The sequence below is a fragment of the Aminobacter sp. MET-1 genome, from assembly GCF_026521175.1.
Lineage (GTDB): Bacteria > Pseudomonadota > Alphaproteobacteria > Rhizobiales > Rhizobiaceae > Aminobacter.
On the sequence record NZ_JAMSHL010000002.1, the window covers coordinates 165,240 to 390,361 of the forward strand.

At 62.3% G+C, this 225,122-nt stretch carries 224 protein-coding genes, 5 tRNA genes and 3 pseudogenes (2 of these 232 cut by a window edge); 124 read left to right on the plus strand and 108 right to left on the minus strand.

Translation table 11 applies throughout. The annotated features are described in order from the left end of the window. On the plus strand, positions 1-632 hold the 3' portion of the coding sequence (locus NDO48_RS03410; RefSeq protein WP_018427504.1) for an alpha/beta hydrolase family protein. It extends 289 nt beyond the left edge of the window; only the last 632 of its 921 coding nucleotides appear in the window; the start codon falls outside the window, past its left edge; its stop codon occupies positions 630-632. A 1-nt stretch (position 633) separates the two neighbouring features. Here NDO48_RS03410 and NDO48_RS03415 read toward each other — a convergent pair whose 3' ends face one another. Together NDO48_RS03415 and NDO48_RS03420 are read right to left on the minus strand one after the other, a co-directional pair. Further along, positions 634-1,674 (minus strand): DUF1176 domain-containing protein, encoded by a 1,041-nt coding sequence (locus tag NDO48_RS03415; RefSeq protein ID WP_026227092.1) that lies wholly within the window; start codon positions 1,672-1,674, stop codon positions 634-636. A 66-nt stretch (positions 1,675-1,740) separates the two neighbouring features. Then, the gene (locus NDO48_RS03420) at positions 1,741-1,911 is read right to left on the minus strand and encodes a DUF1127 domain-containing protein (RefSeq protein WP_018427506.1); all 171 of its coding nucleotides are present in this window, start codon (positions 1,909-1,911) and stop codon (positions 1,741-1,743) included. Between the two features lie 223 nt (positions 1,912-2,134). On the opposite strand from NDO48_RS03420, the gene NDO48_RS03425 reads away from it, so the two are divergent. The 7 genes from NDO48_RS03425 to NDO48_RS03455 all read left to right on the plus strand — a co-directional run bounded on the left by NDO48_RS03425 (position 2,135) and on the right by NDO48_RS03455 (position 6,255). Beyond that, a complete protein-coding gene (locus tag NDO48_RS03425) occupies positions 2,135-2,641 on the plus strand; it encodes a hypothetical protein (RefSeq protein ID WP_018427507.1) in 507 nt (168 codons plus the stop codon). A 56-nt stretch (positions 2,642-2,697) separates the two neighbouring features. Then, positions 2,698-2,946 (plus strand): ParB N-terminal domain-containing protein, encoded by a 249-nt coding sequence (locus NDO48_RS03430; RefSeq protein ID WP_018427508.1) that lies wholly within the window; start codon positions 2,698-2,700, stop codon positions 2,944-2,946. Between the two features lie 84 nt (positions 2,947-3,030). Then, positions 3,031-3,516: an SRPBCC family protein gene (locus NDO48_RS03435; protein ID WP_267320851.1), complete on the plus strand. Its 486-nt coding sequence runs from the start codon at positions 3,031-3,033 to the stop codon at positions 3,514-3,516. Between the two features lie 241 nt (positions 3,517-3,757). Beyond that, positions 3,758-4,675, plus strand: coding sequence for an alpha/beta fold hydrolase (locus NDO48_RS03440; RefSeq protein ID WP_267320852.1), 918 nt, complete (start codon positions 3,758-3,760; stop codon positions 4,673-4,675). A 242-nt stretch (positions 4,676-4,917) separates the two neighbouring features. Next, positions 4,918-5,382, plus strand: a complete 465-nt coding sequence (locus tag NDO48_RS03445; RefSeq protein ID WP_026227093.1) for an aminoacyl-tRNA deacylase — start codon at positions 4,918-4,920, stop codon at positions 5,380-5,382. A gap of 128 nt (positions 5,383-5,510) precedes the next feature. Then, positions 5,511-5,717: a hypothetical protein gene (locus NDO48_RS03450; protein ID WP_018427512.1), complete on the plus strand. Its 207-nt coding sequence runs from the start codon at positions 5,511-5,513 to the stop codon at positions 5,715-5,717. 139 nt (positions 5,718-5,856) lie between these two features. After that, entirely contained in the window at positions 5,857-6,255 is a 399-nt protein-coding gene (locus NDO48_RS03455) for a GFA family protein (RefSeq protein WP_040456124.1), read from the plus strand. 54 nt (positions 6,256-6,309) lie between these two features. Here the strand turns inward: NDO48_RS03455 and NDO48_RS03460 are convergent, their stop codons facing one another. Then, entirely contained in the window at positions 6,310-7,101 is a 792-nt protein-coding gene (locus NDO48_RS03460) for a DeoR/GlpR family DNA-binding transcription regulator (protein WP_018427514.1), read from the minus strand. A 253-nt stretch (positions 7,102-7,354) separates the two neighbouring features. On the opposite strand from NDO48_RS03460, the gene NDO48_RS03465 reads away from it, so the two are divergent. Further along, the gene (locus tag NDO48_RS03465) at positions 7,355-10,654 is read left to right on the plus strand and encodes an autotransporter domain-containing protein (protein WP_267320853.1); all 3,300 of its coding nucleotides are present in this window, start codon (positions 7,355-7,357) and stop codon (positions 10,652-10,654) included. 107 nt (positions 10,655-10,761) lie between these two features. Here NDO48_RS03465 and NDO48_RS03470 read toward each other — a convergent pair whose 3' ends face one another. Beyond that, a complete protein-coding gene (locus NDO48_RS03470; protein WP_018427516.1) occupies positions 10,762-11,199 on the minus strand; it encodes an NlpC/P60 family protein in 438 nt (145 codons plus the stop codon). A 331-nt stretch (positions 11,200-11,530) separates the two neighbouring features. Here NDO48_RS03470 and NDO48_RS03475 point away from each other — a divergent pair, with 331 nt between their 5' ends. Next, positions 11,531-12,019, plus strand: coding sequence for a GNAT family N-acetyltransferase (locus tag NDO48_RS03475; RefSeq protein ID WP_267320854.1), 489 nt, complete (start codon positions 11,531-11,533; stop codon positions 12,017-12,019). Between the two features lie 24 nt (positions 12,020-12,043). Here the strand turns inward: NDO48_RS03475 and NDO48_RS03480 are convergent, their stop codons facing one another. Next, positions 12,044-12,643 carry a hypothetical protein gene (locus NDO48_RS03480; protein ID WP_267320855.1) on the minus strand — a complete coding sequence of 200 codons (600 nt, stop codon included), beginning with the start codon at positions 12,641-12,643 and terminating at the stop codon, positions 12,044-12,046. A gap of 128 nt (positions 12,644-12,771) precedes the next feature. Between NDO48_RS03480 and NDO48_RS03485 the strand changes: the two genes are divergently transcribed. Together NDO48_RS03485 and NDO48_RS03490 are read left to right on the plus strand one after the other, a co-directional pair. After that, the gene (locus tag NDO48_RS03485; protein ID WP_416377176.1) at positions 12,772-14,184 is read left to right on the plus strand and encodes an NfeD family protein; all 1,413 of its coding nucleotides are present in this window, start codon (positions 12,772-12,774) and stop codon (positions 14,182-14,184) included. Further along, on the plus strand, positions 14,181-14,951 hold the full coding sequence (locus tag NDO48_RS03490; RefSeq protein ID WP_018427520.1) for a slipin family protein: 771 nt from the start codon (positions 14,181-14,183) through the stop codon (positions 14,949-14,951). The genes NDO48_RS03485 and NDO48_RS03490 overlap by 4 nt, the downstream gene beginning before the upstream one ends. Here the strand turns inward: NDO48_RS03490 and NDO48_RS03495 are convergent, their stop codons facing one another. From NDO48_RS03495 to NDO48_RS03535, 9 genes are all read right to left on the minus strand, one after another. Then, the gene (locus tag NDO48_RS03495; protein ID WP_267320856.1) at positions 14,952-16,013 is read right to left on the minus strand and encodes an ABC transporter ATP-binding protein; all 1,062 of its coding nucleotides are present in this window, start codon (positions 16,011-16,013) and stop codon (positions 14,952-14,954) included. It abuts the gene before it with no gap. Between the two features lie 73 nt (positions 16,014-16,086). Continuing rightward, a complete protein-coding gene (locus NDO48_RS03500) occupies positions 16,087-16,908 on the minus strand; it encodes a carbohydrate ABC transporter permease (protein ID WP_018427522.1) in 822 nt (273 codons plus the stop codon). Next, on the minus strand, positions 16,908-17,792 hold the full coding sequence (locus tag NDO48_RS03505) for a carbohydrate ABC transporter permease (protein ID WP_018427523.1): 885 nt from the start codon (positions 17,790-17,792) through the stop codon (positions 16,908-16,910). Before NDO48_RS03505 ends, NDO48_RS03500 begins: the two co-directional genes overlap by 1 nt. Positions 17,793-18,033: 241 nt before the next feature. Beyond that, positions 18,034-19,362 carry an extracellular solute-binding protein gene (locus NDO48_RS03510; protein ID WP_267320857.1) on the minus strand — a complete coding sequence of 443 codons (1,329 nt, stop codon included), beginning with the start codon at positions 19,360-19,362 and terminating at the stop codon, positions 18,034-18,036. A 19-nt stretch (positions 19,363-19,381) separates the two neighbouring features. Then, the gene (locus NDO48_RS03515) at positions 19,382-20,230 is read right to left on the minus strand and encodes an ROK family protein (RefSeq protein ID WP_267320858.1); all 849 of its coding nucleotides are present in this window, start codon (positions 20,228-20,230) and stop codon (positions 19,382-19,384) included. A 5-nt stretch (positions 20,231-20,235) separates the two neighbouring features. Next, positions 20,236-20,922 (minus strand): N-acetylmannosamine-6-phosphate 2-epimerase, encoded by a 687-nt coding sequence (locus tag NDO48_RS03520; RefSeq protein ID WP_267320859.1) that lies wholly within the window; start codon positions 20,920-20,922, stop codon positions 20,236-20,238. 69 nt (positions 20,923-20,991) lie between these two features. Next, positions 20,992-21,738 (minus strand): GntR family transcriptional regulator, encoded by a 747-nt coding sequence (locus NDO48_RS03525; protein ID WP_267320860.1) that lies wholly within the window; start codon positions 21,736-21,738, stop codon positions 20,992-20,994. 91 nt (positions 21,739-21,829) lie between these two features. Beyond that, positions 21,830-22,717, minus strand: a complete 888-nt coding sequence (locus tag NDO48_RS03530) for a LysR family transcriptional regulator (RefSeq protein WP_267320861.1) — start codon at positions 22,715-22,717, stop codon at positions 21,830-21,832. A gap of 18 nt (positions 22,718-22,735) precedes the next feature. Then, positions 22,736-23,704, minus strand: coding sequence for a YeiH family protein (locus NDO48_RS03535; protein ID WP_416377180.1), 969 nt, complete (start codon positions 23,702-23,704; stop codon positions 22,736-22,738). A gap of 419 nt (positions 23,705-24,123) precedes the next feature. On the opposite strand from NDO48_RS03535, the gene NDO48_RS03540 reads away from it, so the two are divergent. Beyond that, positions 24,124-25,860, plus strand: a complete 1,737-nt coding sequence (locus NDO48_RS03540; protein ID WP_018427528.1) for a hypothetical protein — start codon at positions 24,124-24,126, stop codon at positions 25,858-25,860. A gap of 60 nt (positions 25,861-25,920) precedes the next feature. On the opposite strand, the gene NDO48_RS03545 is transcribed toward NDO48_RS03540, so the two are convergent. Then, the gene (locus tag NDO48_RS03545) at positions 25,921-26,343 is read right to left on the minus strand and encodes a VOC family protein (protein WP_018427529.1); all 423 of its coding nucleotides are present in this window, start codon (positions 26,341-26,343) and stop codon (positions 25,921-25,923) included. Between the two features lie 131 nt (positions 26,344-26,474). Here NDO48_RS03545 and NDO48_RS03550 point away from each other — a divergent pair, with 131 nt between their 5' ends. Then, positions 26,475-27,254: a helix-turn-helix domain-containing protein gene (locus NDO48_RS03550; RefSeq protein ID WP_018427530.1), complete on the plus strand. Its 780-nt coding sequence runs from the start codon at positions 26,475-26,477 to the stop codon at positions 27,252-27,254. Between the two features lie 21 nt (positions 27,255-27,275). Here NDO48_RS03550 and NDO48_RS03555 read toward each other — a convergent pair whose 3' ends face one another. Continuing rightward, on the minus strand, positions 27,276-28,700 hold the full coding sequence (locus tag NDO48_RS03555) for a coniferyl aldehyde dehydrogenase (RefSeq protein ID WP_018427531.1): 1,425 nt from the start codon (positions 28,698-28,700) through the stop codon (positions 27,276-27,278). After that, positions 28,681-29,385, minus strand: coding sequence for a lysoplasmalogenase (locus NDO48_RS03560; RefSeq protein WP_040456127.1), 705 nt, complete (start codon positions 29,383-29,385; stop codon positions 28,681-28,683). The genes NDO48_RS03555 and NDO48_RS03560 overlap by 20 nt, the downstream gene beginning before the upstream one ends. Before the next feature lie 240 nt (positions 29,386-29,625). Between NDO48_RS03560 and minC the strand changes: the two genes are divergently transcribed. Genes minC through minE form a run of 3 tightly spaced genes read left to right on the plus strand, consistent with a single transcriptional unit; the run spans position 29,626 to position 31,411 of the window. Beyond that, the gene (gene minC / locus NDO48_RS03565; RefSeq protein ID WP_018427533.1) at positions 29,626-30,312 is read left to right on the plus strand and encodes a septum site-determining protein MinC; all 687 of its coding nucleotides are present in this window, start codon (positions 29,626-29,628) and stop codon (positions 30,310-30,312) included. Between the two features lie 17 nt (positions 30,313-30,329). Then, entirely contained in the window at positions 30,330-31,145 is an 816-nt protein-coding gene (gene minD / locus NDO48_RS03570) for a septum site-determining protein MinD (protein WP_267320862.1), read from the plus strand. Further along, on the plus strand, positions 31,142-31,411 hold the full coding sequence (minE, locus tag NDO48_RS03575) for a cell division topological specificity factor MinE (protein ID WP_018427535.1): 270 nt from the start codon (positions 31,142-31,144) through the stop codon (positions 31,409-31,411). The genes minD and minE overlap by 4 nt, the downstream gene beginning before the upstream one ends. Before the next feature lie 84 nt (positions 31,412-31,495). Here minE and NDO48_RS03580 read toward each other — a convergent pair whose 3' ends face one another. Further along, entirely contained in the window at positions 31,496-32,194 is a 699-nt protein-coding gene (locus NDO48_RS03580; protein ID WP_018427536.1) for a hemerythrin domain-containing protein, read from the minus strand. Positions 32,195-32,332: 138 nt separating this feature from the next. Between NDO48_RS03580 and NDO48_RS03585 the strand changes: the two genes are divergently transcribed. From NDO48_RS03585 to NDO48_RS03595, 3 genes are all read left to right on the plus strand, one after another. After that, positions 32,333-32,800 carry a hypothetical protein gene (locus tag NDO48_RS03585; RefSeq protein WP_018427537.1) on the plus strand — a complete coding sequence of 156 codons (468 nt, stop codon included), beginning with the start codon at positions 32,333-32,335 and terminating at the stop codon, positions 32,798-32,800. Next, positions 32,797-34,131 (plus strand): GAF domain-containing protein, encoded by a 1,335-nt coding sequence (locus NDO48_RS03590; protein WP_018427538.1) that lies wholly within the window; start codon positions 32,797-32,799, stop codon positions 34,129-34,131. Before NDO48_RS03585 ends, NDO48_RS03590 begins: the two co-directional genes overlap by 4 nt. Before the next feature lie 159 nt (positions 34,132-34,290). Beyond that, positions 34,291-34,740, plus strand: coding sequence for a hypothetical protein (locus NDO48_RS03595; protein ID WP_018427539.1), 450 nt, complete (start codon positions 34,291-34,293; stop codon positions 34,738-34,740). A gap of 70 nt (positions 34,741-34,810) precedes the next feature. Here the strand turns inward: NDO48_RS03595 and NDO48_RS03600 are convergent, their stop codons facing one another. Genes NDO48_RS03600 through NDO48_RS03620 form a run of 5 tightly spaced genes read right to left on the minus strand, consistent with a single transcriptional unit; the run spans position 34,811 to position 40,019 of the window. After that, entirely contained in the window at positions 34,811-36,208 is a 1,398-nt protein-coding gene (locus NDO48_RS03600; RefSeq protein WP_267320863.1) for an MATE family efflux transporter, read from the minus strand. A gap of 4 nt (positions 36,209-36,212) precedes the next feature. Further along, the gene (locus tag NDO48_RS03605; protein ID WP_018427541.1) at positions 36,213-37,169 is read right to left on the minus strand and encodes an ABC transporter substrate-binding protein; all 957 of its coding nucleotides are present in this window, start codon (positions 37,167-37,169) and stop codon (positions 36,213-36,215) included. Then, positions 37,166-37,984, minus strand: a complete 819-nt coding sequence (locus NDO48_RS03610; protein ID WP_018427542.1) for an ABC transporter ATP-binding protein — start codon at positions 37,982-37,984, stop codon at positions 37,166-37,168. The genes NDO48_RS03605 and NDO48_RS03610 overlap by 4 nt, the downstream gene beginning before the upstream one ends. Beyond that, positions 37,981-38,994 carry a FecCD family ABC transporter permease gene (locus NDO48_RS03615; RefSeq protein ID WP_018427543.1) on the minus strand — a complete coding sequence of 338 codons (1,014 nt, stop codon included), beginning with the start codon at positions 38,992-38,994 and terminating at the stop codon, positions 37,981-37,983. The genes NDO48_RS03610 and NDO48_RS03615 overlap by 4 nt, the downstream gene beginning before the upstream one ends. After that, positions 38,991-40,019, minus strand: a complete 1,029-nt coding sequence (locus tag NDO48_RS03620; RefSeq protein WP_018427544.1) for a FecCD family ABC transporter permease — start codon at positions 40,017-40,019, stop codon at positions 38,991-38,993. The genes NDO48_RS03615 and NDO48_RS03620 overlap by 4 nt, the downstream gene beginning before the upstream one ends. 173 nt (positions 40,020-40,192) lie before the next feature. Here NDO48_RS03620 and NDO48_RS03625 point away from each other — a divergent pair, with 173 nt between their 5' ends. The 3 genes from NDO48_RS03625 to NDO48_RS03635 all read left to right on the plus strand — a co-directional run bounded on the left by NDO48_RS03625 (position 40,193) and on the right by NDO48_RS03635 (position 42,386). After that, on the plus strand, positions 40,193-41,026 hold the full coding sequence (locus NDO48_RS03625) for a LysR family transcriptional regulator (RefSeq protein WP_018427545.1): 834 nt from the start codon (positions 40,193-40,195) through the stop codon (positions 41,024-41,026). A gap of 117 nt (positions 41,027-41,143) precedes the next feature. Continuing rightward, the gene (locus tag NDO48_RS03630; protein ID WP_018427546.1) at positions 41,144-41,857 is read left to right on the plus strand and encodes a DUF1868 domain-containing protein; all 714 of its coding nucleotides are present in this window, start codon (positions 41,144-41,146) and stop codon (positions 41,855-41,857) included. A 49-nt stretch (positions 41,858-41,906) separates the two neighbouring features. Next, the gene (locus NDO48_RS03635; RefSeq protein WP_245262144.1) at positions 41,907-42,386 is read left to right on the plus strand and encodes a RidA family protein; all 480 of its coding nucleotides are present in this window, start codon (positions 41,907-41,909) and stop codon (positions 42,384-42,386) included. Between the two features lie 314 nt (positions 42,387-42,700). On the opposite strand, the gene NDO48_RS03640 is transcribed toward NDO48_RS03635, so the two are convergent. Next, positions 42,701-43,588, minus strand: coding sequence for a GGDEF domain-containing protein (locus tag NDO48_RS03640; protein WP_018427548.1), 888 nt, complete (start codon positions 43,586-43,588; stop codon positions 42,701-42,703). A gap of 658 nt (positions 43,589-44,246) precedes the next feature. On the opposite strand from NDO48_RS03640, the gene NDO48_RS03645 reads away from it, so the two are divergent. Next, positions 44,247-45,410: an MFS transporter gene (locus NDO48_RS03645; protein ID WP_416377177.1), complete on the plus strand. Its 1,164-nt coding sequence runs from the start codon at positions 44,247-44,249 to the stop codon at positions 45,408-45,410. Between the two features lie 114 nt (positions 45,411-45,524). On the opposite strand, the gene NDO48_RS03650 is transcribed toward NDO48_RS03645, so the two are convergent. The 6 genes from NDO48_RS03650 to NDO48_RS03675 form a co-directional block, all read right to left on the minus strand. After that, a complete protein-coding gene (locus NDO48_RS03650; RefSeq protein ID WP_018427550.1) occupies positions 45,525-46,565 on the minus strand; it encodes a C45 family autoproteolytic acyltransferase/hydolase in 1,041 nt (346 codons plus the stop codon). Then, complete coding sequence (gene glnQ, locus NDO48_RS03655) at positions 46,555-47,277, minus strand: glutamine ABC transporter ATP-binding protein GlnQ (RefSeq protein ID WP_416377181.1); 723 nt, start codon at positions 47,275-47,277, stop codon at positions 46,555-46,557. Before glnQ ends, NDO48_RS03650 begins: the two co-directional genes overlap by 11 nt. 2 nt (positions 47,278-47,279) lie before the next feature. Continuing rightward, positions 47,280-47,936, minus strand: a complete 657-nt coding sequence (gene glnP, locus NDO48_RS03660; RefSeq protein ID WP_018427552.1) for a glutamine ABC transporter permease GlnP — start codon at positions 47,934-47,936, stop codon at positions 47,280-47,282. 61 nt (positions 47,937-47,997) lie between these two features. Beyond that, complete coding sequence (glnH, locus tag NDO48_RS03665; RefSeq protein ID WP_018427553.1) at positions 47,998-48,735, minus strand: glutamine ABC transporter substrate-binding protein GlnH; 738 nt, start codon at positions 48,733-48,735, stop codon at positions 47,998-48,000. A 21-nt stretch (positions 48,736-48,756) separates the two neighbouring features. Beyond that, on the minus strand, positions 48,757-50,094 hold the full coding sequence (locus tag NDO48_RS03670) for an aspartate aminotransferase family protein (RefSeq protein ID WP_026227104.1): 1,338 nt from the start codon (positions 50,092-50,094) through the stop codon (positions 48,757-48,759). Beyond that, positions 50,091-50,975: a MurR/RpiR family transcriptional regulator gene (locus NDO48_RS03675; RefSeq protein ID WP_018427555.1), complete on the minus strand. Its 885-nt coding sequence runs from the start codon at positions 50,973-50,975 to the stop codon at positions 50,091-50,093. Before NDO48_RS03675 ends, NDO48_RS03670 begins: the two co-directional genes overlap by 4 nt. Before the next feature lie 92 nt (positions 50,976-51,067). On the opposite strand from NDO48_RS03675, the gene NDO48_RS03680 reads away from it, so the two are divergent. Both NDO48_RS03680 and NDO48_RS03685 read left to right on the plus strand, forming a co-directional pair. Then, on the plus strand, positions 51,068-51,928 hold the full coding sequence (locus NDO48_RS03680) for a 3-keto-5-aminohexanoate cleavage protein (protein ID WP_018427556.1): 861 nt from the start codon (positions 51,068-51,070) through the stop codon (positions 51,926-51,928). 77 nt (positions 51,929-52,005) lie between these two features. Beyond that, a complete protein-coding gene (locus NDO48_RS03685; RefSeq protein ID WP_018427557.1) occupies positions 52,006-52,131 on the plus strand; it encodes a hypothetical protein in 126 nt (41 codons plus the stop codon). 320 nt (positions 52,132-52,451) lie between these two features. On the opposite strand, the gene NDO48_RS03690 is transcribed toward NDO48_RS03685, so the two are convergent. The 4 genes and pseudogenes from NDO48_RS03690 to NDO48_RS03705 all read right to left on the minus strand — a co-directional run. Continuing rightward, on the minus strand, positions 52,452-53,267 hold the full coding sequence (locus tag NDO48_RS03690; protein WP_026227106.1) for a hypothetical protein: 816 nt from the start codon (positions 53,265-53,267) through the stop codon (positions 52,452-52,454). 37 nt (positions 53,268-53,304) lie between these two features. Next, positions 53,305-54,603, minus strand: a complete 1,299-nt coding sequence (locus NDO48_RS03695; RefSeq protein WP_018427559.1) for a metal-dependent hydrolase family protein — start codon at positions 54,601-54,603, stop codon at positions 53,305-53,307. Positions 54,604-54,795: 192 nt separating this feature from the next. Then, positions 54,796-54,999, minus strand: a complete 204-nt coding sequence (locus NDO48_RS03700) for a hypothetical protein (protein ID WP_018427560.1) — start codon at positions 54,997-54,999, stop codon at positions 54,796-54,798. Continuing rightward, positions 54,996-55,364: pseudogene (locus tag NDO48_RS03705) on the minus strand (NAD(P)H-dependent oxidoreductase); the annotation flags it as partial. The pseudogene NDO48_RS03705 and the gene NDO48_RS03700, both read right to left, overlap by 4 nt. A gap of 201 nt (positions 55,365-55,565) precedes the next feature. On the opposite strand from NDO48_RS03705, the gene NDO48_RS03710 reads away from it, so the two are divergent. From NDO48_RS03710 to NDO48_RS03750, 9 genes are all read left to right on the plus strand, one after another. After that, complete coding sequence (locus NDO48_RS03710) at positions 55,566-56,387, plus strand: universal stress protein (RefSeq protein WP_018427562.1); 822 nt, start codon at positions 55,566-55,568, stop codon at positions 56,385-56,387. Positions 56,388-56,409: 22 nt separating this feature from the next. Beyond that, entirely contained in the window at positions 56,410-56,877 is a 468-nt protein-coding gene (locus NDO48_RS03715; protein ID WP_018427563.1) for a hypothetical protein, read from the plus strand. A 175-nt stretch (positions 56,878-57,052) separates the two neighbouring features. Beyond that, a complete protein-coding gene (locus NDO48_RS03720; RefSeq protein ID WP_026227108.1) occupies positions 57,053-57,583 on the plus strand; it encodes an Hsp20/alpha crystallin family protein in 531 nt (176 codons plus the stop codon). Positions 57,584-57,835: 252 nt separating this feature from the next. Beyond that, positions 57,836-58,261 (plus strand): DUF2267 domain-containing protein, encoded by a 426-nt coding sequence (locus tag NDO48_RS03725; protein ID WP_026227109.1) that lies wholly within the window; start codon positions 57,836-57,838, stop codon positions 58,259-58,261. A gap of 5 nt (positions 58,262-58,266) precedes the next feature. After that, positions 58,267-58,929 carry a phosphoribosyltransferase gene (locus tag NDO48_RS03730; protein ID WP_040456649.1) on the plus strand — a complete coding sequence of 221 codons (663 nt, stop codon included), beginning with the start codon at positions 58,267-58,269 and terminating at the stop codon, positions 58,927-58,929. Between the two features lie 144 nt (positions 58,930-59,073). Then, entirely contained in the window at positions 59,074-59,910 is an 837-nt protein-coding gene (locus tag NDO48_RS03735; protein WP_018427567.1) for a universal stress protein, read from the plus strand. 5 nt (positions 59,911-59,915) lie between these two features. Then, entirely contained in the window at positions 59,916-60,671 is a 756-nt protein-coding gene (locus NDO48_RS03740; protein ID WP_026227111.1) for a 3-oxoacyl-ACP reductase FabG, read from the plus strand. Positions 60,672-60,736: 65 nt separating this feature from the next. Continuing rightward, the gene (locus tag NDO48_RS03745; RefSeq protein WP_018427569.1) at positions 60,737-61,339 is read left to right on the plus strand and encodes a hypothetical protein; all 603 of its coding nucleotides are present in this window, start codon (positions 60,737-60,739) and stop codon (positions 61,337-61,339) included. A gap of 166 nt (positions 61,340-61,505) precedes the next feature. Beyond that, the gene (locus NDO48_RS03750; RefSeq protein ID WP_026227113.1) at positions 61,506-61,967 is read left to right on the plus strand and encodes a pyridoxamine 5'-phosphate oxidase family protein; all 462 of its coding nucleotides are present in this window, start codon (positions 61,506-61,508) and stop codon (positions 61,965-61,967) included. 61 nt (positions 61,968-62,028) lie between these two features. Here the strand turns inward: NDO48_RS03750 and NDO48_RS03755 are convergent, their stop codons facing one another. Then, on the minus strand, positions 62,029-62,865 hold the full coding sequence (locus NDO48_RS03755) for a universal stress protein (RefSeq protein WP_018427572.1): 837 nt from the start codon (positions 62,863-62,865) through the stop codon (positions 62,029-62,031). A gap of 163 nt (positions 62,866-63,028) precedes the next feature. On the opposite strand from NDO48_RS03755, the gene NDO48_RS03760 reads away from it, so the two are divergent. Continuing rightward, positions 63,029-63,454: a c-type cytochrome gene (locus NDO48_RS03760; protein WP_018427573.1), complete on the plus strand. Its 426-nt coding sequence runs from the start codon at positions 63,029-63,031 to the stop codon at positions 63,452-63,454. 29 nt (positions 63,455-63,483) lie between these two features. Continuing rightward, entirely contained in the window at positions 63,484-65,019 is a 1,536-nt protein-coding gene (locus NDO48_RS03765) for an AAA family ATPase (protein ID WP_018427574.1), read from the plus strand. Positions 65,020-65,023: 4 nt separating this feature from the next. Here NDO48_RS03765 and NDO48_RS03770 read toward each other — a convergent pair whose 3' ends face one another. Then, positions 65,024-67,732 (minus strand): bifunctional acetate--CoA ligase family protein/GNAT family N-acetyltransferase, encoded by a 2,709-nt coding sequence (locus NDO48_RS03770; RefSeq protein ID WP_267320864.1) that lies wholly within the window; start codon positions 67,730-67,732, stop codon positions 65,024-65,026. 146 nt (positions 67,733-67,878) lie between these two features. On the opposite strand from NDO48_RS03770, the gene NDO48_RS03775 reads away from it, so the two are divergent. Further along, positions 67,879-68,223: a hypothetical protein gene (locus tag NDO48_RS03775; RefSeq protein WP_018427576.1), complete on the plus strand. Its 345-nt coding sequence runs from the start codon at positions 67,879-67,881 to the stop codon at positions 68,221-68,223. 251 nt (positions 68,224-68,474) lie between these two features. On the opposite strand, the gene NDO48_RS03780 is transcribed toward NDO48_RS03775, so the two are convergent. Both NDO48_RS03780 and NDO48_RS03785 read right to left on the minus strand, forming a co-directional pair. Further along, positions 68,475-69,296 (minus strand): universal stress protein, encoded by an 822-nt coding sequence (locus NDO48_RS03780; protein WP_018427577.1) that lies wholly within the window; start codon positions 69,294-69,296, stop codon positions 68,475-68,477. Positions 69,297-69,385: 89 nt separating this feature from the next. Next, positions 69,386-69,706: a hypothetical protein gene (locus NDO48_RS03785; RefSeq protein WP_018427578.1), complete on the minus strand. Its 321-nt coding sequence runs from the start codon at positions 69,704-69,706 to the stop codon at positions 69,386-69,388. 302 nt (positions 69,707-70,008) lie between these two features. Here NDO48_RS03785 and NDO48_RS03790 point away from each other — a divergent pair, with 302 nt between their 5' ends. The 4 genes from NDO48_RS03790 (at position 70,009) to NDO48_RS03805 (ending at position 75,822) form a co-directional block, all read left to right on the plus strand. After that, positions 70,009-71,877 carry a heavy metal translocating P-type ATPase gene (locus tag NDO48_RS03790; protein WP_018427579.1) on the plus strand — a complete coding sequence of 623 codons (1,869 nt, stop codon included), beginning with the start codon at positions 70,009-70,011 and terminating at the stop codon, positions 71,875-71,877. Between the two features lie 277 nt (positions 71,878-72,154). Next, a complete protein-coding gene (locus NDO48_RS03795; protein ID WP_026227115.1) occupies positions 72,155-72,541 on the plus strand; it encodes a hypothetical protein in 387 nt (128 codons plus the stop codon). 75 nt (positions 72,542-72,616) lie between these two features. After that, the gene (gene mgtA / locus NDO48_RS03800; protein ID WP_267320865.1) at positions 72,617-75,220 is read left to right on the plus strand and encodes a magnesium-translocating P-type ATPase; all 2,604 of its coding nucleotides are present in this window, start codon (positions 72,617-72,619) and stop codon (positions 75,218-75,220) included. A gap of 14 nt (positions 75,221-75,234) precedes the next feature. After that, a complete protein-coding gene (locus tag NDO48_RS03805; RefSeq protein WP_018427582.1) occupies positions 75,235-75,822 on the plus strand; it encodes an NAD(P)H-dependent oxidoreductase in 588 nt (195 codons plus the stop codon). Positions 75,823-75,828: 6 nt separating this feature from the next. Here the strand turns inward: NDO48_RS03805 and NDO48_RS03810 are convergent, their stop codons facing one another. Next, a complete protein-coding gene (locus NDO48_RS03810) occupies positions 75,829-76,812 on the minus strand; it encodes a zinc-dependent alcohol dehydrogenase family protein (protein ID WP_018427583.1) in 984 nt (327 codons plus the stop codon). Positions 76,813-76,835: 23 nt separating this feature from the next. Beyond that, positions 76,836-77,483: a BON domain-containing protein gene (locus NDO48_RS03815; RefSeq protein ID WP_018427584.1), complete on the minus strand. Its 648-nt coding sequence runs from the start codon at positions 77,481-77,483 to the stop codon at positions 76,836-76,838. Between the two features lie 206 nt (positions 77,484-77,689). Between NDO48_RS03815 and NDO48_RS03820 the strand changes: the two genes are divergently transcribed. The 3 genes from NDO48_RS03820 to NDO48_RS03830 all read left to right on the plus strand — a co-directional run bounded on the left by NDO48_RS03820 (position 77,690) and on the right by NDO48_RS03830 (position 80,569). Further along, on the plus strand, positions 77,690-79,201 hold the full coding sequence (locus NDO48_RS03820) for a PAS domain S-box protein (RefSeq protein ID WP_018427585.1): 1,512 nt from the start codon (positions 77,690-77,692) through the stop codon (positions 79,199-79,201). Further along, positions 79,188-79,811, plus strand: coding sequence for a response regulator FixJ (gene fixJ, locus NDO48_RS03825; protein ID WP_018427586.1), 624 nt, complete (start codon positions 79,188-79,190; stop codon positions 79,809-79,811). The genes NDO48_RS03820 and fixJ overlap by 14 nt, the downstream gene beginning before the upstream one ends. Before the next feature lie 197 nt (positions 79,812-80,008). Further along, positions 80,009-80,569 (plus strand): helix-turn-helix domain-containing protein, encoded by a 561-nt coding sequence (locus tag NDO48_RS03830; RefSeq protein WP_018427587.1) that lies wholly within the window; start codon positions 80,009-80,011, stop codon positions 80,567-80,569. Between the two features lie 35 nt (positions 80,570-80,604). On the opposite strand, the gene NDO48_RS03835 is transcribed toward NDO48_RS03830, so the two are convergent. Continuing rightward, entirely contained in the window at positions 80,605-81,093 is a 489-nt protein-coding gene (locus NDO48_RS03835) for an NUDIX domain-containing protein (RefSeq protein ID WP_018427588.1), read from the minus strand. A gap of 127 nt (positions 81,094-81,220) precedes the next feature. Between NDO48_RS03835 and NDO48_RS03840 the strand changes: the two genes are divergently transcribed. Continuing rightward, entirely contained in the window at positions 81,221-82,810 is a 1,590-nt protein-coding gene (locus tag NDO48_RS03840) for an MBL fold metallo-hydrolase (RefSeq protein ID WP_018427589.1), read from the plus strand. Positions 82,811-82,849: 39 nt separating this feature from the next. On the opposite strand, the gene NDO48_RS03845 is transcribed toward NDO48_RS03840, so the two are convergent. The 9 genes from NDO48_RS03845 to NDO48_RS03885 all read right to left on the minus strand — a co-directional run bounded on the left by NDO48_RS03845 (position 82,850) and on the right by NDO48_RS03885 (position 95,246). Beyond that, positions 82,850-83,059: a hypothetical protein gene (locus tag NDO48_RS03845; RefSeq protein ID WP_018427590.1), complete on the minus strand. Its 210-nt coding sequence runs from the start codon at positions 83,057-83,059 to the stop codon at positions 82,850-82,852. A 140-nt stretch (positions 83,060-83,199) separates the two neighbouring features. Then, positions 83,200-84,357 (minus strand): acetate/propionate family kinase, encoded by a 1,158-nt coding sequence (locus NDO48_RS03850; RefSeq protein WP_267320866.1) that lies wholly within the window; start codon positions 84,355-84,357, stop codon positions 83,200-83,202. A gap of 15 nt (positions 84,358-84,372) precedes the next feature. Next, entirely contained in the window at positions 84,373-86,766 is a 2,394-nt protein-coding gene (locus tag NDO48_RS03855) for a phosphoketolase (protein ID WP_018427592.1), read from the minus strand. A 534-nt stretch (positions 86,767-87,300) separates the two neighbouring features. Next, entirely contained in the window at positions 87,301-91,110 is a 3,810-nt protein-coding gene (locus tag NDO48_RS03860; RefSeq protein ID WP_018427593.1) for a vitamin B12-dependent ribonucleotide reductase, read from the minus strand. Positions 91,111-91,751: 641 nt separating this feature from the next. Beyond that, entirely contained in the window at positions 91,752-92,243 is a 492-nt protein-coding gene (locus tag NDO48_RS03865) for an NUDIX hydrolase (protein ID WP_026227118.1), read from the minus strand. A gap of 253 nt (positions 92,244-92,496) precedes the next feature. Continuing rightward, the gene (gpt, locus tag NDO48_RS03870) at positions 92,497-92,994 is read right to left on the minus strand and encodes a xanthine phosphoribosyltransferase (protein WP_018427595.1); all 498 of its coding nucleotides are present in this window, start codon (positions 92,992-92,994) and stop codon (positions 92,497-92,499) included. Positions 92,995-93,088: 94 nt separating this feature from the next. Then, positions 93,089-93,463: a hypothetical protein gene (locus NDO48_RS03875; RefSeq protein ID WP_018427596.1), complete on the minus strand. Its 375-nt coding sequence runs from the start codon at positions 93,461-93,463 to the stop codon at positions 93,089-93,091. Positions 93,464-93,547: 84 nt separating this feature from the next. Next, complete coding sequence (locus NDO48_RS03880; RefSeq protein ID WP_018427597.1) at positions 93,548-94,387, minus strand: universal stress protein; 840 nt, start codon at positions 94,385-94,387, stop codon at positions 93,548-93,550. Positions 94,388-94,505: 118 nt separating this feature from the next. Next, positions 94,506-95,246 (minus strand): competence/damage-inducible protein A, encoded by a 741-nt coding sequence (locus NDO48_RS03885; protein WP_026227119.1) that lies wholly within the window; start codon positions 95,244-95,246, stop codon positions 94,506-94,508. 179 nt (positions 95,247-95,425) lie between these two features. Between NDO48_RS03885 and wrbA the strand changes: the two genes are divergently transcribed. Both wrbA and NDO48_RS03895 read left to right on the plus strand, forming a co-directional pair. Further along, the gene (gene wrbA / locus NDO48_RS03890; RefSeq protein WP_018427599.1) at positions 95,426-96,055 is read left to right on the plus strand and encodes an NAD(P)H:quinone oxidoreductase type IV; all 630 of its coding nucleotides are present in this window, start codon (positions 95,426-95,428) and stop codon (positions 96,053-96,055) included. 127 nt (positions 96,056-96,182) lie between these two features. Next, positions 96,183-97,154: an alpha/beta fold hydrolase gene (locus NDO48_RS03895; protein WP_267320867.1), complete on the plus strand. Its 972-nt coding sequence runs from the start codon at positions 96,183-96,185 to the stop codon at positions 97,152-97,154. Positions 97,155-97,250: 96 nt separating this feature from the next. Here the strand turns inward: NDO48_RS03895 and NDO48_RS03900 are convergent, their stop codons facing one another. Next, the gene (locus NDO48_RS03900) at positions 97,251-97,490 is read right to left on the minus strand and encodes a DUF2188 domain-containing protein (RefSeq protein ID WP_026227120.1); all 240 of its coding nucleotides are present in this window, start codon (positions 97,488-97,490) and stop codon (positions 97,251-97,253) included. A 507-nt stretch (positions 97,491-97,997) separates the two neighbouring features. Here NDO48_RS03900 and NDO48_RS03905 point away from each other — a divergent pair. After that, positions 97,998-98,082: transfer RNA gene (locus NDO48_RS03905), tRNA-Leu, on the plus strand. An 87-nt stretch (positions 98,083-98,169) separates the two neighbouring features. Here NDO48_RS03905 and NDO48_RS03910 read toward each other — a convergent pair. Then, complete coding sequence (locus tag NDO48_RS03910) at positions 98,170-98,370, minus strand: hypothetical protein (RefSeq protein ID WP_157632709.1); 201 nt, start codon at positions 98,368-98,370, stop codon at positions 98,170-98,172. A 130-nt stretch (positions 98,371-98,500) separates the two neighbouring features. Here NDO48_RS03910 and NDO48_RS03915 point away from each other — a divergent pair, with 130 nt between their 5' ends. Beyond that, positions 98,501-99,019 carry a pyridoxamine 5'-phosphate oxidase family protein gene (locus tag NDO48_RS03915; RefSeq protein ID WP_018427604.1) on the plus strand — a complete coding sequence of 173 codons (519 nt, stop codon included), beginning with the start codon at positions 98,501-98,503 and terminating at the stop codon, positions 99,017-99,019. 95 nt (positions 99,020-99,114) lie between these two features. Here the strand turns inward: NDO48_RS03915 and NDO48_RS03920 are convergent, their stop codons facing one another. From NDO48_RS03920 to NDO48_RS03945, 6 genes are all read right to left on the minus strand, one after another. Further along, positions 99,115-99,966: an alpha/beta fold hydrolase gene (locus NDO48_RS03920; protein WP_026227122.1), complete on the minus strand. Its 852-nt coding sequence runs from the start codon at positions 99,964-99,966 to the stop codon at positions 99,115-99,117. A gap of 179 nt (positions 99,967-100,145) precedes the next feature. Continuing rightward, positions 100,146-101,657, minus strand: coding sequence for a tripartite tricarboxylate transporter permease (locus tag NDO48_RS03925; protein WP_018427606.1), 1,512 nt, complete (start codon positions 101,655-101,657; stop codon positions 100,146-100,148). 13 nt (positions 101,658-101,670) lie between these two features. Next, positions 101,671-102,132 (minus strand): tripartite tricarboxylate transporter TctB family protein, encoded by a 462-nt coding sequence (locus NDO48_RS03930; protein ID WP_018427607.1) that lies wholly within the window; start codon positions 102,130-102,132, stop codon positions 101,671-101,673. Between the two features lie 177 nt (positions 102,133-102,309). Beyond that, on the minus strand, positions 102,310-103,287 hold the full coding sequence (locus tag NDO48_RS03935) for a tripartite tricarboxylate transporter substrate-binding protein (protein WP_026227123.1): 978 nt from the start codon (positions 103,285-103,287) through the stop codon (positions 102,310-102,312). A 215-nt stretch (positions 103,288-103,502) separates the two neighbouring features. Continuing rightward, positions 103,503-104,858 (minus strand): sigma-54-dependent transcriptional regulator, encoded by a 1,356-nt coding sequence (locus NDO48_RS03940; RefSeq protein ID WP_018427609.1) that lies wholly within the window; start codon positions 104,856-104,858, stop codon positions 103,503-103,505. Next, complete coding sequence (locus NDO48_RS03945; protein ID WP_416377178.1) at positions 104,855-106,696, minus strand: sensor histidine kinase; 1,842 nt, start codon at positions 106,694-106,696, stop codon at positions 104,855-104,857. The genes NDO48_RS03940 and NDO48_RS03945 overlap by 4 nt, the downstream gene beginning before the upstream one ends. Before the next feature lie 123 nt (positions 106,697-106,819). On the opposite strand from NDO48_RS03945, the gene ade reads away from it, so the two are divergent. Continuing rightward, positions 106,820-108,631, plus strand: a complete 1,812-nt coding sequence (gene ade, locus NDO48_RS03950) for an adenine deaminase (RefSeq protein ID WP_267320868.1) — start codon at positions 106,820-106,822, stop codon at positions 108,629-108,631. 37 nt (positions 108,632-108,668) lie between these two features. Here the strand turns inward: ade and NDO48_RS03955 are convergent, their stop codons facing one another. After that, entirely contained in the window at positions 108,669-109,265 is a 597-nt protein-coding gene (locus tag NDO48_RS03955) for an imm11 family protein (RefSeq protein ID WP_267320869.1), read from the minus strand. Between the two features lie 158 nt (positions 109,266-109,423). Between NDO48_RS03955 and NDO48_RS03960 the strand changes: the two genes are divergently transcribed. Next, positions 109,424-109,810 (plus strand): DUF6678 family protein, encoded by a 387-nt coding sequence (locus NDO48_RS03960; RefSeq protein WP_267320870.1) that lies wholly within the window; start codon positions 109,424-109,426, stop codon positions 109,808-109,810. Positions 109,811-109,977: 167 nt separating this feature from the next. Here the strand turns inward: NDO48_RS03960 and NDO48_RS03965 are convergent, their stop codons facing one another. Both NDO48_RS03965 and NDO48_RS03970 read right to left on the minus strand, forming a co-directional pair. Continuing rightward, positions 109,978-111,060 (minus strand): alpha/beta hydrolase, encoded by a 1,083-nt coding sequence (locus NDO48_RS03965; RefSeq protein WP_018427614.1) that lies wholly within the window; start codon positions 111,058-111,060, stop codon positions 109,978-109,980. A gap of 180 nt (positions 111,061-111,240) precedes the next feature. Further along, the gene (locus NDO48_RS03970) at positions 111,241-112,698 is read right to left on the minus strand and encodes a TrkH family potassium uptake protein (RefSeq protein ID WP_018427615.1); all 1,458 of its coding nucleotides are present in this window, start codon (positions 112,696-112,698) and stop codon (positions 111,241-111,243) included. 243 nt (positions 112,699-112,941) lie between these two features. On the opposite strand from NDO48_RS03970, the gene ilvA reads away from it, so the two are divergent. Both ilvA and NDO48_RS03980 read left to right on the plus strand, forming a co-directional pair. Further along, entirely contained in the window at positions 112,942-114,198 is a 1,257-nt protein-coding gene (gene ilvA, locus NDO48_RS03975; RefSeq protein WP_267320871.1) for a threonine ammonia-lyase IlvA, read from the plus strand. Beyond that, positions 114,195-114,734 (plus strand): DUF1697 domain-containing protein, encoded by a 540-nt coding sequence (locus NDO48_RS03980; protein WP_018427617.1) that lies wholly within the window; start codon positions 114,195-114,197, stop codon positions 114,732-114,734. Before ilvA ends, NDO48_RS03980 begins: the two co-directional genes overlap by 4 nt. A gap of 30 nt (positions 114,735-114,764) precedes the next feature. Here the strand turns inward: NDO48_RS03980 and gloA are convergent, their stop codons facing one another. Then, positions 114,765-115,205 (minus strand): lactoylglutathione lyase, encoded by a 441-nt coding sequence (gene gloA / locus NDO48_RS03985; protein ID WP_267320872.1) that lies wholly within the window; start codon positions 115,203-115,205, stop codon positions 114,765-114,767. Between the two features lie 247 nt (positions 115,206-115,452). Here gloA and NDO48_RS03990 point away from each other — a divergent pair, with 247 nt between their 5' ends. From NDO48_RS03990 to NDO48_RS04000, 3 genes are all read left to right on the plus strand, one after another. Further along, positions 115,453-116,025, plus strand: a complete 573-nt coding sequence (locus NDO48_RS03990; RefSeq protein ID WP_198292854.1) for a cold-shock protein — start codon at positions 115,453-115,455, stop codon at positions 116,023-116,025. A 105-nt stretch (positions 116,026-116,130) separates the two neighbouring features. Next, the gene (locus NDO48_RS03995; protein ID WP_018427620.1) at positions 116,131-116,652 is read left to right on the plus strand and encodes a DUF192 domain-containing protein; all 522 of its coding nucleotides are present in this window, start codon (positions 116,131-116,133) and stop codon (positions 116,650-116,652) included. Between the two features lie 16 nt (positions 116,653-116,668). Beyond that, a complete protein-coding gene (locus NDO48_RS04000) occupies positions 116,669-117,445 on the plus strand; it encodes an alpha/beta fold hydrolase (protein ID WP_018427621.1) in 777 nt (258 codons plus the stop codon). Positions 117,446-117,448: 3 nt separating this feature from the next. On the opposite strand, the gene NDO48_RS04005 is transcribed toward NDO48_RS04000, so the two are convergent. Then, positions 117,449-118,018 (minus strand): hypothetical protein, encoded by a 570-nt coding sequence (locus NDO48_RS04005; RefSeq protein ID WP_245262145.1) that lies wholly within the window; start codon positions 118,016-118,018, stop codon positions 117,449-117,451. A gap of 24 nt (positions 118,019-118,042) precedes the next feature. Further along, positions 118,043-118,825 (minus strand): enoyl-CoA hydratase-related protein, encoded by a 783-nt coding sequence (locus NDO48_RS04010; RefSeq protein ID WP_018427623.1) that lies wholly within the window; start codon positions 118,823-118,825, stop codon positions 118,043-118,045. 162 nt (positions 118,826-118,987) lie between these two features. On the opposite strand from NDO48_RS04010, the gene cysE reads away from it, so the two are divergent. Beyond that, positions 118,988-119,836, plus strand: a complete 849-nt coding sequence (gene cysE / locus NDO48_RS04015; RefSeq protein ID WP_018427624.1) for a serine O-acetyltransferase — start codon at positions 118,988-118,990, stop codon at positions 119,834-119,836. A gap of 128 nt (positions 119,837-119,964) precedes the next feature. Next, positions 119,965-120,168 carry a DUF3126 family protein gene (locus NDO48_RS04020; protein WP_018427625.1) on the plus strand — a complete coding sequence of 68 codons (204 nt, stop codon included), beginning with the start codon at positions 119,965-119,967 and terminating at the stop codon, positions 120,166-120,168. A 109-nt stretch (positions 120,169-120,277) separates the two neighbouring features. Here the strand turns inward: NDO48_RS04020 and NDO48_RS04025 are convergent, their stop codons facing one another. After that, entirely contained in the window at positions 120,278-121,027 is a 750-nt protein-coding gene (locus tag NDO48_RS04025; RefSeq protein ID WP_018427626.1) for a hypothetical protein, read from the minus strand. 272 nt (positions 121,028-121,299) lie between these two features. On the opposite strand from NDO48_RS04025, the gene NDO48_RS04030 reads away from it, so the two are divergent. Further along, positions 121,300-121,833 carry a gamma carbonic anhydrase family protein gene (locus NDO48_RS04030; RefSeq protein ID WP_018427627.1) on the plus strand — a complete coding sequence of 178 codons (534 nt, stop codon included), beginning with the start codon at positions 121,300-121,302 and terminating at the stop codon, positions 121,831-121,833. 236 nt (positions 121,834-122,069) lie between these two features. On the opposite strand, the gene NDO48_RS04035 is transcribed toward NDO48_RS04030, so the two are convergent. The 3 genes from NDO48_RS04035 to NDO48_RS04045 form a co-directional block, all read right to left on the minus strand. Further along, positions 122,070-122,675 carry a transglutaminase-like cysteine peptidase gene (locus NDO48_RS04035; protein ID WP_018427628.1) on the minus strand — a complete coding sequence of 202 codons (606 nt, stop codon included), beginning with the start codon at positions 122,673-122,675 and terminating at the stop codon, positions 122,070-122,072. Between the two features lie 338 nt (positions 122,676-123,013). Next, entirely contained in the window at positions 123,014-123,631 is a 618-nt protein-coding gene (locus NDO48_RS04040; RefSeq protein ID WP_018427629.1) for a PilZ domain-containing protein, read from the minus strand. Positions 123,632-123,746: 115 nt separating this feature from the next. Next, a complete protein-coding gene (locus NDO48_RS04045; RefSeq protein WP_026227126.1) occupies positions 123,747-124,385 on the minus strand; it encodes a PAS domain-containing protein in 639 nt (212 codons plus the stop codon). A 371-nt stretch (positions 124,386-124,756) separates the two neighbouring features. On the opposite strand from NDO48_RS04045, the gene NDO48_RS04050 reads away from it, so the two are divergent. Both NDO48_RS04050 and NDO48_RS04055 read left to right on the plus strand, forming a co-directional pair. Next, complete coding sequence (locus NDO48_RS04050; RefSeq protein WP_018427631.1) at positions 124,757-125,485, plus strand: rhomboid family intramembrane serine protease; 729 nt, start codon at positions 124,757-124,759, stop codon at positions 125,483-125,485. 99 nt (positions 125,486-125,584) lie between these two features. Beyond that, positions 125,585-126,016 carry a CBS domain-containing protein gene (locus NDO48_RS04055; RefSeq protein WP_018427632.1) on the plus strand — a complete coding sequence of 144 codons (432 nt, stop codon included), beginning with the start codon at positions 125,585-125,587 and terminating at the stop codon, positions 126,014-126,016. A 58-nt stretch (positions 126,017-126,074) separates the two neighbouring features. On the opposite strand, the gene NDO48_RS04060 is transcribed toward NDO48_RS04055, so the two are convergent. Then, positions 126,075-126,332, minus strand: coding sequence for a YjhX family toxin (locus tag NDO48_RS04060; protein WP_018427633.1), 258 nt, complete (start codon positions 126,330-126,332; stop codon positions 126,075-126,077). A 401-nt stretch (positions 126,333-126,733) separates the two neighbouring features. Here NDO48_RS04060 and NDO48_RS04065 point away from each other — a divergent pair, with 401 nt between their 5' ends. From NDO48_RS04065 to NDO48_RS04085, 5 genes are all read left to right on the plus strand, one after another. Next, the gene (locus tag NDO48_RS04065; RefSeq protein WP_018427634.1) at positions 126,734-127,585 is read left to right on the plus strand and encodes a MipA/OmpV family protein; all 852 of its coding nucleotides are present in this window, start codon (positions 126,734-126,736) and stop codon (positions 127,583-127,585) included. Between the two features lie 83 nt (positions 127,586-127,668). After that, positions 127,669-128,403, plus strand: a complete 735-nt coding sequence (locus tag NDO48_RS04070; protein ID WP_018427635.1) for a response regulator — start codon at positions 127,669-127,671, stop codon at positions 128,401-128,403. Then, entirely contained in the window at positions 128,400-129,731 is a 1,332-nt protein-coding gene (locus NDO48_RS04075) for a sensor histidine kinase (RefSeq protein ID WP_018427636.1), read from the plus strand. The genes NDO48_RS04070 and NDO48_RS04075 overlap by 4 nt, the downstream gene beginning before the upstream one ends. Positions 129,732-129,893: 162 nt before the next feature. Continuing rightward, positions 129,894-131,396 carry an Asp-tRNA(Asn)/Glu-tRNA(Gln) amidotransferase subunit GatB gene (gatB, locus tag NDO48_RS04080; protein WP_018427637.1) on the plus strand — a complete coding sequence of 501 codons (1,503 nt, stop codon included), beginning with the start codon at positions 129,894-129,896 and terminating at the stop codon, positions 131,394-131,396. 2 nt (positions 131,397-131,398) lie between these two features. Further along, the gene (locus NDO48_RS04085) at positions 131,399-131,872 is read left to right on the plus strand and encodes a GNAT family N-acetyltransferase (RefSeq protein ID WP_018427638.1); all 474 of its coding nucleotides are present in this window, start codon (positions 131,399-131,401) and stop codon (positions 131,870-131,872) included. A gap of 33 nt (positions 131,873-131,905) precedes the next feature. On the opposite strand, the gene panC is transcribed toward NDO48_RS04085, so the two are convergent. The 3 genes from panC to NDO48_RS04100 all read right to left on the minus strand — a co-directional run bounded on the left by panC (position 131,906) and on the right by NDO48_RS04100 (position 134,264). Continuing rightward, on the minus strand, positions 131,906-132,751 hold the full coding sequence (panC, locus tag NDO48_RS04090; protein WP_018427639.1) for a pantoate--beta-alanine ligase: 846 nt from the start codon (positions 132,749-132,751) through the stop codon (positions 131,906-131,908). Then, positions 132,748-133,647, minus strand: a complete 900-nt coding sequence (gene panB, locus NDO48_RS04095; protein WP_040456663.1) for a 3-methyl-2-oxobutanoate hydroxymethyltransferase — start codon at positions 133,645-133,647, stop codon at positions 132,748-132,750. Before panB ends, panC begins: the two co-directional genes overlap by 4 nt. Before the next feature lie 134 nt (positions 133,648-133,781). Further along, on the minus strand, positions 133,782-134,264 hold the full coding sequence (locus NDO48_RS04100) for a hypothetical protein (RefSeq protein WP_018427641.1): 483 nt from the start codon (positions 134,262-134,264) through the stop codon (positions 133,782-133,784). A 156-nt stretch (positions 134,265-134,420) separates the two neighbouring features. Here NDO48_RS04100 and NDO48_RS04105 point away from each other — a divergent pair, with 156 nt between their 5' ends. Both NDO48_RS04105 and NDO48_RS04110 read left to right on the plus strand, forming a co-directional pair. After that, positions 134,421-134,819 (plus strand): NADH:ubiquinone oxidoreductase subunit NDUFA12, encoded by a 399-nt coding sequence (locus tag NDO48_RS04105; RefSeq protein WP_018427642.1) that lies wholly within the window; start codon positions 134,421-134,423, stop codon positions 134,817-134,819. Positions 134,820-135,123: 304 nt separating this feature from the next. After that, positions 135,124-135,576 carry a DUF2155 domain-containing protein gene (locus NDO48_RS04110; protein WP_416377182.1) on the plus strand — a complete coding sequence of 151 codons (453 nt, stop codon included), beginning with the start codon at positions 135,124-135,126 and terminating at the stop codon, positions 135,574-135,576. A 144-nt stretch (positions 135,577-135,720) separates the two neighbouring features. On the opposite strand, the gene aat is transcribed toward NDO48_RS04110, so the two are convergent. The 6 genes from aat to NDO48_RS04140 form a co-directional block, all read right to left on the minus strand. After that, positions 135,721-136,335, minus strand: a complete 615-nt coding sequence (gene aat / locus NDO48_RS04115) for a leucyl/phenylalanyl-tRNA--protein transferase (protein ID WP_018427644.1) — start codon at positions 136,333-136,335, stop codon at positions 135,721-135,723. Between the two features lie 27 nt (positions 136,336-136,362). Continuing rightward, positions 136,363-137,706 carry an acetyl-CoA carboxylase biotin carboxylase subunit gene (accC, locus tag NDO48_RS04120; RefSeq protein WP_018427645.1) on the minus strand — a complete coding sequence of 448 codons (1,344 nt, stop codon included), beginning with the start codon at positions 137,704-137,706 and terminating at the stop codon, positions 136,363-136,365. An 18-nt stretch (positions 137,707-137,724) separates the two neighbouring features. Then, positions 137,725-138,204 (minus strand): acetyl-CoA carboxylase biotin carboxyl carrier protein, encoded by a 480-nt coding sequence (gene accB, locus NDO48_RS04125; protein WP_018427646.1) that lies wholly within the window; start codon positions 138,202-138,204, stop codon positions 137,725-137,727. A gap of 27 nt (positions 138,205-138,231) precedes the next feature. Then, positions 138,232-138,666 carry a type II 3-dehydroquinate dehydratase gene (aroQ, locus tag NDO48_RS04130; RefSeq protein WP_018427647.1) on the minus strand — a complete coding sequence of 145 codons (435 nt, stop codon included), beginning with the start codon at positions 138,664-138,666 and terminating at the stop codon, positions 138,232-138,234. A 150-nt stretch (positions 138,667-138,816) separates the two neighbouring features. After that, positions 138,817-139,590: a DsbA family protein gene (locus NDO48_RS04135; protein ID WP_018427648.1), complete on the minus strand. Its 774-nt coding sequence runs from the start codon at positions 139,588-139,590 to the stop codon at positions 138,817-138,819. 52 nt (positions 139,591-139,642) lie between these two features. Then, on the minus strand, positions 139,643-141,043 hold the full coding sequence (locus NDO48_RS04140) for a M48 family metalloprotease (protein WP_040456665.1): 1,401 nt from the start codon (positions 141,041-141,043) through the stop codon (positions 139,643-139,645). Between the two features lie 136 nt (positions 141,044-141,179). On the opposite strand from NDO48_RS04140, the gene NDO48_RS04145 reads away from it, so the two are divergent. Then, positions 141,180-142,328 (plus strand): pyridoxal phosphate-dependent aminotransferase, encoded by a 1,149-nt coding sequence (locus NDO48_RS04145; RefSeq protein ID WP_267320873.1) that lies wholly within the window; start codon positions 141,180-141,182, stop codon positions 142,326-142,328. Between the two features lie 33 nt (positions 142,329-142,361). Here the strand turns inward: NDO48_RS04145 and NDO48_RS04150 are convergent, their stop codons facing one another. Together NDO48_RS04150 and NDO48_RS04155 are read right to left on the minus strand one after the other, a co-directional pair. Next, positions 142,362-142,508: a hypothetical protein gene (locus NDO48_RS04150; protein ID WP_245262152.1), complete on the minus strand. Its 147-nt coding sequence runs from the start codon at positions 142,506-142,508 to the stop codon at positions 142,362-142,364. A gap of 251 nt (positions 142,509-142,759) precedes the next feature. After that, a complete protein-coding gene (locus NDO48_RS04155) occupies positions 142,760-144,358 on the minus strand; it encodes an amidohydrolase (RefSeq protein WP_026227130.1) in 1,599 nt (532 codons plus the stop codon). 406 nt (positions 144,359-144,764) lie between these two features. Between NDO48_RS04155 and NDO48_RS04160 the strand changes: the two genes are divergently transcribed. Continuing rightward, entirely contained in the window at positions 144,765-145,697 is a 933-nt protein-coding gene (locus NDO48_RS04160) for a glutaminase (protein WP_018427653.1), read from the plus strand. A gap of 452 nt (positions 145,698-146,149) precedes the next feature. On the opposite strand, the gene NDO48_RS04165 is transcribed toward NDO48_RS04160, so the two are convergent. Then, positions 146,150-146,224, minus strand: a tRNA-Asn gene (locus NDO48_RS04165). A 199-nt stretch (positions 146,225-146,423) separates the two neighbouring features. On the opposite strand from NDO48_RS04165, the gene NDO48_RS04170 reads away from it, so the two are divergent. From NDO48_RS04170 to NDO48_RS04210, 10 genes and pseudogenes are all read left to right on the plus strand, one after another. Further along, entirely contained in the window at positions 146,424-146,687 is a 264-nt protein-coding gene (locus NDO48_RS04170) for a PGPGW domain-containing protein (protein ID WP_018427654.1), read from the plus strand. Positions 146,688-146,839: 152 nt separating this feature from the next. Further along, positions 146,840-146,913, plus strand: a tRNA-Cys gene (locus tag NDO48_RS04175). 83 nt (positions 146,914-146,996) lie between these two features. Next, the gene (locus tag NDO48_RS04180; RefSeq protein WP_018427655.1) at positions 146,997-147,671 is read left to right on the plus strand and encodes a protein-L-isoaspartate O-methyltransferase family protein; all 675 of its coding nucleotides are present in this window, start codon (positions 146,997-146,999) and stop codon (positions 147,669-147,671) included. A gap of 150 nt (positions 147,672-147,821) precedes the next feature. Then, positions 147,822-149,216 (plus strand): TolC family outer membrane protein, encoded by a 1,395-nt coding sequence (locus tag NDO48_RS04185; RefSeq protein ID WP_018427656.1) that lies wholly within the window; start codon positions 147,822-147,824, stop codon positions 149,214-149,216. A gap of 212 nt (positions 149,217-149,428) precedes the next feature. Next, positions 149,429-149,503: pseudogene (locus tag NDO48_RS30535) on the plus strand (DUF2497 domain-containing protein); the annotation flags it as partial. A 429-nt stretch (positions 149,504-149,932) separates the two neighbouring features. Beyond that, positions 149,933-150,157: pseudogene (locus NDO48_RS30540) on the plus strand (PopZ family protein); the annotation flags it as partial. A gap of 147 nt (positions 150,158-150,304) precedes the next feature. Continuing rightward, positions 150,305-153,088: a valine--tRNA ligase gene (locus NDO48_RS04195; RefSeq protein WP_018427658.1), complete on the plus strand. Its 2,784-nt coding sequence runs from the start codon at positions 150,305-150,307 to the stop codon at positions 153,086-153,088. Between the two features lie 366 nt (positions 153,089-153,454). Further along, the gene (locus NDO48_RS04200) at positions 153,455-154,567 is read left to right on the plus strand and encodes an outer membrane protein transport protein (protein ID WP_018427659.1); all 1,113 of its coding nucleotides are present in this window, start codon (positions 153,455-153,457) and stop codon (positions 154,565-154,567) included. 708 nt (positions 154,568-155,275) lie between these two features. Continuing rightward, positions 155,276-156,094 carry a tetratricopeptide repeat protein gene (locus tag NDO48_RS04205; protein ID WP_026227131.1) on the plus strand — a complete coding sequence of 273 codons (819 nt, stop codon included), beginning with the start codon at positions 155,276-155,278 and terminating at the stop codon, positions 156,092-156,094. A 117-nt stretch (positions 156,095-156,211) separates the two neighbouring features. Next, positions 156,212-156,622 carry a hypothetical protein gene (locus NDO48_RS04210; protein WP_157632711.1) on the plus strand — a complete coding sequence of 137 codons (411 nt, stop codon included), beginning with the start codon at positions 156,212-156,214 and terminating at the stop codon, positions 156,620-156,622. A gap of 57 nt (positions 156,623-156,679) precedes the next feature. Here the strand turns inward: NDO48_RS04210 and xth are convergent, their stop codons facing one another. Beyond that, a complete protein-coding gene (gene xth / locus NDO48_RS04215) occupies positions 156,680-157,471 on the minus strand; it encodes an exodeoxyribonuclease III (RefSeq protein WP_018427662.1) in 792 nt (263 codons plus the stop codon). Between the two features lie 138 nt (positions 157,472-157,609). Here xth and NDO48_RS04220 point away from each other — a divergent pair, with 138 nt between their 5' ends. Next, positions 157,610-159,094: a nucleobase:cation symporter-2 family protein gene (locus NDO48_RS04220; RefSeq protein WP_026227132.1), complete on the plus strand. Its 1,485-nt coding sequence runs from the start codon at positions 157,610-157,612 to the stop codon at positions 159,092-159,094. 49 nt (positions 159,095-159,143) lie between these two features. Here the strand turns inward: NDO48_RS04220 and NDO48_RS04225 are convergent, their stop codons facing one another. The 4 genes from NDO48_RS04225 to erpA form a co-directional block, all read right to left on the minus strand. Continuing rightward, a complete protein-coding gene (locus NDO48_RS04225) occupies positions 159,144-159,629 on the minus strand; it encodes a GNAT family N-acetyltransferase (RefSeq protein ID WP_018427664.1) in 486 nt (161 codons plus the stop codon). A 92-nt stretch (positions 159,630-159,721) separates the two neighbouring features. After that, positions 159,722-160,099, minus strand: a complete 378-nt coding sequence (locus NDO48_RS04230; RefSeq protein ID WP_018427665.1) for a VOC family protein — start codon at positions 160,097-160,099, stop codon at positions 159,722-159,724. Continuing rightward, complete coding sequence (locus tag NDO48_RS04235; RefSeq protein ID WP_018427666.1) at positions 160,099-160,608, minus strand: hypothetical protein; 510 nt, start codon at positions 160,606-160,608, stop codon at positions 160,099-160,101. Before NDO48_RS04235 ends, NDO48_RS04230 begins: the two co-directional genes overlap by 1 nt. Position 160,609: 1 nt before the next feature. Further along, positions 160,610-160,957, minus strand: coding sequence for an iron-sulfur cluster insertion protein ErpA (gene erpA / locus NDO48_RS04240; RefSeq protein WP_018427667.1), 348 nt, complete (start codon positions 160,955-160,957; stop codon positions 160,610-160,612). Between the two features lie 70 nt (positions 160,958-161,027). Here erpA and NDO48_RS04245 point away from each other — a divergent pair, with 70 nt between their 5' ends. The 14 genes from NDO48_RS04245 (at position 161,028) to NDO48_RS04310 (ending at position 177,395) form a co-directional block, all read left to right on the plus strand. Further along, positions 161,028-162,248, plus strand: coding sequence for a deoxyguanosinetriphosphate triphosphohydrolase (locus tag NDO48_RS04245; protein ID WP_018427668.1), 1,221 nt, complete (start codon positions 161,028-161,030; stop codon positions 162,246-162,248). Positions 162,249-162,309: 61 nt separating this feature from the next. After that, the gene (argS, locus tag NDO48_RS04250) at positions 162,310-164,067 is read left to right on the plus strand and encodes an arginine--tRNA ligase (protein ID WP_018427669.1); all 1,758 of its coding nucleotides are present in this window, start codon (positions 162,310-162,312) and stop codon (positions 164,065-164,067) included. Positions 164,068-164,173: 106 nt separating this feature from the next. Next, on the plus strand, positions 164,174-167,380 hold the full coding sequence (locus tag NDO48_RS04255) for an SPOR domain-containing protein (protein WP_018427670.1): 3,207 nt from the start codon (positions 164,174-164,176) through the stop codon (positions 167,378-167,380). Between the two features lie 141 nt (positions 167,381-167,521). Further along, the gene (gene nagZ, locus NDO48_RS04260; protein ID WP_018427671.1) at positions 167,522-168,541 is read left to right on the plus strand and encodes a beta-N-acetylhexosaminidase; all 1,020 of its coding nucleotides are present in this window, start codon (positions 167,522-167,524) and stop codon (positions 168,539-168,541) included. Between the two features lie 66 nt (positions 168,542-168,607). Then, entirely contained in the window at positions 168,608-169,408 is an 801-nt protein-coding gene (locus NDO48_RS04265; protein ID WP_018427672.1) for a segregation and condensation protein A, read from the plus strand. After that, complete coding sequence (gene scpB, locus NDO48_RS04270; RefSeq protein ID WP_018427673.1) at positions 169,405-170,139, plus strand: SMC-Scp complex subunit ScpB; 735 nt, start codon at positions 169,405-169,407, stop codon at positions 170,137-170,139. Before NDO48_RS04265 ends, scpB begins: the two co-directional genes overlap by 4 nt. A 38-nt stretch (positions 170,140-170,177) precedes the next feature. Continuing rightward, positions 170,178-171,281 (plus strand): ABC transporter ATP-binding protein, encoded by a 1,104-nt coding sequence (locus NDO48_RS04275; RefSeq protein ID WP_018427674.1) that lies wholly within the window; start codon positions 170,178-170,180, stop codon positions 171,279-171,281. Positions 171,282-171,316: 35 nt separating this feature from the next. Next, complete coding sequence (locus tag NDO48_RS04280) at positions 171,317-171,535, plus strand: twin-arginine translocase TatA/TatE family subunit (protein WP_018427675.1); 219 nt, start codon at positions 171,317-171,319, stop codon at positions 171,533-171,535. 32 nt (positions 171,536-171,567) lie between these two features. Continuing rightward, positions 171,568-172,272 carry a Sec-independent protein translocase protein TatB gene (gene tatB / locus NDO48_RS04285; RefSeq protein WP_267320874.1) on the plus strand — a complete coding sequence of 235 codons (705 nt, stop codon included), beginning with the start codon at positions 171,568-171,570 and terminating at the stop codon, positions 172,270-172,272. Beyond that, on the plus strand, positions 172,269-173,156 hold the full coding sequence (gene tatC / locus NDO48_RS04290; RefSeq protein ID WP_018427677.1) for a twin-arginine translocase subunit TatC: 888 nt from the start codon (positions 172,269-172,271) through the stop codon (positions 173,154-173,156). Before tatB ends, tatC begins: the two co-directional genes overlap by 4 nt. Positions 173,157-173,213: 57 nt before the next feature. Beyond that, the gene (gene serS / locus NDO48_RS04295; RefSeq protein WP_018427678.1) at positions 173,214-174,518 is read left to right on the plus strand and encodes a serine--tRNA ligase; all 1,305 of its coding nucleotides are present in this window, start codon (positions 173,214-173,216) and stop codon (positions 174,516-174,518) included. 1 nt (position 174,519) lies between these two features. Further along, entirely contained in the window at positions 174,520-175,278 is a 759-nt protein-coding gene (gene surE / locus NDO48_RS04300) for a 5'/3'-nucleotidase SurE (protein WP_267320875.1), read from the plus strand. Next, on the plus strand, positions 175,275-175,928 hold the full coding sequence (locus tag NDO48_RS04305) for a protein-L-isoaspartate(D-aspartate) O-methyltransferase (protein WP_018427680.1): 654 nt from the start codon (positions 175,275-175,277) through the stop codon (positions 175,926-175,928). The genes surE and NDO48_RS04305 overlap by 4 nt, the downstream gene beginning before the upstream one ends. Before the next feature lie 171 nt (positions 175,929-176,099). Continuing rightward, positions 176,100-177,395 (plus strand): M23 family metallopeptidase, encoded by a 1,296-nt coding sequence (locus NDO48_RS04310; protein ID WP_267320876.1) that lies wholly within the window; start codon positions 176,100-176,102, stop codon positions 177,393-177,395. Positions 177,396-177,517: 122 nt separating this feature from the next. Here NDO48_RS04310 and NDO48_RS04315 read toward each other — a convergent pair whose 3' ends face one another. Next, positions 177,518-178,390 carry a DUF815 domain-containing protein gene (locus tag NDO48_RS04315; protein WP_018427682.1) on the minus strand — a complete coding sequence of 291 codons (873 nt, stop codon included), beginning with the start codon at positions 178,388-178,390 and terminating at the stop codon, positions 177,518-177,520. 177 nt (positions 178,391-178,567) lie between these two features. Between NDO48_RS04315 and yajC the strand changes: the two genes are divergently transcribed. The 9 genes from yajC to map (NDO48_RS04360) all read left to right on the plus strand — a co-directional run bounded on the left by yajC (position 178,568) and on the right by map (NDO48_RS04360) (position 185,939). Further along, a complete protein-coding gene (yajC, locus tag NDO48_RS04320) occupies positions 178,568-178,906 on the plus strand; it encodes a preprotein translocase subunit YajC (protein WP_018427683.1) in 339 nt (112 codons plus the stop codon). 48 nt (positions 178,907-178,954) lie between these two features. After that, positions 178,955-181,516: a protein translocase subunit SecDF gene (gene secDF, locus NDO48_RS04325; protein ID WP_267320877.1), complete on the plus strand. Its 2,562-nt coding sequence runs from the start codon at positions 178,955-178,957 to the stop codon at positions 181,514-181,516. Between the two features lie 6 nt (positions 181,517-181,522). Then, complete coding sequence (locus tag NDO48_RS04330; RefSeq protein WP_267320878.1) at positions 181,523-181,909, plus strand: Mth938-like domain-containing protein; 387 nt, start codon at positions 181,523-181,525, stop codon at positions 181,907-181,909. 1 nt (position 181,910) lies between these two features. Continuing rightward, positions 181,911-182,735 (plus strand): phytoene/squalene synthase family protein, encoded by an 825-nt coding sequence (locus NDO48_RS04335; protein WP_267320936.1) that lies wholly within the window; start codon positions 181,911-181,913, stop codon positions 182,733-182,735. A gap of 83 nt (positions 182,736-182,818) precedes the next feature. Next, a complete protein-coding gene (locus NDO48_RS04340) occupies positions 182,819-183,256 on the plus strand; it encodes a hypothetical protein (protein WP_267320879.1) in 438 nt (145 codons plus the stop codon). Beyond that, positions 183,256-184,185: a sterol desaturase family protein gene (locus NDO48_RS04345; protein WP_267320880.1), complete on the plus strand. Its 930-nt coding sequence runs from the start codon at positions 183,256-183,258 to the stop codon at positions 184,183-184,185. Before NDO48_RS04340 ends, NDO48_RS04345 begins: the two co-directional genes overlap by 1 nt. 71 nt (positions 184,186-184,256) lie before the next feature. Next, positions 184,257-184,886 (plus strand): HAD-IA family hydrolase, encoded by a 630-nt coding sequence (locus NDO48_RS04350; protein WP_267320881.1) that lies wholly within the window; start codon positions 184,257-184,259, stop codon positions 184,884-184,886. A 65-nt stretch (positions 184,887-184,951) separates the two neighbouring features. Continuing rightward, entirely contained in the window at positions 184,952-185,158 is a 207-nt protein-coding gene (locus NDO48_RS04355) for a ParD-like family protein (protein ID WP_267320882.1), read from the plus strand. A 1-nt stretch (position 185,159) separates the two neighbouring features. Beyond that, entirely contained in the window at positions 185,160-185,939 is a 780-nt protein-coding gene (gene map / locus NDO48_RS04360) for a type I methionyl aminopeptidase (RefSeq protein ID WP_018427691.1), read from the plus strand. Positions 185,940-185,960: 21 nt separating this feature from the next. Here the strand turns inward: map (NDO48_RS04360) and NDO48_RS04365 are convergent, their stop codons facing one another. Together NDO48_RS04365 and trmFO are read right to left on the minus strand one after the other, a co-directional pair. After that, positions 185,961-186,482: a GNAT family N-acetyltransferase gene (locus NDO48_RS04365; protein ID WP_081623459.1), complete on the minus strand. Its 522-nt coding sequence runs from the start codon at positions 186,480-186,482 to the stop codon at positions 185,961-185,963. 10 nt (positions 186,483-186,492) lie between these two features. After that, on the minus strand, positions 186,493-187,902 hold the full coding sequence (trmFO, locus tag NDO48_RS04370) for a methylenetetrahydrofolate--tRNA-(uracil(54)-C(5))-methyltransferase (FADH(2)-oxidizing) TrmFO (protein WP_267320883.1): 1,410 nt from the start codon (positions 187,900-187,902) through the stop codon (positions 186,493-186,495). Between the two features lie 128 nt (positions 187,903-188,030). Here trmFO and NDO48_RS04375 point away from each other — a divergent pair, with 128 nt between their 5' ends. Continuing rightward, a complete protein-coding gene (locus tag NDO48_RS04375) occupies positions 188,031-188,591 on the plus strand; it encodes a hypothetical protein (RefSeq protein ID WP_323848085.1) in 561 nt (186 codons plus the stop codon). 451 nt (positions 188,592-189,042) lie between these two features. On the opposite strand, the gene NDO48_RS04380 is transcribed toward NDO48_RS04375, so the two are convergent. Beyond that, entirely contained in the window at positions 189,043-189,183 is a 141-nt protein-coding gene (locus tag NDO48_RS04380; protein WP_018427695.1) for a DUF1127 domain-containing protein, read from the minus strand. Between the two features lie 51 nt (positions 189,184-189,234). After that, positions 189,235-189,375 carry a DUF1127 domain-containing protein gene (locus NDO48_RS04385; protein ID WP_018427696.1) on the minus strand — a complete coding sequence of 47 codons (141 nt, stop codon included), beginning with the start codon at positions 189,373-189,375 and terminating at the stop codon, positions 189,235-189,237. A gap of 224 nt (positions 189,376-189,599) precedes the next feature. Between NDO48_RS04385 and NDO48_RS04390 the strand changes: the two genes are divergently transcribed. From NDO48_RS04390 to NDO48_RS04400, 3 genes are all read left to right on the plus strand, one after another. After that, complete coding sequence (locus tag NDO48_RS04390; RefSeq protein WP_267320885.1) at positions 189,600-190,703, plus strand: DUF2157 domain-containing protein; 1,104 nt, start codon at positions 189,600-189,602, stop codon at positions 190,701-190,703. Continuing rightward, positions 190,700-191,281, plus strand: a complete 582-nt coding sequence (locus NDO48_RS04395; RefSeq protein WP_267320886.1) for a GDYXXLXY domain-containing protein — start codon at positions 190,700-190,702, stop codon at positions 191,279-191,281. Before NDO48_RS04390 ends, NDO48_RS04395 begins: the two co-directional genes overlap by 4 nt. A gap of 85 nt (positions 191,282-191,366) precedes the next feature. Further along, on the plus strand, positions 191,367-192,644 hold the full coding sequence (locus NDO48_RS04400; RefSeq protein ID WP_267320887.1) for a glycosyltransferase family 4 protein: 1,278 nt from the start codon (positions 191,367-191,369) through the stop codon (positions 192,642-192,644). Between the two features lie 220 nt (positions 192,645-192,864). Here the strand turns inward: NDO48_RS04400 and NDO48_RS04405 are convergent, their stop codons facing one another. The 3 genes from NDO48_RS04405 to NDO48_RS04415 form a co-directional block, all read right to left on the minus strand. Beyond that, positions 192,865-194,442, minus strand: a complete 1,578-nt coding sequence (locus NDO48_RS04405) for a glycosyltransferase (protein WP_267320888.1) — start codon at positions 194,440-194,442, stop codon at positions 192,865-192,867. An 86-nt stretch (positions 194,443-194,528) separates the two neighbouring features. Continuing rightward, on the minus strand, positions 194,529-195,749 hold the full coding sequence (locus tag NDO48_RS04410; RefSeq protein ID WP_267320889.1) for a glycosyltransferase family 4 protein: 1,221 nt from the start codon (positions 195,747-195,749) through the stop codon (positions 194,529-194,531). 67 nt (positions 195,750-195,816) lie between these two features. Beyond that, positions 195,817-195,901 (minus strand) — tRNA-Leu (locus NDO48_RS04415). Positions 195,902-196,242: 341 nt separating this feature from the next. Here NDO48_RS04415 and tig point away from each other — a divergent pair. Continuing rightward, complete coding sequence (tig, locus tag NDO48_RS04420) at positions 196,243-197,703, plus strand: trigger factor (RefSeq protein WP_267320937.1); 1,461 nt, start codon at positions 196,243-196,245, stop codon at positions 197,701-197,703. A gap of 84 nt (positions 197,704-197,787) precedes the next feature. Here tig and NDO48_RS04425 read toward each other — a convergent pair whose 3' ends face one another. Then, entirely contained in the window at positions 197,788-198,705 is a 918-nt protein-coding gene (locus tag NDO48_RS04425; RefSeq protein ID WP_267320890.1) for a LysR family transcriptional regulator, read from the minus strand. Positions 198,706-198,802: 97 nt separating this feature from the next. Between NDO48_RS04425 and NDO48_RS04430 the strand changes: the two genes are divergently transcribed. Further along, a complete protein-coding gene (locus NDO48_RS04430) occupies positions 198,803-199,426 on the plus strand; it encodes a DUF6506 family protein (protein ID WP_267320891.1) in 624 nt (207 codons plus the stop codon). Positions 199,427-199,431: 5 nt separating this feature from the next. Here NDO48_RS04430 and radC read toward each other — a convergent pair whose 3' ends face one another. The 8 genes from radC to NDO48_RS04470 form a co-directional block, all read right to left on the minus strand. After that, positions 199,432-200,202, minus strand: a complete 771-nt coding sequence (radC, locus tag NDO48_RS04435) for a RadC family protein (protein WP_267320892.1) — start codon at positions 200,200-200,202, stop codon at positions 199,432-199,434. Between the two features lie 45 nt (positions 200,203-200,247). Continuing rightward, complete coding sequence (map, locus tag NDO48_RS04440) at positions 200,248-201,075, minus strand: type I methionyl aminopeptidase (RefSeq protein WP_018427726.1); 828 nt, start codon at positions 201,073-201,075, stop codon at positions 200,248-200,250. Positions 201,076-201,217: 142 nt separating this feature from the next. Next, positions 201,218-201,946: an SH3 domain-containing protein gene (locus tag NDO48_RS04445; RefSeq protein ID WP_267320893.1), complete on the minus strand. Its 729-nt coding sequence runs from the start codon at positions 201,944-201,946 to the stop codon at positions 201,218-201,220. A 62-nt stretch (positions 201,947-202,008) separates the two neighbouring features. Next, on the minus strand, positions 202,009-202,233 hold the full coding sequence (locus NDO48_RS04450; RefSeq protein WP_018427727.1) for an alkylphosphonate utilization protein: 225 nt from the start codon (positions 202,231-202,233) through the stop codon (positions 202,009-202,011). A 157-nt stretch (positions 202,234-202,390) separates the two neighbouring features. Next, the gene (locus NDO48_RS04455) at positions 202,391-203,137 is read right to left on the minus strand and encodes a manganese efflux pump MntP family protein (protein WP_323848086.1); all 747 of its coding nucleotides are present in this window, start codon (positions 203,135-203,137) and stop codon (positions 202,391-202,393) included. A 417-nt stretch (positions 203,138-203,554) separates the two neighbouring features. Further along, positions 203,555-203,629, minus strand: a tRNA-Glu gene (locus NDO48_RS04460). Between the two features lie 73 nt (positions 203,630-203,702). Further along, a complete protein-coding gene (locus tag NDO48_RS04465; RefSeq protein WP_018427729.1) occupies positions 203,703-204,854 on the minus strand; it encodes a D-Ala-D-Ala carboxypeptidase family metallohydrolase in 1,152 nt (383 codons plus the stop codon). Positions 204,855-205,121: 267 nt separating this feature from the next. Next, positions 205,122-206,951, minus strand: a complete 1,830-nt coding sequence (locus tag NDO48_RS04470; RefSeq protein WP_267320894.1) for a PHA/PHB synthase family protein — start codon at positions 206,949-206,951, stop codon at positions 205,122-205,124. Positions 206,952-207,092: 141 nt separating this feature from the next. Between NDO48_RS04470 and NDO48_RS04475 the strand changes: the two genes are divergently transcribed. From NDO48_RS04475 to NDO48_RS04500, 6 genes are all read left to right on the plus strand, one after another. Beyond that, a complete protein-coding gene (locus tag NDO48_RS04475; RefSeq protein ID WP_018427731.1) occupies positions 207,093-207,440 on the plus strand; it encodes a hypothetical protein in 348 nt (115 codons plus the stop codon). A 47-nt stretch (positions 207,441-207,487) separates the two neighbouring features. Next, positions 207,488-208,705, plus strand: a complete 1,218-nt coding sequence (locus NDO48_RS04480) for an LL-diaminopimelate aminotransferase (RefSeq protein ID WP_018427732.1) — start codon at positions 207,488-207,490, stop codon at positions 208,703-208,705. Positions 208,706-208,754: 49 nt separating this feature from the next. Beyond that, positions 208,755-210,068, plus strand: a complete 1,314-nt coding sequence (locus NDO48_RS04485) for a homoserine dehydrogenase (RefSeq protein WP_018427733.1) — start codon at positions 208,755-208,757, stop codon at positions 210,066-210,068. A gap of 188 nt (positions 210,069-210,256) precedes the next feature. Next, positions 210,257-211,231 (plus strand): class II fructose-bisphosphatase, encoded by a 975-nt coding sequence (gene glpX, locus NDO48_RS04490; protein WP_018427734.1) that lies wholly within the window; start codon positions 210,257-210,259, stop codon positions 211,229-211,231. Positions 211,232-211,287: 56 nt separating this feature from the next. Then, positions 211,288-213,078: a single-stranded-DNA-specific exonuclease RecJ gene (gene recJ, locus NDO48_RS04495; RefSeq protein WP_018427735.1), complete on the plus strand. Its 1,791-nt coding sequence runs from the start codon at positions 211,288-211,290 to the stop codon at positions 213,076-213,078. A gap of 97 nt (positions 213,079-213,175) precedes the next feature. After that, on the plus strand, positions 213,176-213,952 hold the full coding sequence (locus tag NDO48_RS04500; protein ID WP_018427736.1) for a transglutaminase-like domain-containing protein: 777 nt from the start codon (positions 213,176-213,178) through the stop codon (positions 213,950-213,952). A 15-nt stretch (positions 213,953-213,967) separates the two neighbouring features. Here NDO48_RS04500 and NDO48_RS04505 read toward each other — a convergent pair whose 3' ends face one another. From NDO48_RS04505 to folE, 3 genes are all read right to left on the minus strand, one after another. After that, positions 213,968-214,936, minus strand: coding sequence for a patatin family protein (locus tag NDO48_RS04505; RefSeq protein WP_018427737.1), 969 nt, complete (start codon positions 214,934-214,936; stop codon positions 213,968-213,970). 132 nt (positions 214,937-215,068) lie between these two features. Continuing rightward, a complete protein-coding gene (hisI, locus tag NDO48_RS04510; RefSeq protein ID WP_018427738.1) occupies positions 215,069-215,524 on the minus strand; it encodes a phosphoribosyl-AMP cyclohydrolase in 456 nt (151 codons plus the stop codon). Between the two features lie 36 nt (positions 215,525-215,560). Then, a complete protein-coding gene (gene folE, locus NDO48_RS04515; RefSeq protein WP_018427739.1) occupies positions 215,561-216,202 on the minus strand; it encodes a GTP cyclohydrolase I FolE in 642 nt (213 codons plus the stop codon). 233 nt (positions 216,203-216,435) lie between these two features. Here folE and NDO48_RS04520 point away from each other — a divergent pair, with 233 nt between their 5' ends. Beyond that, the gene (locus tag NDO48_RS04520; RefSeq protein ID WP_018427740.1) at positions 216,436-216,882 is read left to right on the plus strand and encodes an iron-sulfur cluster assembly scaffold protein; all 447 of its coding nucleotides are present in this window, start codon (positions 216,436-216,438) and stop codon (positions 216,880-216,882) included. Between the two features lie 2 nt (positions 216,883-216,884). On the opposite strand, the gene NDO48_RS04525 is transcribed toward NDO48_RS04520, so the two are convergent. Further along, entirely contained in the window at positions 216,885-217,799 is a 915-nt protein-coding gene (locus NDO48_RS04525) for a LysR substrate-binding domain-containing protein (RefSeq protein WP_018427741.1), read from the minus strand. A gap of 357 nt (positions 217,800-218,156) precedes the next feature. On the opposite strand from NDO48_RS04525, the gene yidD reads away from it, so the two are divergent. The 4 genes from yidD (at position 218,157) to NDO48_RS04545 (ending at position 222,624) form a co-directional block, all read left to right on the plus strand. Further along, positions 218,157-218,522 carry a membrane protein insertion efficiency factor YidD gene (gene yidD, locus NDO48_RS04530; RefSeq protein ID WP_018427742.1) on the plus strand — a complete coding sequence of 122 codons (366 nt, stop codon included), beginning with the start codon at positions 218,157-218,159 and terminating at the stop codon, positions 218,520-218,522. Positions 218,523-218,699: 177 nt separating this feature from the next. Then, the gene (gene blaOXA, locus NDO48_RS04535) at positions 218,700-219,497 is read left to right on the plus strand and encodes a class D beta-lactamase (protein ID WP_018427743.1); all 798 of its coding nucleotides are present in this window, start codon (positions 218,700-218,702) and stop codon (positions 219,495-219,497) included. Positions 219,498-219,651: 154 nt separating this feature from the next. Continuing rightward, positions 219,652-221,628, plus strand: coding sequence for a threonine--tRNA ligase (thrS, locus tag NDO48_RS04540; protein ID WP_026227147.1), 1,977 nt, complete (start codon positions 219,652-219,654; stop codon positions 221,626-221,628). Between the two features lie 108 nt (positions 221,629-221,736). Then, a complete protein-coding gene (locus NDO48_RS04545) occupies positions 221,737-222,624 on the plus strand; it encodes a lysophospholipid acyltransferase family protein (RefSeq protein ID WP_267320895.1) in 888 nt (295 codons plus the stop codon). A 303-nt stretch (positions 222,625-222,927) separates the two neighbouring features. Here the strand turns inward: NDO48_RS04545 and NDO48_RS04550 are convergent, their stop codons facing one another. Then, entirely contained in the window at positions 222,928-223,896 is a 969-nt protein-coding gene (locus tag NDO48_RS04550) for a hypothetical protein (RefSeq protein WP_018427746.1), read from the minus strand. A gap of 134 nt (positions 223,897-224,030) precedes the next feature. Here NDO48_RS04550 and NDO48_RS04555 point away from each other — a divergent pair, with 134 nt between their 5' ends. Continuing rightward, a complete protein-coding gene (locus tag NDO48_RS04555) occupies positions 224,031-224,615 on the plus strand; it encodes a nitroreductase (RefSeq protein WP_026227148.1) in 585 nt (194 codons plus the stop codon). Between the two features lie 4 nt (positions 224,616-224,619). Continuing rightward, on the plus strand, positions 224,620-225,122 hold the 5' portion of the coding sequence (locus NDO48_RS04560) for a flavin reductase family protein (protein WP_018427749.1). 106 nt of this gene lie beyond the right edge of the window; 503 of the gene's 609 nt are visible here — the first part of the coding sequence; the start codon lies at positions 224,620-224,622; its stop codon lies off the right edge, out of view.

The following is a 225,122-nucleotide window of genomic DNA, read 5'->3' on the forward strand; positions in this document are numbered from 1 at the left end:
AGCAGGATCTGGTGCTGAAGCTTGATGCCGGCGACATCAGGCATGTTGCCGTCGGCAAGACCGAGGGCGCTTCGGTCATCGTGCTTTATCTCCATGGCCAGGGCGGCAGCCGCAAGCAGGGCGTCGACGACTTCACCTTTGGCGGCAACTTCAACCGCATCAAGAACCTGATGGCGGCCAATGGCGGGCTCTATCTTTCACCCGACTTCTCCGATTTCGGCGACAAGGGCGTGGCCGAGGTGGGAGCCCTGATCGACCACTACGCGGCGCAATCCCCTGGCGCGAAGATCGTCGTCGCCTGCGGTTCCATGGGGGGGCAGCTGTGCTGGGGGCTGGCGGGCGACGCCGGCGTGGCGAAGAAGCTGAGCGGGCTGATGCTGCTCGGCTCGCTTTGGGACGACGGTTTCCTGAAGTCGCCGGCCTTCGCAGCCAAGGTGCCAGTGTTTTTCGGCCAGGGCAGCAAGGACCCGGTCTTCCCCATCGACAAGCAGGAGGCATTCTTCCGCTCGATCCTGGCCAAGAGCAAAAGCTATCCGGCGCGTTTTGTCCGTTTTGAGACAGGCACGCATGGCACGCCGATCCGCATGACCGACTGGCGCGATACGCTCAACTGGATGCTTCAGGCGAAATAGCTCACGGCCCGGTGTTGTAGTCGAGCACGCTCTCAGGGTTGATCTCGCCGTCATAGGAAGCATCGACGTCGTATTTGATCAACGCGAAGGCACCGTCGCGGAAAATCCAGACACCGTCTGACGAGGCATCGCCAACCCCGCGCCATTTGGCATGCGAGGTCAGCGTCAGGGTCTTCTCGTCATAATCAGAGTTCACCAGCTGGCTTTCCGAGCGGTAGCCAATGACGCTGAGGCTCTCGACCTTGCCTTCGCTGTTGTCGTTCTCGTAGCGGATGTCGAGTTCGGGGGTGGCAAAGTGCTGCTGGTTCAGGCCGTCGAGCTCGGTCCACAGATAGTAGACATGGGTCTCGTTGTAGGCGCCCATCGAGCAGAAGAAGCGGAACAGCCGCGCCTCGTTCGGCTTGGCGTCCGGGGCATCCGACTTGTTGTGGTAACTGATGCCGTAGCTTTTGGCGGCGTCCTCGCCTTCGCGGCCGGCGTCGCACTGGCCTTTGTAGTCGGCGGCGAAAAGTCTGGTCGCCTGGTCAAACAGCGCGTCCGTCTCCGGGGGCGGGGCATCGCCGCATTGCTTGGGCAGGGCGGCTGCGAGGTCGCCTTCGGCCGGCTTCAGGTTGCCCTTCTCGAGCAGGATCGGCTTGAATGGCGGCTCCTGGATCGATGCGTTGACCTGGCGCGCCGTGTAGCAGCCGGCGAAGACCTTTTCCGCGCCGCTGGCGTCGATGGCACGGATCGCGACGGGAATGTTGTAGAAGATGCTGCCGGCCGCACCCTCGGAGCTTACAGCACCTGTTTCGACGTCGACGCGGTCGGTCTTGTCGTAGCCCTTGGCGAACTCGGCAAAATCCTTGGCCGGCTTGGCGTCGCCGAAATAGTCCCAGGCGCGGGCATATTCCTTGCGGCTCACCGCATTATAAAGCGAGCGCACCACGGCTGCAGGGTCGGAACGATCGTCGATGTAAGGTGTTTCAGCCGCCAGTGCCTGGAACGACCAGAGCCCCGTCAGGACCATGGTTACGGCCGCGGGTGTCGAAAAAGTCCTCATCGCGAATCTCCTGCCTGCCGCAATGATGCATCATCGATTGCGGCAGCGCAGTGACGCGCAGGACTATCATGCCTGGCGTGTCGCCATTTCGCGGGCAATGCGCGGAAAGTCCGCCGGCCGGATGCCGATATCGGCGCGATCGGAGTTGCTCATGGCATTGAGCAGCGCGAGCGCTGCACGGTAGCGCGCCTGTTCTCTGGGGCGCGGGCGGGAGAAGAACTCGGTATAGAAACCCATCTCTCAGGCTCCTGTTGATCCTCCCACTCGCACATATAGGTGATTCCTCGTTGATTGTGCAGTGCAACATAAGCATATCTGCCATGCGTGTAGCACCGGCAGGGCCGCAAACAGACCGAAAAACAATAAGATGCGGCGCGACACTCAAAGCGATTTTTAACCGGCGGGGATTATGGTCCGGCCAGTTTTGCCGTAGCATGTGTTTCGTGCGGAGGGGCTTTGCATGGGCACCGGAACCAATCGCGATTTCGCCTCGCTGCTCGACGAGTTGATCGTCGCTGCGGATCGGGACGACATTGAGCCTGCTCCGACCATCCCTTTCGACTATCTTGCCGTGGCCGAAGAGCTGCATTCGGGCCGCATCCGTGTCGATGGGCATACGGTTGCAGCCGAGTATCGCGAGGCTGGCGCCGATCTCGATGACGAGTTCGTGGCGCTCTTCGATACCATGCGGGCCGAGGCTGTCGCCGATGCCTTGCAGGATGCGATGTCGGCCGAGCCCGCTGAGCCCGAGCCATCGATCGAACCGGAGGCGATCGCCCGCGAACTCAATCTGTCCGAAGCAAAGCCGGCCGATCTCGCCAGGATGCGTCGCCGGTTTGCCCTCGCCAACCATCCTGACCGCGTGGCGCCGCACCTGCGCCAGCGCGCCATGGTGCGCATGCAGCTTGCCAACATGATGATCGACGACGCCAAGCGCCGCGCGGCAAAGACAAAGCCTGAGCACTGATACCCCTCGACAGTCGACCCGAACTGCGAAAGGCTGGGCTTGAGCCGGAGCCCGACATGCTGAGAGTGCAGAAAATCCCCCTTGATGCCATCTACGTGCCCACCGCACGGCGCAAGACGCTGCATCCCGAGACCGTACGCCATCTCGCCGAGGACATTCTGGAGAACGGCATGAAGCAGCCGATCCAGGTGCGCGTCGACGGTGACCGTTATGTGCTGATCGAGGGCCTGCATCGGCTCGAGGCCGTGAAATGGCTGGGCGAGATGTCCATCGACGCCTATCTGGTCCATGCCCGCCGCCACTGAGCGATTTTTTGACCTCTTGTGTCGGGATCGCGGGACGCCGCTCGTCTTGAAGGCGGAAACCGAATTTCCCGAAGGAGAGAAACTATGACCACCGTCGTTGACGTTGCCCCTGCCACCGACCGCGAGCTGGTTCTCGCCCGCATCATCGACGCGCCGCGCGAGAAAGTGTTCCGCTGTTGGACCGATGCGACGCTGCTGCCGAAATGGTTCGCACCGCTGCCCTGGACGACATCAAGCGCCAAGCTCGACGTGCGCGCCGGCGGCTCTAGCCTTGTCGTCATGCGCAGCCCCGAGGGCGAGGAATACCCAAATCCCGGCCTCTACCTCGAGGTCGTGCCGAACGAGAAGCTGGTCTTCACCGACGCCTTCACCGAGGCCTGGCTGCCCTCCGGCAAGCCGTTCATGGTCGGCATCCTGACCTTCGAGGACATCGGCGGCGGCAAGACCAAATACACCGCAACCGTCCGCCACTGGTCAGTCGAAGACCGCGATGCCCACGAAAAGATGGGCTTCCACGGCGGCTGGGGCCTCTGCACCGAACAGCTCGAAGCGCTGGCAAAGACGCTCTGAGGGGACCTTGTCGTGCTGATTTTGAAAGGCTGGGTTCACGACCCGGCCTTTTTGATTCGGGGATCGGCACGGCCTTTCCTCCCCCTGTGGGCGAAGCTTTTTCCCCGAAAGCCTTCACGATGGGGTTCCTAGGCCGGATGCTGGCTCTCGAAAAATCCTTGTCCCCTGTCGGATGTTGCATTGCTCGCTCGTCCTAGCAACGAAGGGCCGATGAGCCCGACCACGAGGAAGGGACGATAAGATGCGCAAGTTGATGATGATGGTAGCCGTGGTTGCGGCGCTGGTGACGGGAGGTACTGCAATGGCCGAAACCAAACCGGCGGATGGCGTGAAATCGGGCCATGCCGAGGTCAACGGCGTCAGTTATTACTACGAGATCCGCGGGGAGGGCGAGCCGCTGCTGCTCTTGCATGGCGGGCTGGGGTCGATCGATATGTTCGGGCCGGTGCTGCCGGCGCTGTCGAAGGGCAGGCAGGTGATCGCGGTCGATCTCTACGGTCATGGCCGTACCGCGCTGACCGAGCGCAAGATGAGCATGATCGACAGCGGCGACGATATGGCCGCGCTGCTCAAGAAGCTGGGCTGCGGCAAGGTCGATGCGCTCGGCTATTCCTTTGGTTCAGGCGTGGCTCTCCGCCTTGCGGTCCAGCATCCCGAGACGGTACGCCGGCTGGCGCTGGTTTCGGCGGCCTATGCCCAGGACGGCTTCTACCCCGAGATGCTGCCGATGCAGGCCCAGGTCGGCGCAGCGATGGCCGACATGATGAAGCAGACTCCGATGTACCAGACCTATGCCGCCGTGGCGCCGAAGGTCGAGGATTTCCCGAAGCTGTTGGACCAGATGGGCGAGTTCATGCGGACGCCTTATGATTGGGCCGACGACGTCAAGACGCTGAAGATGCCGGTCATGCTGGTCTATGGCGACAGCGACATGTACCGCCCCGAGCATATCGTGAAATTCTACCAACTGCTCGGCGGCGGCCTCAAGGACGCCGGCTGGATGCGCGAGAACATGTCGCAGAACAGGCTGGCGATCATTCCCAACCGCACCCACTACGACATCTTCATGGCGCCGGAACTGGCAACCACGGTGCTGCCCTTCCTCGACGGCGAGACCACGCCGAAGAGCTGGGACGAGCAGGTGAAGGCCTCCAAGTGATGTGCCTTGGCTGCGCTGCTTCTCGATGGGGTGGCGCAGCCAAAATCCTTGCTGAAAACAGGTCTGGGCTGTATCGTTCCGGCACGCTGAAGATGGCCCGCCGAGGGCAATAGTAAGATGCGGCCAGCCGACCATCACTTTGAGCTGGCGATGAAGCGGTCGAACCTCGCCGCGTGGCGCCTCGCGCCCGTTTCCGACATTCCGGCCGCCGCGATGCGATGTTACCGCGAAAGGAAGTGGTCATGGCTATCTCATTGACGATGCAGGAATATCTCGAGGACAATCACATCCACTACGATGCTGCCAAGCATGCGCGCACCGGTTGCTCGATGATGACGGCAGAAGCAAGCCACGTGCCGGGCAACGCTCTGGCAAAGGGCGTGGTGCTGAAGTGGGAGGACGGCTTCGTGCTGGCCGTGCTGCCGGCGTCGCGCCATGTCGATCTTGCCAGGATGCGCGAGATCATCGGCGACAAGGTGCGGCTTGCAACCGAAGAGGAGGCAAGCACGCTGTTTCCCGATTGCGACGAAGGTGCGGTGCCGATCCTCGGCGTACCCTATCGCGTCGCTTGCGTGATCGACGAGCAGTTGCGGCGCGGTGGCGACGTCTATTTCGAGGGCGGCGACCATCGCACCCTGGTGCATGTCAGCGGCGACGAGTTTTCGCGCCTCATGTACGGCATGCCGCAGGCGCGCATCAGCTGGTGAGCTAGCTGGCGGCCGCGCATAAGGCCGCGGCCGCCATATTGCCCGCATGATGTCACGCAATTGCCATTCGTCTGTCACGCTTCGTGATTAGAGTGGTTGGGTAACAAGGGTCACGAACGGAGGCGACCATGGCCGAACAGCCTGAGCTGACGCTGGAAGATTTGCTGCGTGAACCGATTATCCTGAAGCTGATGGAGCGTGACGGATATCGTCCCGACGACATCCGCACCTTGGCGCGGCAGGCGGTAGCCCGCGGCGTCCAGTGGGAAAGCCGCCGGCGGCTGCCGTCACGGCCCGGTGGGCCGTGCTGCAACGGCTGGACGTCCCACATCTAGGGGCTTCTGCCCATTTCCCGACAACAAGGCGACGACTGGTTTCGCCATAGCTGCATGACGTTTCGGCTCGACAGGCGATGTCGCTGCCCCTATTCCCTGAACCGCGCGCAGATGTGCGCGGTTCAGCAAGGGTAGTGCGATGGCTCAGCGATACGAAGGCGGATGCATGTGCGGCGCGGTGCGTTACGTCGCCGAGGGCGTACCCGTCAACGAGCGCATCTGCCATTGCCGCAGCTGCCAGAAGGCGGTGGGTGCCGCCTTCAACGCGCGGCTGATGTTCCGCGCCGAACAGGTGTCGATGACCGGGCCGGTGAAGATCGCGTTTTCGTCGCCGGCGGTGAAGCGCGGCTTCTGCGCCGACTGCGGTACCACGGTTCTGTCCGGACGTGACGCGGCCGGTATTCTCGCCGTCACCTCCGGTTCGCTCGACGATCCCAAACAATTCCACCCGACCATGCATATCTGGGTCTCGTCGAAGCAGCCCTGGCTGAAGCTGGACGACGGCCTGCCGCAATTCGAGGAAGCCGCGCCGGCCTGAGCGATCAGGCCAGAAACGCCTCGAAGCGCGGGCGTTCGAGCAGACTGGCCTGCCTCAGGCGACGATGTCGATGCCGCTGTCGCGCAGGCGCTGGAGCAAGGGTTCGCCTGGCAGTTCGTCGGTGACGATTGTGTGGATGTCGCTGAGTGAGGCGAGGCGGACGAGCGCGCGGCGGCCGAATTTGGAACTGTCGACGGCGAGGATGACCCGGCCCGACTGGCGCATGGCGGCGGAGACGGCGGCTACCTCGGCGTGATCGTCGTCGCCGATGTCGCCCTCATTGTCGACGCCGCTGACCGAGATGACGGCGATGTCGAATTTGAAGCGCCTGATGTAGTCGGCCGTCTCCTCGCGGAAGACGCCGCCATCGACCTGGCGGACGAAGCCGCCGGGCACGGCGATGGCGAAGTCGGTGCTTTCGCTGAGCGTGGTGGCGACGCGCAGGCTGTAGGTGACGACGCGCAGGTCGCGATGGCGGACGAGCGCGCGGGCTACGGCCTCACAGGTGGTGCCGGTGTCGATGAACACGGCAGCCCCGTCGGGGATCAGGTCTGCGGCGAGGCGGCCGATCTTTTCCTTCTGTGCGGCATTGTCGACGCGGCGCTGGCGCAGCACCGACGGCTCGACTGGCGTCGAGATGGTGGCCCCGCCGTGCAGGCGGCGCACCTTGCCCTGTTCCTCCAACGCCATGATGTCGCGCCGGGCTGTCTGCGTGGTCACGCCATAGAGCGTGGTGATTTCCTCGATCGATACATAGTGGTTGTGCTCGAGATAGCTGAGCAGATGCGCTTGCCGGCTCGACTTCTTGTTGTCGTTTGTCATGTCGAGCCTGTCGATCGATGTCATGCCGGCTGCGTTTCCCTCAATCCTTGCTAGCAAATTCAACCGGCCGTTTCACCCTGCCTCGGGGCAATCCCCGGTGGATGGCAACAAACGGACGAAGAGTGAGCGGTTGTCACCATTGATGTTGCAAAACTGACATCGAAGCTCATTAATGTCCGTTTTCGTACATTTCTGGTGACCGCAACATGTCATTCGCACGGCTGCCCTGGCAGTTTCGTGACAGTTGCTGTCGCATCGCAAACATAGGAGCTTCGCGATGACGACCTTCGATGGCCGCACCCCCAACGTGCCGGCCAAGACCGCCCGCAAACCGCAGGATAGAGCGCGCAACATCGCTGCAGGCCTGCTGTGCGGCACTGCCCTGGCGCTTCAGGCGGTTTCGGCCCAGGCGGCCGAGGATTCGCTGAGGATCCTGACGCTCAACACCTGGCTCGATCGCTTCAAGCCGACGCCGGCAACGGCGGGCGAGTTCTTCATCAAGGGCAATTACGACATCCTGACCTTCCAGGAATTCCGTGCCAACAGCACCTACGCCCGCGACCTGCCGGGCGTGATGCAGGCCGCCGGGCTCGGCACTTACGGCACGCGCCAGGACAATGACGTCGGCGTGTTTTCGCGCCTGCCGGGCACGTATGGTGCCTTCACCACAGGTGCCATTGCCACCTACACGAAGGTCGACGGCACGGCAAAGCGGCCGCAGACCGTGGTCGGCACCACGCACCTCAATTATTACGACGAATCGACCAACCGCATTGTCCAGGCGAGGGCGCTGAACAGCTGGGCCAAGTCGCAGGCGGGGCCTGTCATCCTGACCGGCGACTTCAACGCCGGCGACGTGTCCGAGCGCGGCCTGCACTCGATCAGCCAGCAGGAACTGTTGCTCAAGATCTACACCAGGGCCCCGACAAATGCGTTTTATCTCTCGCTGCTGAAGCAATACGCCAAGGATCAGACGCAGCTCGACGCCTTCATCGCCCAGTGGAAGGGCAAGACGGCAGCACAGATCGATGCGGCGACGGTGCCTGTAGGGCTGTTTGCCGACGAGCTGTATCCGGTGGCCGGCAATCTGCCGCAGACCATGAACATCCTGAAGAAGCAGTACCAGCTGCTGCAGCTGCCCTCCGAGCGCGAGCAGTTCACGCCGCACGGGCTGAACGACGGCTCTGTGACCTGGCCGTCGCATGGCGAGGACGCGACCAACACCTGGGGCAGCTGGCACCGCGTCAAGATCGACCATTTCCTGGTCTCGCGGCCCTTCGGCAAGTGGTGGCAGATCAACGACGACCCGAACGATCCCTATCTCGGCGTCGTCACTGACGTCAGCTACGTGACCAATCCCGATGGTTCGAAGACGCCGCTGTCGGATCACGAGCCGGTGGCGCACAATCTGCGCTGGGTCGGGCCTCAGCTCGAATCCTACGACGACAACGGCACGACAAAGACACGCGTCGTCTGGGGCAAGGGCGCCTCGACCTTCGCTGAAAAGGGCAGGGAGTTCGTCCTCTCGCGCAACAACATGCGCGACGACGTCTATCTCGGCCAGATTTCCGATGCCAACGGCATGCCGATCCTGGCTGGCCTGACAGATGCCGAGAAAAAGACGCTGCTCGACTGCAAGAGCACCGATGCGCGCTTCCAGCAGGCGATATCAGACTATTGCATCGACGATCACAGCTTCATCGGCGAACTGAAGGTCGCCGATGGCGGCACCGTTGTTGTCGAGGAAGACGCGGCCCTCGGCGGTGACCAGGCAAAGCTCAGGCTCGATGGCGGCAGCCTCAAGGTTGTCGGCACCGGCATGAACGTGCTCGGCCGCAATGTCGTGCTGGAGGCCGGCGGCGGCGCGCTCGACATTGCCGATGCCAACAACGTCGTCGGCATTGCCAGGGAGATCTCGGGCACCGGCAACCTGACCAAGGCCGGCCTTGGTGCTCTCGTTCTCGACGGCACGCACAGCTACACCGGCAGCACCATCGTCAAGGCGGGCGCGCTGGCTGTGAACGGCTCGATAGCCAGCTCTGCGCTGACCACTGTCGAAGCGGGCGCAGCACTCGGCGGCTCGGGCACGCTTGGCAATGTGGTTATCGCTTCGGGCGGTACGTTGAAGCCGGGCAATTCGATCGGCACGATCAACGTCACGGGCGACATCACCTTCGAGGCCGGCTCGAAATTCGAGGTCGAGGCCAACCACAAGGGCGAGAGCGACAAGGTCGCAGCGACGGGCAAGGCCATTCTCAAGGGCGGCTCGGTGCTGACGCTGGCTACAGGCAACAACTACGCGCCGCAGACGAGCTACAAGATCGTCACCGCCGGTGGCGGTGTCTCCGGCACCTTCGCCGACGTCAGTTCGAACCTCGCCTTCCTCGACCCGACGCTGGCCTATGGCGCCAACGACGTGACGCTGACGCTCAGCCGCAACGACATCTCTTTCGCCGAAGTCGGCGTAAACGGAAACCAGAAGGCGACCGCAGCAGCCCTCGAAAGCCTCGGCTTCGGCAACGCTGCCTACACCGCTGTCGCCAATCTTGACGAAGCCGGCGCGCAAGATGCGTTCCAGCAGCTGTCGGGTGAGGTGCACTCCTCGGCCAAGGGCATGATGATGCAGTTCGGCGGCGTCATGCTCGACGCGGCCACCAGCCGGATCGACCAGGCATTCGGCGAGGCGCCCGCGGTGAGCATGCCGGTCATGGCCTATGGCGACGACGGCCTGGAACTCGTGCCAGCGGACACCGACCGCTTTGCTCTGTGGACGCGGGCCTTTGGCTCATGGGGCGACAGCAAGGCGGATGCGAGCAATGTCGGTTTCGACCGCAGCACCGGCGGATTGCTTGTCGGTGGCGACGCACTGGTCGGCGACGCCTGGCGCGCGGGTGTCATTGCCGGCTACAGCCGCTCGTCCTTCAGCACCGCCAATGGAGGGTCGAGCGGCAGCAGCGACAACTACCATGTCGCCGTCAATGCCGGCACCCGCGCCGGGCCGTTCGGCCTGACCGTCGGGGCCGGCTACACCTGGCACCGCTTCGACACGCAGCGCAATGTCGCCTTCGGAGGCTTCACCGACGCATTGTCCGCCAACTACAGCGGCGGCACCGCGCAGGTGTTTGGCGAGGCGAGCTACAAGGTCGATGCGGGGCGCTTCGCGGTCGAGGGCTTCTCCAACCTGACCTATGTGAACTTGCGCACGAGCGCCTTCACAGAGACGGGTGGGGCGGCGGCACTGTCGAGTGCAGCATCGAGCAGCGACGTAACCTTCACCACGCTCGGCGTGCGCGGCTCGAACGACGTTTCGCTTGGGGCAACCGAGGCCATTGTCCACGGCACGCTGGGTTGGCGCCATGCCTTCGGCGAGGTCGCGCCTACGTCGTCCTTCGCCTTCGACGGCAGCGGGGACTTCGACATCTCCGGTGCCGCGATTGCCAGGGATGCGGCCGTTCTCGGCGCGGGTATCGACTTCGCCATCGCTCCGAAGACGAAGCTCGGCATCAGCTACACTGGACAGGTCAGCAGCAAGGCATCTGATCACGGCATCGACGCCAAGCTTGCGGTCAACTTCTGAGAACCGCGGCCCACCCGGCCGGTTTGCGCCGGCCGGGTGAGACCAAGAAGCTTCTGGCGTCGAACAAGGCATCCGCGGCCATGGGGCCACGGCCGCGGATGCTGAGTCTAGTCTACCCTGTGGCCTTCGAGGATACGCTCCACCGGCGCCCAGCCGATGTAACGCGGCTGGGTCCAGCCTTCGGCGGGTTCGAGGTTTTCGACCGCCAGCATGTCGTCGATGCGCACCTCGTCCCAGGCGTGAACGACGCGGCCGTCGCCGAGATGCAGTCCGACATGACCGTAATTGGCGTGCTCGTCGAACAACTCGCCCGACATGTCGTAGAAGACGAAGGCGCCGCGCGGCGGAATGCCCTGAGGCGTCCCGGTCACGCCGTACTCGTCGGCAGACTCCTTGGCGGAGTCCCCGCCGAACATCTCGATAGCGTTGGATTGCTCATAGGCATCCTCGACAAAGGCGAGGCAGCGGAAGCAGTAGCTGTCGTCTCCAAGCTGGGAGAGCGCCCAGGTGATGGCGTTATCGATGTAGTGGTCTGGAATTGTCACTGGATGGATGTCCTGTTGGAGAATGAGATGTGATGGTCGTGATCAAAGTCATTGCGATGCGCGCCATTTTGTTCTCCATGTCAGGTAATCTAATATAAGCGCAGGCGATATTGATATGAGGCTTATGTCACCATACGAGTTTACGTGTATGGCGGGCGGAGTGCTTACAGTTGTTCACGCCGAATGCGCAAGATGCCTACGCATGATTTTTGGTTGCTTGACGAATGGTGTTGTCAAAACTATCAGCGACCAGGGCGAATGCCCGATCGTTGGCGGACGAGACGAACCGTGCCGGCTTTGCCGGGTCAGAAAATCCACACTGGAAACTGCCATGACAGAACAGCCAACTTCGGCCTCCGAAGTCTCGTTGCGCCGCATCACCTCGCAGACGGTCTATGAAGTTTGCGAACTCAGCGAGACATTGACCGAAGCCCAGCGCAACAAGGTCGCCGACAACGGGACCTCGATTGCCGAGGCGCATTTTTCCGAGAATGCCTGGTTCCGCGCTGTCTATGCCGACGACACGCCTGTCGGTTTCGTGATGCTGCATATCGGCTCCGACTTCGACGTCATCGACTGCCCAGGTGCGTTCCTCTGGCGCTTCATGATTGCGGGGCCGTTTCAGCGCATGGGCTTCGGCGAGAAGGCGATCGCGCTCGTCGCCCGCGAGATGAAGGCGCGGGGCTTTGGCGAACTCTTCACCAGCTATGGCCTGGGCGAGGCGAGTCCGGAGGGCTTCTACAAGCGCCTCGGCTTCGTTGCGACCGGCGAGACCTATGACGATGAGGTCGAGGCCGTGCTGAAGTTCACGAACAGGTAGCTGCCGAACGGCGCGGGCCGTGCATCACGCGCGGCCCGCGCAGTCCAGATAGCCCAGCCTGCCGAGATGGCGGTCGATCGTCTCCAATTGCCGGGCGAAGGGAAGCGTCCCGTCGATCACGATATCGGCGGCTTCGACCAGGGCGCGATCATCGAAAAGCGCGTGGCCGTCGCCGGCGTAGAAGCGCAACTCGTCCATTAGGTCCTCAAGTGAAAGCTCCTCCGCGGCGTCATAGTCGCGGATCAGCCGGCGGCACAGGGCGATGTCCTTGGGCAGGCCGATATGCACCGCGAGGTCGATCATGCCAGCGGTTTGCCCATGGAGCCGGCCGAGCGGGGCATCGAAGAACACCAGCGCGGTGGGCTGCACCCGCTCGCCAGTGATCGGATGAATTGTGGCCTCGCTCATCTTCAAGCCTCGAAGCATTCCGGCGAGTTCGGCGTAGTTCCACTCGCTGTAGTCGCGTCCGCCCTGGAACCAATCGAGATAGTCGTCGGGATGTACTGAAATCCCGTCGAAATCGTCCCAGCTGAGGTGGCTGGCATGGTGGCGGGTTGCCAAGGCCCGTGTCAGCGTCGTCTTGCCGGCGCCTGAAATGCCTGAAATTGCGATGATCCTGGACATGCCGGATGTATCCCGGATCAGGCTGACGGCAACATTGCGGAAAGCTTGGGACGCCTTTGCCGAAGCAATCTACATATTGGACTTCGCCCAAATCGTTCCCATATCTTCGTATGAGGAGCTTTTTGAGCGTGAAACGCGCTGGTTTGGCCCTTTTTGCCGCGGCAGTGCTTGCCGCCGTGGCCGTCGTTCCCTCGACAGTGATGAGCGAAGGAAGCGGCCGCAATCCGTTAGCGTTGACCATCGATATCGACGGTGCCATCGGCCCGGCCAGCGCCCGGCAGCTCAAGGAAGGGCTGGCGACCGCAGCTGAGCGCAACGCCGAAGTCGTTATCCTCGAGCTGAACACGCCCGGCGGGCTGGTCACCTCGATGCGCGAGATGATCGCCGACATCCTGGCTTCGCCCACTCCCGTCATCGGTTATGTCTCCCCCGCTGGTGGGCATGCGGCGAGCGCGGGCACCTACATCCTATACGCAACCCATCTGGCGGCGATGACGCCGGGCACCAACATCGGCGCGGCAACGCCAATTGAGATCGGCGGATTGCCGTCGCTGCCGGGCGGCGGCAACAACAACGACAGTAAGGATCAGAAGGGTGCCGCCCCGGGCGAGCCGGCGGGCGATCCGATGATGGCCAAGGTCACCAATGATGCCGTGGCGCTGATCCGCAGCCTTGCCGAGTTGCGCGGGCGCAATGCCGAGTGGGGCGAAAAGGCCGTGCGCGAGGCGGCCACTCTCACGGCCAATGCAGCGCTTGAGCAGCACGTCATCGAGATTGTCGCCCACGACAAGGCCGAGCTGTTGCGTCTTGCCGATGGCCGCATAGTCGATGTCGCCGGCCGCAAGGAAGTGCTGGCGACTAGGAATATCCAGGAAGAGACGGTGAGGCCGGGCTGGCTTATCCAGCTGCTTCAGGTCATCACCGATCCCAACGTTGCCATCATCCTGATGCTGGTCGGCGTCTATGGCCTCGTCTTCGAATTTTCGAGCCCTGGCATGGTGGCGCCTGGCGTGGTCGGCACCATCTGCCTGCTGCTCGGGCTCTATGCCCTCAACTTCCTGCCTATCAACTATGCCGGGCTGGCGCTGATGCTGCTTGGCATCGCATTCCTTATCATGGAGGCGCTGAACCCGACGGTCGTGCTGGGCTTGGGCGGCGCGGCGGCCTTCCTTCTGGGAGCGGCGATGCTGCTCAGGGTCGAGGCGCCGGGTTTTGCCCTGTCATGGGCTGTGGTGGGAACGGCGGCCGCGTTGTCGTTGGGGCTGGCGCTGCTGGCAGGCAGCTACCTGCTTGCCGTACGCAAGAGGCCGTCGCCAGTTGGTGCCCAGGCGATGCGGGGCCTGCCGGCGAAAGTGGTCGACTGGCAGGCATGCGAGGGCCACGTGATGGCCCAGGGCGAACGTTGGCGCGCGCGCTCGGACGAGGCCTTTGTGCCGGGCGAAGGCGTCGAGGTCACAGGCATCAAGGGGCTCGTGCTGTCGGTGCGGCGCTTACAATCCCAGAGCCCAGCCCGGGATCCAGGCAATGGAGAACAATCATGATCATCGGCTATGTGACCTACCTGCTCCTCGCGCTGGCCGTGATCATGTTCCTGAGCGCGGCCATCAAGATCTTGCGCGAGTATGAGCGCGGCGTGATCTTTTCGCTGGGCCGCTTCACCGGGGTGAAGGGACCGGGTCTGATCCTGCTGATACCGTTCGTCCAGCAGATCGTGCGCGTCGACCTGCGCGTCGTGGTGCAGGACGTGCCGCCGCAGGACGTGATTTCGCGCGACAATGTCTCGGTGAAGGTCAATGCGGTGCTCTACTTCCGCATCGTCGATCCTGAGCGCGCGATCATCAGGGTCGAGGACTACATGGCAGCCACGAGCCAGCTGGCGCAGACCACGGTGCGTTCGGTGCTCGGCAAGCACGAACTCGACGAGATGCTGGCCGAGCGCGACAAGCTCAATGCCGCCATCCAGGAAATCCTCGACCAGCAGACGGACGCCTGGGGTATCAAGGTGACCAATGTCGAGATTAAGCATGTCGATCTCAACGAGAGCATGGTGCGGGCGATAGCCAAGCAGGCCGAGGCTGAGCGGCTGCGGCGCGCCAAGGTGATCAATGCCGACGGCGAACAGCAGGCGGCGCAGAAGCTGGTCGAGGCCGGCCGCATGCTGGCAGCCGAGCCGCAGGCGATGCAACTGCGCTATTTCGAGGCGCTGCACGATATCTCGGGCGAGCGCTCGTCGACGGTGGTGTTCCCGCTGCCAATCGACCTGCTTGCTCTGTTCAACAAGCAGGGCGGCAACTCCGGCAGCAAGTAGTCAGGCAGCGCGGGCGATTGCCGAGCCATCGGCGCCGAACAGCGACACCCTGTTGCCGTCGATGGCAATGCCGACCGTTTCGCCGATGCGCACCTTGGTATCGGCGGGCGCGTTGACGTTGATCAGGCCGAGCCGATCGTTGCGGACGAAAACGCTGGTGTTGCCGCCGAGATATTCGGCGACCTCGACCGTGCCGCGGCAATTGCCGTTGTCGGGTGCGACCAGCGTCAGATGCTCGGGGCGGGCGCCGAGTTGGGTCGGCGCTCCGGAGAAGGCGAGGGATAGCGCACCCTGTCCGGAAAGATCGAGCTCGCCGTCGCCCGACGGCGCGCAAGCGAGCACGTTCATCTTGGGGCTGCCGATGAACTGGGCGACGAACAGATTGGCGGGGCGCTCGTAGAGCTCGTGCGGACTGCCGTGCTGCATGACGCGCCCCTCCTTGAGCACGACGATGCGGTCGGCGAGCGTCATCGCCTCGACCTGGTCGTGGGTAACGTAGATCATGGTGGCGCCGAGCGCACGGTGCAGCTTGGCGATCTCCAGCCGCATGTCGACGCGCAACGCGGCATCGAGGTTGGACAGCGGTTCGTCGAACAGGAAGGCGACGGGCTGCCGCACGATGGCACGGCCGATTGCGACGCGCTGGCGCTGGCCGCCCGAGAGCTGGCGCGGGTAGCGATCGAGCAGATGGGTGAGCTTCAGCGTGTCGGCGGCCTGGTCGACCTTGGCCTTGATCGCATCCGGCGACAGTTTAGCCAGCTTGAGCCCGAAACCCATATTCTGTCGCACGGTCATATGCGGATAAAGCGCGTAGGACTGGAACACCATGGCGAGCTGGCGCTCGACCGGCGGCGCCTTGGTGACGTCGCGGCCGTCGATGAACAGGTGGCCGGAGGTGGTCTCCTCAAGGCCTGCGATCATGCGCAGCAGCGTGGACTTGCCGCAGCCGGACGGGCCGACGATGACGACGAACTCGCCGTCTGAAATGTCGAGGTCGAGATCCCTGATGATCTCGGTGCCGCCGTAACGCTTGCCGGCCTTCTGGAGCGAAATCGTACTCATAGAGTCCTCCGAACATTTTCTCGCTGCACATCGTACGTTCCGAAAGTCTTGGGATTTTCGGGTCGATGCGCGTTCAGCCCTTGACCGCGCCGGCCGTCATCGACCCGCTGATCTGGCGATACATGATGAGGCCAAGCAGCATCGGCGGCAGTGCGCCGACGATCATGACGGCCGAGGCAACGCCCCACTGCACGCCACCGCCGCTGGCGGCGAAGAAGAACGATGCGCCGACGGTGATCGGCACGGCCTTGGACGTGGTCAGCATCAGGCCGAACAGGAACTCGTTCCAGGCGGTGATGAAGCCGAAGATCAGGCTGGTGACGATCGCCGGACGGCAGAGCGGTGCGATGACTTTGGTCAGGATCTGGAAGCGCGTCGCGCCGTCCATCAGCGCCGCTTCATCCAGTTCGCCCGGCAGGTCGCGGATAGCGTTGACCAGGATGACCAGCGCCAGCGGCAGGTTGACGATGGTGAGGATCAGGCCGAGGCCAAGGCGCGTATCGAGCAGCGAAAGCCACTGGAACATCATGTAGAGCGGGATGGCGAAGATGATGAGCGGCACGGCGCGCAAATTGACGATGAACGGCAGAAGCGTGCGTTCGCCGAGCTTGCCGCGGGCGATTGCATAGGCCGCGGGCAGGGCAAGTGCCACGGCAAGCAGCGTGCCGAGGGCTGCGACCGCGACGCTGTTCATCAGATAGAGAAAAATGTTCAGCCGGTCGGAGACGGTGAAGACGGTGGCGTAGTTGTCGAGCGTCGGCGCATAGACCCAGAGGCCGGGATTGGTGGAGAGCTCGCGCGCGCTCTTGAACGAGGTCGAGAGCGTGACGAGGATCGGGAAATTCATCGCAAGTGCGGCGATGGCGAAGACGATCCAGCGGAGGGCGTTGATCATCAGCGGGCTCCCTTGCGGCGGGCGGCGAGCGCGTTGAGGCCGTAGAGCACGGCGAACGACACCACGAACAGAATGACGGAAGCCGCGACCGCCTTGCCGATGGCACCCTGCTTGAAGAAGGCTTCGTAGATGTAGATCGACAACGAAGCGGTGGAACCGCCCGGGCCGCTGCCGGTCAGGACGTAGACATTGTCGAAGACGCGGAAGCCGTCGATGAAGCGGATGAGCAGGGCGACCACGATTGTCGGCGCCATCAGCGGCAGCTCGATGTACCAGAGCCTGTGGCGGTAGCGCGCGCCATCCATGGCGGACGCCTCGACGATCTCCTTGGGGATGGCCTGGTAGGCCATGTAGAAGAGCAGGAAGGCGAACGGGGTCCACTGCAGCGTCTCGACCACGATCAATGTCCAGAAAGCCGATGCCGGGCCAAGAAACGAGAAGCTCGCGCCGAACCAGGTCCATAGATAATAGGGTACAGGGCCGACGAATTCGTGCAGCACGAGGCGGTACATCAGGCCGACGAGCGCCGGCGCCACCATCAGCGGCAGCATCAGGATCGCCATCAGCCAGCTGCGCTTTTCGATGAGCGGTGACAGGAAGATGGCGAGGAACAGGCCGAGCGCGCATTCGAGCAGGGCGGTCAGCAGGCCGAAGCGGAAGGAGAACCAGGTCGCCTGCCAGAACGAAGTGTCGTTCCAGACCGCCGCGAAATTGGCGAAGCCTGTTATCTCGGGGCTGCGCAGGGTCTCGAAGCTGACCTCGGACACCGAATAGACGAGGTTGACGATCGCCGGGAAGCCGAGGAAGACGAGCAGGAACAGCACCAGTGGCACTGCCAGCAGACGGAATTCGGACGAGGGGGCGCGTTGCGAAAGCGTTGTCATCAATCGATCTAAGGCTGGCTTTCCAATGGAAGCAATGGTGGCTGGCCGACCCGTGGGCGGAGTCGTCGTCAGGCGTCACAGCGTGACAGGTTCAGGACTCGGCACTTCGGACCCGCATGGGGCGGGAAATGGTGCCAGGATCGCCCCGTCGACATGCCCGAAGGACAAGGAGGCGCGGGGAGGTGCCGAATCCTGAACCTGTTGGAATGGCCGGTGGCGGCAGCCGCCACCGGCCAGACGTTTACTTGAGCAGGTCGGCCATGCCCTTTTCGGTGTTCTTGAGCGCGTCGTCGAGCGACTGCTGGCCTGACCAGTAGCCGGTGAACTCCTTGGCCTGGAGCTCATAGACCGAGAGCGCCTTGGCCGAGGTGCCGCCGTTCATGACGTAGCCGTATTTGCTGGCGAACTCGCCGAGCTTGACCAGGTCGGGACGGTCGGTGGCGACTTCCTTGACGACGTCAGGGGTGAGCGCCGGCGCACCGCTGTTCTTGGCATAGATCAGGGCTGCTTCCTTCGACGACAGCCACTTGATGAAGGCCTTGGCGCCATCCTTGTTCTCGGCGTTCTTGTTGAGGCCGAAGCCGAGGCCGTGGATGTGGGTGAAGCGGCCTTCCGGGCCGGCCGGCGGGGCGATGGTCTCGGTGACTTCGGCAACCGCAGGCGACTTGTCCTTCGAGGTCAGGTCGGAGGCCGCGGCATTCCACTGCATCATGGCCGCGACCTGACCCGAAGCGTAGGCAGCGTTGGCCTCGGCGAACTCGTAGGACAGCGAGTCGCGCGGGGTGGCACCGGCGTCATAGAGCAGCTTGTAGGTCTCGAGGCCCTTGCGATAGGCGTCGGAATTGACAGTCACCTTACCGCTCTCGTCCATCCAGTTGCCGCCATAGGAACGTGGCAGCGACTGGAACACCATCATGTTGAACAGCAGGTTCTTGAGCTGCAGGACGGTGCCATAGCGGGTCGGGCTGTCCGGGTTCACAGCCTGGGTGAAGTAGAGTGCGGTGGCCGCATAGTCGTCCCAGGTCCACTCGTCCGGGTTCTTCGGCTCGAGCTTCTTTCCGAGATGCTTCTCGGAGATTTCGGCGAACTTGGCCTTGGCCGCGTCGTCCTTGAGCAGTGCCTCGATCAGGTCCTTGCGGTAGTACATGAAGTGCAGCGACAGGTCGGTCGGTACGCCGAACTGCTTGCCTTCGTACTGCATGGTCGAGAGCACGGAATCGCCATAGACGGCCTTGGCTTCGTCCGATAGCTCGACCGGCTCCATGAACGGCGCATAGCGGCCGATGGAGTAGGTGGCGAGCAGGTTGACGTCGAAGGCCTTGGAGCCGGCGGCGAGGTCGGCCTGCAGCTTGTCCCAGAAACCGTCGCGGTTGAAGAACAAAAGCTCAACCTTGTTAGCGTCCGAGGTGTCAGACTTGGCGTTGTAGACGTCGGCTGCAGCGCGCAGTGCGGTTTCCTCGGGGCCGCCCGGCCAGCCGAGCACGGTTACCTTGGCGAAGGCGGGGCTCGCCATGAGGCTGGCGATCGCAGCGGCGATCAGGCCGCCCTTTCTGAGCGTCGAAAATGTCATGTGGTGTTCTCCCTCTAGGTCAGTTCTGACGTTTTGCTAGATCCGCGATGCCCACGACGCCGGCGCTCTCTCCGAGCGCTGCGGCGTGAAGCTGCGGGGTGAGCCGTGGCGGCAGGCTTCCCAGCGCCTGCCGGACGGATTCGAGATATCCAGGTGCCAGGCCGATGCCGCCGCCGATGACGATGCGGGAGGGGTCGAGCATGAGCTGGATATTGCGGCAAAGAAGGGCGGTCTGGCCCACCGATGCCTTGATGATGTCTTGCGCCCAGACGTGGCCTGTGGCGGCCGCCTCGAAGACCTCGCGCGCGGTCGCGCCGGCATGGTGCGGTGCTGCCTGTGTGGCAATCCAGTTGCCGGAGACGTGGTCTTCGAGCACGCCGGCGTTCTCGTCGAGGCTGCTCAACAGTCCGAAATGGCCAGCGAGCCCGCCGAGCAGGCGGCCGTTGACGACGATGCCGCCGCCGATGCCGGTGGAGATGGTGAGGAAGACGAGGTCCTGGCCCTGGCCGGCACCGCAGGAGAATTCGCCCCAGGCCGCGGCCTGCGCGTCGTTGGCGGCGAGCACCGCATCGGTGCCGGCAAGCCTGCCCACGGTCGCGACCAGCGGGAAACTGTCGGGGATGTCGAGTGTCTTGCGGTTGAGCGGTGACCAGAAACCGTCATCGATGATGCCGGAAACGGCGACACCAACCGTGTCGTAGCGGCCTTTCCAGCCCGAAATCGCAACGAACAGGGCCGTCAGCCACTCCTCTGGATCGCCGCTGCGCGGCGTCGGCATCTTGTGCGTTTCGACCACCTCGTCCCCGCGCACCAGAGCCGCAAGCATCTTGGTGCCGCCGATGTCGAGCGCGAGAACGGTGTCAGCCATGGCGATCAGGCTCCGCCCTTGGCCATGGTTTCGTCGAGCGCGGCACGGAACCACGAGGTCACATATTCGGGCCGCGTGATGGCCGAACCGACCACGACCATCGAAGCGCCCGAAGCCAGCGCCTGCTGCGCCTGGGCCGGGGTGCGGACATTGCCCTCGGCGATCACATGGGGCGTGAGCTTGCGCATCGCCGAGATCAGCGCGAAGTCGGGCTCGGTCGGCTCGACCGGGCCGGTGTAGCCGGCAAGCGTCGAGCCGACGACGTCGGCGCCTTCGGCCAGCGCCTGCTCTGCATCTGAAATGATCGAGCAATCGGCCATTGCGGCGCAGCCGTGGGAATGAATGCGCTCGATCAGTGCTTTGGTCGAAACCGGGCGGACGCGCTGGGTGGCGTCATAGGCGATGACATCGGCACCGGCAGCAGCGAGCGCGTCGACGTCTTCGAGCCAGGGTGTAATGCGGACGGGCGTATCGTCGAGGTCGCGTTTGATCAGGCCTATGATCGGCTTGTCTGTATCGGCGCGGACTGCTGCGACATACTCTGAGGACTCGATGCGCAGAGCGGCGGCGCCGCCGTCGATGGCTGCCAGCGCGAAGCCAACGACCATCTGGGCCTTGTCCATGGCGCCACCCTTCACGGGCTGGCAGGACACGATGAGGCCATTGTCGAGGGCTTTGAAGTCAAGCGGCACGCGGGCATCTCCTGTGATGCCCAGACGGTAGCAGTCTAAGACCAGATTGCAACAGGATTTGAACTGGTATTATCTCATCAATTCGATGACGAAGTCGTAGACGTCGCCACGGTATTTGGTTTGGGTGAATTCGACGATCTGGCCGTCGGCGAGAAAGCAGCGGCGTTCCATGACCAGCAGCGACGTGTCCTCGGGCGTGGCGAGAAGCTGGCGCTCCTCGTCGGTGGCGGGCTTGGCCTGCATGCGCTGCAAGGCACGCACCGGCAGGGCGCCGGTGGCCTCGAGATATTCGTAGAGTGATTCCTTTACCGCCTGCGGGTCAGGCACGAAACGTGCCGGCAGCGTGGCGATCTCGATGGCGATGGGCGTGTCGTCGGCGGTGCGCAGGCGGCGCAGACGCACGACCTTTTCGCTGCCGGAGATGCCCAATGCCATCATTTCTGCTGGCGAAGGGCGTGAAATTTCTCGGGAAATCCACACGCAGCCTGGCTCCAGCCCACGCGAGCGCATGTCCTCGGAGAAGCTGGTCATGGTCGCCAGCGACTTCTCCAGGCGCGACGACACCACAGTCTTGGCGCCTTGGCGGCGGTCGAGCAGTCCGTCGGAGACAAGGCCGTCGATGGCCTTGCGCACGGTGACGCGTGAGATGCCAAGCGCATCGCACAGGGTGCGCTCACTGGGGATGACGGCATTGCGCTTGAGCTGGGCTGTCGCGATGGCCTGCTTGATGGCGTCTTCCAGCCGTCGGTAGAGCGGTTCGCCACTTTCGCCGGAAAGCTGTCTTGCGAGGAAGTCGAGGATTGCCTGATCGCCCATCGGAGCCACCTGTGGAAAGTCGCCCCTTTTATGCAGAATTTTTTTCAGGTGTTAAACTGGTATTGTTCTTGTCGGGTCGATTTCGCTGAAATCAGCTGGCTTGGCCTGTCGTCAGGGCAAGGAATTCGCGCGCGGCGCGGGTGAGATAACGCTCCTTGTGGCGCAGCGAGAAGAAACGGCGCCGTGGCAGGGCGAAGGGGATGGAGACCAGCGAGCCAGCCTTGAGCGCGCCTTCGGCCACCAGTCGCGACATGACCGCGACGCCCGCTCCCGCCTCGACGGCCGAACGAACGGACTCGTTGGAGGGCAGTTCAAGCGCAATGTCGAGGCTGCCGGGGGTAACGCCGAGGCTGGACAATACGGCCTCGAAATTGGAGCGGGTGCCGGAACCGGGCTCGCGAAAAATCCAGCGGGCACCGCGCAGATCGCGGGCAGAGTTTGGCGGCTTTGCGATCCAGGGGTGGTCGAGGGCGGTGACGAGCAAAAGCTCATCCTCGCCGACCGGCTCGACGGCGAGCGCTGGGTCGTCGACGTCGCCTTCGACGAAGCCGAGGTCGGCCGAGCCGTCATGGATCATAGTCGCCACCGCCTCGGTGTTGGCGATGACCATGCCGAGCTCGATGCCCGGATAATCCCGGCGGAAACTGTGGGCGAGGCTGGGCAGCCAGTAGTTGGCGACCGTCTGGCTGCCGGCCAGCTTGAGCGAACCGCGCTTCAGGCCGGCGAGATCGGCGAGCACGATTTCGGCAGCCTCGGCCCGGGCAAGCACGGCGCGCGCCTCGGTAAGAAAAATGCGGCCGGCGTCGGTGAGCACGATGCGCCGCCCGACCCGGTCGAACAGCCGTGCCTGGTAGCGGTTCTCAAGCGCGGCGACGGCGGCGCTGGTGGCGGATTGCGTCAGGTTCAGCGCTTCGGCGGCCCGGGTGACATGCTCGCGCTCGGCAACCGCGACGAAGATCCTGAGCTGTTCGAGTGTCACGGCCGCCCCTTTGATGCGTCAGCCCAGTAGCTTGACCGCCATTAGACTGAAAGTCGCGATGAAAAGGAACGCGCCGAGGCCAAGAAAGAGTGGACGGATGCCCTTTGCCCGGAGCTTGCGGAAGTCGGTCTCCAGACCCATTGCGGCAAGCGCCATGGTGAGCAGGAAGGTGGTGAGGGTAACGATCGCGGCTTTCGCCTCCGGGGGGATGGTGACCACGCTGTTGAGCGCGACCATCGCGACGAAGCCGAGCACGAACCACGGCATCGGTGCACCGCCGGCCTGCTGGCCGCTGCCAGTGGTACGGGCACGCGCGGCGAGACCGAGTGTGATCACCATGGGCGCGAGCATCATGACGCGGGTGAGCTTCGCTACGGTGCCGAACTCGCCGGCCTGCTGGCCGCCCTGGAAGGCTGCGGCGACGACCTGGGCGATCTCGTGGATCGAGGCGCCGGTCCACAGGCCGTAGGCATGGGCGTCGAGGCCGAGGCCGGCTTGGAGCAGCGGGTAGCCGAACATGGCGATGGAGCCGAACACGGTGACGCAGGCGACCGCATAGGCGACGTCCTCGTCGGGCGCGCGGGTGACGGTGTTGGTGGCAATGACCGCCGATGCGCCGCAGATCGAGGTGCCGGCGGCGATCAACTCTGCCAATGGGCGCTCGACGCCGATCAGCCTGCCGAGCCACAGCGTAAAAGCGAAAGTGGAGACCAGCGTCGCGGCGATCAGGGCAACACCGCCGACGCCGACCTCGGCAACTTGGGCTGCGGTCAGTTGCAGGCCAAGAAGGATGATGGCGAAGCGCAGCACCTTGCGCATCGAAAAGGCGACGCCCGCCTTGGCACTGACCGGTGTGCCCACAAGATTGTGGAAGGCCATGCCGATGACGATGGCGAGGATCATCGGGCTAAAGGCAGTAAAGCCAGGCAAATGGCGCAATGCAAAGGCGAGGGCGGCTATGGTTGCGGTGAGGGCGAGGCCGGACAGAAGCCGGGCATGCTTGCTCCAGCCACCGGTGCGCATGGTGGCTTTTGCCGAGCCAATGGCGACGGCGTTGCTGGTTTCGTTCCTGGCGATGGCGTTCATGGCTTGGTCCCGTATTTCCGGGTGCAAGCTATGCGCCGGCTTTCAATCGATCCAACGCGTAATTTTGGATGGATTGTTCGATCAAGACGAATGATTTCGGGCGAGACTGGAATGCCTCGCGCGCGGCGGCGGTTTGTGCGCGTGAAGGCGAGGTACGCATGCTAAGTCATGGCGTATGCATGGCTATGCGAAACACTCATAGCTGCGTTCGCAAAATTCACTTTTCGGCCAAGCCGAACACTTCTCTTCTGGGGTTGCGATGCAGGCGGCGTCGCGCGGACTTCGGGATGGTCCGCTCATGACATCAGGAGGAGGACGTGATGGTGGCGAAACGGATTTTGCTCGGCTGTTCGATACTGGCGCTGGCGACGGGTGTGGCTGTAGCTGCCGACTGGGGCAGCAAGGTGCCGACCGAGATCAACATCACAGACCCCTATCTCAAGCAGTGGAACGCGCTGACCTACGACAAGGCGCCACCGGCGCTTGAGCCCGGCAAGGACTACGGCATGTCGGAGGACGGCACCTTCAGGGCGCCGCGCGCCACGCCGCTGGGCGGCAGCCCGGCATTCCCCGGACAGCTGGAGGCGTGGGACGACAAGACCTACAGCCAGAATGTCGAGGAGATAGCCTTCTACCCGCATATCAGCTCACCCTGGCATGCCTGGCCCGACGTCGCCGACTTCGACGGCAAGCGTTACATGTATGTGCACGACCGCGACTACATGCGCGTGCTCGACATCACCGACCCGGCCAAGGCCAAGGTCGTCTATTCCAAGGGCGGCGTGTGGGGACCGGAAGGCTCGAACGAGGACTGGGACGCCAAGACCGTCGAGGACTATTTCGGTGGCATCACCATTGCCTGGAGCGAGACGCTCAAGAAGAACGTCGTCGTCGCCTCCTATGAGATCGGTCGCTTCGGCATCCTCGACAACAAGCGCACCCAGCCCGACATCGTCGAGACGCTGCGCAAGTACAATTCGCTCAAGGGCTTCAAGGTCTATGAGATGAACGGGCCGACGCCCGACGACTGGAAGCTGATCGCAACGCGCACGACCGACAGGAAGAACCCCGATGCGCCCATCGGCCAGCAAGAGGGCTCGGGTTCGCTCGACGCGCCCGCCTGGTTCGGTGGCAAATACATGTATCTGTCGGCGGCGCCTGACGACACCTACGCGCTGACCGAATACCCCGATTATCTGCATTCGCCGGGCTATCAGGTTTGGGATATGTCGGATCCGGCCAATCCCGTCTTCGTCAGCCAGGTCACGGTTCCCGGCCAGGTGGTCGGCGACAAGGCGAGCGAGGACGCCTATCTGATGAACCCGCGGGCCGGCAACCGGACGTCATGGATGGGCTCGCGCATGCCGCCATTCCTGCCGACGCCGGTCGAAAAGGGCGGCAAGGTGGCCTTTGGCGCGATGGGCGGCCTCGGCCTCTACACCTTCGACCTCGCCAACCCCGACAAGCCGGAGATGAAGGGGCATGTGAGCATCGCGCCGAGCTTCGCCGGCACCGAATTCGACAATGTCGACACCAGCCAGTACGCCCGCACCGGCTATGTCTTCGCCAACGGTTATCCGATGAACTCGAACTGCTACGAGCCCTATAAGGACGTGCTGGTGATCGACGCCAAGGATGTGGCACAGCCGAAGGTGGTGGCAACATTCCCGCGGCCGACGCCGCCGAAGGAGGCGAAGTTTACCGACTATTGCCAGCGCAAGGGCAGCTTCGGGCCGAAGCGCTCGGGCACCACGCACCAGCCGGGCCATGGTCGCGACGGCGTAGTACCCTACGCCTTCTACAATGCCGGTCTGCAGATCTTCGACGTCAAGGATCCGGCACAGCCGAAGATCGCGGGCTACTTCGTGCCACGCTTCCCCACGACTTCAGAGATGCCCGACTACACCTTCGACAATGCCAGCTTCGCAGTCTTCACCGAATATGATCGCAACATCATCTGGCTGTTCTCGGTCGGTGGCGTGCATGCACTGAAGACGCCGCTGCTGGGTGAACCGAAAATGGGCTCCAGCGACCAGATCTGGCCGCCCCGGGGCTGACAGGACGACAGCGACAAACTTCGGACCGGCCTCGCGGCCGGTCCGTGTCATCTGGGGCAATCACTCCTTGGGCAGGAAAGCGGGATTGTAGACGATCTCCCAGAGATGGTCGTCGGGATCCTGGAAATAGCCGGCATAGCCGCCCCAGAAGGTCTTTTGCGCCGGCTTTACCAGCCGCGCGCCGGCGGCCAGTGCCTGCGCCATGACCGCGTCGACCTCGGCTTCACCGGCGACATTGTGGCCAAGTGTGAACTCGGTCGGGCTGCGATCTGATTTTGCGATGCCGGCGTCGTGGGCGATGTCGCCGCGCGGGAACAGCGCCAGCTTCATGCCACCTTCCAGATCGATGAAGACGACGGCGCCGTGCTCGAACTCTGTGCCGATGATGCCGTCGGTGGCGAGCCCGAGGCCGTCGCGATAGAAGGCGAGCGATGTGTCGAGGTCGTCGACGCCGAGGGTGATGACGCTTATTCTCGGTTTCATGATGTGCGGTCCTGTGTTGCGCGGCGGCGGATGTCCTTGTGCCGCAGTTACAGGGTTTTCGCATCAGCCTGCGTTGCCGGATTGAATATTCCGGCCAAAGTTACGGCAGGCAGGATTCGGGAGAAGACAGCTTGAGCGAGGCGGTGCCGGCACAGTCGGCGGGCGATTTCACCGAGATGCCGGTGGCATCGTATCTCGGCGACGTCTTCTCGGCGGTCTGGATGCACCGTCTGCCGGAAAAAAATAGCGTACCGCCGCTGGTCATTGTGCCTGACGGCACCATCGACCTGCAGTGGATCAATGGTGCGTTCCGTATCGCTGGCCCCGACAGGGAGCCGAAGACAGAGCATCTTCAAGACACGGGCATGGTCGTCGGGTTTCGTTTCCAGCCCGGCGCCGCTGCTGCCTGGCTGGGCATGCCCGCGACCGAGATCGCGGGCCAGCGGCTGGCACTGGATGACCTCTGGGGACGGAAGGCACGCCGCATGAATGGCGGGGTCGGATCGCCCGAAGCACTGGGGCTCGTTGCTTCGTTGCAGGCTGCGATTGCCCGCGCCATGCCTGAAACGCCTCTCACAGACCAGACCATGCGTGCCGCCTACAAGCTGATCGAGGCCGGTCCGCCCTCAGGCGCGCCGCTGATCCCGTGGCTCGGACGGGCGCTGGCAATGAGCGAACGCACCCTGCGCCGGCGCTTCGACGAGAGTTTCGGCTACGGCCCAAAGACGCTCGACCGCATCCTGCGCTACCAGCGTTATCTCGATCTGAAGCGCAGAAGCCATGGATCGCCCGCCATGCTGGCCGTTGAGGCCGGTTATGCCGACCAGGCGCATCTGGTTCGCGAAAGCCGCCGTCTCACATGCCGGACGCCGGCGGAGTTCGAGCGGCTGGTCGGCTTCGGTCGGTCGTAGCCGTCCGCAAGCCCAGTGGTCTCAGTGCAGCTTGGTCACGAGCCGCACCAGCCAGTCGGTAAGGCCCTTGTAGGGCGGGCGGATCAGGTCGCTGGCCGAGGGCTCGTATTTGCGCAGGACCGGCATTGCCTTGGAGAAGGTGAGGAAACCCTCGCGGCCGTGATAGTGCCCCATGCCCGAGGCGCCGACGCCGCCGAAGGGCAGGTCTGCGCAGGCGAACTGGTAGAGCGTGTCGTTGATGCAGACGCCGCCGGCGACGATGCGCGACAACATGATCTCGATCTCGGCCCTGTCGTCGCCGAAGCCGTAGAGCGCCAACGGGCGGTCACGCTCCACGACATAGGCGATAGCCTCGTCGAGCGAGCCGCAGCCGATGATGGGCAGGATCGGCCCGAATATCTCGTCGCGCATGACGGCGCTGTCGGGCGTGGGATCGAGCACTGCTGTCGGGACCATCAGGCGCTCGCGAGCTGGCGGCAGCGAAGTGGCGTCGACAAGCGGGGTCAGTTCGAAGCCCTGCACCGCGGCGTCGTCGAGCAGGCCGTTCAGGCGGGCGAACTGGCTGTCGTTGACGATGGAGGTGTAGTCGTCGAAGCCCTTCCGGTCGTTGTAGCGGGCACTGACTTCCTGCTTGATGAGGCGGAGGAGCTCGTCGCGCTTTTCTCTTGATACCAGCACATAGTCGGGGGCGATGCAGGTCTGGCCGGCATTGAAGAATTTGCCCGTGGCGATGCGACGGGCGGCACGTTCGAGATTGGCCGAGGGGGCGACGATGGCCGGCGACTTGCCGCCGAGCTCGAGCGTCACGGGTGTCAGGTTGCGGGCAGCGGCAGCCATCACCTTACGGCCGACCGCGGTGGAGCCGGTGAAGAACAGATGGTCGAAGGGCAGTTCGGAAAAGGCCGCCGACAGCTCGGCGCCCCCCAGCGCCACCGCCACGCGGGATGAAGGGAAGACGTCTGCCAGCAGCGACTGCAGGAAGGTCGTTGTGCGCGGCGTGTGCTCCGACGGCTTGAGGAAGACGTGGTTGCCGGCGGCGATGGCCGCGACCAGCGGCGCGAGCGAAAGGTTCACCGGATAGTTCCACGGCGCGATGATGCCGACGACGCCGAGCGGTACGTGGCGGATTTCGGCGCTTGCAGGCAAAAGCTTCCAGCCGGCCGAGCGGCGCTCGGGCCGCATCCAGGATTTCAGCTTGCGCAGCGTGTGCTTGATTTCCGACAGAACGACGCTGCCTTCGCCCAGCAGGCTTTCGTGCCGGGAGCGATGGCCGAAATCGGCGCTGATGGCCTCGGCCATCTCGTTCAGGCGCCGGCTGAAGGCGCTCTGCAGGCGCTTGAGGTCCTGGACGCGCTGGGCATATGTCGGCCGCGTCTCGAGCCAGGTGGCACGCAGCGCATCGAAGGTTGCCCTGAGCTCGGGCTGGCTATCGTTTTGCTTCAGCATCGTTTTCCGTCGACCGGGCGAAGAGATACTGCGCGGCATAATAGGTGCCGAGCACCCAGATGGCATTGTAGGGAATGTTCCAGCGGAAGCGGCCATAGGCAAGCATGGTGTCGCTGACCATGAAGAACAGGCCGCCGATCGCCGCATGGCGAGCCGCCCGCTGCGCTTGCGTGCCGGCGAGTTGGCGATGGCGCGACAGCGCCTGGGCGGCCATGGTGGTGAGCACCAGCGCATAGATCACCACAGGCATCCGCATGGGCGAGGGCAGGTGCGACCACAGTCCGGCGAAGACGGCCACCGCGACGACCGCGAAGAGCGCGAAGATCGCGACGTTGCCGCCGAACCTCGCATCGCGGGTCAGCGCCCAGATATAGGCGCAGTGGGCGAGCAGGAAGCCGACGAGGCCGGCAAGGAAATAGTCGCCCGGCAGCATGAGGAAGAAATCGCCCGCCGCGCCAAAGGCAAGGCCGATGGCGATCGGCACGCCATAGGCGCGCGAACTCATGCCACGGAGCACGGCGACAAGCAGAAGCAGCGTCGCGGTCGGCTTGGTCAGGTAATGCAGCCAGCGCCAGGGCGAGGTGTTGTCGGGCGCGACCAGGCTGCCGATGATGGCCAGAACCGCGGAGATGGCGAACAGCCAGTAGATTGCCGTGTTGCTGCGTCTGGAAGTCACTGTATCCACGCCGCGCGCTCCCCTCGTGCTGCCGATGACAGGATAAGCCAATGTTTTCGGCGGTTTGTCCAGTTACCTGTACGTAAGGTGCGGGAATGTGGCCAAGGGCCGGGGTCATCGGGCCGTTGCGCAAATGCGATACGCTCGGCGCATTACGCGCTGTAAGGCGAATTGCAGTTTACGTTTCGTTCACCATCGCCTACACCGCGACCCTTCTTGAAGCCCCGCCAGTGATTTGCACCGCCCCAAATGCAGAACAAATCCATCCGCTTTCGCGCCCGTTCCTTCGTTGCCTTCGCGCTCGTGCCCGAAGCGCCGCTCGACGAATGGCTGCAGGATCTCGACCGCTGGATCCAGAATTCTCCCGGCTTTTTCAAGGGCCGGCCCGTCGTTCTCGACCTCAATGCCCTGAAGCCTGCGAAGGACGAGATCGCTGCCCTTGTGGCGCAACTCGCCGACCGCGGCATCCGCACCTACGCCATCGAAGGCAAGCGAATCGATTCGCTTGGGCATGACCTGCCGCCGCTGCTGGTCGGCGCCAAGGAGACCTTCATCGAGGAGGAGCAGGCCCAGGAGGCAGCACCCGTCGAGCCGGAGCCGCAGGCGTCGACCACGCTGATCGTCGACCAGCCGATCCGCTCGGGACAGTCGATCGTGCATCCGCAAGGCGATGTCATCGTGATGGGCTCGGCCAGCTTTGGCTCCGAAATCCTCGCCGGCGGCTCGATCCACGTCTACGGCACGCTGCGCGGTCGCGCCTTTGCCGGCGCCTGGGGCAACCGCAACGCGCGCATCTTCTGCCGCAGGAACGAGGCTGAACTTCTGGCGGTGGACGGCTGGTACCGCACCGCCGAGGACATGGAGCCGTCGATGCGCGGCAAGGCGATCCAGGCCCATCTGGACGACAATGCCATTTTGGTCGCGCCCCTCAACTGATGAACGGAGACAATAGCATGGGCAAGGTAGTGGTCGTCACATCTGGCAAGGGCGGGGTCGGCAAGACGACCTCGACGGCTGCCCTGGGCGCCGTTCTGGCCCAGTCCGGCAAGAAGGTGGTGTTGATCGACTTCGACGTCGGCCTGCGCAATCTCGATCTGGTGATGGGCGCCGAGCGCCGCGTGGTGTTCGACCTCGTCAACGTCACCCAGGGCCAGGCCAAGCTGTCTCAGGCGCTGATCCGCGACAAGCGCGTCGAAACGCTGTTCCTGCTGCCGGCCTCGCAGACGCGCGACAAGGACGCGCTGACCGAGGAAGGCGTGGCCAGCGTGATCGCGACGCTGCGCGAAAAGTTCGACTATGTGTTGTGCGACAGCCCGGCAGGCATCGAGCGCGGTGCCCAGCTTGCCATGCGCTTCGCCGACGAGGCCGTCATCGTCACCAATCCCGAGGTGAGCTCGGTCCGCGACTCCGACCGCATCATCGGCCTGCTCGATTCCAAGACGCTGAAGGCCGAAAAGGGTGAGAGCGTTACCAAGCACGTGCTGGTCACCCGCTATGACGCCGGCCGTGCGGCGCGTGGCGAGATGCTGAGCATCGCCGATGTGCTGGAAATCCTGTCGGTGCCACTGCTGGGCATCATCCCCGAGAGCCAGGGCGTGCTGCGCGCCTCCAATGTAGGCTCGCCGGTGACGCTCAACGAGCCGACCAACGCGGCTGCCCGCGCCTATGCCGACGCTGCCAAGCGCCTCCAGGGCGAGGATGTGCCAATGGTCACACCGGTGGAGAAGAAAGGTCTCCTTAACCGTCTTCTGGGAAGGAGAGTGGCATGAAACTACTCGAATTCTTCAAGCGTGGCGGCAGTGCACCGGTGGCGCGTGAGCGCCTTCAGGTGCTGCTCGCCTATGAACGCAACAACCGCAACCAGCCCGATCTCGTTGCCGTGCTGCGCGAAGAGATCATTGCCGTGATCGCCAAGCACGTCCAGGTCAGCCAGGACGACGTCAAGATCACCATGGATCGGGGTGCGACCACCTCGACGCTGGAAATCGACATCCACATTCCGAATTCCGGAATCAAGGCGGCGGCCGCGCTCTAGCTTGCCGCCTGGACAACACGAGCGGCAGCGCCCCAATACGCTGCCGCTCGCCGCAAGGCGGGGCTAAGACCGCCCGGCGGCCTCTCAGGCGGTCAGTTCGAGCCGCCTGGCGAGATCGGCGAATTCGGGCGCCGAAAGCTTCGGCCGCGCGGCAAACTCGATCACTGCATCAAAAGCTTCCTTCGGCGCCTGCTGCCTCATTCCGGCGAGCATCGCCGCGCGCTCGTCTGGGCGCACCGCCGGGATCATGATCTGCATGAACGCCATCGATTTCTCCGGTGGCAGCGAACCGACGATGCGCGTCTCGATCTCCATCAGTTCGGCGTCGCTGAACAAGGCGAGCAGTTGGGGGGCTGCCACCGTTTCCTCCTCGAACATGTGCTCGAGGTCGTGCGCAACATAGGCGGTGAAGGCAAGATAGAGGCGCCGCCCCAGCGCCTGCCGCTCGTTTGCCGGTGCCTTTTCGATTGTGGTGGCGAGCGCCTCCAGCTCGGCAAAGGTCTTGCGGTGGTCGTCGTGCTGGTCGTCGAGCCGCTCGACGGAGATCGCACCGCGCTCCTTCAGCGCATTGTGGATGTGGCGGTCCTCGTGCTGGACGTGGGAGGCTGCCAGCATCAGCAGGCCCCTGAGGTCCGACAGCAATGCGGTTTGGGGTGAGCTGAAATCGGCGCTGCCGAGGCGTCCGAGCAGGTCGCATTGCGCCCGGCGCAGGCCTTTGTGGATGGGGCCGTAGATGTCGTAGCGGCCTTGGAGATCGGGAATGGCGGCGAGGCTTTCGGTCATGATCTTGCTCCGTGAGCGGGTTGCGATGTGTCGCCATCTACGACTGTCGCGTGTGCTGCGCTCCCTAAAAGCTTCCTAAGCACCTCCTGTCGTTCCTAATATTTTGCTATCGGTGCTCGAACGATCCCGGAGGGTGTGATGATCGGCGCGGATGTGGCTGCGTTCATCGAAGGTCCGCTTATGATCCTTGCGTCGACGCGCGACAGCGCCGGCCGCGCCTATATTGCGCGCGGGTCCGGCGTTCGTTTCGATCGGGCGACGGGACGCTTCGACGTGTTGGTCAATGCCAGCCTGTGGCCGGAGGTGGTGGCCCATGCCGTGCAGGGCGAGCCGGTTGCGGTCACCCTGGTACGCCCGAACGACTATCGCGCCTACCAGGTCAAGGGCTGGATCAAAGACGTGGCGGCCGTGTCGGAGGACGAGCAGGCACGGGGCCGGGCTTATGTCGAACGCATGCTGGAGGTGATGGGCGAACTCGGCGTCAACAGGGTTCAGCTGTCACACACGCTGACCGACTGGGACCTTGTCTGCATCAGCTTCGTTCCCACCGATCTTTTCGTGCAGACGCCAGGGCCGGGTGCCGGCGCGCGGCTGGTGCAGTCATGATCCGACTTTGGGGCATCCGCGACGCCTTCGAAGGCGTCATCCCGTCGGTCGTGGCCACCACCGATGCCAGGGGCATGCCCAACATCTCCTATTTGTCGCATGTGCATTATGTCGACGAGCGCCATGTGGCGCTCTCCAACCAGTTCTTTTCCAAGACATCGGAGAATGTCCGCCACAGCGGCATGGCAACCGTGATGGTGGTCGATGGCCGCACCGGGCAGCAGCATATTCTCCACCTGCGTTTCACCAATGCGGTCGGCGAAGGCGAGTTGTTCGACCGGGTCGCTGCTCATCTCACCGTTACCAGCGCCCAGCAGGGCATGGGCGAGATCATGAAGCTGCGCAGCCTGGACATCTATGAGGTCGAGGATTGTCGGCCGGTCTTCGGGCCTGCAGTGCCTGGCGCCAAGGAAGCCGGCCAGCCACAGCACCACCACCTCGCTGCCGCGGCACGCATCTGCAACGTGATTTCGGCACAGGTCGACACCGAGCTGATGCTCGACTGCGCGTTGGCAGAACTGCAGGGACTGCTTGGCTATGGCAACGCCATGGTGCTGGTGCCCGACGGCGAGGGCGCACGGCTCAGCACCATCGCCAGCCGCGGCTACTCGACATTCGGCTTCGGCTCCGAAGTGGCGGTGGGCGAAGGCACGGCGGGGCTCGCCGCGTCGAGCCGGCGGCCGCTGCGCATCAGCGACTTCAGACGTGGCCAGCGTTATGCCTCGGCCGTGCGCGAGGCCGCAGGCAGCGAGGTTGTGTCGCCGATCCCGTTTCCGGCGCTGGCCGAGCCGCGCAGCCAGCTTGCTGTGCCGATGCTGGTGCGGGGCCGGCTTATGGGCGTGCTCTTCGTCGAATCCGAAAGAAGCTATGCCTTCGATCACAATGACGAGGAGGCACTGTCGCTGGTGGCAAACCAGCTCGCCACGAGCTTGCTGCTTGCCGAACAGGAGCGTCCCGAAAGCACGGCTGAACCTCAGATCAGCGGTCGCTCGTCCCGGGCTGCGGCGGACCGGCCGGTGCATGTACGCTATTTTCCGCGCGACGGCGGTGTCTTCTTCGACGGCGAATACATCATCCGCGGGCTGTCAGGACGGCTGCTGCATCATTTCATTTCTGCATTCCTCGCCACCGGTCAGGCGGACTTCTTCAACCGCGCGCTTCGCCGTGAGCCATCGCTGCAGCTGCCCGATTTCAAGGACAATCTCGAAACCCGGCTCATCCTGCTGCGCCGGCGGTTGGAGGAACGGGGCGGGCCGATCCAGATCGTGCGGCCGGTGCGCGGACAGGTGCGGCTGGAATGCGCGGGGCGTTGCGAAATCGAGGTGGGGTGAACGGCGCCGACGCGGCCACCTCCGGCTTGTTCCTTTCTGGCATAGGCAGTTCCGTAGCGTCCAAGACTGTGGCTTCGATCCCAGCGTAAAGATGAGGGCTGGCGGCCGATCGTCTGCCACGGCGCCGACCGTTTTTCGGTTCTCCCGGGAGGTTGGCGAATGGCCGGCAGCACACCGACAAGAGGCGAGGGCTGGTCGATCGGCCGGTTCGGACTGGGCATCGCAGCATCTTTCATATTGAGCGCCTGCACCACGCCTACCAAGTCGAGCTTCGAAGGCCCCGCCTTCTCCGACGACACACGCAGGCTGGAAAAGCAGATGATGGGGGAAGCGGCTGCGCTGGGAACTGCGCAAGGGGTCGCTGGTGCTGCGGCCTCGATGATACCGATGGGCGCAGGCAGCCTCGTCACCACGACCGCTGGCAGGGCCGCGCGCGATGCCATGATCATTCGTCATGACAAGCTGATGCGCGAACAGGTCGAGCGCGACAACGCCGAGTTCTACAAGCGCTACGGCATCACCGATGCGGACGCTGGGCCAGCCGTGGCAGACCAGAGCGCAGGCGGCCCGAGGCGGTGCCCCCGGCGCGGTATGATCAGGCGCTGCTGAGTTGCGGCACAGAGGTAGCCAGGCCCCTAGCCGGTCGCGAACGGCCGCTTAGAGTGGGCAAGCGGTTAGGTCAGTCCGCCGTCGCCTTTTTCCGCGTCAACCTTTCAAAGCTGCCCAGGATCAGGATGGCCGTTGCAGCGAGACCGACGCACAGGCCCCACCAAACGCCGGTGGGACCCATTGCCTGGCCGAGCGACCATGCTGCCGGTAATCCGATTACCCAGTAGCCGAGCAATGTCAGCCCAAGCGTCAGTCGCGCGCACCCGAGGCCGCGCATGAGCCCGACGCCAATGTTCTGAGAGCAATCGAACAGCTGCAGGACTGCGGCGATGACGAGCAGATGCATCGCAATATTTGTCGTTGCTACACCGTGCAGGCCACCGCCGGCGGAAAACAGGGCAAGGATCGCCTCAGGCGCCAGCAGGTAGACAGCGCCGATCAGCGCCATCGTCGCCAGTCCCAGGCTTACGCCTATCGCGCCGTAGCGGCGGCGCAGGTCATGTCGTCCCGCACCTTGGGCCTCGCTGATCGCCACCGACGTTCCATGCGACAGGCCGATCGCCAGCATGAACGCGATGTAGATGACCTGGTTGACGATGTTATGTGCCGCAAGTGCCGCTTCGCCGAAGGTGCCCATGAACAGCGCGATGGCGACCGTGAAGCCGGCCTCGGAGCCATAGGCGGCGGCAGTCGGCAGTCCGAGCAAAAGGGTGCGCCGCCAGGCATGGCGGTCGAAGCCGAAGAATGCCCGGACAAAGCCATAGGAACGATAGGCGGGTGCACGAAGGATATGGGCGAAAAGGACCGCAAAGCTGACGAGATGCACGATGGCTGCCGTCAGCGCTATTCCGGCCGCTCCCAATTGCGGCAGGCCGAAGGTGCCGGTCGCCAGCCCAAATGCCAGCGCAGCGTTGACGGCGATCGACAGGACGGTGATCGCAAGGACCGGTCCAGGGCGTCGCAATCCGACCGTGAAGCTGCGCAGCGCGTTGAACCACAGGCAGGGCAGGATGCCGAGGCAAGTCGCCAGCAGGTAGATCTGCGCGCTTCGGGCGATGTCGGGCGACTGGCCGAAGAAGACGAGGACCGGTTCGACCTGGGTCATGGCAGCAATCGCGAGCAGGCCGGCGACTGTCGATATCTGCAGGCTGGATGCGGTGTAGCGTGCGATCCTGTCTGTACTGCCGCCGCCGCGCAATTCTTCGGCCACCAGATTGGCAGTGCCGACGGCCAAGCCGACGCCCATCGTGCGCAGCAGGTTGAACAGTCCAATCGCCAGCCCACCAGCGGCGAGTTGGGCCGGCCCGAGCAGGCCCAGGATGACGATCGACGTCGTCGAGATCGCGACCTGGGCAAGCTGTGTGAGGGCCAATGGCACCGCCAGTTCGAGTATGTGGCGGAAATCGCGTACAATCGCAGGCAGGCCCGAAGGCCTGCCTGCGCCAACACCGAGGGAACGCTCGTTCACGCCGTCAGCCAAGGATGCGGGATGCGATTGTACGCGGATCCTCGGCCTTGAAGACGTCAGGGTAGAGGATGGCCGCAGCCTCGTTGATCACCACGCGGCGGGCGATCGGGCCGTGTGATTCGATCCAGTGATCCTTCACGAAGTGGACCTTGCCTTGCTGGACCGCGCGCAGCGACGACCAGATCGGGTTGGTCTCGAATGGGCGGTCGGGGCCGTAGTCATAGACGATGATGACATCGGGATCGGCAACCAGCATGGCCTCGAGGTTCATCTCGAAAGCGGTATTGTCGGGCACCTCGGGCGTTGGGTTCTTACCTGCGACATTGACCCCGCCGAGCGCGGTCAGGATCGAGGCGGTGACGTCGTCCTCGTAGAACGTCCACGGCGCTTCGCCGGAGCCGTAGAAATAGAGGTACTTGATGCCGCGATCCTTGGGCGCCTTGGCAACCAGGGCGTCGAACTCGGCATGATAGTCGGCGACGAGCTTCTCGCCCTCCGCTTTCTTGCCCAGCGCTTCCGCCACCAGCAACAGGTCGCGATCGGCATCGTCAGGGGTTTCGAGCCTGACGGCGAGATAGGGGGCGATCTGCTCCAGCTTGGCCGCATTGGCCTCGGTGTAGCGCTTGATCGCCACGATCAGGTCCGGCTTAGCCTGTGCCAGAAGCTCGAGATTGGGGCTGGCGCGCTGCCCGATCTTGGCCACGCCCTCGAGCTTGTCGAGCAGGTGGTCGGGGTTGCGCCCCTCGACCATGTAGGTGGTGGCCACAGGGGTAAGGCCAAGCGCCAGTGCGACATCCGCGCCGAAATAGGAGATGGCGGCAACCCGCTTGGCATCGTCGGACAGGTTGAGAACGACGTTGCGGTCGTCGGTGATGGTGCGCGATGCGGCTCGTGCGGCTCCTGCCAGCAAGGTGAGCAGGCCGACGGCGGTCGACTGGATCAGGAAGTTCCTGCGATTCATGGCGAAGTCCTTTCAGGATGGCCAAAGGAGGGTGATTTGATCGAACCGGTGGCGACGAACATTGGTGGTTCGTTTTCGCTGCGAGCGATTGTTGCGGAAACGCGGAAGGTCTCGGAAAGCAGGCGTTCGGTCAGGACCACGGCCGGCGCGCCTTGGTCGACGATGGTGCCGCGATCGACGACAACAAGGTTGTCGGCGAACCGCACCGCCTGGTTGAGGTCGTGCAGTGACAGCACCACTGTGATGCCGTGTGTGCGGTTGATCTCCCGCACCAGCTCCAGCACCTCGAACTGATGGCCGATATCGAGAAATGTCGTCGGCTCGTCGAGCAGCAATATCGTCGCCTCGACCGCGAGTGCCATCGAGATCCAGGCCCGCCGCCTTTCGCCACCCGACAAGGTGACGAGCATCCGGTCGGAGAAGCGCGTCATGTCCGTTGCCGCGATGGCCCGGGCAATCGCATCCGTGTCGCTGGCCGTCGCACGCCCGAGCAGGCCGCGATGCGGATGGCGGCCATAGGCGACAAGCTCGGCAACCGTGATCTCGGGCGGATCGATCATCTCCTGCGGCAGGAACGACAGCCGGCGCGCCAACTGCTTGCGAGGCCAGGCAGCGAGAGGCCTGTCATCGAGCTTGACAGTGCCGTTCTCCGGCCGCAGCAGGCCTGCCATGGCTCGCAGCAGCGTGCTCTTGCCGCTGCCATTGGCGCCGATCAAGGCGGTAACGCTGCCCTCGGGCACCGTCAGGTCGATATTCTGCAAGACGGGGCGACGGCCATAGCCGAGGCTGAGATTGCGGCACACAAGTCCGGTCATATCCGCCGTCCCAGAAGCATGAGGAAGATAGGTACGCCGATCAGAGCCGTCACGGCCCCGACCGGGATTTCGGCAGGCGGGGCGACGACGCGGCCAATGAGATCGCCTAGCGTCACCAGGCCGGCGCCGAGCAGGGCGGATATCGGCAGGGACCTTGCCAGGGATGGCCCGACCAGCCGGCGCGCGGCATGAGGCACGATCAGGCCGACGAAGCCGAGCGGGCCGACAATGGCGACCGCCGACGAGGCGAGCACCGTTGCCAGAGCGACGGCCGAAAGCCTGATGGCGCCGACATGGATGCCGAGCGTGCGTGCGGCCTCGTCGCCGATCGACAGCAGGTCAAGCTTGGCCACCATCAGCGGCAGCACGGCGAAGCCGAGCACGGTCCATGGCAGCAGATGCAACGCATGCTCCCACCCACGGGCATAGAGGCTGCCCGAAAGCCACAGCAGCACCGTCTCCATGCGGGTCGACCCCCAGGCGGCGAAGATGCCGAGCCCGAGCGCCTGGAAGGTCAGGCCGACGGCGATGCCGGCAAGCACGAGCCGCAAGGGCGCTGCGCCGCGGCGCCAGGCGATCAGATAGGTCAGCGTCGCGGCCGCAAGACCGCCGGCGAGCGCCACGAAGGGCAGGGGCGCCACCGGATAGGAGGCCAGCTTGCTGCCGTCGGTTGCGCTCCAGTAGACTGTAGCAAGCAGGTAGATCATCACCGCCAGCATCGCGCCGCCCGAAATGCCCAGCACATTTGGGTCAGTCAGCGGGTTGCGGGTCGCCTGCTGCAGAAGATGACCGGCGACGGCCAGATGTGCGCCGACCAGCAGGCCCACTGCGACACGCGGCAGACGGATGTTCCACAAGATGCCGGTGTCGTCTCCGGTGCCGGAGACCAGGGCATGGAAGCTGTTCTGCAGGCCGAGATCGGCCGCGCCGAACAGTGTGGCGAGCAGTGCGAAGACGAACAGCGTCGATGCGGCAGCGACCGCCGTCGGCCAGAAAGGCAGCCTGATCATGCGGTCTTCCTCCAGATCAGGTGGATAAGGAAGGGACCGCCAACAATGGCTGTGAGTACGCCTATCGGCAGTTCGCGCGGTGCGGCGAGCGTGCGAGCCATCGTGTCCGCCGCAAGCAGCGTGATGGCGCCGAGCATGGCCGAGGCCGGAAGCAGAGCTGTGTGCCGGACGCCGACAAGACTGCGGGCGATGTGGGGGACGCAGAGGCCGACAAAGCCGATCGGACCTGCGACGGCGACGACGCCGACCGACAGCACTGTTGCGGTGCTGGCGGCCACGAGCCGCCAGAAGCGGACGTTGAGGCCCAGCGTCTCAGCCGCGTCATCGCCCAGGGCCAGGATGTCGAGTGGCCTGGCAAGCGCTATACAGGCGGCAAGACCGGCCACCGCCCAGGGCAACAGGATGGTCAGGTGCTGCCAGCCGCGCCCGGCAAGGCCGCCGGTGAGCCAGAAAAACACCGACGCAACGGTCGGGCCGGCATGGACCAGCGCCGTGGTGATGCCGGCGGCGCAAAAGAAGGCAACCGCCGACCCGGCAAGCGCCAGCCTGACCGGGGAGAGCCCGCCGGCCGAGGCAATGACCAGGCTTGTTCCGCCTGCAAGCAGGCCTCCGGCCAGGCCGATGAACGGGTGGACGACGGCGGGAACCGAAGGCGCGAAGACGTAGAATACGACGATGGCAAAGCTCGCGCCGGTCAGCACGCCGGTGAGGTCGGGGGAGGCGAGCGCGTTGCGCGAAACGCCTTGCATGACCACGCCCGAGCACGCCAAGGCCGCACCCGCCAGCATCGCCAGCAACTCGCGCGGAATACGCAGCTTCCACAGGATTGCCGCTTCCGGCCCACTTGCGGTTCCGAGCAGGGCGTCGACGACAGCGCGGACCGGGGTCTGCACGCCGCCGACGAACAGTCCAGCGAAGGCCAGACCGACGAGAACGACCATGCCGGCGAGGAGAAGGCTTGCCAGGCCGAGGCGGCCGCGCCCGGCAACATCCCTTGCAACGGCTGCTGCTGCCAGCGACGTCATGACGCCCGGTCGGTTTCGTGGTGACGGCACATCGCGTGCATTGATGGATCGTTTATTGATGAGGACAATATTCAAGTTTTATGGCAAATTGCCCAGACAACCCCGATCTGCAATCGAAAACTTCGCAAGCCGGCATGCAAATAACTCAAGCAGGTCCTTCCAGATTCCCGTCTTTGAACACGCTGCCGGCCTTCGTCGCGGTCGCCCGCACAGGCAGCCTGACACTCGCTTCGGAGGAGCTCTGCCTCACTCCGAGCGCGGTCAGCCGCCAGATCAAGACGCTGGAGGAGGGGCTGGGCACGCCTTTGTTCCAGCGGAGCCACAACGCGATCGCGCTGACCGAGAGCGGACAGCGCTTCCTGGCGCGTGCCAGGGAGGCGCTGGCGCTGGTCGAGACGGGCATGCGCGAGATTGCCCCGCGCCGCAGGGGGCTTGTCGTCCAGGCACCGATCACGCTGACCCAGCGCTGGCTCATTCCTCGGATCGCCTCGTTCCGACAGGACTGTCCCGAAGCCGACCTGTCGTTCCGTTCGCAGCAGAAGCCGGGAAACGAGGTGGCCGACCTGACCATCGGCTACCGGCGTGGGACGGACATGTCTTCGTTCGAAGGCGCGGTCCTGCTCGACCGGACAATCGCCGTCTGCTCGCCGCGGCTCCTGGGCGAAAGGGCTGCCGTTTTGGACGTCGACACGCTTTTGGGCATGCCGGTATTGCTCGACACCGCGGACGCCTGGTCATGGCAGCGATGGTGCGCGGCCGCGGGCGTGGCGTTCCACCCGCGTGCCGGGGCGATGACCTTCGATACCGACGAGGCCGCGATCGACGCCTGCCTGTCGGGGCTGGGCGTCGGGCAGGCCAATCCCGCTTTCGTCGAGGACGAGCTGGCAGGCGGAAGGCTGGTGGCGCTGTGCCCGGCAATTTCGGCACTGGTGGGCGCTTATACGGTGTCCGCAGACAAGCCGTGCCTGCTTGGAACGCAGTTCATGTCGTGGCTGTATCGCGCCTAGTGTGTTTCCGCTTTTCTTCGAATCTGGCGGCGTGGCGTCGGGAAGTGGCCGGGCTGTCATCCGGCGGTCGCGGTTGGGCGCTAGGGCAAGTGGAGCTTGAACCACGGACCGTCAGCGATGCGCACAGTTTCCCTTTCCCCTGAACTGCTTGCCTATTCCGGGGGGCGCAATGCGGCCCCGCCGCCGCATCTCGGCACGCGCTACCTCAGGACCGGCGGCTTCCTGCCCGAGCCCGGCAACACCATTGTCTGCCACGTGACGAAGGGGTCGTTGACGCAGGAGATACTGGTCGAGGCGCGCGACAAATATCTCGCCATGCCCGAAGCCCAGCAATTCGTTTTCACGCCGATCACCAGTTTGCACATGACGCTGTTCCAGGGCATCATCGAGTATCGCCGTAAGCCCGGCTTCTGGCCTGAGGGCATCGCTCTCGACGCGCCGGTCGACGAGATGACCGACATCATGGCCGAGCGGCTGGAGACGCTGCCCGTCTTCGAGCCATTCCAGGTCGAGGTGACGCATGCGCGGCCGTCTGGCCTGCTGGTCGATGGCGCGAGCGAGCGTGACCGCAAGGCAATGCGCGCCTGGCGCGACGCACTCGCAGACCTGCTCGGTTACCGCCATCCAGATCATGACGACTATCCGTTCCACATCACCTTCGCCTACGCCATCGACTGGCTGGACAACGACGCGCTGCCGCGCTGGCAGGTCATGCTGGACGAGGTTGCCGGAGATATCAGGCGGAAGATGCCGATCCTTGAACTCGACCCGCCGGCCTTCTGCTCGTTCGAGGACATGAACCATTTTTGCGAACTGCTGGTGTTTGAATAGCCTATGCGTTTGCCGAGGCAATGGCTCGGCCGCGAGCGTGGCGCCTCGAATGGCCTCTCTGCTGTTTGCGGTTCGACGGTGGTGGTTATCGTCTCTTGCTCTCGGGCGGCCTATCAAACATAGGCTGTCGCCGGCGGGGCTCTCAAAGCCATCCGGCGAAGAAGCGACAAAGGATGAACAGATGCTAGAAAGAATAAACCCCGATACCAGGTGGAGCGACGCTGTCGTCGTTGGGAACCTGATTTTCGTCGCTGGCCACACTGCAGAGAAGACGCGAGGCCAGTCGGTTCGCGAACAGACGGAAGAGGTCCTTCAGTTACTCGATGAGACGCTGGCTCAGGCCGGGGTGACGAAGAGGAACCTCGCCATGGTGCAGATTTATCTGGCGGATATGTCGAACTTCGACCTGATGAACGAAGCTTGGGATCGATGGGTCATCCCCGGAGAAGCTCCGGCGAGGGCAACGGTCGAGTCCAGGCTCGCTTATCCTGATCTCGGCGTTGAAATCACTGCAGTCGCATCCCGGTAGAGGAACTGCCAGGCCGCTGCGGCCGTGACGGCGTGAGGCCCACCGACCGCGCGGGAAAACTGGTGGATCGGGCACGAGTGCCTTTGTGACGGCATGGATCCGAGGGTTTCCACGACGTCGCCGCGCGCCTGCTTTGCCCGGGGATGACGAAGGTGCGGGGCGTTCGCCTGTCGTGCAGGAGTGCCGGGACTTGCTCCTTGGAGGACGTGGCGGTCAGTGCCTCCACCGTCCACGGCTCGTGACGATCTCCCTGGATGGCGACGCAACCAAGGTTGTGTCAGTGATGCTGTCCGCTGTCTCAAGGGGTGGTCATGCTAATGCCTTAGCCTGGACAAAACATCTGCCGGGCCAGGAAACACTCGCTCCGCTTCCATCACACGATCCCGGCCATTCTTCTTGGCGGCATAGAGGTTCTTGTCGGCCTCCAGAAGGAGATCCTCCAGGCCCAGGCCTGTGCGGTGGATGGAAATGCCGATGCTGACGCTGACCTGGTGGTCGCCAATGCCTGCGCAACTTGCCACCTGGTGGGCTTTCAGCCGTAGGGCTTCGGCGGTCCGAAGTGCTGCCGAACGATCGGCTCCGACCAGAAAGACCGCGAACTCCTCGCCGCCCAGTCGCGCGACCAGGTCTTGTCCGCCAACGCTGGACTTCATGATTGCGCCCAGTTCCAACAGGACGACGTCCCCCGTAGCGTGACCGTATGTATCGTTGATCGACTTGAAGTGGTCCGCGTCGATGAACAGGAGGCATCCGGCCGAGCCTGAGCTGCTCTGGATGGTCTGCCGTACCTGGTCGAAGAAAGTCTTCCTATTGGAAAGTCCGGTCAGGTCGTCAGTCCGCGCGGCCCGGTCCAGCTTTTCCGCCATCGTTGTCAGCCTCGCCTGCTGGTTCATCACGAAGAAGGCCAGAGGGAAGGCGACGACGACAACGATCAGGGTCGTCAGCAACAGGTCGAGCAAGAGGCGATCGGAAAAGAACATTCCGTAGAAGATCAAGGTGAGCAGGTCGGCTCCCAGGATCGCCGCGACGACCAGGATGCAGCTCTGCTTTGGAACGCTGAGCTTCCCAAAACGCCTGACGATTTCTTCGGTTCGGAACATGCCATGCCACTGATTGAAGGTGCTGCAGTCTAGTCCGTGACAGGTAAAGATTTCGGTGGTGCTGCCGATGATGTTTTCGTCGAGCGTGCGGTACTCAATCAACGCGCTGCAATGTATGTTGATGGTCGAGGCGGCTGCACTGGCTCAGCCTAAGCGCGCGCACCTGGAACTTACGCTCCAGGTCTGGTCACGTCCCCATTGTGGGCGTGACCCGAAGTTGCCGGCATCACAAGCTCGTCTGATTGGATCATGCTCGCAGCATTCACCGTGCATCGTCCCGACTCCCCACTGCGCAGCCGGCCTTGTCACGGCGGCTGGGCGAAGTCGAGGCGGAACTTGCGGGCTTCTGTTCGAGCGGGCGCCAAACGAGGGTTATCCCACCGTCATGGGAACGCACTTCCTGAAGGATACGGTTCATGTGATGACCGTGCTCGACAGCGCAATCCACAACTCGACCTGAACAGAGACATGGAGGCGACCTATCGCCGGCTCGGTTTCAACAGCGCCTCGATCACCTATCCGGCGCTGGTCCGGGCGTCGAGCAGACCACCCCCGCCTTCGTCGGGGACAAGCTCGGTGTGCGCTTTGTTGGGAGGCTTACACGACGCTCCGGGCGCTGGCCGCCGGCTTCCCTATCTGGGGGCGCCGTGCTAGCCCTGCGACAGGGATAACCGAAACCAAGCTCGAAACCCGACTGGCAATTGCAGCCGGTTAGCGGATCGGGCGTCGTCCACCGCGGCTGGCTGACAGCAATGGGGACGTGGTCTTGAACTTCCGGATTTTCCTGCTCGCCCTGGCGACTTTTGTCACGGGCACAGCCGAAAACATCATCGTTGGCATCCTGCCCGACATTTCATCCGGCCTCGGCATTTCCCGGGGTCTCGCTGGCCAACTGACGTCGGCGTTTTCGGTAACCTTCGCGGTTGCCGCGCCCGCCGTGCTGCTGCTCACCAACAGGTTCGAGCGCAGGCTGGTGTTTCTGGGCGCGATGGGCGTGTTCGTTGCCGCCAGCCTCCTGGCCGCGTCGAGCCCTGGTTACGCATTCCTGTTCGCCGCCAGGATCGGCATGGCACTGGCCAGCGCGGCCGTCTGCGTCGTCGCCACCATGATGGCGACCGAACTGGCCGGGCCCGAGATGCGCGGACGGGCAATCGGGGTGATCTTCATGGGCATCAGCGGCTCGCTCGTGCTCGGCGTGCCCGCAGGCATGTTCGTCAGCGGCCATCTTGGCTGGCGGTCAGTGTTCCTGCTGCTGGCGTTGCTCGCCGCGCTCGTCCTTGTCCTGAGCTGGGTCGTCATGTCCAGGACTGGCATCAGCGCCGGCAAGGCGCCCGGCTACCGCAAGCATCTTTCGTCATGGAATCTGGTCGCGGCCCAACTGGTCTCGGTCACCATGATCGGCGGACATTTCACGCTGTTTGCCTATTTGGCGCCGTATCTGCTTGATATCGCTGGTTTTGCCCAGGGCGAACTCTTCCTGGCCTTCCTCGCATTTGGCATATCCGGCGTGACCGGGGGGCATCTGGGTGGCCGGTTGGCTGACCTTTTTTCGCCAGGCAAGGCGCTCGTCATCACCACCGTCGCCTATCTCGCAGCCCTGGCCGCCATCCCGGCAGCCCTGGAGCAACCCGTGATCCAAGTTGTCGTCCTGATGGTCTGGGGATGCATCAGCTGGATGATTTCCCCAGTCGTCCAGGGCTTCCTCATCGCCGAAGACCCCGAGGGCAGCGAAGCGGGCATCGGCCTGAACTTCTCAGCCATGCATATCGGCGTCGGGCTTGGAACGGCACTGGGTGGTGTAGCGGTGGATTGGGACCTGCTGGAGACGCTCCCGTGGCTCGGGGCGGGACTTGCGGTTCTCGCGGTCGGACTCAGTGTGGTGGCGACGCGGAGCCGGATTCGTCCAGTCTGCTCGATGCCCTGAATTTGCAGGGTGCTGGAAGGCCTCGCCACTTCCGTAGACAAGGGGCGGGTTTCCCAGTTCGCCTATGTTCGGCCCCTGGGTGCTGGCAACCCTGTGCATGCGCTTGAACAGACCTTACGCCGCCGGTGCCGCTGTCCCCTTCAATGCAAATCGCGGCGTGTCGCTTGCGTGGTCGTGGACCGTCCAGTCGACGGAGTTGGCTCCGACGCGGAAGACCGCGGTCGCCAGCGTGTTCTCGTGGTCGGGGTCGTCGGGCTGCTCGCGATAGATCGGCAGCGGCGCGATGACCTTGTCCTGCAGGACGCGGAGCGGATCGACCGTTGTGGATGCTCCGTCGAGAAGGGCGTCGCCGCGCTGCTGACGTGAGAGGGAGGAGTCGGTGATGACCTGCCGTTCATTCCTGGCATCCTCGTGGATGAGATGGTTGGCATGGCACTGGGGGCGATCAACAGCAATGACGCTGCAGTTTTTGTCAGTGAACTCGACGCTGAGAAGGCGGCGATCGCCCTGCTGGGCGAGGGTCATGTGGAAGGCGCCAGCGCGTTCGCTGGTCCTGACCAGGTGGACCGCCTCGTCGAGCGTGCCGCAATCGAGCAGGGCGCGGCCGAGAACCATGCGCGGCAGGCCATCGCCGATCCCGCGCGAGCGGATATTGTTGACCGCCTGGACGAGGCCAGCCTCGGTGACGGCGAAGGTATGGCCGGGGATCGAGGCCGGATAGACGAAGCTCGTGAAGGCTCGGCCGCTTTCCGGGCGAATCCGGGCAAGCGCGCAGTGACCGCGAAAGCCCGGATCGCCGTCTTCGTTGTGGGCAACGACAGGTTCCACGCCGGGGATCTGTACCGTGGTGCAGCCGTCGGGTGCGAAAGCCCAGACGTCTCCTCGGCAATTCCACAGGAAGACATCGTCGAAGGGCAGGTCGAGGCCGCTGGCGAGCCCTTGCAGTTCCGCCCAATGGACAGGGAAGCACGCCTCGACCGACGCGCGCATGGAGGCAACGCGCGGGTCGTCTCTGCGGGCCATGACCGAAGCCCAGGCGTGGCCGATGAGGAGATGGCGATGGGCGATCTCGCGGCCGAAACGGCCGAGCTGGGCGCCCACGTCGTGCGGCGCGCCGGCGATGTCGATGAAGCCCAGCCTGGTTTCAGTGGACATGCTGCAAGAACTCCCGCAGGCGGGGATTTTCAGGATTGGCGAGCAGGGCGGCGGGATTGCCGTCTACGGAGATCTTGCCATCTTCCATGAAGATCAGCCGCGTTCCGACCTGGCGGGCGAAAGCCATCTCATGCGTCACCACGATCATCGTCATGCCTTCCTCTGCCAGCGACTGCATGACGCGCAGCACCTCGTGGCGCAGTTCCGGGTCGAGCGCGGAGGTCGGCTCGTCGAACAGCATCAGCTTGGGTTTGACGGCCAGAGCTCGGGCGATCGCCACGCGCTGCTGCTGTCCGCCCGAAAGCTCGGACGGATAGTGATGGCCGCGCTCCGCAAGGCCGACTTTGGCGAGCAGTGCCCTGGCCTGTTCCAGCGACTCGGCCCGGCCGACGCCCCGGACGCGGCGAGGGCCGAAGGCGACATTTTCCAGCGCCGTCATCTGCGGGAAGAGGTTGAACTGCTGGAAGACCATGCCCGCTTCCTGGCGGATCATCCGCACCTGCGAGCGGCCGGCCTTCACGCTGATGTTGTCGACGACAAGATCGCCGCCATTGATGTCCTCCAGCGCGTTGATGCAGCGGAGCAACGTCGACTTGCCGGAACCGGAGGGGCCGATCAGCACCACCACCTCGCCCTTGTCGATGTTGAGGTCGACTTCGCGCAATACCACGACCGAACCGAAGGTTTTCGTGACGTTTCGAAATTCGACGATGCTCATAGAATCCGCATCCTCTTTTCGGTGACGCGCAGGATCAGCGTCATGGTGCCGGTCATCAGCAGGTAGAGGATCGCCACCGCGCTCCAGATTTCGACGGCGCGGAAGTTGGCGGCCATGATCTCCTGACCTTGGCGGGTGAGTTCGCCGACGCCGATAACGATGAACAGCGAGGTGTCCTTGAGGCTGACAATGAATTGGTTGCCGAGCGGCGGGATCATGCGGCGGAAGGCGACCGGGCCGATGATGTAGACCAGCACCTTCCACATCGGCAAGCCGAGCGCGAGGCCTGCCTCCTTCAATCCCTTATGCACGGAGAGGAAGGAGCCGCGCACGATCTCAGCGATGTAGGCGCCCGCGTTCACGATGATGGCGGTGACGGCCGCGGTCATCGGATTGACGCGGACATCGGCCAGTACCGGAAGGGCGAAATAGATGAACATCACCTGGACGACGATCGGCGTGCCGCGGATCAGCTCGACATAGGTGAAGGCGATGGCGTTGAGCAGCGCATTACCGTAAGCGCGCATCAGACCCGCGACAAAACCGACGATGAGGCCGCCCACCAGGCCGGCGATGGTGATGAGGATGGTAAGGCGCGCGCCGCTCAGCAGTGCGGGCATGGCCTCGCCGATGACGGACCAGTCGAATTCCATGGATTGGCTCCCCGGTGAGAGGAGAGCGCGCCAGCCGTGCCGGCGCACTCGGGCTAGAGCATCAGAGCTTCGGCTCCGTGCCGAACCACTTCTTGTAGATTTCGGTGTAGCGGCCGTCCTTCTTCATGTTGGCGAGCGCGGTGTTGACTTTGGCGACCAGTTCGCTGCCCTTCGGAAAGCCGATGCCGTATTGATGGGCCATCATCTGCTCGCCGACTGCCTTCACCTTGCCGCCGCCTGCGGTCTTTACGTAATAGAGCACGTTCGGCGTGTCGTGCATGGCGGCGTCGACCCGGCCCGTCTGCAGTTCCAGATAGGCATTGTCGATGTTGGGGAACTGGCGCAGCTCCGTGTCCTTGAAGTGCTCCTTGGCATAGTCAGTCGCCGACGTGCCGGTCTTGGTGGCGAGAATCTTGCCCTTGAGGTCATCCGCACCCTTGATGGTGCTGTCCGTCGGCACCATCAACAGGAAGCCGCTGTCATAATAGCCGTCGGAAAAGTCGATGGCCTTCTTGCGCTCATCCTTGATGGTGATGCCGGCGAGCGCCACATCCACCTGCTTGGTCTGGAGGGCGGGAATGATGCCGTTGAAGTCCATCGGCTGCAGCGTGTAGGTGACGCCGATTTCCTTGGCGATGGCATCCCACATGTCGATGTCGAAGCCGACATACTTGTCGCCTTCCTTGAATTCGAAAGGCACGAAGGCGGTGTCGGTGGCGACCACCAGGTCCTCCGCCCGCGCCGGTGCAAGGGCGATGGCGGTGGCGAAGGCGGCAAACAGAATAGAACGCAGTTTCATGTCAGTTCCCCTTTTGCTTGGTTATGCGTGCGGAAGAGCGTTCGTCGCGGCGTCGATGGCGTCGCCCAGCCGGTCGACGATGCTGCCGATACCGGCGCGATCGACGATGAAGGGCGGGGCGATGAGCACGTGGTCGCCGAGACGGCCGTCGATAGTGCCGCCCATCGGATAGACCATCAGTCCCCGCGCCATGGCTTCCTTCTTGATGAGGGCGTTGAGCTTGAGCTTCGGATCGAATGGCCGTTTGCGGGCACGGTCGGCGACGAGTTCGACCCCGCGAAACAGGCCGCGCCCGCGGATGTCGCCGACATGATGATGGTTGCCGAGGCGCTCGGTGAGCTGGCTCTCCAGCTCCGCCCCCATGGTGACCACGTTGGCGAGCAGGTTGTCACGCCGGATGACCTGCTGAACGGCGAGGGCGGCGGCCGCCGCCATCGGATGACCCATGTAGGTATGGCCATGCTGGAAGAACCCGGAGCCGTTCGCGAAGCCGTCGAAGATCCTGTCGGAAAGCAACACCGCGCCAACCGGCTGGTAGCCGCCGCCGAGCCCCTTGGCGATCGTCATCAGGTCGGGCGACACACCGTCCTGCTCGCAGGCGTGCAATGTGCCGGTGCGGCCCATGCCGCACATCACCTCGTCGAGGATCAGCAACACGCCGTACCGGTCGCAGATGGCGCGGATGCGCTTGAAGTAGTCGGCGACCGGCGGAACGGCACCGGCGGTGGCGCCCACCACGGGTTCGGCCACGAAGGCGATGACCTGGTCCGCGCCGAGTTCTAGGATCTTGTCCTCCAGCTGCTGCGCGGCGCGGGCGGCATAGGCCTCGTCGCTCTCGCCGGGCTGCTGCAGGCGATAGGCATAACAGGGGTCGATGTGATGGGTTTCGATGAGCAGCGGCCTGAACTGGGCGCGGCGCCATTCATTGCCGCCGGCGGCAAGTGCGCCGAGCGTGTTGCCGTGATAACTCTGCCGGCGCGCGATGATGTGGCGGCGCTGCGGCTCGCCTTTCTCGACGAAATACTGCCGCGCCATCTTCAGCGCCGCCTCGACCGCTTCCGACCCACCGCTGACGAGATAGACGTGGCTTAGCCCGGCCGGCGCGTCCTCGATCAGGAGATCGGCCAGCGCCTCGGCGGTCTCGGAGGTGAAGAAGCCGGTATGGGCATAAGCGAGCCGGTCCAGCTGTTCGTGCAGGGCGGCAAGGACGGCTGGATGGGCATGGCCGAGGCAGGAGACCGCAGCACCACCCGAGGCGTCGATGTAGGCCTTGCCCTCGGCATCGAAGAGCTCGATGCCCTTGCCGCCGACCGCGACGGGCAAGCGGGAATGAATGGCGCGGTGCAGGATACGGGTCACGGGCGCTTCATCCTTGTCTTGAGGTGGACGTTGAGGGCGGCGGATTGACGATCGACGCCGGCAAGTGCCGCGCTGGCCGCATCTCCTGCCTGTCCCGCGACCAGAGCGCCCAGCACCTCGGCGACGACGAAGGCCGGCGACATGGTGTGCAGGAAGGACGGGCTTTCGGTCGGCACGACGACGGTGCAGGCGGCAAGCTGGGCGAGGGGGGCGACGGGGCTGTCGGTAATGGCGATCAGCGGCACGCCCGCTTCGCCGGCATAGTCGGCGATCTCGATCGTCTGGCGCGTATAGGGCAGCACGCTGACGGCGACCATCACGTCGTCGTCCGTGGCGACGCCGAGCGCATCCGCACCGATGCCGCCGACGGCATCCAGCATGGTCGAATGCTTGCCTGCGAGCGAGAGGATGTAATGCAGGTGCCAGGCCGGCGAGTGACTGGAGCGCAGGCCGAGGCAATAGATGCGCCGCGCTGCGCTCAGCCGTCCGGCCGCCTCGACCAGGGCGTCGAGCGTGGCCGGCTGCGCCAGCTGGCTGACCTGCGTGGCGATGCCGCCGAGCATGTCGGCCGCCAGGGCATGCTCGCCCTTGAGCTTCTGGCTCTTCGCCTGCGCCCCGACGCGGCCTGCGAATCCCGTCACGTTGCCGCGCATCGCGTCGGCATATTGCTGGCGGATATCCTCGTAGCCGGCGAGGCCGAGATGCTTGGCAAGCCGGGTCATGGTGGCGGGCTGGACGCCAGCATGCCGTGCCTGCTCGCGCATGGACAGCAAGGCGACGTCACGAGGTTGGTTCAGGATGTAGCGCGCGGCCGCCTGCAACTGCTCCGACATCGTGTCGAAGGCCTGGACGATCGTGTCTGCGAGAGGACCGGTTTGCATGGGATTCGATTACACCCTTCATTGGTGGTTTGCAACATATGTTTCAATGATGTAATGATATGATCCATATGAATCATATATGAGGAATGCGGATGGCCGACCTCTATAGCCAGCATCGGGTGGCGATTGCAGTGGCGCCGAACGGTGGGCGCCGGACCAGGGCCGATCATCCGGTCATTCCGCTGACACCGGCAGAACTCGCACGCACCGCCGCCGCGTGCCTGGACGCTGGCGCGGCGATGATCCATGTCCATGTCCGCCGCCCCGACGGCGGCCACTTGGTCGATGCCGACGCCTACCGGCAGGCGATTGACGCGATCCGCAAGGAGGTCGGCGACAGGCTGGTCATCCAGATCACGACGGAAGCGCTCGGCATCTATGCCCCGGCCGAGCAGATAGCCGTGCTGAAGGCCGTGCGACCCGAAGCCGCCTCGCTGGCGCTGCGCGAACTCGCCCCGGACGAGGCCGCCGAGCCGGCCTTCGCCGAGGCGCTTGCTTGGATGAGGCGGGAAGACGTGCTGCCGCAGATCATCCTCTACGACCCAGCCGAGGCCGTGCGCCTCGCAGCGATGATCCGGCGCGGCCTGGTACCCTGGCCGGACATCCCCGTGCTCTACGTGCTCGGCCGCTACACCGTGTCCCAGACATCTGTGCCCGCCGATCTTCTGCCCTTCCTCGCGCCGGATGGGCCGCGCTTCTCCCATTGGAGCGTTTGCGCCTTCGGCAAGCACGAAGCCGCCTGCGTCACCGCCGCAGCACTCCTCGGCGGCCATATCCGCGTTGGGTTCGAAAACAACCTGCATCTGCCGGACGGCACCTTGGCGCCTTCGAACGCCGCGTTGGTCGCGACAGTCGCAAGATCCGCTCGCGCTCTCGGCTTGGAAACATGCGCCGCAGCCGAACTCCGCGCCGGGTCGCTGTCAAGCTCGCCTCCGCCACCCAGTAGTCGGTAGGCATCTCGTGCTGTTTGTCTATCTGGCGTCGTTTGCCTGAAGCAGCCCGCGATCCTCGCTGTCGTCCTGATGATTGGATGATTTCCCCAGTCTTCCAGAGCTTCCGCATCGCCGAAGGCCCCGAAGGTGGCGAGACGGGCATCGGCCTGAACTTCTCCTCGATGCGCGTCGGCGTCGGGTCGGAACGGCATTGGGTGGCGTAGCGGTGGATTGGGAGGCTCTGCGGGTGCTGCCGTGGATGGGGCGTGCTTGCGGCTCTTGCTGTCGCGCTCAGCGGGGGGCTGCCGGAGAGTGAGGCTGCTTGAATGCGCAACCCTTTACATATCAGCTTCGATTCAGGTGTCAGGCAGTGCGGTAAAATGCGTGGCAGCGCCCGAAGTGTCAGGTCGAGGCCGCAACACCTACGATCCTGGGATCGGGTAGGCGATCAGGCGAAAGTCCCGGTGCAATTCCTTGTCTATGACAAAGCTCCCATGGTTCCACCCGCGGTTAGATTTCATTCTACCCCGCACCTGTTCAGCGCCTAGAACCTGTAAGTCATTCCCAGGACAGGCCCGGACAGGCGGGTATCGAAGACATGGCCGTCATGATCGTAATCAACGTCGAGCACCTTGTAGCCGAGCGAGGCGGAGAAGTGTTCGTTGATGACATAATTGGCAGTCGCAAGCACCGACCATGTGAGCTTCGACCCGGCGCCAAAACCGCCGATGTCCGCCTGAGCTTGCAAGGAGAGTTTTTCCGTCACGGGCAGGAACGCGCGTGCGCCTATCACCGGGTCCACCCAGCCGAAGTTCTCGCCATAACTACGGGTCACACTGCCGCCGCCGAGCCCCACAGTGAGCGTCACATCATTAGAGATGTGCCAGAAACGCGCGCCGGCGAGTGCGTCGAGTGTGAAACCCGGTGTGTCGACGACACGATAGCCACCCTGCAAGGTCGCCGTGAACTGCTTCGTGTCGACCTTGGCATCCACACTTGTGCCGGCGGGCACCACGATGCCGCCCGGAAGCTGGAATGTCGGCAATGGCCCGGCGCCGTGGCTATCGGTCGTGTCGACATACATGATGTCACCGGAGAAGACGAACCGGTCGTGGCGTCCCCACACATTGACGAAGCCGCCGAAGTTGAGGTTATCCAAAACGTCCGAGAATGACTTCTCCACGCCGATGGACGGGCCTTGGCGGAACGGCGATATGTTTCCTTTAAGGCCGGCAGCCCACATATAGGGCGAAATCTGCAACGCCCAGTTCCGGCTTTCGGCGAGAGCTGGTGTCGCTTCTTCTGGTCGGGCAGGAAGCACATCGGCTGCATATCCTGCCTGAGTGCTGCATAGGCCCAAGACAACGGCAACTGCAAATCTGTTCAATGATGCCCCCTCAGGCTCCAAGTGTATTCTTGTGGATACGTCCATCCTTCATGACGAGCTTCAGCGTCCGCTCGGGATCGGCGATCAAGGAGATGTCATCGAGCGGATCGCCGTCGATCACGAGAAGATCGGCATAGGCGCCCGCCTCGATCACTCCGAGCTTTCCTGGATAAGGATTGCGCGGCCCGGAAAGACCTGCAAGTTCGGCATTGCCGCTTGTCAAAAGCCGCAACACCTCGGCGTTGTCGTACCACCGCGCAAATTTGGCCAGTTGCTTGCCTTGTGTTGCCGTGCCCTTCGGGTTGAACAAAATGTCTGTGCCCAGCGCCATCTTGACCTTATGCTTGCGTCCCAGTTCGACTGCCCGGGCAGTTCCATCCGCAATCATCTGCTGGTGCGTGCGCTGCTCGGGAGAGGCATAGGTGTTGGCATCTTCATCGGCAAGAAACGGCTGGATGCTCCACCAGGCGCCCGAATCCGCGATACGCTTCACCGTCTCCTCGTCGGCAAGCTGGCCGTGCTCAATCGACTTCACCCCGCACGCGAGCGCCCGCTGGACTGCGGCGGACGTATACGCATGGATGCAGACATATGTGCCCCAGTCGGTTGCAGCTGCCACAGCCGCCTTCATCTCGGTTTCGGAATACTGAAGCGCATCGATAGGGTCATAGGCGGAGGCGACACCGCCGCCACCCATGATCTTGATCTGGCTGGCACCGAGCATGAGTTGCTCGCGGACACGGCGCAGCACCTCCGCCTCGCCGTCGGCGATCGCCGCAATACCCGCCGTTTCCGTTATGTTGAGATCGGTTTGAGGAGTGCGTGGCAGCTCGGTGCGTATACGGAAATCGCCATGCCCGGAGGTCTGCGAGATCATTGCTCCGGAGGGATAGATGCGCGGCCCTGGTATGCGCCCCTCATCGATGGCGCGCTTCAGTGCAAATGATGGTCCCCCGACATCCCGGACCGTCGTGAAGCCACGCAGCACCGTGCGCTCAGCCTCTTGTGCTGCGATCAAATGGACGTACGGAATGTCGGCGGTCATGGCCACCATTTGAGAAATGCCTGCGAGGATCGAATGCCAGTGTGCATCGATCATCCCAGGCATCAGCGTACGGCCGCCGCAGTCTATGGTGTCGGCATCTGAAACTGCGTCGCTTGCAGGGACAAGTGCCTTGATGAGCCTGCCATCGATCAAGAGGCCGTGGGCTTCGACCAGCTTGGATGTCATGCCGTCGAAGATCTTGACGTTGCGAAGCAGGACTGGCTTGCCGGACTGTGCGAAGGCAGGGACCGCAGCACCAAACATCGGAGCTGCGAGAACTCCAGCGACTGCCTTCAAGACGGAACGACGGGAAAGACCCTTGTCAACGCGCGTGAGTAGCTGCTGAGCCTGTGGAGTATGGCACGCGCAGGTCCAACCGTGGGCAAGGTGTTGATATTTCTGACCGATCCGCAACAACGGCGCGCCCCTCCTTGCCGCTATGATTTCGCGAGCACATCAGATGTTTGCTTCAGGTTCAAGCCTTAATCCGGAATAGCCAACCCTGGCGGCCAACGGAAAGTGACAGTCGAAAGCGCAATGGCTGACGGATGCCCGCGAGCCAATGTCGGCCGCCAGGATGCTGAACGCGTAGTAGAGTGTCCCGTAACCGATGATCTGCGTAACGCCGAGGGCGACGATCGGCGAACGCTCGGCAGTCATATGGATTTCAGGCTCACTCGCTTCTCCAGCTTGGCAAGGCTTTCCTTGCGCTCGCTGTAGCGGTCGGTGAGATGGTCCGAGATGCCACGGGTCAGCAGCGTGAACTTCATCAGGTCTTCCATCACATCGACGACCCGGTCGTAGAAGGAGGATGGCTTCATGCGCCCGCCTTCGTCGAATTCCTGCCACGCGTTGGCGATGGAGGATTGGTTCGGGATGGTCACCATGCGCATCCACCGACCGAGGATTCGTATCTGGTTCACGGCATTGAAGGACTGCGAGCCACCGGAAACCTGCATGAGCGCCAAGGTCCGTCCCTGTGTTGGCCGGATGGCCCCGCCCGGCAGAGGTATCCAGTGTAGTTGATCGTCACTCCGTGTTCGAATACTGAACGTAGGTCTTACCCACCGCGGTCGTTCTCCTTGCAAGTGCGCCGGAGGCTGCGTGCGAGGAGGTACTTGACCGCGCGTGGCAGAGCTTTGCAAGCGAGGCACCCAGCAGCTTTGACGCACGTCAATGCGCCCTAGCCTGGATGTGTCACTGGTTGCTCAACTTGGAGCACCCAAATGGCCTACAACAGTGTTCTCCTGCACCTTGATATCGACGGTCCCATTCGGCCTCGGGTCGCGTATGCAAAATCCGTGGCTCTGATGTTCGACGCAGATCTTATTGGTTTTTGCGCCGCCGAGCCTCGCTACGTGATGCGCCTTGGCGAGAGCAATATGGCCGTTGCTGACGAGCTGAAGCGCCAGTGCGAAGCCATCGAAGCTAGCCTCGCCGCAGCGAAAGCGGAATTCGTTCGCGAAACTGAAAACAGCAAGCGTGCCAGCTGGCGCGGATTGATCGGCAATCCAACCAAGTTGCTCGCGATTAACTGTCGAGCGGCAGACCTCATTATTTCTGGGCCCCAGCCCGACTTTCCACTCGATACGTCCCGCAGCGTTGATCTGGGGACGCTACTCCTGTCTTCTGGACGTCCAGTACTGCTCGCGCCATTTGATTTCCAACTTCCAAAGGCCGAGGCCATCCTGATTGGCTGGAAAGATACACGTGAAGCACGTCGTGCGATTGTCGATGGCTTACCGTTCTTGACTGCGGCATCACGAGTACACGTTGTTACTGTCGATAAGAATACGCCGGCGACCCGGGCAAGCATCGATGACGTTGTTGCTTACCTGGCCAGGCATGGCATCAAGGCATTCAGCGAGATCGTTGATGTTGGTGGCGCGAATGAAGCCGAGGCCCTAATGGAGGCCGCGTCGGAATTTGGAGCTGACCTGATTGTGTCCGGGGCATATGGGCACAGCCGCCTCAGTGAATGGGCCTTTGGCGGGGTCACCCGTACCTTGCTTCGGGGCAAATCGGTCAATCGGCTGCTATCGAACTGAAAACCGGATACGGGGACTAGCAATGCCCGATCTCGAGTTTGTGACGTTGGTGACGAGGCCCTTTGCATTCGCCTCGAAGAGCTGTGCGCCCTCACAACTTGAGGATGCTCTAACGTCTAGTTTCGAGAAACTCTACCATACCCTGTCGTCCAACATGGTTGTTCCTGCTGGCCTCCCCGTCGTTCACTATCGCGAGATTGGTGAACAGAAGATCTCTTTCGACGCAGGATTTCCAATACGTGAGGATCAGTTCAGGATCTTGAGAGGGTCGGGATTGGGACTCGGCGCAACAGCGGCCGGAGAAGCCGTCAAGGTGGCGAACAGAGGGTCTGGCGAGCAACTGCATCTCATGCACGCGAGGATGCTTCAAGCGATTCAGGGTGGCGGACTGAAGGCGGCCGGCGACCTATGGGAATTCTATCTCGATCCGCCAGTTTCGGTGGGTGAGAATGTCACAGAGGCAGTGTGGCCGCTTCGCGATAGCGCCTGATCGCGGCCAGGTTCTGTTGCAACCAATTTGACGTACATCAATGTTGTCTAATGTTTCAGGCGTATTGTTTTGGGATATCGCCATAGACAGCTTCGGAAGAATGAACGCGGCGCAGTTTGTGCGAAGATCCCTGGTGTCTGCAGGCGATTGGTCAACGTTCAAGAGGATCAATTCCATGACTGACACATCGACCAAACTTCCAGTGAAAGCGGAAAAGGGAGCTTCCCCGGAGCCGCGCGGCAACGGCTGGAGCCCATTTGAAACCTTGCGCCGAGAAGTCGATCGTCTCTTCGATGATTTCCATCCTTTCGGCTGGCGTGGGTCATTTCCTAGGCTACCGGAGCCGCGCACTTCTTTCGAAGGAAGTTGGCCACTGGCTCCTGCGATGGACCTGGTCGAAAAGGAGAAAGAATACGAAATCACCGCCGAGATGCCGGGTGCCGACGAGAAGAACATCGACATCAAGGTCACCAACCACCTGCTGACCATCAAGGGCGAGAAGAGCGAGGAAAAGGAGGAAAAAAAGAAAGACTATTTCCTCTCGGAACGTCGCTACGGTTCGTTTCAGCGGTCCATTCAGATTCCTGACGGAATCGATCCCGACAAGATCGAAGCCACCTTCTCGAAAGGCATCTTGACTGTCAGGCTGCCGAAGACCGCGGAAGCTCAAAAGCCCGAAAAGACAATCACGGTGAAGACCGCATAGGGCCCGCCACACCGAGTGTCGGCGTGTTTGTAGCGCCGGCACCTCCGCCCGGAGATGTCCCGATGGTAGCCGAAAACGTCAAGCTTCGGTTGGGTCCCAATCCTGAAGCGAGCGTGCGCGCCCTGAGGCAACTGGGCTTTCTGACGACGAGACTGCCAGATACTTCGCAACGACGTGGAGGGAGTTGGCGTGGCTGGTCTCCCAAACCACTCAAAGTCGAGACACTCCGGCAAAGGACATGGAGTCGACCTCATGGGACACGCATCCAAGCCGAACTTCTCACATTCCGCCCAAAAAGCTCAGCAATGGGTGAATGAGTTGGCTGCTGATCTCGGCTGGCCGGAAAACCTTTCTCATCGCTTGATGAGGTCGGTGCTTCAAGCGTTGCGCGATTGGCTGTCGCCCGAAGAGGCCGCCGATCTTTCCTCACAGCTCCCTGAGATGATCCGGGGGATCTATTTCGAAGGCTGGAATCCAGGGACGTCACCCGCCCGGGAGCGTGACAAGCGTGACTTTGCGCTCCGAATCTCGAAATCCTTGGACGACCAGCCGGAGATCGACATCGAGGAGGGCATTGCAGCCGTATTCAGGCTTCTCGATCGGCATCTTTCGCATGGTGAAATTGTCCAGGTGAAGAATTCGATGCGCAAGTCGCTCCGACATCTTTGGCCGGAATGACGATAATGTTCCAAGACAGACAAGAGGCTGGCGAAAGGCTGGGACTTGAATTGCTTGGTGCCAAGCTTTTCAAACCCGTTGTTTTGGCGCTTCCCCGTGGGGGCGTTCCAGTGGCTGCGGCCGTCGCAAGAGCTCTCGATGCACCGCTCGACGTGCTCATTGTCCGCAAAGTCGGCGCACCGGAAAATTCGGAGTTGGCTGTCGCCGCAATTGTCGACGGCACACCTCCGGATGTGGTTGTGAACCGCGAAATCGTCGAAGCATATTCCCTGGGTGACGAGGAGCTCGCTGCCCTGGTTAGCGCAGAGCGCCCGGAACTGGAGCGACGCAGCAGGCTTTTCGGAGCGGTCACTCGTCCCCATTCTCTGGCTGGCAGAACTGCGGTCTTGGTCGACGATGGTGCCGCTACAGGGGCGACCCTGAAGGTCGCGTTGCGAGCAGTCAAACGGCGGGGACCCACACGTACCGTCGTGGCAATCCCGGTTGCACCGTCCGACGCGCTTGATGTTGTCCGGCAGGAGGCCGATCAGGTCTTCTGCTTGAGCACGCCTGGCCGCTTTCGGGCCTTGAGCTATCACTATCGCAGCTTCCCTCAGCTGACCGACGAGGACGCGATGAATGCTCTTCGGGCAGCCGACGAAGAGCGAAGACTTCGTCATCCTCGATAAGTCAACTCGAGTGTCTTTTCTCGTGCAGTGGCAGTGCGATCCTCAAATGTTTGCTCTACGTCAAGGTTAAGGTCTCCCGAGACGATCATTCTGATCATGTTCAGGTCGATGTTGCGTCCTGAGCGTTGCTCAAGGAGACGCAGGATGAAAACCCAGATTTTTCTGCCACTCGCGACATACCCCGATGCAAACTCCGATACCGTCGCCGTCAATGCTGTCGCTGTCGCGCAACAGCTCCATGCCGACCTGTATGCTCTCGCGATTGATGCCGCCATCCCTCACGTTTCGAGTCCATTGTCACGAATTCTGATTGATGTCCCGGCCCGTATCCGCCAGGCCGAGGCAATCAGCCACCAAGCCGGCGAGCACCTCCTCGCGAAATTGATCGAAGAAGGATTGCGACTGGGCGTTTCAGTCACCACTGCCTCGGAGGCTGTCCTTCTCGCGCTTCAGGGTGAAAGTGCAGCAACCCACGCCAGGTACTATGACCTTGCCGTTGTCGGATGGGAGCCTAACAACCAGACTTCCCGGATGATTGCGGAAGGGGTCGTTTTCGGCTCTGGCAGGCCAACTATCCTCCTGCCCGACTCGGCGAGCGCAGCCAAGATCGAGCACATCGCAATCGCATGGGACGGCAGCCGAGTGGCAGCTCGCGCCGTGGCTGATGCACTGCCGCTTCTGACACACGCCTCCAGGATTCATGTTCTCACAGTAGTTGACGAAAAGCCGCTGAAGGCAGCTGACATCGGCGAAAAGCTGGTTGCCTCATTGAGAAAGCGTGGGCTCAACGCTGATGCCGCAGACATCAAATCCGAAGACTGCCCGATCGCAATTACCTTGCAGGAACGGGCAATCGAGCTGGGTACGGATCTCCTGGTGATGGGGGGATACGGCCATTCCAGGGTTCGCGACTTCGTACTTGGCGGGGCGACGGAAGGCGTTCTGACGGACTTGCGTCTGCCGATACTGATGTCGCATTGAGGGACTTGGCCATGGAGTTCTCAAGCAAAGTCGCGCTCGTCACCGGAGCTGGATCGGGCATAGGTGAGGCTGTGGCTCGCGAGCTTGCCGCCGGCGGTGCCAAGGTTGTTGTGGCCGACATCGACATCCACTCAGCGGCACGCGTGGCGGAAATCATCGTGGCTGAAAAAGGCGAAGCCCATGCCTGTCAGGTCGACGTTGCCGATCCGCGATCAGTTGAACAGATGGTCGGGTTCGCCGTGGAGACGTTTGGAGGTCTCCACCTTGCGGTCAACAATGCGGGCATAGGCGGTGCGGAATCCGAAACGGCCGACTACCCGATCGACAATTGGCTAAGCGTGATGGAAGTGAATCTCAATGGTGTCTTCTACTGCATCAAGTTCCAGCTTCCGGCCATGCTGAAGTCCGGTGGAGGAGCGATCGTCAACATGTCGTCCATTCTGGGGTCGGTGGGCTGGAGCAAGGCTTGCGCGTATGTCGCAGCAAAGCACGCCTTGGTTGGATTGACGAAAGCTGTGGCCCTTGAATACGTAGGGAAGAATGTTCGCGTTAACGCCGTCGGCCCAGCGTTTATCGACACTCCGCTGCTGAAAAAGAACCTGGACGACGAGACGATCGGACAGTTGGCGGCGCTTCACCCGTTGAACCGCCTCGGGTCTGCGCGTGAGGTCGCGGCGCTGACTTGCTTCCTTTTGTCTGAAAGAGCCAGCTTCATAACGGGTAGCTATCATCTGGTCGACGGAGGTTACACGTCGCGCTAGTCGCCCTCACGGCATCGCGAACGTGCCCGGTTGCCAGCAGCGAACACAACCTGCGGAGGCACGACATGAGACTGGTAATTTCCTTGGGTGGGAATGCCCTCTTGCGCAAAGGGCAGGCGATCACGGCTGAGAACCAGCGCGAAAACGCCGCCATGGCCACCACGTGGCTCGCGCCCGTGTTTCGGGAACACGACGTGGTGATCGCTCACGGCAGCGGCCCGCAATTGGCGATGCTCGCACTGCAGTCGTTTTCTTATCGGGTCGCCGAACCTACGCGTCTTGATCTGCTGTGTGCTCAAGCCGGGGGTGAGACAGGGTATCTGCTGGCTCGAGAGTTGCGGAACAAACTCGGGAGCGACCGACACGTTGTCGCGCAAATGGCGCAGGTGCTGGTCAATGCCGATGACGAGGCATTTGGAAAGCCGGCCAAGCCCATCGGACCCTTCTACGAACGGACCTACGCCCACCAATTGCGCCAGCTGCGTGGCTGGCAATTTACGGATTTTGACGGCGAGTATCGACGTGTTGTCCCAGTTCCCCGCCTCCTCGAAACCATCGAGATTGGCGCAGCGAAATCTTTGATCGGATCTGGTACGGCAGTTGTTATGTGCGGCCCCGTACCCGTCGCTGCGGGGCCTTCGATCCGTCTTCAATGGGGCCTAAGGTGAAGGCCGCATGCGATTTCGTCGAGGCATCGCACAAATGGGCTGCGATCGGATCGATTTCGAATGCGGAACATGTCCTGTCAGGAGAGGCCGGGACACGTGTTGTGCCAATCACGGCTGGCGCGATCGACTTCTGGCCGCGCTGACCCAGCGTTACGGAGGTGAGGTCATGTGGGTTCGTTCTTTGTCTACGCTCGACTGCAGCAAGATTCTGGCTCGCAGTCACTTCGGCCACCTGGCTTGTTCCAAGGACAGACGGCCATACGTAGTACCGTTTTACTTCTGTTACTCAGACAACAGGCTTTACGCATTCTCGATGCCTGGAAAGAAGATCGACTTCATGCGAGCCAATCCCTGCGTTTGCGTGCTGGTCGACGAAAGGGGAAGTGGCCGAGAGTGGCGCAGCGTGCTGGTCGATGGCCGCTTCGAGGAGCTGAAAGGCGACACGCCCCAGAACAAGATCGATCAGGAGCATGCCTGGAACCTGCTCAGCAAACATGTGAATTGGTGGGAGCCAGGCGGTCTGAAACCCGATCAGCGTCCCATTGCCGATCACTCATCCCACCTCTTCTTCCGGATTTACGTGGAACAGATATCGGGCCGGGAGGCCATAGAGGGTGAGCAATCTTAAGGAATATTGGAATCTGATACGCGAGGTCGGTTCTATCTCTCACCGACCTCGCGGCTTAAATTCAGCGTGCCATCAATACCGGGATTGAAACGTCTTCCAGGATCGATTTGGTAACGCCGCCGAAAATCTTCTCGCGAAGGCGGGAGTGGCCGTATGCGCCCATCACGATCAGGTCAGCGGACATGTCCGAGGCATGCCGCTTCAGCACATCGGCGACCTTTTGCCCTGAGCTCGGCAACCTGTCGACCGTAACCTTTGCGCCGTGGCGGGCCAGATAGGTCGCTATATCGGCCCCTGGCTCGTCGCCCTGACGGCCTTCACCTTCAAGCGGATCAACGAGCACCACATGTACCTCGTCTGCTGCCTCCAGGATATCGATGGCTTCCCGAACTGCCCGCGAGGCTTCGGCGCGCGAATCCCATGCAACCATCACCTTCCTGGGACGCAGCGTCGGTTTGGTGCCCTCGGGCGACAACAGCATTGGCTTGCCCGATGAGAAGAGCGCACCTTCAATCGTCTTGTCCCTGAGCGTTCCGCCTGCCAAAAGCTCCGGCCCGACAAAGGTCAGATCGGCATAGTGGGCGCGCCGCCCGATAATCTCGTCGGCCCAAGCTATTTCGGGATAGGTGTTGGTGACATCCGCCGAAATCGCAGCGCCGGCAAGCACTTGCGTGACCTCGGCCGTCCTCGAATCGAGCCGCTCGAGATCGGCGCGCCGCTCTTCCATCCAGGCGTCGGACATAGGGGCCGCGTAGTCGCCGATGGGCGGGGGAGCTGCGAGTGTTACGGCAAGCACGGAAAGATGAGCGTCCAACTCCGCGCACAAGGAGGCGGCCAACTTGATGTCGTTGTCGCCGCGGTGGGTGCCCGTAACCGTTAGAATTGTCTTGAAGGCCATGGCTTGAATCCTCAGTCAATTGAAACCAGGTCTTCTGATACCGCCCAGGATCGGAACATTCCTTGCTCTGCGTCAATTCGTGAAAGCGCATGCGATTTGATCCGTATCAAGGTTTCGCATGACAGGGACATTAGGCTCCAACCCAATGGGCTGAGGCCGCCATATGAAACGCTTGATCACAGTCGCTGTATTGGTTTCAGGCAGCTTAATTTCTCTTCATGCTCAAGAGATGAGCTACGGGAAAACCGAGTTTCTGAACTCATGCGCCGCCTGCCACGGAAGTGGCGGAAAGGGCGACGGCCCTCTGGCTGCGGAATTACGAAGGGTGCCGACAGATCTGACCCTGCTTGCAGAAAAGAACGGCGGCGAGTTTCCCTATCGGCGTGTGCTGGCGACAATTGATGGGCGTTATGTTGTTCCAGGTCATGGCGAGCGCGACATGCCCGTCTGGGGGCAGCAATTTCTTTTGAGCGATAAGCGTATTTATGGGCCGGACGACGGACCCGTCGTGACGCAGGCAAGGATTCACGAGCTGGCAACGTTCATCGAGAGCCTGCAGAGTTCGAGGAACGAGGGTGCAGTCCCCTGAGACCACAGGATGGATCGAGGGTATGGATAATGATCACCGATAAACAGGTCGAAGCAGTTGAGTTCTTGTTGGATGCCACCAGTCATGGTGATCCGCGGCCCGTGGAATTGATCGAGACGCACATTTCACGCGTGTTCCTTGCAGGAGACCGCGCGTTCAAGATGAAGCGTGCGGTGCAGCTTCCGTACGTGGACTTCTCTTCAGCCGATCGTAGGCTTGCTGTTTGTCAGCTGGAGGTGGACCGCAACTCAACGACGGCACCGGAGCTCTATCTCGGGGTGAGACGGTTGACGAGAAGACCTGACGGCCGCCTGGAGTTTGATGGAACGGGAGATCTCGTTGACGCTGTGGTCGAGATGCGGCGTTTCGATCAATCTGCCTTGCTCGACAAGATGGCAGTGGCAGATGAATTGACACCACAACTGATGACCGATGTTGCCCGGACGATCATCAGGTTTCATCGTGATGTGCCTGTGTCCCATGACTGCGGAGGTGCTGCCAATCTGCAGCGGGTGCTCGATATCAATCTTGCAGGTTTTGGCACGAGCCATGTGTTCTCCAGATCCGAGGTCGAGGAGTTCGATGGCCTCTTCCGGACGACCCTGCAACGGCACGCGGGCCTGCTAGACAGTCGGGAACGACATGGAAAGATGCGCCGATGCCATGGCGACCTTCACTTGCGCAACATATGCCTCTTCCAGGGCAAGCCCCGTCTGTTCGACTGCATCGAGTTCAACGACGACATCTCTACGGTCGATGTCCTCTACGACCTCGCGTTCTTGCTGATGGATCTTTGGCATCGGGGTCTGCCCGAGCTTTCTAACCTGGTTGCGAACCGCTATCTTGATGAGGCAGACGACGAGGACGGGTTCGTACTCCTGCCGCTGTTGATGGCAATCCGTGCCGCTGTACGCGCGCACGTCACTGCCACGCAGGCCGAAGAAGGCGGGCCCCAAAAGACGCGACTTGCAGGGGATGCACGATCGTACTTCGAGCTCGCGCATCAACTTCTGGTCGCTTGCCTGCCCCGTCTCGTGGCGATCGGGGGCCTCAGCGGCTCCGGCAAGACGACGGTCGCGGAAGCGCTTGCAGCGCATATTGGAGCTCCGCCAGGCGCACGTATCGTCGAAAGCGATCGCATTCGGAAAATCCTTCATGGTGTGGCACCCGAAACCCGGCTCCCCAACAGGGCCTATGCCCCCGAGGTTTCCGAGCGCGTCTATTCGGAGATGGCGTGGCGTGCGGGACTTATCCTGTCGCAGGGGAGCTCGGTGGTGGCAGATGCCGTTTTCGAGCGTCCGAAAGACAGGGACAGAATGGAGCTCTGCGCCAGAGAACGGGGCGTGCCATTTTCGGGATTTTGGTTGGAGGCCGATGCCAACCTGCTTTGGTCGCGGGTGAGCGAGCGAAGTGGGGGTGTGTCAGATGCGACGGTGGACGTGCTGTCGCATCAGCTTCGCAGGTCGGTTGCCGATGTTGACTGGAAAAGCTTGAATGCCGCCCAGACACCTGCTGGCGTTGTCTCAGACATTCTGGTCGCCATAGATCACGAGGTTTCCTGCTGAACTGTCAGTCGCTGGCTTCGGCATTCGCGCGAGGTTTCAGCAGCAGCGACGCTCGGCAGAGGCCGGGGTCGTCGATTTCATGCTGGATCACAAACCCAAGTACGCGGCACATGGACAGCATCTTGCGGTTCTCGGCGAGGATCATGCCTTCGATCCTGGAGATTCCGTCCTCACGGGCATAGTCGATAAGCTGGTTGAGCAGTTCCCAGCCGATGCCTTGACCCTGCAGATCCGTTCGGACGAGCAGCGCATATTCTGCGACGACATGATCCGGGTCGCATGAGAGGCGGCCAATGCCTGCGAGCTCTTCACCACCACGCGCAATGACTACAAAGGCCATCTCGCGGTCATAGTCGAGCTGGGTCATTCGCTTCAGCATCTGGTCCGGAAAGTGCTTGCGGGGACTGAGAAACCGCAGTCGCATGTCTTCCTGCGTGACCTTGCCCAAGAATTCCGGATAGAGAGCGACATCTATCGGCTTGATCGGCCGGATGACGTATCGCTGCCCTTTGACCTCGATGTCTCGCTCCCACTTTGATGGATATGGACGAATGACGAGATCGGCATTGGGTGGAGGGGCCTCGATCAACGATGGATCGAACTGAATGCGGGCATCCAGGGCGACCGCTCCCTCGCGATCCGACAACAGAGGATTGATGTCCATTGACTTGATGCAGCGAAAGTCGACGACCAGTCGCGAGACACTGTCCAAGGCACCCAATATGGCGGCTCGATTGGCTGGTTCGCGATCACGATATCCTGCCAACAATCGGCCTGCCCGCGTATTGTCTATGAGATCTCCGGCCAATACATCGTCGAGCGGAGGCAAAGACACTGCCGTGTCGTCAAGCAATTCAACGGCAACGCCGCCGCTTCCAAACATTATCACAGGCCCGAAAATCGGGTCTTGATGGATGCCTACGAGCAGTTCGTATGCCCCCCGCCCGCTAATCATGGGCTGGACCGTGAAACCGTCCACCGACGCATCAGGCGCAGAGTGCTGTATGCGAAGGCAGATGGCCTCGGCGGCATCCCGCGCAGCTTCAGCAGAACCCAGGTCGAGAGCCACCCCGTCAACGTCTGACTTGTGAGAGATGTCCCTGGACACAAGTTTGACGACGACCTTGTCGACAGTCTGGAGCATAGCTGCCGCGGCCTTCTCGACATCTGAGGGGGACCTTGCGACTACGGTCTTTGGCGTTGCGATGCCATATGCCGCGATAACCTCTTTCGCTTCGGCCTCCGTCAACATTTGCCGTCCATCAGCCGCAGCCGCCCGGAAGATTGCTGTCGCGTGGGAGCGGTCAGCCAAGGATGCGCCCCCAGACTCTGGCGGCACTCGCATCAACGCGGCCTGGGCTCGCGACCACTCGCCGAGATATGATGCTGCCTGAGCTGCCTCAGCCGGAGTCTCGAAACTCGGGACCCCTGCGTTCTGCAAAAGGTGCCGCCCCTGTCGTGCTGTGCTTTCCCCAAGCCAACAGGTGATCAACGGCTTTCCGTTTATCTTTCCATTTTGCGCGATTGTGGAAACCGCGGATGCCGCATCGGTCGCCGAGGCGAGGCCAGTCGGACAATTGAGAACCATCAGGGCATCGGTTCCGGGGTCGGCTGCCACGGCTTGAATGACATCGGCATATCGACGTGGCGATGCGTCACCGATGATGTCTACCGGGTTTCCCTTCGACCAGGTTGGCGGCAGGCAGGCGTTCAGGCGTTCGATCGTCGCGAGAGAGAACGCAGCGAGTTCACAACGGCGATCAAGCAAGTCGTCGACAGCGAGGACTCCGGCACCGCCGCCGTTGGTTACGATGCCCAGGCGGGTTTGTTGAAGCGGCCCCAGCAGAGCTAGTATCTCTGCCGCATCGAACAGCTCAATGAGACCTCCGACGCGAAGAATTCCCGCCCGGGTGAAAGCAGCGCTGACCGCGCGATCACTCCCGGCAAGTGCTCCAGTGTGTGTCATCGCCGCTTTCGCAGCCTGATCATGTCGGCCTGATTTTATCGCCACCACCGGTTTGAGCCGAGCTGCAGCCCGTGCGGCCGACATGAATTTCCGCGGATGGGGGATAGTTTCCAGGTACATTAGGATCGCATGCGTGGACGGGTCACTTGCGAGCAGGTCAAGGTAGTCGCCAACATCAACATCGGCCATGTCGCCCAGGGACACGATGTGGGAAAAGCCGACATTGTTGTCGAGTGACCAGTCTACCAGCGCTGTCACGATCGCCCCGGACTGGGAAAGCAGCGCAATGCCGCCCGTGGACGCATTGCAATGCGAAAAGCTGGCGTTGAGATTCAGCTTGGGCGTGAGCAAGCCAAGCGTGTTAGGCCCCACTATTCGAAACAGATTGGGCTTTGCGGCCTCGAGCATTGCCTGCTTGAGGCCGTTTTCCACCGTCAGGCCGGCAGTGATTACGACGGCCGCCTTGCTGCCTATGTCGCCGAGATCCCGGACAATGCCTGGAACCGTTTCGGCAGGGGTAACGATCACGCTGAGATCGGGCGCCTCGGGAAGTTCTTTGGCGGTTCGATAGCAAGGTCTGCCTGCGATCTCACGGTGCTTCGGATTGACTGGCCAGATCTGGCCTTCGAACCCTCCCTGGACAATGTTTTCTATAACCACCGCGCCTACCGAACCGAGCCGGGTCGATGCGCCGAATACGGCGATCGATCTGGGATGCAGCACGAATTCCAGGTTGCGGATGGTCAAAGCGACTTCCTCCTCCATGGACCAGTACGGCTCCGCGTTGCAGGACGCATTGCCCTAGATCAATTCCCGATGTCGCCGTTCAGATTGACATGCATCAAGGCTCGTCGGGTCAACCCGTGCTCCATTTGTGAAAAAGGAGGAACCAAATGAACATGCAGTTCACCAAGCTCATGCTGGGTGCGGCAGTCGCGATTGTTGCCCTGACCAGCGAAGTCCCAGGCACTCTGGCCCAGATGCGTGGCCCGCTGATGTTCCAAGGTCATCAAATGATGTCCGCGGATGAGATGGCCACGATGATGGACCGGATGCGTAGCGCGAAGTCCGACGAGGAATGCGACGCTATCCGGGCCGAGCACCATGAGGCCATGCAGAAACGCGCAGCGGAACTGGGGATCACCCTGCCACAAGACTCCGAATGGGAACACAAGCCATCCGGATGCGGCACTGGGATGATGGGTGGCAATGCCCAGAAATCGCCGACGAGCAAGTGAAGCATCCTGACGGATCCGGCAATCTCCAGACCTTCAAGGATCACGCAATGGCTCACAACAAGTGTTGTTCCGTTCGGAGGCTCGCGAGAAAATATTGCGAGGCGCTGCCCAGGTCGTCGAAGCGGTAGTCGGATGCGCTGACTAGTGTTCAACTGTCGGCGTGCTCAAAAAAAGCTGCCGACGAGACTCTTCAACGAAGGACCGAAAGCCGCTTCGGCCTCGGTCCTCGCCGCCGGTTGGGCGAGATGCTCTCAACTTGATAACAACCGATTGACCCGGGCTTCATCGAGCAATGCGCGCGTGACCCCACCGAACGCCCACTCTCTCAATCGGCTGTGCCCGTACGCGCCCGACACCACGAGGTCAGCACCGCTATGGTCGATGAAATTGAACAGCATGAGATATTCGTCGGGGCTTTCGATCAATCTTGGCGTGGCTTTGATGCCGTGTTCCGCCAGGAAGGCTACTACATTGTTTAGGCCATCTCGAATGACTTGATCGGCCTCAGCCGTCACGGTCACCACCGTCACTTCTTTGGCCGCGACAAGCAGAGGCATTGCATCGGCCACGGCGCGTCGGGCTTCGCGTGTGTCTTTCCAAGCCACAATGATGCGCTCGGCGCTGAACTGTTCAACCTTATCGCGCACGACCAAAACCGGACGGCCCGCACGAAGAACGACACTGGCGGGACTGGCATGCCGATAGGAGTCCCCGGTAGCCGCGCCCTCTGAGGCCGCCATGACGATGAGATCCGCCGATTGGGCTGCCTGGACGACCGCATGGGTGGGGCTGGTCAGGCTTTGCCGCCATTCGGTCCGTACTGATCCTGCGGTCAACTGGTCGAACTCTGCGCGTACTTCCGTGAAACGCTGCTCGATATCGTCACGCATCAGTTGCCATGCTTCCGAAATGATGACCCCGCCTTCCGGCGTTGCCATTGGCAGCGGTGCATCACCCCCGCAGAGACCGATTAGCCTTGCGTCGTAGGATCTCGCGATATCGACTGCCAACTTCACAATCGGAACGACCGGTCCGTCGATATCGATGTTCACTAGGATGGATTTGTAGCTCATGGCTGCGCCTCGAAATCAGGACTTAAGTGGTCGTAAGATGACGGAAGCTGCGGCAAAGACCTTGACGCGGATCAACTTTCAATCCGTGTTCAATACGGATTGTCTGGCGCGACAGTGTCCTTTGTTACAACCACGATAGCCGCAGCGTCTTCGATGCGTCCGATTGCGCCAGGCCTGCCCGTCGCGCGGGCGAATTCCATCGCCGCCAGCATGCCGATGGCGGTAATGGCCCAGCCAATCACAATGGCAAGAGGACCTGCGCCAGCGGTCCTGTTTTGCGGCAGGCTGAACACCCTGGATCCGACCATCGAACCGATGACAAGGGCCGTCGACGGGCCCAGGCGCAGCTTGGTCCCGTTTGCTGTCGCGGCGGCGGAGTTAGGTGCGGAAGAGATGTCTGTGGCAGCCATGGTGCGTCTCCCAAAATGCAGACCAATTGCTGGCAGAGCGCGCTGCAATTGGCCGTTCGGCTTTGACGCGCATCAAATCGCTGGAGAGCAGTGTTTTGGTTTGAGGTCGGAGCGAGCGCGGATTCAAATTGACGTGGATCAAGGCGCTTGCGCAGCGCTCCGATAGTCAAACTGAAGGTAGCGTCCTCTCTGACGATCTTGTCGCAATGTGACTCGAACGTAGGCGGGACGCGGCTGCCGTCTGCAGTCGGAATGGCGACGGCAGACTCGTACCTGTTGTCGTGCAAAGCGATCGAGGGAACATGCCCGTCAACGAACCCTTGCTCAGAAAGATCATACTGGCGATCGCCGTCTTAGGGCTCGCCGCTGGGTTTGCGACACATTTTCAGCTCGGCATGGAAAATCTGGCTGACAGCATTTGGGCCTTCGCAAGCGCTCCGGTGATCGCCGCCCTCGCACTCTCCATTGTCCGAGATCTGTGGGCTGGTCGTTTTGGTGTCGATGCCATTGCTCTTGTGTCAATGAGTGTGGCGCTTTGGCTCGGTGAGGACTTGGCAGCCATAGTTGTCGCGATCATGTACATGGGGGGCAATGTCCTTGAGGACTATGCTCGTGGTCGTGCCCAAAGTGATCTGAAGGCCTTGACTGACCGGTCACCGAGGATTGCTCATCGCCGCCGCGGCGAGGTCCTCGAGAGCATATCAATCGGGAGCGTTTCGGTTGGAGACGAATTGATGGTTCGGGCCGGCGAGGTGCTGCCCGTCGATGGCGTGCTGCTCGATGATGACACCAGGATCGATGAGTCCGCCATCACCGGGGAGCCGTTCTTAAGAGCATGCAAGCAGGGAGATGCAGTCCGCAGCGGCACGGTGAACGCAGGAGAAATGTTTCACATGCGCGCCACTGCCGTCGCGGCAGAAAGCACCTATGCCGGCATCGTCAGAATGGTCGAGGCGGCTCAGACTGCCAAAGCGCCATTCATCCGTCTGGCCGACCGATTTGCGTTGGTGTTGTTGCCCCTCACGCTGATCGTGGCAGCTGCCGCATGGCATGTTTCAGGTGACCCAGTGCGAGCGCTCGCCGTGCTGGTCGTGGCAACACCGTGTCCGCTCATTCTCGCGGCGCCGATCGCTTTCATAGCCGGAGTCTCCCGCGCGGCACGCCAGGGTGTTCTGATGAAGGGCAGCACGGCTTTGGAAGCACTCGCCAAAGTGAGGACCGCCATCTTCGACAAGACAGGCACACTCACCCATGGCGGCGCTCAACTGATCGAGATGCAAATTGCCCCGGGAAGAGACGAAGATGAACTTCTACGTTTGCTGGGTTCCCTAGAACAGGCATCTCACCACGTTCTCGCCTCAGCGGTCGTTGCCCTCGCCAGAAACAGGGGGCTCACCTTGACGCGCCCTGATGGCGTTTGTGAGCATAGAGGATCGGGGTTGATCGGAACCATTTCAGGAACCAGAGTCTCCGCTGGTTCCCGGTCCCTAATCTTGGCGGCTTCAGCGCCCCCCGCTTGGGCGGAACGGGTGGTGTCCCGATATCAGGGGCATCCGGTTCTTGTTGTGTACATGGCTGTCGAGGGCCGTCTTGCAGCGGTCTTGGTTCTTGGCGACAGCCTTCGGGCGGATGCTGTTTCGGCGGTGACCCGGCTTCGGAATGCCGGCGTGCGGCGCAGCATAATGCTGACAGGCGATGATGCAGATGCCGCCAATCGGATAGCGGCCACTCTCCCGCTGGACCTCGTCGTTGCGGACGCGTCACCCGCTGACAAGGTGGCTGTTGTGAATGCCGAGAGCAGCAAGGCAGCTACCATGATGGTCGGCGACGGCATCAACGATGCTCCAGCACTAGCGATGGCCACAGTGGGTGTTGCGATGGGGGCTCGCGGAGCAACAGCCTCTTCCGAGGCTGCAGATGTGGTCGTCCTGACAGACAGCTTAGGGGCTGTGGCGACGGCGGTTGAAATCGCGAGCCGGACTACCATGATCGCAAGACAAAGCATCGTGGCTGGCATCGGGCTATCTGCATTGGCGATGATCGCCGCCGCCTTTGGCTTTCTATCGCCTGTCTCTGGGGCGCTTCTTCAGGAGGCGATAGACGTTGCGGTCATTCTCAATGCTTTGCGGGCCCTCGGTGACCATGGGAAACGCAAAGTGGGATACCAATGACGAGCCGCTTCTACTGCAGGTGACCAATGGGTGCCATAGCACGCCTCGGACTTGCGCTGGCGATCGGGCTCCTGGTTGGTTTCAAGCGTGGGTGGCAAGAACGGAACGAGCCCGATCGTTTGCTGGAGGCATGCTTCTGGCGACGCTCATAGCCATGGCGCTGGGCGCGGCTGTCTTCGTCCTTACGGGTGCATGTCCTGGTCATCGTCAATTTGACGCGGATCAATGCCGTCCTGCGCGATCGAGCGCTATGTCAGGGCAAATAGAGGATTGCGCTATGACTTCGTTGGCAGATTTGACACCTGGCTTTCGGAACGTGCGGTTGCTTCTGGCCCGCGAAAAGGGACATCCCATCGGGGATCGAGAGGTAGGATACGATTTGCTTGTCCCGCTCGATGCTGAAGGTCGGCTTGATGCTGCCGACTGGAAGACGCACCAGGCGTTCTGCCGCGTCCGAAAGTTCGGCGACGGGAGCGAAGACCGCATTGGATTGCTGAGGCGAAAGCCGGGCGGGCAGTGGTATTTCGACTATTCTGACGGAGACCGGGACGATGAGATTGGCTTTCGTCTGAACGACGAACGTTTCACCGTCGGCGAATACGTCTCGATCGGACGAAAACAAGCCATGCATACCTACCAGGTCGCCAGGGTCGAGCGGCCGTGACATCTCAGTTGGCCCTCCGGCTGTTCTGTTAGTGGTTCCCTCTGACATCTGGAGTACCCTCGAAGGGGCAAGCCGATGAATCCGCAGCGTGATCCCTATTGGTCGATGCCGTTAGCGGAGGTCATGACCGCGCTGGGCACGAACCCAGGCGGTTTGACCGCCGCACAAGCGAACCAAAGTCGTGCGCTTCACGGAATCAACGCCATTCAAGGTCGCTCGGGCGGAGAGGCGCTCCGCCTGGTGCTTCGGCAAGTCCGCAGTCCTTTGGTGCTCATACTCATGTTTGCCGCGGCCGTGTCGTCGCTGATGGGAGAGGCGCAGGAAGCGATTATTATCTGCCTGATATTGCTGGCGAGTTGCGGCCTGGGCTTCACGCAAGAGTACGGTGCGTCCAAGGCCGCATTGGCCCTGAAGCGTCAATTGCTTCGAAGAGTCAGGGCTTTGCGCAATGGTGTCGAGACCGACGTTGCCATAGATGAGGTTGTTCCCGGCGATCTTCTCAAGTTATCCGCTGGGGACATGATTGCTGCCGACGGCCTCATCGTCGATGCCCGCGACTTCAACGTCAGTGAGGCGGTCCTGACTGGCGAATCCTTTCCCGTCCTGAAAACCATGGGAGTGGTCGGGGCAGAAACGCCACTGGGGCAACGGACGAATTCTGTCTTCACAGGGACATCCGTCCGCAGCGGCACGGCCACCGTACTCGCCGTCGCAACAGGAAGCGCCACAGAGTTTGCAGCGATCGCCGATGCAGTCGAGAGGCGGGTAGAGGAAAGCGGCTTTGCCAAGGGTATCCGGCGATTCGGATACCTCATGACCGAGGTGATGCTGGCGATTGTGATCGTCGTATTTGTGGTCAACCTGTTGCTCCACAGGCCGTTGGCAGAATCGCTGCTCTTTTCTCTCGCACTGGCGGTCGGCCTTACTCCGGAACTGTTGCCTGCGATCATCAGCGTTACGCTCGCTCGTGGGGCCGCGGTCATGGCCAAGAATGGCGTGATCGTCCGACGGCTCGAGGCAATTGAGAACCTGGGCAGCATGGATGTCCTGTGTACGGACAAGACGGGGACATTAACCGAAGGAGCTATTCGGCTTGACCGATGGGTAGATTCGCGTGGGCGACCATCCGATCAGCTGCTTGCCTGGGCGAAACTGAACGCGTCGCTCCAGACTGGGATCAAGAATCCACTCGACGAAGCGATCGTCAATGTCGGCATCCCGGAGCAGCAGCCCCTGGGCGGGCAAGGGGTTAAGCTCGACGAGATTCCCTACGACTTCGCCCGCAAGCGCCTGTCCGTTATCGTCCGCAGAGTCGAAGGCGGCTCGCTGATGATCTGCAAGGGTGCGGTCCGGACGATGCTGGATGTGTGCGGGACTGAAACAGACGGACAAACGGCTGAAAAACTCTCCGATCAGCGTCGGGCCGATATCGATGACCAGGTTCGGTCGTGGAGCGAACAGGGCTTTCGCGTTATTGCCCTGGCTGTCCGTCAGTTTCTGAAGACTGAAGGTTTCACCCGCGGCGATGAAATGGACCTCACGCTCGCGGGCTTTCTGCTGTTTTTCGACCCTCCAAAGGAGAGCTCGGCTGACGCGCTGAAGGAACTCGCCAGGCGCGGCGTATCAGTTCGAATGATCAGTGGCGATGACCGACACGTTGCCAGGCATCTTGCCAAGGCTATAGGCCTAGCCCCCGACGCGATATTGACCGGCGACGAACTGGTTCACATGACGAAGGAAGCCCTGTTCGCGCGTGTCGAAGACATCGACATTTTTGCCGAGATCGACCCCAACCAGAAGGAACGGATCGTCGAAGCATTCAAGAGACGGGGCCGGATTGTCGGCTACCTAGGGGATGGCATCAACGACGCGCCGGCACTCCACCAGGCCGATGTCGGCATCTCGGTGGACCAAGCCGTCGATGTGGCGCGTGAGGCGGCCGATATCATTCTGCTCGAACGGGACCTTGGGATTCTCATGGTGGGAATCGACGATGGACGAAAGACCTTCGCCAACACGATGAAGTACATCGCCATCACGACTAGCTCGAACTTCGGCAACATGATCAGTATGGCCATTGCGTCGCTTTTCCTGCCCTTTCTTCCCCTCTTGGCGAAGCAGATACTGCTCAACAACTTTCTCTCCGACCTCCCGTCTTTGTCGATCGCAACTGACAATGTCGATATAGATGAAACCAGGCGACCGAGGAGATGGGACATCTCGTTCATTCGTCGCTTCATGATCCGTTTCGGTTTGGTCAGTTCCTTGTTCGACGCGGCAACGTTCGCCTTCCTATTGTTCGTGGTTCACGCCGGCGCTTCGGTGTTTCAGACTGGTTGGTTCACTGAATCGTTGCTTACCCAACTTGCCACCGTTCTGGTCATTCGGACCCACAAGCCTGCTTGGTCAAGCCGGCCCAGCCGGACGCTTGTGTCGCTTACGCTACTCGTTGGCACCGTTGCGGTTAGCCTGTCCTATTCGCCAGTGGCTGTCTGGTTTGGGTTCGTGCCGTTGTCGCTAACAACCATGGGAGGGCTGCTTTGCATCACACTCGCTTATGTGATGACGACGGAATGGTTGAAGGTCCGGTTCTTCGCGACTTCTGGAGTTTCTAACACTGGCCTCCACAGTCCAACGAAGCGTGCCCTTGTTGGCGGATTGGCGAGCAGGTCGCAGTGAACGGAGTTATCTCCATGACTCGACGCATCCTCATCATAATTGGTCACCCGGATCCTTCCCCCGATCGCTTTTGTCGCGTGCTTGCGAAAGCGTATGCTGCCGCGGCGGAGAGCGCGGGCCATCAGATCCGTCAGATCGATCTGGCGGTCACAGACTTCCCGCTGTTGAGGACCGCCGAAGAGTTCGAGCACGGTACTGTCCCTGAACCATTGCGAGCGGCTGCCGATGCGATCGTCTGGGCTGAACACCTGGTGTTCGTATTTCCCTTGTGGCTCGGCACCATGCCGGCGCTGCTCAAAGGATTCCTCGAACAGACGATGCGGCCAGGAGTGGCCTTCCAGTACCCGGAAAACAAGGGAATGCTGACAAAAGCCCTGCTGCGGGGCCGATCCGCCCGGATCGTGGTGACCATGGGAATGCCGTCGATCTTCTATCGGCTGTGGTTCCTCAACCACGGGATCGCCGGCATGCGCCGAGGGGTTCTGAATTTCGTGGGGATCAAGCCCGTTCATGAAACACTCCTCGGCCCCGTGGGTACCGGAGAAGCACGGCGATTGAAATGGATCTGCCAAATCGAACAGCTCGGCAGGCGCGCCCATTAACCCGCACTACGGTACCAGGACGGCCGCCCCGCTGACTCGGCCCGACCGAAGGTCGTCGAGCGCGTCGTTGGCTTTGTGAAGCAGGTAGGCGGTAGTGCGAGCCGTGACCTTCGCCTGCTTGGAAATGGCGAAGAATTCGTCGCCATCGCGGCGGGTGAGGTTCGCCACTGAAACGACTTCACGCTCGCCCCATAACAGTTCGTAGTGCATGGCCGGAATATCGCTCATATGAATGCCGCCGCAGACGACGCGCCCACCTTTCCGAACCAGTGCGAGCGCCGCTGGCACGAGCGAGCCGACCGGGGCGAAGATGATCGCCGCGTCGAGTTCTGCTGGAGGTTGATCTTCCGAACTACCCGCCCAAATACACCCAAGCTGGCGGGCCAATCCCTGGGCTGTCACGTCGCCCGGTTTGGTGAAGGCAAAGACTTGCCGCCCTTGCCAGACGGAGACTTGGGCAATGATGTGGGCTGCCGCGCCAAAGCCAAACAGTCCCAGCCGCTTGGCATCACCCGCCTTCTTCAAGCATCGCCATCCGATCAGTCCAGCGCATAGCAGGGGGGCCTGCGCCACCGGGTTGTCACGTGGATCGAGTTCAAAGGCATAGTCCACGCCGGCCAACACATGGGTCGCGAAGCCGCCGTCCGCTGTGTAGCCTGTGAATAAGGGTGAATTGCAGAGGTTCTCGCTGCCTGCCCTGCAATAGCGACAGTCGCCGCATGTTCGACCCAGCCACGGTACGCCGAACCTATGGCCGAGCAAGGAACTGTCGAGATCAGATCCGACTAGGTCAGCAATGCCGACAATCTCGTGCCCCGGAATCAACGGCAACTTCGGATTTGGAAGGTCTCCGTCCACAACATGAAGATCGGTTCGGCATACAGCGCAGGCTTCTACACGCAGGCGGATCTGCCTGGGTCCGGGGGAAGGATCCGCCCTCTCAACAAGCCGAAGCGGTTGGCGCACATGCTCAAGCAACATGGCCTTCATTGCTGCGGGCCCCCGATACGCCTTCAACTCACCGAAATTCGGTCGTCCACCTGGGTAACTCCGGGGATGGACCATGCTGCGCGTTCGGCCGCCATGCGCTCCGACCATGTGCGGACGTGGCCCTCCAGTCGGACGATTCCATCGGCCATCGAAACCTGGATCGCTTGGGCTTCGATTTCAGCACTGCGTACCAAGGCCGACTTGATCTTCTTGCGGACATCGGCCGATGTCAGGTGCGGCCTGATTTCAATGTTGTTGGAGATGCCGACCACGCCACCCAAGCGTTGCACCACGTCAGTTGCTGCGGTTTTCTGATACTGCCAAGTGACGCTGCCTGTGAGGGTCACCCAGCCGTGCTGGACCGTGATTTGGACCGCGTTCTCAGGAATTGTCGTATTCCATGCAAGGATAGTAACCGCTCGTCTCGCGATCTCGTCGTCAGCAGTGGCGTGGGCACCGAAAGGCCGGACTTCAATATCTTGAGCGATCCCCCTTACCCCCTTCACACGTCGAACAACTCCTTCTGCCGCAGCCTTCTGAGCATAGGTCGAAACATGCCCAGTCAGAGTGACGACACCGTGATCGACAGACACTCCGATATGGGCTGCATTGATGCTGGGTTCGAAATCCAATTCGTCGAGGACATCTTGTCTGAGGGCGATATCAGACATCGATCGAACTCCTTGTTGTCGCCGCAAACGCAGAAAGACCAGTCTCTGCCAGAGCCCCTCGGCTGCATTGATCCTTGTCAAATTTTGGCGAGCAACCATGTCACGAGTGCAACTCGTAGCCCTTCGCGATAGATGGATGTATAAGAAAACCAGGGTGAAGGACCGCTTTCCAGCGGGTCTGGGTGAGGCAACATCGGGAAGTGGTCATGGCCGAAGATGCCATTTCCAAACCGTTCCACAAAGTAAGGTTCCCTTTTATTTACTGTGGGGGAAAAGCATACCTTTTTGCCTGTTCAGTCGTGGCATTCGCGTTTTTGGCACGTATTCTTCTCCATGGCTTTCTGGCTGACAGCGCCACTTTCATACTCTTCGTCCCGGCAATCCTCATAGCTGCGATGACAGGCGGTGCGGGTCCTGGGCTGGTTTCAGTTGTCCTGTCCGTTATTGGCGCGTTCTACATTGGCGGGCTCAAGCTGGAGGGCAACACTGGTGTCGGTGCGCTGCTGGTTTTCACCCTCGTCGGCTTGGCTCTGGCGGCAATGGGGGAACTGTTGCATCGGGCCTGGAGTGTCAATGAAGAAACGAAGCATAGGCTCGTTGAGCGCGAAGCTCATCTCAAGTCGATATTGGACACTGTCCTCGACGCTTCGGTTGTCATCGAACGAGATGGAACCATCGTTTCCTTCAACACGGCAGCAGTCAGGCAGTTCGGCTACTTGGAAGAGGAAGTCAGGGGCCAAAATGTTCGAATCCTCATGCCGGAGCCATATCGAAGCGGTCACGATGGCTTCATCCGCAGGTACCTGACCACTGGCGAGAAGCGCATCATTGGGGTCGATCGCGTGGTGGTCGGCCGCAGGAAGGATGGTTCCACGTTTCCGATGACTCTGGCCGTGGGCGAGATGAAGTCCGGCGATAAGATCTATTTCACCGGGTTCATACGCGATTTGACCGAACGAGAAGAATCTGCAGCTCGGCTTCAGGAAATTCAAGGCGAGCTGGCGAGGCTCGCCCGCCTCAACGAACTGGGAGAAATGGCTTCAACGCTTGCGCACGAACTCAATCAGCCGCTGTCGACAATTGCAAACTACACGCAAGGGTCTCTTCGCATGCTGCGAGAACACCCAGATCAAGTAGCAGGCCAACTTCCAGAAGTTTTGCAAGAGATTGCGACGCAGTCACTCCGAGCAGGAGAGATTATCCGCCATCTTCGGGAATTCGTGATGCGCGGGGAGACCGAGAAAGCGCCCGAGGACATTCATAAGCTTGTCGAAGAGGCCGGTGCTTTGGCTCTGATGGGGTCAAGAGAACGAGGCGTTCGATCAGTTTTTGATTTCGGTCCCGGAACAGGGATGGTGATGGTCGACAGAGTCCAGATTCAACAAGTACTGACCAATCTCATGCGCAACGGCATCGAAGCCATGCGTGACAGCGATACGCGGCTTCTGACTGTGCGGACGGCCTCCGGAAAGCCAGGCGAAGTCGCCGTTGAAGTCTCCGACACCGGGCCTGGCATTTCCGACGAGGTTGCAGCGCGCCTGTTCCAGCCCTTCGTGACGACCAAGGCCAGCGGTATGGGCATTGGCCTCTCGATTGCCAAACGCATCGTGGAGGCACACGGGGGGGAGCTGAACATGCGGAAGAATGCCCATGGCGGGGTGACATTCCGTTTCACCTTGCCCGCTTTCGGACAGGAGACAGCCGATGGACAAGGGTGAGAGCGTCGTCCACGTCGTCGACGATGAGGAACCGGTGAGAAAGTCACTGGCGTTCCTGCTTACTATGTCCGGGTATACTGTGCGCCAGCATGAGTCTGCCGTAGCGTTCCTATCCGTGGCACCAACTATCCGTAATGGTTGTTTGGTGACTGACTTACGTATGCCCGATGTAGACGGGATCGAATTGCTGCAGCGGCTCCGCCAGCTATCCAGCACCATTCCCGCGATAGTGATTACGGGACATGGCGACGTTCCACTTGCCGTCGAAGCCATGAAAGCGGGAGCCTTCGATTTTATCGAAAAGCCGTTCAAGGACGATGTCTTGATCTCGGCTGTTGACCGGGCCATCGCTAGCATCGGAAGGCAGGCCGTTCACGAGGACATATCTGCCATTCGCGCTCGAGCGGCGTTGTTGAGCGATCGCGAGCGCGAGGTCTTCGTTGCGGTCGTGGCGGGACTTCCGAACAAAACCATCGCATACGATCTCGATATCAGTCCTCGAACCGTCGAGGTTCACCGGGCGAACGTAATGTCCAAGATGGAAGCGCGAAGCCTTCCCGAACTGGTGAGAATGGCCATCGAAGCGGGGCTTGGTGCCGGGCAACATTGACAGCCCCCAACCATCACGTGACTACGTATTCTCCCCTAGTGACATAACCGAATTTCTCTGCGGCGGCTCATGCGCGATGAATCTCCCGGTTACCGCGGGAGAGAGCAATGCATCCTCAGGGCAAGGTCGACAGTACCACGGGGTCTAATTGGGACACGCTATTGGGCCAGATGCCTCTGCCGGCATTCGGAGTTCCAATGCCCGCGTCATTCCATCCAGCAGGCTGCGAAATTTTCTCCCCAGGAAGCGACGCGAGCTGCTTCTATGTGGTGAAGTTCGGTTGCGTCCGAGTCTATAGGCTGCTGGCTGATGGCCGTAGGCAAATCTCTGCATTTCATCTGCCTGGCGAAGTGTTCGGATTCGAGGCGGATAGTCGCCATCATTTCTTCGCGGAGGCCGTCGGTGCCACCTCGACACTTTCCATGAGAGTGTCGGCAACCGCTGATTTGTCGGCAACACTTCTGCCTCTGGCGCTGCGCGGCCTGGTGCGCGCCCAGGAGCATCTCCTCGTTCTCGGCCGTCAGAATGCCCCTGAGCGAGTTGCCGCCTTTTTGCTGGACATGTTCGAGCGTCAGGGTGGGCTCGAACGCTTTGAACTGCCGATGTCACGGACAGACATTGCCGATTATCTAGGCCTGTCGCTTGAAACCGTGTCACGCGTTTTCACCAGACTGCGCGGACAAGGCATCATGCGGCTGGTGTCCTTGAGAACGGTTGAAATCGTCAAAATGCAGGCGCTATTGGTTATGTGCGAATAGATGGCTGGGCATTGTCCCAGTCACTGGCCCGAGCATCATTCCGCAGAGGCTGCGCTCGCAGTTGCTTGGCTCAGTAAATCCAACAATGGTCGCTGTCCGGCGACGAGCTTGTTGCTCGCGTCGTCCAACGAGAACCACTCAATTCGGTCCACCTCCGGGAAGAGCTTGTCTTGGCCGCTGTGGGGCGGCCACTCCATGGCAAACAGGTTGCTTTTGAAATCAGCCATATCGATGTCGGCTTCCACGGCAAAGGCGGTGACCAGCTTCCCACTATGCTGGCGGACGGTGCCGAGCGGAATGAGCTTGCCCGTCACTTCGATGCCTGTCTCTTCCTGGAACTCTCGCCTAGCCGCTGCCTCCGATTCCTCGTCGCCGGCATACTCGCCTTTGGGCATGGACCAGGCGCCAAGATCGCGTTTGCTCCAGAACGGCCCGCCCGGATGTGCAAGCAGGACTTCCACGAACCCTTGCGTTCGCCTGAACGCTAGTATGCCTGCGCTCTTCCTTGCCAACGCCCGCACCATCTCGGAATGAGACCAGAAGTTTCAGACCGAAATTGACCCCGGTCAAGGTTCGCAGCTGAAACTCGGGGAAACTTCAGTCTCGATCGGCGATCCACGCCATGTGAGCAACATTCGGGAGCGTCAAGAAATGGTGCCACGTCTGCGTTTCCATGGCGCTGCCCATGCAGTGACTGGCTCTTGTTACGAGCTTGAAGTCGGGGACCAGAGGATACTGATCGACTGTGGTCTCTTCCAAGGGTCGAAATCTGAACGGGAGCTCAATTACGGAGACTTTCCATTCGATCCGAGCAGGATTGACGCGGTCGTGCTGACCCATGCCCACATCGATCACAGTGGGTTGCTTCCCAAGCTGATGAAGCACGGGTTCTCCGGTCCCATACATGCCACTCGAGCCACGATCGATCTCTGCTCGGTCATGCTGCCCGATTGCGCTCACATCCAGGAAATGGAAGTTGAGCACCTCAATCGCCGCAACGCCCAACGGGGTCGTATGGCAGTAGAACCCATATACACGGCGGAAGACGCGGCAAAGTGCATGACGCTCTTCCATGCCAGGCAATATAGAGAATGGTTCGAAGTCGTAGCTGGTGTGCGGGTCAGGTTTTGGAACGCCGGGCATCTGTTGGGGTCCGCTTCAGTCGAAATTGAGATCAATTTTTCGGACAAGCCGCTCAGACTATTGTTTTCCGGAGATGTCGGTCCGGCTCACAAACTTCTGCAGCCGGATCCGGAAGCGCCGACGGATGTCGACTATCTGATTTGCGAATCGACCTATGGAGATCGGGAGCGAGGAGAAATCACCCCTCAGCGACGTAGGTCCCTGCTCTTGCAAGAGGTGCAAGGCGCGCTCGCGGCAAGTGGTCCGCTTATCATCCCATCGTTTGCCGTCGAACGAACGCAGGAGTTGCTTGTCGACCTGTTCTGGTTGATGCGCGAGGGGCAGATTCCCAAGGCCGATGTCTTCGTGGATTCGCCGCTAGCCACTCGCGCCAGCACAATCTTCGAGCGACATGCCGACGAAATCCAGGAAGGCGATGTGCTCAGGCAGGCCCTCAGTTCTCGCGAAATTCGCTTCACGGAAACAGTTGAGCAAAGCAAGGCGATCAATCGCCTCAGCGGGTTCTACGTCGTGATCGCAGCAAGCGGCATGTGCGATGCAGGTCGCATCCGACACCATCTGAAGGCGAATCTGTGGCGGAGGAACGCAACGGTGATGCTTGCCGGATTTCAGGCCCAGGGAACGCTGGGACGCATACTCCTCGACGGGGCCGAACGAGTACGAATTCAGGGAGAGGAGTTTCAGGTCAAGGCTCGGATCAGACTGCTCGACCTGTATTCGGGCCACGCCGATGCCAGCGAGCTCGAGGATTGGGTAAGGGCGCGACTGCCTATCCATGAAGGGGTATTCCTGACCCATGGCGAAGAAACTGGCCTGTCTGGACTGAAGGCACGCCTGGCGGCATTCGTCTCTCCGGAACGTATCATTGCACCACAACTTGACGAAGCCTTCGATCTCCGTAGGGCCGGCGCACAAAGGGTTGATTTCAACGAACCGAAGCGTCTGTTGCCGGGCAAGGTCGCCCGCCTTGATTGGCACAACGAGTTATCGGAATTGCTGCTTGATGTAAGCCAGGCCGTCAGTCAGCAGGCGGACGAACGTGGACGGTCTGCCGTCATTCGTCGGTTGCGCCGAGCCCTGACAACCGAACGATCGTGACGCATCGAGCTAGACGGCCTGGAACGCTCGGCTGTGGGACTAATTGGTTGGTCGAACTGACAGCCAAATCTTGGGCAGATGCTCCGGCCTGGCCATCGCAAGTCCGAGGGCCAGCGCCTCTTGCAGGTCAGTTGTGTATCGCGCGCTTCCTTCGAAGCCACCGAAATAATTGACCCGGATTACACTGCCTCGCTTGCTGATTGCTACGCCCACGGCACGCAGGCGTTCCTGCACTTCGCGATACTTCATTGGCTGTCCCCGTCCGAATGTCTCGGAGCCGCAGCAGCGGTTAACTTCAAATTTAGGAATTCATCAACGGCAACGCCTTGACTTGGGTCAACAGCGTGGGAAACCAAATGATCCGCAGGGTTGCGCCGGGTGCCGACTTGTCAGTACTGAAACTTGGACATCTGTCTGGCAATGGACAGTTCCTCGTTCGTGGCTATCACGCGAACCTCCACCTTGCTGTTGGGATGGCTGATCACCTCGCCGTCGCGCGATGGATCGAGTTTGACCCCCAACCACTGGAGTCGCCGGCAAATCGCCTGGCGTATTTCAGTTGCGTGCTCGCCGACCCCTCCAGTGAAGACTAGAAGCTCGATGCCTTCGATCGAACTGGCGAGACCCGCAATGGCCCGAGATATACTGAACACGAACAAGTCGATGGCCTCGGTCGCCCGCGGATCGTTGCTGGAATGCAGGGCGCGCATGTCACCTGAAATGCCCGATACGCCAAGTAGGCCCGATCGACGATATAGCAGGTCCTCGACCTCGGTGACCGCCAGCCCCTTCTCCTTTTGTAGATAGAGTAGGATGCCGGGATCAATCGAACCGGAGCGTGTGGCCATCATCACCCCATCCAGTGCGGTGAAGCCCATCGTCGTGTCCTGGCTCTTCCCGTCGATCATGGCGCAAAGACTGCAGCCGCTGCCAAGATGGGCAACTATCGTCTTTCGCGACCTGAGCTCAGGTGAGATCTCACCCAGGTGGTGGGAGATATGCTCATACGACAGTCCGTGGAAGCCATAGCGCCGCACGCCATCTGATTCAAACTGGCGTGGAAGGGCGTAGCGGGTGGCGGGCGGCCGCATGGAGCAATGAAAAGCCGTGTCGAAACACCCAATCTGTGCGAGGCCGGGTTGTAGCTCAGCCAACGCCCTGACGGGGGCGAGGCTCGCGGGCTGGTGCAGCGGAGCGATGGGGGTGAGCTCGTCAAGTGCGTCGATCACGTCTGCCGACAGGCGAATTGGTGTCACAAAGCGGCTTCCGCCATGGACTATGCGGTGGCCGACCAGTTCCAGTGCCCTGCCGTCCAAGTGCGGATGGAGAAACTCGATAAGTTCCTCCAGCAACAACACCGTTGAGCTCGTGGCAACAGGTCGGCCGTCGGCGAGGATTTGGCCCGACGAGTGCTTTGCCGAAAAACGGGGAGATCCGCCGATGCCATCGAACACGCCGCGTAACAACTGCTCCGGGCCAGCGGGCGACTGCGTGAACAGCCCGAATTTCAAGCTGGAAGATCCTGCGTTCAGTGCCAGGAGAGCCATGTGGTTCTTCCTTTCTCAGCCCCGCCATGACCAGTTGCGCACCTCAGGCATGTCTTCTCCATGATCTCGGACGTAATGCCAGTGTACTGAGAGACAATTCTCGAAATAGGCCCGCGCTTCTGCAGCCTTAGGCCCGAGGTTGCGCACGCGGTCGATCGCTTCGATGGCAAGATGATAGCGATCCATCTTGTTGAGCACGGTCATGTCGAAAGGTGTAGTGGTGGTACCTTCTTCCTGGAAGCCTCGAACGTGAATGTTCTCGTGGTTGTTGCGGCGATAGGTCAACCGGTGGATCAGATAAGGGTAGCCGTGATAGGCGAATACTACCGGTCGGTCCGCAGTGAACAATGCGTCAAAAGCCGCATCTGTCAGGCCGTGGGGATGCTGACTAATCGACTGCAACGTCATGAGATCCACGACGTTGACGACACGAATCTTCAGGTCTGGTAGGGCTTCCCGCAGCAGGCCCACTGCGGCAAGTGTCTCTAGCGTGGGCACATCGCCGGCGCAGGCCATCACAACATCGGGGCCGCTGTCATCTTCGGAGCCGGCCCAATGCCAGATACCTGCTCCAGCTTGGCAGTGGGCGATCGCGTCGGCCATGTTTAGCCATTGTTGCTGCGGCTGCTTTCCAGCCACGATCACATTGATCCGGTCAAAAGTGCGCAGGCAATGGTCAGTCACCCAAAGCAGGGTGTTGGCATCGGGGGGCAAATAGACGCGGACTATGTCCGCCTTCTTGTTGGCCACGAGGTCAACGAAGCCCGGATCCTGATGGCTGAAGCCGTTGTGATCCTGCCGCCAGACGTGCGAGGTCAGAAGATAGTTGAGCGAAGCGATCGGTTGTCGCCAAGCCAATTCTCGCGAAACCTTTAGCCATTTGGCATGCTGGTTGAACATCGAGTCAACGATGTGGATGAAGGCTTCGTAGCAGGAGAACAGCCCATGCCGCCCTGTCAGTAGATAGCCTTCCAGCCAGCCCTGGCAGAGATTCTCGCTCAAAACCTCCATGACACGCCCATCGCGTGCAAGGTGCTCGTCATAAGGCTTGATATCGGCCATCCACACCCGGTCGGTGGATGCGAACACTGGATCAAGCCGATTGGAAGCGGTCTCGTCGGGCCCCATGATGCGGAAGTTCCGAGCCTCGGCGTTCAGCTCGACGATTTCCCTGAGCATCCGTCCCATTGTCCGCGTCGCTTCCCCGTTGACGGATCCGGGTGATGGCACATCGACCGCAAATGACCTGAAGTCGGGCATGACAAGGTCGCGCTTAAGGCCACCGCCGTTGGCGTGCGGGTTGGCTCCCATCCTTCGGATCCCCTTCGGAGCCAATGCCTCAAGCTTTTTGCGAAGCCTTCCGTGATCGTCGAACAGACTGCCGGGGTCATAGCTACGCATCCATTCTTCCAGGATACGAAGATGTTCCTCGTTCTGGCGTGGATCAGTGATCGGGACCTGATGAGACCGCCAGAACCCTTCTGTCTTCTTGCCGTCTATCTCTTTGGGACCAGTCCACCCCTTGGGACTGCGCAATACGATCATCGGCCAGCGGGGGCGTTCGGCGCGACCTTCCCGCCTTGCTGCCGTCTGGATCGCCTCGATGCGGTTAAATGCTGTGTCGAGCGCCATGGCCATCTTGCCATGCATTTCGACAGGGTCCTCACCCTCGACAAAGATGGGCTCGTGTCCGTAACCCGTCAGAAGGCCATGCAACTCGGACTTGTCGATGCGGGCAAGCACCGTCGGGTTGGCGATCTTGTAGCCGTTGAGGTGCAGGATCGGCAGGACGGCGCCGTCATGGACGGGGCTCAAGAACTTGTTCGAGTGCCATGAGGCTGCAAGCGTGCCAGTCTCAGCTTCGCCGTCGCCTATCACGCAGGCTACGACTAGATCGGGATTGTCGAAGGCAGCCCCATACGCATGAACCAGTGCATAGCCCAGCTCTCCGCCTTCGTGGATGGAGCCGGGAGTTTCAGGCGCAGCGTGGCTGGGGATGCCGCCGGGGAACGAAAACTGTCGGAAAAGCGCGCGTATGCCGTCGGTGTCGCGGCCGATCTCGGGGTAAATCTCAGAATAAGTGCCCTCAAGATATGTATTGGCCACCATTCCGGGTCCGCCATGGCCTGGCCCGCAGACATAGATCATGTCGAGGTCGCGGTTCCTGATGAGGCGGTTCAGATGTGCGTAGATGAAGTTGAGTCCGGGTGTGGTGCCCCAGTGGCCAAGCAGGCGTGGCTTGATGTGCTCGGGCTTCAGCGGTTCCTTCAGAAGAGGGTTGTCCAGAAGATAAATCTGCCCAACCGACAGATAGTTCGCCGCCTGCCAATAACGATGAAGCAGATGGAGTTCTTCGGAACCAACGAATGCGTCGTCAATTTCGGCGAGTGACTTGTTGGCTCTCTGCATTCCGCGTTCCTTTCCAAGGTGGAAATGTCTTCGGAGCGTAGTCAATGTGACTCAGCATGCCTTGAGCCATGTCAATTGTATGTCGAGTTGGAGTGCGCTCTTCCGGTTGTTCGAGGGGTGACTGCGTGACCGCATGCTATTGGTTACGCCTGGATGGCTTAGCTGTGTGCCGCCAAAACGGCCTCAAATGACCAACAACGGCGACACGTTGAGCAACGACGACATGTTTGGTGAGGTGACAGAAGCAAACAGGAAAAGCCCGGACATGCAGATGTCCAGGCTTTTTCGTCACCTATCTAGGTGAGCCGACTTTGAGTGTCGGATGAGCCATCTATCTTGACGCTGAGCAAGATACGGTGACGCGTCAGGACAAGGTCAGGTCGGACCGAGAGGCAACTCTTCGTCCTTCCTCAAACGGCACGCTCTTCGCAGCTTCTCCTACTTCTCGTTGAGGAGCGGCCGTTTCGCCGCTCCAGGGACACATTGGCTTTCAGGCACACAACTTTGGGTGTCCGCCCACAACAGCCTAGCCTCTCAGCTGCACCCGCTCGTGGCGCCGCAGGTGTCGCACTTCTCGCAGGTGCCGTTGCGGACCATGGTGAAGTTCTGGCACTCCGAGCAGGAGTTGCCGGTGTAGCCCTGCAGCATCGACTTGGCGCGGCGATCGGCTGCCACTTTCTTGGCCTCGGCCGCCTCGTTGGCTGCGGCATCGGAAAACAGTGAGGTCGTGACCGTTTCCTCTGTCGTCTCGTCGATCGTGATTTCTTCGGCCAGCTCCTTGGCACGCTCCTCGTAGTCGCGCTTGTAGGCGGTGGCTTCCTCGCGCAGCTCCGACGATACCGACTTCAGCGCCGTCACCGTTGCACCGGTCGAGATGGCACGCACGTTCGAGCCCGAGAACGCGGTTGGCGCGGCCTTGATAGGGGCGGAGGCAGGCGTGGCCGAACCCTTGGGGTCGTTGCCGATGACGCCGGAGACGACCTTGAGCGGGGCGCCGCGGGTCAGGCCCCTGGAGAAGGGCAGGGCCTTGCCTTCGGTGATGCCCTTGCCGAGTGCCGTCTTGTCGAAGTCCGACTGGTCGACATGGGCGAGGTCGTGGCGGCCGAGATAGGAAACGGCGAGTTCGCGGAAGACATAGTCGAGGATCGAGGTGGCGTTCTTGATGGCATCGTTGCCGATGACCATGCCGGCCGGCTCGAACTTGGTGAAGGTGAAGGCCTCGACATATTCGTCGAGCGGAACGCCGTACTGCAGGCCGAGCGAGATCGAGATGGCGAAGTTGTTCATCATCGCACGGAAGGCGGCACCTTCCTTGTGCATGTCGATGAAGATCTCGCCCAAGCGGCCGTCGTCGAATTCGCCGGTGCGGAGATAGACCTTGTGACCGCCGACGACAGCCTTCTGGGTGTAGCCCTTGCGGCGGTTCGGCAGCTTTTCCCGTTCGCGGTAGAGCCGCTCGATGACGCGTTCGACGATCTTTTCGGTGACCTGCACAGCTTTGGCTGCGGCGGGCGCGGCAACCAGTGCCTCGACCGCATCGTCCTCGTCGTCGGCATCGTCAGCGATCAATGAGGCGTTCAGCGGCTGCGACAGCTTGGAGCCGTCGCGGTACAGCGCGTTGGCCTTCAGCGCCAGCTTCCACGAGAGCATGTAGGCGCTCTTGCAGTCCTCGACCGTCGCCTCGTTGGGCATGTTGATGGTCTTGGAAATGGCGCCCGAGATGAAGGGCTGGGCGGCGGCCATCATCAGGATATGGCTGTCGACCGAGAGATAACGCTTGCCGATCTTGCCGCACGGGTTGGCGCAGTCGAACACCGGGAGGTGCTCTTCTTTCAGGAATGGTGCTCCCTCGAGGGTCATGGCACCGCAGACGTGGATGTTGGCGGCTTCGATGTCTTTCTTGGAGAAGCCAAGGGCCGGCAGCATCTCGAACGAGAAATCGTCGAGCTGTGCGTCGGTGAAGCCCAGAACGTCCCTGCAGAAATCTTCGCCCAGCGTCCACTTGTTGAACACGAACTTGATGTCGAAGGCGCTCTTGAGCGCTGCGTTCAGCGTCTCGATCTTCTCGTCGGTGAAGCCCTTGGCCTTCAACGTCGAAGGGTTGATGCCCGAGGCCTGGTTGAGATTGCCGTGGCCGACCGCGTAGGCCTCGATCTCGGCGATCTGGCTCTCGGTGTAGCCGAGCGTGCGCAACGCTTCGGGAACGGCGCGGTTGATGATCTTGAAGTAGCCGCCGCCGGCGAGCTTCTTGAACTTGACCAGCGCGAAATCGGGTTCGATGCCGGTCGTGTCGCAATCCATGACGAGGCCGATCGTGCCGGTGGGCGCGATCACGGTCGCCTGCGCATTGCGGTAGCCATGCTTTTCGCCAAGCTCGATGGCGCGGTCCCAGGCAGCGCGGGCATGCGTCACCAGAGCCTGTTGCTTGAGGTCGGAAGCAACCAGCGGCACCGGGTTGACCGACAGCTGCTCGTAGCCGGCCGCCTCGCCATAGGCGGCGCGGCGATGGTTGCGCATGACGCGCAGCATGTTCTGGGCGTTGCGCTCGTAATCAGGGAAGGCGCCGAGCTCGGAGGCCATTTCGGCCGAGGTGGCATAGGCGACGCCGGTCATGATCGCGGTGAGTGCGCCGCAGATGGCGCGGCCCTCTTCTGAGTCATAGGGAATGCCCGAGGTCATCAGCAGGCCGCCGATATTGGCATAGCCGAGGCCGAGCGTGCGGTACTCGTAGGAGAGCTTGGCGATTTCCTTGGACGGGAACTGCGCCATCATGACCGAGATTTCGAGCACCACGGTCCACAGACGGGCGGTGTGCTCATAGGCTGCGATGTCGATCTCGCCATTCTGCATACGGTAGGGCAGCAGGTTGATCGAGGCGAGGTTGCAGGCCGTGTCGTCGAGGAACATGTATTCCGAGCACGGGTTCGACGCACGGATGGCGCCTGCGGAGGCGCAGGTGTGCCAGTCGTTCATCGTGGTGTTGAAGTGCAGGCCCGGATCGGCCGAAGCCCAGGCGGCGTAGCCGATCTTCTCCCACAGGTCGCGGGCCTTGAGCGTCTTCAGGACCTTGCCGTCCTTGCGGGCGGTCAGGTGCCAGTCGGCGTCATTCTCGACGGCGCGCAGGAAGTTGTCCTTGAGCGAGACCGAATTGTTGGAATTCTGGCCCGAAACCGTGAGGTAGGCCTCCGAATCCCAATCGGTGTCGTAGGTGTTGAACTCGATCGAGGTGTAGCCCTGCTTGGCGAACTGGATGACGCGGTAGATGTAGTTCTCCGGCACCGAGTTCTTCTTGGCGGCCTTGATCTCGCGCTTGAGCGCGGTGTTGACGGCCGGATCGAAGCAGTCGTCATCCTGGCCTTCGCAGTTGACGCAGGCCGCCATGATCTTGGTCAGGTGCTGGCGCACGATCTTGGAGCCGGTGACGAGAGCCGCGACCTTCTGCTCTTCCTTCACCTTCCAGTCGATATAGGCCTCGATATCGGGGTGATCGGCGTCGACCACCACCATCTTGGCCGCACGGCGCGTGGTACCGCCCGACTTGATGGCGCCGGCGGCGCGGTCGCCGATCTTGAGGAAGCTCATCAGGCCCGACGAACGGCCGCCGCCCGAAAGCTTTTCACCTTCGCCACGCAGATGCGAGAAGTTCGAGCCGGTGCCCGAGCCGTATTTGAACAGGCGCGCCTCGCGCACCCACAGGTCCATGATGCCGCCCTCGTTGACGAGGTCGTCGGCGACCGACTGGATGAAGCAGGCATGCGGCTGCGGGTGTTCGTAGGACGACTTCGACTTGGTCAGCTTGCCGGTGAAGGGGTCGACATAGAAGTGGCCCTGGCCAGGGCCGTCGATGCCATAGGCCCAGTGCAGGCCGGTGTTGAACCACTGCGGCGAGTTCGGGGCCACGCGCTGGGTGGCGAGCATGTAGGCGAGTTCGTCGCGGAAGGCCAGCGCATCGGCCTCGCTCTTGAAGTAGCCGCCCTTCCAGCCCCAATAGGTCCAGGTGCCGGCGAGACGGTCGAAGACCTGACGGGCGTCGGTCTCGGAGCCGTAGCGCTCGTTTTCGGGCAGCTTGGCAAGCTCGGCCTCGTCGGCAACCGACCGCCACAGGAAGGAGGGAACGTCGTTCTCCTCGACCTTCGTCAGACGCGCGGGAACGCCTGCCTTGCGGAAATACTTCTGGGCGAGGATGTCGGCCGCGACCTGGCTGAACTGGACGGGCACATCGATGTCGGCGAGCCGGAAGACGATCGATCCATCCGGATTCTTGATCTCGGAGATCGCCTTGCGGAACTCGATCTCCGCATAGGCCGATTGTCCATCCTTGGTGAAACGCCGCTCGATGCGCATCGGTCGATTTCCTTTTGTCTATATATAGCGTTTTTCGCAGGGAAATTCCCGTTGCTTGTGCGAAAGACGCGAGCCCGCTTTATCCGACTGCCCGCGCAGCCGGATGCCTTTTCCCGAGATGGCCGCTGCCGGACTGGAAAATCTCCTTGGGAAGGACTTTCCGCTCAAGCCTGCGACCCGTCCCGGGCCCGTCGAACTGAAACTTGGTTGCGATTCCCTCATGGAGGGACAACTCACACTATCTAGCGCCAACGCTGCCTGCAAACACTAAATATAGTGTTAACAGAAGATTTCCGCCAGTCCCCAATTTTTACCCGCCAACCCCTTGGCACCCGTAAAAACGCACGCTTCCGCGACCCGCCTGAGCGGGTGGAAATGCGAGCGATAACTCACGAAGCTGGGAAAAAGGACCGGCCTCAGAACTTTCCGGTCACACGCTCAACAAGCGCGCATGAGTCATAAAAAGCGACTCGGGGGTGAACGTCAAGAAGTCGTTTATGCAGATTTTGTGACCCCAATATCTTGTGTGGGACAAGTGTGGATAACGGGGAGAATGACACACCACCACGACGCCGGCGCGACACTGGCAGACAGCGAACATGACCCGGATCGCCGAACTCGGCACCCGCTTCTGCGGGCAGTCAGGCCGCGACCTTGCCGTGGGTGGCACCGAAGGTGGCGATGAGGCGACAGAGGTCCGGCTCGTTGACCATGCGCGACGCCTCTGATGGTGTGACCCACTTGCGCGTGCGCTGGCGTCGCTCTTTCCATTTTTCGGCGACCTTGCGTACTTCCAGCGGATAAACCAGCACCTCGCAGGCGACCTGCTCGCCGCCGGCAAGTTCCTTGACGTAGAAATAGCGGCCGGCTTCCTGAGTGTCGACCGAACCGCTCAGGCCGGCCTCTTCGCTCGCCTCGCGGGCGGCGGTTTCACACAGGCGCTCGGATGTTTCGGGCCAACCCTTGGGCAGGACCCAGCGCCCGGTGTCGCGGCTGGTGATCAGCATCACCTCTATGCCTGACGATGTTCGGTGCCAGGGCAGGGCGGCAACCTGTATTCGGCAAGGCGGCGCGCCGAACAGGCGGCGAATCCGCTCGAAAAGGTGGTTGTGATACGCAGGCTTCATAAGCATCGGCAGTCCCACCCGGTCAAAAGACTCAGTTGCCGTGTCACGAATTGTACGGTTAATCCTCCGTAACAAAAGTAAATAGATTGATAAGCAGACGCCCGGCGCGCATCGGCCCGAAAATCGAACCGATTTTCGGAAAGCACGATGCGAAACCTAGGTTTTAAGAGCGTCCTATGCGCGTCCGAACAGGACGCGCGACGCTCTAATGGCCGAGCGTCGATGCAATCTCAGGATTGGTTTCTGCCGGGCAGGGCGCTCAGCCCTTGTGGTCGTCGGCGATCGGCTTCTGGTAGGTGAAGCCCATGTCCCATGGGAAGTAGATCCAGGTGTCCTGCGACACCTCGGTGACGAAGGTGTCGACCAGCGGCCGGCCCTTGGGCTTGGCGTAGACGGTGGCGAAATGCGCTTTGGGCATCATGGCGCGCACGATGGCTGCAGTCTTGCCTGTGTCGGTCAGGTCGTCGACGATCAGGATGCCTTCGCCTTCGCCCTCGAGCAGGGAGGGCGTGATCTCCTTCAGCACATGCAACTGACCCTGCGCGGTGTAGTCGTGATAGGAGGCCACGCACACGCTCTCGATGACGCGGATGCCGAGTTCGCGCGAAATGATGGCTGCCGGCACCAGGCCGCCGCGGGTGATGCAGACGATCGCCTTCCACTCGCCATTAACGCCGGAGAGCCGCCAGGCGAGCGCGCGGGCGTCGCGGTGGAACTGATCCCACGAGACTGGAAAGGCTTTTTCGGGAAGGGACATCGACGCGCACTCCGGCTCGGCGCGCCATCTGGCGCGGAAATAAGGGAATGCAGGCGGAATTAGCCGGAAAGCCCCGTCCTTGGCAAGGGCAGCTTCACTTCTCCTTCAGCAATCCTCGGAACACCTGTCCATCTGGGCCATATCTGCGGAGGCCGAGGTCACAGCCGACCGCACTGTGAACGAGACTGACCCAGGGCACGTAGCCAATCAGTGCCCTGTCAGCGGCATTCATTTCGACTTGCAGTTCACTGCGATGCTTTCCACCCAATTTGAAGTCGTCGCGTGACATGCCGGCGTCATTCAGGGCGGGGTCGAGCACGACGTCGTTCAACTTGATACCGCCACACAGTAGCGACAAAACTGTTGCTTCTGCGAGCTGCTTAACAGTCAGATTCGCTTCGCTGCCTCCTGCGCTTTCACAAGCAGTGACAGCAAGAACTGCTACCGACAGCAGAAATTGAGCTTTCATCGAGAACCTCAGAACTCACTTGTGTCTACCCAATTCAAGTGCAGATGCAAGGACTCCGGATATCCTCCAATCAACCAACTTGCACTACCGCGACAGCAGGATCGCAACGTCGCCTGCCTGCAGCACGCTGCGGGTGACGCCGCCAAACAGGAATTCGCGCAGCCACGAATGGCTGTAGGCGCCCATCACCAAAAGGTCGGCGCCGGTCTCCACGATTTTCTGGTGGATCACCGCATCGACTGTGTGCCCACGTGAATCCTGAACGCTGACCGATACCTTGGCGCCGTGGCGGGCAAAGGCTGCGGCGATCTCGGCGCCGGCGGCGTCCGAACTCTGAGAGGCCGTTTCGACCGGGTCGACGACCAGGATCTCGGTCTGTTCGGCCTCGATGATGAAAGGAAGGGCATCGAAGGCGGCGCGTGCCGCCTCGCGGCTGCCGTTCCAGGCGATCAGGATGTGGCGGAAAGTCGAGATCAGCGGCGCCGAGTGCGGCACGACCAGAACCGGCCGGCCCGCCTCGTAGATCAGGGAGTCAATGTCGGCTGCGAGCGAATCCTTGGCGTCGGGGGCAGCCTGCGAAACGATGACCAGATCGGCGCAGCGGGCGCTGTCGACGCCTGAAAGAGCGCTGTCGCCGGAGAAGCTCTCGAAGCTGCGCCATTCGAACGACACGCCTGAGGTTTCGATGCGGTTCAGGAAGGCCTTCTGAATCTTTTCGGCCCGCTCCTTGCAGAGCTCGGAATTGGCCTGGATGAATTCGGTGTCGGGGAAGCCCACAGCGGTCGTGTAGGGCATGGCCAGCGCCTCGGCGTGAACGCCGATCAGGTGGCTTTCGTGACGCTCGGCAAAGGGAATGGCCACATCGAGCACGCGCGCGACATCGCGCTCGCTCTGGATGATGGCGACAATGGTCTTGAACGGCATGGAACCCTCCTTTGCGTGAGCTCAAAGAGCGCTCAGCAAAGAAACACTATCATGGCCGTACTTGTTCCAATGTGACCTGGATCAAGTCCTTGGTATCAAGTCTCCGGGATGAAAGCGTTCAGGCAGCCTTGGCCAGGTCGGCGAGCATCGCCTCGATGGCTTCCCGCGCGGCGTCCATCGCGTCCTTGGAGCGCGAGCGCACAACGAGTTCCGTCCAGAACTTGCCGTCGAGATATTTCGGGTAGGAGCCGATGATGGTGTCGGGATGGGCCTTCTGGATTTCGGCGAGCGGACCGCCGATGGTGCCTTCGCCATAGGGGCAGGGCACAGTGGTCGAGAGCAGCTTGGTGCCGGTCTTGAGCGTCGGCACGACATTGTCGAGCATCGCCTGGAAGATCGACGGCACGCCTGCCATGACATGAACGTTGCCGATGCGGAAGCCGGGCGCTACCGACACCGGGTTGTCGATGAGGTCTGCGCCGCGCGGCATGCGCGCCATGCGCTTGCGCGCCTCCGAGAATTCCATGCCGCGCGAGGCGTAGTTGGCTTCGAGCATGGCATAGGCGCGCGGCTCGTATTCGCAGGGCACGCCGAAGGCCTTGGAGATGGAATCGGCGGTGATGTCGTCATGCGTCGGGCCGATTCCGCCGGTGGTAAAGACATAGGTGTTGCGCGCGCGCACCGCATTGACCGCGGCGGCGATCTCGTCCTCTTCGTCAGGAACGATACGCACTTCCTTCAGGTCGATGCCGATGGCCGTCATCACGTCGGCAAGGTGGCCGATATTCTTGTCCTTGGTCCGGCCCGACAGGATCTCGTCGCCGATGACGACCATTGCTGCGGTGACGATATCAGCCATCTCGGGTGCTCCATTGTCGGCTGAAGTCAGATACCGCTGCGCGCGCAAGCGGGCAATGGTCTGCATTCAGTGAACGATGCGTCACGAATGGCGATCTTTCATTGAACGGCCGTTGCGTTACATCTTGGGGCAGCCGCCGACCCAAGACGGCGCAACGAGATTTTCCCCTGGAGTTTGAAATGGCTAAGATTCTTGTTCTCTACTATTCGAGCTGGGGCCACATGGAGCAGATGGCCAAGGCCGCTGCCGAGGGTGCCCGTGCTGGCGGCGCCGATGTGACCATCAAGCGCGTTCCCGAGCTGGTGCCCGAGGCCGTTGCCAAGGCCGCCTACTACAAGCTCGACCAGGAAGCGCCGATCGCCGATCCGCTTGAGCTGGCCGACTATGACGGCATCATCATCGGCACCGCCACCCGCTACGGCACGATGGCGTCGCAGATGAAGAACTTCCTCGACCAGACTGGCCCGCTCTGGGCCAAGGGTGCTCTGCTCGACAAGGTCGGCTCGGTTATGGTTTCGACCGCGACCCAGCATGGCGGCGCCGAGCTCGCCCTCATCAACGCCCAGATCCACCTGCAGCACCACGGCATGGTCATCGTGCCGCTGTCCTATGCCTACCAGGGCCAGATGGGCAATGACGTGGTCCGTGGCGGCGCGCCTTACGGCATGACCACCACTTCCGATGGCGACGGCTCGCGTCAGCCTTCGGCCCAGGAGCTGGAAGGCGCTCACTTCCAGGGCAAGCGTGTGGCCGAGATCACCGTTCGCCTGCACGGCAAGGGCACCAATGCAGCGAAGGAAGTCGCATAACAGACTGAAATAGTACAGCTATTCGGAACGGGCGGTCGCAAGGCCGCCCGTTTTGCGTTGGCGTGGGGTTTGCCCTGATCTCCGCCGCGGTTAAGCTTGGCATCGCTTTGTCGCAGGATGCTTCGTCGTGCTTGGCTCTATTGTCTTCTGGTTCGGAACGATTGCGGTGCTGGTTGCGGCATTCGCCGCCGGCTATTTCGTTTTGGCGACGCGTCGCATCGCCGGCGAGGCCGAACGCGCCGTGCCTGCCTCGGGACAATTCCTCGCTCTCGGCCGCCACCGCATTCATTATGTCGAACAGGGGCAGGGCCGTCCCATCCTGTTCCTCCACGGCCTCGGCGGCCAGCTTCACCACTTTCGCCACACCCTGTTCGGCCGGCTCGGCGGTGACTTTCACCTTGTTGCAATCGACAGGCCGGGGTCCGGCTATTCGGCACGGCCAGCAGAATTTTCGGGCAGCCTGACAGAGCAGGCGAGGCTCGTGCGCGACTTCATCGCGGCCAAGGGGCTGGAAAGGCCGCTCATTGTCGGCCACTCGCTTGGCGGTGCCGTGGCCCTGGCGCTGGCGCTGGACCATCCGGACAGCATGTCCGGATTGGCGCTTTTGTCGCCGCTGACTCATGTCGAAGACGAACTGCGCCCCGAGTTCCGCTCGCTCTATGTGCGTTCGTCTTGGCTGAGGCATCTTCTCGCCAACACGATCTGGGTGCCTACCTCGCTCAAATATGCGCCGTTGACGCTGGCCTTTGTTTTCGGGCCGCAGCAGCCGACCAAGGACTATGCCATCGGCGGCGGCGGCCTCGCCGGGCTCAGGCCGAGCCATATCTATGCGACGTCTTCCGACCTGGTGGCGATCGAGCAGGATCTCGCGAGCCTTGAAGCCCGCTATGAGGAACTGAAGATGCCCGTGGGCGTACTGTTCGGCACGGCGGATCGGGTGATCGACTATCGTCTCAACGCCGAGCCGCTGGTCGGCCGCATCGGCAATCTCGAGCTTGAACTTGTCGACGGGCTGGGCCACATGCCGCAATTCATCGAGCCGCAGCGCGTCGACGCCTTCATCAGGCGGATCGCCGCGCGGGCCTTCGCCGTGGTCTGAAACAGTGGCCTAGGCGGAGCCATGCGTCAGCACGGATGTGCAAAGTCTGCTCCAGGTGCTTGAATCTACAGCCAAGCCCGCTTCCAGGTCGATGCGTCAGTCGGAGATTTCGGTTTCCGGCCGATCGTCGCCCTTGGCGACTTCGTCGTGCCATTGGCCGTCCGAATCCTCATACTGGATGCCATCGGTCGCGCCGGCGACGCGCTGTTCGGCGGCGGCAGTTTCGGCCGCGCGCAATGCGGCTTCATGGGTCGGAAAGGTCTCTGAAAAGGTACCGCCGACCTTGTAGGCCCAGCCGCTGTCGTGCTGGACTATTTCATAGACGAGCTTTGCCATCGTCATCCCTCTGAAGACAGTGCTCTCGCGATGCGGGGCTTGGCAGGCTTCAGGCGACGCCAACAGCGCCGGCACCAACACCCGTCCGGAAGGGCATGCCCATCAACGCTGGGACCGACAATTCGTTGCATCGGCGTTGAGGAAAATCGGGCCTGTTTCGGTCAGAGCGGGACGATGGAGAAGACCACGAAGACCCCGCAGATGGCGGCGGCAAGACCGAACCAGGCGCTGGGGTGCTTTTCCCAGAAATGCGGCGCACGTTCCCAATTGTACTGCATACGCAACTCCCCTCTTACTCCCACCCGGTCAAGTTGTATGGCGTGGCGTAGCGCTCTGCAATTTGCCGGTGCATTTTTACCCAGCGAAAAGCGCGCCGAAGTGGTAATTTTGCAACTGAGGTGAAGGAGACCGGCGCGGCGGCCTCACTGAGGGTTTTTGCACAACCTGTCGCACGACTTGCACAACGCAGGTTGACGGGCCCCCATAAGTAATTGAATACAAAGGCGCGCGGACGTGGCGGAACTGGTAGACGCAAGGGACTTAAAATCCCTCAGCCTCGGCTATGCGGGTTCGATCCCCGCCGTCCGCACCATGTCCACGGACGTGGAACTGCCACGGGCAGAATACGTCACAGCCAGCGCATCCGGGCAATAGCCAAAGTCCCGGCACGCGCTGTCAGCTATTTCGCGTCGTTGAAATCGAGCAACGGTGATGGTGTTGGTTCGCCCGATTTCGGCGCCTTGCGAGAAGGCGTCCTCTTCACAGGTTTCTTGCCGGCGTCCTTCGTTTCTGCCCCCTGCAGGGCAACCGATGGCGCCGCCTTGGCCGATGCCGATTTTGCTGCTGCCGGCGCAGCCTTTTCAGTGAACCTGATTGCCATCTGAGTATCCGTCATGTTCATCGCGCCGCGACTCGGCCGCCTTGGCTCTCCATACACGATTTGTTCTCGCGCAGGCGATGAATGACGGCGAGCCTCGCGGTTCGTCGCCTTGCGTTTGGCTGACACAGGTTTGATCGGTGTCAATGCGCCGATGGCGCTCTATGTCACCCTGCACCAGATACAGAGCGGCAAGGGAGTACGGCCGATGATCATCAAGGAAATGTCGCGGCAGGAATGCGTTGAACTGCTGACCATGGGCAGGCTCGGCCGGCTGGCCTGCTGCAAGGACACTCGTCCTTACGTTGTGCCCATCCACTTTGCCTATGCCGACGGCAGCCTGTACGCCTTTTCGGTGCAGGGCCAGAAGATCGACTGGATGCGTGAAAACCCCAATGTCTGCCTGCAGGCGGACCGTCGCGATGGCGACCGTGGCTGGCGCAGTGTCGTGGTGAGCGGTCGCTACGAGGAATTGCCCGACCGTATCGGCTCAAAGCACGCGCGCGAGCATGCCTGGTCGCTGCTGGAAAAGCACGCCAACTGGTGGGAGCCGGGCGGGCTCAAACCGTTCGACCAGGGTGGCGGCGGCCAATCCATCTTCTTCCGCATCCACATCGAAAGCCTCAGCGGCCGGCAATCCGTCGACGAATAGCGGCTCTTGAACCTTGGCGATGTCCTGCGACGTCGATGGAAAGTGGGTCGCGAACAGGTCGCGCTTTGTGCCAGGTGATAGTCAGCTACCGCAGGCTATTTCTGGTCAATGAAGCCGAGCACCGATCTGTTGTAGCCATCGGGGTCCTGCAGCATGGCGAAGTGGCTGGCATTGGCAAGAATGATCAGCTTGGCGCCCGGAATGACCGACGCGATGTATTCGGTGTGCTCGCGCTTGACCGCTTCGTCATGGTCGCCTGAGACGATTGCCGTGGGCACGGTGATCCGGGCCAGATCCTCCCTGGACCAGTTGGGCTGGCTCTTCCACATGTGGCTGATCTGGGCGACGAAGTTGTCATATTCGTCCGGTGTCTTCGACATCCGCGCGTAATCCTCGCCGGAGCGTTCGATATAGGCGGCGAAGGTCTTGTTATCGAGCATGTCGGGGTCGACGCCATCGGGCGTGACGTTGGCGGCTTGGGCATAGAGCCGGGTCAGGCGCTCGGGATGCTTCATGGCGATGTCGAGGCCGATGATGCCGCCGTCGTCCCAGCCGACAAGTGCGGTCCTGCCGATGCCGAGATGGTCGAGCAGGGCGACATAGTCAGATGCCATCAGGTCGTAGCCGAAGGGCTTGTTGCCGCGGCTTGAGCGGCCATGGCCGCGGCTGTCGGCGACGATCACCTTGTGCGTCTTGGACAGGGCCTCGACCTGGCCAGCCCAGATGTCGGCGTGGCTGAGGCCGCCATGGATGAGCAGGACAGGATCGCCGGTGCCGTAGATCGCGTAATACATGTCGATGCCGTTGACTTGGGCATAGCCACTTTCGTCGGCCACCGGCATCTGCGCAGGTTCGGGCAGGGTTTGCCAGCGTTCTTCAGTGAATGCCGGCGCGTTGGGCAGCGCAACCAGAAACGCCAACGTCAACGCAATCCACAACGCACGCATAGCCGTCTCCGCAAGGTGGGCGGCGACATGACTAACGGCGGAAAAAGGCAAGCGGCGGGCAACAGAGCCTAAAATTAGCTGAGGACGATTTGGCGCAACTGTCCCTTAGCAGGTCCCCGAAAAGCTGACGGGCGGAAAAAGCTCCGCCCGTCGGTTCAGCCAGTTTGTAGGCGACGGTGTCAGGCGTCTTCTTCGACAAAGACCTCGTCGCGCTTCTTTCGCACCGCCGGCAACAGCACCACGATCAGCACCAGGGCGGCAATCGCGAGCAGAAGCGCGCTGATCGGCCGAGTGATGAAGGTGGTGGCATCGCCGCGCGATAGGATCATGGCCCGGCGCAGGTTTTCCTCGAGCAGCGGCCCAAGCACGAAGCCGAGCAGCAGCGGCGCCGGTTCGCAACGCAGCTTGACCAGCGCGTAGCCGATCAGGCCGAAGAAGGCGACGGCATAGAGGTCGTAGACGTTGGAATTGACGCTGTAGACGCCGATGGCACAGAAAGCCATGATGATCGGGAACAGAATGTAATAGGGGACGGTCAGAAGCTTCACCCACAGCCCGATCAGCGGCAGGTTGAGCACGATCAGCATCAGGTTGCCGATCCACATCGAGGCGATGATGCCCCAGAACAGCGCGGGCTGCTCGACGGCAACATTGGGGCCGGGCACGATGCCCTGGATGATCATCGCGCCGATCATCAGCGCCATAACCGGGTTGGCCGGAATGCCGAGCGTCAGCATCGGGATGAACGAGGTCTGCGCACCGGCATTGTTGGCCGATTCCGGACCGGCGACACCGGCAATCGCTCCCTTGCCGAACTCTTCGGGGTTCTTGGAGACGCGCTTTTCCACCGTGTAGGAGGCAAAGGCTGCAAGGATCGCGCCGCCGCCCGGCAGAATGCCGAGAGCCGAGCCGATGACGGTACCGCGCACGATAGGGGCTGCCATGGCCTTGAAGTCCTCGCGCGTCGGCATCAGGCCGGTGACCTTGGCCATCAGCACCTCACGGGTCTTTTCGCTTTCGAGGTTGCGCAGGATTTCGGCGATGCCGAAGACGCCGACTGCGACCGCAACGAAATTGAGCCCGTCGGCATATTCGCGGATGCCTAAAGTGAAGCGTGGCGTGCCGGTGTAGATATCGGTGCCGACGAGGCCGAGCAGCAGCCCGAGTACGACCATGGCCAGCGCCTTGACGATGGAGCCGTGCGCAAGCGCGATGGAAGAGACGAGACCGACGACCATCAGCGAGAAATATTCGGCGGCACCGAATTGCAGCGCGATAGAGGTCAGCGGCGGGGCGAAGACGGCAACGAGGAAGGTCGACACCGTGCCGGCAAAGAACGAGCCGATGGCGGCAATGGCAAGGGCCGCACCCGCACGGCCCTTGCGGGCCATCTGGTAGCCGTCGATGGCTGTCACCGCCGAAGATGATTCGCCGGGCATGTTGATGAGGATGGCGGTGGTCGAGCCGCCATATTGCGCGCCGTAATAGATGCCGGCGAGCATGATCAGCGACGACACCGGGTCGCCGATCTGGAAGGTGATCGGCAACAGCATGGCGATGGTGGCGGTGGCGCCGATGCCGGGCAGAACGCCGATGAGGGTGCCGAGCAGCACGCCGATGAGGCAGAAGCCGAGATTGTAGATGGTCGACGCGGTAGCGAAGCCGAGCGCGAGATTACTGAAGAGTTCCATCAGATCATCCCCCTTAGAACCGCAGCCACGGGCCGAAACGCTGGAACGGCAGGCCAAGCGCGTAGCTGAACACCACCACCGAGAACAGCGTGACCGCCGCAGCCAGTACCAGTGCCGGCAGCGGCTTCATGCGCGTCGAGGCGAAAGCCGCGATCAGGCAGGTGAAGAACAGCGACGGCACGAAGCCGAGGCCGCGCACGGTGAGCCCGAAGAAGATCGGCGCGGGCAGGATGAAGGCCATGCCGCGCCAGGCGATCGGGCCGATCGGCTCGCCATCGACGCGGGTCGCCTGGACGATGATGACGAGGCCGAGGGCCACCAGCACCAGCGACAGCACTAGCGGGAAGTAGCCTGGACCCATGCGCAGCGACGTACCGAGCTCGAGCCCGAGCGCTTGGATGGCGAAGAAGGCGCCGGTGGCTGCAAGCAGCGCACCGCAGGCACCGTTGGTTGGATCTATGGAAAGCTTGTTCATGGTTCCCTCTGGAGGCTCCAAGGCGGCATGCGCTCGCTGGCCGCTACGCGGCGATCTGCTCCTGTTGGGGAGAAGACGGAGGCACTGCCGTTTCAGGCCTGCTCTCTCTTTGAGGACATGTTGGTTAAGCGAGGCGGAGGCCGGGTGGGTGGAGTGCCCGCCCGGCCGTCATTTGCCTCAGTCGGCGTACTGGCCGGCGGCCTCGATAATCGGCTTCCAGCGGGCGATTTCGCCTTCGAGCTTGGCCTTCAGCGCGGCAGGCGTTGCGTCGGCGTCCGACGATGGCACGGTGCCGAGTTCGGCGAAGCGGGCAATCACATTCGGGTCCTTGAGGGCCTTCTGCAGCGACTGCGACAGGCGTTCGGTCACTTCTGCCGGCGTGCCCTTGGGGGCATAGACGCCGTGCCAGATGCCGACTTCCATGCCTTCGAGGCCGCCTTCCTTGGTGGTCGGCACGTCGGGCAGGACGCTGAGGCGGGCAGGCGAGGTCACGGCATAGGCCTTGATGGTGCCGCCCTGGATCTGCTTGGTGGTGTTGGTGGTCTGGTCGCACATGATGTCGACCTGGCCGCCGAGCAGGTCGGTCATGGCAGGGCCGGTGCCCTTATAGGGAACGGTGACCAGCGGCGTGCCGATGGAGCTCATGAACAGCATGCCGCACAGATGCGAGGCCGCACCGATGCCGGCATTGGCGACGGTGACCTTGTCCTTGTTGGCCTTGGCGTAGTCGACCAGACCCTTGAGGTCGGTTGCCTCGAGGTCCTTGCGGGCAACGATGGTCATCGGCACTTCGGTGACGAGGCCGACATATTCGAAGGCGTTCAGCGTGTCGTAGGCGAGCTTGCGGTAGAGCGTGGCTGATGTGGCCATGCCGATGTGGTGGAGCAGCAGCGTGTAGCCGTCCGGATCGGCCGAGGCGACACGGCCCGCGCCCAGCGTTCCGCCGGCGCCGCCGACGTTCTCGACGATGACCTGCTGGCCAAGATCCTTGGACATGGATTCGGCGACGAGACGGGTGACGGTGTCGGTCGGGCCGCCGGCGGCGAAAGGCACGACGACGGTGATGGTGCGCTCGGGGTAGCCGGCAGCGTCAGCGGCAAGCGGGAAAATGGCAACAGCAGCGGCCGTCGCCAGCGAGGCGATAAATTTCTTCACGGTGTCCTCCCAAAGGTATCGGAACTTGACCTCCGCCGGGACCACAGCTCCTCCGGGGCCGGCGTTGGATCAACCGATAGGGCGGCAGGGGCCGGCGATCCGCAACGCCGCCGCCGTCCGATTGTCGGCTAAAATGTGGCCCAGGTTGTTGCGATGGGTGGAAAAGGTAACATCGGCCTTTTGGCGTGTGTGGAATTCCACACAAAGGCGCCGGACTAGTCCTCCGATGCGTCTACCAGGCCGATGCGATTCTTGTCGAGGCCGTAGCGCAGCATCTTCTCGTAGAGTGTCTTGCGCGAGATTCCGAGCTGCTCATAGACCGGCTTGAGGCTGCCGCCATGGGCCACAAGGGCTGCCGATATGATGTTCTTTTCGAAGCCGGCGACGCGCTCGGCCAGCTTTTCGTCGCCTTCGGCAAGATTGTCGTCGGCCGATTGCAGACCGAGGCCGAGGATGAAGCGGTCGGCGGCGTTGCGCAGTTCGCGCACGTTGCCGGGCCAGTCGAGCCTGATGATGTCGGCCACCACGCGCGGCGGCACCTCGGCGTCGTCGCGGCGGTAGCGGCCTGCGGCCTCGCGCACCAGTTGCAGAAACAGCAGCGGCACGTCCTCGCGCCGCGCCGCGAGCGCCGGCATGCGCAGCGTCACCACATTGAGGCGGTAGAGCAGGTCGGCGCGGAAACGCCCAGCGCCGACCTCGGCGTCGAGATCGACCTTGCTGGTGGCGATGAAGCGCACATCGAGCGGGATCGGCTCATTGGAGCCCAGCCGATAGATGACGCGGTCCTGGATGACGCGCAGAAGCTTGGCCTGGAGATCTGCTGGCATCGAGCTGATTTCGTCGAGCAGCACCGTGCCACCGCGGGCATGTTCGAATTTGCCGTAGCGCGGCCTGAGCGCGCCTGGAAACGCGCCGGCCTCGTGGCCGAACAACTCGCTCTCGATCAGCGTGGCCGGAAGGGCGGCGCAGTTGATAGCGACGAAAGGTTTTGTCGCGCGGCTGCTGATGTCGTGCAGCGCGCGCGCCGCCACTTCCTTGCCCGTGCCGGTGTCTCCGATGATGAGCGCGTCGGCATCTGTCGCGGCGATGGCGCGAAGCTTGTAGCGCAACTCGACCATAATCTGGCTGCGGCCGGGCAGGCGCGCCTCGATGTCGTCGTTCTTGCCGGCGGCGGCGCGCAGCTGCCGGTTTTCCAGCACAAGCCTGCGCCGGTCGATGGCGCGTGTTGCCATTTCGGCGAGGTGCTGCGAGGTGAACGGCTTTTCGACGAAATCGTAGGCGCCCTCGCGCATGGCACGCACGGCAAGCTGGACGTCGCCATGGCCGGTGACAAGGATGACGGGAATATCGGCATCGACCTCGTGGATGCGGTTCATCAGCGTCATGCCGTCCATGCCGGGCATGCGGATGTCGGAGACGACGACGCCGTAGAACCCTTGCGTGATGAAGTCGAGGGCGCGTTCGGCGCTGGCGCTGTCCTGGACGACGAGGCCGGCAAGGTCGAGCGACTGTGCCGTCGAGCGGCGCAACTCGTCCTCGTCGTCGACGAGCAGCACGACAGGCGGCCTCATTCGGCCGCCTCGCGCATGGCGGAGCGCATCGCATCGAGGTCGATTGTGAACAAGGCTCCGCCTTCAGGATGATTCAAGACGCCAAGACTCCCACCGAAGTCCTTGATGATATTGTATGAAATCGAAAGACCAAGGCCAAGGCCCTTGCCCACGCCCTTGGTCGAGAAGAATGGATCGAAGATGCGTTCGGCAATCGCCTTGGGCACGCCGGGGCCATGGTCGCGCACTGTGATGGTCACCTTGCCGGCCTTGCGTCGCGCCACGAGTTCTATGCGGCGGTCGGGCAGGCCTTCCACCGCGTCGGCAGCGTTGGTGACGATATTGACCAGGACCTGCTGCAGGCGCACCGCGCCTGCCTTTACCGTCAGCGGCGTTGGGCCAAGGTCGACCGACAGCGTCGCGTCCGCCGCCTTGAGGCGCCAGGCGACGATCTCCTGGGTGTCGTGGACCACCTCCTGCAGCGACACTGCGCCGAGCTTCTGGTTCGGCTTGCGGGCGAAGTTCCTGAGATGCTTGCTGATCGAGGCCATGCGATCGGTCAGGCTCGAAATGCGCGAGACATTGTCGCGCGCCTCGGCGACGCGCTCGCGGTCGATCAGGATCGCGGCATTGTCGGCGTAGGTTTTCACTGCCGCCAGCGGCTGGTTGAACTCGTGTGATAGTGCTGCGGACATCTGGCCGAGTGCGGCGAGCTTGCCGGCCTGGATCAGGTCGGCCTGGGTCTGGCGCAGCTGCTGTTCGGTGGCGCGGCGCTCGGCGACCTCGGTCTCTAACCGCGTATTGACCAATGCGAGGTCGGCGGTGCGTTCGTCGACGCGGCGCTCCAATTCCTGCTGCGCCGATTGCTGCATCTGCATGCGTTCGGCCAGCCGCGCCCGGCGCTGCAGGATGATGGCGCTGCCGAGGGCTGCAAGGCCAAGCGCAAGAAGGGCGAGCACGACCGCCGACAGCGACTGGGCGCGGGCGGAACTTGTGTCGGCCAGCACATGCACCGTCCAGCCGGCCTCGGGCATTTCTTCGGCGACCTCGAGGAATTCGCGTGTGTTGCCGCGTTCAGAGATTGCCAGAAGCTCCCGGCCATCGGCCATGAAACGGGAGACGGGCAGGTTGCGCAGCACCGCATCGGAATAGCGCCGCGAGGCCGTGGTACGCGCCAGCATTTCCGACGTCAGCGGCTTCATGCTTGAATAAAGCCAGCCAGGGCGGCTGCTCATGAAGATGATGCCTTCGGGGTCGGTGACGGTCAGTTCGAAGTCGCCCCCGCGCCACGAGGCCTCGATCTCCTCGATATGCACCTTGAGTACCACCACGCCGGCGGCGCGCTCGCCGAGCTTTACCGGCGCCGAGAAATAGTAGCCGCGCATGTTGGACATGACGCCGAGTGCAAAGAAGCGCCCGAGCCCGCCGTGGATGGCATCCTGATAGTAGGGCCGATACGAATAGTTCTCGCCGACGAAAGTGGTGGGCAGATCGTAGTTGCTGGCCGCGATCGTGTCGCCGCCCGGTTTGATGACGTAGATGTCGGACGATTCGAGCAGGCTGTTGATCGATTTGAGGTAGCGGTTGGCGACGTCGCGCAGCGCAGGATCGTCAGGCGAGGCGAGCATGAGCTGGATGTCGTCATTGTCGGCGATCAACTGCGGCAGCGCCTTGTAGCGGCTGATCTGGCCCGTCAGTGCGGAGACGGCAAGCCGGAGCGTGGTCTGGCCGCGCGCTTCAGCCTCGTCCATGTAGGCGCGCGTGGCAAGCCGTCCGCCCAGCACAACGATCGCAAGCGCCAGCGCTGCCAGGGCTAGCCCCGGCCACATCCAGCGACGGCCATAAAGAAAATGCTGCATGACGCGGCCTGAACCCGTTCGAGCCGCCAAGTATACCGGTGCGGCCATGCCGCACAACCAAGGCCCTGTTTTCCGTCGTGGCTTTCGTTACAGTCGCATTGAAAGAGCACAGGATTCCTTGCAATGCCCAAACAGTCGCCCTTCGCCAAGCCGCGCCCGTGGACCGAGACCGCACCTCAGCTGGTCGACGTCGCCATGGGCCGCAAGCCGGCCGATCTCGTCATTCGCAACGGCCGCTGGGTGAATGTGCATTCGGGCGAGATCATCCCCAGTACAGACCTTGCCATCACAGCCGGCCGCTTCGCCTATTGCGGGCCGAATGCCAGCCACACCATCGGCGAAGGCACCAAGGTCGTCGATGCCGGCGGACGCTACCTGGTGCCCGGCCTGTGCGATGCGCATATGCATGTCGAAAGCGGCATGGTCACCGTCACTGAGTTCTCGCGCGCGGTCATTCCGCATGGCACCACCTCGATGTTCATCGATCCGCACGAGATCGCCAATGTGCTCGGCTTGAACGGCGTGCGGTTGATGCATGACGAAGCACTTGCCATGCCTATCAACGTGCACGTGCAGATGCCGTCCTGCGTGCCGTCGGCGCCCGGACTGGAGAATGCCGGTGCGGTGCTGACCGTTGAGGACGTCGCGGAGGCGATGACCTGGGAAAACATCATCGGCCTGGGCGAGGTCATGAATTTCCCGGGCGTCGCCGCCAACAACCCGGTCATGTCGGGTGAGATCGCCGAGACGGTGAAGGCTGGCAAGACCGTCGGCGGCCACTATGCCTCGCCTGACCTCGGCTTGCCGTTCCACGGCTACGTCGCCGGTGGCCCGGAGGACGACCACGAGGGCACTCGCGCCGAGGACGCCATCGCCCGTGTCCGCCAGGGCATGAAGGCGATGCTCCGCCTGGGCTCGGCCTGGTACGACGTTGCCAGCCAGATCAAGGCGGTCACCGAGATGGGCATCGACCCCAGGAACTTCATCCTCTGCACCGACGACAGCCATTCCGGCACGCTGGTGCATGACGGGCACATGGATCGCGTCGTCCGCCATGCCATCCAGCAGGGGTTGAAGCCGGTGACGGCGATTCAGATGGCCACGATCAACACCGCCCAGCATTTCCGCCTGGAGCGCGAGGTTGGCTCGATTGCACCGGGCCGGCTCGCCGACGTGCTGATCGTCTCGGACCTCGCAGAACTCAAGATCGATGAAGTCTTCGCCCGCGGCGTGCGGCTGGCCAAAGCCGGCAAGCTGGAAGTCGATATTCCCGCTTATGCCTATCCGGCCGAGGCCAAGAATACGGTCAAGCTCGGCAAGCAGCTTGGCGCCAGCGATTTCGACATCAAAGCCCCAGAGGGCGCAAACGAGGTCAGGGTGCGCGTCATCGGCGTGATCGAGAACCAGGCGCCGACCCGCGCGCTGGAGGCCGACCTGCCGGTCGAGGACGGGCTTGTCGGCATGGACCGCCGCAACGACGTCTGCCAGATCGCCCTCGTCGAGCGCCACCGCGCCACGGGGCAGGTGACCAACGCCTTCGTCTCCGGCTTCGGCTATATGAAGGACTGCGCGCTGGCTTCCACGGTCGCCCATGACAGCCACCACATGATCGTCGTCGGCACCAATAAGGCCGACATGGCGCTGGCGGCCAATCGGCTCGGGCAGGTCGGCGGCGGCGTGGTGCTGTTCTCGGAAGGCAAGGAACTGGCGCTGGTCGAGATGCCGATAGCCGGCCTGATGTCCGACGAGCGCGCCGAGATTGTCGCCGCCAAGGCCGACAGGCTGGTTCAGGCGATGCGCGACATGGGCTGCAGCCTCAACAATGCCTATATGCAACACTCGCTGCTGGCGCTGGTGGTGATCCCCGAACTGCGCATTTCCGACGTCGGCCTGGTCGATGTCAGGACCTTCGAGAAGGTCGACCTGTTCGTCTGAGCATTCATAAGAGAACGGCAGACGCCTGCCAGCGCCATCAGTCCGTCTCCGCAAAATGCTGGTAATGCGCGCCGGTGACGCCGGCCGCATCGAGAGCGTCCTTCAGCGCCTCGCTGATCGCCGGCGTCGGCATGACGATGAACTTGTCGATCCAGACATGATGGTTGCCGATCTGCGACCGATTGAAGACCAGTTCCTTCTTGCTGCCGTCGAGGTACCAGAGATTGCGAAACTCGAACGTGGTCTTGGCACGGTCGACTGTGTCGAGGCGGTTGCAGGGAACGAACCAGAAGCGGTCGGCGGCAAGTTGGCCGTCCGTCCACAAGAACTGGATGGGAAAGAACTGGTGGACGCCAGGTTCGAAGCGCTCGATGACGTCTTTGACCTTGGCGCTGACCGACAGGCCGAAGGCGTCGTAAAGATCCAGAACCGGCCGCTTCGGCCCGGTGAGTTCGATTTTCGTGGGGATGTAAGTCGCCTCGAACGGCCGGCCGTAATACGAGTAACCAGGTCTAATTCTAATGCCGTCGTCTCTGGTTATGTCGACAGGTCGTATCTTCTCGACGTCGCCGTCCAGGGCGCGGTAAATGTAACTGTAAAGATCGCTGCCCTTGTGGCTGAGAAAATAGACCATACTCAGTTCCTCAAAAATCGATATCCCACTGCTGAAAGGAAGGATGCGTCACAAGGTATTTTTAACATGCTAAGAGGTCTGGTTGGAATTTCAGCTCGGGGATTGCCGGCGGCCATGGATATTCAGTGTGGGCTGAGCGTATCACCAGAGGTGGCAATATGTTCTTCTATGTCGGTTTTCCCTACGACCACAATGTCAAGGCTGTTCGTCGTGCCGTCTATGAGCGCGGGCTGACTTCTCACATGAACGACCACAAGTGGCGGGCGCTCTGCTCGGCGGTGGTTGAACAGCTTCCGTTCGCTCCGCCCTATCAAGAGAAGCGGGTAACTTCAGACGTACTTCGTCCTGAGGTGCTTGACTTCGCCCCTGGTTACCATGGTGATTGGGCGAGGACGCCTGAAGGCGCGATGGGATTGTCGATAGAATGGCTGAAGGTTGCGCCCAGGGTTCGCGTTGAGGTTGGCCGACTGTTGCCGCCTCGCATCGAGGACTGTGCGGCGCAGCTACGCTGCTTGCTGGCCAGCTTGCGCATCCCGTTCAAGTAAGAGGATGGCTTTTTTGTTGTTTTCGGCCACACCCCTGCAGCCGAAGATCTCTTCGGCTCCTAGTCCCGCAAACGATCGTCAAATGCGCCTGCGGTCATGGGCAGGCGCACCAATCGCCGACGCGGAACTGCATCGTGCTGATGATTGGCGTCAGGAGTTCGATCAGGCTAGAGCAGCCCACCACTGAGCATCTTGATGCGGTCGGTGACGTCGCGGTCGCTGGCGAAGCCGTCGTCGGCGCGCAGGCGCTGGCCCAAAAGCTTCACCATTTCCGGGTTGTCGGCGAATTTGGTGTGGTTGAAGCTGTCCGCACCCTTCGCATCCGACAGGTCGACGACGATGACGCCGTACTCGGCCAGGTCGGCGGCGTTCTTGTAGTCGCCGAGGCGCGGCTTGGAGCCGGCTATGATGCCTGACAGCTTGAGCGCGCGGTCGTCGCCCGAGGTCATCAGGAAGAACGGCTTGGTCGGCTTGCCGTAACGGCGCATCTGCGCCTTGAACACGTCGACATCGATGTCGGGGGAGGCTAGAACCACGTCGCCGAGCTTGCCGCCGAGGTCGCGGTCGCCGGTCAGCGCCAGCTGACGCAGCGCTTCCATGGTAACCCACGTGCCCATTGAATGCGCCACGATGTCGATGCGGCGCGCGCCTGACTGGGCGAGCATGCGCAGCGTCACCTCGAGCTGGTCGCGCGCGGCGGCAGCACTTTCCTTGTCATAGACATAATCGGTCGTGGAGCCGCCCGAAGCCCAGGAGAACAGCACCGGGGTGCCGGTGTAGCCGCTGTCGTGGGCGATCTGGGTGGCGCGGTAGACGGCCGCGTCGAAAGAGGTGTTGTAGCCGTGGATGAACAGCATGGCGCGACCGCCGCGGGCGGCGATGTCGGCGCTCAAGGCCTGCGAGAACTCAGGCTGCGTCTGGAAGCCTACCGCGTTGGTGGCAGTGAAGAACTTCGTCGGGTCCGCATCCTTGCCGCGCTTGCGCAGCTCGATCTGGCCGGTGCGATGAACCTTCGGCACGGTCACGTCGACGCGGGCATAGTTCAGTGTCGAGGAACGGCCACGGTCGAACACCTGCTTGTCGTCGGAAGCGCGCTCACGCGTCGAGGCGACGAAGATCGCATGGTTGCCGGCGATCTCGGTCACCGGCACGTTGACGACCGCTCCGGTCAAAAGCTCTCCCGACGGCTGGTTGATGCAACCGGACAACAGGAGGGCGGCAAGCACGAGGCAGATCTTCGAAGGCGACACTTTTAAATTCTTTCTGACGGGCAAGGCGTTCAGCATGCCTTCCTCCCGACTGGCTGATAGTGGCGGAAGTAAGTCGGGTCCAGTCGAAAAGGCGATACTTGCGATCAGTCCGCTGCCGAGTGTGGCTCAAATGCCAAAATGGTGGCGGAAACAGGTACTTCGCCGGCTGAGTTCACGAAGTTACCGACCCCAGAAAGTTGGCGTGAAGATCACCAGGACAGCAAGGATTTCGAGGCGGCCGAGAAGCATCGCCGCCGAGCAGATCCACTTGGCGGCATCCGGTAGCGACGAGTAGTTGCCGACCGGGCCGATGATCGGGCCGAGGCCGGGGCCTACATTGGTCAGCGAGCTGAGCACGCCGGTCATCGAGGTGACGAGCTCGAGGCCGGTTGCCGCCATCAGGATGGTGCCGATGGCCCAAAGCACGAAGAACGAGGCGATGAACAGCACGACGGCGCGCTGCATGTCGGGATCGACGACGCGGTCGCCGTAGCGCACCGGCATCACCGAATTCGGATAGATCAGACGCCTCAAGCCGTTGGCGAGCAGCTCGAACAGGATCAGGAAGCGATAGGCTTTGATGCCGCCAGTGGTCGAGCCCGAGCAACCGCCCATGAAGGTGGCGACGAAGATGCAGGCGATCGCGAACGGCCCCCACAGCGTGTAGTCGTCGCTGGCAAAACCGGTCGTCGAGATGATCGACATGAAGTTGAAGGCCGAATGGGTAAGCGCAAGCAGGAACGGCATGCCTGTCTGCAGGCTGAGATAGATGGCGACGGAGACTGCGAAGACGATGCAGTAGCCGGCAAAGACCTTGATCTGCGGGTCGCGCAGCGCGTCGAGCCGACCGCGCACGGCAAACAAGATCATGATCGAGAAGGGCAGGCTGCCGATGAACATGAAGATGGTGCCGACCCACAGGATGGCGGGGCGGTCGCTGTAGTTCATGAACGAGGTGTCGCTGGTCGACAGGCCGCCGGTGGCCAGCGTCGACATGGCATGGTTGATGGCGTCGAAGCTTTCCATGCCTGCCGCCGCATAGGCGAAGGCGCAGGTGACCATCAGCGCCGTGTAGATGCCGATCAGGCTGAGCGTGAAGGTGTGGAAGCGCTCGAAAGGCCGGTCCTCGATATCGGAGGATTCGATCTTGAAGTAGGAGACGCCGCCGACATTGAGGAAAGGCAGGATGAAAAGGCCAAGCGCGATGACGCCAAGGCCACCCATAAAATTGAGCAGCGAGCGCCACAGCAACAGCCCGGGAGGCGCATCGTCGAGGCCGTTGATAACTGTCGAGCCGGTGGTGGTGATGCCCGACACCGCCTCGAAGAAGGCATCGGTAACGCTGAGTTGCAGCGACGACGTCATGAACGGAATGGCGCCGGCAATGGCCATGGTCAGCCACAGGAAATTGACCAGCAGGAAGCCGAAGCGCGTATTTGCCGGCGGCTTGCGGCCCTGGGTGGCGAGCGCGATGCCGAGCGACAGCCCGCCCATGAACAAGGCGGTGAAGGCGAAAGAGCGCCAGTCGTCGTTGCCATAATAGAGGTCCACGGCAGCCGGAAGCAGCATGGCGACGGAAAGGTAGATGGCAAAGACCGCTGCGACATGGATCGCGGCGCGGACGGCAATTCTGTTCACCGTGACGTATCCCCAGTTGATCGCGGCGAGCCGGTTCGGACCATGCGGCGGGAGCCGGACAGTGGCTTCCCGACGCCGAATATGCAATAGCCACCGGGTGTGGCAAGCAGCAGCGCCAGCCCGACCGACGCGCTTCAACATATTGATTCCTGACACATCCTTGCGCCGGTATCGTTTAACATCGGCCGCTCATGCGCTAGATGGCATGATCGTTTGCCCAGGAAATCCAGGAGTAGCCTCGTCATGACCAGTTTTGCCGAAAAGGTTTCGGTGGCGGCCGAGGCAGTGCGCCAGCTGTTTCCCGAGACGCCTTTGCAGCTGAACGACTATCTGTCGCGCAAGACCGGCGCCAAGGTGTTTCTCAAGCGCGAGGACCTGACGCCTGTCCGTTCCTACAAGATCCGCGGCGCGCTCAATTTCTTCCGCAAGGCTTTGTCCGCCGGCCGCCAGGCCGAGCTGTTCGTCTGTGCCTCGGCCGGCAACCACGCCCAGGGTTTTGCCTTCGTCTGCCGCCATTTCGGCAAGAAGGGCGTGGTCTACATGCCCGTCACCACCCCGCAGCAGAAAATCGACAAGACAAAAATGTTCGGCGGCGAGTTCGTCGAGATCAGGCTGATCGGCGACTTCTTCGACGAGTGCTATCGCGCCGCGCTTGAATTCGCCGACCATTCGGGCGGCCATATGGTGCCACCCTTCGACCACAAGGACATCATCGAGGGGCAAGCGACCGTGGCGCTGGAGATCGCCGCCCAGATGCCCGGCGGCAAGACGCCCGACATCGTGCTGCTGCCCATCGGCGGCGGCGGTCTCGCGGCCGGCGTGACCCACTATCTCAGCGAGGTTGTTACGGCTCCCCGCTTTGTGTTCTGCGAGCCCGCCGGCGCGCCGAGCCTCAAGGAAAGCCTCGCCACCGGCAAGCGGGTGAAACTGGCCAAGGTCGACAACTTCGTCGATGGCGCCGCCGTCGCCGAGATCGGCCGCGAGCCGCTGCGCCACCTCAAGGATTTTCCGGCCGACAGCGTCCATCTGGTGCCTGAGAACCGTCTCTGCGCCACCATGATCGAGATGCTCAATGTCGAAGGCGTGGTGCTGGAGCCGGCCGGCGCGCTCGCCATCGACGTGCTCAAGGATTTTTCCCGCAAGGAGCTGAAGGGCAAGACGGTCGTGGCAGTCGTATCGGGCGGCAATTTCGACTTCGAGCGCCTGCCCGACGTCAAGGAGCGGGCGCTGCGCTTCGAGGGCGTGAAGAAGTATTTCGTCATCCGCTTCCCCCAGCGCCCGGGCGCGCTGCGCGACTTCCTCGAACTGCTGGGCCCCGACGACGACATCACGCGCTTCGAATATCTCAAGAAGTCGGCCCGCAACTTCGGCTCGGTGCTGATCGGCATCGAGACCAAGGACAAGCGCAATTTCGACCTGCTCAAGGCCCGCTTCGATATCGAGGGCGTCGCCTATCACGACATCACCGACAACGAGACGCTGGGCGGGTTCATCATATGACGGTCTTCGTCGCGCTGTTTTCCGGCATCAATGTCGGCAGCAACCGCATCGTGAAGATGGCGGAGCTGAGGTTATTCTTCGAGGAGCTAGGCTTCTCCGGTGTGGCGACCTACATCCAGAGCGGCAATGTCGTGTTCACGACCGGTGAGGGCGACACTGCCACACTGACTGGCAAGGTGGAAAGGGCATTCGAGGAGCGCTGGGGATTTCGTTCGCGCATCATGGTGCGCGATGCCGCCTGGTTCGAACGGCTGGTGGCGGAAAACCCTTATCCCGAGGCTGCAGGCGATCACACCAAGCTGCATGCCTACGCGCTGGAGCGTGCGCCGACACCGGAAGAAGTGGCGCCGCTGACCGAGCGCTGCACCGGCCCTGAGAGTTTCGTGATCAGGGACGACGTTCTTTACCTGCATGCGCCCGATGGTCTGGGCAAATCCAAGTTCGCGGAGGTGCTGCCGCGGGTGCTCAAGGTGCCGGGCACGGCACGCAATTGGCGCACCGTGCTGACCTTGCACGAGATGGCCGGGAAAGCCTGAGGCCGCCCCGGCAGGTCTTGCGTAGATTCCTTACCAGCTGCCGGTATTCGGCATCGACAGCCACGGTTCGGCCGGAGCCTTGCGTTCGCCCTTCTGCAGCAGTTCGATGGAGATGCCGTCGGGCGACTTGATGAAGGCCATGTTGCCATCGCGGGGCGGGCGGTTGATGACGACGCCCTTGTCCAGCAGATCCTGGCAGGTGGCGTAGATGTCGTCGACCTCATAGGCGAGGTGGCCGAAGTTGCGGCCGCCCTGATAATCTTCCGTATCCCAGTTGTAGGTGAGTTCGAGAAGCGGTGTCTCGCGCTCGTTGCCTGCGCCCACGTCTTCCGAGGCGGCGAGGAAGATCAGCGTGTAGCGCCCCTTCTCGTTGGTCGAGCGTCGGATCTCCTTCAGGCCGAACTTGTTGCAGTAGAAGTCCAGAGAGGCGTCGACGTCTTTGACGCGGACCATGGTGTGCAGATAGCGCATCTCGCTTTCCTCAGCTTTTGGGGTTCGGGCCGATACATAGGGCGAGCCTGCGGCGCTCGGCAACCACAACAACGACTTTTGTGCGGAACTGGTGCGAAGCTTGTGTCTATCTCGGGACCAAGATGAAAAATGGCGGCCCGGCTCTTGCACTGGTCCAAAGTGCAAGTGTTAATCTTACGTCAAGAATCAGTAGTGGCGTTTGCAAGGAAAAGGGGGCGTTCTGATGGGGGAAAAGGCCTCTCTCTTGATGCAAGAGAGCATCGGACACGAAGCTTTCACGCATGAGGACGGTGCCGACGATGTCGGCCTCATCGAGATTTCCGGCGCCATCAAATGGTTCGACGTGGCCAAGGGCTACGGCTTCATTCTCCCCGACGGTGGCAAGACTGGCGACGTGCTGCTGCACGTGACCTGCCTGCGCCGCGACGGTTTCCAGACCGCACTTGAAGGCTCCCGCGTGGTCTGCTTGGTCAAGCAGGGCGATCGCGGGCTCCAGGCTTTCCGTGTGCTGTCGATGGATACCTCGACGGCGGTCCATCCCGCCGAAATGCAGGAACAGCGCACCCATGTGACCGTGACCGCCGAAAGCGGCCTTGAGCGCGCACTGGTGAAGTGGTTCAACCGCACCAAGGGTTTCGGATTCCTGACGCGCGGCGAGGGCACCGAGGACATCTTCGTCCACATGGAAACCCTGCGTCGTTTCGGCGTTACCGAGCTTCGCCCTGGGCAGGTTGTGCTCGTGCGCTTCGGCAATGGCGACAAAGGCCTTATGGCTGCCGAAATTCACCCCGATTTGGGAACCTTGCCGGTCTCGCACTGATTCCTCGCGCCGTTCCAGGTGTTGCGGCATTGTTGGCGTGGCCAAAATGACGCACGCGTCGAAGGACGACGCCAGCGCGATGGCGCAACCATGGCAGGGGATTTTATGAGCAGGATCAGATCGTTTTTGGCTGGACTGGCCATCGCGGCGATGGTGGCGGTGGCGGGACTGGCCGTTTCGGCGTCGATGACGACCACCGGCCTTGCCCAGGAAAGGCCGATGAAGCTGCCGGTCGATCCTGATCCGCTGCTGGTGACGACCAGCAAGGGCGAGGTCGAGTTTCGCATCGAGATCGCCGACGAGCCCGACCAGAGGGCCATGGGCCTGATGTATCGCAAGGACCTGCCCAATGACGAGGGCATGCTGTTCGTCTTCGAGCAGACCCAGCCGGTCGGTTTCTGGATGAAGAACACGCCGCTGCCGCTCGACCTGCTGTTCATCGGCACCGATGGCAAGGTGCGGGACATCCTGCCGGGCGTACCGTTTTCCGAAGCTGTGATCGCGCCTGCCGAGCCAGTGCGCTTCGTGCTTGAACTGAAGGCCGGAACGGCAGAGAAGAGCGGCATCAAGGTTGGCGACCAGATGCGGCACCCCGCGATCCAGGAAGCGCCGGCCGACAAGCCCTGACGGGTCGGAGCAGGACATGGCAGTCGATCATTTTTCCCACGACGGTTTCAACCTGGCGTTTCTCGACCAGCCGCCGGCAGGTCCGGGACGAGGCGATCCGGTGCTGATGATCCACGGCTTTGCGTCAAGCCATTTCGTCAACTGGGTGTCGCCGGGCTGGTTCAAGACGCTGACGGAGGCCGGCTATCGCGGCGTCGCCTTCGACAATCGCGGTCACGGCCTCACGTCCAAGAGTTATGACGAGGCTGATTACACGCCCTCGAAAATGGCCAGCGATGCGGTGGCGCTGCTCGACCATCTCGGCATCGAACGCGCCCATGTCATGGGCTACTCGATGGGCGCGCGTGTCTCTGCTTTTTTGGCGCTGGCAGCCCCCGAGCGCGTGGCGACGCTGGTATTCGGCGGGCTCGGCATCGGCATGGTCGATGGGGTCGGCGACTGGGATCCGATTGCGTCGGCGTTGCTGGCGGAAGATCCGGGAACCATCACCCACCCTCGCGGAAAATCGTTCCGCGCTTTCGCCGACCAGACGCGCAGCGACAAGCGGGCGCTGGCCGCCTGCATCACCACGTCGCGCGAGCTTCTGACCGAAGACGACATGTCGCGCATTACCCAGCCGACGCTGGTGGCGGTGGGCACTACCGACGACATCGGTGGTTCGGCGTCCGAGCTTGCCTCGCTGATGCCCAATGCGGTCAGCTTCGACATCGAAGGCCGCGACCACATGCTCGCCGTCGGCGACCGCACCTTCAAGAAGCGCGTGCTGGAATTCTATGGCGAGCATCCGCTCTGAAGGTCAGGCTCCCAGCGCCTTGAGCGACCTCTCCATGTTGGTCCGTGCCTGGGCCTCGAAGAGCGCGGCGAAAATATCGCTGTAGAAGATGTGTTGCCGGGCGAGGAAGTTTCCGAGCACGGCGGCGCGGCCGGCGCGCCAGTCAGCTTCGCTGACCCAGCCATATTCGCGCCTGACGGCAGCTTCATAGGCGTCGAAGACCTCTACCGGTGCGCCGAGGATCGACAGATCCATGTCGAGGAACAGCGCTGCATCCTGCCGTGCCGCCTTGTTTTCGAACTCGGGCACCTGGTGGGTGGCGGTTGCCTCGATCATCGCGACGATGCGGGCGAGCCGCCCATCTTCGGCTCTCCCTCGCAGCCTCGCGGCGACAAGCGCTGCGCTTGCTGTCTCATTGTCCTTGCGGCGGCTGTCATAGATGGCGTCGTGAAACCAGATGGCGGCTTCGACCGCTTCGGGATCGGCGAAGGCAGACCTGTGCGTCGCAAGCAGGCCGAGCAGCGCCTCGATATGCCTCATACCGTGATAATGGCGGTCGGGCGCCTGATAGAGTTCGGTCAACTCGGTTTTCATTGCGGAATCAACCAGCGACATCGCTCAGCGTCCCCTGAAGCGAGGTGCGCGCTTGCCGTGGAAGGCAGCGCGACCCTCGGCATAGTCTTCGCTGAGGAATGTGGCGTCGCCGAGCGACTGGGCAAGGGTCGCCTCGTTGGGATCATGGCTCAGCGCGGCGCGGATCGCAGCCTTGGACGCCTTGATGGACAAGGGCGCGTTGCGCGCGATGGCGCGAGCGATGTCGGCAATGCGGCCGTCAAACTCTTCTGCTGCGACGATTTCGACGAGGAAACCGGCGCTGAGCGCTGCCTGCGCGTCGATCCGGCCGGCGGTATAGGTGAGATATCTGGCCATCTGCGGCCCGGCGGCCGAGACGATGTCGCCCATCGCATCGTGCGGGTAGGCTAGGCCGAGGCGAGCCGCAGGCACGGAGAACTGCGCCTCCGGTGTCGCGATCCTGAGGTCGCATGCGGCGGCAAGGCCAAAGCCGCCGCCGAAGCAGATGCCGCGGATCGCTGCGATCACCGGGATGGCGCAATTGCGCAGGGCTGCAAAGGCGGCCGAATTGGTGGCTTCGTACGCGCGCGCGCTTTCGGCGGTGCCGCGCAGCGTGTCGAATTCCGAGATGTCGGCCCCGGCGGAAAAATCGTTGCCCTTGCCGCGCAGCACGATGACGCGCGTGGCGCTATCACTCGAAAGCCGGCCGACGATCGCCGCGAGTTCGACCCACATTGCCTGGGTGATGGCGTTCTTGCGCGCGGGCCGGTTGATGACGATGGTGGCGACGCCGTCGTCGGATGTCACCTGCAGCGGTTCGGTTTCCATGGCGTCTTGATTATCCGTGAACCTAATCCATCTGAACCCGCACGAACGAAACGATCTGGCGACCTGAATGTCCCCTAAGGAAAATTGAGTTCAATCGTGCTACTATCTGGCTTATATGTCCGGCGCGGGAATGCACAAGCCGACTGTGAACGGAGACCGTCGATGAATTCCATATCAGCTGCGCGTCACGGGACGCTGAAGCCGGTCGACCCGATCTGGAAGTCGGTGCGCGACGAGGCGGCCGATGCCGTCGCGCGCGACCCGCTGCTCTCGGCGTTTCTCTATGCGACCATCATCAACCAGGACACGCTCGAGGAGGCGGTGATCCATCGCCTGGCCGAGCGACTGGCGCACCAGGATCTCGGCGCCGACCTTTTGCGCCAGACTTTCTATGCCATGCTTGAGGACCGGCCGGACTGGAGCGATGCCATGCGCACCGACATCCAGGCCTATTACGATCGCGACCCGGCCTGCGACCGCTATCTGATGCCCGTGCTTTACTTCAAGGGTTTCCATGCCATCCAGACGCACAGGCTGGCGCACTGGCTGTGGAATCGCGGCCGCAAGGACTTTGCGCTCTACCTGCAGAGCCGGTCGTCGTCGGTGTTTCAGACCGACATCAATCCAGCGGCGCGCATGGGCAAGGGCATCTTCATCGACCATGCCACCGGGCTGGTTGTCGGCGAGACGGCTGTCATCGAGGACGATGTGTCGATCCTGCATGGCGTGACCCTTGGCGGCACCGGCAAGAGCGGTGGCGACCGCCACCCCAAGGTTCGTTATGGCGTGCTGATCGGGGCGGGCGCCAAGATCCTCGGCAACATCGAGATCGGCCATTGCGCCAAGATCGCGGCGGGTTCTGTCGTGCTGTCGCCGGTTCCACACAACAAGACGGTTGCAGGCGTGCCGGCCAGGGTTGTCGGCGAGACTGGCTGCGACCGGCCGTCGAGCCAGATGGACCAACTACTGCCCTCGCAGAGCATGGACCAGGTCATCACTTTCGACATCTGAGGCCTGCGGGCTTGCGCCGCGCTCACGGGAATGCGTGAATTGCGCGGCGTAACCGGCGGCTTGCCTTTACATTGCCATGCCGGGCGTGTCAGAAGCGCCTCTCTCAAACGACAAGCCGGAGAAGCCAGTTGAAGCCGGAAGAAATCCGAAAGCTCGACGCTTATTTCAAGCGCCAGTTCCAGAACCCTAACCTCATGGTCAAGGCCCGTCCGCGCAAGGACGACTCGGCTGAGGTCTATATCGGCGACGAATTCCTCGGCATCGTTTTCAAGGATGAAGACGACGGCGACTACAATTTCTCGATGGCGATCCTCGACGTCGATCTGGGCTGATCATTTGCCCTTCGTGGCGCTGCGCAGCAATGCGCGGCGTCATCTCCCGCATCAGCCCGGCAGATCGAAAGCGATTTTCGACAAAGAGGCGATGCGTAAGTTCAAGCGCTCAGTTCGTACGTTCTGAAGCAGGGTGCTCCAGGTGCAACATCGAGCTGGCCTTGGCGACGACCGCCTGGTCAAGCGCACGCCACTCTCCCAACAATTCGCGCGGGAACCTGTAGGTGAGGCTGAGATCCTTGCCGACAAAGACGTCGCGTTCGCAGGGCGCAAGCGTCTCCTCGGCTTCCGTGCCGCTCAGGCAGCGCGCGACGAACTCAGGCTGGTCGGCGCGGGCAGCCACCGCCAAAACCTCGTTCAGATAACCTGAATTTTCCTTGAAGCCGTAGAGCGTCATGCCATCAGGACCGGGGACGCCCGGCTTGACCGTCAGGGCGCTGTAGATCGGCTGCAGCCGCCCGCTCATATCGCGGGTCATCATGCGCGGCTCGAGGCTCAGGAAGACGATGCGCTTTTGCCCATCGGTGTTGTTGAAGGCTGATCGCGCGGCTTCGCTGTAGCCGTCCATTTCCGGCCAGCGCAGATAAAGGTCCAGGCGATCTGCAACGCCATCGCGGCGGGCTTTTTCGAAGCGGATCATGTTGGCAGGCGCAGCGATGACGTCGTTGCCGATGACAACTTCGCGCGAGCTGGCATCGTCGGTGTAACCGGCCATGGCGATGCTGTGGCCGAACCAGCGGCCGGCAGCGCTGATGCCGACGGAAAGCACGGCAAGGGCGGCGAGGGCGTAGAAGACCTTCATCACCAGCGCGGAATTGACGATCTCGAAATCAGCGCCGTCGGTCGCCTGCTGTTTCATCTGTCGTCTCCTGGCGCACCGGCCAAAGAATCACATCGATTCCAGAGGGTACGGTACGCAGATTCGCTGGTTTGGAGCATCCCGTTGGCCGCTTTCGGCAGGTCGACGCTCTCAATCGAGCTGCGCGCATCCGCATTTGCAGACCCGATATCGTATTGACCTTGCGCCGGCGTGGTTAATGTCGCGTTAAGCGGTCGGGCGCGCTTGCCTTGAGTGCTGTCGCTTCATAGGTTGCGCGCCACCATCTGGGCCGTATCTGCAAGGAGTTCGCCATGCCGCTTTACGCACTCGACGGCGTTGTCCCCGAGTTCGAGGACCGCGACACCTCGTGGGTCGCTCCCGACGCATCGGTGGTCGGCGATGTCCGGATCGGACGCGACGTCGGCATCTGGTTCGGTGCTGCCATTCGCGGTGATCGCGAGACCATCACCATCGGCGCGCGCTCCAATGTGCAGGAACACACCGTCATGCACACCGATCCGGGTTTCCCGCTGACCGTGGGCAAGGGTTGCACCATCGGCCATCGCGCTGTCCTGCACGGTTGCACGATAGGCGACAACAGCCTGATCGGCATGGGCGCCATCGTGCTTAATGGTGCGAAGATCGGCAAGAACTGTCTCGTCGGCGCCGGCGCGCTTGTGACGGAAGGCAAGAAATTTCCCGACAATTCCCTGATTGTTGGCTCGCCCGCCAAGGTCATCCGCACGCTGGACGAAGCTGCCGCCGAACGCTTGCGTAAATCGGCCGAGGACTATGTCCAGAACCAGGGGCGTTTCAGAGCGGGGTTGGTGAAAGTCGAAGACTAGGTCAAACAGCCAACAGCAAAGCCGCCAATAAGCAAAGCGATTACCCAAATGGCCGGTAACATGAGCCGGCGGCGATATGTGGTTCGCAGTTTCCGTCTTGTCGAATTCCTCAAGTGAGCTTCGCCAGGCTCCGCCTGAAAAAGGCGGAGCCGGCCCGGGGACTTGGGGCCGGCTCCTAGACCCGGTCGTTGGGGACGGGGAGGGTGGGGACTCGACCGGGTATTCCCTGGCCCGCCTTAGCGGACCGAGGCCACCGCGTCGGCGCGGCCGTCGTTGATCGCGATCCACACGCCGGAGTTCTTCTCAGACTGGCGCTTGAGGTAAGTGTAGGGCGTCTTGTCCCAGGCCATGACGCGAGTATCGAGATTGTCGAGGATGAACTCGCCGAGCGTGGTGCGAACGGTGAGCACCGCGTGGCCTTCGCCATTCGGCTGGCGGACGACGGTGACCAGAAGATTGCCGGCCGGCACGCCCAGCTCCATCAGCCGGCGGCGCTTTTCCAGGACGTAGTCCTCGCAATCGCCTGCGCCATTGGTCGGGTAGGACCAGTATTCCTCGACACCCCACATTTCCATGTCGGTGCGCGGCGTGACCGCGGTGTTGACGTCGGTGTTGATGGCGACGATCTCGCTCCACAGCGAGCGGGTCAGTTCGACCGGCGCGGAATTGGCGGTCTTCTGGTTGCATTCGATCGGCGAACGCTTGCACAGCTCATAATGGCCTACCGGCTGCGTGGTGCGGCCGTTGGTCTGCATGAAGGAAGGGCCGGCGATGGCGCTGCCCACGGCGCCCGCCAGAAACGTCACGGCCAGAAAGAGCGGCAGTGCCAGACGCTTGTTCATTTTGTAGTCTCCCCGTTTGAGGAGACAATGACAGGCTCGGATTTATTTCACGCAAAACGACGAAGTAGATGTTGAGTAAAAACAACGCGGTATTTGTCGATCATAAGAATAGAATAAGAATAAAACTTGCAACAAATTTGATTAGATTTTTATCGAATTGGCACGGCTTGCCAGTTCCGACTGTATCGTGTCGGGACGGCTGTGCCGAAGTGGGACTGGGCTGCGATGGTGGTGCTGAAGCAGTTCGGAGCGCTGGATCGGCGCGCATGGAACGATGCGCAAATGAAGAAAGCCGACGCAAGCGACGCCGGCTTTGCTTGTCGCAGGGGATTATCGGTTCAGGTGCGCGCGCGGTTGAATTCGCTGTCGAGCGTCTCTGGGCGCTGAATGACGGCGAATTCAATGGCTACGCCGTCTTCGAAGTGGCGAACGATCTGGCCGCGCATGGTGCCCAGCATGACCTGAACGCCGATCGCCGGCTTGACCTCGATTTCGATGGCAGCACCCGACAGCGACAGGTCGATGATACGGCACGGATACTGGCGGCCATCGGTGAGTTGCAGCGCGCTGATCGGGTTGCGCGGCGCAACGCGTTCGTGGCGGCGATCTTCCGGCAGGTCGAGTTCGTGCTTGTTGGCGAGCCAGGTCAGTTGGGCTGCCAGCTTGTCCTTTTTGCGCTCGGACGCGATGACAGTCATGGCGAAGCCATCGGGCAGCGTGCGCGTGACGACGCCTTCGACGCGGCCGATATGATCGATATAGGCGATGACCTTCTCGCCGGGCCTGCCGGAGCGCTCCGAGCGGAACGCGACGTTGCCGGGGGACATGTCGACGACCTGGCCGGCATGCTCGGTGCGATCCTCGAGCATGAAACGGCCGTAAATCTTCACACGGACACGCTGGAACGTCCGGCGTTCTGCCCGTGACGGCGCGAAATCGATCGCCGTTGGCCTCATGCTATCCTCACACCGCCTTGAACTCCCGCGACCCTCGTAGGGAGTTGTCGGAAGAAAATAGCGTCGAACAGGTTAACAAAACGCCTAAAGATTGCGTTGGCAGAGCCTGTTCAGGCTATTCCTCGCGGCCGCCTTCGAGCACAAAGAGGTGCCTGATGCGCCGTGCTCCGTCGAGCGGATTGGGCCCACCCTGGACGGCAGCGTCGCTGGGCGCCAGTGACGGTACGGTGACGGCTGGCCGGTTGCGCAGGAACATCGGCTCCAGGTCCGGATCGACCACCCGCACGCTCTCGATGGAGACATCGGCAAGTGGGTCGGAGCCGAGCCAGAAGGGCCGGTCGACGCTCGACAGCACGCCCAGGCAGCGCGGGTTTTCGACGCCGCCGTCGAGCGGCAGCAGCAGCATTTCAAAGCTCGTCGCGCGCAGGCTGGCCGTGAAGCCTTCGAAATTGACGACAACGACCGACTTCTGCTGGAATACGCCATAGGCAAGCCGCGCGATCAGGCGCTGGTCCTTTTGCCGCCAGAGCGACGGGAAGGAGAAGCCCTTGAGTTCGCGTCCGAAGGTGGCGCACAGGCGCGTGCCGGCGAGGCGGAATACTGCTTCGCCGCGGGCATCCCGCTCGAGGATGAAGGTGTCGGCGAGCAAGCTCTTGATGTCGGCAGGCTCGACTTCGGCGCGCTTGGGCGCAGGCCTGCCATCGCGAAGGCGGTTCCAGTACTGGAACAGTGCCAGCGATCCTTGCTGTTTCATATTGCTCCGCTCCGAGCGCTTCTGTTCGGGATGTGCCATCGCTGGACAGAATCGCTTCAATCTTGAGGTCTACATGAGACGCGGAGCAGGACCCGTGCCAGTCGCGGTAACAGTTGTTAACGGGTGGGGATCGTTAAGGTTAACAAGTGGTATACGTTGCCGTCGTCGGTGGTGCGTGGCAAGTTGAACTCACCTTCTTGAAGTGGCCGCCCAGCGGTGGCCTGCAGCACTTCAGTCAAGAGTTTTGGGGGCGGGCAAGGGGAGCTCGACCGGCCGTTCAGGGGAAACCCTGGACGGCTTTCTTTTTTGCGCTTTTGCGGCCGGTGGCTTAGATGGCTGAAACACATCAGCCGAGAACCGGACCAGATCGCATGAGCGAACCAGTACGCCAGCACGACGATGACACGCCTGACATGGTGCCCGAGCGTCGCGAGCCGATCTTCAACCTGCCCGGCATCGTCATTGCCATCATCGCCATATGCGTCGGCATTCAGCTGCTCCAGGCTTATGTGCTGACGCCGGACCAGAATGTCTGGCTGCTGATACATGCGGCCTTTATCCCCATCCGCTATTCGGGCCAGTACACCATCGACATCTCTGCCTTCACCAGCCCGTTCACCTACGCCTTCTTGCATGGTGGCTTCACGCATTTGATCGTCAACATGGTGTGGCTGGCGGCCTTCGGCTCGCCTTTGGCCAACAGGCTCGGCGTCGCCCGCTTTGCTATCTTCTTCGCGGTGACGTCGCTGGCTGCGGTGGCGCTGCACTATGTGCTGCACTCGACAGACAATGCGCCGCTGGTCGGTGCTTCGGGCGCGATCTCGGGCATGATGGGGGCGGCTGCGCGCTTCAGTTTCCGGATCGACCGATCGCGTGGCAGGCCTGCTTTCGCCGGCATGCCGCTGCCCATCGGCGAGGTGCTCCGTTCGCGCTCGGCCATGACGTTCCTCGGGGTCTGGATGATCATCAATCTGGCCACCGGCCTGTTCGGATTCGCACCCGGCGTCGACAACCAGATCGCCTGGGAAGCCCATATTGGCGGCTTCCTGGCCGGCTTCTTCGGCATCCGTCTTTTCGATCGCAAGCCTGCCTGGGCCTGACTTCAGCGCACTTGAAATGCGACCTGATGCAGCGCACCATGCAGGTGGCCGACAAGGCCACGGAAGCGCATTGCAGACCGACGGCAGAAGGAGGACCTGATGACTGTGAAGGCAATTCTGGACAAGAAGGGCCACGACGTATTTACCATCGGGCCGAACGTGCAGCTGTCGGAAGCTGTGCGCACGCTTGCCGAACATCGCATCGGTGCGCTTGTCGTGACCAACGGCGACCGCAAGATCGTCGGCATCCTCTCCGAGCGCGACGTGGTGCGCGTGATCGGCAAGGAAGGGGCTGCGGCGCTCGACAAGAGCGTGCGTGACGTGATGACCCCCAAGGTCAAGATCTGCAACGAAAGCCACACCGTGAACCAGGTCATGGAGATCATGACCAATGGCCGGTTCCGCCATCTGCCCGTCGAGCGCGACGGCTATCTCTACGGCATCGTCTCGATCGGCGACGTGGTCAAGCAGCGCATCGAGGACGTCGAGCGCGAGGCCGAGGAGATCAAGGCCTACATCGCCACCGCCTGACGCCAGGCCATGCAGCGCCGCGCATCCGTCTGGATGCACGGCGCTGTGGTTTGGGCGGCTACCTGTTGTCGAGTTCCGGGCGAACCAGTTTCAGGCCTACCCTGGTGATGCGGTATGGCCCGCCTTGCGAAGAGGCGACTGCCTTCTTTCGCTTCAGCTTCCGGAACAGCTCGAGATCGAAGCCTGGATAGCGCCAGCCCTCGCGGGTGAGGCAGATCACGTCCTCGATCCTGTTGTTGTCGTCTTTTTCGATTTCGATGCGCCCGCCTTGGGCGAGCAGATGCAGGATGCGCTGCTCAATGCGCGATATGTCCATTTTGGAATAAGTCCTGGAAAACCTGGCTGAAATGACAGCCAAAACAAAAAGCCGCAGCCGCGATTGCTCACGGCACGGGGTTTCGGGTTTTCATGCCCCGCCTTCAGGAGAAGGCTGGGGCCTCAGCAGGACTCAGACGAGTAGAACATCCACACTCCATAGGGATGGCAGTCATATAGCGGCGAAACGGACAGATTGCCAGTCCGTCGGAGCGATCCACTCCGGAGCTGGATGGCGATCCTGGTGTCATGGCCCGATCGGCCGCAACAAAACTTAACATTACTTCATACAGGCATGCGTTCCGAACTGGGATGACTGGTCGCGCTGGGTTCGAGGCCCCGCAGGCAGGGTGGCGCCCACATTCCCGGGCTTCGGCCATATCTTCAGACCTTGGAGTGCGCATGTTCGCAAAAGCAGGAATTGCAGCCGATGCCGTCAGGGCGTTGCTGGCAGCCATGGCAATCGGATTTCTTGGGTCGGCGAGCGCCTTTGCTGCCGACAGTGTGGCATCCGACGGCGACCTGTCGACCTCGCCCAACCCGAGCCGTTTCGGGCGCATCGGCGAAAAACTGGGCGAATGGCAGGTTGTCGTTGGCGGTGGGGCGATGATCGAGCCTGAATATGAGGGCTCCGACGAATTCAAGGTCGCGCCGGTTCCTTTTGTCTCGGCGACCTTCTTCGACGTGCTGACCATCGACCCGACCGGCGCATCGATGACCGTTTTCGAGCGCGACGCCTTCAGCTTCAGCGCGCGCCTGGGATACGAACTCGGTCGGCAGGAAGATGATTCCGACCGCCTCAAGGGCATGGGCGATGTCGACTTCGGCGCAACCGTCGGCGCCAAGGCAGCTTTCGAGCTTGGGCCGGTCGAACTGTTCGCAATCGTCGACAAGACGATCGGCGGCAGCGAAGGGCTTGTCGGGCGGGTGGGCGTGGAGGCCACGCAGCCGATCTCCGAGCAGTTGTTCCTGGGGGCGTCTGCTTCGGCCGTATTTGCCGACGAGAATCACATGCAGGCCTATTTCGGCGTCAGCACCGAGCAGGCCGCGCGCTCCGGCCTTGCCCGCTATGACGCCGGCGCCGGGCTCAAGCGCGCCGATTTCTCGGTTTCAGCAACCTATAGTATCAATCGCAACTGGATCGTCCGGGGTGAAGCCCAGGTGGGAGTTCTTCTTGGCGATGCTGCCGACAGTCCGATAGTGGTTGAAAATATCCAGCCATCGGCAATGCTTCTGGTCGGCTACAAATTCTGACGTAAGAACAACCTCGCTGCGGGATCGCAATGTCCAATCCTGGGTCCAGTCTTGATGTTGCTGAGCAAACAAACAGTGTGAGCTTGGCTGGCGATGCCGCCCGCGCGGCTAACGGCTCGCGCATTCTGATCGTCGAGGACGATTTCGAGATCGCCAGGATGCTGAGCGAAACGTTGGCCGAGAACGGCATGACCGTCGCGGTCGCTGAAAGTGGCGCCGAGATGGACACCTTGCTGCGCAACGGTAAGTTCGATCTCATCGTGCTCGATGTCATGCTGCCCGGCGAGGACGGCCTCAGCATCTGCAAGCGGCTTCGCCTGGAAACGACGGTCCCGATCCTGATGCTGACAGCGCTTGGCGAGGAGACCGACCGGGTGGTCGGGCTGGAGATCGGCGCTGATGACTATGTAACGAAGCCGTTCAGCGCGCGCGAGCTGACAGCGCGCATACGCGCCTTGCTGCGGCGTACGGCATATCCGTCCCAGGAGCGTGCGCGGTCAAAAGTCCTGCGTTTCAATGGCTGGCAGATCGATCTGATCCGCCGGCAATTGCACGATCCCAGCAATGCCCGAGTGGCGACGACGACGCATGAATTCGACCTGCTGCTGGCCTTCTGCCGCAATGCCGGCCGTGTGCTGTCGCGCGAGCAGCTGCTTGGTGTGACCCATGCCGGGCTCGCCGGGCCCATCGAGCGCAGCATCGACGTCCATGTCAGCCGGTTGCGCCAGAAGATCGAAGCGGATGCGCGCGACCCGGTTCTGCTCAAGACCGTGCGTCTGGGCGGGTATCTTTTCACCGCCACGGTGGAAGAGGCATGAGCGGCCTTCTCGGCCGCGTGGTGCCGCGATCGCTGCGTGGGCAGTTGATGGCGATCGTGCTCGTTGCCATGCTGGTGGTCATCGTCATCGGCTCGGTGTTCGAGAAGATCACCAATTCCGACTACGTGCCCGATATGGAGATCGTCGCAGAGCGTGCCGGCGTGGTCGCAGGCATGCTGCGGCACGCGCCGCCCGAGATGCGGGGTGCCATTTTGACCGCAGCAAACAAGGCCGGGCTGGATTTCCAGGTATTCGACAGGCAACAGATCGACGACGCGTCGTCGCCGCAGCAGCGCACGACGCTGGGGCGGATCATCAATGCGCTGTTCCCCCCTGATAGGGCGCCGCCGCTTGGCGGACGCTGGCTGACAATCGATGACCAGCCGGCCCTTGTGTTCGATCTGGACGCCAACACGGCGGCAGCCTTGTTCGGCGCGCCCGACACCGTGCTGACGTCGCAATTCGTCAGTCCTGCATCCTATTACGTGCTGGCGCTGGTGGTGTTGTTTGTCCTGTTCTCGCTGTTTGCGGTCTGGGCTGTGACCGATCCGCTGAACAGAATCGCTGCAGCCGTTGCATCCGCCGAGGTTGACAATGGCGGCGAGCTTTTCGTCGAGCGCGGTTCGATCGAGATCGTCGGTTTGGCGCGTGCGCTCAACACGATGCGGGCGCGCATTCGCGCCATGATCGACAACCGTACGCGCATGCTGCGCAGTGTCAGTCACGACCTCCGGACGCCTTTGACACGCCTGCGCCTGCGCGCCGAGCGACTGGACGACAGCATCTTGCGGACCGCCATGCTGTCCGACATCGGCCATATCGAAAGGCTGATCGACGAGACGCTGACCTATTTGCGCAACGACGTGTCGACTGAGGAGCTGCAGCGGGCCGACATTGCCAGCGTGCTCCAGACGGTTTGCGCCGAGTTCTCTGATGTCGGGTTCTCGGTCTCCTACACGGGCCCCGACCGGCTGCCCGGCCTGTGCAAGCCGAACGCGCTGGCGCGCGCCATCGCCAATCTCTGCGACAACGGTGTCAAATTCGCGCCCAATGTCGAGGTCGCGCTGACGGCAACAGACGAAGCGGCCTTCATCGAAGTCAGCGACAATGGGCCGGGCATTCCCGAAACCGTGCGCGCCCGTGTCTTCGAACCCTTCTACAAGATGGATGCGTCGCGCGGGCCCAACGCCGGGCGCGGTTTTGGTCTCGGACTGTCGATCGTCGCTGATATCGTGCACGGCCATGGCGGCAGGATCGAGCTCGATGACAACAGGCCCACCGGGCTCGTGGTAAAGGTCGACCTGCCCAGGCGTCTCGCTGCGGCCTAGATATTTTCCCCGAAGAAAGGCCCGAAACGCGGGCCAAGATGTCGGCGACGGAGGCAAACCCTTGCCTCGTCAGGCTGTTTGCACTAGCGAAGGCCGACACTAAGATATGCGTTTCGCACCTAGTTGATCCGCATCTTCTCGATCCAATGACGCAGGCCGCCCATGACCCTCATCGATACCCGCACGCCCGACGCCAAGCGTCTCATTCCCGGTGCCACCGGTGACTGGGAAGTCATCATCGGCCTTGAGGTCCATGCCCAGGTGACGTCTGAGGCCAAGCTGTTCTCGGGGGCTTCGACCACCTTCGGTGCCGAACCCAATGCGAATGTCAGCCTCGTCGATGCGGCGATGCCCGGCATGCTGCCCGTCATCAACGAAGAGTGCGTCAAGCAGGCGATCCGCACCGGCCTCGGCCTCAAGGCGCAGATCAACCACAAGTCGGTGTTCGACCGGAAGAATTACTTCTATCCGGATCTGCCGCAGGGCTATCAGATTTCGCAGTTCAAGCAGCCGATCGTCGGCGAGGGCAAGATTGTCATTTCGGTCGGTCCCGACCGCAAAGGCGAGTTCGAGGACATCGAGATCGGCATTGAGCGCCTGCATCTCGAACAGGACGCCGGCAAGTCGATCCACGACCAGCACCCGACAATGTCCTATGTCGACCTCAATCGCTCGGGCGTGGCCCTGATGGAGATCGTCTCCAAGCCCGACATGCGTTCGTCGGACGAGGCCAAGGCCTATGTCACCAAGCTGCGCACCATCGTGCGTTATCTCGGCACCTGCGACGGCAACATGGACGAGGGCTCGATGCGCGCCGACGTCAACGTGTCGGTGCGTCGCCCGGGCGAGCCGTTTGGCACGCGTTGCGAGATCAAGAACGTCAATTCGATCCGCTTTGTCGGCCAGGCCATCGAATACGAGGCGCGCCGCCAGATCGCCATTCTCGAAGACGGCGGCCAGATCGACCAGGAGACGCGCCTGTTCGACCCGAACAAAGGCGAGACGCGCGCGATGCGCTCGAAGGAAGAAGCGCATGATTATCGTTACTTCCCCGATCCGGACCTTTTGCCGCTTGAGTTCGACCAGGCCTATGTCGACGCGCTCGCCAAGGACCTGCCGGAACTGCCTGACGACAAGAAGGCGCGGCTGGTCGACGGCCTCGGCCTGTCGGTCTACGACGCGTCGATCCTGGTGTCGGAAAAGTCGATAGCCGACTATTTCGAGAAGGTGGCGAGCGGCCGCGACGGCAAGGCAGCCGCGAACTGGGTCATCAACGACCTGCTCGGCGCGCTGAACAAGGCCGGCAAGGACATCGAGAACGCCCCTGTGTCGCCGGATCAGCTCGGGGCGATCATCGACCTGATCAAGGAAGGTACGATTTCCGGCAAGATCGCGAAGGACCTGTTTGAGATCGTCTGGAACGAGGGCGGCGACCCGCGCGAACTGGTCGAAAGCCGCGGCATGAAGCAGGTCACCGACACCGGCGCCATCGAGAAGGCCGTAGATGACGTGATCGCCGCCAACCCCGACAAGGCCGAGCAGGCGCGTGCCAAGCCGACGATGGCCGGCTGGTTTGTCGGTCAGGTGATGAAGATGACGGGCGGCAAGGCCAACCCGCAGGCGGTCAACGACCTGGTCAAGGCCAAGCTCGGTATCGAGGAATAAGGATGTTCGTGCGCACGGCGAGCGAGCGCGACCTTGAAGCGATCAAGGTGCTGCTCGCCGAGACATGGCATGCGACCTATGGCGTCGAGCGCGTCAAAGAGATCACGGCCGAATGGCATTCGGTTGCCTCTCTCAAGGCGCGGCTGACTTTGCCGAACTCCGAGTTCCTGGTGGCCGACGACGGCAAGGCGATTGCCGGGATGGCTTTCGCCGCGTCAACCGACGACCCCAAGGTCGTGATGCTGCGCCAGCTCTATGTGCGCCCAGGCAACCAGCGCGCCGGCATCGGGCGCATGCTGCTCGAGGAAATCGAGCAGTGTTTTCCCGAAGCGCATAAGTTGCGGCTGGAGGCGGAGGAGGCGAACGGCCAGGCCATCGCCTTCTACCTCGCCAACGGTTTCAGGCAGACGGGCAGGACCGAAGATCCGGCGCGTCCGGAGTTGTCGGCGGCACTGTTCGAAAAAGAGCTGGGCTAGGGCTTGCCGTTCCCCGTGGGGAGTGTGGCGGGCTTAACCCGCCGCCACCTCGACGTTGTCGATCAGGCGCGTCTTGCCGAGACGCGCTGCGACCAGCACGCGGCCTTCCAGTTCGTGCCGCCAGGGTGCAAGCGTGTCGCTCTGGCGTGCTGCGACGTAGTCGACGCTGTCGAACCCGGCACCGATGATTTCCTGGCGTGCGGCGGCCATCGCTGCGGTCTCGTCGGCACCGCCCCGAAGTGCGGAAGCTGCCTTGCGCAGCACCTTGTTGAGCTTGCGCGCGATCTCGAGTTCGGCGGGGCTGAGATAGGCATTGCGCGACGACATGGCGAGGCCTTCGGCGTCGCGGATCGTCGGCGACCCCAGAATCTCGACCGGCAGGTTGAGGTCGAGGCAGAGCTTCTTCACCACGCAGAGCTGCTGGTAATCCTTTTCGCCGAAAACGGCGAGATCGGGTGCCGTCTGGATGAAAAGCTTGGCAACCACGGTTGCCACCCCGTCGAAGAAGGACGGACGAAAATCGGTTTCGAGGCCGGACGACGGGCCCCCGACGGAGATCGAGGTGGCGAATCCCTCGGGATAGACCTCGTTGACGTCAGGCGTGAAGGCGAGGTGGACGCCGGCCTCAGTGAGGCGGGCAAGGTCCTGCTCCAGCTGACGGGGATACTTGTCCAGATCCTCGGTCGGCGCGAACTGGCGCGGATTGACAAAGATCGACACGATGCACCGGTCGGCGCGGTCCAACGCTGCGCGCATCAGCGAAACATGACCGTCATGCAGCGCGCCCATGGTCGGCACGAGTGCGACCCTGAGCCCCTCGGCCTTCCACGCCGCCACCTGGGCGCGCAGGGCGGAGACGGTGTCGACGACTGCGGTCATGGCTTGTCCTTGGGTGTCTTATCAATTTGCGCATCGTGCTTTCCTAAAACCGTTTGCGGTTTTAGGGCCGGTGCGTTGGGGGCAAAAAGATGCTCGGGGGCAGGGAAGGTGCGGCTGCGCACGTCGCTGGCATAGGCGGCCGCGGCCGCGGCGACGATGTCGCGCAGATGGGCGTATTCCTTGACGAATTTGGGCACGCGGTCGACGGTCAGCCCGATGGCGTCGTCTGTGACGAGAACCTGACCGTCGCAGGCAGCACTCGCGCCGATGCCGATGGTGGGAATGGCGATGCGCCGCGTGATCTCGGCTGCGACAGGCTCGATCGTGCCTTCGATGACGGTCGAGAAGGCGCCTGCGGCTTCGACTGCCTTGGCGTCGACATAGAGCGCCTCGGCATTTGCCTCTGAGCGGCCCTTGATCTTGTAGCCGCCTTCCTTCTCCACCGACTGCGGCAACAGCCCGATATGGCCCATGACCGGGATGCCGGCGGCGACGATGGCTGCGATCTGCGGCGCCATCGCCACGCCACCTTCGAGCTTGATGGCGTCGCAGCCCGTTTCTTGCACAATGCGCCTGGCCGAAGCGACCGCAGTCTCTACCGAATCTTCATAGGAGCCGGCGGGCATGTCGACGACGATGCAGGCGCGGCTCGCGCCCCGCATCACTGCCTGGCCATGAGCGATCATCATGTCCATCGTCGCGCCTAGCGTGTTTGCATGGCCATGCAGGACCATCGCGACGCTGTCGCCGACGAGCAGCAGGTCGACATGCGGGTCGAGCAGGCGGGCTATCGGATAGGTATAGGCGGTGAGGCAGACGATGGGCTGCCCGCCCTTGCGGGCCATAAGCTCGGCGGGCGTGATGCGGCCTGCAGCCGCTGGCGCGTCGGAAGCCATGTCTTTTCCTCCCTCGACCGGTTCCGGCCTAAGCCAGTCCGAGAGCCCAAGCGGGCCGGAATCCATTACGGACCGGCTAATGATTTTGCAAGTGCGAGATCAAAACGTGAGCAGTTGCGAGATGACATCGTCCATCAGGACGACGCTCGCGCTGCCTCCTCGGTGGCGATCCGACCGATATAGACGGCGAATTCAGGGTCTTCGCCGGGGAGCAGTTGGGGCAGGGCGGCGCGGAAATCCTCGCGTCGGCACCACTCGCGGATGAAATCCTCCCATGATGCCCAGCGGCGCTTGCGGCGCTCGGGCATGTTCGGCTCATAGGCGACGAGATAGGCCCGCTCGAACAGGGCAACGAGGATGGCGAACATGGCGAGCAGCCGGTCACGCTGCTCGTCGGTCAGCCCTTTCGTCGCTGCATGCGACTGCAGGTAGAGGTCGGATTGATCGAGCGACAGCGTCAGGAAGTTTGTGTAGCCGTCCGCCAGCATCTGGTAGATCTCTTCCTCTTCGTTGATGCGCGCTTTGCGCTGTTCGTAGACGAAGATGAAGATGGCGAGCGGCAGGCCGATGATGGTCACCAGCATGCTCAGCATTTCGAGAATCTGCATGAACGACATGGCGGCACTCCCGGCGGGGCTCACGGCGAACACTAGGTTGTGAAACGCCGCCTGCCAATCGTCGCAGCGGCCATGAACGGGCGTCTAAATGCTTGCGTTCGCCTCGGCCTGACGCCATAAGCAGGAAACATTCGACGCGCCTGTCGCGAGGACCCGATGAAGAATTTCCTTGTCCAGTTTTTCACCTGGTGGAACGGCCAGACCCTTGGCACGCGCTTCCACACCTGGCGCAAAGGCACCAAGGTTGGCCAGGATGAGTTCGGCAACACCTACTACGAGGGCGGCAAGGACTCGGAAGGCCGCACGCGCCGCTGGGTTATCTACAAGGGCTATTCCGAAGCCTCGTTGATTCCGCCCGGCTGGCACGGCTGGATGCATCATCGCGTCGACGTGGCTCCCACGCAGGACAACTATATTCCGCGCGACTGGCAGAAGCCGCACCAGCCCAACCTGACCGGTACGGCTGCCGCCTACCGCCCCAAGGGCTCGGTGCTCGGCAACGAACATCGCCCGCAGGTCACCGGCGACTACGACGCTTGGACGCCCGGCTCCTGAACAGAGATCGTCGGCGCGGACATTTGTCGCCACAATTGGCGTCTAACTGCTTTGCCCATCGGCACGGGGCGACTAGCTTTGGCCGGATGGGAATCACGGGTGGACACCCCTGGGACGCAACTGCGGTAACGACTGTATGACATTTCTTGGCCGGGCTTCGTCGGACGGAAGATCGAAGGCGAAAGCCTTGCTTGCGGCAATGGCACTGTGTGCCGGCCTCGGCCACGCGGCAGCCCAGGACAGCATCCAGCGTCTGCCGCTTGACCCGCAGGCCTTTCCGAGTGAGGAAATGCCGGCCGAGGGCATGGACGATCTGCCGGCTCTCGACGACACCCAGGCCGCGCCCGACCAGCAGCAGCCCCAGGCGGCTCCAGCACCCCAGGTGACCCCTGCGCCCAAGACCACCCAGGCTCAGCGCATCAAGAACCCGGTCGCCGAATTCGCCGGCATCGACAAGATCACCGGCCGCATCATCACCTTCGACGTCTATGTCGACGAGACGGTGCAGTTCGGCGCCCTGCAGGTGACACCGCGCGTCTGCTACTCGCGCCCCGAGAGCGAGGAGCCCAAGACCGACTCCTTCGTCGAGGTCGACGAGATCACCCTCGACCGCAAGATCCGACGCATCTTCACCGGCTGGATGTTTGCAGAAAGCCCCGGCCTCAACGCCGTCGAGCACGCCGTCTATGACGTCTGGCTCAAGGGCTGCAAGCAGAAGTCCGAAGTGCCGGCGCCACAGGCCGCCAAGACCAACTGATCCCGTTCTATTCGGTGTTCCAGGCTGACGTCGGCGCGTGAGCGGCAGGCGGCCGCTGCGTCATACCGGCCTGCGTCTGCTCAACGCCGGGGATATTGCGCTTCATCCATCACCGGCAAGATAGCCCTGCCATGGAGTAAGAACTCAGTCGAAAGATGCTTCGCCGGTAATCGCATCAGCCAGCATCTTCTCGTATTTTCCACGCGGCACGTCGACTGCGCCGAAGCGCTTCAGGTGGTCGGTGGTGAATTGCGTGTCGAGCAGCACGAAGTGGTGTTCGCGGAGCCGTTCGACGAGATGGACCAGGCAGACCTTGGATGCGTCGGTCTCGCGCGAGAACATGCTTTCGCCGAAGAAGGCCCGGCCAAGCGACACGCCATAGAGCCCGCCGACCTGATGGCCGTCGCGCCACGCTTCCACCGAGTGGGCGTTGCCCATCCTGTTCAGCCGCGTATAGGCTTCGCGGATCGGCCCATTGATCCAGGTCGACAGGCGGCCCGAGCGCTTCTCCGCGCAGGCGTCGATGGTGCCTTCGAAGTCGCTGTTGACGCGGATTTCGAAATGGCCGCGCCTGATGGTACGGGCCAGGCTGTGGGGGATGTGGAAGCTGTCGAGCGGGATGACGCCGCGCGTCTCCGGCCTGACCCAGAAGACTTCCGGGTCAGAGGCGCTTTCGGCCATGGGAAAGACGCCCGACGCATAGGCCTTCAGGAGAAGGTCCGTAGGTATGCCGAAGCCGGGCGCATAGGGTCGGGTCATGTGACCCCCAATCTACTCGCTTTGGGCCTACTCGCTTTTGGCGAGGTATTTTTCCAGCCAGTGGATGTCGTAGTCGCCATTGGCGATATCGGGGTTGCCCACGAGATCACGGAACAGCGGCAACGTCGTCTTGACACCATCTACCACGAATTCGTCCAGCGCGCGCCTGAGACGCATCATGCACTCGACGCGGTTGCGGCCGTGGACGATCAACTTGCCGATCAGGCTGTCGTAGTAGGGCGGGATCTTGTAGCCGGAATAGACGCCCGAATCGACACGGATGCCGAGGCCGCCGGGAGTGTGGAAATGCGTGATCGTGCCGGGTGAGGGCGCAAAAGTACGCGGATCCTCGGCGTTGATGCGGCATTCGATGGCGTGGCCGTTGAACTTGATGTCATCCTGCGTGACCGAAAGACCGCCGCCCGAAGCGACACGGATCTGTTCGTGCACGAGGTCGATGCCCGTGATGGCTTCGGTGATCGTATGCTCGACCTGAAGACGCGTATTCATTTCGATGAAATAGAATTCGCCGTTCTCGTAGAGGAACTCGATCGTGCCGGCACCCGAGTAGCCGAGATCGGCAATCGCCTTGGCGCAAATGTCGCCGATGCGGGTGCGTTCCTCGGAGTTCAGGGCAGGCGAGTTGGCCTCTTCCCAGACCTTCTGGTGGCGGCGCTGCAGCGAGCAGTCGCGTTCGCCGAGGTGTACGCCTTTGCCTGCGCCGTCGCCGAAGATCTGAACTTCGATGTGGCGCGGCTTCTGCAGATACTTCTCGATGTAGACGGCGTCGTCGCCGAAAGCGGCACCCGCTTCCGAGCGCGCGGTGGCCAGCGCCACGTCAATGTCCGCCTCGGTCAGGGCAACCTTCATGCCGCGACCGCCGCCGCCGGACGAGGCCTTGATGATGACCGGGTAGCCGATCTCGGACGCGATGCGCTTGGCTTCCTTTTCATCGGTGACGGCGCCGTCCGAACCGGGGACGACCGGGATGCCTAGACGCTTTGCGGTGCGCTTGGCCTCGATCTTGTCGCCCATGATGCGGATGTGGTCGCCCGTGGGACCGATGAAGGTGATGTTGTGCGCGGCCAGGATGTCGGCGAACTTGGCGTTTTCGGCCAGGAAGCCATAGCCGGGATGGACTGCGTCCGCACCCGTGATCTCGCAGGCCGCGACGATCTGATGAATGTTGAGGTAGCTGTCGCGCGACGGCGGCGGTCCGATGCAGACGCTTTCGTCGGCAAGCCGCACATGCATCGCGTCGGCGTCGGCGGTGGAATGCACGGCAACCGTCTTGATGCCGAGCTCCTTGGCCGCACGCAGCACTCTCAGCGCGATTTCGCCGCGATTGGCGATCAGGATTTTCTGGAACATTGCGCGCAGCCTTCCGGCTTACTCGACAACGACGAGCGGCATGCCGAATTCGACAGGCTGCGCGTCTTCGATCAGGATCGCAGTCACCTTGCCCGAACGCGGCGAGGGGATCTGGTTCATGGTCTTCATCGCCTCGATGATGAGAAGTGTCTGGCCTTCCTTGACGGTAGCGCCAACCTCGATGAACGGCTTGGCGTCGGGCGAGGGAGCCAGGTAGGCGGTGCCCACCATCGGCGACGACACGGCGTTCTTGGCGATGTCGATGGCTGCTGCCGGCGCGGGCGCTGCTGCGGCGGTGGAGTTGACGGCTGCTGCTGCCGCAGCGACCGGAAGCGGCGCCGGCGCGGCGTAGGCGTGGACGGCCTGGGACTGGCGCGACACGCGGACCTTCAGATCGCCGAGCTCGACCTCGATCTCGGTCAGGTTGGTGTCGTTCAGGATCCCTGCGAGGTCGCGGACGATCTGCTGGTCAAAACCATCGTTCTTCTTCGTCGCCATGTTCAAGCCTTTTCTGTCTGTTTCCGGTCAGAGCCGGGCGGCTAGCGCCTGCAGCGCCAGCGTGTATCCGAGCGGCCCGAAGCCGCAGATCATGCCCACGGCAACCGGCGCCACCATCGATTTGTGGCGGAACGGCTCGCGGGCATGGATGTTTGAAAGATGCACCTCGGCGACCGGCAGAGGAGAGACGGCCCGTATGGCATCCTGCAATGCGATCGAGGTGTGGGTATAGGCGCCTGCATTCAAGACGATGCCTGCGGCTTCTTCGCCGGCTTCGTGGATCCAGTCGACCAGGACGCCTTCATGGTTCGACTGGCGGAAATCGACTGCAAGCCCGAGGGAGGCGGCTGCTGCATGGCAGTCGGCCTCGATGTCGGCAAGCGTCTTGCCGCCATAAATCCCGGGCTCGCGTTTGCCCAGGAGATTAAGGTTCGGACCGTTGAGGACGAAAACCGTTTTCAAGCTACAGACCTTTCCACCCGCCAGATCCTCTCTGGCGCGGCGGACCCTCTATAATCGGCATAAGCCGTCGCGGAAAGAGCGCAAGCGACTTCTTGCGCTGTCCACAACGGCTCATTGGGCGAAATGCCTCCGGCGGGTTGCCTCGGCTCGTCAATCCTTGGCCGCTGCGATCTTCTCGGCCAGCACTTCCTGACCGAGTGCGCCGAACACGACCTCGTTGCCGATCACATAGGACGGGGTGCCGCTGATCTGCAGCTTGTTGGCCAGCTCATAGGTGCGGTTGAAGGCCTCGACGATTGCCGGGTCCTTCATCGCCTCGCGCAGCTTGGCTTCGTCGGCGCCGAGCTCGAGGGCGATCTTGATGGCAGGGGCTTCGCCGGCACGGCCTTCGCCGCCGAGCAGCTTGTCATGGAACTCGCCATACTTCTCCGGCATCAGCTTGTGAAAGGCCATCGACACGACATGTGCCTTCTGGGAATCCGGTCCGAGGATCGGGAATTCCTTGAGCACGAAGCGCAGCTCGGGATCGGCCTTGACCAGCGCGTGCATGTCGGCCTGGGCGCGTTTGCAGTAGCCGCAATTGTAGTCATAGAACTCGACGATGGTGGTCTTGCCATTGGGGTTGCCGACGATGCCATCGAACGCCGAGTTGAAGATTTCGTCCTTGTTCTGCTTGATCACGTCGAGATTGGCGACGCGCTGCTCTTCCTTCTGCTTGGCCTCGAGCGCGCCCTGCATCTCGAGCAGCATCTCGGGATTGTCGAGCAGGTACTCGCGCACGATCGTCTCGATCTGCTTGCGGTCGAGATTGGTTGCAGCACCTTCCGCGTGGGCGGTGTTCGGGCTGCCGGCCAGATAGCCGAGGGTGAGCATGGCGAAGCCGACGGCAAGGCCGGTGGTGCCCAGAAGAAGCGTCTTTTTCATTCGTTAGGTCTCCAGCCCTTTCGGCTATGTCGCGTGGCAGCGGCGAGAAGCTTCACTTCTTCTTGCCCGGCGCCTTGTAATTGATGATGTCCTGGGCGCGCACCCAGCCGGGGGTACCGCGCTGGAATTTCTGCTGCGCCCGCATCGCGAAGATCTTGGCGTCCTGATATGCGCCGCTGTAGTAGTGCCCGTCGGCCGTGGCAAGGTCGGCGTCGGCGACGTCGCCCAGCATGCCATAGGCCTGCGCCAGGTAGCGGTAGCCGGCGGCGTTCTCGCGGTCGCGGTCGAGGCCCTTGCTGATCTCGGTCACCGCCTTCTTCAGTGCATCGGGCGTGCCGATGGCGAGATAGGCCTGACCGAGCTGCACGGGGAGGATACCCGACTTGGCCGGATCGAGCCGCACGGCGCTGGCGTATGATTCGGCAGCGGCCGCTGGCTTGTTCGACTTCATCAAAATGTCGCCGCGCAGCTCGTGGAAATAGGCGTTCTTCGGCTGCGACTTGATCAGCGCGTCGGTCTTGCTCAGCGCCGAGCGCAGGTCGCCGAAAAGGTAGGTCGTCTGAGCATCGCCATAGCGCACGGCAAGGTCGTCGCTGGAACCGCGCAGCAGGCGCGAGGCCGCGGCCTGGCCCTGCGTGTAGGCGGCGATCTTGACCCGCATCATGTCGTGGCGCTGCTGCAGCGCCTCGGGGTCCTTCTTGTCGAAATATTGGCTCTCATGCGCCAGCGTTTCGAGGTTGGCGATACGCTCGCGCGGCATCGGGTGGCTGACCTGATAGGGGTCGACGCGCGCGCCCGACAACGACAACGCGTTCTGGAAGCGCTGGAAGGTCTTGAGCATGCCCTGGGCCGACTGGCCGGTGGCATTGAGATAGGTGATGGCCGAGCGGTCGGCGGTGGTCTCTTCCGAACGCTGGTAGCCGAGCAGGCTGCGACGCGCCATTTCCGAGCCGCCTGAGACGATGCCCGCGCCCGCGGCACCCAGGCCCTTGGTGTCGGAAGCCGCACCCGCAACCATCGCACCGGCGCCGAGCAGGGCGGCAACGATCGCCATGGTCTGGGCCCGCGCCAACTGGTCGCGCAGCCGCTCCTGGTGGCCGCCGGCGATATGACCGGCCTCGTGGGCGAGCACGCCGATGATCTCGTTCGGCGTCTCGGCCGTCATCAGAGCGCCGGTGTTGACGAAAATACGCCTGCCGGCAACGAAGGCGTTGAAAGCCGGGTCGTTGACGAGCACGATGTTGATGCCGGAATTGCCGAGGCCTGCTGCCTTGAGGATCGGCCGGGCGTAGTCGCGCACCAATGCCTCGATCTCGGCGTCGCGCACGATCGGCACTCGCTGGGCATGTGCGGCGCCAGTCGAGCCGGCGGCAATCGCGGCCGACAGCGCAAGCGCGGTCGCGGCGCGCGCCGATCTTGTTACGAAACGCGAAAGACTATTCTTGGTCAGCATGGCGGGAAACACTCGTAAACGAGCCGTCGGGCTGTGAAAAGGCAGGTTGGGAAAAGTCATCAACTTGTGATCCCCATATCAATCAGGCATTTGTGCGGCGCGTTGCCTGAGGTTTGGCGGCAGAAAGTGGACGAAAATGGCAGTGGCAATTTCACGGCGCGGCGAGGTCGAGCCGTTTCACGCGATGGATGTACTGGCCGAAGCCAACAGGCTCAAGGCTTTGGGAACACCGGTCATTTCGATGGCCGTGGGTCAACCCTCCGACCCCGCACCGCAGCGCGTCCGAGACGCGGCGGCGGCCGCTCTCAAGCTTGGCCGCATCGGCTACACAGATTCACTCGGCCTCGCCGAGCTGCGCCAGGCGATCTCGGGGCATTATGCCGAGCACTACCGTCTCGATGTGCCCGCCTCGCGAATCGCCGTCACCACCGGCTCGTCGGCGGCCTTTAATCTGGCATTCCTTGCCATGTTCGATGCCGGCGACCGCGTGGCGATCGCTGCTCCCGGCTATCCTGCCTATCGCAACATCATGGGCGCGCTCGGCCTCGACGTGGTCGAGATCGAACTCGACGGAGCGCCATATCTGGATGCCGCCCATTTGAGGCAGGCGCATGCCGACAAGCCGCTGAAGGGCGTGTTGTTTGCAAGCCCGGCCAATCCCACCGGGGCCGTGGTGCCGGCAAGCGAACTGAAGGCGCTGGTCGACACCGCGCGCGAACTCGGAATCGCCGTCATCTCCGACGAGATCTACCACCGGCTCGCCTATGGCGCGCCCGACCTGACCGCGCTCGCCTTCGATGAGGATGTGACCGTCATCAATTCTTTCTCGAAATATTATTGCATGACCGGCTGGCGCATCGGCTGGATGGTGCTGCCGGAGCGGCTGGTGCGCCCGGTCGAGCGCATTGCCCAGTCTCTCTACATTTCCGCGCCGGAGCTGTCGCAGGTGGCGGCCATCGAGGCGTTCAACGCCACCGCCGAGCTGGAGGTTGTGAAGGCGCGCTACGCCTGGAACCGCGAGCTTCTGGTCGAGCGGCTGCCGCAGCTGGGTTTCAGCTTTGCAGCACCTATGGACGGCGCCTTCTATGCCTTCTTCGATGTCACGAGGCTGACCAACGACAGCATGGAGTTTGCCAAGCGCATGCTGGCAGAGGCACATGTGGCAGCGACGCCGGGCCGCGACTTCGATACCCGTGCCGGTCACCGCACCATGCGCTTTTCCTATGCAGGCAGCCATGACGAGATGATCGAGGCGATGAACCGGCTGGAGCGCTGGCTGCGCTGAGCACAATCGTCTCAGGCAGGGCCCGCTTGCGCTTCAGCCCAGGTAAAACACCGCGCGCCTGCGCGGCTGGGCCAGTTCGCGCCCGAGCGCCAGCGCGTCCTGGAGGTCGTTGGTGTATCGTGCCGTGTCCTCGAGCCCGCCGAAGTGGTTGAGGCGGATTGTTTCGCCGCGTTTGCTCATCACCACTCCCATGGTCCGGAGTGTTTCGCGAACCTCTGAAAATCGCATGGCCACTGCTCCTGATGCGAGTTGGACCTATGTTAGTGGCCGCTTGTAACAGCCCCATGTTGCACGCAACGTCACCGTTACGAGCGAGGTGTGGAACAAGTTTCGGGCAGGAAACGGCCCCGTTACGAAAGAGGCAGGGGAGGTGATGGCGGCACACCGGCTGTCAGGACCAGACCGATGCGCCGCCAAGCTCAAAGTGCCGACTACTTGTTCTCAAGCACCGGGAACTTGATCCCGAGCTGGTCGAGGTAAGTCGGGTATTTCGCCGGATCGTAGTAGAACTTCTTCATTTCTGGCCGGAAGGTCGCCATGATCTCCACGTTCTTCTGGATCTGCGGTTTGTCGTCGGCCGTCAGCATCGGCACGTACTTCTGGCCCTTCTGCTGCTCATTGTTGAAATAGTCGGCCGCCTTGGCCAGCAGCTCCGGGTTGGTGAAGAGGTCGATAGAGGTCATTGCGACGACCTTGGAGCCCGCGACCACGCCCTTATGGGCAATCGGCGTCGCCATAGACATGGCATTCGACCAGTGATGGCCAGGCAGTCCCGGAATGTTCGAGGGATAGTTCAGCGTGATCGTCGGCACCACCCAGGAGATGTCACCGATGTCGTCTGAGCCGCCGCTCTCCGGCTTCTCAAGTGGAGGCTGGAGTTCGCGGAGCTTGGTGGCGAGCCCTTCTTCCTTGGCTTTGACGGTCTTCTGTACGGCCTTGGCGAAGGCCTGTTCGTCCTCGGTCCAGCTCGGCAGTCCAACCGCTTTGATGTTGGCATAGGCAGCTTCCGCGATCGGCTTGTTGAAGTGACGAGGTGCTGCGGTGCCGACGATCTGGCGCGTCACCGTCGTGTCGGACATCTTCGCCGCCGCTTCGGCCATGGTGTTGGCCGTCTCGAAATTCTTGGAGATGTTCTCGAAGTCGAGCTCGCGGATGAAGTACCAGACCGTCGCTGCCGACGGCACGACGTTCGGCTGGTCGCCGCCGTCCGGGATGACATAGTGCGAGCGCTGCTCGGGTCGCAGGTGCTCGCGCTTCATGTTCCAGCCGATGTTCATCAGCTCGACCCCGTCCAGCGCGCTGCGTCCGCGCCACGGTGCACCGGCCGAATGCGCCGACTCGCCCTTGAATGTGTATTCGACCGAGACCATGCCGGTGCCGTTCGGCTGGCCCCAGGTGGTGGTCAGGTTGTTGCCAACATGGGTGAACAGCACGGCGTCGACGTCCTTGAACACGCCGTCACGCACCATGTAGGCCTTGCCGGCGAGAAGCTCCTCGGCGACGCCGGGCCACAGCATGATGGTACCCGGCAGCTTGTCCTTTTCCATCTGCTCCCTGAGTGCGAGTGCCGCCACGACATTGACCGCCTGACCCGAATTGTGGCCTTCGCCATGGCCGGGCGCGCCATCGATCATCGGCTTCTGGTAGGCAACGCCAGGCATCTGCGAGGTCTTCGGCAGCCCGTCTATGTCACTGCCCAGCGCGATCACCGGCTTGCCCGAGCCCCATTTGGCGACCCAGCCGGTCGGCATGCCGGCGATGCCGCGTTCGACGGTGAAGCCGTTCTTCTCCAGGATATCGGTGATGTATCTGGAGGTTTCGACCTCCTGGAACGCCAGTTCGCCGAAGCTGAAGATGGAATCCGTCATCTCCTGCGCCATCTTGGCGCGAGCCTCGACGCCTTCGACGGCGCGTTTCTTGAGGTCGGCAACCGCAGCGGCGTCCATTGGCTTTTGCCCTTCCGCCAGGGCTAGGGTCGACGCGGATGCCGCAAGCAACGCGGCCAGGGCAATTCGTGAAACGCACTTCATGAAAATCTCCCATTGATCGACAATCGCCGCTGACCAAGGGAATGCATTTTTTCTACCACCTTACGCAGCGGCAGCTTGAATGATTGCCGCTGCGGCAGGTGTCCGCAAGAATATTCTTGCCGAAGGCTGAAAATAGGAAAATATGCGCAGAAATCTGCCGAGTATGGCTCAGTCATTCTGAGCGATCGCTAATATCTGTGTCTCAAAGATGCTTGTTGAAGTTGCTCCGAACAACTCTGGGTAAGCGTTTGGCCCTGTCGCAGTCGACTTCTGGATCATTCACCGGAAATGCCTGGCGGCGGCGTGAGCCAGACCAATATGAACTGGCGTGCAGGTGGCGGGCACCGCTCGACTTCATGTAGAACGGGCGACCGGTTCGATTCCGGCCGAAGAGCCAGCGGATGCCATGCCCAGCGTGAAAGACGTCATCAACGAGATCGTCGCCGAGATGACCGGCTACAGTGAGCGCGGCGCGGTTGCGTCCTACATTCCCGAGCTCGGCAAGATCGACCCGGCCAAGTTCGGCATAGCGGTCGTCATGAATGACGGCGAGGTGGCGACGGCGGGCGATGCTGAAGAACCGTTCTCGATCCAGAGCATCTCCAAGGTGTTCACATTGGCCCTCGCGCTCGGGCGGGTGGGCGACCAATTGTGGAATCGCGTCGGCCGCGAGCCGTCGGGCTCGGCCTTCAATTCCATCGTCCAGCTCGAACTCGAGCACGGCATCCCGCGCAATCCGTTCATCAATGCCGGCGCCATCGTCATCTCGGACGTGTTGTTGTCGGGACATCAGCCGCGCGAGGCCATCGGCGAGGTGCTGAGCTTCATGCGCACCGTCGCTGACGACGATTCCGTCCTCATCGACCGCGATGTCGCCAACTCCGAGCGCGCCACCGGCTTCCGAAATTTCGCGCTGGCCAATTACCTCAAGGGTTTCGGCAATCTCAATCATGCGCCGGAGCTGACGCTCGGGGTCTATTTCCATCACTGCGCAGTCGCCATGAGCTGCCTGCAACTGGCGAATGCCGGACGCTTCCTCGCCAACGCCGGTCGAATAGAATCGTTGGGCCATACGGTGGTGTCGGCCGAGCGGGCGCGCCGCATCAATGCGCTGATGCTGACCTGCGGCCACTATGACGGCTCGGGAGAATTTGCCTTCCGCGTCGGCATTCCTGGCAAGAGCGGCGTCGGCGGCGGCATCCTGGCCGTCGTGCCGGGAATCGCCTCGATCGCCGTCTGGTCGCCGGGCCTGAACGAGCGCGGCAATTCTCAGCTTGGCTCGATCGCGCTGGAAAAGCTCACCAAGCGCATGAACTGGTCGATCTTCGCCGCGCGCTGAAGGGCAGGACCGGCGGACATTCAGGTGCTGCGGACGGCAATCGGTGGCATCTTTACGCCCTCGCAGTGCAATTGCTCGGTACAGGACTCGAATCGTCGACGGTCGCCGAATCTCATGTTTCTGTGTGCAGGACACGCCTCATTCGTCTTCTGCGGCTTACAGAGGCCGCAGGCCGAAACACGCGGGCGCTTTCGCTTGTGATGCATTTCCGTCTCCGACGGCAGTTGGTGCGCTCCAATGGCGCACGTGTATCTGTCGGGAGTGGGACGAGGGCGATGTCATGCGGGCAGAATCGACCTGAATTCGGCAAAGAGAAAGGCCGCGCTGCCATGGTGAATTGGCCAGCTACCGGATCAGCCTGGAACCACAGGTATACAAGGTAAATAGGAGCAAGGCCGCTTGATCGCGCGCTGAACGCTAAGCCAACAATCCTGTATGTGTGATTGCAATGATGGCTCCCCGGGCCGGATTCGAACCAGCGACCAACCGGTTAACAGCCGGTTGCTCTACCACTGAGCTACCGGGGAACAGCGCTCTGGTGTGAACGAGGCGGCGTATAGCAACGGCTTTCCGATTTGCAAAGCGGTAATCTCGAATTTTTTCGAAGTTTTTCACCGCAACGTTTCTGGTAATTGCCGCCCATGGCGCTCATATGACGGCTTCGCAAGGGATTGCGGCCCGGTCGCTGCGACATTCGGGCACGGCCGTCGAGCGCATGCAGGGACGATGAAAAGCTACAGACCTACTCAGCCGCCCACCCGCAAGATCACGATCCTCGGTCGCGAGTTTTCGATGCCACGGTCGCGCGGCGTCCGGATCGGCCTGGGCGTGGCGCTGTGTATCCTTGGCCTGTTCGGCTTCCTGCCGGTGCTGGGCTTCTGGATGATTCCGCTCGGCCTGCTGATTCTGTCGCACGAGTTCCATGTCGTGCGCCGCGTTCGCCGCAAGCTGATCGTGTGGTGGGAACGCCGCAAGCGGCCGACGACCTGACATCAGGCAGGACGGATCGCGGAAGGCAGAGCGGCGTCGCATGGGAGATGGTGCCCTACGCGCCTGTCCAAAACCGGCGAGAAAAAGTCTTGCCCGCTTGACGGCGGAATCCTGGCAACCTATTGGAGCCGTGTAGACGCCTGAAGCGGCGAGGCCTCGTGGCGGAGTGGTTACGCAGAGGACTGCAAATCCTTGCACCCCGGTTCGATTCCGGGCGAGGCCTCCAGCTTCCTCGGCAACCGCCGCCGGGAAGACGTTCGGGTGTAAAAGTACTTGCGCACTACGCGCCGAAGGCGGGCCAGTTACAATATGAACGCTGATTTTTCCGAACGTCGCGTGAAGATGGTGGACGGCCAGGTCCGCACCACCGATGTGACCGATGCCGCCATCCTCTCCGCGATGCTTTCGGTGCCGCGCGAGGCATTCGTCGACAACGGCCAGCGCGAGCTTGCCTATATCGACGAAGACCTGCGTTACGCATCGACCGCCGACGGGGACCAGCCGCGCTACCTGATGGAGCCGTCGCCTTTCGCCAAGCTCTTGCAGCTTGCCGAAGTCGCCGCGAGCGACGTCGTCCTCGATGTCGGCTGCGGCACGGGCTACTCGGCTGCCGTGCTGTCGAAGCTTGCCGGTTCCGTGATCGCGCTCGAATCCGATGCTGCCTTGGCAGCGAAGGCAACCGAGACGCTGTCCTCGCTCGGCTACGACAATGTCGTGGTCGTCAGCGGCGCGCTTCCCGCGGGTTATGCTTCCGAGGCGCCCTACGACGTCATTTTCGTCGGCGGCAGCGCCGAACAGGTGCCGGATGCACTGCTCGCCCAGCTCAAGGAAGAGGGGCGTCTGGTGGTCGTGGAAGGGCATGGCAATGCCGGCGTGGCCCGCGTTTTCCTGAAATCAGGCGGTGCCGTGACCTCGCGAAATGCCTTTAATGCGGCAGTTAAGCCACTACCCGGCTTCAATCGCACACGCGAATTTGAGTTCTAAGCGCCTTTTTCTTGCAGCGCACCCTTCGTCATGATGATCTAAGCACCGGACGATTGCGACTGATTCTGGACGGAACCGGTTTGGAATCAGCGCCTTGGGCCGGATACCGGCGAGGGGCATTTCAGCTGCCTTCGGGCAGCGCGCCGCAGAATGAATGAGGGACGCGTGGTTTCGTTTTTCCGAAAGAGCTTGTTTGCCGTAGCCTTGGTTTCCGCCACGGCGCTGTCGCCGTTGTCGGCTTCGGCAGAAACGATCCTCGGCGCCTTGGCCAAGGCTTACGAGAACAACTCGCAGCTCAACTCGGCCCGCGCCGGTGCGCGCGTCACCGACGAAGGCGTGGCGATTGCCAAGTCCGGCTGGCGCCCCACGATCGCCGGCAATGCCGGCGTTGACTATTCCGCCACCCGCAGGGCCGGTTCGACGACGAACCTGAGCTCTGCTTCTTTCGGTGTGACGATCAACCAGACGCTGTTCGACGGTTTCCAGACCAAGAACAACGTGGCCGCGGCCGAGGCCAATGTGCGCGCCTCCTTTGAAAGCCTGCGCAACACCGAGCAGAACATCCTGTTCACCGCTGCCCAGGCCTATATGAACGTCATTCATGATCGCCAGGTCGCCGCTCTCACCGAGCGCAATCTGCAGTTCCTGACCGAGCAGGCGCGCGCTGCGCGCTCGCGCTTCGATGTCGGTGAAGGTACGCGCACCGACGTGGCGCAGGCAGATGCCTCGCGCTCCGCTGCGGTGGCCCAGCTCAGTGCCGCCCGTGCGCAGGCACTTTCCAGTGCTGCCATCTATCGCCAGATCGTCGGCGACGAACCCAAGAGCCTGAAGTCGGCGTCGCCGCTGGGCAAGCTCCTGCCGAAGAACCTGGATGGAGCGCTGGGGGTTGCCCAGGGGCAGCATCCGGCAATCCTGGCCACGCAGCATCTGGTCGATGCTGCCGGCTTCTCGGTCAAGTCGGCCGAAGGCGCGCTGCTGCCGCAGCTATCGGCTTCTGCTGGCATTTCCCAGGCCTATCGCAACACGTCGCCTGACGCTGCCGCTGACGGCAATTCAACCTCCGCCAGCATTGGCGCGACCCTGACCGTGCCGATCTATTCCGGCGGCCGCACCCCGGCCATCGTTCGCCAGAATAAAGAATCGCTCGGCCAGGCGCGTATCCAGGTCGACGTCAGCCGCGACCAGGTTCGTGCGGCCGTGGTTGCTGCCTGGACGCAGTATCAGGCAGCCGGCGAGGGTGTTTCGGCCAACCGCGCCATGGTGGCTGCCGCGCAGCTCGCACTGAATGGCGTCATCGAGGAGCGCAATGTCGGCCAGCGTACGACGCTGGACGTGCTGAATGCCCAGGCCGACGTCATCACGGCGCAGATCAATCTCGCTTCGTCGGAGCGCGACGTCGTTGTGGCAAGCTATGGCATCCTGCAGGCAACCGGTGCCCTGTCTGTCGACAGGCTCGGCCTCAAGGTCGTAAAGTACAATCCTGAAGAGCACTACAATGCCGTCAAGGACAAGTGGACCGGCCTGAGGACGCCAGACGGTCGCTGATTCCACCGCATCACGATTTGAACGGGCGTCCGCTCTTCCGAGCGGGCGCCCGTTGTCATTTGGCGGTCAAATTCATGTATCTGTTGAAATCGCCGGAGCCTCCCGATTGGGGATTCTCTCCGGGGAATCAGTAGGCTACGCTGAAAGCCTGATTCGAAGCCCGTGATTGTGGGCGGGTTTTGTGTACTGTCACAAAGGCGGCGGATGTGACGATGGCCCAGGCAAACAGCGTTCAGCGCGAACCCTCGATGGAAGAGATACTCGCTTCCATCCGCAGGATTATCGAGGACAACGACACCGGGCGACGCCCCGCAGTCGATTTTGGCCAGGTCCGTCCGGAGCCCGAAGACGATCGGGCCGAGCGCAACGTCATCGAGGTCGAAGCCTTCAGGGCCGAGTTGCAGACAGCCAAGGCAGCGCCGCTGGAAGCCAAGCCTGAGGCCGCACCGGTGAAATTCGAGCATGTCGAGCGCGAAGAGGTTGTCGTCCCGGCCTGGCCGACGATCGAGCCGCGGAAGCCTGTCGCCATCGAGCCTGCCGCGCCTGTGGCCGAGGCCATTGCTACGGCTCGGCCAATCACTACGGCCACCTGGACGCCGTCTTCGACTGCCGCTGTCGAGGACATGGAGCGTCTTGCTGGTCCGGCTTCGGTCGTCTCTGAGCCAGCTCCGGTGCTGCAGCCCGCTGTCGATGCCTCTGTCCAGGAGGAAGTATCCTCGGCTCGGCCGGCGATCATCTCTGAGCAGGCTGGCAAGCAGGTGTCTGCTGCCTTTGGCGAGCTCAACGAGGCTTACGCCGCGCGCAGCCGCAAGTCCTTTGACGATATTGCTGCCGAGATGATGCGGCCGATGCTGCAGGACTGGCTCGACAACAACCTGCCGACGCTGGTCGAGCGTCTGGTACGCGAAGAGATCGAGCGTATCGCCCGCGGCTCACAGTAAATTCTACCCAGATTGGTTGGAACGCGCCGCCTACGGGCGGCGTTTTCGTTTCGGCCCCGGTCGCCGCACTGGCGATGCTGTTGACTCGATCCCACCCATCCGATTTACACCGGACCAGAAAATCCGGACCGAACGGAACAAATTCCGATGCTTGAGAAGACTTACGACGCCAAATCAGTCGAACCGAAGATCGCCAAGACGTGGGAAGAGGCCGATGCCTTCAAGGCTGGCGCCGGCGCGCCTGAGGGTGCCGAGCCGTTCACCATCGTGATCCCGCCGCCCAACGTTACCGGCTCGCTCCATATGGGCCACGCGCTCAACAACACGCTGCAGGACATCCTCGTGCGCTTCGAGCGCATGCGCGGCAAGAATGTGTTGTGGCAGCCGGGCATGGACCATGCAGGTATCGCCACCCAGATGGTCGTCGAACGCAAGCTGATGGAAAAACAGGTCCATCGCCGCGACCTGACGCGCGAACAGTTCGTCGAAAAGGTCTGGGAGTGGAAAGACGAGTCCGGCGGCATGATCTTCAACCAGCTGAAGCGGCTGGGTGCCTCCTGCGACTGGTCGCGTGAACGCTTCACCATGGATGAAGGTCTTTCGAAGGCCGTCATCGAAGTCTTCGTCACGCTGCACCAGCAGGGCCTGATCTACAAGGACAAGCGCCTTGTGAACTGGGACCCCAAGCTTTTGACCGCGATCTCCGATCTCGAAGTCGAGCAGCACGAGGTCAACGGCAACCTTTGGCACTTCCGCTATCCGGTCGAAGGCGAGGTCTACGATCCCGAGAACCCGGCCACCTACATCACGGTTGCGACCACGCGGCCCGAGACGATGCTTGGCGATACCGCCGTTGCCGTCCATCCCGACGACACGCGTTATGCGACTCTGGTCGGCAAGAACGTCGTGCTGCCTATCGTCGGCCGCAAGATTCCAATCGTCGCCGATGAATATTCCGATCCGGAAAAGGGTTCGGGCGCGGTCAAGATCACGCCGGCGCACGACTTCAACGATTTCGAGGTCGGCAAGCGCCACAACCTGCCGCAGATCAGCATTCTCACCGTCGAGGCGAGCATCAACATCGTCGACAATGACGAGTTCCTCGAGGGCGTCGAGCGCACCGAGATGCGAGAGCGCGTCTGGGCGCAGCTGCAGGGCCTCGACCGTTTTGCCGCGCGCAAGCTCGTTGTCCAGATCATGGAAGAGGGCGGTTTCCTCGACAAGATCGAGCCGCACAAGCACATGGTGCCGCATGGCGACCGAGGCGGCGTCCCGATCGAGCCGTTCCTGACCGACCAGTGGTATGTCAATGCCGCCGAGCTCGCCAAACCGGCGATCAAAAGCGTGCGCGAGGGCCGCACCAACTTCGTGCCCAAGAACTGGGAAAAGACCTATTTCGACTGGATGGAGAACATCCAGCCCTGGTGCGTGTCGCGCCAGCTGTGGTGGGGACATCAGATCCCGGCCTGGTATGGCCCGGACGGCCAGGTCTTTGTCGCGCGCACCGAAGAAGAGGCGCTGGATGCAGCCGTCCAGCACTATCTGGCGCTCGAAGGCCCGTGGAAGGCCTGGGTCGAGGAACAGCTCGAGAATTTCGAGCCGGGCAAGATTCTGACCCGCGACGAGGACGTGCTCGACACCTGGTTCTCGTCGGCGCTTTGGCCGTTCTCGACGCTTGGCTGGCCCGACAAGACGCCGGAGCTCGACACCTATTACCAGACCGACGTGCTGGTGACCGGCTTCGACATCATCTTCTTCTGGGTTGCCCGCATGATGATGATGGGCCTGCACTTCATGGAGGAGGAGCCGTTCCACACGGTCTACGTCCATGCGCTGGTTCGCGACAAGAACGGCCAGAAGATGTCGAAGTCCAAGGGCAACGTCATCGACCCGCTGGAGCTGATCGACGAGTACGGTGCCGACGCGCTGCGCTTCACGCTTGCCATCATGGCGGCGCAGGGGCGCGATGTGAAGCTCGATCCGGCGCGCATCGCCGGCTACCGCAACTTCGGTACAAAGCTGTGGAACGCCACGCGATTTGCCGAGATGAACGGTGTCGCGCGCGATGACGCGTTCTGGCTCAACGACGCCAAGCTGACTGTCAACCGCTGGATCCTGACGGAACTCACACGGGCTTCGCGCGAGATCACCGATGCGATCACTGCTTATCGTTTCAACGAGGCGGCAGGCAGCGCCTACCGGTTCGTCTGGAACACCTTCTGCGACTGGTATCTCGAGTTGCTCAAGCCGATCTTCATGGGCGAGGACGAAGCCGCCAAGGCCGAGACCCAGGCCGTGGCCGCCTTCGTGCTCGACGAGATCTACAAGCTGCTGCACCCGATGATGCCGTTCATGACGGAAGAGCTGTGGGCGCATACGGCGGGCGAGGGCAAGGAGCGGTCGTCGCTGCTGTGCCATGCTGCCTGGCCGGCGCCCGATTTCGAAGATGCGGCGGCTGCAGCCGAGATCAACTGGCTGGTCGATCTCGTCTCGGGCATCCGCTCGGTCCGTTCCGAGATGAACGTGCCGCCGGCCGCGATCGCACCGCTGGTCTTCGTCGGCGCCAACGACGTGACGCTGGAGCGCCTCAAGCGCCACCAGTCGGCGATTGCCCGTCTGGCCCGGGTCGGTGACATTACCCATGCGCCTGCGGCCCCCAAGGGCTCGGCACAGATCGTTGCCGGCGAAGCGACCGCCTGCCTGCCGCTGGGCAGCCTGATCGACCTCTCTGCCGAGGCTGCACGTCTGCAAAAGGAACTGGCGAAGACGACCGAAGAAATCGCCCGTCTGCACAAGAAGCTGTCGAACGAGAAGTTCGTGGCGTCGGCCCCGGAAGAGATCGTAGCGGCCGAGCGCGAGAAGCTGGAAGAATATCGCCTTGCCCAGCAGAAACTCGACACCGCGCTCGCCCGCGTGCGCGAAGCCGGCTGACCGGATTACAGCAAAACCCTGCCGCGGAATGACGCTGCGGCAGGGGTTGGTTTTGCTCGGCCGATGGGCATGACCATGCGTAAATTGTGGCTAATGTAACCATTTTACGCCCGATTGTTGCCATAATGTAACAAACGTCGAGAATGGCCCGATTTCGGGCTGTTTTTGTTTTCTGGTTCCGAATTTTCCCACGAAATCAGGGGCAGGTAGCACCAATTTCACTAAAATTGACGTTTGCGTAAGCGGAAGCTCGGCAACCCGGCGGTTGTACTGCCGCAGCGCTGCCATCGTTTGGAAAAAATCAATGTTGCGTGAGCAGGATGAAATCGTTCAATTCTCAGCACGAGCATTTCGGGAGAGGACTCAATGAACATTTCGCGTCTCAAAGCGCTGCTGGGGGCAACGGCGCTGACGATCGTTGCGGCAGGCGCAGCCCAGGCCGGCGGTTTCTCGCGCGGCACGGCCGATACGGACATTCTGTTCGAGGAAGGCAATTTCAACATTCGTACCGGCGTCACTTATGTTAATCCAACGAGGAAGTACTCGAAGAACCTTCTGAATCCTCAGTTGGTTGGCGTCGACTATGCCGATAGCTACGCTATTCCGTCTGCGGCGGTGAAGTTCAATATTCTTGAGGACCTCAGATGCGCAGGAACCTTCACACAGTCATTCGGCGGTGGTGCTACTTGGCCGACACCTAGTGGCCCGGTGGCGAAGCTTGATGAGGATTTCCACGTCAATGAGTTTGCCGCGACCTGTGGATACAAGGTAGATTTGAGCAAGGGGCGCATTTGGCTCATCGGTGGCGCCTTCGTGGAGAGCCTCGAATACAATCTCGTTGCGGGTGCTGGCGCTATTGACGGTACGCTGAAAGACAATAATGTCGGCTGGCGAGCAGGGATTGCGTACGAAATTCCAGAAATCGCCCTTCGGGCACAGCTTCTCTACCGTTCGGGCTTCAACGTTGAAGCAACGGGAAGCGCGCTCTATCTAGGTGCCGCGACATTGCCGGCCAATGGCACTGCGGAACTGCCGCAAAGCGTTGAATTGAAGTTCCAGACGGGTGTCGCTCCCGGCTGGCTGGCCTACGGTAATGTCAAGTGGACTGATTGGTCGGTGACCAAGGAACTTGTCTTGAATGTCCCAGCGTTGGGCCTGTCGAGCCGAAATGAATATTATTGGCAAGATGGCTGGACGATTACTGGCGGCGTTGGTCATGCCTTCACCGACAAGATTTCGGGAACTGCATTTGTTTCGTGGGACCGTGGTGTCGGCACCGGTTGGGATCTCACTGCAGACACCTACTCGATCGGGGTCGGCGCTTCGATGAAGGATGCTCTCGGGGGAGAACTCCGCCTGGGCGGCGCCGCGATCTATATGGGCGAAGTTTCTGAAACAAAGTATGTTCCAGTCCTGAACCGTACGGTTCAGGCCGATTGGGGCTTTGCCCTCTCTGCTGGCTACAGCGTGAAGTGGTAAGCGCCACTATCTGATCCAGAAGAAGCCGGGCCTCGTGCCCGGCTTTTTTGTCCCTGCCGCACTCCCGCGTGCGTTTGCCATTTGGAAACCATGGCGCTGCAAGCGCGCAACAGTTGTGACGATTCAGCAACAGTTTTCAGGCAAGCTTTCGTCTAAGGAACATGACGGGGACATTGCCAATTTCCCGCCATAAACCCGGCGCACCCCGGATAGGTCTTCGGACCGCGCTCGGAACATGGCGTGAGATTGGTAAACAGGGCCGCTTCGCGCGGCAGGGACAGAATGGACGCCAAGGCGATCTTCAAGGCCAAGCAGCAGCGCCGTCGCATGACGGCCGCTCAGGCGTTTTCGTCTTTGCCGGCGAGGTTTCCAGGCGCGTCCGAAAGCAACCCGACAATGCTTGGCGCCGACGCATTCTCTGCCGCGACTTCCGTCGATCATAATTGCTTGCGCGAAGGTCTTGAAGGCAAGCTTGGCCGTACTTTGGCCGAAAACGCCAGCCATGTTCGTTTGCATGACGCTGAAGACATCATGCGCCGGGCCGAAGAAATCGGCATGGCGCAGTCCGAAGCGGAATTTGCGGAGAGGGCGAAAGACTGTACGCCGCGTTCGACCGAACGGTCGGCCGCGAACCGGAAATGTGCCCGGGCAGTCGGGGTGCGCCATGGCGCGGCACCCCGTCAGGTCGGGCGGAAGAAACGAACTGCCATGCGGGTTTCCGAGTTTGTGAGAGCATCTGCGTTTTCGGCGCTTGTGGCGGCCGCCCTGCTCGGTGCGGCCGGACAGGCGCTTGCCTTCGACGACAAGGTGTTCGACGACAAGACCGGCGTAAAGCCGCAGTCGAACCCTTGGGCGGTGTTCCAGTTCGGCTTCTCCGCCTACAAGAACGGCCACAAGGACCAGGCTGTCGAAGCCTATCGTTATGCCGCCGAAAACGGCCAGATCGGCGCCACCTGGAAGCTTGCCCGCATGTATGCGGAAGGCGACGGCGTCACCCGCAACGACTATGAAGCCTTCAAGTTCTTCTCGGAGATCGCCGAGCAGGACGTCGAGCCCGGCTCGCCTGAGGAAAGCTATGTGTCCGACGCGCTGGTGGCGCTGGGCGGCTATTTGAAGGCCGGCATTCCGGGCAGCCCGGTCTCGCCCAATTCGATCGCCGCGCAGGAATATTACATGCGCGCCGCCGCCAACTACCGTAACCCGGATGCCCAGTTCGAGATGGGCAAGATGTTCCTCAAGGGCGATGGCGGCGTAAAGGCCAGTGTCACCCAGGCAGGCCGCTGGCTGCAGTTGGCCGCCGAGAAGGGCCATGCCGGTGCGCAGGCGACGCTTGGCAACCTGCTGTTCCAGAGCGGCAAGGTCGTGCGCGGCCTGGCCATGATGACGGCGGCTCTTGAGCGCGCCACCCCGTCCGATCAGCCCTGGATTCGCGGCATGCAGGAAGAGGCATTTGCGCTTGCCGACGAATCCGACCGCCGCACCGCCATTTCGCTTGCGCAGGATATCCTGACCAAGGGCAACGAGTAGCTTGCCTTTCCGGCGAGGTTAAGATCGTCTCACATCACGACTGGGTGGGCTTCCACAGGTCGATCGATGGGGCGGGTGAAGATTGGCGACATAGTAGAAATTGGAACGCCTCAGGGAATGGCCTATGCCGTTCTTACCCATAAGCATGCTCAATATGGCGCGCTCATTCGGGTTCTGGGGAAAATTCATGAAGATCGCCCCAAAGATGCCTCCGAGATTTTGGCGCATGACGTCCAGTTCTCGTGTTTCTTTCCACTTGGCGCTGCTGTTGCCAGAAAGATCGTATCAGTCGTTGGGACAGTGCCGTTGCCAGCCGAGCTCGCAACTTTCCCTGCCTTTCGTACGGGCGTTGTTGATCCGGCAACGGGCAAGGTTCGGGTATGGTGGTTCTGGGACGGAACGATCGAATGGGCGGTCGGCGAGATCACCACAGAGCAACGTCAGATGCCAACCCGCGGCGTCTGGAACGATGCACTTCTGGTCGAACGGCTGTTGGCAGGTTGGACTGCCGAATCCGACCCGACATAAATGGCCTCAAGTCGGTCGGCACCCATCTCGCCTAGGCATCTAGAGTCAGGCGACGCCTCACGCCGCCTGAAGGGTGAGGTCTATCGCCACCGGCACGTGGTCCGACGGCTTTTCCCAGGCGCGCACGTGCTTTTCGATCGAGGCCGAGGTGAACCGGCTTGCTGCCTCGGGCGACAAGAGCAGATGGTCGATGCGGATGCCGTTGTTTTTCTGCCAGGCGCCGGCTTGGTAATCCCAGAAAGTGTAGACATCGGGCTGGTCGGTGACGGCGCGCACAGCTTCGGTGAAACCGAGATTCTCAAGCCGCCTGAACGCCCGGCGCGTTTCCGGCTGGTAAAGCGCATCGCCAAGCCACTGCTCGATGTTGCGGGCGTCCTTTGCTTCAGGGATGACGTTGTAGTCGCCGGCGAGCACTAGCGCTTCTTCCAGCACCAGCCGCTCGGCCGCCCAGCGCTCCAGCCGCGCCATCCACGACAGTTTGTAGGGGAATTTTTCGGTGCCGACGGGATTGCCATTGGGCAGGTAGAGCGAAACCACGCGCAGCGCGCCCTTGTCGGTCGAGAACACGCCTTCGATGAAGCGTGCCTGCTCGTCGGAGTCATCGCCGGGCAGGCCGCGATTGACCTCGTCAAAGCGCAGCTTGGACAGGATGGCGACGCCGTTGAAACCCTTCTGGCCGTGAGTTTCGACATTGTAGCCCAGCGCCTCGATCTCGAAACGCGGAAAGCCTTCGTCGACCGTCTTGATTTCCTGCAGGCAGACGATGTCCGGATCGCTTTCCTTCAGCCAATGCACCAGGTTTTCGATGCGGGCTCGGACGCCGTTAATGTTCCAGGTCACGATCTTCATGAAAATCACACTACAATTTCAAACAAATCTAGATAGTCGTCATGACTATTCCGAACGATCCTGCACCATCCCTCAGGAGAAGGGAACCGGTCCTCTTCGGCATTCTTCGGACCGGCTAGCAAAAGGGGAAAAAATGCCATGTCCAACAGTCCACTTCCTGTGGACGAGGTGCTACCTGCGCCTCGTCTAGCTGCGCTCGGCATCCAGCATGTCCTGGTCATGTATGCCGGTGCCATCGCCGTGCCGCTCATCGTCGGCCGGGCCCTCAAGCTCGATCCCGAGCAGGTGGCCTTCCTGATCTCCGCCGACCTGTTCGTCTGTGGCGTCGTCACCATCATCCAGTCCTTTGGCGCAACGCAATGGTTCGGCATCAAGCTCCCGGTTATGATGGGCGTCACCTTCGCGGCCGTCGGCCCGATGGTCGCCATGGCCAACGCCAACCAGGGGCTCGACGGCGCGCGCATGATCTTCGGTGCCATTATTGGCGCCGGCGTGGTTGCGATGCTGATCGCGCCGCTGGTCAGTCGAATGCTCAGGTTCTTTCCGCCAGTTGTCACCGGCACCATCATCGTTGTCATCGGCGCGTCGCTGATGCGCATCGGCATCAACTGGATCTTCGGCAATCCGGTCGGCCCGACCGCACCGCGCCTGATTGCGCCCGAACACGCCGAATGGCTGAAGGCCATGACCGACATGGCAGCGGCGACCGGTTCGACCATCCCCGTGATACCCCAGAAGCTGGCGTTGGCGGCAACCGTTCCCAACCCGGCCTATGCGCCGCTCACCAATGTTGGCATCTCGGCTGTCGTGCTTCTGTCCATCCTGGCGATCGCCAGGTTCGGCAAGGGCTTTATGTCCAATATCGCCGTGCTTCTCGGCATCGTCATCGGCGGCGTGCTCACCGCATCGCTCGGCATGATGAATTTCGACAAGGTCGCGTCCGCCGGATGGTTCGAGCTGATCACGCCGCTGCATTTCGGCATGCCGATATTCGATCCGATCCTGATCGTCACCATGGTGCTGGTCATGATCGTGGTGATGATCGAATCGACGGGCATGTTCCTGGCGCTCGGCGACATGACCGGTAAGAAGATCACCCAGCCGATGCTCTCGGCCGGCCTGCGGACAGATGGCCTGGGCACCATCATCGGCGGCCTGTTCAACACCTTCCCCTACACCAGCTTCTCGCAGAATGTCGGCCTGGTGGGCGTTACTGGCGTCAAGAGTCGCTTCGTCTGCGTCGCCGGCGGTGTAATCCTCATCATCCTCGGCCTCGTGCCCAAGATGGGCGCGCTGGTCGAGGCATTGCCGACCGTGGTGCTGGGCGGGGCGGGGCTCGTCATGTTCGGCATGGTCGCAGCGACCGGCATCCGCATTCTGTCCAATGTCGACTTCAAGACCAATCGCAACAACCTGTTTGTGGTGGCCGTGTCGATCGGCTTCGGCATGATCCCGCTCGTCGCCCCCGACTTCAAGATGTGGATGCCGCATGGCATCCATCCGTTGATCGAGTCCGGCATCCTGCTGGCGTCGATCTCCGCTGTCGTGCTCAACGCCTTCTTCAACGGCACCAAAGTCGACGAGGCCGAAATTCGCGAGGCTGCACTGGCGTCGGAAGCCTGACGCTGCTGCATGAAACAAATAGAGGGGCCCGCGTGGGGCCCCTTGCTTATCAGCCACCCAGCCGGTGGACGTAGAATTTGGTGTCCACGAACACGACCGGAAAACTCTCCGGCAGGTCGGCCCTGGCGACCTCGACGAAGCCATTCTTCTCATAGAAGCGATGGGCAGCGAGGAACCTGTCGGTGGTGCCGAGATAGACGGCGGTGATGCCGCGCTGGTTTGCGGTCGCAAGCAGGAGGCCGAGCAGCTGTGCTGCGACGCCATGCTCGCGGCCGCGCCATTCTGCGGCGACGAACATCTTGCGCAGCGCGGCCAGGCCGCCACCGATGTCGACCAGGCCAATCGTTCCGACGATCCTGCCATCGACCTCCGCCACCCAGAACTCACCCAGGCCACGCTGGTAGAATTCCGGGATGATCTTGAGGTCGGGTTGGTCGTCGATGGTGACGTCAAAGCCGAACTCGTCTCGCTGGATCGGCAGGATGACGTTCACGACATCGTCGAGGTCATCGGGCTCGAAACGACGGATCTGCATACTGCTTCCCTGCTGGTCGGAGGTGGCTAGGCGAACGGGCAACGGCGCATCTTGTCATGGATACATGCAGAGGTTGGCGCAGCCACGCAAGGCTACTTGCGTTCGACAAGGCCGATCGTGTTGCCGGCCGGGTCCTTCAGGAAGGCCATCCACTCACTCTCGCCGGGCGGGCCGAACTCGCCCTCGGTGTCGCGGTGCACGAGCGTCGGCGCAGTGGTGAAGGCAACGCCACGCTCGGATGCCTGTTCGTGGAATGTGTCGAGATCGTCGATGTCGAGATAGACGGTGCCCTGCGGCACGCCGCCGGTGAAGAACAGCCTGATGCCGCCGACGATGATGAAGGCTATGCCGGGGGGATCGTAGCGCGCATGCACCGGCAGCCCGAACACGTCGCGCCAGAAGGCGAGCGTCGTGTCGATGTCCCGGCCGGCCGAGAGCGCAACCTGCCTGAGCGCTTTTGGACGCCGCATCAATCGAGTCCCTCGGTATGCTGCTCACTGGTCGCGAGAATATGCGCGATGCCCTCGGTTAGATGACCTGCCTGCCGACGCGGTGTCTGCTCGTCGATGTAGTCGCATGCGTCATAGTATCCATGCATCCAATCCGTGACGCCAAAAAGAGCTTCTGTCGGAGCCAACATGCGGCAGACGAGAAACGGCTGCTGTTCGCTGTCGAGATACGCCCGAATACTGCGCAAGAAGACGAGGCGAGCTTTCGCCTCTGCTACCTTGGATTTGAGAGTGAAGTCTGGAAATTTTCGTACGACGAGCGCCCGCAATCGCTCGCTGGCCCACGCAACGTCATAGGCGTTGCGTCGATTGGAACGGACCAACAGCAGATAGTCGAGGTCGTCAGCATAGATGGCCGAGGCGACGTGGGTATTTGCCCAGGCAATGATGTCCGAATCGGAAATCGCCTCGATTTCGCGAGCCACCAGGACGGTTAAGAGGTCTTCGCTTCCATCGAAGACCTCTTTCATCTCAGATGGAGAAGCTGGTGCCGCAGCCGCAGCCGGCGACCGCGTTGGGATTTTTGATCTGGAACGACTGGCCCATCAGGTCGTCGACGAAATCGACCACCGAGCCGCCCATGTAGACCAGCGACAGGTCGTCGACGAGAAGCGTGGCACCGTCGCGCTCGATGGCGACGTCGTCGTCATTGCGGGCGTCGACCAGATCGAATTTGTAGGAAAAGCCGGAGCAACCACCGCCTTCGACCGAAATACGCAAGGCGATCTTGCCCGGATCGCCGGCGACGATCTTGGCTATGCGCTTCGCAGCGGCATCGGTCATTTCGACCTTCATGGCAGTCTTGGCATCAGCGCCCATCGGCGTCACCTTGCTTTCGGTTTCTTATGATAGGTATGAAGCGACCTGTAGCAAGTCAACAGGTGGGAGCATGGCAGGCGAGCGGCAACTTGGCGACATTGGCTTCGGCTACCGGCCGCGCGCGGCCTATGCCTGCGATCCCCAGCGGTCGCGCGGTCGCCTGTTCGACGAGATCGAGAGCCCGACGCGCACGCCGTTCCAGCGCGACCGCGACCGCATCATTCATTCGACCGCCTTCCGCCGCCTCAAGCACAAGACCCAGGTGTTCGTGGCGCATGAGGGCGATCATTTCCGCACGCGGCTGACCCACACCATCGAGGTGGCGCAAATCGCCCGTGCATTGGCGCGCGCCCTGCGCTGCGACGAGGATCTGGCCGAGGCTATCGCGCTCGTCCACGATTTCGGCCACACGCCCTTCGGCCACACCGGAGAGGACGCGCTCAACGAGAAGATGGAGCCCTGGGGCGGCTTCGACCACAATGCCCAATCGCTGCGCGTTGTGACCAAGCTCGAGCGTCGCTATGCCGAGTTCGACGGCCTCAACCTGACCTGGGAGACACTGGAAGGTCTGGTCAAGCACAACGGCCCGCTGACCGATGCTGCCGGCAACGGGTTGAAGGGGCCGGTGCCGCAGGCGATCCGCGACTATTCCGAGCTGCACGATCTCGAGCTCAACCGTTTCGCCAGCCTGGAGGCGCAGTGCGCGGCGATTGCCGACGACATCGCCTACAACACCCATGACATCGACGATGGCCTGCGCGCCGGGTTGCTGACGCTCGACATGCTGGACGAAGTCGCGCTGCCGGCCGAAATTCTGCGCGGCGTGCGCGAGCGCTACCCGGCGCTCGATCCGGTACGAACAGGGCATGAGCTGATGCGCCGCCAGATCACCATCTTCGTCGAGGACGTGATCGCTGCTGCCGCCGCACGGCTCGCCAGCCATAATCCTGACAGCGCCGACGCGGTGAGGGCGGCCGGCGAGGCAATGGTGACATTCTCGGCCGAGATGACGGCGATGGAGAAGGAGCTCAAGGCTTTCCTCTATCGCAACATGTACCGGCATTCCGAAGTCATGCGGGTGCGTGCCAACGCCGACCGCATCGTGCGGGAGCTGTTCGACGCCTATTTCGCCGACCCGCGTGCCATGCCCGAGGGCTGGCGCGAAGGGCTCGACAGGGCGGAGGACCGCATCAAGGCACGCCATGTCGCCGACTTCCTGGCGGGCATGACCGACACCTATGCGGTCAAGGAGCACCGACGCTTGTTTGACCATACGCCCGATTTGGTTTAGGCCGGGCTCAATTTCCGGCATTTTTGCCGGCCGACACGCAATGCCACCCAGAGCCAAGCAGATGAACATTTTCGCCGATTTCAACGAGCGGATCACCAAGGCCGTCGAAGCGCTTGATTTGACTCCCAAAGATGGTGGGGTGCTCGACCTGACACGCATTGCTGTGGAGCCGCCGCGAGACGCCACCCATGGCGACCTGGCGACGAACGCTGCGATGGTGCTGGCAAAGCCGACGGGCCAGAACCCGCGTGCGTTGGCCGAGAGGTTGGTGGCTGAGCTCGCCAAGGACGCCGATGTCGTCACGGCCGAAGTGGCCGGGCCCGGCTTCGTCAATCTCCGGCTCAAGGACGCATTCTGGCACAAGCATCTGGCTGGCCTGCTTGATCGCGGTGCCGATTACGGCCGCTCGGGCTTCGGCAAGAAGAAGCGCGTCAACGTCGAATATGTCTCGGCCAATCCGACCGGGCCGATGCATGTCGGCCATTGCCGGGGCGCTGTGGTGGGCGATGCGCTCGCCAACATCCTCGGTTTCGCCGGTTATGACGTGACCAAGGAATATTACATCAACGACGCCGGAGTGCAGATCGACGTGCTCGGCCGTTCGGTGATGCTGAGATATCGCGAGGCGCTGGGCGATGCGATCGGTGAGATCCCGGCCGGGCTCTACCCGGGCGATTATCTCGTGCCGGTTGGCCAGGCTCTGGCCAAGGAATTCGGCCGCGACCTGCTGGAGAAGCCCGAGGACGAAGCGCTGGCGATCGTCAAGGAGCGCACCATCGCGGCGATGATGGAGATGATCCGCGAAGATCTGGCGCTGCTCAACGTCCGCCACGAGGTGTTCTTCTCCGAGCGCACGCTGCATGCTGACAACGCCAAGGCGATCCGTTCGGCGATCAGCGACCTGACGCTCAAGGGCCACATCTACAAGGGCAAGCTGCCGCCGCCCAAAGGCGAGAAGCCTGAAGATTGGGAAGACCGCGAGCAGACCCTGTTCCGCTCGACCGAGGTCGGCGACGACATGGATCGGCCGCTGGTCAAGTCCGACGGCGCCTTCACCTATTTCGCCGCCGACGTCGCCTATCTCAAGGACAAGGTCGACCGCGGCTTCGAGGAGCTGGTGTTCGTGCTGGGCGCGGACCATGGCGGCTACGTCAAGCGCATGGAGGCGCTGGCGCGTGCGGTCACCGACGGTGCGGTCAAGCTCGACGTCTTGCTGTGCCAGTTGGTCAAGCTGTTCCGCGACGGCGAGCCGGTGCGCATGTCGAAGCGGGCAGGGGAGTTCATCACCCTGCGCGAGGTGGTCGAGGAAGTCGGCCGCGATGCCATCCGCTTCATGATGCTCTACCGCAAGAGCGACGCGCCGCTGGACTTCGACTTCGCCAAGGTCACCGAGCAGTCCAAGGACAATCCGGTGTTCTATGTGCAGTATGCCTCGGCACGCTGCCATTCGGTGTTCCGTCAGGCCAAGGAGCAATTGGGCGATGTCGGCTTCGAGCGTGCCAAGCTCGTTGCTGCCGTCGAACGCCTGACCGACGAAGGCGAGATCGCACTTGTCAAGAAACTCGCCGAGTATCCGCGCCTGATCGAGTCAGCCGCGCAGTCGATGGAGCCGCACAGGCTGGCTTTCTATCTGTATGATCTCGCAAGTACCTTCCACGGACATTGGAATAGGGGCACTGACAACCCTGACTTACGGTTTGTTAAGGTTAACGATCCAGAATTGACCTATGCCAGACTCGGGCTGGTGCAGGCTGTTTCGGACGTTTTGACGTCAGGCCTGGCGTTGATCGGAGCGGATGCGCCGACCGAAATGCGCTAGGTTTCAAGGGATTTCCTGTCACCTTTTGCCCACATTGCGCTGGTAAGGGCCAACCTTACGCGACGTTCATGACGTCCGAAAAAAGTGCGAGAGTTCGGGAAAAAGAATGGCAGACAGAACCCAGCTGAAGATCGCAGATAAGAACGATTTCGCCGACGAAGATCCGTTCGCCGAGCTGACGAGGATTATGGGTTTCGACCCGCGTCAGCCCGTGGTGCGTCAGGACGTCGGCGGGCCCGCCGGCCGCGCTGAGCCGGCTATGGACGATTTCGGCATCGACCTGGAAAAGGAACTGCTGGGCGATCTCGCCGGCGAGGATCTGACGGCGGTGCCTGAGCCTGCCGTGCCCTACGCGGAGCCCGCTGCGCAGGCTTCCTACATGTCGGTCGATGCGCCCGTAGCCTATGCGCCCGTGGAGACCTCGGTGTCCTACGCGCGCTCGCAGGAGCCGTCCTTCGATGCCGGCGCGTTCGACGACGCCGTGGCCGATTCCTTCGAGCAGGGCCTCGCGCTCGAAAACGAGCTGATCGCCGAGCCGGTCTACGAGGCTGCGCCCGAAGCAAGCTATGTGCAGCAGCCGACAGTTTCGTCCGACGCCGACCAGGCGTTCGACGACGCCCTGGATGCCTCTTTCGAGCAGCATTTCAGCCTCGAGAACGAGCTGCTGCCAGTTGACGAGACCGTCGGGCAGGCAGCGAGCCACGTGGCCTACGAAGCTGAAGCGCCGATGGCCTTCGAGGCCCCGCTGGCACCGGTCGCCTACGAAGCGCCTGTGGCGAATGAAGTGCAAGATGTCGACGCTGATTTCGATGTCGCGCTTGCCGATGTTGATATGGATTTCGCCGCTCACGACGATGCTGCGGAAGCAACTTACGCCGAGCCCGAATTGGTTGCTGACGACCAACTGACGCTGGGCGACTATCAGCCGTCAGAGCCTGAAGCTGCGTTTGCCCATCACGAGCCGGTCGAAGCGGTAGCCTTTGCTCCGGTCGCTCACGCGCAGGACTATGACGAGTTCGAGCGCAGCCTTCAGAACGCGCTGAGCGACGACGAGCCGGCTTTCGAGGCCGAACCCGTCCTTACCTATGTGCCGGCCGCTGCCTATGAGCCGGAAGCTAAGCCCGTGGCTGAAGCACCGGTAGCTGCTTCAGAAGACAACAGCCTTGAAGACGAGCTCAATGCCCTGCTGGGCGTCATGAGCAGTCAGGCAAAGGCGCTGTCCGAGCCGGTTGCGGCGCCGGCGCCTGTCGCTGCCCAGCCTGCGACGTCCTATGCGTCGTGGGTAGCCCCGCAGCCGCGCGAGACACCTTATCAGCCCTACGTGCCTGCCCAGTCCTATGCGCCAGCGCGGGAGGTTGCCCCGGCACCAGTCGAGGCTAGCTACGCTGCGCCTAGCTACGACCATCAGGCCGATGACGACGTCAGCTTCGACGACGATGCATTCGACATGGCCTTCGAGCGCAGCGCAGCAGACGAGCCGGCAGCCGTTGCGGCCGCACCGGTGCAGCCTGCTGCGGATCGTCCGCTGGCGGCATCGCGTTATGAGCAGGCCCGCAGCTGGGGATTGACCACGCCGCTCGCTCCGCGCGCAGCAACTGCCGAGATTCAGCCGATCCAGAAGCCCGACGCCTATATATCGGCCGCTCCGACCTATGAGCCGGTTGCTCCTGCCTATGAGCCAGCTGCCGCGACCTATGAGCCCGTCGCCGAGACCTACGTGTCGCACGCCGAGCCTGTGGTCGAGCTCTCCGAGCCCGAGCCTGTCGTCGATGTTGCCGACGATCTCGAGGCCGAGCTGTTTGCAGCCGTATCGTCCTATGATGACGCTCCCGATATCGAAACTGTCGACGTGCCGGAAAAGGCTGTTGCGCTTGCCGACGACCTCGACATCCCCGAGTTGTCGTTTGAGGACGACACGCCGCCGGCGCCCGTCTTCGACGATCTCGATGGCGAGTTCTCGAACCTGATGAACGAGATGAACGCTGGCGACACAGCTTCGCAGGCGACGCCTTCGAACTATCAGACCAACCCCTATGCCACCGGCTTCGATCGCAAGACGCTGCGCGATGGCGATGTGGCGTCCCATCCGATCGACATGCCGGCTGCAGCCGCGGTCGCCGGTGTCGCCGCAGGCGCTGCTGCCACCTATGCCGGCCGTGGCGCACAGGGTTCTGACCGAAATGCCGGCTTCGACTTTGGGTCGCCGCAGCAGCCGCGCCATCAGGCACAGGCCGACGAGTTCGCCTATGATCCTGATTTCGATGAGGCCATGGAAGCGTCCGACCTTGCGGGCATGCCGGCCGAGAAGCGTCCTGCCCGTCGCGGCATGATGATCGCCGCTGCCGTTGGCGCCGTCGCCATCCTCGGAGGCATCGGCGCCTGGGCGCTGTCTTTCGGCGGCGTCGAGGGCGCTGGCGCTCCGGTGCTGGTCAAGGCCGACGAGAGCCCGATCAAGGTCAAGCCGGAAAACCCCGGTGGCGCTGTGGTGCCGAACCAGGACAGCAAGGTCTACGACCGCGTCGCTGGCGACCGCAACGGTGCGCCGGAACAGCAGAAGCTGGTGACCAATTCGGAAGAGCCGATCGACGTCACCGCCCAGGACGCCGAAACCGCCAGCAACATGCCGCTGGATGCCGAAGATGTTGCCGATGCGCCGGCGACGGCAAAGTCGGAAGAGCGCGTCCAGCCGGCTGACCAGCCGGACGCGAACACCGAAACCGCAGCTGTCGCTCCGCGCAAGGTCCGCACCATGGTGGTGAAGCCTGACGGCACGCTGGTGGCGCGCGAAGAGCCGGCACCTGCACCGGTGGTGGCTGCCACCGAACCGGCCGATCCCGCCCCGCAGCGTGTTGCCGAGCCTTCGGCTGAGGCAACCGGCACCGTTCCGGCTGCCGCCAAGCCGGCGCTTGCGCCTGTCGCTGCAGCCAAGCCTGTACAGTCGGCCAACACCCCGGCCAGCGCGCCGATCGCCCCGCAGCGCCCGTCCGAACAACCGGTCAACGTTGTCGGCGAGGTCAAGCCCGACCAGGTTGCGGCTCTCGCTCCGGCCGCAACGACCGCAGCGGCATCCGGCGCCTGGGCGATGCAGATCGCTTCGCAGCCGAGCGAAGACGCAGCCAAGTCGACCTACGCCGATCTGGTGAAGCGTTACGGCAGCGTGCTCAACGGCCACCAGGCCAGCATCGTCAAGGCCGAGATCGCGGGCAAGGGCACCTTCTGGCGCGTCCGCGTCCCGGCAGGCAGCCGCAACGACGCGGTCGCCCTGTGCGAAAGCTACAAGGCAGCCGGCGGCAACTGCTTCGTCTCGAAGTAAGGCCTGAGCAAACCAGCGAATTGGACGGCGCAGCCTGGCTGCGCCGTTTTCGTTTTGGCGCCAGGCGCGCCGCGCCGGACGCAAATCACGATACGGCTGCGGCCGATTCTATCCGACCAAGAAAGGCGCTAAGCTGCCGTCATGACCGAATCAAAATCCATAATCCTCGGCTGCGCCGGCCTGTCGCTCACACCGGATGAGATTGCGTTCTATCGCAATGAACGGCCCTGGGGCTTCATCCTCTTCGCCCGCAACGTCAGGGAAGGCGAGCAGATCCGCGATCTGGTGGCTGAGATGCGCGACAGTGTTGGCCGGCCCGACGCGCCTGTGTTCATCGACCAAGAGGGCGGCCGGGTGCAGCGACTGCGTCCGCCGCTGGCGCCGAACTATCCGGCCGGTGGCGCACTCGGCGCGCTTTATCAGAGCGACAGCGAGGCGGGGCTGCGGGCTGCCTGGCTGCATGCGCGCCTCCATGCCTTCGACCTTGCTCGCTACGGCATCACTGCCGACTGCCTGCCTGTGCTCGACGTGCCGGTGGAGGGCGCGAGCGACGTGATCGGCGCGCGCGCCTACGGACGCGATCCGGCGACGGTGGCCGCCCTCGGGCTTGCTGCTGCCGAAGGGCTTCTGGCCGGCGGTGTCCTGCCTGTCATGAAGCACATTCCAGGCCATGGCCGGGCGACTGCCGACACGCATTTCGAGCTGCCGCGCGTCGACACGCCGCTCGATGAGCTGCGTGCCCATGATTTCGCGCCCTTCAAGGCGCTCAATCATCTGCCGATCGCGATGACCGCGCATGTCATCTTCGACGCCGTCGATCCCGAGGCGCCGGCCACCACCTCACGCAAGGTGATCGAGGAGATCGTGCGCGGCGAAATCGGCTTCGACGGCCTGCTGGTCAGCGACGACACGTCGATGAAGGCACTTTCTGGGGATTTCCCGTCAAAATCGGCGGCAATCCTTGCGGCAGGCGTCGATATTGTCCTTCACTGCAACGGGGTGATGGAAGAGATGCAAGGCATCGCTTCACGTGCAATTCCGCTCATGGGCAAGCCGCTCGAACGCGCGGAAAGGGCGCTCAAGGCGATCACGGCGGGCGATGGCCACGACGAGGCATCGATCAGGGCAGAATTCGGTCATTATTTCGAGGCAGTTGCATAGCCTCTCAAGGAGAAGGCACGGATCTTGGCGGAAGCATTGGAAAGCAAGGCTGCAAAGCCCGCACCGATGGACCGCCTGTGGGCGGAGGCGCCTGACGACCGCACGTCGGACGATCCGGCGCTGGTTGTCGACGTTGCCGGCTTCGAAGGTCCGCTCGATCTGCTTTTGCACCTGGCACGCAGCCAACGCGTCGATCTCTCGCGCATTTCGATCCTCGCACTTGTCGAGCAGTACCTGTCCTTCGTCTCGCAGGCACGGGCGCTGAGGCTTGAACTTGCCGCCGATTATCTGGTGATGGCGGCGTGGCTCGCCTTCCTCAAGTCCAAGCTCCTCATCCCGAAGCAACCGGGTGAAGAGGGCGAGAGCGGTGAGGAAATGGCTGCCGTGCTGCAGTTCCGCCTGAAGCGCCTCGAAGCGATGCGCGATGCAGCCGCCCGGCTCGTCAACCGTAACCGGCTCGGTCGCGACGTCTTCCAGCGCGGCGCGCCGGAGATGGTCATCATCGACAAGCGCAACGAATATTCGGCGTCGCTCTATGACTTGCTGAGCGCCTATGCCGGCCAGCGGCAGCGTCAGGCCATCACCAACGTGCAGATCGCCAAACGTGGTGTGTGGTCGCTCAAGCAGGCGCGCGATATCCTGACGCGCCTGATCGGCCAGTTCGACGACTGGACCGCGCTCGACCATTTCCTGATCCGCTACACCACCCGTCCGGAGGAACGCCCGACGGCGATCGCCAGCTCCTTTGCCGCCAGCTTGGAGCTGGTGCGCGAGGGCCATATCGAGATCCGGCAGCATGAGCCGTTTGCGCCGATCTACCTGCGCGACCGTCATCATGCGGCCCGACAGACCGAAGGTGCGTCATGACCGAGGGCTCGAACGTTGTTCCGTTTGCCGTCGACAACGAGGACGGCGAAACCGTCGAACGCAATCCTGCGGCCCGGATGCATCTGGCAGAGGCCGTACGCATGGCCGAGGCGATCGTCTTTGCCAGCGCCCAGCCGGTGAGCGAGCGCCAGCTGGTGCAGCGCCTGCCTGAAGGCGTCGACGTGCCGGCGGCCATGGCCGAACTGCAGCGCATTTACGAGCGCCGCGGCGTCAACCTCGTTCGTGTCGCAGATTCCTGGGCCTTCCGCACGGCAGGCGATCTCGCCTTCCTGATGAGTCGCGACACGGTCCAGCAGAAGAAGTTGTCACGTGCGGCGCTCGAAGTTCTGTCGGTCATCGCCTATCATCAGCCGGTGACGCGCGCCGAGATCGAGGACATCAGGGGCGTCGAAACCTCCAAGGGCACACTCGACACGCTGATGGAGACAGAGTGGGTACGTATGCGCGGCCGCCGCAAGACGCCGGGCCGGCCCGTGACCTACGGCACGACCGACAAGTTCCTCGACCATTTCGGCCTCGAGGAAATCCGCGATCTGCCTGGCATCGACGAGCTCAAGGGGGCGGGGCTCCTGTCGTCACGCATGCCGCCCGGCTTCTCGGTGCCACTGCCGCCAGCCGACCCGGACCAGCTCACCGAGGACGAGGATCCGTTGACGGACATCGACCTCGAGGAGCTTGGCCTGTTGACACCTCGTGTCACAGATGATTGACCGGCGCCGGTGAGGAACCGGCCCCCGGAGGTTCATCTGTGACGACCGACAAAGCCCAGACAGCAGCTCGCGTGACGGCGGGCGTGACCTTTGCAGCGCGTCTGGCGTTCGAGAACATTCGCCATTCCTTCGCCAATGGCGCGGAAACCTTGCGTGACGTCAGCCTGGCCGCCGAGCCGGGCGAGGTACTGTGCCTGCTCGGCCCGTCCGGTTCCGGCAAGACGACCCTGTTGAGGATCGCCGCCGGCATCGAGGCGCAATCGTCGGGCAGGGTGCTGCTCAACGGCAAGGAGATCGCCGGTCCCCAGGTGTTCCTGCCGCCGGAGCAGCGCTCGATAGGCCTAGTTTTCCAGGATTTCGCGCTCTTCCCACATCTCACGATCCTCGACAATGTCCGTTTCGGACTGACCGCGCTGTCGCGCGACGAGAGCAGGAAAGAAGCGCTGATCGCGCTCGCCCGCGTCGGCCTCGAGCACTATGCCGACAACTATCCGCATGCGCTGTCGGGCGGCGAGCAGCAGCGCGTGGCGCTGGCCCGCGCGCTCGCGCCGCGGCCTGCGGTGCTGTTGATGGACGAACCTTTTTCCGGCCTCGATTCGCGCCTCAAGGATTCGGTGCGCGCCGAAACTCTGGCGATCCTGCGCGAAAGCCGCGCCACCGCGATTGTCGTTACCCACGACGCCGAAGAGGCGATGCGCATGGGCGACCGCATCGCGCTCTTGAAGGACGGCAAGCTGGTGCAGACGGGCAGGGCGGAGGATCTTTACCTCAGTCCGGCCAACCTGTTCGTCGCCGGCTTCTTCTCCGAGCTGAACGTCTTTTCTGCGCGCGTCAGAAATGGCGTTGCCGAAACGCCTGTCGGCAAGGTGGAAACCGAGATTGCCGATGGCGCCCAGGTCTCCGTGGCAGTCCGCCTCACCGGCATCGATGTCAGCGAGACAGAAGGCGAAATCCAGGCCCGCATCATCTCCCGGCGCTATCTCGGCGTGGTGGAGTTGCTGGAGCTAGCTGTTCCGGGCGCCGAGACACCGGTCAGGGCACGCACCCGCTGCGGCGCTTTGTCCGCAAAAGCTCGTGATATATGGCTGTCGCTTCGGAATGCCGATGTTCTAGTGTTTGAATCCGGAAGCGAAAGAGCCTAGATCATTCGCAGGGAAACAGTTCGAAAGAGAGTTCAATGGGATCCTTTTCAATCTGGCACTGGCTGATCGTTCTGGTCGTCGTGCTGCTTCTGTTCGGCCGGGGCAAGATCCCTGAGCTGATGGGCGATATGGCCAAGGGCATCAAGAGCTTCAAGAAAGGCATGTCGGACGACGATGCCGAAGACTCCAAGACTGTCGAGCATCGCTCCGACGAGACCGTGAACTCGACCAAGGAAAAGGCCAGCAAGAGCTGATGCCTGGCTCTTGCTAGCCGGATCGCACCGACATGTTTGAAATCGGCTGGACCGAAATGCTGGTGATTGCGATCGTCATGATCGTGGTCGTCGGCCCCAAGGATTTGCCGCGCATGCTGCGCACCATGGGCCGCATGACGGCCAAGGCGCGCTCCATGGCGAGCGATTTTCAGCGCCAGTTCAACGAGGCGCTCAAGGAAGCCGAGCTGGACGACGTCAAGAAGTCGGTCGACGAGCTCAGGGGCCTCAATCCCGTCAACGAGATCAAGCGGCAGCTCAATCCTTTCGAGCAGGCTGCCGCCGATGTGCGCGCCGGCATCGATTCGGCCATGAAGCCAACGCAGCCCGCGCCTCCGCCTCCTGCCGACGACGCGGTGCATGCGGCCGAACCGTTGAAGAACGGCGCAACCGCAATGCCGGGCGTTACCGGACCCGAGGCCATGCCGGCACCGCCTGTGTTCCCGGCGCCCGAAACACGCTCGACACCGGTCCCGGCAGCGGCGGCGCCTGCTGCGGCCGAGGCTGCCAAATCGACCAAGCCAAAGGCCCCGGCCAAGGCGAAGTCTGCTGCCAAGCCCGCCGCTGAAGCGAAGCCAGCAGCCAAGACCAAAACCGTCGCAGCGGTCGCCAAGTCAGCCCCGGCCCCCAAGGCTGCGGCTGCAAAGGCCACTGTCGCCAAGGCACCGGCGGCAAAGGCCGCCGCCAAGAAGACGACCAAAGCAGGAAAAGCCTCGTGACAGCCGAAGACGACGAGATCGAAAAGTCATCGGCCCCGCTGATCGAGCACCTGATCGAGCTCAGGAGGCGCCTGATCTGGTCCATCGGGGGCTTCTTCGTCGCCTTCCTGGTCTGCTTCTTCTTTGCCAAGCACCTGTTCAACCTGCTCGTCATCCCGTTCAAATGGGCGACGAGATGGGCCGGGCTCGATGTGCACAAGGTCGAACTGATCTACACCGCGCCGCAGGAATTCTTCTTCACGCAGATCAAGCTCGCCATGTTCGGTGGCCTTGTCATCGCGTTCCCGCTGATCGCGATGCAGATCTACAAGTTCATCGCACCCGGTCTCTACAAGAACGAGCGCGCCGCCTTCCTGCCGTTCCTGATCGCCTCGCCGATCTTGTTCCTGATGGGCGCGTCGCTGGTCTATTTCTTCTTCACACCGATGGTGATGTGGTTCTTCCTGGCCATGCAGCAGGCCGGCACCGACGACCAGGTGCAGATTTCGTTGCTGCCCAAGGTGTCGGAATATCTCAGCCTCATCATGACGCTGATCTTCTCCTTCGGTCTGGTGTTCCAGTTGCCGGTGGTTACGACGCTGATGGCGCGCGTCGGCATGGTCTCGTCGCAAGGACTGGCCGACAAGCGCAAATGGGCGATCGTGATCGCGTTCGTGGTGGCGGCCGTGCTGACGCCGCCCGATCCGGTCAGCCAGATCGGCCTTGCCCTTCCCACGATCCTTCTTTACGAGATTTCCATCTGGACCGCCCGGATGATCGAAAAGAAGCGCGAGCAAGACCGCGTGGCGAGCGAAACTGAAGACGCGGGCGACAATCCCGCCGAGCAGACGCAAGCAGCATCAACCTCGCTCGAAGGCACAGGCAGCGGCACGAACGCCACCTGACAGCCCGATCCGCCGTCGCGGTCGTTTCGACAAACTGCCGCGACCGGAACCTTTTAAATGCTTGATATCAAATGGATTCGTGAGAACCCTGAAGCTCTGATCGAAGCGCTGGTGAAGCGCAATCAGTCGGCGGATGCGGCACGATCGACGGTCGAGGACCTGGTCGCGAAGGACGAGGCGCGGCGCGCCCATGTGTCGAAGTTGCAGGAGGCGCAGGAGCGCCGCAATGCTGCGTCGAAAGAGATCGGAAACGCCATGCGCAATGGTGATTCCGCGCTTGCCGAAAAGCTGAAAGCCGAAGTTGCCGAGATCAAAGGCTTCATCCAGGATGGCGAGGGGCGAGAACGCGACCTCGACAAGGCTCTTGATGAAGCGCTGGCCGTGATCCCCAACATACCGCTCGAAGGTGTGCCGGTCGGCAAGGACGAAACCGACAATGTCGAGCTGCGCAAGGTCGGCACCGTGCAGCAGCGCCCGAATTGGGTAAAGGAGCATTTCGAGATCGGCGAGGCCCTTGGCCTGATGGATTTCGAGCGTGCGGCAAAACTGTCGGGCTCGCGTTTCACCGTGCTCAAGGGCCAGTTGGCGCGGCTTGAGCGTGCGCTCGGCCAGTTCATGCTCGACCTGCACACGTCAGAACACGGTTATACCGAGGTTCAGCCGCCGCTTCTGGTGCGCGACGAGGTGCTGTTCGGTACCAACCAGCTGCCGAAGTTCGAGGAAGATCTGTTCTTCGTGCCGCATGGCGACAGCCGTCTCGGTCTGATCCCCACCGCCGAGGTGCCGCTGACCAATCTGGTGCGCGAGGAAATTCTGGGCAACGAACAGCTGCCGCTGCGCATGACGGCGTTGACGCCGTGCTTCCGTTCTGAGGCCGGATCGTCGGGCCGCGACACACGTGGCATGCTGCGCCAGCATCAGTTCTACAAGGTCGAGCTGGTTTCGATCGTCGATCCTGAAAGCGCGCTGGCCGAGCACGAGCGTATGACCGAATGCGCCGAAGAGGTGCTGAAGCGCCTCGGCCTGCCGTTCCGCACCGTGGTGCTGTGCACCGGAGACATGGGTTTTGGCGCCCGCAAGACCCATGACATCGAGGTTTGGCTGCCAGGCCAGAACACCTATCGCGAGATTTCGTCCTGCTCGGTCTGTGGCGATTTCCAGGCCCGCCGCATGGATGCGCGCTATCGCCCCAAGGAAGAGAAGGGCACGCGCTTCGTCCATACGCTCAACGGCTCCGGCGTCGCCGTCGGCCGCGCGCTGATTGCCGTCATGGAAAACTACCAGAACGAGGACGGCAGCGTAACCATTCCTGAAGTGCTGCGCCCTTACATGGGTGGCTTGGCCAAGATCGAAGCGAAGTGACATGCGCATTCTACTGACCAACGACGACGGCATCCACGCCGAGGGGCTGGCTGTCCTGGAGCGCATCGCCAACCAGCTGTCTGATGACGTCTGGGTGGTGGCGCCAGAGACCGACCAGTCGGGTTATGCGCATTCGCTGTCGATTTCGGAACCGCTGCGGCTGCGCAAGATCAGCGACAAGCACTACGCAGTGAACGGCACGCCGACCGACTGCGTCATTATGGGCGCGCGCAAGATTCTGCCCGAGCCGCCGGACCTGATATTGTCCGGCATCAATTCGGGGCTGAACGTTGCCGACGACGTGACCTATTCGGGCACTGTCGCCGGTGCCATGGAAGGCGCGCTGATCGGCATCCGGTCGATCGCGCTCAGCCAAGCTTACATTTACCAGGACGACGAGCGCATCGTGCCCTATGAGACGGCCGAGGCGCTGGCGCCGGCACTGCTGCGCAAGCTGATCGCGACCGAGCTGCCGATCGGCGTCCTGCTCAACGTCAATTTCCCGAACTGCCCACCCGAAGAGGTGACCGGCCCCGTCGTCGCCAGCCAGGGCAAGTTGTCTTATGGCATCTGGGTCGAGGAGCGCCGCGACGGCCGCAGCCTGCCTTACTACTGGCTGCGCTTTGGCCGCGACGAGCCGGAGCTCAAGCCGGGCACGGACCTCCATGCCGTCCGCAACAAGCAGATTTCGGTGACGCCGCTCAAGCTCGACATGACGGCGCATGAGCTGCGCGATCAATTGGCCAAGGCAATCGCATGAACATGATGTCGGACGACCGTGAAGGCTTCGCCGCCTTTCTTCTTCGCCTGCGTGGGCGCGGTATCGTTCCGAAGAGCCTGATCGCCGCCTTCGAGGCGACGCCGCGACGCGACTTCATCGATGGTCATTTCCAGCATCTCGCCTGGTCGGACCGCATGTTGCCTATCGAATGCGGCGAGGCGATCGAAGGCGCCGATCTCCAGGCGGCGGTGATCGCCGCGCTGAATGTCGATTCCGGCAACCGCGTGCTCGAGGTGGGGACCGGGTCCGGTTACACGGCGGCCGTTATGGCCCGGCTTGCCGCGCGCGTCGTCACCGTCGATCGTTTCAAGACTCTGACCGAGCAGGCGCGCCTGCGCTTCGAGACGCTCGGCATCGCCAACGCCTTCGTGCGCCAGGCCGATGCGTCGAACGGACTGCCGGGCGAGGGGCCGTTCGACCGAATCGTCGTCTGGGCAGCCTTCGACAGCCATCCTCGCGTCTTTGTCGACCAACTCGCCAGCGGCGGCACGATGATCGCCGCGATCGGCCCAGAAGAGGGCGAGCAGGTGCTGTGCAAGCTGACCAAGGTCGGCAGCCGCTTCGAGCGCGAAGATCTCGGTGCGGTGCGCATGCAGCCGCTGGCACGCGGCGTGGCCGCCGTCCTTTAGGCTATTCCGCAAGCTTTTCCCGACGTTGCTCGGTCCGCGTTGCCTGCGGCCGGCAGTGCTTTTGCACTCCCTAACGAAGCTGCTGATTTATTTGTTCTCCTTAACCGGCCAGTAACATTAACGCGCTTTAATCATGGTCAGTTGGTATCGGGTAAAGCGCGGGTCATTGCGATGCGTTTCAGTATTTTGAAGGCGAATGGACGCTCACTGGCGCGTGGCGGCGCCGTTCTTGTGGTGGCCGGCATGGCTGCCGGTTGCAGTTCGGGGGTGGCGCGATTCGGCGGTGGCGGAATCGATGACATCTTCACTGCGTCGACGCCTAATCAGCAGCAGATCATCAATCAGCAGCAGGCGCAGGCCTATCCTGGCGATCGCCAGGCAGCCGCTCCGCTTGTCGCTTCGAACTCCGGTTCGGTGAGCCGCGGCAGCCTGCAGCCGGTTTCGTCGCAGCCTCTGCCTGCACCTGCATCGCCCGCTCCCACCATGGCTCCGGCTCCGGTCCAGGCCGCGCAGGCTCCCGCGCTTGCACCTGTCGTCGACCGCAGCGTGCAGCCGGCTCCTGCCCAGGTCGCCCAGGCCGAGAACGTCCTGAAGGTGCCCGGCGCCAACGGCAAGAAGCCGCAGCCGGCAAACCTGCCGCTGTCCTCGGACAAGGTCGCGGTGCTGCCGAACACGCCGAAGGCCAAGGAGAGCGGCGCTGCCGCACAGCTAGACGCGTCCGCCGGTAACAACGACAAGGCCGGTGCCGGCACCTACAAGGTGGCAGAAGGCGACACGCTGAACCGCATCGCTGGCAAGCTCGGCGTCAGCACCGCAGCCCTCAAGCAGGCCAATGGCCTGCAGGACGGTCGCATCCGCATCGGCCAGACGCTGAAGGTTCCGGCCGGCAGTGCTGCAACGACCACGGTCGCCAAGGCTGCTCCGGTTGCCGTGGATCCGGTCACGACGAGTGCTGCGACACCTGCCAAGCCGGCAGTGGCTCCGGCCAAGCCTGCCGCCGACGCGCCGACAGTTGCATCCTACACGCCGCCGAAGAAGGACAGCCTCGCAGCCCAGGCCGAGGCGACGTCCGAAGCAGCGCCGAATTCGACGGGCATCGATCGCATGCGCTGGCCGGTTCGCGGTCGCGTGGTCTCGACCTATGGCAAGGGTGGCGGCAAGTCGAACGACGGCATCGACATCTCCGTGCCGGAAGGCACGCCGGTCAAGGCTGCCGAGAACGGCGTCGTCATCTATGCCGGTGATGGCCTCAAGGAGTTCGGCAACACAGTTCTGGTGCGCCACGACAATGGCCTCGTCACCGTCTACGGTCACGCAAGTTCCATCAAGGTGCAGCGCGGCCAGAAGGTAAAGCGTGGCGACGAGATTGCGTTGTCCGGCATGAGCGGTTCAACCGACCAGCCGAAGCTTCACTTCGAAGTGCGCAAGAATTCGTCGCCGGTCGATCCGAGCACGTACCTCGAATAGCAGGTCGCAGATTGCGCATCGGCCTGCGGGCCGATGCGGGCGCACTGACCTCCAGCAGCCCGCCAGATTCGCCCGTCCCGTCCAGGGGCGGGCGTTTTCGTTTGTGGCTGACTTTGACGGGCTCAGTCCTTGAGTGGCTTGCCGAGGCGGCCGGCGAGATCCTGGATGAACTGCCAGGCGACACGACCCGAGCGGCTGCCGCGCGTCGTTGCCCATTCGAGCGCTTCGGCGCGCAAGGCGTCCGTATCGCCGTCGAGCCCATGGTAGCGGGCATAACCGTTGATCATTTCCAGATACTCGTCCTGCGAGCATTTGTGGAAACCGAGCCACAGGCCGAAGCGGTCGGACAGGGACACCTTTTCTTCGACCGCCTCGGACGGATTGATCGCAGTAGAGCGTTCGTTGTCGATCATGTCGCGGGGCAACAGATGCCTACGGTTCGATGTCGCATAGAAGATGACGTTGGCCGGCCGTCCTTCGACACCGCCTTCTAGCGCTGCCTTCAACGACTTGTAGGACGTGTCGTCGTGATCGAAGGAAAGATCGTCGCAGAAGAGCACAAAGCGATAGGGCGCTGCCTTGAGCTGGTTCATGAGCTTCGGCAGCGTGTCGATGTCCTCGCGGTGGATCTCGATCAGCTTCAGCGGCGTCTCGTATTTGCCTGAGGCGTTTATGGTGGCGTGCGCGGCCTTCACCAGCGACGACTTGCCCATGCCGCGTGCGCCCCAAAGCAGCACGTTGTTGGCGGGTAGGCCGGCGGCGAAACGCTCGGTGTTGTCGACGAGGATGTCACGGACGCGGTCGACACCCTTGATCAGGCCGATGTCGACGCGGTTCACGCGCTGTACCGGCTCGAGGTAGCCAGGGTCGGCAGCCCAGACGAAACAGTCGGCCACAGTCAGGTCCGTCGGCTGCACGGTCGGCGGCGCGAGACGGGCAACTGTTGCGATCAGAAGGTCGAGCTTTTGGGTCAGAGCTTCGATCGTCTTGTCCATTTCAGTCATTCCCTTGCGGTAATTCAATTGCGCCGCCGCTGTAACATGCTCGCAATGCGCGGAAAAGCGCAGCTGCTTGGGCCAAGCGCAGTTGCATTGGTGGCTTTAGCGACTATATTCCGCGCACATTTCCGGGGGGCCGATGTGCGGCGTCCCGACACTTCTCAGGAGACATTCATGTTCGTAACGCCGGCATACGCACAGGCCACGGGGGCCACGCCCGACGTTCTCGTCAGCATTCTGCCATTTGTGCTGATCTTCGTGATCATGTATTTTCTCATCATTCGCCCGCAGCGCACCCAGCTCAAGAAGCGTGGCGAGATGCTCTCTGCGATCCGTCGCGGCGACACGGTCGTGACCGGCGGCGGTTTCGTCGGCAAGGTGACGAAGGTCATCGACGATAACGAACTCGAGGTCGATCTGGGCAATGGCGTCAAGGTGACGGCGCTGCGCGCTACCATCTCTGACGTTCGGGTCAAGGGCGAGCCGATCGCCAACCAGAACGCCAAGAAGTAACCGTACTCAAGGCGGAATACACCTTCACGCCTTAACGGACGAGGCCAAATGCTCTACTTCTCGCGCTGGAAGACCTTCTCGATCTGGGCCGTCGTGCTCCTCGGGGTACTCTTCACTGTCCCGAACCTGCTGACCCAATCCCAGCTCGATTCGCTTCCAGGGTGGTTTCCCAAGCGCTCGTTGACGCTTGGCCTCGACCTTCAGGGCGGCTCGCATATTCTGCTTGCGGTCAATCGCCAGGATCTCGTCGACGAACGCCTGCAGGCGACCCGCGACGACATCCGCACCATGCTGCGCGATGCCAAGATCGGCTATACGGGCCTCACCGGCACCGGCAAGACGATCCAGGTCCGCATCAGCGATCAAGCCGAGCTTGAAGCCGCCAAGACCGCACTTGCCTCACTGACGCAGCCGGTCTCATCAGGCATGTTCGGCGGCGGCGCGGTGCACGAGCTGACGCTCGATGAGCCGGAGGCCGGCCTGCTGCGCTACACGCTGACCGACGAAGGCATCGACTATCGCGTCAGCAATGCCGTGACCCAGTCGATCGAAGTCGTCGGCCGCCGCGTCAACGAACTCGGCACCACCGAGCCGATCATCCAGCGCGCCGGCGCCGACCGCATCCTCGTCCAGGTCCCGGGTCTGCAGGACCCGACACGCCTCAAGGAAATTCTCGGCAAGACCGCCAAGCTGACCTTCCAGATGGTCGACCAGACCATGTCGGCCCAGGAAGCCGTGCAGGGGCGTCCGCCGGCGGGTTCGACTGTCATGTATTCGCAGGACGATCCGCCCGTTCCCTACCTGATCGAAAACCGCGTCATCGTTTCGGGTGAAAACCTCGTCGATGCGCAGGCGACCTTCGACCAGCGCACCAACGAACCGGTCGTGTCCTTCCGCTTCGACGGCAAGGGCGCCTCACGCTTCGGCCAGGCGACCCAGCAGAGCGTTGGCCGCCTCTTCGCCATCATCCTCGACAACCAGGTGATCTCGGCGCCGCGCATCAACGAGCCGATCCTCGGCGGCTCGGGTCAGATTTCGGGCAGCTTCACGGCGCAGAGCGCCAACGACCTCGCCGTGCTGCTGCGCGCCGGCGCACTGCCCGCCGACCTGACCATCGTCGAAGAACGCACCGTCGGTCCGAGCCTCGGCGCCGACTCGATCGCCGCGGGCAAGTTCGCCGCCACGATCGCCGGTATCCTCGTCGTCGGCTTCATGCTGATCGCCTATGGAACGCTCGGTGTCATCGCCAACATCGCACTCGCCGCCAACGTGGCGCTGATCATCGCCATCCTGTCGCTGCTCGGGGCGACGCTGACCATGCCCGGCATTGCCGGTATCGTGCTGACCGTCGGCATGGCGGTGGACTCCAACGTCATCATCTACGAGCGCGTCCGCGAAGAGCGACAACTCGGGCGATCGCTTGTCCAGTCGCTCGACCAGGGCTTCGCGAGGGCCCTGGCGACAATCGTCGACGCCAACTTCACGACCTTCATCGCCGCGATCATCCTGTTCTACCTGGGCTCGGGCCCGGTACGCGGCTTTGCCGTCACGCTGGCCATCGGCATCGTGACGACCGTCTTTACGGCCTTCACCCTGACACGCTGGCTGGTGGCGCTCTGGTTGCGCCGCGCCAAGCCTAAGGAACTGCCCAAGGGCTTCGTGCGCTTCGTTCCTGACAACACCAACTATCCGTTCATGGGCTGGCGCCGCTATGCCTTCGGTCTGTCGGCAGCTGCGTCCATTGCTGCTGCTGTCCTGTTCTTCTCCATAGAGATGAACTACGGCATCGACTTCCGCGGCGGCACCAGCATCGAAGTTCAGGCCAAGAGCGGTGCCGCGAGTTCCGCCGACGTTCGCGGTCGGCTCAACGAGCTCAACATCGGCGACGTTCAGGTCCAGGAATTCGGCAGCGACAGCAACCTGCTGATCCGTGTCGAGGGCCAGAAGGCCGGCGACAACGCCGAGCAGAGCGTGGTGGAGAAGGTGCGTGGCGAACTCGCCAACGACTACGAATTCCGCCGCGTGGAATCAGTCGGCCCGACCGTCTCGAGCGAACTGGCCTGGTACGGCACGCTCGGCGTGCTCGCCGCCATGGGCGCAATGCTGATCTACATCTGGTTCCGCTTCGAATGGCAGTTCGGCCTGGGCGCGATCATCGCAACCGTGCACGACGTGACCATGATGGTGGGGCTCTATGTCGTGACAGGCATCGAGTTCAACCTGACCAGTATCGCGGCGATCCTGACGATCGTCGGCTACTCGATCAACGACACGGTCGTCGTCTATGACCGCGTCCGCGAAAACCTGCGCAAGTACAAGAAGATGCCGATCGAGCAGCTTCTGAACCTGTCGATGAACCAGACGCTGTCGCGTACCGTGCTGACCGGCGTGACGACGCTGCTGGCCCTGATTGCGCTGTATCTGTTCGGCGGCGAGGTCATCCGCTCGTTCACGCTGGCGATGATCTTCGGTATCGTCGTGGGCACCTATTCGTCGATCTTCGTCGCCGGTCCGCTGCTGATCCTGTTCAAGCTGCGGCCCGAAGGCGCCGATGCCGATGACAAGGGCAAGCCGGCTGTGCCGGCCGGCGCCCAGCCGACCAAGTCGTAACCGGCCATGGCAGGGCTGATCATGCGCGAGGCCCATTTCCCGGGGCGGGCTCCCGTCGACGCTTATGGCGACGGCGGCTTCCGCTTCGCTGACATGTCGCATCGCGGCTCGATCCTGTGCCTGCCGTCGGGCATCTATGGCTGGGAACCAGCCGATCCGCTGGCGCTGAAGCCGGCGGATTTCGCCAAGGTGATATCTGAGGCCGGCAAGGTGGAAATCCTGCTGGTCGGCACCGGCAAGGACCTGAGGCCGCTTCCGGCTGAGCTGCGCACGGCCCTCAAGGACGTCCGCATCTCTGCCGACCCGATGTCCACGGGCGCTGCGGTGCGCACCTACAACGTGCTTCTGGCGGAAGATCGCGCCGTGGCCGCCGCCTTCATTGCCGTCGACTAAGGTGGGCGAGGGGACGCAGACACTGGCCGAGATGGTTCGCGGCGCCGACCGCGATCGCTATCTGTCCGTGCTCTACGCGCCCGAAGACAAGCGCGACGCGCTTTTTGCACTCTATGCCTTCAATGCCGAGATCGCTTCCATCCGCGACCGCATCAGCGATCCAATGCCCGGCGAGATCAGGCTGCAATGGTGGCGCGACGCGATTGCCGCAGGCGATCCGCGGGCCGGTTCCGGCCATCCCGTCGCCCAGGCGCTCGTCGCCGCAATCGCCAAGCATCGCCTGCCTCTGAGCGCTTTCGACAGTTATCTCGAAGCACGCATCTTCGATCTCTATGACGACCCAATGCCGTCGCGCACCGATCTCGAGGGCTATTGCGGCGAAACCGCCTCCGCCGTGATCCAACTGGCAGCGATGGTTCTGGACGGCGATGCGGCACCCGCACATGCAGAGCTCGCCGGACATGCCGGCTGCGCCCAGGCGATGTCAGGCCTTTTGCGCTTGCTGCCGATCCACCGGTCGCGCGGCCAGTGCTATGTGCCGCGCGATGTTCTTGCGGCTGCCGGGATGACGCCCGAAGAGTTCATTGCCGGCGCCAACGACCCAAGGTCTGCCGTTGCCGTTCAGGCGATGACCGCCCTGGCGCGCGAGCATCTGGCCTCATTTGAACGTCACGCCAAGTCGCTGCCACAGTCCTTGCGGCCGGCCTTCCTGCCTCTGGCGCTGACATCTGCCTATCTCGCCGGGATCGAACGCGGCAAGGACAGCATGTCGTCCATCCGCAAGCATATCCAGATGTTTTCGGTTGCCTCTCGCGGATGGCGTTAGACTGTCGTTGACGTAAACGTCAACGATGCTAGTCTGCCTGCGAAATCGCTCGTTTGGGCGGTTTCGGGAGGAAGTTTGGTATCATGAGCCTGCCAGTTCTGGTGGTGATTGTCGTCGTCGGCATAGCCGCCGTGGTCGCTGCCGTGCATCTCAGCGGCGGAAGCGCCCGGGCCTCGTTGTCGGGAGCGAGCCAGGCGCTGCAGCGCTTCGCCACCGATTATCCAGAGGTGACAGCGAAGGCGGTGTTCCTGACCGAAGACGCATCCTCGGCTCTCTTGCTGCTCGACGACGGCACTGTCGGCATCGTCAGCAGTATCGGCGACAAATATCTCACGCGCGTTGTGACCAGGGCGGATATTGCGGCGCTGGGCGCGCCCGATGACCGGACGGTGTCGCTTCAGTTGCACGATTTCACCTGGAAGGGTGGAGATTTCCGCTTCGCCGGCAGCGAGGCAGCGGACGCGGTCATGGCCGCACTTTCAGGAACTAGCGGCGCGACAGTCGCCAGGGAGAAAGCCTGATGCAGAGCTACGACTTTCCCAAGGTCACGGAACTGGCGATTCCGTTCTTCGTGGCCGCGATCTTGATCGAGCTGTGGCTGGTCCGCACCGGCCGCGCCAAGGGCGCCTTCGAGACGCGTGATACGCTGACTAGCCTGATGATGGGCACAGGCAATGTCGTGGCCGGCCTGCTGCTCGGTGTCGTGTCCTACGCGGCGCTGCTCTGGGTCTGGCAATTCAGGTTTTTCGACCTCGGTCTGTCGATCTGGGTGTTTGTCGCAGCCTTCCTGCTCGATGACCTGCGCTACTACTGGTACCACCGCATTGCTCACCGCGTGCGCTGGGTATGGGCCGAACACATCAACCACCACTCGAGCCAGCACTACAATCTGTCGACGGCGCTGCGGCAGAGCTGGACCGGGCTCTTCACCGGCATGTTCGTGCTTCAGGTGCCGTTGGTGCTGCTGGGGCTTCATCCGGCTGTGATCGCCTTCGTCTTCGGCTTCAACCTCGTCTGGCAGTTCTGGATCCACACCGAGACCATCGGCCGGATGTGGGGCTGGTTCGAGTTCATCTTCAACACACCCTCGCACCACCGGGTGCATCACGCCACCAACCCGCGCTATCTGGACGCCAATTTCGCCGGCACGCTGATCATCTGGGACCGCATGTTCGGCACGTTCGTCGAGGAGCGGGCTGAGGACCTGCCGCGCTACGGCATCGTCCACAACATCGGCACCTTCAATCCGGTTAAGGTAGCGTTCCACGAGTGGATCGGCATGTTCAGGGACGCGTTTGCACCCGGGCTCAGCCTGCGCCAGCGCCTTGGCTATCTTTTCATGCCGCCAGGCTGGAGCCATGACGGTTCGCGCGAGACCTCGGAAAGCCTGAAGGCCGCCTATGTCAGGCGTAATCCCGGCGAGGCGGGCAAACCGGGTCTTCCAAGATAGGGGTATTGGCCGCAGATTGACGCAGGAACGACACTGAGGCACTGACGGCAGGTATTTACAGCTGTGGCCCGATGCCGTCCTTCTCTCTCGCAATCTTCGACTACGATGGAACGCTGGCCGACAGCTTTCCGTGGTTCCGTTCGGTTCTCAATCAAACTGCGCGGCAGTTCGGTTTCCGCGAGGTTGTCGAGGACGAGATCGACGACCTTCGTGCGGCAGGCACGCGCGAGATCGTAGCCCGTCTTGGCGTTCCCATGTGGAGGATGCCGGCAATTGCCATGCATATGCGCAAGCTGAGCGCGGAAAGCCGCGACGCCGTGGCGCTTTTTCCCGGTGTTGAACCGATGCTTGCCAGTCTGGTCGCTAGCGACATCAAGATCGCCATCGTCAGCTCCAATGGCGAAGACACCATTCGCCACACGCTTGGCCCCGCTGCGGCTCACGTGAGCCATTTCCGTTGCGGTGCTTCCCTCTGGGGCAAGAGCGCCAAGTTCAAGGCCGTCATCAAGTCTCTGGGGGTCGACCAGCGACGCACGATCGCGATCGGGGACGAAGTTCGCGACGTCGAAGCGGCCCGTGGCGCCGGCATCGCTGCCGGCGCGGTTACCTTTGGCTACAACACGGGTGCCGCCTTGCGCGCCCTGGGGCCCGAACTGGTTTTTGACGACTATGCCGATCTGGTCGCAAAGCTGACGGCCTAGCCTTCGATTGACTGGGTTATATACGAAGCATATATGGTCCGTATATTTAGTTTTGAGAGGCGTTCATGGGCATCGTGAAAATCGACGACGACCTGCATGAGGAGGCCCGCCGCGCCAGCGCGGTGATGTGCCGATCCATCAATGCGCAGGCCGAGTTCTGGATGAAGGTCGGCATGCTGGCTGAGGCCAATCCGACTTTGTCCTTCAACGACATCGTCAAGATGCAGTTCACGGCGGCCAAAGTGCAGGTTCCGGATCTGGCGGTCGCCTGACATGGTCAAGACCCCGGACGAGCTGGCGCTCATGCGTACATCGGGCAGGATGTTGGCGTCAGTCTTCGAGATGCTGGACGAGCAGGAACTCGCAGGCATGTCGACATTGCAGGTCAACGACCTGGTCGACCGTTTCATTTCAGTGGACCTCGCCGCCCGCCCTGCGAGCAAGGGCCAATATGGCTTCAAATATGTCCTGCACTGCTCGATCAATCACGTCGTCTGCCATGGCGTGCCCGATCCCGGTGAGATCATCCGTGACGGCGACATCATCAATTTCGACATCACGCTCGAAAAGGATGGCTTCATCGCCGATTCGAGCAAGACCTACCTGGTCGGCAATGCCTCGACCGCCGCGAAGCGGCTTGTGCGGGTAGCCCAGGAAGCGATGTGGAAAGGCATAAGGCAGGTTCGGCCCGGAGCGCATCTGGGCGACATCGGTGCGGCCATCGAACGACATGCCAAGAAGAACGGCTATTCCGTCGTGCGAGAATATTGCGGCCATGGCATTGGCCGCGAGATGCATGAGGAGCCGCAGGTACTCAACTTTGGGCGGCCGGGTGCGGGCATGAAGCTGCGCGAGGGTATGGTCTTTACGGTCGAGCCGATGGTCAACCAGGGCACTCGCAGGGTCTCGACCGAGGACGACGGATGGACTGTCGTCACCAAGGACCGCAAGCTTTCTGCCCAGTTCGAGCATACGGTGGCCGTCACGGCGACCGGCGTCGAGGTTCTCACCCTGCGCCGCGACGAACGGCCTGTGCACGAGCGCGCGGTGTAACAGTCGGTCTTCGGCTGTCGCTCAGGCGTTTGCCGAGAACTGGTCACGCGTGGTGAAGAACAAAAAACGATCCAGCCCGCGCGAATTGACGTAGTTGCGGACGTCGCGATGCAGGCGCCGCGCTACGCTTGCCGACGAGGTGTTGTCGGTGGCGACGATCGAACCGATCAGCGGTTCGTCGGTTTCGGCAAAGCCAAAGGCCATGGCGGCGCGTGCCGCCTCCAGCGCAAAGCCGCGCCCGCGCCATAGCGGCGCGATGTGATAGCCGATTTCGAGCACGCGCGTGCCGCCAGCATCCTGCCAGGTCGGGCCGCAATCGCCGACCAAGGCTCCGCTCGCGCGCTCGACGATCGCCCACAGGCCGAAGCCGTCGCGTTCGTAGCGGTCGCGGTTGCGCTCGATCCATTCGACGGCGGCCGCCTCGCTGATCATCTCAGGATAGAAGCGACGAGCATAATCGTCGGCGAAGACCGACAGGATCGCGGCAGCATCGCCGCGATCCATTTCTCTCAGGATCAGCCGTGGCGTTTCAGGGAGCGCCATGGCCCGACGCTCACTCGGCAGCCTGGGCAGCCGGTGCGAGGCCAAGCCATGCACGGCAATCGGCCAAAGCGCGGCCGGTCATCGCCTTTTTCTTGGCAACGGTCTTTTCCTTGCCGCGCAGGCGCTTGCCGTCGACCTTCGGCGCCTCGATCTCGGGGAAGAGGCCGAAATTGACATTCATCGGCTGGAACGAGCGCTTGCCGGGCTCGTCGTGGGAGACGAGGTGGCCACCGGTGATGTGGTTGAGCAGCGCTCCGAAGGCCGTGGTCACAGGCGGCGGCGTCATCTGATGGCCAAGGCGTTCGGCCGCGGCGAAGCGGCCGGCCAGCAGGCCGATGGCGGCACTTTCGACATAACCTTCGCAGCCGGTGATCTGGCCGGCAAAACGCAGGCCGGGGCGCGAACGCAGCTGCAGCGTTGGGTCGAGCAGCGTCGGCGAATTGAGATAGGTATTGCGGTGCAGGCCGCCGAGGCGAGCGAATTCGGCGTTTTCCATGCCTGGGATCGTGCGGAAGATGCGCACCTGTTCGGCATGCTTCAGCTTCGTCTGGAAGCCGACCATGTTGTAGAGCGTGCCCAGCGCATTGTCCTGGCGCAACTGCACCACAGCATAGGCTTTGACCTCGGGGTTGTGTGCGTTGGTCAGGCCCATCGGCTTCATCGGGCCATGGCGCAGCGTTTCCGGCCCGCGCTCGGCCATCACTTCGATCGGCAGGCAGCCGTCGAAATAGGGTGTGCCTTCCCATTCCTTGAACTCGGTCTTCTGGCCGTCCATCAGGGCCTGAATGAAGGCGTCGTACTGCTCCTTGTCCATCGGGCAGTTGATGTAGTCCTTGCCGGTGCCGCCGGGGCCGACCTTGTCGTAGCGCGACTGGAACCAGCAGGTGTTCATGTCGATCGAATCGAAATGCACGATCGGTGCAATCGCGTCGAAGAAGGCGAGCGCATCGGACGACGTGCCGGCTGCGATTGCTTCGGCGAGGGAAGGCGCGGTCAGCGGACCGGTGGCGATGATCGCCTGGTCCCAGTCTTCAGGCGGCAGCCCGGTGATTTCTTCGCGTACGATCGTGATCAGCGGATGTGCTTCGAGGCGCGCCGTGACCGCATCGGAAAAGCCGTCGCGATCGACGGCAAGCGCGCCGCCGGCGGGAACCTGATTGGCGTCGCCTGATGACATGATCAGCGAATTGGCAAGCCGCATTTCGGCATGCAGCAACCCGACGGCGTTGGTCTGGGCGTCGTCTGAACGGAACGAATTGGAGCAGACTAGTTCGGCCAGGCCGTCGGTCTTGTGTGCGTCGGTGCCGCGCACCCCGCGCATTTCGTGCAGGATGACCGGCACCCCGGCCTCCGCCACCTGCCAAGCTGCTTCCGATCCGGCGAGACCGCCGCCGACGATGTGAATGGGTTTTGTGCTCATGGTCGCCGGAATAGTCGCTTGGCTGTGCGAATGCAACGATTGCCGCCATTTCATAGGGGTTGCGAGCGGCAAAGGACAACTTCTATGATGGGTCGATGACGAGGCACACAATCTTTCATCTGCTTCTCGTGAGCATTCTTCTCATCCCCATGAAGGTCGGTCCGGCGGCAGCGCAAACGTCGTCGCGCATCGACATCTGTCATGGCTATGGCTGCGCGTTCCGTTCGCGCCTCGACCTCGGTCCGGCCGACGCCAGGAAGTTCGCGGCCATCATGGCTACGGGAAAAGCTTCGCCGCAGGCAGAACGGGCAGCGGTCTCGCGAGCGGTCAGCTATTTCGAAAAGCGTGCCCAGCAGGTCACCGGTGTTCGCGACCAGCCGAGGTCCGAGTTCGGGGCCTCCAGGATCCGTGGCCAGATGGATTGCGTCGACGAATCGACGAATACGGATGCGCTGCTGCGCTACCTCCAGGGCAAAGGCCTGCTCAGGTATCACAAGGTCGATGCCCGCGCCTCGCGCGGCTTCCTGCTCGACGGCCGCTATCCGCACTGGACTGCGGTTATTCGCGCTGCCGATGGTACGAGATGGGTGGTCGATTCCTGGTATGCGCCGATGGGCGGCGCGCCTGACGTCTTTCCGCTCAGCCAGTGGAAACAGCGTGGCGTGCTTGAAAGCGGCGCGCTGAATTAGGCATTTGTCGGAGAGCAGAAACGACAACGCCCGCCGGGGGAGGACCGGCGGGCGTCGTTTAAGTGGCCAGCCTCAGGGAGGAGGAGGGGGCTGACCTATTCGCCATCGCCGGGGAGGACGGTTCAGGCGAAATTCTCTTCACCAATTTCAGAGGGTGAAGCTCTGGGGAAACGACGCCCGCCGGAGGGAGGAGAAAACCGGCGGGCGCGTTAAGGTTGGTCAGCCTCTGGGAGGAGGAGGGAGGCTGACCTATTCGCCTATGCCGGGGAGGAGGTCGGCTCGGGCGAAATTCTTTTCGTCAATTGGAGAGGACGAAACTCTCTGGAGTTAACGGCACCCACCGGGGAGGAGGATCCGGTGGGTGCGTTAGGGTGGTCAGCTCATTGGGAGGAAGAAGCTGACCGGATCCGTCATGGTCGGGGAGGAGGTCGACGCTGACGGAAAGCCTGAATTAGATTGCGCGGCGGGCGATCGACTGGATCTCGCCACGATTGATGCCGAGATCGGCAAGCTGGCGGTTCGACAGACGGCCAAGCTCGTTCACCGTCTCGCGATAAGCACGCCAGTTGCGGTAAGTGCGGAGCAAGTTCATTTTAGTTCTCTTTTCGGTTCGGACAGTTGGGTCCCACGGACCCGGTTTCAGTTAGATGGCTTTACGCGCGACGAAGTGGATGTCGCTGCGGGTGATGCCGAGGTCGGTCAGTTCGCGGTTCGACAGGCGGCTCAGCTCGGAGACAGTCTCACGGTAGCGGCGCCAGTTGCGGTAATTGCGGATCAGGTTCATCTTCGTTTTCCGTTCGTCTTTTTTCGCTCTTCTGTGTACGAGGCGTAGATAGGATGCCCTTGCTTAAAATTGAAGCGCTATGCTCGCATGGCAGCAATGCGTTTTGTGCAATGCAGCATTAATAGGCATTTACGGATTGGTCATGATTGTGGCGTGGCCGAGATTTCGCCATGATGAACAACGGCTTGGGCCGAGCGTGCAGTGCGCAATGAAGAGGGGGCCAAATGGCGAGCTATGCCACCAAGGTGAAGAAAGACATCGATCGCTGGGTCGAAAACGGGTTGCTCGACCGCACGACAGGTGACGTACTTGTCCGCGATGTCGAGACCAACGAGCGCAACGGGCTCAATTTCGGCTCCATCCTGGCGATCATGGCGGCACTTCTGTTCGCCGCAGCCATTCTCATTCTTGTCGCTGCCAACTGGGAGACGATCCCGCGCATTGCCAGGGTTGCAGGTCTGTTCGCCGTCGTCTTCGCCGGCTATGTCGGCGGTGCATGGGTCAAGGGCCAGGGGCATAGCGGCATTGGCGAGGCTCTGTGGCTCGTGGCCGCTGCCGCATTCGGCGGGTCCATCGCCCTGATCGGCCAGATGTATCACTTCTCCGGCGACGAGGCCTCGGCAGTCGTCACCTGGTGCATAGGCACGGCAATTGCCGCAGCGGTGTTGCGCTCGAATGCCCTGACAGTGGCGGCTGTGGGCATTGCCGACAGCTGGCTGGCCCTCAAGGGCTTCGAGTTTTTCCGCAAGGAACAGTTTCCGCACCTCTTCCCGGCGTTTATGGCGGCGTTTTGGGTGCTGTCGCTATGGACCCAAAGCCGGGCCGCGCGACACCTGATCCTGCTGTCGCTCATCTTCTATGCCGTGATGCTGGCCATGCATTTCAACACCACCGAGGTTTCCCTCGTTCTGGCGCTGGTATCTGCCGCGGTGCTGGCCGCGTCGGCACTGGCGCCTGAACCAGTCGAGCGGGTGGTGCAGCTTGGTGGGCGCTTGCCGCTGCATGGGCTGATCGGTTTCCTGACGGGTCTGGGCATCTTGCAGATCGATCTGATCGACGGCGACGGCTTCGTCATTGCCGCCGCCGTGGCATTGGCTGTCATCGCGGCAACGATCATCTTCCTGGGGCGCGAGAGCCGCGCCTTGCGTTGGGTCGCCTATCTCGGCTTCGCCTTCGAGCTCGCGGTCGTCTACCTCGCCACCGTTGGCACCATGCTCGGCACCGCCGGGTTTTTCTTTGCCGCGGCGATCACGCTTGCCGTGCTCGCCTATGCGATCATTCGCATCGAGAGGCGCATGAAGCCGGCCACTGACGGGAGGATCGCATGATGCCGCGCTCGAGACTTTTGATCGCTGCCGTGGTGCTGGCGCTTGCGCAGATCGGGTTCCTGTCCTGGATGATAGCCGGACGAGCCGCCATCCTGCGCGACGGCAAGGAAGTGCTGCTCAAGGTAGAGCCGGTCGACCCGCGCGACCTTCTGCGCGGAGACTATGTACGCCTCGGCTACGAGATTTCCCGCATCCCCGTGGAAATGATCGAAAACCTGCAGCAGGGCGAAACGACGACAGCGGAAGGGCCGATCGTCGTGCGTCTGAAAAAGGACGCTGACGGCTTTTGGCGTGTAAAATCTGCCTGGTTCGGCACCGACTCGACGATTGTTGGCCCGGATGAAGCCGACATAGTCGGCCAGGTTTCAGGCGGCTGGAGCACCGAGCCCGGCTCGACCATAGGCGTCGACTACGGCATCGAGCGCTTCTACGTGCCCGAGGGCGAGGGGCGCCCCATCGAGCAGGACATCCGCACCCGCAGCTTCGGCATTAAGGTGGCGCTGTCAAAGGACGGCAGCGCGCAGATCAAAGCCTTGATGGACGGAGACAAGATGCTCTTCGAGGAACCGCTTTATTGACTTGTTCCCTTCCTGATATCGGGGATGTGTGAAATAACGGGATGAAATCGGCCTCTGTCAGCTTTGCCAAAGAAGTCTGCATAGAATGAAGATTGCTATTGTTGCAGAGCACGCTTCGGCCCGTTTCGGCGGTGAGGCCATTCTGCCGTTGCAGTATTTCCGCATCCTGCGTGACAGAAATTACGACGTCTGGCTTGTTGTTCATGAGCGGACGCGCGAAGAGCTTGAAGGTCTCTTCGGCAATGATCCGCGGGTGATATTCACACCGGACACGCCGCTAATCCGTCTTCTCTGGCGTCTTGGGGCCTTTCTTCCGCAGCGCGTGGCCAATTTTTCGACGGGCTACCTGATGCGGTTGCTGACGCAGCGACGTCAGGTCAAGGAAGCGCGCCGTCTGGTTCGGGAAGAAGGCGTGCAGATCGTGCACCAGCCGATTCCTGTTTCTCCGCGCGAGCCGTCGATGCTCTTTCGCCTGGGAGCGCCGGTCGTCGTTGGGCCCCTGAATGGCGGCATGGAGTTTCCGTCGGGGTTCCGTGATCGCAGTTCCGTGCTTGAGGACTATGCCGTAGCCGCGGCGCGGGCGATGACCAATGTGATGAACCGGCTTATCCCCGGCAAGCGCCAGGCGAGCGTGGTCATGGTCGCCAACAAGCGTAGTCGCATGGCGTTGCCGGCAGGCCTCGGTGGCAAGGTCATCGAGATCTGCGAGAATGGCGTGGATTTTTCCCTGTGGGGCGGGGCCACCGGGCAAAATCACCAGTCGGGGCCTACGCATACACGGTTCGTTTTCACCGGGCGTCTTGTCGACTGGAAGGCCGTTGATCTCCTGTTGCAGGCGTTTGCGCGGGCCAAAGAGCTTGCGCCCATGAGCTTGCTGATCATGGGGGATGGGGACGCTCGCGAGCGGCTGGAAAAGCTTGCTGGCGAGCTTGACCTGCTTTCCTCGGAGGAGGGGGTGGGCAAGGTGCGTTTCGCCGGATGGCTCAGCCAGAAGGAATGCGCCGACGCCCTGGCCGCTCGAGACGCTCTGGTGCTTCCCAGTCTCTATGAATGCGGAGGAGCCGTGGTCCTGGAGGCGATGGCGCTTTCCAAGCCGGTGATCGCGACTGCCTGGGGAGGGCCGCTGGACTACCTCAACGCGGAGTGCGGCATACTTGTGCCGCCGCGTTCTCCCGATGCGTTGATCGACGGCCTGGCGGAGGCGTTGCGGAAACTCGCCAGTTCGCCCGAACTCAGGGTTTCAATGGGGCAGGCGGCACAGCTTCGCGTGCGCGCCGAGTTCGATTGGGAACGCAAGGTGGACGCCGTGCTGGACGTCTATGCTTCAGCGCTGCGAAGCGAAGGCGGCACTGCCCCATTGTGAATGGATCGACCGGATCTATTCCGCTACCTCTTGCGCGGTGACTACGTCCGGCTCCGCACCGAGCGCTTTTATGTGCCCCAAGGCGAGGGACTCCCTATAGATCAGGACAGGCGCACCCACAGCTTTGATATCACGGCGGCGCCGTCAAACGACGGCAGTGAGCAGATCAAGACCTTGATGGGCGGCGACAAGACATTGTTCTAGGCTGCTGTACTAGGGGTCACCACGGAACGTGCAGCACTTCTACTTTGGGCAGGCCGATTGGGACGACACCAAGGTCCTTGGCGAGTGCGGCAAACCCCTCTGTCTCGATGAGGAATTTGTAGGGAACCTCCGGAAAAATGAGGCCGCCGCGGTGGAGCGCGGCGTCGACCAGCAGCATGGCGCCGCCGACGCCGTCGAGCTTCACGCTGTCGACATTGCGCAGGTCGCTGAGATAGAGGCGACGGCTGTCGCTGACGCGGGGCTGATAGAGACCATTCCGCATCGAGCGGTAGTAGCGATGGTCATGCTGCTCTCTCACGGACACGAAGCTGTTGAGATCGAAGCTCCCCCTGCCGAGCGAAGTTGTGCAGTTGGGGGCGACGATGCGACCGCCGGCCGTTGTCAGCGTTTCGATGATATCCGCCGAATAGCGCCACACGTCGATGTCCATCCATAGCGCCCAGTCGTCGCTGGCGTCGAGGCCGTGCTGGATAAGGTGGTTGCGAACGGCGGCAATGCCGGCGCGGCGGGCACGTTGGAACTTCGGCTTCCAGCGCTGGCTGCGATCGAGCTTGATTCCCACGGATTTGCGCAACAGAACTACGTCCCGATACTGCTGTTTCAGGGGAAGGGTGGCGGCCACCAGCCTCTCCCAACTTCCGTCCAGGCTGTCTCCTTCGCAGAACACGAGCTTGATCCGGTCCTTGCCGTGCTCGAGCCGTTGCAGCGCAGCGATGAAGGGTTCGATGTGATCGGCGGCATCGCGCAGGGGCACGAGGATCGCGATATTGGCGCCGGTGGGCGGAGGAGCCTGCAGCGCGGCCTTGTCGACGGAGGCTTGCGCCAGGGCCGCGTCCAACTGGCCTCCTTTGGTCAGGAGGTGCCGGCCCTTGTAGAAACTACGTCGAACAAGCGACCAGATCGAAGGTTTCTTGTCTCGAGTCCACCAGGTGCCCGCCCAGTGATGCACGGAAAGCGTCGGTGAAATGGCTCCGCTTTCGACCGTGCCTGCGCCGTCGCGATCAAGCGGCGAAAACAGCGAGCTTGGGTGGATCGCGAAAGCGCTCTGGTCGGGAAAACTGAGCTGCGCTGCGGTGAGCAGGCAGGGGCCGGTGGAATCAAGCACCTCCTGCGCGTCTCGATTGGCTGGCAGTTGCTCGATCAGGTGTGCCCAGAACGGATGCCTGGGCGGGCTGGCCATCGTCCCGTTGAACAGCAGGTAAGGCAGGTTGCGAAACCCGATTTGGTCCTGCGCGTGAACATCGGGCTCCTTGCAGAGGACGATGCGGTCCTCGCCGAGCAGATCGTCGAAAGGGCGAATGCATTCACAATCGAGGTCGGCATACACGCCGCCGAAGTGGTGCAGCAGCATGTAGCGGGCGGCGTCCGCCCGCTGAACGCCGCTCGGATATGAGCAATAGGTCGAAAGAAGATGCGGATAGTGTTGGGCCACGAAATCCAGGAGCATCCGGTCGCTCCAGAGAATTTGCTGCCATCCGGGATTATGTTTGCCCCAGCTTTTCGACCATTTTGCAAATCTATCGGGGATCGCACCTGTCTTCCACGTCTGGTGAAGAAGTTTGGGGATCGCCATGCAATGCCAATCAATTTCAATGCTCTACGGTTCGCGCTTACTTGGCATCGAAAGCGAGAGCTAATCAAGTGACATGGATTGAATGGCTATCCGAGGCTCGCCCGAATGGCCATTTCGATCGCCTTGGGGCTGAACCGCTGCTCGACGGTTTTCCTTGCCCGAAGTCGGCGGCGCTGGCGCTCATCATTATCGACGCATAAGGAGACGGCACGGGCAACCAGCTCGTCGTCTGTTTCGCCAAAGTCGATGTCGAGGCCGTCGATCAGGTCGAGACCTTCCGCAGCAAGGCGCGTGGCGACCACCGGTAGTCCCCACGCCATCGCTTCCAAGATCTTGAGCCTGGTGCCGCCGCCACTGGTCAAAGGCACAATAGTCATATGGGAACTGCGGTAGAACTCGTTCAGGCTTTCAGGGCTGGCGACAAGTTCGACGTCGGGCAGCTTGGCAAGGTCGGCGAGGCTTTGATGCGGCGCCCGGCCGGCAATGACGAGACGCGCGCCGCCCAATGCTTCACGTAGGCCAGGGAGAACCCTGGTGGCCAGCCTCTGGGCAGCATCGATATTCGGCCGATAGTTGAGATGCCCTACGAACAGGACCGTCGGCTTGCCGTCGATCCGCGGCGGCTGCTCAGGCAACTTGTCCGGAATGTCCTCGAAGCGAGGAATGCCGTTCGGCACGACGTCGGCCGTCGTCTTGTCATTCGACAGTGCCCGCAGTCGCTCGCGATCTTGATCGGAGCAGACCCAGACCTTGTCCACGAGTGGGAGGGCGTCGAGCTCCATCTCCCGTAGCCGGCGCGGATTGCGCCCCTTTTTGGACAGCAATGCCATGAGCCAACTGGTCTTGCCGGTTACCTGGCGAGAAACATCGGATTCGATGTTGTGCATGTCCAGCACCAGCTTTGCCGGAAGCGGCCGAAGATGTTTGAGCAGAGCGAAGAGCGAAATGCCCTCGACCACGATGGTTTCTGGTCTCAAGGCACGGATTTCCTTGAGCAGCCGCTCCAGCGCAATCTTGGAAATCCGGCTGTCTAGCGGTGTCCGGCGCTTGGCAATACGTGGTCCGGCTTTATTTTCCGTTGTGCTGGCGAGCCCAATTGCCCTGATGCGCGGGATCTCTGGCGATGACGGCGACACGTGTTCGTAGATGGAAGCGAGTAGCACGTCCCCACGGCTCGCCAGTGCGCGGGCATTTTGCCAGTTGCGCAGGTCGCCGCCCGAGATCGGCGGCCAGGCAGGGTCGGCGGTGATGACGATGCTGCGCGATCCGCTGTCAAAGGGGCGGTCGGCGGTAGCGTTGGCGGTCATTGGTGTCACTTCGTGCACGGCTGGCAACTCTCTACAAGAGATTTTCAGTCCGCCGGGCAGGGCGACATGGTGCGGATGATAGGAGTCGAACCTACACGCCTCTCGGCACTGGAACCTAAATCCAGGGCGTCTACCAGTTCCGCCACATCCGCATCTGCCCGCCAATCCCATGTCGCCATCATTCTGTCAATCTCGGCATCGAAATGAGCGGAACCGGGAGAAACGGCGAAGATGGTTGAAAAATCACCCCGCCTGTGACAAAAGGCCTGTCGAATATGACGGGACGCGAAAACCCGCTCTCGAAAGACGCGATAAGAAGTAGTAAAAACAAAAGCTTATCGGGGCCTTCGGAGAGTGTCGGCACAACCGGGCCGCAAGTGGCGGAAACCGGGGCCGATTTGCGAACTTGAAGCCATCCCCGGCAAACGAATTCCGGCAGGCAGAACGGCAGGACGCCGTGAGCCGCGCCTTACGTGAAAACAAAGGTTTGATGATGCAGGTCACCGAAACGCTCAATTCCGGCCTCAAGCGCGAGATCAAGGTCACGGTCCCCGCTGGCGACATGGAAGCCCGCCTTGCGAAGCGGCTTTCGGATGCCAAGGACAAGGTCCGCATCAACGGCTTCCGTCCCGGCAAGGTGCCGATGCAGCACATGCGCAAGATGTACGGCAAGTCCTTCATGGCCGAAGTCGTCAACGAGATCCTGACCGACTCGGCCCGCACGATCATTTCCGATCGTGGCGAGAAGGCTGCAATGCAGCCTGACGTGACGATGACCGAGGACGAGAAGGAAGCCGAGAAGATCCTCGCCGGCGGCGCCGACTTCGAATTCTCGCTGAGCTACGAAGTCATCCCCGCCATCGAGATCAAGGACTTCACCGACATCAAGGTGTCGCGTCCGGTCTACGACGTGCCGGAAGACGAGATCGAAGAGCAGGTCAAGCGCATTGCCGAGTCGGCACGCAGCTTCGAGACCAAGGCAGGCAAAGCCGCTGACGGTGACCGCGTCACCATCGACTACGTCGGCAAGATCGACGGCGTTGCCTTCGACGGCGGCACGGGCGGTGACCAGCCGCTGGTGCTCGGCTCGAAGGAATTCATCCCGGGCTTCGAAGACCAGCTGGTCGGCGCCAAGGCTGGCGACGAGAAGCTTGTCACCGTGACCTTCCCTGAGAATTATCAGGCAGCTCATCTCGCCGGCAAGGAAGCCACCTTCGACGTCACCGTCAAGGAAGTGGCAGCTCCCGGCGCGCTCGAGATCAACGACGAGACGGCCAAGAACCTCGGCCTCGAGTCGCTCGACAAGCTGCGCGAGATCGTCCGCGGCCAGCTCGAGAACCAGTTCGGCGCCATGACGCGTCAGAAGGTCAAGCGCCAGCTGCTCGACCAGCTCGACGGCACCTACAAGTTCGAGGCTCCCTCGAAGCTGATCGAAGCCGAGTTCAACAACATCTGGAACCAGGTCAGCCGTGATCTCGAGGCTGCCGGCCGCACCTTCGCCGACGAAGAGACGACGGAAGAAGAGGCTCGCGCCGAATACCAGCGTCTGGCCGAGCGCCGCGTGCGCCTGGGTCTGGTTCTCGCCGAGATCGGCGAGAAGTCCGGCGTGACGGTTTCCGACGAGGAACTGCAGCGCGGCCTGTTCGACACGGTTCGCCGCTATCCGGCCAGCCAGCAGCAGGAAGTGTTCGACTTCTACCGCAACAACCCGTCGGCGCTCGTCAACCTGCGCGCGCCGCTGTTCGAGGAGAAGGTCGTCGATCACCTGCTGTCGCAGATCTCCGTCACCGACAAGAAGGTGACCAAGGACGAGCTGCTCGCCGAGGACGAGGACGAAGGTTCCGAGAAGCCGGCCAAGAAGGCTTCGGCCAAGAAGGCTGAAAAGGCAGAGGGCGAAGAGCCCAAGAAGAAGGCCGCTCCGAAGAAGAAGGCCAAGGGAGGCGACGCCGAATAAGGCTGCGCTTCTTCGCAAGAACAAAAGGCCGTCGGGGCGACCCGGCGGCCTTTTTGCTGATACGTCCTCCGGTAACCCTGCCAGCTAGTCTGGTCGGGCAATGTTGGCGAAGGCTGCCAGCAACAGCTCCCGGAGGTGGCGCGCGGCAGACCCGAGTGGCGTGTCGATGCGCCACAGAAGATATGCCGTCAGGGCGGTCTCCGAGGTCGAGCCGAGCGCCGCCGCGGAGACGCGGACTAGCCGCCCGGACTTCAGGTCGTCTTCGACCATCCAGAGCGGCATGTTGCCCCAGCCGGTACAGGCGCGGATGAGCGCCAGCTTCGTGGCGAGGTCGCTTACCCGCCAGGTCCCCGGCGACAACACGCCGAAATCCCGGCCGGCGGTCATCGGTGACGGGTCCGTGACGACGATCTGGATGTAATCGGCCAGTTGCTCTGCCGACCATTTGGCAGATTGTGAGGCGAGCGGATGGCAGGCGCCGCATACGGCAACGAATGGCGGCAGCGGTGCCAGATACTCGCATTCTATTGCATCGACGCGCGACGCATCGCTTGTGACTGCGAGCGTGCATTCGTTCTGGATGAGCGCATGCAGCGCCGAGGCAAGCGGCAGGGTTTTCACTGATACCCCCACTGACGGGTAGCGCTGGCGCAACGCTTCGAGCACTGTCGCAAGCCGTGGCAGAGGCACAAGCGGGTCGACTGCAACCGACAACGACAACTCCAGCCCTTTTCCAAGTCCGCGGGCGCGGGCGCGCATGGCGTCGACCTTGACGAGGATGGCGCGCGCGTCGGCGAGCAGGACGCACCCCTGTTCGGTTAGCTCTGGCTTACGATTGCTGCGGTCAAACAGCTTGACCTGCAACTCCGCCTCAAGGTTGGCAATGGCGTGGCTGACGGCAGACTGCACACGCGACAGCTTGACGGCACCGGCGCGGAAGCTGCCGCTTTCGACAACGGCGACGAAGGTGCGCATCTGGTCAAGGGTGAGGCTGTCAAGCATCGGGGTTCGATCTCTTCGATCGGTTTCGTCTGAATTATAGAGCTCCCATGCATCGGTTGCGCAACCACATTCCTCCTGCAATCACGAGGAATGAACGATGAAGACCATCGACAAGGCACTGATCTACGAAGCCGAACGCGCGGACGCCAGGAGGGACCGGATCGTCCGCGAGCACCCAAGCGGTCGTCTGACAATCGTTCCTATTGGTGCCTCAAGCGAGGTCATTGGCGTTGCCCGCGAACTTGCGTCTCAGGGCGTCAGGCTGATCGAACTGTGCGGCGGCATATCGCCGTCCTGGCGGCCCAGGGTCGAGGCGGTCGTCGGCGATGGGGTAAAGGTCAGTTCCGTTGCCTTCGGCATTGAATCTCTGCCGGCCGCCGCGGCCTACAACGAGGCGTATCTGAAGGGCGTGCCGCCTAGGGCCGCTTTCATTATCCTCCAGCCGGGAGCGAACGCGGTGCGCGACCGCTTCGTGCAGACATTTCCCCCGCTCGAGACGACATTCGTACCCGTTCCCGACGAGGCTACGGGGGCAGATGTGGCAGCGGAACTTGTTGCTGCAGGTTATGGCCTGATCGAACTCTATGGCGGCTTCACCTCGGCCGGCGCGGGCCGCATCATCGAGGTGGTCGACGGGCGCGCGCCTGTCGGTATCGGTGGTTTCACACTGGATCAGCTGGAGCGTTATGCGCCGCGCGCCGAGGCCTTGAGCCGCGTCTGACGGCGTCAGATCAGCAGCAGCCCCTTCATGCTGGCATAGCCTTTGCGGCCGATGATGATGTGGTCGTGCACCATGATGCCGAGCGGCTTGGCCGTCTCGACAATGGTCTTGGTCATGTCGATGTCGGCGCGAGACGGGGCGGGATCGCCGGAGGGATGGTTGTGGACCAGCACGATTGCCGTCGCCGACAGCTCCAGAGCGCGCTTGATGACTTCGCGCGGGTAGACGGGCGTGTGGTCGACAGTGCCCGTCTGCTGGACTTCGTCGGCGATCAGCGCGTTTTTCTTGTCGAGAAACAGGATGCGGAACTGCTCGCGCTCCTCGAAGGCCATGGCCGCCCGGCAATAGTCGAGCACCTTGGTCCAGGATGACAGCACCTCGCGGCGGCTGATCTCGCCACGCGCCATGCGCCTTGCAGCTGCTGCGATCACCTTGAGGTCGAGCGCTACCGCCGGGCCGACACCTTTTACCTCCTGCAGCAGGCTCGGCGGCGCGCCGAGAACTTCGGCCAGCGTACCGAAGCGCGCGAGCAGGGCCTTGGCCACGGGTTTGGTGTCGGTACGTGGGATCAGCCGGAACAGCAGCAGTTCGAGCAGCTCATAATCTGCAAGCGCATCGCCTGAAGCAACGAAGCGTTCACGCAGCCGGTCGCGATGGCCGAGATAGTGGGGCTTGTCAGCTGCCTTGGCAGGTTGCTCGGGCGCGGTGCCAGCTTTTGCGGGCGGCAACGTCCGCTCGCCGAAGAAACCGCGTTCATCGTGGTCGTTGCCAGCCATATCAGCCGATGTCGCCCCCGCCGGAATGAACCCGGCGAAACGATCTTATGCGGGCAGGCCCGGGCGGTCGAGCCCCTTGGGCGAGAGCGTGAAGATCTCGCAGCCGGTGGCGGTTACACCCACCGTGTGCTCGTATTGCGCCGACAGCGAACGGTCGCGGGTGACCGCAGTCCAGCCGTCGGACAGCACCTTCACATGTGGCCGGCCGAGATTGATCATCGGCTCGATGGTGAAGATCATGCCTTCGCGCATCTCGACGCCTTCATTGACGTTGCCGTAGTGCAGGATGTTGGGCGCGTCATGGAACAGCGCGCCAACGCCATGGCCGCAGAAGTCGCGCACGACCGAGCAGCGTTCGCCTTCGGCATAGGTCTGGATGGCGGCGCCGATGGCGCCGGTACGGGCGCCGGGGCGCACGGCGGCCACACCGCGCATCAGGCATTCATGGGTGACCTCAAGCAGGCGCTCGGCGGCGCGCTTGATGCTGCCCACCGGGTACATGCGGCTCGAATCGCCATGCCAGCCATCCAGGATGTAGGTGACGTCGATATTGACCACGTCGCCATCCTTGAGCGGCTTGTTGTCGGGAATGCCGTGGCAGACGACGTGGTTGATCGAGGTGCAGCTGGATTTGGTGTAGCCGCGATAATTCAGCGTCGCGGGCATGGCGCCATGGTCCATGCCGAACTCGAAGACGAAGCGGTCGATGGCTTCGGTCGTCACGCCGGGCGCAACGCGGTCGACCATCTCGTCGAGGCAGCGGGCGGTGAGCTGGCAGGCCTTGCGCATGCCTTCGAAGGCATCCGCGCCATAGAGGCGGATCTGGCCGGTATTCCTGAGGGGCGCCGTGGCGGCGTCGAGATAGCTGACCATGAACTTCTGCCGGGTGTTTTCAGGATATGCGCAAGGATTTGCGGGATGCCGAGGCAGATTTGGCACCTGACGCGCCAGGTTTCAACCCGCAAAGGCAAAACCACCGGCAAATGCGGCCTCAGGAGGGTCAAAAACGCGGTCTTCAGCCGGGCGTGGCGCTCTTTGCCGGCTCGGCCAGCACTTCCCTCGGGCGCGGTGCCGCCGGATCGGCAGGCCGCAGCAGCATTTCGTCATGGAGCCAGCCCTTGCCGGCAGGCGTCGAGACCAGCGCCCATTTGCCGTCGCGGGCGAAGACGCGCACCATCTCGCCCTGCTTCAGGCTGTAGATGACAGGGGCCGTCACGCTCGGGCGTTTGCGCAAATAGACGGTCGTGCTGGTGTACAGCACGTTGAGCAGTGGAGCGGTGTTCTGCGCCTTGGCCGCAGTTTCCTTCGGCGCATCCGTCTTTGCGCTGGTCGCTGGACGCGGCAGCGGCGTCGGTGGGCGGGAGATGGAGGCTGTCGCAAAATCGGCGGCGGGCTTGCGCGGGCCGGAGGCGCTGTCCGGACGGGGCGTGGCCTTCGTCGCACCCACCGGTTTCGGAGCCGTGGCTGCCGGCTTGGGCTGCTGGGCTTTGGCGGTCTTTACGGGTTCGACATCGACCTTCGGCCGTACGACCTCGACGCCCGGCTTGGCGGTCTGGGCAGGCTTCGGCCTTGCTACGGTCGCCTCCTTGCGCGGAGCGACTTCAGCCTTCGGACGAGAGGCGGAGCGGGCAGGGCGGTCGTCGAACTTGAACTTGCTCGGCGCTTCCTGCGTCATCGCCCAGCCGCCGGCAGCAAGCGCGCCGAGCAGCAGCCATCTCATCTTGGGAAGGGCGAATCCAATCATGGGCTGAGTCTGGACTTCAGAGCTTAAGACCGCGTTGACGTTGGCCACGCCCGGCCAGGCAGTCAGGCCTTCTTCAGGAACTCGGTCCTGAGCACCAGGCCTTTGACCTGCTTGGTGTTGCATTCGACCTCGCCGGCATTGCCGTTCAGCCTGATGTTTTTGACCAGCGTGCCGCGCTTGATCGTCTCAGAGGTTCCCTTGACCTTGAGATCCTTGATCAGCGTCACCGAATCGCCGTCGGCGAGCTGCGTGCCGTTGCTGTCTTTCACCACGATATCGTCGGACATGATTCTCTCCACTTCAGCAGGGTCGCCTCATGGTTGAGGCGACGCTTCATCTATCCTTTGGCACAGGCGATCGCGCCCTTGCCAGTCCGGCGTTGCGCTGCGGCGGCACTTTCCGCAGCTTGTCAGCCTTATGCCGTCGGCGAAGGACGGCAGGGAATCACGCTGCGCTGAGGTGCTCCCGCAGGATTGTCGTTCCGATGCCGAGAAGCACGATGCCGGCGGCCACTTCGGCAAGTTTCCCGAAGCGGGCGCCGATCACTCCTCCCAGCAATATGCCAGCGGTCGACATCATGAATGTCGCGAAGCCGATCGCGATCGAAATCAAGACGATCCCTGCAAGGTCCACGCCGATGAATGCCAGCGACAGCCCCACGGCCATGGCGTCAAGACTTGTGCCCAGCGCCGTGGCAACCAGAACAGGCAATGAATTGCCGATCTGAGACCTGTCGCCCTCATTGCCATGGAATGCGCTGTAGATCATGTGCAGTCCGACCGCGGCCAGGAGCAGGAATGCCAGCCAATGGTCGAAATGTGCGACCCAGCCATTCGCGGCAATGCCGGCCGACCATCCCAGGAAGGGGGTGATGGTTTCCACCACGCCGAAGATGATGCCGGTGCGCAGGGCCTGGCCGATACGGGCACGGTTGAATGTCGTTCCACGGCCAACGGCAACAGCGAAGGCATCGACGGACATGCTGATGGAGAGCAGGAAAATAGCTGCGATGGGCATGATGAGAACCAGCGGACGGAATTGGACCGGGCACTTTGTCATCCGTCCGTCGTCGGATGGCTGCTGCCACGGTCTTGCCGGGTCGAACGATGTCGACTGACCGCACCACGCCACAAGGCGATCGTGTTGATGAGGTCCCACTTGCGTGGTGGCTACTCCCCGATGGCCGACCATCTATTGCAGGACGGAAAATATGTCAAATAAAACAAATAGTTGAACAATTCTGATTTGCATTTGCAACTGCGTCGGAAGGTCGTCGGCTTCGTCTCTGCATTGCCAGCCCAGTGTCGGCCATGAACGTCTTGTCGACCGCAGGTTTCACAATTGGGGAGTGTGCTGCTTCGCGCGTGGAACTGTCCCTATGAGACTTAAGGGGAGTGGCGCACTGCTTCCGGCGCAATGCTCAGGCCTGCCGCTCCAGGTCGCGAATCTGTTCTGGGTTCCCGCACATCAACTTCGCGCCTGGCGGCTTCATTGGCCAGGCAGGTGGTCTGCCTCGAAAGGTAGATGCGGACCAGCGCGACCGTCTTGCCCGATGCAGAACATCACTGCATTGATGCTTGAAGCTGAAGCTTTTTGAAGAGGAAAACCTGGTACGCCCAAGGGGAATCGAACCCCTGTTACCGCCGTGAAAGGGCGGTGTCCTAACCGCTAGACGATGGGCGCGCTCAGGTGAGGCGGGGTATACTTAGCTTGTTCGCGATAGGCAACCCGTCTTTTGCTGCATCGCCAAATTTTTTTAGCCACGACGTCCACAGCGCCAGTTCCAGTCGCGTTCCGGGCCGACGTCGACGTGGACGGAAGTGGTGTGGCAGTACGTTCCGACGCCGCCGCGACCGGGCATGGCGCGCAGATAGGTGGCAAGTTCCCACTTGCTGACGCCGGGCACCTGGATGTCGGCTGCGGCGCAATACATGTGCTGCGAGTTCTTGGCGCCGCGGGCGCGTCGGTTGCGCTCCGGATTACGATAGCCCGATGTGACGACCATCTTCTTGCCGAAGTGCTGCTCGACCGATTTCAGGATGCGCACCAGCGACGGCTTGAGGCAGCCGACATCGACACTTTCATGCTGCTTGAGCAGACCGTTGGGAGCGAGGCGGGCCATGCCGGCGGCCGAAGCCACCTGGTAGAGCTCGGGGTCTTCGTCCTCGTGCAGATCGACGTCGCTGTCGTCGTTGAGACCCGACTTGCGCTTGATCTCGAACAGATCGGTGGTGCGCACGCCAGGCAGTGCCCATTCCGAATCGCTGCCCGACGAGCTGCCGCCGAGCGACGCGAGTTCGAGCGGCTTCGAACCGGATTTGGCCGACGCAAGCGAGATGAGCGGTTTTGATTTTTCTTCGGCCGGCTTGGCCTCGGCCGCCGGTTCCGGCGCGGCGGTCGTCGTTGCGATCACCGGCTTGGATTTCTGTTCCGCGGGCACGGGAGCAGCCTTCGCCGGCGAAGAACCGAACAGTGAGGCAAGGAAGCCCTTTTTCTTGGGCGCTTCCGGCGCGGCGGCCGGCCCGTTGGTCAGATAGAATCCGGTGTCCTGCTGGACGGGGCCCTTGGCGGGCTTGGCGTCTGCCGTCTGCTGCTCGGGTTCGGCCTTGGCTTGCTCCACGGCCGCAGCCGTCTGCGGCTGCTGCTCGGCGTCGACGATCGCCACTTCAGCCGGCGTTTCGCTGCCCGGCTTCATGATCGGTACATAACCGACCTGATCGGGGAGGGCGGTGTCGCCCTCGACACTCATGGCAAGGGCCGTTGCCGGAGTGCCGGGTTGGCCGGTGGCGGTCGCAACTTCGGCCGTTGCCGTCTGGGCGGTTGTTCCTGCGGTCAGGGCAGGATTTGCGATGTTGAGGTCGGGCTCGCCGGTGGCTGTGCACGAAACGGCGAGGAGCGAAACCAGCACAGTCAGTGCAACGCCGCATCGCCGGTCTGCGAATCGCAGTCGTCCTGACGTCAAACCGGTCCCCTCTCACGCAAATGCAGGCCAACAAACGCTTGGCAATAAAATCGAACTGCTACGCAACGACGTTTCGGAACAAGAAACGGCACCCGATCATATGGAAGTGATCCCCGACTGCGGGCTAGGCCCCAATTGAGGCGGGATCATGATTGGGCGCCATCTTTTCGCCCCCTTTGTTAAGGGCGTCAACTCACCGCGCATTACGGGGAGTTACACTCGAACCTTCACATAGCTGCCGGGTGCATCTTCTAGCACCCGTCCGCTTACGCCAGGCTTGCGTGGCTCTACGCTGGTGTTATCGGCGGCCTCGATCCAGCGATGCCAGTGCGGCCACCACGAGCCGGGCGTCTCCGTCGCGCCACTCAGCCAATGGTCGAAGTCGCCTGTCGGCTTGCCGTTCGACCAGAATTGATACTTACCGGCGGCAGGTGGATTGACCACACCAGCGATGTGGCCGGAGCCCGCGACGACATATTCGACGTCGCCGCCGAAATACTGGCATCCGAGGAAGACGGAGCGGGCAGGCGCGATGTGATCCTCGCGGGCTGCGAGGTTGTAGACCGGGATGGTGATGTCGGCGAGCGAGACGGTGCGGCCGGCAAGTTCCATCCGGCCTTGCGACAGGTTGTTCTCGAGATAGCAGTTGCGCAAATAGAAGGAGTGATTGGCCGCCGCCATGCGGGTGGAGTCGGCGTTCCAGTAAAGCAGGTCGAACGGCAGCGGTTCCTTGCCGCGCATGTAGTTGTTGACGACGTAGGGCCAGATCAGGTCGCCCGACCGCAGCATGTTGAAGGCGGTCGCCATCTTGGTGCCGTCGAGATAGCCCTTTTCCTTCATCGCGCGCTCGAGTGCGCCGATCTGTTCCTCGTCGACGAACACCTTGAGATCGCCGGCATAGGTGAAGTCGACCTGCGTGGTGAAAAAGGTGACGGTACGGATGCGATGGTCACCCTCCTGCGCCAGCAGCGCCAGGGCTGCGGCGAGCAGCGTGCCGCCGACGCAATAGCCTATCGCGTTGACTTCACGCTCGCCGGTCGCCTGCTCGACGGTATCGAGGCCGTATTGCAGGCCTTCGCGGATATAGGCCTCCCAGTCCTTGAGACCGTGGCGCTGGTCTGGGTTGATCCACGAGATGACGAAGACCGTGTGGCCTTGCTCGACCGCCCAGCGGATGAATGATTTCTGCGGGTTGAGGTCGAGGATGTAGAACTTGTTGATCCATGGCGGGCAGATCAGCAGCGGCCGCTTCAGCACCTTGTCCGTCGTTGGCGCATACTGGATGATTTCTGCGACGTCACTGCGGCCGACCACCTTGCCCGGCGTCATGGCGATGTTCTTGCCGATCTCGAAGCCGGAATAGTCGGCCTGCCGCAACTTGAGGTCGCCCTTGCCGGCGACGATGTCCTCGGCGAACATCTTCATGCCGCGCACGAGGTTTTCACCGTTGCTGGCGACCGTCTCGCGGAACAGTTCCGGATTGGTCAGGATGAAGTTCGACGGCGAGATCGCGTTCGAGACCTGCTTGACGTAGAAACCGGCCTTGTGGCGCGTGTGCTCGTCGAGGCCGTCGGCATGTTCGACCAGATCGCCGGCCCAACGCGTCGTCACCAGATAGGCCTGCTTGAGGAAGTCGAAGAAGGCGTTGCGGCCCCATTCGGGATCGAGGAAGCGCTTGTCGGTGCGCTCCGGCTTGACCGCGTCCTCGACCTGCTCGCCCGACATGCGCTGGACCGAATTGCCCCAGACTTCCATGTAACCGGCAAACAGACGTGTCTGCGCTTCCATTGCCCGTTGCGGATCGGACAGCCAGTATTCGGTCAGCTTGGAAAAGGTCTTGATCACTTCAGTGAAGGGCTCGGCGACGGTGTCGCGCATCTCGCCGCGCTCGCGCGGCTCTGCCCATGCCGCTGCTGCCTTGCCGGCCTGCTCGATCATGCGGGCCATGTTCAGCGCAAAGCGCTCAGGGTCTTTCACCAGATACTGCTCGACGGAGGAGGGGGAATCGCCGCTTGGCTTGTCCGAATCGTCTGCCTTCGCCATGGTCCTCGCAGGTCCTCCCAAAGGGCCTTTTATTGACATACTATCATGCGACGTCTTACCGGGTCCAACGCGCTCTACCGCGCCTGTCGGGGAAACTTTATGACATATAGTGTTGGTCGGCATGTTTTTTTCGGTGCCCGCATGATCGTGTGCGCGGGCATGTTGTCGCTGCCGTTCGCGGCAAGCGGGTGCACCAGCACGAATACGACGGATGCCGGACCGGCGCTGGCAGGCGGACGCGGCGCCCAGGACACCGGCACCTATCCCAATCTCAACATAGCACCCAAGGTTGCCGCCCCCCAACTGACCGACGACCAGAAGACGGCAAAGCTTGCTGAACTTGGGGCGGCAAAGCGTCGCCAGGGTGGCAAGGGCGTTGTTGCTGGTGGTGATTCGAAGGCGATGACGACGCTGGCCAGAGAGCACGGCGCTGACACGCTGAAGGCCATTCAAGGCAAGTGCGACCCTATCGACCCCGCCTGTAATTGAGTATATACCGCGCACGCAAAAGCGCCCCCGTTTACCTGAGAAGCGACATGGAAGAATTTCACAAGGTCCGCCGCCTTCCGCCCTATGTCTTCGAGCAGGTCAACCGACTGAAGGCCAGCGCCCGGTCGCGCGGCGCAGACATTATCGATCTCGGCATGGGCAATCCCGACCTGCCGACGCCCCAGAGCATCGTCGACAAGCTGTGCGAGGTCGTGCAGGACCCGCGCACCCACCGCTATTCGTCGTCGCGCGGCATTCCCGGCCTGCGCCGCGCCCAGGCCAATTATTACGCCCGCCGTTTCGGCGTGAAGCTCAACCCCGACACCCAGGTCGTCGCCACGCTCGGTTCCAAGGAAGGCTTCGCCAACATGGCGCAGGCGATCACCGCCCCCGGCGACGTGGTCCTGTGCCCCGATCCGACCTATCCGATCCATGCGTTCGGCTTCATCATGTCGGGCGGCGTCATCCGCTCGCTGCAGGCAAAGCCCGATGACGGCTTCATCCCGGCGCTCGAGCGCGGCGTTCGCCACTCGATTCCCAAGCCATTGGCGCTGATCCTGAATTATCCGTCGAACCCGACGGCGCATGTGGCGACACTCGACTTCTACAAGGACGTCGTCGCCTTCGCGAAGAAGAACGACATCATCATCCTGTCGGATCTCGCCTATTCGGAGATCTATTTCGACGGCAATCCGCCACCTTCGGTGCTGCAGGTGCCCGGCGCCATCGACGTGACGGTCGAATTCACCTCGATGTCGAAGACCTTCTCGATGCCGGGCTGGCGCATGGGCTTTGCCGTCGGCAATGAAAGGCTGATCGCCGCGCTGACGCGTGTGAAGTCTTATCTCGACTATGGCGCGTTCACGCCGATCCAGGTGGCGGCGACCGCAGCACTGAACGGCGATGGCTCCGACATCGCCGAAGTGCGCGAGGTCTATCACAAGCGCCGCGACATCATGGTGGACGCGTTCTCGCGCGCCGGCTGGGACATTCCGGCTCCGGCCGCAACCATGTTCGCCTGGGCGCCGATCCCCGAGCAGTTCAAGCATCTTGGGTCGCTCGAATTCTCGAAGCTCCTGATCGAGCACGCCGACGTGGCGGTTGCTCCCGGTGTGGGCTTTGGCGAGCACGGCGACGACTATGTCCGTCTGGCGCTCGTCGAAAACGAGCATCGCATCCGCCAGGCAGCGCGCAACATCAAGCGCTTCCTGACGACGACGGCCAAACAGCCCAACAATGTGGTTCCGCTCGCAGCCCATCGCTGAGCGCACCACGGACACTCCAGTACTACCGACCTGAAAGGCGCCGCAGACCATGGCTGAAGCATTGCGTGTTGGAATTGCCGGTCTCGGCACCGTCGGCGCTTCGGTGGCGCGCGTGCTGCGCGACAAGGCTGCCGAGCTCACCCGCCAGTGCGGCCGCGAGATCGTCGTCACCGCCGTTTCGGCCCGCGACCGTTCGCGCGACCGCGGCATCGACCTGGGTGGCGCGCAGTGGTTCGACGATCCGATCGAGCTGGCCCAGAAGGCCGACATCGATGTCTTCGTCGAGCTGATCGGTGGCGACGAGGGCGCGGCGCGTTCCTGCGTGCGCGCGGCACTCGATGCCGGCCGTCATGTCGTCACCGCCAACAAGGCGCTGCTTGCCAAGCATGGTGTGGCACTGGCCGAGGTCGCCGAGAAGAAGGGCGTGCTGCTCAACTACGAGGCGGCGGTCGCCGGCGGCATTCCGGTCATCAAGACCATGCGTGAAGCCATGGCCGGCAACACCGTGTCGCGTGTCTTCGGCATCCTCAACGGCACCTGCAACTACATCCTGACGCGTATGGAAGCCGAAGGCCTGACCTTTGAGGCCTGCCTCAAGGACGCACAGCGCCTTGGTTATGCCGAGGCCGATCCGACTTTCGACATCGAAGGCAACGACACTGCCCACAAGCTGGCGATTCTGACCAGCCTTGCCTTCGGCACCAAGATCGCGGCCGACGACATCTATCTCGAGGGCATTTCCAACATCACCCAGGCCGACATCCGCGCGGCAGGCGAGCTCGGCTATCGCATCAAGCTGCTGGGTGTCGCCCAGCGCACCGAGACCGGCATCGAGCAGCGCGTGCATCCCACGATGGTGCCGACGGCCTCCGTCATCGCCCAGGTGCATGGCGTGACCAACGCGGTTGCGATCGAGACCGACATCCTCGGCGAACTGCTGCTTTCCGGCCCCGGCGCCGGCGGCAATGCCACCGCATCGGCCGTCGTCGGCGACATCGCCGACATCGCCAAGAGCCGCCCCGGCTTCCAGCACGGTCCGGTCTTCGGCCGTCCGGCTAAGGAACTGCGCCCTTACAAGAAAGCGCAGATGCGCAGCCACGCCGGCGGCTACTTCATCCGCCTGACGGTGCATGATCGCACGGGCGTCTTTGCGGCGATCGCCAAGCGCATGGCCGACAACGACATTTCGCTGGAATCGATCGTCCAGCACGCCAACGGCGCCAATGGCTCGACGCAGAAGACGGTGATCCTGGTCACCCACGAGACCACGGAAGCTGCCGTGCGCAAGGCGGTCGACGGTGTCACCAAGGACGGCCACCTGACCGACAAGCCGCAGGTCATCCGCATCGAACGCGCCGGCTGATCGCTGGCCGGGGAGAGGGGGCGGATTGCCCCTTCCGCGCCCCGCCAAAGCGGCTACTCCTATTTAATCGATTGATATTGTTTCGCTTTCGATTATGCGGACAACAGGTCTTGCCGATGTCATAACTGTTTGACAATAAGGGCCAGCCCGCCCTGGGCGCCCCAAATTCTCGACAGCAGGACCCTGATATGGCGAAAAGCGTTGTTGCCGGCCTCGACCGGATTCTCACCATGGAACTGGTGCGCGTGACCGAGCGTGCGGCAGTGGCGGCAGCGCGGCTGCGCGGGCGCGGCGACGAAAAGGCCGCCGACCAGGTGGCGGTCGACGCCATGCGCCAGGAACTGAACCGGCTCGCCATCAACGGCACCGTGGTGATCGGCGAGGGCGAGCGCGACGAAGCACCGATGCTCTATATCGGCGAGGAAGTCGGCGCCGGCGGCCCCGAAGTCGACATCGCGCTCGACCCGCTCGAAGGCACCACCATATGCGCCAAAAACCTGCCCAACGCGCTGGCCGTCATCGCCATCGCCGAAAAGGGCAGCCTGCTGTTCGCCCCCGACGTCTATATGGACAAGATCGCGGTCGGCCCGGGCTACCCCGAGGGCGTCATCGACCTCGATGCCTCGCCGGCTGAAAACATCGCCAGCGTTGCCAAGGCCAAGGGTGTCCCGGTCCAAGAAGTCACGGCCTGCATCCTCGACCGCCCGCGTCATGCCAAGCTGATCGAGGCGGTCCGTGCGACCGGTGCCGCTATCCGCCTGATCGGCGACGGCGACGTGGCCGGTGTCATTCACACCACCGATCCCGATGAAACCGGCATCGACATCTATCTCGGCACCGGCGGTGCGCCCGAGGGCGTGCTGGCTGCGGCAGCACTTCGCTGCACCGGCGGCCAGATGCTGGGCCGCCTGCTGCTCGACAGCGCCGACAAGGTCGCCCGTGCGGCAACCATGGGCATCACCGACCCCAACAAGGTCTATCGCATCGAGGAAATGGCGCGCGGCGACGTACTGTTTGCGGCAACCGGCGTCACCGACGGCAACATGCTGGCCGGCGTCAAGTTCGGCCGCGATGCCATCACCACGCACACCATTGTACTGCGCTCGTCGTCCAAGACGGTGCGCGAGATCAAGGCACGTCACCAGGATATCGAAAAATTCTGATTACGCGCCCGCTGCGGTCGCCTATGGTCGGCCCGAACCGGGCGGACTGGGATTGAATGGCGACTGAAAAGCGGAATTTTCTCGGTGTTAGGCGTTCGGCCACCGGTGTCTCCTGGGAGCACCGGCTGACCGAACGCCAGGACATGCTGGCCCTGGCGATCGCGCAAGGGCACGGCGTGCCCGACATCGTGGCGCGCGTGCTGGCGGGCCGTGGCGTGCTGCCCGAGGATGCCGAACGGTTCCTCGACCCGACGATCCGTGACCTGTTGCCCGATCCTGCATCGCTCACCGACATGGGCAAGGCGGCCGAACGCATCGCCGACGCCGTCATCCGTGGCGAAAAGGTCGCCATCTTCGGCGACTACGACGTCGATGGCGCCTGCTCGTCGGCGCTGATGAAGCGCTTCCTGTCTCATTACGACGTGCAGTCGGAGATCTACATTCCCGACCGAATCTTCGAGGGGTATGGCCCCAATCCCGACGCGATGCGCGAGCTTATCGGTCGCGGCGCCAGCCTCATCATCACCGTCGACTGTGGCACCAACAGCGCCGCCTCTATCGACGCCGCCAACGAAGCCGGTGCGGATGTGGTCGTGCTCGACCACCATCAGGTCGGCGGGCCGCTGCCCAATGCCGTTGCCGTGGTCAATCCCAACCGCGACGACGATCTTTCGGGGCAGGGCCATCTGTGTGCTGCGGGTGTCACCTTTCTGACACTGGTTCAAACCGCCAAGGTGCTGCGCGAACGTCTGCCGGATGCGCCACGGCCGGATCTGCTCAAGCTTCTCGATCTGACCGCACTTGCTACCGTTGCCGACGTCGTGCCGCTGACTGGCGTCAACAGAGCCTTTGTCGTCAAGGGCTTGCAGGCAATGCGTCAGCAGAACAATCCGGGGCTGACCGCGCTTGCCCGGGTCGCCCGGATCGGAGAGCCGCTCAATACCTTCCACCTGTCGTTCCTGTTGGGCCCGCGCATCAATGCCGGCGGGCGCATCGGCGATGCGGCACTCGGTAGCAAGCTGCTTGCCACCGACGATCCGGTCGAGGCCGGTACAATCGCCGAGACGCTCGACCGCCTGAACCAGGAACGGCAGGCGATGGAAACCGAAATGCTGGCCGAGGCGCGCGCCGAGGCCGATGCCGAGATCGGCGCCGGACCTGGACCGGCAGTGCTGGTGACCGCCAGCCCCACTTGGCACCCCGGTATCGTTGGCTTGCTTGCCTCGCGGCTCAAGGATCATGCCCGCCGCCCCGCTTTCGCCATCGCCTTCAACGGCAACGGCGTTGGAACCGGCTCGGGTCGTTCCGTCTCCGGCTTCGACCTTGGGCGTATGGTGCGCGAGGCAGTCGATGCCGGGTTGCTGGTGAAAGGTGGCGGCCACGCCATGGCCGCTGGCATCACCGTGCAGAAGGAAAAGCTTGGCGAGCTACGCGCCTTCTTCGAGACGCGTGCTGCTGCCGATGTGTTCCGCCTGCAGGAAGAGGAGAGCCTCCTGATCGACGGCGCGCTTGCCGCCGAAGGTGCAACGCTGGCGCTTGTCGAGGCTTTGGAAAAGGCCGGGCCATACGGGCAGGGGCACATCGCCCCAACCTTTGTCTTGCCGCGCCACAAGCTTGCCGATGTCCGCGTGATTGGAACGGGCCATGTCCGCGTCGACCTGCGTTCGGAAAGCGGCGGCCGTATCCAAGGCATCGCCTTCCGCACGGCCGAGGCGCCGCTCGGCGAATTCCTGCTGAGGAACAGCGGCCGCACCGTCCATGTGGCGGGCTCGCTGTCGGTCAATCACTGGAACGGCAATCGCACCGTGCAACTGCGCGTCATCGATGCGTCGCTGGCCGGACCGTGATCGCAGGCAAATCCATTTTCTTGGTTCTGATTTTTCCCTTGATCCTCTAGTGACTAGAGGAATTACGGTCGCTGCGATCGAGAGAGGGGAGAGTCGGATGACTGCGGCAAGCATGGAGCGATATTTTGGGCAGACACCGCTGCTCGACTTCGATGCACGTTCGATCCAGTTGCTGATCGCAAGGCGCGGCTGGAATGAATTGCAGCCCTTCGACAGGATCGGCGCGGCCTACGCTTTCGTCCGCGATGAGATCGCCTTCGGCTACAATCGCGCCGACGACATCGCTGCATCGGAGGTGCTCAGCGACGGTTACGGCCAGTGCAACACCAAGGGAACATTGCTGATGGCGCTGTTGCGCGGCCTGGGCATTCCCTGCCGCCTGCACGGTTTTACTATCCACAAGGCCTTGCAGCGCGGCGTCGTGCCCGAGCTTGTCTATGGCCTGGCGCCTGAGAGCATCCTGCACAGCTGGGTGGAGGTCCTGTACGAGGGGCGCTGGATCAATCTCGAAGGCTTTATCCTCGACGCGCCGTTCCTCAAGGCCTTGCAGGAGAGGTTCGCGGGCAGCGGCGACAGGCTTTGCGGCTATGGCGCCGGCACGGACTGCCTGTCTGCGCCTCCGGTCGATTGGGCCGGCGAAAGCACCTACATCCAGAAGACGGGAATCAATGCCGATCTTGGCCTGTTCAACAGCCCAGACGAGTTCTATCGCCGGCATCGCCAGGAATTCGGCTGGCTGCGCGGGCTGCTCTATCGCCATTGTATCCGACACTGGATGAACGCCCGGGTGAGACGGGTGCGCGCAGGAATGGTCCCGAAAATACCCGCCAATGTGCAGCATGCCCACGGCAAACCGCTGGCGATCAGGACCTAGTCCAGACTTTTCGAATTAGCCGAGCACTGCCTGCAGCCTGACGATCTCTTCCATCTGCGCCTTGGTGGCTTCGTAGCCGAGGCGGATCGCCTCGTCTGCCCGATGGAAATCCGACAGGCCGATATGGCCGAGCTTTGGCTGCAGTGACAGATCGGGCGGATCGCCGGCAAGCCGGGCCCTGGAAATCCGATCCTGGATGATATTGAAGGCTTCGACCATGACGCCCGTGATGCCAAGGCGCGTCTCGCGCTCGCTGCGGTCTAAGTCCTTGCCGTTGACTTTGGCCGGGTGCTCGACGACCAGTTCGCCGGCGCTGTGCTTGATGACGGCGGCACGCCCGAAGAGGTCGTAATGCAGGTTGACGGCGACGACGAGCGGCTGCTCGTTGGCGCGGCAGACCGAAACCGGGACCGGGTTGACCAGCGCTCCGTCGACCAGCACGCGACCGTTGCAGGTGACCGGCTCGAAGACGCCGGGCAGGGCATAGGAGGCGCGCATAGCCTTGATCAGCGAGCCGCTCGACAGCCAGATCTCGTGGCCGGTACGGATTTCGGCAGCAACGCAGACGAAGGGTTTGGGCAGGTCCTCGAAGGTGAGGCCGGCCATATGCTGCTGCATGCGCGCGTCCAGCTTCATGCCGCCAAACAGGCCGTTGCCACCCAGCTGCAGGTCGAACAGGCCGAAGATGCGGCGCTTGGTCAGGCTGCGGGCGAATTCCTCGAGCTGGTCGAGCTTGCCGGCGAGATAACAGCCGCCGACCAGCGCGCCGATCGAAGTGCCGGCGATCATGTTGATGCGGATGCCAGCTTCATCGAGCGCACGCAGAACGCCAATATGGGCCCAGCCGCGTGCGGCGCCACCGCCGAGCGCCAGCGAAATGCCGGTTGGTTTGGATTTTTCAGGTTCGTTGACGCTCGTCCCGGAAGAGAAACCGTTGGCTTCCCGGAGGTTTTGACGCGCGTGAAATGACGCCCACTCGAGCATCACAATCTCCCCGCAGCGCTCCACGTCCCGGAGGGAGCGAAACGCGCTGCAACACCTTGTCCCGAACCCAGACTACATCCAGGCCGTATCGAAATCGTGAATCTTAGTGTCGCAGGGCGTCAGGCAGGTTCACTATTCTTTGCGGTAGACTGCGTCTGTATCGAACAGCGGTTCACTGCCGTCTGTGCTGAGGGTCGCAATGCCGTCCTTGAGCCCCACCGTCCGATAAAAGCATGAACGTCTGCCAGTGTGACAGGTTGCATCGTGGCCGGTAACATTTACGCGCAACCACACCGCGTCCTGGTCGCAGTCGGTGCGCAACTCGATAACCTGCTGGAAATTTCCCGAGGTTTCGCCCTTTTTCCAAAGCGAATTGCGCGAGCGCGACCAGTAGTGGGCGATGCCCGTCTCGATTGTCAGCGCCAGTGCCTCGGCGTTCATGTGGGCGACCATCAACAGCACGCCGTCGGCCGCATCGGTGACGACGGCGGTGACGAAGCCATTGGCGTCGAATCGGGGGGTGAAGGCCTCACCCTCCTCAAGAGCGCGCTTGTCGTCGGAAGCCTGGGGAAAAGTCAAAGCGGCCATCGCCGGATCCTGAAAGTTCGGGAACCGGCGAACGGATCAGATTCCGTTGCCGCCGGCTCGCACCATGGTCACGAACCGGACCTGTTCTTCGGGGCTGTCCCGGAAAACGCCGGTGAAGGTGGAGGTCAGGGTCGTCGAACCCTGCTTGCGGATGCCGCGCATCGCCATGCACATATGCTCGGCCTCGATCATGATGGCGACTCCGCGCGGATTTAGCACGTCCTGGATGACACCGGCAATCTGCGCCGTCATCGCTTCCTGGGTCTGCAGGCGATGGGCGAAGATGTCGACGACACGGGCGATCTTGGACAGCCCGACGACCTTGCCATCGGGCAGGTAGCCGACATGCGCCTTGCCGATGATGGGCACCATGTGGTGCTCGCAATGCGAATGGAATTTTATGTCGCGGACGATGACCAGGTCGTCATAGCCGGCTACTTCCTCGAAGGTGCGGCCGAGCTCTTCCGCCGGGCACATGTCGTAGCCGTTGAACATCTCACGGAATGCCTTGGTGACGCGCTTGGGTGTGTCGATCAGGCCTTCGCGTTCCGGATTATCCCCGGTCCAGCGCAGCAATGTGCGCACTGCCGCCTCGACCTCGGCCTCGCTCGGCCGGTCGGTGGCAGGCTTCTCCATATAGGCTGACTGTGGCATCAGCTTCTTGATCACGGCATCCATCTCAGGCGTCTCCAGTAGTCCCTGTCGATGCAGGGACGAGTTGAACGGACACAGCCACTTCAGGGACCACCGTAATAGTGCCGTACCCAAAGCTGCGTATTCTGTCCGATCCCGATGCTTCCTCTGTGCCTTGTCGGGACGCGAACCTCACCATTATATATGGGTGAAGACGACGATTGAAAGATGTGACAGCGACATGAGATGGTCGCAACATGCACTCAGAGTGAAAAAAGTTGATCGACGACATCTATAACTCGAAAATCCTTGCCTTTGCCGGGAATATCGGGCGGCTCGGCCGGCTCGAAAATCCCGATGCATCGGCGACGGCTCATTCCAAGCTGTGCGGATCGACCGTCACCATCGATCTCCAGATGAAGGACGGTGTCGTCACCGACTTCGCCCATGTCGTGAAGGCATGCGCGCTCGGTCAGGCATCGTCGTCGATCATGGCCCAGCACGTGGTGGGCTCGACTGCCGAGGAATTGCGCGCCGTGCGCGAGACCATGCTGCGCATGCTCAAGGAGAACGGCGCGCCGCCTGAGGGCCGTTTCGAAGACCTGAAATATCTCGAGCCGGTGCGCGACTACAAGGCGCGCCACACCTCGACCATGCTGACCTTCGACGCGGTGGTCGACGCCATCGGCCAGATCGAGCGCAAGAAGGCAGAGGCTGCCGCCTAGCGCTAGAACGTCAGCAGGTAGCGTCGGCTTTCGACGAATTCGGTCCTGATCCAGTCGGCAAAAGCTTCTGCCGGCTCCGAAAGCTTGCGCAAGTTCTTCGCCACCAGCCAGTAGGCGCCGCACACGACATTGGTCTCGAACGGCTTGATCAGCGCCCCCGAGGCCAGTTCGTCACGCACCAGCAAAAGGTCGCCAAGTGCCACGCCGTGGCCGAGCAGCGCCGCCTGCTTGGACAGCGACGCGTCCGCGAGCAGCGGGCCACGATCAGGTGCCAGCTCCTCGGCCACACCAGCGGCTTCGAACCATCGCGCCCATCCGCTGCGGTTTTCTTCGTGCAGCAGCGTGTAGCGTGCGAGTTGCGCCGGATGGTCGAGCACCGGGCCTGATGCAAGCAGCGCGGGCGACAACATCGGTGAGTCGATGACTGGGGCCAGCTTTTCGGCCTCGCTGCGCGGCCAGGAGGTCGCTTGCGCGCCGAAGCGCAGCGCAAGTTCCGCTTGCCCGCTGCGGAAGTCGATCAGGCGCGGATCGACGTCGAGCGAGACATCGATGTCCGGCCGCAATTCACGAAAGCGGTTCAGCCTCGGCACCAGCCAGCTTGCCGCGAGAGAAGGTTCGGCGCTGACTGTGACGACCGACTGCGCCGGCCGCGCCACGAGTTCGTCCAGGCGCTGGTCGATGTCGTCGAAACTCTTCACCAACTGCCGCAACAGTTTCTGGCCAGCGTCCGTCAGTTCCACGCGCCGATGGTGGCGCACGAACAGCGGTTGCCGGAGAAAGCTCTCAAGCTCGCGGATCTGCCGGCTCACGGCAGCTTGGGTAACGAACAGCTCTTCCGCCGCGCGGCTGAAGCTCAGGTGCCGTCCGGCAGCCTCGAAGCTCCGCAGGGCGGTCAACGGCAGGCGACCGCGTTTCATACGCATAACCTCAGGTTATCCAAATAGGACGTTATACTCGTTTGAAGCGACCGGCTAGGGGAGGTCTAATCTTGCCAGAAAAGGAGGCAAGACCATGCCGACGCTCATTACCGCCTATGCGGATGTGTTCCGCATCGCCACGTTCCAGGCTGGCCATTCCGTTCGTGCGGCAGGGCGCTGCAGCGCCGATCGGCGACAAGTAGAGATCCCGCAGCGTCGATGCCCCCACCGACCGGCGAAATTTAGCTGGCTTGCGTGACACGGCGCCGCAGCCGCGCGGTACTATGCGCTGAACATTGCGTCTGCATGTCGAAATTGACATCTATTGCCGATGAACACTCAGAGGCGCCCAGGGCGATGAGCCACGGCCATGACCATAGTCACGGCAAACCGGTCGGGCGCGGCCGCAACTGGTCCGGGCCCTGGCGCAAGACGCCCGGCCGTGTGCTCGGCACGTCGCTGGTCCGTTTCTATCAGCTGACCTTGTCCGGCTTTGTCGGCAATGCCTGCCGGCACATGCCGACCTGTTCGGAGTACGCCCATGAGGCGATCGCACGGCATGGCCTGTGGGCCGGCGGCTGGATGGGGCTGTTTCGTGTTTTGCGCTGCGGTCCCTGGGGGACACACGGCATCGACCGCGTGCCCGAGCAGCTTGCCGGCCGCTATCGCTGGTTCACGCCGTGGCGCTACTGGCGGATCGGGCACAATCCGCCGCAGACCTGAAGCCGCCTCGTTAACGGGAATTGCACGCGGTTTACGATTTGCTCAGGGTAAACAGGTCCTGTCCAAATCTGGTCATATTCGAGACAACTGGCTCTCATAGGCCTTGTCGGCCAACCGATAGAGGATGCCACGCCAGTGCCCGGCCAAAAAAGTCTCTTTTCGATCCTTGCAATTGCCATGCTTGCCACTGGGACCTTGGCGGCACCGCAGGCCCATGCGGCAGATGCCGCCCTGAAGTCGGTGCTGGAGTGCACCCTGATCGTCGACGCCGGTAGTGGCGCCACGTTTCGCCGTGACGGCAACTGCGACCAGCAGGTCAGCCCAGCCTCGACCTTCAAGATCCCGCTGGCGCTGATGGGTTACGACTCCGGAATTCTCAAGGACGAAAAAACGCCGCTTTGGGACTACAAGCCGGAATTCAATGCCGTACAGCGCGACCGCCACGCCGTTGACCCAACTGCCTGGGAGAAGGATTCGGTCGTGTGGTTCTCGCAAGAGATTACCCGCAAGCTCGGCAATGAGCGCTTTGCCGCCTATATCGGCCGCTTTGGCTATGGCAACGGCGACATTGCTGGCAATCCGGGCAAGCGCGATGGGCTTACCCATTCCTGGCTGAGCTCGTCGCTGCAGATCTCGCCCAAGGAACAGGTCTATTTCGTCCGCCGCATCCTCGACCACAGCCTGCCCGTATCCGCCAAGGCTTTCGAGATGACCGACGCCGTCATTCCGGCGTTTGATGCCGGCGACTGGAAGGTCAAGGGCAAGACCGGCACCGGCTGGATGACCGGCAAGTCGGGCAAGGTCGACCGCAACAGGCCCTTTGGCTGGTTCGTTGGCTGGGCCGAGAAAGGCGACCAGCGCATCGTCTTTGCCAGGCTCTTCGTCAACGACGGCAAGAGCCCGGTGCTCCTCGGACCAAAGGTGCGCGCCGACTTCCTTGCCGACCTGCCCAGGCTGATGAAGCCGGCCAACTAGGCTCTGAACGTCTCACAATCGACGACAGCGGCGCGTCAAGCGCCGCTGTCTGGCTTTACGAGCCCGAAAACTCCCCCTAAAAGACCGCTCGTGCCGGACGCATCCGGTGATTAACCACCCGCGTTCGTTTGCGGGACTGGATAGGAGAAGAACCTTGCTGAATTCCGTTTCCCTGACATTTCCCGATGGTTCCGTCCGCGAGTACGACGCGGCGATGACCGGTGCTGGCCTGGCTGAGTCGATCTCGAAGTCGCTGGCCAAGAAGGCCGTGGCCTACGCGATCGACGGCACGCTGCGCGATCTCTCCGACCCGCTCGGCAAGTCCGGTAAGGTCGAGATTGTCACCCGCGACGACCCGCGCGCGCTCGAGCTCATCCGCCACGACACCGCCCACGTACTGGCGGAAGCCGTGCAGGAGCTTTGGCCGGGAACCCAGGTCACCATCGGCCCCGTCATCGACAACGGCTTCTATTACGACTTTGCCCGTAACGAGCCCTTCACGCCGGAGGATTTTCCCGTCATCGAAAAGAAGATGCGGGAGATCATCGCGCGCAACAGGCCCTTCACCAAGGAGGTCTGGTCGCGCGACAAGGCCAAGCAGGTGTTCCGCGACAAGGGCGAGGCCTACAAGCTCGAACTGATCGACGCGATCCCCGAGGATCAGAACCTCAACATCTACGCCCAGGGCGAGTGGTTCGACCTTTGTCGTGGTCCGCACATGGCCTCGACTGGCCAGATCGGCAATGCCTTCAAGCTGATGAAGGTTGCCGGCGCCTACTGGCGCGGCGATGCCAACAATCCGATGTTGACGCGCATCTACGGTACGGCCTGGGTCGACCAGGCCCAGCTCGACCAGTATCTGCATATGCTGGAAGAGGCAGAGAAGCGCGACCATCGTAAGCTCGGCCGCGAGATGGACCTGTTCCACTTCCAGGAAGAGGGCCCCGGTGTCGTCTTCTGGCACGCCAAGGGCTGGAAGATGTTCCAGAACCTCGTCAGCTACATGCGCCGGCGGCTCGATACGCAAGGCTACCAGGAGGTCAACGCCCCACAGGTGCTCGACAAGAGCCTGTGGGAGACGTCCGGCCACTGGGGTTGGTATCGCGATGCGATGTTCAAGGTCACGGTTGCCGGCGACGACACCGACGACGACCGCGTCTTTGCGCTCAAGCCGATGAACTGCCCCGGCCACGTGCAGATCTTCAAGCATGGCTTGAAGTCGTACCGCGACCTTCCGGTGAAGCTTGCCGAATTCGGTAACGTCCACCGTTACGAGCCGTCGGGCGCGTTGCACGGATTGATGCGCGTGCGTGGCTTCACGCAGGACGATGCGCATATCTTCTGCACTGAGGAGCAGCTCGCTGCCGAGTGCCTGCGCATCAATGACCTGATCCTGACCACCTATGCCGATTTCGGCTTCGACGAGATCTCGGTGAAGCTGTCGACAAGGCCAGACAAGCGCGTCGGCTCCGACGAGGCTTGGGACCACGCCGAAGAGATCATGGGCAATGTGCTCAAGACCATCGAGGCGCAGTCCGGCGGCAAGATCAAGACTTCTATCAATCCGGGCGAGGGCGCCTTCTACGGTCCCAAGTTCGAATATGTGCTGAAGGACGCCATCGGCCGCGAATGGCAGTGCGGCACGACCCAGGTCGACTTCAACCTGCCGGAGCGGTTTGGCGCCTTCTATATCGGTTCGGATTCGGAGAAGAAGCAGCCGGTCATGATCCATCGCGCCATCTGCGGCTCGATGGAGCGCTTCCTTGGAATCCTGATCGAGAACTATTCGGGCCATTTCCCGCTGTGGTTCGCACCGCAGCAGGTGGTGGTGGCAACCATCACCTCTGATGCCGACGACTACGCCCGCGAGGTCGTGGCGAAGCTGAAGGCCGCCGGGCTTTCGGCCGAGGCCGACCTGCGCAACGAGAAGATCAACTACAAGGTCCGCGAGCATTCGCTGGCCAAGGTTCCGGTCATTCTCGTCTGCGGCAAGCGCGAGGCGGAGGAGGCGACCGTCAACGTCCGCCGTCTCGGTTCGCGCGATCAGCATTCGATGGGCCTCGACGAGGCTATCGCCTCGCTGCGCGAGGAGGCGAGGACGCCGGATCGCCGCCGCACGGAGGCGGCCTGACATTAAGATATGCCGGTGGGGATAAACCTGCCGGCGGATCAAGCTTTCATACGCCTGTCACACAGCTGAGCGATCAGCAGGTGTGACAGGCGTTCTTGATTCAAGGCCATGCTGTTTCCAGAGCTTTCCTACGCCAATCCCTCGCAGCCGCGCGTCAAGCGCTGGTTCATCCGCTCGGTTGAAGGCCTGTCGGGCCGCGACCGCTATGCCAGGCTTTACGGAATCTGGCGCGACAGCATCGTGCCGACGCGCGACCGCATCTTCGGGCGGATGCTGGAATTGATCGACGTTCGCGTCGAGCGCGACGGCGTCTGGCCACCCGCCAATCTCCCCGATGGCCCGCTGGTCATCGTCGCCAATCACCCATTTGGCATCGCCGACGGTGTGGCCGTGCTTTCGCTCGCCGAACAGCTCGACCGTCCGTTCAAGGTGCTGATCAATGCCGAATTGCTGAAGATTCCCGAGATGGCGCCGTACTCGCTGCCGGTCGACTTCAACGAAACCAAGGATGCGCTGAAGAACAACCTCGCCGTGCGCCACGAAGCGCTGCGGCTGCTGCGCGAAGGCACGACCATCGTCGTCTTTCCTGGCGGCGGCGTGGCGACAGCGCCAAAGGGGTTCGGTCGTGCCGTTGACCTGCCATGGAAGATATTTCCGGCGCGGCTGGTTCAGGAAGCGCAGGCATCGGTGGTGCCGATGCATTTCTCCGGCCAGAATGGCAGGCTTTTCCACATCGTCAGCAGCCCGATGGGGCTGCTGGAAAGCGAAAGGCGCGTGGTGCGTTTCGTCGGCGGTGTGTCGTTGGCCTTGCGGACGTCGCTGCTGATCCGTGAGTTCGCCCGCATGTCCGGCCGTTCCATCGGCGTCCGCATTGGCGACGTCATCCCCTGGCAGGACATGCACGACATTGGCGATCGCAAGGCGCTGTTGGCTTTTCTTCATGGCAAGGTGTTTGGCCTGGCGAAGCCGACCGTGCGTCGCCGGCTTGCTGCCTGAGGGCCTTCGCCTGTTGTCACGAGAGCTTTCGGGAAACCTCACGATCCAGACGGAGCTCCGACTTGGGTGCGTTCCGCTTCAAGCGGGGCGAGGTTGCGCCTCGCAGCTAATGAACTGCCTGTTCGGGACGCCTAGCTGAGCCGTAGTCGCCCGCCCCGAGCCTCGACGTTTCGCTATCGCCAAGGGGGAGATGCGGGTCGACGAGGTACCCGATTCCGGCGATGGAAGCGCCACTGCCGCAGGTTGCGCCATACTTGTGCTTGATCCGTTGGAATGCCGCGTGAAGCGTACCACAGGCTGAGGTCAGTCGGCGCCTTCGGTCGGGTCTATGGCGGCATCTTCAGAAGCCACCACTTCGACATCCTGGCCGCGGCCGGCAACGACCGTGAAGTCGCGCTGGTAGATGCGGTCGCGGTTCTTGGCGATGATGGTGTATTCGCCTTCCGACAGCACCATGGAGGCGAAGGCGCCCACGGCTTCGCGCAGCGGGTCGCCGGATTCTGTCAGCACCGACCACGAGGTGTCGGCGATCGCCTCGCCTCCGGCCTCGCGCACCAGCTTGAAGGTGACGTCTGCGGCACGGTGCTCGACGGTTGCCTCGGTCAGCTTGCCGGCCTCGACGCGGATGTCGGAGCGGATGACGGCGTTGACGCTGCCATAGGTCGAGACGACGTGATAGGTGCCGGAATTCAGCCGCACCACCGTGTTGGGCGCGACATTGGGGATGATGAGCGCGCGTTCTCCGTCGCTGCCGGGCTCGGCCTCATAGATGGAAAACTTGAGCTTGCCCGAGGGGATGCGCACACCGCCCGAAAGCACGGCGTCGAGCTTGAGTCCGCCGGCGTCGAGCACGAGGTTCTCGCGTTTGCCTTCCTTGCCGACGGTGATGCGCTTGGTGGCGCCGGCGCGGCCATAGGAGGCATGAACCAGATAGCTGCCGGGCGGCAGCTGGAACATGCTGGTGCCGCCCTGGGCGGAAGCCACCAGCGGCAGCTTGCCGTCAGGCCCGGCCTCGGGACGGAAGACGCGCCAGACCAGCCCGCGCGCGATGTCCTTGCTCTTATCGGTAAGCTGCGCCGTCAGTGTGATCTCGCCGAGCCCGCTTGTTGCCAGCGGCTCGTCGCTGCGCGGTGGGGCAAATCCCGAGATGCCGGGCAGGCTGAGCCCGTTGATGGCAGAGGCACCATCCTGCGCGTGGCCGGCCAGAGGCTGCACCGTAAACAGTGCGGCACCCAGAATCGGCGCGAAAAATCGGAAGCGTCCCCTGAACATGCCTTGTTTGAAGCCCAAGGCGGTGGCAATTTCAAGGCTATTCCGGCGCGATGGAATCTCCCGAGACGCGCCGCTGCCAGAGCAGCCGCCATTCCGGTTGGCGCTTCAGCCCGAAAACCAGGAGTGCCCGCGCTGTGACATCGCCGATCATCGACTTTTTGCTGACCCGAAATTCCGCTCCCATTCCGGAGTTGCGTGAGCCAGCGCCCTCGGATGCCGACATCGAAACGATGCTGCGCGCCGCCGCCCGCGTGCCCGACCATGGCCGACTGGAGCCCTGGCGCTTCATCCTCTATCGCGGCGACGTTCGCGTCGAGATCGGCAAGCAACTGGCCGAACTCGCCGAACGCCGCGAAGGGCCGCTGCCGGAGGGCCGCCGCAACCAGGAGCTTGCCCGCTTCTCGCGCGCGCCGCTGGTCATCGGCGTCGTCTCCAGCCCCAAGGAAAACCCGAAGATCCCGCAGTGGGAGATGTTCCTGTCCGGCGGCATGGCTGCGATGAACCTGATCACCGCGGCGAACGCGCTGGGCTACGGCACCAACCTGATCACCAACTGGTATTCGGATTCCGAGGAAGGAAGGACCTTGCTTGGCCTTGCGCCGCATGAGCGCGTCGTGGGCTTCGTCCACATTGGCTCCTACGAGGGCGCAGGGCAGGAGCGTCCGCGCCCCGATGTGAGCAAGCTCTACGCCGATTATTCCGGTCCCTGGGAAGGCTGAGCAGATGTTCTATGAACCGTCGAAGGGCCACGGCCTGCCACATGATCCGTTCAAGGCGCTGGTTGCGCCGCGGCCGATCGGCTGGATTTCGACGGTCGCCAAGGATGGGGCGCTGAACCTCGCGCCCTATTCCTTTTTTAATGCGCTTTCAGGCAAGCCGCCGCTGGTGTGGTTTTCATCCGAGGGCCAGAAGGATAGCGCCACCTTTGCCGGCGAGACCCGTGAATTCGTCGCCAACATCGTCGGGCGTGACCTTTCCGAGAAGATGAACCGCAGTTCGGTCAACGCGCCTCGCGGCACAAGCGAATTCGACTACGCCGGGCTGACGGCGGCACCTTCACGGCTGGTGGCGCCGCCTCGTGTCGCCGAAGCACCTGCGGCACTTGAGTGCAAGGTCACGGAGATATTCCGGCCCAAGGGGCTCGATGGCAAGGAAGCCGGCCCGATCGTGGTCATTGGCGAGGTGGTTGGCATCCACATCGACGAGGCGTTCCTGACGGATGGGCT

Bases quoted from the DNA above. Each gene is read 5' to 3' on its own strand.
- NDO48_RS04180 (WP_018427655.1), top strand. From the start codon at position 146,997: ATGAACGCTGATTTTTCCGAACGTCGCGTGAAGATGGTGGACGGCCAG.
- NDO48_RS03830 (WP_018427587.1), top strand. From the start codon at position 80,009: ATGCCCGCGTCATTCCATCCAGCAGGCTGCGAAATTTTCTCCCCAGGA.
- NDO48_RS03710 (WP_018427562.1), top strand. From the start codon at position 55,566: ATGGCCTACAACAGTGTTCTCCTGCACCTTGATATCGACGGTCCCATT.
- NDO48_RS03940 (WP_018427609.1), bottom strand. From the start codon at position 104,858: ATGAGGCCGCCTGTCGTGCTGCTCGTCGACGACGAGGACGAGTTGCGC.
- gpt (WP_018427595.1), bottom strand. From the start codon at position 92,994: ATGTCCCTTCCCGAAAAAGCCTTTCCAGTCTCGTGGGATCAGTTCCAC.
- NDO48_RS03955 (WP_267320869.1), bottom strand. From the start codon at position 109,265: ATGGTCTATTTTCTCAGCCACAAGGGCAGCGATCTTTACAGTTACATT.
- NDO48_RS03455 (WP_040456124.1), top strand. From the start codon at position 5,857: ATGGCTCAGCGATACGAAGGCGGATGCATGTGCGGCGCGGTGCGTTAC.
- NDO48_RS04210 (WP_157632711.1), top strand. From the start codon at position 156,212: ATGGCCTATGCCGTTCTTACCCATAAGCATGCTCAATATGGCGCGCTC.
- NDO48_RS04265 (WP_018427672.1), top strand. From the start codon at position 168,608: ATGGACCGCCTGTGGGCGGAGGCGCCTGACGACCGCACGTCGGACGAT.
- NDO48_RS03580 (WP_018427536.1), bottom strand. From the start codon at position 32,194: ATGACCGAAAGCCTCGCCGCCATTCCCGATCTCCAAGGCCGCTACGAC.
- radC (WP_267320892.1), bottom strand. From the start codon at position 200,202: ATGGCTGGCAACGACCACGATGAACGCGGTTTCTTCGGCGAGCGGACG.
- NDO48_RS03945 (WP_416377178.1), bottom strand. From the start codon at position 106,696: ATGCAGCATTTTCTTTATGGCCGTCGCTGGATGTGGCCGGGGCTAGCC.
- mgtA (WP_267320865.1), top strand. From the start codon at position 72,617: ATGAATCCGCAGCGTGATCCCTATTGGTCGATGCCGTTAGCGGAGGTC.
- NDO48_RS04350 (WP_267320881.1), top strand. From the start codon at position 184,257: ATGCCGTCCTTCTCTCTCGCAATCTTCGACTACGATGGAACGCTGGCC.
- yajC (WP_018427683.1), top strand. From the start codon at position 178,568: ATGTTCGTAACGCCGGCATACGCACAGGCCACGGGGGCCACGCCCGAC.
- minE (WP_018427535.1), top strand. From the start codon at position 31,142: ATGAAACTACTCGAATTCTTCAAGCGTGGCGGCAGTGCACCGGTGGCG.
- NDO48_RS03820 (WP_018427585.1), top strand. From the start codon at position 77,690: ATGGCCGAAGATGCCATTTCCAAACCGTTCCACAAAGTAAGGTTCCCT.
- NDO48_RS03515 (WP_267320858.1), bottom strand. From the start codon at position 20,230: ATGGCTGACACCGTTCTCGCGCTCGACATCGGCGGCACCAAGATGCTT.
- NDO48_RS04155 (WP_026227130.1), bottom strand. From the start codon at position 144,358: ATGAAGTGCGTTTCACGAATTGCCCTGGCCGCGTTGCTTGCGGCATCC.
- NDO48_RS03460 (WP_018427514.1), bottom strand. From the start codon at position 7,101: ATGACATCGATCGACAGGCTCGACATGACAAACGACAACAAGAAGTCG.
- NDO48_RS04200 (WP_018427659.1), top strand. From the start codon at position 153,455: ATGAACATTTCGCGTCTCAAAGCGCTGCTGGGGGCAACGGCGCTGACG.
- NDO48_RS04450 (WP_018427727.1), bottom strand. From the start codon at position 202,233: ATGTCCGACGATATCGTGGTGAAAGACAGCAACGGCACGCAGCTCGCC.
- NDO48_RS03880 (WP_018427597.1), bottom strand. From the start codon at position 94,387: ATGCCGTTCAAGACCATTGTCGCCATCATCCAGAGCGAGCGCGATGTC.
- NDO48_RS03445 (WP_026227093.1), top strand. From the start codon at position 4,918: ATGGCTATCTCATTGACGATGCAGGAATATCTCGAGGACAATCACATC.
- NDO48_RS04485 (WP_018427733.1), top strand. From the start codon at position 208,755: ATGGCTGAAGCATTGCGTGTTGGAATTGCCGGTCTCGGCACCGTCGGC.
- NDO48_RS04030 (WP_018427627.1), top strand. From the start codon at position 121,300: ATGCCGCTTTACGCACTCGACGGCGTTGTCCCCGAGTTCGAGGACCGC.
- NDO48_RS03865 (WP_026227118.1), bottom strand. From the start codon at position 92,243: ATGCTTATGAAGCCTGCGTATCACAACCACCTTTTCGAGCGGATTCGC.
- minD (WP_267320862.1), top strand. From the start codon at position 30,330: ATGGGCAAGGTAGTGGTCGTCACATCTGGCAAGGGCGGGGTCGGCAAG.
- NDO48_RS04005 (WP_245262145.1), bottom strand. From the start codon at position 118,018: ATGAAAACCGAGTTGACCGAACTCTATCAGGCGCCCGACCGCCATTAT.
- tig (WP_267320937.1), top strand. From the start codon at position 196,243: ATGCAGGTCACCGAAACGCTCAATTCCGGCCTCAAGCGCGAGATCAAG.
- NDO48_RS04105 (WP_018427642.1), top strand. From the start codon at position 134,421: ATGAAGAATTTCCTTGTCCAGTTTTTCACCTGGTGGAACGGCCAGACC.
- NDO48_RS03435 (WP_267320851.1), top strand. From the start codon at position 3,031: ATGACCACCGTCGTTGACGTTGCCCCTGCCACCGACCGCGAGCTGGTT.
- NDO48_RS04330 (WP_267320878.1), top strand. From the start codon at position 181,523: ATGGCAGGGCTGATCATGCGCGAGGCCCATTTCCCGGGGCGGGCTCCC.
- NDO48_RS04085 (WP_018427638.1), top strand. From the start codon at position 131,399: ATGTTCGTGCGCACGGCGAGCGAGCGCGACCTTGAAGCGATCAAGGTG.
- NDO48_RS04500 (WP_018427736.1), top strand. From the start codon at position 213,176: ATGACTGCGGCAAGCATGGAGCGATATTTTGGGCAGACACCGCTGCTC.
- surE (WP_267320875.1), top strand. From the start codon at position 174,520: ATGCGCATTCTACTGACCAACGACGACGGCATCCACGCCGAGGGGCTG.
- NDO48_RS04185 (WP_018427656.1), top strand. From the start codon at position 147,822: ATGAATGAGGGACGCGTGGTTTCGTTTTTCCGAAAGAGCTTGTTTGCC.
- NDO48_RS03610 (WP_018427542.1), bottom strand. From the start codon at position 37,984: ATGACCGGACTTGTGTGCCGCAATCTCAGCCTCGGCTATGGCCGTCGC.
- glnH (WP_018427553.1), bottom strand. From the start codon at position 48,735: ATGAAACTGCGTTCTATTCTGTTTGCCGCCTTCGCCACCGCCATCGCC.
- NDO48_RS03510 (WP_267320857.1), bottom strand. From the start codon at position 19,362: ATGACATTTTCGACGCTCAGAAAGGGCGGCCTGATCGCCGCTGCGATC.
- NDO48_RS04140 (WP_040456665.1), bottom strand. From the start codon at position 141,043: ATGCTGACCAAGAATAGTCTTTCGCGTTTCGTAACAAGATCGGCGCGC.
- map (WP_018427691.1), top strand. From the start codon at position 185,160: ATGGTCAAGACCCCGGACGAGCTGGCGCTCATGCGTACATCGGGCAGG.
- NDO48_RS03780 (WP_018427577.1), bottom strand. From the start codon at position 69,296: ATGAGCTACAAATCCATCCTAGTGAACATCGATATCGACGGACCGGTC.
- NDO48_RS04060 (WP_018427633.1), bottom strand. From the start codon at position 126,332: ATGGACATATCGCGCATTGAGCAGCGCATCCTGCATCTGCTCGCCCAA.
- yidD (WP_018427742.1), top strand. From the start codon at position 218,157: ATGAGCCACGGCCATGACCATAGTCACGGCAAACCGGTCGGGCGCGGC.
- NDO48_RS04065 (WP_018427634.1), top strand. From the start codon at position 126,734: ATGTTCGCAAAAGCAGGAATTGCAGCCGATGCCGTCAGGGCGTTGCTG.
- NDO48_RS03630 (WP_018427546.1), top strand. From the start codon at position 41,144: ATGCGCACAGTTTCCCTTTCCCCTGAACTGCTTGCCTATTCCGGGGGG.
- NDO48_RS03505 (WP_018427523.1), bottom strand. From the start codon at position 17,792: ATGACAACGCTTTCGCAACGCGCCCCCTCGTCCGAATTCCGTCTGCTG.
- NDO48_RS03700 (WP_018427560.1), bottom strand. From the start codon at position 54,999: ATGACTGCCGAGCGTTCGCCGATCGTCGCCCTCGGCGTTACGCAGATC.
- NDO48_RS03715 (WP_018427563.1), top strand. From the start codon at position 56,410: ATGCCCGATCTCGAGTTTGTGACGTTGGTGACGAGGCCCTTTGCATTC.
- NDO48_RS03785 (WP_018427578.1), bottom strand. From the start codon at position 69,706: ATGGCTGCCACAGACATCTCTTCCGCACCTAACTCCGCCGCCGCGACA.
- NDO48_RS04220 (WP_026227132.1), top strand. From the start codon at position 157,610: ATGTCCAACAGTCCACTTCCTGTGGACGAGGTGCTACCTGCGCCTCGT.
- NDO48_RS03490 (WP_018427520.1), top strand. From the start codon at position 14,181: ATGATCATCGGCTATGTGACCTACCTGCTCCTCGCGCTGGCCGTGATC.
- NDO48_RS04405 (WP_267320888.1), bottom strand. From the start codon at position 194,442: ATGGCGATCCCCAAACTTCTTCACCAGACGTGGAAGACAGGTGCGATC.
- panB (WP_040456663.1), bottom strand. From the start codon at position 133,647: ATGGCTTCCGACGCGCCAGCGGCTGCAGGCCGCATCACGCCCGCCGAG.
- NDO48_RS03900 (WP_026227120.1), bottom strand. From the start codon at position 97,490: ATGGCAAAGCTCGTCTATGAAATAGTCCAGCACGACAGCGGCTGGGCC.
- NDO48_RS03875 (WP_018427596.1), bottom strand. From the start codon at position 93,463: ATGAAAGCTCAATTTCTGCTGTCGGTAGCAGTTCTTGCTGTCACTGCT.
- NDO48_RS03750 (WP_026227113.1), top strand. From the start codon at position 61,506: ATGTGGGTTCGTTCTTTGTCTACGCTCGACTGCAGCAAGATTCTGGCT.
- NDO48_RS04225 (WP_018427664.1), bottom strand. From the start codon at position 159,629: ATGCAGATCCGTCGTTTCGAGCCCGATGACCTCGACGATGTCGTGAAC.
- cysE (WP_018427624.1), top strand. From the start codon at position 118,988: ATGAATTCCATATCAGCTGCGCGTCACGGGACGCTGAAGCCGGTCGAC.
- erpA (WP_018427667.1), bottom strand. From the start codon at position 160,957: ATGGGCGCTGATGCCAAGACTGCCATGAAGGTCGAAATGACCGATGCC.
- scpB (WP_018427673.1), top strand. From the start codon at position 169,405: ATGACCGAGGGCTCGAACGTTGTTCCGTTTGCCGTCGACAACGAGGAC.
- NDO48_RS04445 (WP_267320893.1), bottom strand. From the start codon at position 201,946: ATGATTGGATTCGCCCTTCCCAAGATGAGATGGCTGCTGCTCGGCGCG.
- NDO48_RS04170 (WP_018427654.1), top strand. From the start codon at position 146,424: ATGAAAAGCTACAGACCTACTCAGCCGCCCACCCGCAAGATCACGATC.
- NDO48_RS04355 (WP_267320882.1), top strand. From the start codon at position 184,952: ATGGGCATCGTGAAAATCGACGACGACCTGCATGAGGAGGCCCGCCGC.
- NDO48_RS04255 (WP_018427670.1), top strand. From the start codon at position 164,174: ATGGCAGACAGAACCCAGCTGAAGATCGCAGATAAGAACGATTTCGCC.
- NDO48_RS04135 (WP_018427648.1), bottom strand. From the start codon at position 139,590: ATGAAAAAGACGCTTCTTCTGGGCACCACCGGCCTTGCCGTCGGCTTC.
- NDO48_RS04045 (WP_026227126.1), bottom strand. From the start codon at position 124,385: ATGAAACAGCAAGGATCGCTGGCACTGTTCCAGTACTGGAACCGCCTT.
- NDO48_RS04110 (WP_416377182.1), top strand. From the start codon at position 135,124: ATGGACGATCTGCCGGCTCTCGACGACACCCAGGCCGCGCCCGACCAG.
- NDO48_RS04455 (WP_323848086.1), bottom strand. From the start codon at position 203,137: ATGGTCGGCCATCGGGGAGTAGCCACCACGCAAGTGGGACCTCATCAA.
- NDO48_RS03730 (WP_040456649.1), top strand. From the start codon at position 58,267: ATGTTCCAAGACAGACAAGAGGCTGGCGAAAGGCTGGGACTTGAATTG.
- NDO48_RS04235 (WP_018427666.1), bottom strand. From the start codon at position 160,608: ATGAAAGAGGTCTTCGATGGAAGCGAAGACCTCTTAACCGTCCTGGTG.
- NDO48_RS04050 (WP_018427631.1), top strand. From the start codon at position 124,757: ATGAGCGAACCAGTACGCCAGCACGACGATGACACGCCTGACATGGTG.
- NDO48_RS03680 (WP_018427556.1), top strand. From the start codon at position 51,068: ATGGCCGACCTCTATAGCCAGCATCGGGTGGCGATTGCAGTGGCGCCG.
- NDO48_RS04055 (WP_018427632.1), top strand. From the start codon at position 125,585: ATGACTGTGAAGGCAATTCTGGACAAGAAGGGCCACGACGTATTTACC.
- NDO48_RS04395 (WP_267320886.1), top strand. From the start codon at position 190,700: ATGATGCCGCGCTCGAGACTTTTGATCGCTGCCGTGGTGCTGGCGCTT.
- NDO48_RS03675 (WP_018427555.1), bottom strand. From the start codon at position 50,975: ATGCAAACCGGTCCTCTCGCAGACACGATCGTCCAGGCCTTCGACACG.
- NDO48_RS04230 (WP_018427665.1), bottom strand. From the start codon at position 160,099: ATGCGGCGTCCAAAAGCGCTCAGGCAGGTTGCGCTCTCGGCCGGCCGG.
- NDO48_RS04385 (WP_018427696.1), bottom strand. From the start codon at position 189,375: ATGAACCTGATCCGCAATTACCGCAACTGGCGCCGCTACCGTGAGACT.
- NDO48_RS03695 (WP_018427559.1), bottom strand. From the start codon at position 54,603: ATGTTTGGTGCTGCGGTCCCTGCCTTCGCACAGTCCGGCAAGCCAGTC.
- NDO48_RS04035 (WP_018427628.1), bottom strand. From the start codon at position 122,675: ATGAACAAGCGTCTGGCACTGCCGCTCTTTCTGGCCGTGACGTTTCTG.
- NDO48_RS03845 (WP_018427590.1), bottom strand. From the start codon at position 83,059: ATGAAGTATCGCGAAGTGCAGGAACGCCTGCGTGCCGTGGGCGTAGCA.
- map (WP_018427726.1), bottom strand. From the start codon at position 201,075: ATGGTCAGCTATCTCGACGCCGCCACGGCGCCCCTCAGGAATACCGGC.
- NDO48_RS03450 (WP_018427512.1), top strand. From the start codon at position 5,511: ATGGCCGAACAGCCTGAGCTGACGCTGGAAGATTTGCTGCGTGAACCG.
- NDO48_RS03930 (WP_018427607.1), bottom strand. From the start codon at position 102,132: ATGAACAAGCTTTCCATAGATCCAACCAACGGTGCCTGCGGTGCGCTG.
- NDO48_RS03525 (WP_267320860.1), bottom strand. From the start codon at position 21,738: ATGGGCGATCAGGCAATCCTCGACTTCCTCGCAAGACAGCTTTCCGGC.
- secDF (WP_267320877.1), top strand. From the start codon at position 178,955: ATGCTCTACTTCTCGCGCTGGAAGACCTTCTCGATCTGGGCCGTCGTG.
- NDO48_RS03500 (WP_018427522.1), bottom strand. From the start codon at position 16,908: ATGATCAACGCCCTCCGCTGGATCGTCTTCGCCATCGCCGCACTTGCG.
- NDO48_RS04400 (WP_267320887.1), top strand. From the start codon at position 191,367: ATGAAGATTGCTATTGTTGCAGAGCACGCTTCGGCCCGTTTCGGCGGT.
- NDO48_RS03925 (WP_018427606.1), bottom strand. From the start codon at position 101,657: ATGGAACTCTTCAGTAATCTCGCGCTCGGCTTCGCTACCGCGTCGACC.
- NDO48_RS04525 (WP_018427741.1), bottom strand. From the start codon at position 217,799: ATGAAACGCGGTCGCCTGCCGTTGACCGCCCTGCGGAGCTTCGAGGCT.
- NDO48_RS03755 (WP_018427572.1), bottom strand. From the start codon at position 62,865: ATGGCCTTCAAGACAATTCTAACGGTTACGGGCACCCACCGCGGCGAC.
- NDO48_RS03725 (WP_026227109.1), top strand. From the start codon at position 57,836: ATGGGACACGCATCCAAGCCGAACTTCTCACATTCCGCCCAAAAAGCT.
- accB (WP_018427646.1), bottom strand. From the start codon at position 138,204: ATGGCGACGAAGAAGAACGATGGTTTTGACCAGCAGATCGTCCGCGAC.
- NDO48_RS03860 (WP_018427593.1), bottom strand. From the start codon at position 91,110: ATGCGCATCGAGCGGCGTTTCACCAAGGATGGACAATCGGCCTATGCG.
- NDO48_RS03585 (WP_018427537.1), top strand. From the start codon at position 32,333: ATGATCGGCGCGGATGTGGCTGCGTTCATCGAAGGTCCGCTTATGATC.
- NDO48_RS03990 (WP_198292854.1), top strand. From the start codon at position 115,453: ATGCAAGAGAGCATCGGACACGAAGCTTTCACGCATGAGGACGGTGCC.
- aat (WP_018427644.1), bottom strand. From the start codon at position 136,335: ATGACCCGACCCTATGCGCCCGGCTTCGGCATACCTACGGACCTTCTC.
- minC (WP_018427533.1), top strand. From the start codon at position 29,626: ATGCAGAACAAATCCATCCGCTTTCGCGCCCGTTCCTTCGTTGCCTTC.
- NDO48_RS03440 (WP_267320852.1), top strand. From the start codon at position 3,758: ATGCGCAAGTTGATGATGATGGTAGCCGTGGTTGCGGCGCTGGTGACG.
- trmFO (WP_267320883.1), bottom strand. From the start codon at position 187,902: ATGAGCACAAAACCCATTCACATCGTCGGCGGCGGTCTCGCCGGATCG.
- NDO48_RS04315 (WP_018427682.1), bottom strand. From the start codon at position 178,390: ATGGACAAGACGATCGAAGCTCTGACCCAAAAGCTCGACCTTCTGATC.
- NDO48_RS03545 (WP_018427529.1), bottom strand. From the start codon at position 26,343: ATGAAACCGAGAATAAGCGTCATCACCCTCGGCGTCGACGACCTCGAC.
- NDO48_RS03960 (WP_267320870.1), top strand. From the start codon at position 109,424: ATGTTCTTCTATGTCGGTTTTCCCTACGACCACAATGTCAAGGCTGTT.
- NDO48_RS03615 (WP_018427543.1), bottom strand. From the start codon at position 38,994: ATGATCAGGCTGCCTTTCTGGCCGACGGCGGTCGCTGCCGCATCGACG.
- NDO48_RS03605 (WP_018427541.1), bottom strand. From the start codon at position 37,169: ATGAATCGCAGGAACTTCCTGATCCAGTCGACCGCCGTCGGCCTGCTC.
- NDO48_RS03745 (WP_018427569.1), top strand. From the start codon at position 60,737: ATGAGACTGGTAATTTCCTTGGGTGGGAATGCCCTCTTGCGCAAAGGG.
- NDO48_RS03620 (WP_018427544.1), bottom strand. From the start codon at position 40,019: ATGACGTCGCTGGCAGCAGCAGCCGTTGCAAGGGATGTTGCCGGGCGC.
- NDO48_RS03430 (WP_018427508.1), top strand. From the start codon at position 2,698: ATGCTGAGAGTGCAGAAAATCCCCCTTGATGCCATCTACGTGCCCACC.
- NDO48_RS03555 (WP_018427531.1), bottom strand. From the start codon at position 28,700: ATGCTGAAGCAAAACGATAGCCAGCCCGAGCTCAGGGCAACCTTCGAT.
- hisI (WP_018427738.1), bottom strand. From the start codon at position 215,524: ATGGCCGCTTTGACTTTTCCCCAGGCTTCCGACGACAAGCGCGCTCTT.
- tatB (WP_267320874.1), top strand. From the start codon at position 171,568: ATGTTTGAAATCGGCTGGACCGAAATGCTGGTGATTGCGATCGTCATG.
- NDO48_RS04550 (WP_018427746.1), bottom strand. From the start codon at position 223,896: ATGTTCAGGGGACGCTTCCGATTTTTCGCGCCGATTCTGGGTGCCGCA.
- NDO48_RS04430 (WP_267320891.1), top strand. From the start codon at position 198,803: ATGAAGACCATCGACAAGGCACTGATCTACGAAGCCGAACGCGCGGAC.
- NDO48_RS03595 (WP_018427539.1), top strand. From the start codon at position 34,291: ATGGCCGGCAGCACACCGACAAGAGGCGAGGGCTGGTCGATCGGCCGG.
- NDO48_RS03810 (WP_018427583.1), bottom strand. From the start codon at position 76,812: ATGAAGGCCATGTTGCTTGAGCATGTGCGCCAACCGCTTCGGCTTGTT.
- NDO48_RS04545 (WP_267320895.1), top strand. From the start codon at position 221,737: ATGCTGTTTCCAGAGCTTTCCTACGCCAATCCCTCGCAGCCGCGCGTC.
- NDO48_RS03980 (WP_018427617.1), top strand. From the start codon at position 114,195: ATGACGGTCTTCGTCGCGCTGTTTTCCGGCATCAATGTCGGCAGCAAC.
- NDO48_RS04150 (WP_245262152.1), bottom strand. From the start codon at position 142,508: ATGAGCAAACGCGGCGAAACAATCCGCCTCAACCACTTCGGCGGGCTC.
- NDO48_RS03650 (WP_018427550.1), bottom strand. From the start codon at position 46,565: ATGTCCACTGAAACCAGGCTGGGCTTCATCGACATCGCCGGCGCGCCG.
- NDO48_RS03765 (WP_018427574.1), top strand. From the start codon at position 63,484: ATGATCACCGATAAACAGGTCGAAGCAGTTGAGTTCTTGTTGGATGCC.
- NDO48_RS03910 (WP_157632709.1), bottom strand. From the start codon at position 98,370: ATGGCAATCAGGTTCACTGAAAAGGCTGCGCCGGCAGCAGCAAAATCG.
- NDO48_RS03790 (WP_018427579.1), top strand. From the start codon at position 70,009: ATGCCCGTCAACGAACCCTTGCTCAGAAAGATCATACTGGCGATCGCC.
- folE (WP_018427739.1), bottom strand. From the start codon at position 216,202: ATGGATGCCGTGATCAAGAAGCTGATGCCACAGTCAGCCTATATGGAG.
- NDO48_RS03735 (WP_018427567.1), top strand. From the start codon at position 59,074: ATGAAAACCCAGATTTTTCTGCCACTCGCGACATACCCCGATGCAAAC.
- NDO48_RS04040 (WP_018427629.1), bottom strand. From the start codon at position 123,631: ATGAGGCCAACGGCGATCGATTTCGCGCCGTCACGGGCAGAACGCCGG.
- NDO48_RS03415 (WP_026227092.1), bottom strand. From the start codon at position 1,674: ATGAGGACTTTTTCGACACCCGCGGCCGTAACCATGGTCCTGACGGGG.
- NDO48_RS03590 (WP_018427538.1), top strand. From the start codon at position 32,797: ATGATCCGACTTTGGGGCATCCGCGACGCCTTCGAAGGCGTCATCCCG.
- NDO48_RS03495 (WP_267320856.1), bottom strand. From the start codon at position 16,013: ATGAGTACGATTTCGCTCCAGAAGGCCGGCAAGCGTTACGGCGGCACC.
- gatB (WP_018427637.1), top strand. From the start codon at position 129,894: ATGACCCTCATCGATACCCGCACGCCCGACGCCAAGCGTCTCATTCCC.
- NDO48_RS03795 (WP_026227115.1), top strand. From the start codon at position 72,155: ATGACTTCGTTGGCAGATTTGACACCTGGCTTTCGGAACGTGCGGTTG.
- NDO48_RS03420 (WP_018427506.1), bottom strand. From the start codon at position 1,911: ATGGGTTTCTATACCGAGTTCTTCTCCCGCCCGCGCCCCAGAGAACAG.
- NDO48_RS04390 (WP_267320885.1), top strand. From the start codon at position 189,600: ATGGCGAGCTATGCCACCAAGGTGAAGAAAGACATCGATCGCTGGGTC.
- NDO48_RS04345 (WP_267320880.1), top strand. From the start codon at position 183,256: ATGCAGAGCTACGACTTTCCCAAGGTCACGGAACTGGCGATTCCGTTC.
- NDO48_RS04340 (WP_267320879.1), top strand. From the start codon at position 182,819: ATGAGCCTGCCAGTTCTGGTGGTGATTGTCGTCGTCGGCATAGCCGCC.
- NDO48_RS04100 (WP_018427641.1), bottom strand. From the start codon at position 134,264: ATGTCGTTCATGCAGATTCTCGAAATGCTGAGCATGCTGGTGACCATC.
- serS (WP_018427678.1), top strand. From the start codon at position 173,214: ATGCTTGATATCAAATGGATTCGTGAGAACCCTGAAGCTCTGATCGAA.
- glnP (WP_018427552.1), bottom strand. From the start codon at position 47,936: ATGGAATTCGACTGGTCCGTCATCGGCGAGGCCATGCCCGCACTGCTG.
- NDO48_RS03720 (WP_026227108.1), top strand. From the start codon at position 57,053: ATGACTGACACATCGACCAAACTTCCAGTGAAAGCGGAAAAGGGAGCT.
- blaOXA (WP_018427743.1), top strand. From the start codon at position 218,700: ATGCTTGCCACTGGGACCTTGGCGGCACCGCAGGCCCATGCGGCAGAT.
- NDO48_RS03480 (WP_267320855.1), bottom strand. From the start codon at position 12,643: ATGTCCAGGATCATCGCAATTTCAGGCATTTCAGGCGCCGGCAAGACG.
- NDO48_RS03805 (WP_018427582.1), top strand. From the start codon at position 75,235: ATGACTCGACGCATCCTCATCATAATTGGTCACCCGGATCCTTCCCCC.
- NDO48_RS03855 (WP_018427592.1), bottom strand. From the start codon at position 86,766: ATGCAGAGAGCCAACAAGTCACTCGCCGAAATTGACGACGCATTCGTT.
- NDO48_RS04505 (WP_018427737.1), bottom strand. From the start codon at position 214,936: ATGCTCGAGTGGGCGTCATTTCACGCGCGTCAAAACCTCCGGGAAGCC.
- NDO48_RS03425 (WP_018427507.1), top strand. From the start codon at position 2,135: ATGGGCACCGGAACCAATCGCGATTTCGCCTCGCTGCTCGACGAGTTG.
- NDO48_RS04380 (WP_018427695.1), bottom strand. From the start codon at position 189,183: ATGAACTTGCTCCGCACTTACCGCAACTGGCGTGCTTATCGCGAGACG.
- NDO48_RS03475 (WP_267320854.1), top strand. From the start codon at position 11,531: ATGACAGAACAGCCAACTTCGGCCTCCGAAGTCTCGTTGCGCCGCATC.
- NDO48_RS04310 (WP_267320876.1), top strand. From the start codon at position 176,100: ATGCGTTTCAGTATTTTGAAGGCGAATGGACGCTCACTGGCGCGTGGC.
- xth (WP_018427662.1), bottom strand. From the start codon at position 157,471: ATGAAGATCGTGACCTGGAACATTAACGGCGTCCGAGCCCGCATCGAA.
- nagZ (WP_018427671.1), top strand. From the start codon at position 167,522: ATGACCGAATCAAAATCCATAATCCTCGGCTGCGCCGGCCTGTCGCTC.
- NDO48_RS03760 (WP_018427573.1), top strand. From the start codon at position 63,029: ATGAAACGCTTGATCACAGTCGCTGTATTGGTTTCAGGCAGCTTAATT.
- NDO48_RS03815 (WP_018427584.1), bottom strand. From the start codon at position 77,483: ATGTCTGATATCGCCCTCAGACAAGATGTCCTCGACGAATTGGATTTC.
- NDO48_RS04480 (WP_018427732.1), top strand. From the start codon at position 207,488: ATGGAAGAATTTCACAAGGTCCGCCGCCTTCCGCCCTATGTCTTCGAG.
- wrbA (WP_018427599.1), top strand. From the start codon at position 95,426: ATGGCTAAGATTCTTGTTCTCTACTATTCGAGCTGGGGCCACATGGAG.
- NDO48_RS03835 (WP_018427588.1), bottom strand. From the start codon at position 81,093: ATGGTGCGGGCGTTGGCAAGGAAGAGCGCAGGCATACTAGCGTTCAGG.
- NDO48_RS04025 (WP_018427626.1), bottom strand. From the start codon at position 121,027: ATGAAACAGCAGGCGACCGACGGCGCTGATTTCGAGATCGTCAATTCC.
- NDO48_RS03850 (WP_267320866.1), bottom strand. From the start codon at position 84,357: ATGGCTCTCCTGGCACTGAACGCAGGATCTTCCAGCTTGAAATTCGGG.
- NDO48_RS03540 (WP_018427528.1), top strand. From the start codon at position 24,124: ATGGTGGCGAAACGGATTTTGCTCGGCTGTTCGATACTGGCGCTGGCG.
- NDO48_RS04160 (WP_018427653.1), top strand. From the start codon at position 144,765: ATGCCCAGCGTGAAAGACGTCATCAACGAGATCGTCGCCGAGATGACC.
- NDO48_RS04205 (WP_026227131.1), top strand. From the start codon at position 155,276: ATGCGGGTTTCCGAGTTTGTGAGAGCATCTGCGTTTTCGGCGCTTGTG.
- ilvA (WP_267320871.1), top strand. From the start codon at position 112,942: ATGACCAGTTTTGCCGAAAAGGTTTCGGTGGCGGCCGAGGCAGTGCGC.
- NDO48_RS04410 (WP_267320889.1), bottom strand. From the start codon at position 195,749: ATGACCGCCAACGCTACCGCCGACCGCCCCTTTGACAGCGGATCGCGC.
- NDO48_RS04305 (WP_018427680.1), top strand. From the start codon at position 175,275: ATGAACATGATGTCGGACGACCGTGAAGGCTTCGCCGCCTTTCTTCTT.
- gloA (WP_267320872.1), bottom strand. From the start codon at position 115,205: ATGCGCTATCTGCACACCATGGTCCGCGTCAAAGACGTCGACGCCTCT.
- NDO48_RS04470 (WP_267320894.1), bottom strand. From the start codon at position 206,951: ATGGCGAAGGCAGACGATTCGGACAAGCCAAGCGGCGATTCCCCCTCC.
- NDO48_RS04195 (WP_018427658.1), top strand. From the start codon at position 150,305: ATGCTTGAGAAGACTTACGACGCCAAATCAGTCGAACCGAAGATCGCC.
- argS (WP_018427669.1), top strand. From the start codon at position 162,310: ATGAACATTTTCGCCGATTTCAACGAGCGGATCACCAAGGCCGTCGAA.
- recJ (WP_018427735.1), top strand. From the start codon at position 211,288: ATGGCGACTGAAAAGCGGAATTTTCTCGGTGTTAGGCGTTCGGCCACC.
- NDO48_RS03465 (WP_267320853.1), top strand. From the start codon at position 7,355: ATGACGACCTTCGATGGCCGCACCCCCAACGTGCCGGCCAAGACCGCC.
- NDO48_RS04280 (WP_018427675.1), top strand. From the start codon at position 171,317: ATGGGATCCTTTTCAATCTGGCACTGGCTGATCGTTCTGGTCGTCGTG.
- NDO48_RS03775 (WP_018427576.1), top strand. From the start codon at position 67,879: ATGAACATGCAGTTCACCAAGCTCATGCTGGGTGCGGCAGTCGCGATT.
- NDO48_RS03995 (WP_018427620.1), top strand. From the start codon at position 116,131: ATGAGCAGGATCAGATCGTTTTTGGCTGGACTGGCCATCGCGGCGATG.
- NDO48_RS03685 (WP_018427557.1), top strand. From the start codon at position 52,006: ATGATTTCCCCAGTCTTCCAGAGCTTCCGCATCGCCGAAGGCCCCGAA.
- fixJ (WP_018427586.1), top strand. From the start codon at position 79,188: ATGGACAAGGGTGAGAGCGTCGTCCACGTCGTCGACGATGAGGAACCG.
- NDO48_RS03920 (WP_026227122.1), bottom strand. From the start codon at position 99,966: ATGCGTGCGTTGTGGATTGCGTTGACGTTGGCGTTTCTGGTTGCGCTG.
- NDO48_RS04475 (WP_018427731.1), top strand. From the start codon at position 207,093: ATGATCGTGTGCGCGGGCATGTTGTCGCTGCCGTTCGCGGCAAGCGGG.
- accC (WP_018427645.1), bottom strand. From the start codon at position 137,706: ATGTTCCAGAAAATCCTGATCGCCAATCGCGGCGAAATCGCGCTGAGA.
- NDO48_RS04145 (WP_267320873.1), top strand. From the start codon at position 141,180: ATGGCAGTGGCAATTTCACGGCGCGGCGAGGTCGAGCCGTTTCACGCG.
- NDO48_RS03635 (WP_245262144.1), top strand. From the start codon at position 41,907: ATGGCCTCTCTGCTGTTTGCGGTTCGACGGTGGTGGTTATCGTCTCTT.
- NDO48_RS04245 (WP_018427668.1), top strand. From the start codon at position 161,028: ATGGCAGGCGAGCGGCAACTTGGCGACATTGGCTTCGGCTACCGGCCG.
- NDO48_RS03840 (WP_018427589.1), top strand. From the start codon at position 81,221: ATGGTGCCACGTCTGCGTTTCCATGGCGCTGCCCATGCAGTGACTGGC.
- panC (WP_018427639.1), bottom strand. From the start codon at position 132,751: ATGACCGCAGTCGTCGACACCGTCTCCGCCCTGCGCGCCCAGGTGGCG.
- NDO48_RS04425 (WP_267320890.1), bottom strand. From the start codon at position 198,705: ATGCTTGACAGCCTCACCCTTGACCAGATGCGCACCTTCGTCGCCGTT.
- NDO48_RS04075 (WP_018427636.1), top strand. From the start codon at position 128,400: ATGAGCGGCCTTCTCGGCCGCGTGGTGCCGCGATCGCTGCGTGGGCAG.
- NDO48_RS03885 (WP_026227119.1), bottom strand. From the start codon at position 95,246: ATGGCTGATATCGTCACCGCAGCAATGGTCGTCATCGGCGACGAGATC.
- NDO48_RS04010 (WP_018427623.1), bottom strand. From the start codon at position 118,825: ATGGAAACCGAACCGCTGCAGGTGACATCCGACGACGGCGTCGCCACC.
- NDO48_RS04000 (WP_018427621.1), top strand. From the start codon at position 116,669: ATGGCAGTCGATCATTTTTCCCACGACGGTTTCAACCTGGCGTTTCTC.
- NDO48_RS04365 (WP_081623459.1), bottom strand. From the start codon at position 186,482: ATGGCGCTCCCTGAAACGCCACGGCTGATCCTGAGAGAAATGGATCGC.
- glpX (WP_018427734.1), top strand. From the start codon at position 210,257: ATGGCGAAAAGCGTTGTTGCCGGCCTCGACCGGATTCTCACCATGGAA.
- ade (WP_267320868.1), top strand. From the start codon at position 106,820: ATGCCCAAACAGTCGCCCTTCGCCAAGCCGCGCCCGTGGACCGAGACC.